The sequence below is a fragment of the Echinicola arenosa genome, assembly GCF_014841125.1.
Classification (GTDB): Bacteria; Bacteroidota; Bacteroidia; order Cytophagales; family Cyclobacteriaceae; genus Echinicola; species Echinicola arenosa.
In genome coordinates this window covers 403,701-634,386 of the sequence record NZ_JACYTQ010000001.1, presented here as the reverse complement: position 1 = coordinate 634,386, position 230,686 = coordinate 403,701, and the positions used below count along the sequence as shown (strand labels likewise).

Below are 230,686 nucleotides of genomic sequence, written 5' to 3'. Positions count from 1 at the left end.
GTCTGCTAAAATTCTTCCGCAGTGCTCACAAACTATGATTTTTTTCTTCTCACGAATATCGGCTTGTCTTTGCGGAGGGACGATATTAAAACATCCACCACAAGCACCTCTTTTTACTTCCACAACAGCCAAACCATTTTTGGCATTGTTTCTTATTTTTTTGTAAGACTTAAGAATACGCTCTTCGATTTTCTTAGTAGCTTTTTCCCTTTCAGTCTTCAGCTTATTTTCTTCAGCTTCACTTTCTGCTACAATAGTGTCAAGCTCATCTTTTTTAGTGTCAAGATCTTTCTTACGATCTTTCAAGGTCTCATCAAGTTCAGCAAGATCTTTTTTCTTGCCTTCAATTCGTACTTCGGCTTCACCAATTTTTTTTCTGGAAACTTGGATCTCCAAATCTTGCAATTCCAACTCTTTGGTAATGGCGTCATATTCACGGTTGTTTCTGACGTTCATTTGTTGGTCTTGGTATTTTTTGATCAGCTTCTCAGATTCCTTGATAGCTTCTTTGTGTTTCTTGATTTCGTCCTCAAGGGCCAAGATGTCATTGTTGAATTTCTCTAACCTCGTCTCGTAACCAGCTATCTCGTCTTCTAAGTCTTGAACTTCTTCAGGAAGGGCTCCTCTTATTTTAAAAATAGCGTCTAAACGGGAATCTATTTTTTGAAGATTATAGATGGCATCAAGTTTCTGTGCAACTGTACTTTCCATGTACTATATGTAAGTTATGGGATTCGTAATGACTTTTGTCAAATAGAGTGCAATATTACTAAAATTTTGTGACAATAACTCTAATAATAAATCTTTTGTATAAATTTCACTTTCGTAATGACCGATGTCGGATATAACTAATTGATTTTCAGAGTCAAAGAATTCATGGTATTTTATATCTGATGTGATGAATATATCCGCCTTAGCTCTTTTGGCTGCCCCAAGTAGGAATATACCTGCACCACCACAAACTGCCACTTTTTTTATTGGCTTATTTCTTAGTGAGGTGTGCTTGATTACCGAAAGGTTCATGGATTCTTTAAGATGGAGCAGAAAGGATTTTTCATCCATTTCCTCTGTAAGCTCACCTACCATACCTGAGCCCACTTCCTGGTTTTCGTTTTCAATGGGCTGTAGATAATAAGCCACTTCCTCATAAGGGTGGGTTTCTTTGAGTGCTTTTAAGATGTTGCCCTGTAAATAGGAGGGGAAGATTGCCTCTATTCTGTTTTCTTTAACTTTAGAAATAGTACCCTTTTCTCCAATAGTAGGATTTGATTGATTTGATGGGAGAAAGGATCCTATGCCTTCTACACTGAAGCTGCAATTGCTATATTCGCCAATGTCACCAGCTCCGGCATTGTAAAGTCCTTGAAGTACTTTGTCTGTTTCTTCTATTGGAATAAAAGTGGTTAGCTTGGTGAGCAAGCCTTTTTTGGGGGCTAGAATCTTTGTGTTAGTAAGTCCTATCTTGTCACAAATTCTTTTATTGACTCCTGTGTGGATGTTGTCCAGGTTGGTGTGAATGGCAAAGATGGCAATGTCATTTTTGATGGCTTTAATTACGGTTCTTTCTACATAGTTTTTTCCAGTAAGACTTTTGAGCCCTTTGAAGACAATAGGATGGTGCGCTACGATCATGTTGCAACCTAGATCGACCGCTTCCTGTACGACTTCTTCAGTTACATCCAATGTACACAAAATGCCTTTTACCTTATCATCAGGGTTTCCGGTGATCAGTTGTGCATTATCATAAGATTCTTGATAAGCGGGAGGGGCAATGCTTTCAAGGTAAGATACTACTTCTCTAATCAAATTAACCATATATTTGTATTTACCGTTTGATTCAAAAGTATAAAAAAATAAGGAATGCGGCCCTATCAGTTTTTTCTATATCCATTTTCAGTTTTATATGATGGCCTCACCAGCTTGAGGAACAGAATGTTTGATAGGGGAGTGAAAAAAAGCGTGGTTTTTGAAACACCTACAATTGTCGTGGGTAACCTTTCTATGGGTGGGACTGGGAAAACTCCCATGGTAGAATTTCTGATAGAAGCCTTCAAAGATAATTATGAGGTGGCTACTCTAAGTCGTGGCTATGGACGGAAAACCCAAGGGTATCTCCTTGCAAAGGCCAGTATAAAACCAGAGGAATTGGGCGATGAGCCTTTTCAGATATACGCTAAATATGGAAAAGAAATAACTGTAGCAGTCGGGGAACAAAGAATTTTGGCCATTCCTCAGATTATAGCTGATAGGCCAGCAACAGAATTGATTTTGTTGGATGATGCTTTTCAACATAGGTATGTTAAAGGTGATTTTAATCTGTTGTTGACTACTTTTCAGCGTCCATTTTTTACTGATCATGTGGTTCCGATGGGGACTTTGCGGGAAAGTCGCGAAGGAGCTCAAAGGGCTAACGCAGTTGTAGTCACAAAATGTCCGGATAATTTAAGTGAAGCGGTGAGAAAGCAATATGAAAAGGAAGCCCAGTTTTACACTAAGAAAAAATGTCCTGTTTTTTTTGCAGGCTTGGAATATGGGAAACCATATAATATTCAGTCGGGCAAAGTAGCTGGATTAGAACATGTGGTTCTTTTAAGTGGAATAGCAAATAGCAAACTGCTGATAGAGAAAGTGGAGAGCAAATACAACCTTTTAGAAACCCTAGAGTATAGTGATCATCATCATTATTCAGAGAAAGATGTTTTACATATTTTGGAGAGATTGAAGACACATAAAGATAAAACCCCAGTTTTACTTACGACTGAAAAAGATGCTGTAAAACTTAAAGCCGATAAATTTCTTAGATATTTGCAAGAAATTCCGATTTTTGCGTTACCTGTTCAGGTAAAAATGGAAGAGAAACAAAAGAATGCCCTATTGGAACTTACGTCAAAAGCCATCAGAAATAAAGGTTACCAAAGTGAAGTTTAAGCACCTATTTATTACAATTTTAGCACTACTGGCTTTTGGTCAAAAAACTTTTTCTCAAACTGAACCAAATAGAAATCCAGGACAGGGAGAAGGAGAGCAAACCAAAAGGGGCTTGATCGATGATTCTACCAAAATGGTGTATGGTCCAAAGACTTCTTTGTATTTCCTTCAAAAAAGCCTACGATACAATAAACCGGAAAAGACCCCGCTGGATACTGGACTTACTGATTTTCATAATTTTGAGCCTGTTTTCAAGAGTGGCAATAAATATCAGGATTTAGGGAATTTAGGCAGTGCTGCCAAGCCTGTTTATTATCAGCTTCCTGCTCAAATTGGAGCTACTTCAGGTTTTAATGTTTATGATTTGTACTATCATTCCCCAGATAGCTTGAGGTATTTTGACACCAAGTCACCCTACACCAAGTTGGAAGCTTTTTATGGCGGTGGTAACAGGAATATCCTTAATGTCGCTTTTGCTAGGAATATCAATCCTAGGTGGAATATAGGATTTAATTATAATACCATTAGGGCCAGAAAAACACTCAACCCTAATGCCAGGGATGATAATATGGTGGAACAAAATACATATTCCATCCATACAAATTATCGTTCTGAAAACGAAAAGTATTTCCTGTTGGCTAATTTTTCTAGAATGCATCATGCCGTCTTCGAGCAGGGAGGGATCATTCCATTAGAAGTGGATAGCACCTCTCTTCAATTTACTTACGAGGATGCCAAGGTGTGGCTGAGCAATAGCCGTGCAACGGATTTGAGGCAGGATTATCATTTGTATCATCAATATGAAATCTTAAAAGGTTGGCAGATATATCATGTTTTTGATAAAAAAAAGCAATCAGTTTCTTTTTGGTCTGATTTGACTACCAGCGATTCAGCTTTTTTTAATCAGTACAATAACAACAGGTTTATCAATCAAGATACCACCGCCAATTATCACCATTTTTCAGAAGTAAGGAACGAAGCTGGGTTTAAGGGGGATTTTGGGCCGGTTTATTATAATGCGTATGTGAAATTTAGGACAGGGCGAATGACCAGTCCCAATTTTGAGGCCGATAACCGTTTTAATGAGGTGTACGTCGGTGGGGCCTTAAGGGGGGAGATTAATGAGAATTGGTCTTTTGAGGCAGATGGGGAATATCTTGTTCCGAATGGTTATAGAATAAACGGATATTTTATTTCTCCATTTTTAGATTTGAGTTACACCAAAGCTTCGTACAAGCCTACTTTGATGCAAGAAATGTATCGAGGTAACCACTACCAATGGACCAATAATTTTTCGAACATTGGAGTGGATCAGATCAAGGGAGAAGTTAAGCTGGATTTTGCTAATATTTCAATCAGGCCTTCTTTGACATTGAACAGGGTGAATAATTATGTTTATTTTAACGAAAATCAGATAGCAGAGCAAGTCAACGGAGAAGCGTTTATGGTGACTCCAGGAGTGAGCGCAGATTTTACTTTTTGGAAAAAACTAAGGTGGCAGAGTGAAGTGATTCACACAACAATTACAGGTGATGCTGAAGACAAATTTAGAATTCCGGAATTGTATGTCAGAAGTAGGTTGTTTTTTGATGGACCTATGTTTGATGAACACCTGTTTATTCAGTTTGGCGTAGAAGGCAGGTATAAAAGCGATTATTATGCTGAAGCTTATATGCCGGCTACCCAGCAGTTTTATTTGCAGAACGACTTTAATGTTTATGCTTATCCTGTTTTGGATGCATTCATTAACTTAAGAATTAACAGGACAAGAGTTTTGTTCCGATATAATCATTTGAATAGTGGTTTTATGTCCGAGCCGGGGTATTATGTAACCCCAGAATACACAGGGTTGAAGGGGATGCTTGATTTAGGAATTAGTTGGTATTTCTTTGATTAGTGAAGGTATGAGTTGGGAAGAAAGTACAAAAAACAAGATGCTGAACTTACACTTGCCTACTGATCCTAGGTGGGTGGATATTGCTTCGATGAACTTGGAAGATATATTGGTAGATCATGCTTATTGTGAGCAAAAAGCGGCCTCCTCTTGTATTTCTTTGATTCTTAGATTTCCTGATTTGGATGAACTTGTAGATGTGCTTACACCTGTTGTGGCTGAGGAATGGGCTCATTTTGAGAGGGTAATGGAGCAAATTAGAAAGAGGGGCTACAATTTTGGGTTTCCTAGAAAGGATGTTTACGTGGTCAAGTTGTATGAATTTGTCCGTAAAGGAGGTTCCAGAATGGATCAGTTGACAGAACATTTGTTGATGAATGCTCTGATTGAGGCAAGAAGCTGTGAGCGGTTTAAATTGCTTTGGAAGAATATTCCTGATCAAGAGCTTCAACAGTTCTATTATGAACTGATGATTTCTGAGGCAGGGCATTACGTTAACTTTTTAGACTTAGCTCGAAAATATCAAGATCCAGAAAAGGTAAACAAAAGATGGCAAGAATGGTTGACTTTTGAAGGAGAAGTGCTAAAAGGGGTGGAAGTGCGCTCTGATAGAATGCACTAATATGTTTTTAAGTCTATGGGCGTGCAGTCTGATTTTTTTTTGATTAAATATTGGTTTTGTGTAGTTTTTATTAATAATATAAGGCTGATTTTTACCAAAAATAAAGGACTTTTGTTCTAAAGTGGACATGTTATGGAATTGCTCGAAAATATAAAGGAAGCCATTAGGTCTATTAAGTCCAACTGGCTTAGAACCATTTTGACAGGGCTGATTATAGCCATTGGTATTACCTCTTTGGTGGGTATGTTAACGGCTATTGATGGAATGAAGGCACAGATTGAAGAGAGCTTTTCTGGTTTTGGTGCAAATAATTTCGATGTTAGGTCAAAAAACCTTTCTGGTCAGAGTAGAACAATGGAAGGAGTTAGGGAAAAGCAATTCCCTCCTGTGAGTTTTCGCCAGGCCTCTGAATTCAAGGATAGTTATTCCGAAAGGGGGCTCTCTACAATTTATTGCTGGATTACTGGTGCTGCAGAAGTAAAAAGAGGTTCTGAAACTACCAATCCCAATACAAGAATTGTTGGGGTAGATGAAAACTATTTGTTGCTCAAAGGTTTGGATTTAGAGAGAGGTCGAAACTTCAGTAATGTTGAGATCAGGTATGGTAATAATGTATGTTTAATAGGCAGTGAGATTCTCACAACATTGTTTGAAAACCATGAGGATCCTTTGGGTGATTATGTGTCGTTTTTTGGCAATCGATATACCATTGTGGGTGTTTTAGAAGAACAAGGCGCTGTTGGTGGAGATTCTGGAGCGGATAGGAACATTTTTATACCCATTGAAAATGCATCAAGGCTAGATCAGACGGGTAACTTTAGGTATACCATTACCGCTTCAGCGTCAGATCCTACCAAGATGGATTATGAAATGGGACAAGCAACGGGTGTGATGAGGCAGGTGAGAGAGGACAGGATTGGAGAGGAAGACTCTTTTGAAGTGATAAAATCCAATAATGTAGGAGAAAGCTTGGAAGAAGTGGCTGGTTATTTGAGAATTGGAGGTTTTAGCATTGGGTTTATTACATTGCTTGGTGCTTCGGTGGGACTTATGAATATTATGTTGGTTTCCGTAACGGAGCGTACCCGAGAGATAGGCGTTAGAAAAGCTCTAGGAGCTACACCCAAAAAAATACGCCAACAGTTTTTGATTGAAGCGATAGTAATTTGTGTTATTGGTGGAGCTTTTGGTGTATTGCTTGGGATTGGAATAGGGAATATTGTTGCTAGTTTTGTAGGGCCTGGAGGCTTTTTAATTCCATGGATGTGGATGATATTGTCCTTTGTTGTATGTGTTATCGTGGGGCTGATCTCCGGTGTCATCCCTGCTATTAAGGCCAGTAAGCTCGATCCTATCGAAGCTTTGAGGTACGAATAAATTAGACAATGTCCGTTTTTCTTGGGTCGGGGCCATATTGGTTTTTTCCTTCTTCTCCTTTTTTGATCGCCAAATAGACGAAGCCAATTAAATTTACTGGTGGTGGAATAAGAAGATATAGAGCATACTTCCAGTCCAATCCTATATCATGAAGTCTTTTTATGGCCTGTACCAAAAGTAGAATGATGGTGGTAATTAATAGGATTCCAAAAATCACAAGAGTTAGCCAGTTTTGAACCTTGATAGACTCATACATGATCATCAAACAAAGCAAATTAATAAAATAAAATACGACAAACAGTGCAAGGTATTTTCTTCTGGTAATCCTTCCGGTAGGTTCAAGAACAGTCTTCATGATTTTTAGGGTTTATTTATATTATTTCAACAAGAAAGAGATGAAATTTGTTTGCTATGTAAATAAGCAAAAAACGCTCCATTTGGAGCGTTTTAAAATTCTAAACATGTTGTTCGTATATGATCTCTGGTTCTACTACATCTACAGTGCCTTTTTCGTTGATATCCCAAAGGGTTACCTTTTTGATCTCGTTTATGAGTAATGGATCATATTTGGCTGATACCCGGATATAATTTTCAGTGAAACCATGCATTAAACCATTTTCTACATCATCTTCAAATAAGACATCAAAGGTGCCTTTTAGATTTTCTTCATAGAATTTCCTTTTTTTCTTTTCTGATAATATCCTAAGCATTTTGGAGCGTTGGTGCCTTATTTTCATAGGGACAACCTCGTCCATATCAGATGCTCTGGTATTGGCTCTTTCAGAATAGGTAAATACATGAAGGTAAGAAACCGGAAGCTCGTTCAGAAAATTGTAGGTTTCTAGGAATAGCTCTTCGGTTTCTCCAGGAAAGCCAACAATCACATCCACGCCAATACAACAATGGGGCATCAATGTTTTTATTTTAGTTACCCTGTCTACATAGAGTTCACGTAAGTATCTTCTACCCATTTTTCTCAATATGGTATTACTACCAGATTGAAGAGGGATATGGAAATGAGGGACAAAACGTTTGGATTGTGAAGCAAATTCAATGATTTCATTGGTAAGCAAATTTGGCTCGATTGACGAAATCCTAAACCTTTCTATACCATTGATCTCGTCCAACGCTTTGACAAGGTCAGAAAACCTTTCTTTTCTCTTACCATCTTGAATACCAAAATCGCCTATATTGACTCCGGTTAAAACCACTTCCTTTACATCGGTCTGTGCAATTTCCTGAGCAGATTTTAGGATGTTTTCAATAGCGTCACTTCGGCTTTTCCCCCTTGCAAGGGGGATTGTGCAAAAAGCGCAACCATAATTGCAGCCATCCTGGACTTTGAGGAATGTCCTGGTGCGGTCATGCATGGAGTAGGCATTGTTGAAGGTAGTGGCTTCCTGAATTTCCGAAGCTAGTACTTTGGTTTCTTGTTCTTTGGCAAAGCCATCGAGAAGTTCGATCAAGCGAAATTTTTCGGCAGCTCCTAGGACAGCATCTACGCCTTTTATCTCAGAAATTTCTTTAGGCTTCAGTTGAGCATAGCAGCCGATTATGGTCACATAGGAGTTTGGGGAGATTTTTTTAGCCTCCTTTACAATCTTCTTACATTTTTTGTCGGCATTCTCGGTGACAGAACATGTATTGATAATGAAGATGTCTGGGCTGTCTTCAAAACCAACCTTTTTATAGCCCTTTTCTTCGAATTGACGACTTATAGTAGAAGTTTCGGAGTAGTTTAATTTACACCCCAATGTATAAAATGCTACCTTTTTCAAATCTTACCCCCTTGATTTTATATTAGAGTGCAAATTTAAGTATATTATTTTGGTTTTCAATTTTTGGTTCAGAATGAGGAATTTACCGTTATTTTAAGGGTTTCGTGATGAAATGAAGCTTATTTTATTGAAATAATGCGTTTTTTTTAAAGATTGGCTCAAAATAGTGCGATTTTTCTTTTTATTTCAGATTTTTGCTTATCTTCGCTACAGTTTTTAAACCACATTATTAAAACATGGCAACTTTACGACAAAAATCATTAATGATGGTGCAGTCAAGAGAAGATGTGTCTTTTGCAGCCCCGTCAACAAAAATCTCCGATTATTTTGGTTCTGAAGTTTTCGGTCTTTCTAAAATGAAAGAAGCTCTTGCTCCTTCAGTATATAAGAAGGTAAGTGAGGCGATCGAAAAAGGACAAAAAATTGATACTTCCAGTGCCGAAGAAGTAGCTACTGCAGCAAAAGCATGGGCGCTAGAAAAGGGTGTTACACACTATACCCACTGGTTTCAGCCATTAACCGGTTCTACAGCAGAAAAGCATGATACTTTCTTCGATGCACACGCAAGGATAGAAAGATTTAAAGGCTCAGCGCTTGTTCAGCAGGAGCCAGATGCTTCTTCTTTTCCTAATGGTGGTATAAGAACTACATTTGAAGCAAGGGGCTATACAGCTTGGGATCCAAGTTCTCCAATGTTTATTTTCGAGAACACCCTTTGTATTCCGACCATCTTCGTGTCGTACACAGGAGAGGCTTTGGATTATAAAACTCCATTATTGAAGTCAGTTGACGCAGTAAGTGCTGCAGCTGTGCCAATTTGTCAATTGTTTGACAGAAATGTAAAGAAAGTAAATCCTTCATTGGGTGTTGAGCAGGAGTACTTTGTGATCGACAAGGCACTTTATGCGGCAAGACCAGATTTGGTAATGGCTGGAAGAACTGTTTTTGGTCATAACCCAGCAAGGGGTCAGCAATTGGATGATCACTATTTTGGATCTATTCCAGGTAGAGTAAAGGCTTTCATGAAGCACTTCGAAATTGAGGCTTGGAAATTGGGTATTCCTGTTTCTACGCGTCACAATGAAGTGGCTCCAGGTCAGTTTGAAGTGGCTCCTGTATTCGAAGAGATCAACAAAGCTACCGACCATAACCAATTGTTGATGGACATGATGGATAAAGTGGCTGATCAACATGGTCTTAAAGTATTGTTCCATGAGAAGCCATTTGCTGGATTGAACGGAAGTGGTAAGCATAACAACTGGTCTTTGATCACAGATACTGGTGTTAACTTGTTCCAGCCAAGTAATTCTGCAAGAGAAAATCTTCAGTTCTTGACTTTCTTGGTGGCGACGATCAAAGCGGTTTATGATCATGCAGATATCTTAAGAGCAAGTATTGCTTCAGCTGCTAATGACTTTAGATTGGGTGCCAATGAGGCTCCTCCAGCGATCATCTCTGTTTTCTTAGGTTCCACCCTTACTAGTGTTTTGGATGAGCTTGAGAAAAATGGTAACATCAAGATCGAAAAAGGTGATAACATGTATATGAAGTTAGGAATCAACAAAATTCCTGAAATCATATTGGATAACACTGATAGAAACAGAACTTCTCCTTTTGCATTTACAGGTAACAAATTTGAGTTCAGGGCGGTAGGTTCTTCTGCCAACGTGGCTGGACCAATGACTGCATTGAACGTAATTGCTGCTGAAACCCTTCAAAACATGTATGCTGATATCAAGGCTGAAATGGAAGGAGGAAATGAGAAGAAAATTGCTATCGTTAATGTATTGAGAAAATACATCAAAGACAGTAAGAAAGTTAGATTTGAAGGAGATGGCTATTCTGAAGAGTGGGCTAATGAAGCTGAGAAAAGAGGTCTTTCTAACTTGAAGAGTACTCCATTTGCATTGGACATATTGGAAGCGAAATCTACTGCTTCTCTTTATGAAAAGCATAATGTTCTTAATGCCACTGAACTTCATGCAAGACATGAAATTCGTTTGGAAAATTACATCATGAAGGTTCAGATTGAATCTCGTGTGATGGGAGATCTTGCATTGAACCACATCATTCCAACAGCCATCCAATATCAAAACAAATTGATCGAAAATGCTAACGGATTGAAAGGTTTAGGTTTAGATGCTAAAGCTGCTATTGAAACTGTAAGCGAGATCAGTAAGCATATTGAATCATTGAAGGATAATGTTCTTGCGATGATCGATGCCAGAAGAAAGCTGAACAAAGAGGAAGATATCGTTAAGAGAGCTAAGGGTTATAGTACTGATGTAAAAGATGCATTCTTCGATAAAATCAGATATTCAGCTGATAAGCTAGAACTGTTCGTTGATGACGAATTCTGGCCATTAGTAAAATATAGAGAAATGTTGTTCTTGAGATAAGACTAACAAATAAATGTAGAAAGCCGGGAAATCCCGGCTTTTTTTATTCATAAGGATCGTATTGGTTCAATTCGGCAAGTTCAATAAACAATTTGGACACTTTTTTAGTGATATCCTTAAAGTACTTTTCTCCTTTTTCTTTAGAGGCTTTTTTAGGGTTGCCTATTCCAGTATCTCTGGTTACTCTTGACCATTTTCTTTCGGACCAAGCCCAGCCTTCCCTGATGCCTTCCACTAGTGATTTTCTTTCTTCTCCAAGTCCTGCTTCCTCTAATGGAAGAACCAAGTCTGGCTGAAGGTGTAGAATAAGGCTTGTTTCCATTTCATCAGCATGATCACCTTCATGCTCAAAGTATTGGGTTTTGTCCAAGGCCTTAAACCAGTTGCAGCTAGAGAAAAACATGTCGGGAAACTTTAGTCCCAATTCTCTTAATATTGTTTTAAAATCATTTCCTCCATGGCTATTGAGGATAAGAAGTTTTCTGACTTTCTGTCTGTGAAGCACTTCAGTAATATCATTTACAATGGCCAATTGGGTGCTAGGGTTAAGATTCATGTCCAAAAAAATGTCCGATTGTCCAGTATTAACCCCAAAAGGGACAGTTGGGAGAACCATGATGTGGGCTCCAGCTTCATAAGCCAATCTTCCCGCCTCTGCAGCAATGGATTCTGCTTCAAAATTATCAGTGCCATAAGGTAAGTGAAAGTTGTGGGCTTCTGTTGCCCCCCATGGTAAAATGGCCAAGTCAATATTTGTGTGTTTTAAGTCTTTCCAGTTAGATTCAGCAAGAATGTAAGGTCTCATGAGTGTTTTGTGAATTATAAGATGTTTGCCAATGGTTAATGAAGATCATGGTTTGATCCTGAATTTCTTTATGTCAATCTCTAAGTTTGGGGTACTAGCAAGCCTTTTGAAAAATACGCCGGTCTTTATTTTCTGATAAAAGCAGCGTGCTCTAATAATATAAGAAATTCCTTTCACTTCTTTAAATTGTTATAAAAACTTTAATTAACCATAGGCACTTTGGCAATTTGAGTATGATTAAATGTTTGGTTAATTCTAATATCTTTTTTAAAATTTTTAAAAATTAAATTAAAGTTGTAATTTTATTTCCTGTAATTAATGGTTTGAATCCTGTTGCTATTTAGTATGTTAAAAAAGAGCTGGCTTATATTGTTGTTAGGGATCATTTTTATTAGTTGGAATGCTTATGCCCAACATGATAACTTGCATCGTCGCTCTAGTGTTTATGAGGCACCAAAGGACCCTTTGGTAATTCAAAAACTTGATAAATGGCAGGATTTAAAATTTGGGATGATTATTCATTGGGGTGTTTATGCCGTCCCAGGGATGATTGAATCATGGGCTTTATGTTCTGAAGATTGGATCAACCGAGACAGTACAATTACTTATAATGACTTCAAAAAATGGTATTGGGGTTTAGCAGACGAGTTTAATCCGGTCAATTTTGATCCAGATCAGTGGGCTGATGCAGCAGATGCAGCAGGGATGAAATATTTAGTATTTACTACCAAACACCACGATGGGTTCAATATGTTCGATACCCAACAGACAGATTATAAAATTACAGCAGGCCCTTTTAAAAATCACCCTAAATCGAATGTGGCCAAGTATGTTTTTGAGGCCTTTAGAAAAAAGGACTTTATGATTGGGGCGTATTTCTCTAAACCTGACTGGCATTCTCAATATTATTGGTGGTCAAAGTATGCGACAGCTGACAGGAATAATAACTATGATATTCGCAAAAATCCTTGGAGATGGAATAAGTATAAAGAGTTTACTTATAGTCAAATAGGGGAGTTGATGCATGATTATGGTGATATTGATATTTTGTGGTTAGATGGTGGATGGGTTCGTCCATTGGAGACAGTAAATGAAGAGGTTCTTTCTTGGGGAGCTAGGATCCCTGAGTGGAGTCAGGATATTGATATGCCGAAGATTGCCAAGATGGCTAGAGAGGCACAGCCTGGTATTTTGATGGTGGATAGAACAGTGCATGGTCCATATGAGAATTATCAAACTCCAGAACAAAGTGTTCCTGCCGAGCAACTTGATGTGCCATGGGAATCATGTATGACTTTGGGACATTCATGGGGTTATCATCCAAGACAGAATTACAAGTCAGTGAATAAGGTAGTACACACTTTAGTTGAAGTGGTTGCCAAAGGAGGTAGCTTACTTTTAGGTGTGGGCCCAAAACCTGATGGAACCCTTCCTGATGAAGATGTGAAAAGATTGAAAGGTATTGGAGATTGGCTGGAGGTGAATGGAGAAGCTATCTACGATACTAGAACAGTCAATTACTACAAAGAAAATAACATTTATTTTACTCAGGACAAGAAAGGTAAGACTTTTGCCATTCTTTTGGTGGAAGAGAATATGGAAATTCCAAATACTGTTTCTTGGTCTACTCAACAGTCGGTAAAAGGGAAAAGCGTACGTCTACTGGATGGAAATAAGAAATTGGAAGTGAATAAAGGAGGGGGAGAAATAGTAGTGACAATACCAGAAAAAATAAGAAAAGAGATCAAGCAAAAAGAAGCAATTGTTTTTGCCTTTGAAAATGAATAAAAATATTTATTAGGGTCAAAGCCTGGGGGGAAGGATTCCCTTCGGGCTTTTTTTTGACTTCTTGGCTCATTTTTTGAACCTATATAGATGTTAGGGTTATTATTTATAAATTCTAATCTTATCTTCGTTAACCATAGAAAAACTTTTAATATGAAAGGGATTATTCTTGCCGGTGGATCCGGGACACGACTGTATCCATTAACTATTGCGGTCAGTAAACAACTTATGCCAGTTTATGATAAGCCAATGATTTACTATCCATTATCTGTTTTGATGATGGCTGGGATCAGGGAGATCTTGATTATTACTACTCCAGAAGACTCAGAAGCTTTTCAAAAGTTGTTGGGAGATGGCTCCCATTTGGGCTGTGAGTTTTCATTTGCAATTCAGCCTAAGCCAGAAGGTTTGGCGCAAGCTTTTGTAATCGGAGAGGAATTTATAGGTAAAGATAAAGTGGCATTGATATTAGGGGATAATATCTTTTATGGGTCAGGCTTACAAGAAACATTGATGAAACATACTGATCCAGAGGGAGGGGTTGTTTTTGCCTATCATGTTAATGACCCTCAACGTTATGGAGTGGTGGAGTTTAACAAAGACAAGAAAGCTATTAGCATCGAAGAAAAGCCAAAAGAACCAAAATCTAAATTTGCGGTTCCGGGACTCTATTTCTATGACAATCAAGTTGTGGAAATAGCCAAAGGTATAAAGCGTAGTGAAAGAGGGGAGCTTGAGATAACAGATGTAAATAATGCTTATTTAAAAGCAGGTAAACTAAGCGTGGGGATATTAAGTAGAGGGACAGCATGGTTAGATACAGGGACGCATCAGTCTCTCCTTCAAGCGGGTCAATTTGTGGAGGTGATTGAAGAGCGGCAAGGCTTAAAAATAGGATGTGTAGAAGAAATAGCTTATCGAAAAGGCTTTATTGATAAAGATCAACTCCTCAAGCTAGCTGATCAACTTGGGAAGAGCGGTTATGGGACTTATTTAAAAAGACTTTTATAAAGAGCAGAATTAATTCTGCTTTTTTATTTTGAAAACCATTTTTTCCAAAGTGGAAATGGAGAAAGGTACCTTTTGACAAAAAATTGTCCTTGCATCAACATGTCGTTGGTTTTGTTGCTGCCTGCATTGCCATCAAGTTCATCCGAGAGGGCAGTAAGCAGGCTTGCTTCAAAACCGATGTCCCAATTGTTTCCAAAAGCCATAGTACCCCCAATTCTAAGAGGGACATAAAGAGAGGTGGGAGTTGTTTTATTGATTACAACATTATTTTGGTTATTGGATGCAACAGCTTGTTCGCCAGGAACTGCCAAGAAGCCAAGCCCTACACCTGCATAGCCGTTAAATCTTGACCTCATGATATGGGTTTCAAAAGGGATAAAGTAAAACTCTGGCATTATATCCAGATAAAAGGCATTTCCTTGGAATGCATAGGCTTTGTTTTCTTCGCCCCATTCAAAAGCCCTATCCGAAAAGTGTTCGACATTACTGTTTACATGCTGGAATCCCATCGATGCTCTTAAGTTAATCCTATGGTTTAATTTCTTTGCTGCAGCGACTGTAACAGCTGCAGATATTGGGAATTCAAAATTTCTATAGGGACCTCCATTGTCAGCATAAATTGACCCTGGCCCTGCAGCAATGTGAAGAGAATAAACTCTTGGAATCCTTTCTCTATAAAAATTTTGGGCAGAGAGGCTGCCTGCGGTCAAGGTAGCCATCAAAAATAAAAGAAAAAAAATAGGTTTAGGAGACATATTTTTTTATTTGGGTTGGTTTACGTGTTTAAAACGTAAATAAATGTAAATTTATTTTTCAAAAGTTGCAATTTTTGTGCCAAAATACATTTATTTGATATTGAAATTATTTACTAATGAAGCTCACTGGAATACATCACATCGCAATTATTTGTTCAAATTACAAAGTGTCTAAAGAGTTTTACACTGATATTTTGGGTTTAAGTATCATTAGAGAAGTTTATCGGGAAGAGCGAGATTCCTATAAGCTTGATTTGGCTTTAAATGATCATTATGTTATTGAGTTGTTTTCTTTTCCATCACCGCCTTCTCGTACTAGTAGACCTGAAGCATGTGGATTGAGACACTTGGCATTTTCTGTTCAAGATATCAACAAGGCTTCAACATATTTGGTGGAGAAAGGCATAGTAGTTGAAAAAATAAGGGTTGATGAATTTACGGGTAAGAAGTTTACTTTTTTTGAGGATCCTGATGGGTTGCCTTTGGAGCTTTATGAAGTTTAAAACCACTTTTTTCTTTTGAAGTAGTAAATCATCAAAGCGGTCAGTATGATAAAGATCAGCCAGATGAGGGGATAGCCAAATGACCATTCTAACTCTGGCATTTCTTTAAAATTCATTCCATAAACACCTGCAATGAATGTGAGTGGAATAAAAATAGTAGCAATAACTGTGAGGGTCTTCATGACCTCATTTTGCTTGGTGCTCAGTTGTGTCATGTACATTTCGGCCAAAGTACCCATCGCTTCTCTTTGCAACTCCAAGTTCTCTAATATTTCAATGCTATTTTCATAGATGTCATTGATGTATGTTATGTTTTTTTTCTTGATTAGCGCATGATCTGATTTTTTCCATTGTGAAAAAATTTCTCTCATAGGCCATGAGTTTTTCCGTACCATGCTCAGTGTTTTTCTGTGGTGATAAATGTCAGATAGGTTAATGTTGTTTTTCTGACCAATGATTCGATCCTCCATTTTTTCAATGGCATCTGCGATGAGTTCTAATATGGTATAGTATTCATCGACAATTGAATCAATGAGCGTATAAGTAAAATAATCTGTTCCCAACCGTCTCATTTTGCCTTTTGGGTTTTCTAGTCTTGTTCTAATGGGGTCGAAAATATCTTGAGGGTTTTCCTGAAATGAAATGATAAAGTTGCTTCCAAAGAGAATACTCAAGTGCTCAACTTGAATTTCTTTTATACCGTTTTTGGAATACAGCATCTTGGTTACAATAAAAATGTAATCATCAAATTCTTCGATTTTAGGGCGTTGATCTGAGGAGATGATGGCTTCGATAACCAATGGATGTAAATTGAATAAGGAGCCTATTTGTGTGATCAGTTCCTTGTTGGAAATGGTGCTGATATTTAACCAAAATTTGCTGTCTTGTTGAAGAAGGAAAGGTTGGACTTGTTCAACATTCTTAATGAGGTGTTTTTCGAATTTGTTTTCACCAAAACTATAAAGTTCAAGGATGGGAGAAGTTATTTTGCCGATATCAATGTTTTTTGACATGGTCAGGCAATGTTTCTACTAGCTTTTGGCTCGTCAGTGGTTTTTCTATAAAGCCTTGGACAGAAAGGTATTCTTCTGATTTTTTTCTATCCTGAAAATCAATGGAACTGGAAAGCATTAAGATAACATCATCTCTTCCGGTACAATTTTGCTCATATTGATCCAGAAAGTCCCAGCCGTTCATGACAGGCATATTGATGTCCAATAAAATTAAAAGCTTTTTATTATGTCCTAAAGCGATGATTTGCTCTAATGCATTTTCTGCCTCTAAAAATTCTTCAACATTAGAACTTAGGTTCATTTTACTGATCAACCTCTTGTTAATGAGGTTGTTAATAGGGTCATCATCTATTAAAACAATTGAATCAAATGAAAACATCAATCGTACCTTAAAATTTCCAATCTTCTAATACCAATTCGCAGTAAGATACAATTATATTTTAAGGAAAAAAAAATATTTGATGGGCCAAAGCGTTATTTTTTTCTTAGGATATTGACAGAATAGGTAAGTTCATAAACAAAAAAAGAGGACATGTTATAGTCCTCTTTTTGTAGAGTGTATTTAAAGGTTGGACTTACATCATGCCGCCCATTCCGCCACCGCCCATTGGAGGTGTGGCAGCTCCTCCTTGTTCTTTAACATCAGCTACTACACATTCAGTAGTCAATAGTAGTGCAGCAATAGATGCAGCATTTTCTAGGGCGAGTCTTGTAACCTTAGTAGGGTCGATTACACCAGACTCGAACAAGTCTTCAAACTTATCAGTACGGGCATTGTACCCGAAGTTACCAGTACCTTCTTTGATTTTGTTGATTACAACTGAACCTTCAGCACCAGCATTGGCCACAATAGATCTCAATGGAGACTCAATAGCTTGCTTGATGATATTGATTCCAGTGTCTTGATCATCGTTTTCTCCTTTAAGGCCTTCAAGGGCAGAAGAAGCTCTGATCAGTGCAACACCACCACCTACAACAACACCTTCTTGAACGGCTGCTCTTGTTGCATGGAGTGCATCATCAACTCTGTCTTTTTTCTCTTTCATTTCCACTTCGGTAGCAGCTCCAATGTAAAGGATAGCTACACCGCCAGAAAGCTTGGCTAATCTTTCCTGAAGCTTCTCTCTGTCGTAATCAGAAGTGGTCTTTTCAATTTGAGATTTGATCTCAGCGATTCTGCCTTCGATTGCAGACTTTTCACCAGCACCGTTAACGATAGTAGTGTTGTCTTTATCGATGTTTACTTTTTCAGCTGTACCTAGGTACTCAACAGTAGCGTTTTCAAGTTTGTAACCTCTTTCTTCAGAGATAACAGTACCGCCAGTAAGGATAGCGATATCTTCCAACATGGCTTTTCTTCTGTCACCGAAACCAGGAGCTTTTACAGCTGCTACTTTCAGAGCACCTCTGATTTTGTTTACTACCAAAGTAGCTAGAGCTTCACCGTCAACATCTTCAGCAATAATCAAAAGTGGCTTGCCTGACTGAGCCACTGGCTCCAAAACAGGAAGCAATTCCTTCATTGAAGAGATCTTCTTGTCGTAGATCAGGATATACGGATTCTCCAATTCAGCTTCCATCTTTTCAGTGTTGGTAGTGAAATAAGGAGAAAGGTAACCTCTGTCAAACTGCATACCTTCTACAGTTCTTACTTCAGTTTCTGTGCCTTTAGCTTCTTCAACAGTGATAACCCCATCTTTCCCCACTTTGTCCATGGCATCAGCAATCATATTACCGATTTCCTCGTCATTGTTAGCAGAGATAGTACCTACTTGAGCGATTTCTTTGGAAGTAGAGATTTCTTTAGAAGTAGCTTTTAATTCAGCTACAACAGCTGCAACAGCTTTGTCAATTCCTCTTTTCAGATCCATTGGGTTAGCACCAGCTGCTACGTTTTTGATACCAACGTTGAAGATGGCTTGTGTCAAAACGGTAGCAGTGGTTGTACCGTCACCTGCATTATCAGCAGTTTTTGATGCTACTTCTTTTACTAGTTGAGCGCCCATGTTTTCGATTGGCTCTTCTAGTTCAATTTCTTTAGCTACAGAAACACCATCTTTAGTGATCGTTGGTGCACCGAATTTCTTGTCTATAATTACGTTTCGACCTTTTGGGCCCAATGTTACTTTTACTGCTTCTGCAAGAGCGTCAACACCTTTTTTCAGTTTGTCTCTCGCGTCTGTATCGAAAAATAATTCCTTTGCCATTTTTTTGTTACTTTTTAGTTTTTACTTAAAATAAACTACTGGAGTGATTGATTAAAGGATCGCGAAAATATCCGATTCTCTCATAATCAAATAATCAGCACCTTCTACTGAAAGTTCTGTACCGGCGTACTTGCCGTACAATACAGTGTCGCCTACTTGTACAGTAAGTGGTTCATCTTTTTTTCCATTGCCAACAGCTACAACAGTGCCTTTTTGTGGTTTTTCTTTGGCAGTGTCAGGAATGTAAAGTCCAGATGCTGTTTTCTCTTCAGCTGCAGCAGGTTCAACTAGAACTCTGTCTGCAAGAGGTTTGATGTTCACTTTTGACATAATAGTATTGATTTTTTTAGGTTAATTTCTATGATTCCTGATGCCTCTATTACATTTCTTGTGCCAAGTGTAAAATGATAATTATCCATGACAGAAAGTCGTGAAATGTATATTGATTCTGACATGTTATAAGTTGAGATGACTGTTTGCTCTGACAATTTTACTTTTAGAGTTTGGTAAGTTTGTCAGCTTTTTATTAAATTCTACTAAAATGGCAAATTATGAAAACATTGTCGGAAAACTGGATTTCAGAAGGTTGGGTTGATTTCGAGTATAAGAAATACTTGTTGATGGCTTATTTGAAAGAAGTGGATCAACATTTTGGAGATGTTAAGCTTTATCCGCCTTTGGCTGATTTGATTAAACATTACCATAAACTTCAGGATTTAGAAAAATCGAAAGGTTCTTTGCGAAACGCTTTTCCCAAAAGGGTTGTTGGGGTTGATTATAAAAGAATGAAGTTTAACCATGAACAATTGCATAAAGAAGGGGAGTTGATGAAAGAGCTGGACAATATCATTGCTTTTTCCATACCGAAAATCAGGTCTTATATTGATCAGGGGAAGGATATTTATGATTTTATAGAAGATAACTTGGTGGTTGAGCCTATTGGTTTGTCACCTATCTATCAGAAAGAGGGGTATGTTTTTATTTCATTTGATAAATCTTCCGATGTTCATATTTACAGCTATCAGATGAAGTTGTTTGAGAACAGTTTTGAAAAATTAAGAGGGATAGCTTTTGAGTTTATTTCCAAGTCTACCAAAAGCTTGGCGAATACTTATGAACAAATAAAACTTGACCTTGTGAAAAATCATCGGCATTTGCCTAATCCAGCCACGTGGCGAGTGCACAGTGCTAAGGTCGTGCCTTTGGAAGAGAGCCTGGTGCCAATAAGCAAGAGAATATTAATGAAAATGATTGCATAAAAAAAAAAGCCCGAAATTTCCGGGCTTGAATCGATTATTTTTTTTGAAGAAGAGAGGGTTCCTTTTCGTTTAAGGTTGGGCTTGGTTGTCTTTTTGATTGATTGATAATACTGTTTTCTTCCTCTTTTTCTTTTTGTCTTTTCAGCTCACGGTTTTTGATGACTTCATCTCCGGGCTTTCCAAATAGGATTTTAAAAGCCTCATTTCTGCTTTCTGCCTTTTTTAGGTCACTTACAATATCGTACCACTCGTGGAAAACTAATGTGACAGGGTTATAGGTATTCACTGGTTTTGTAATGCCATAATTTGGCCTTTCGGCTTCTGGCATAAAGGTTCCAAACATCCTGTCCCATATGATAAAGGTAGACCCATAGTTTTTATCAAGATAATGCTCATCACTGGCATGATGTACTCTATGATGCGATGGCGTTGTGAAGATGTATTCTATTGGTGCAGGAAGTTTGTTAATATATTCTGTATGAATCCAAAATTGATACAAGACGGCAATTTGGTGACAGATAAAGAAGACAAATGGGTCAAATCCAATCATCACCACAGGGATAAAGAAGATGAACTTAATATGTTGAGTCCAACTTAATCTGAATGATACCGAGAAATTGTATTTGTTGGAATTGTGATGGGTGACATGTGTGGCCCACCAAAACCGCTGTTCATGAGCAACCCTGTGAGCCCAGTATCTTGCAAAGTCAATGGCAATAAAGCAAAGGATAAAAGACCACCAGGAAGGTGCTATTTTCCAAGGAACAATATTCCAAAAGAAAAGAACTGCTGTAAATAGTGCTACCTTGATCACAGCACTTATTCCTACATTGATCAAGCCAATGGTGGAAGCGGCCAAAAAGTCTTTTCCGTCATAAGAATCTCTATTTTTATAAATACTTAAACCCCATTCAGCAAATACCAAAGCAAACATAACAGGGGCTGCCCAGAGGATGATATTGGGCCAATCATTGGCACCCAAATCCTCAAGACTTTTATAGTTTTCAAACATAAAATAACTTTTAGTGATTAAAATAAAGCTAAACTAAAAGGTAGTGCTAAAAAGCCACTCTACCAAGGGATAGGGCACAAATTAACATTTCTTTAGATTGATTAATTCTATGAAAATAAAAAAGCCCGATCAACGATCAGGCTTATAATTTGTTGTGATTCTTATTGCTTATTGTGCTGTGTCTGCTTCAGATTCTTCTTCTGCTGGAAGTATACTTTGGTCATCACCAAAAGTAGGAGTTATCATTTGCTCCTTGGCACTTTCAATGTTTGGAGAAGTAAATTCATCCGTGGTACCATTGTTGCTTTCCAAGAATGCAGAAGTTCCAAGGGAAAGAATCAATATGGCTATCGCAAGTACCCAAGTAGATTTTTCAAGAATATTACCGGTTTTGGTAACTCCCATGATTTGAGAAGCGCTTCCTCCAAATGCCGCGCCAACACCGCCTTTAGAGTTTTGACCCAAGATCACTAGAACCAATAACACGGCCAAAACGATGATGATGCTGATTAATAAAGTAAACATATTTATTGATTTTAATCTTTTAATTCTTTTATTAAGTCCGCAAAATAAGTCTTTTTCTTCGGAAACTTCAAACTTAATTTCCGATAAATTTCAACCGCTTTATCTTTTTTGCCCTGTTTAACCAGCAATTTGGCATAAGACTCAGATAAAAGGTTGTCATTCAGTTGGGTGCTTTGTACTGACAAGTCCTGAAGTTTAGCGATGTCTTCGTTTTCCTTGATAGTAGCCAACTTGATCTCCTTTTTACTGAAGGCTTTAATGATGTCAATCTGTTCTTTCTTTTTGGCATCCTTAATAACCTTTTTCTCTTTTTTCTTGATGGTCTCTATAAGGTCATCACCCATCTTTTTTCTCCTAGTTGAAAGCCTAGGGGGATTTTTTGTATTGGGATTTGCTTTTCCTTCCTCTGATGTGGGCTTGGTGGAAGCAGTTTTTTCTTCAGTTTTGGAAAGGGGCTTTTCCTCTTGCTTTCTTAGCTTGGTGAGATTTTCTTCCAGTCTTTTTAAAACCTCAGCCCTGCTTGTTATTTCTTCAGGTACTTCAGCTTGTTTTTCTGCTTGAGGTATGGCTTGACTTTCCTCTTTTTTAGGTTGTGTTTCGGATTTAAGATTTGCAGGGCTCTTTTCTAAAGTGATGTCTTTTAAGCTAACGAAAGAAATGTCTTCTTCAATTAAGGACTTTAGCCAAGATCTGTCTGGGCTTTGAACTGCAGCCCAATGAAGTAACTCTTTTGATTCTCCATTTGATATTTTTTGCTCATACTTTGCAGCCAGTACTTTGGGGACTAAAAAGTAAGGAAATGTTTCATGTAGCTTAATCAAGGCTCTGAAATCTTCCTTGGACAGGGAATTACTGTTTTTGATGAGGCTTAAAAGTTGAGCTGCGTTCACAAGTTTTTGGTTTTGATTCTGTTCCTAATTTAAAGAAATTTACCAATTAGCCACAGTAGAGGTGAAAATATCCTGAATGATGTTTTCAAAGATTACTTCGATCAAATCACTTTCTACCTCTAATGATGAAGTTGTCCTCGGGTCGTAGTCCTGATAGAAAGAAAATGTCTTTTTAGTATCCTCTTCTTCATTGGACAAGTTCATGTAATTGACTTCTACAGCGATCGTTAAACGCATCTGCCCAGCCCTGTCAGGGATATTTGGGTCTGTACTGGTAACGGTTGCCTGCGGAGTGACCGAGTATCTGGTAATGGCTCCCTCAAACTGAAGGTCACCACTTGATTGTACCAACTCTAGCTGGGTGTTTCTTTGGAAATAATCTTTTAATGATTCTGTGAAGTTTTGACCCATATTGGCAGGGCCTCCTCCTGAATCATTGAAGAAGTTAGCTACCGAAAATGTTTGAGTAACATTATAATCCAGAGTTGTTCCAGTAAAACTGTATTCCACCTTGCAAGCTGTGAGAAAAACTATTGGAAGGCAAATCAAAACGAGAAAGAACTTACTTTTACTCACTGATATCATACTGTTTGATTTTACGGTACAAGGTCCTTTCTGAAATTCCCAAATCCTGAGCGGCATACTTTCTCTTATTGTTATGTTTTCTAAGTGCCTTTACGATCAACTCTTTCTCTTTTTTCTCAATGGAAAGGGAGTTGTCATCTTCTTCATGAAGGATGTCTTCAATGCCTTCATCATCATAATTTTCCTGCTGAGAAGGGTTTGATGAGTTAGACTCCAATACAATAGGCATGGACGAGGATGGTTTGTTGGAAGGAGTGTCTTCAAACGAAACTGAATCATCCATGTCTTCGAAAAGTGAATGGTGCTTCTTAATGATGTTTTGATTCAGTCCACCGGACTGATAAGAATCCAGAACTAACTTCTTTAAGTCGGTCATGTCTTTCTTCATGTCAAACAACACCTTATATAGGATTTCCCTTTCTGAAAAATCACTAGAACCTTCTCCTGATTTGCCCATGTTCTGACCAAATGGGGCAGGTAAGTTTGATTCGTTAGAAGGCAAATACTTGGCCAATGTGATGGCATTCACCTCTCGATCCTCTTCCAATAACGAGATTTGCTCAGCTAAATTTTTTAATTGCCGGATATTTCCTTTAAAAGGAAATTTTAGCAGCAATTCCTTTGCTTCATGGTCAAGTGAGATGGGTTTTACCTTGTATTTTTCCGAAAAGTCTGTGGTGAATTTCCTGAAAAGCAAAATAATGTCATCTCCACGTTCACGAAGCGGCGGAACGTAGATAGGTACAGTATTAAGTCTATAATAAAGATCTTCTCTGAATTTTCCTTTTTCAACAGCTTTGATCAAGTTCACGTTGGTGGCAGCGATGACTCTGACATTGGTCTTTTGGACCTTTGAGGAGCCTACCTTGATAAACTCACCGTTTTCCAAAACCCTTAACAGCCTAGCTTGTGTTCCTAAAGGCATTTCACCTATTTCATCCAGAAATATGGAACCGCCGTCCGTCACTTCAAAGTAACCTTTTCTTGCCTCATGGGCACCAGTAAAAGATCCCTTTTCGTGACCAAAAAGCTCTGAGTCAATCGTGCCCTCGGGAATTGCGCCACAATTTATAGCGATGAATTTGCCGTGCTTTCTCGTGCTAATGGAATGGATAATTTTGGAAAAAGACTCTTTACCACTACCACTTTCACCGGTAATAAGTACGGTCATGTCAGTTGGTGCTGCTTGCATGGCCACTCTTATGGCATGGTTAAGCAAAGAACTGTTGCCAATTATTCCAAATCGTTGCTTTACAGATAGTACCTCAGTGTCGCTAATCATAGACTTTTTAGAGTTTGTTAAAATCAGGAAACCACTTCACCAAAGAGGGTGGCAGCTGTACAATCCGTGATTTTTACTTGGACATAATCTCCTTTTTGAACATTTCCTTTAGGAATAATTACCACCTTATTGGCAGAATTTCTTCCCTTGAGCTGATCTTCGGATCTTTTGCTGGTACCTTCCACAAGGATTTGCTGGATTTGCCCTATGTCCAATTGGTTTCTCTCCAAAGAGTGCTGTGACTGTTTGTTGATGATTTCTTGAAGTCTTCTTTTTTTGGTGTCCAAGGGAATGTCGTCCTCATATTTTTTTGCCGCAAGTGTACCAGGTCGTTCAGAATAATAGAACATATAAGAGAAGTCATACTTCACGATGTCCATTAAGCTCAATGTCTCTTGGTGTTCTTCTTCGGTTTCAGTACAGAAACCTGCGATCATATCGGAGGAAATGCCACATTCCTGTCCCAGTATTTCTCTGATTTTGGCCACCCTTTCCAAATACCATTCGCGGTCATAAGTTCTGTTCATCATATCCAAAACTCGGCTGTTCCCGCTTTGGACAGGTAAGTGGATGTATTTACAGATATTATCATACTTTTTCATGGTATAAAGTACTTCATCTGTTATGTCCTTAGGGTGAGAGGTGGAGAACCTCACTCTCAATAAAGGACTTACCTTGGCAACCATTTCCAATAGGTTTGCGAAGTTGATTACTTCGCTGACAGCCTCTTTTTGTTTGTTCAGTCTGGCTTTATTGTTTTCTTCAGGAGACCATTTATAGCTGTCTACATTCTGACCTAAAAGTGTGACCTCTCGGTATCCTTGGTCAAACAATGCCTGAGCCTCTCTTACTATAGAATGCGGATCACGGCTTCTTTCCCTGCCTCTGGTAAAAGGAACCACACAAAAGGAACACATATTATCACATCCGCGCATGATGGAAATAAATGCTGTCAACCCATTCGAGTTTAGCCTTACTGGTGATATATCCGCATAGGTTTCTTCTCTTGACAGGAAAGTATTGACGCCTTTGTCTCCTTCTTCGGCCACTTTAACCAAGTTGGGTAGGTCACGGTATGCATCAGGTCCAACGACTACATCAACCAACTTTTCTTCCTCAAGTAATTTATCTTTGAGCCTTTCTGCCATGCAGCCCAAAACACCTATGGTAAGTTCAGGCTTTTCTCTCTTAATCGTATTGAATTGGGATAATCTTTTTCTAACTGTCAGTTCGGCTTTTTCGCGAATAGAACAGGTGTTCAGGAAAATGACATCTGCCTGCTCAAAATTAGAAGTGGTGTCGAAACCATTCTCTTTCATGATGGAGGCGACAATTTCACTGTCAGAGAAATTCATTTGACAGCCATAACTTTCTATATATAGCTTTTTATGCTTTCCTGTATTCTCCTCTTCTGTGGTTTTGAAATCACATGCCTGCGCCTCTTCAGCAGGAATTATGTCAATATCCTTAATAATATTCTCCATAGCACTCTTTCAATCAATTTGAGATGCGAAATTAATAAAATACCGACAAAATGACAGACTTCTGTGGATTTATCTTTTCTGTTAATATTATTTTTTGGCCTGCTTTCTGTGGGATGATGGTCAGCAATAAGTAATAATGAATGTGAATTTGAGATGATTTCAGAAGTGGAATAGATATAGTTTTTTACTATGATTTTATAGAAATTATCAATTTTAACTATATGTTTTTAATAAGTATATTCATACCATAAAAAAGATCAAGAACCTAAAAACAAACATGATGTCAGAAGAAAGAAAACACAATAAACTTTCCACCGCATCCGGAAGGATTTACGTGGAAAATGATAATACGAAATCCGTAGGACCAAGAGGTCCAATCCTTTTGGAAGATTATATATTGCATGAGAAAATGGCCCATTTCAATAGGGAAAGAATTCCTGAACGGGTAGTTCACGCAAAAGGGTCAGGAGCTTTTGGAACCTTCACGGTGACCAATGATATCAGTAAATATACCAAAGCCAAATTGTTCAACAAGGTAGGTAAAAAGACAAAGGTTTTTGCAAGGTTTTCAACAGTAGGCGGAGAGAAAGGTTCTGCTGATACCGAAAGGGACCCTAGAGGGTTTGCAGTTAAATTTTATACCGAGGATGGTAACTGGGACTTGGTAGGAAACAATACGCCAATATTTTTTATCAAAGATCCTAAAAAGTTCAGCGATTTTATCCATACTCAAAAAAGAGATCCATATACTAATATGAAATCACCGACTATGATGTGGGATTTTTGGTCTTTGATGCCAGAATCTTTACATCAGGTGTTGATTTTGATGAGTGACAGGGGAACCCCAAAAGGATTTCGTCACATGAATGGCTATGGTTCACATACCTTTTCTTTAATTAATGATAAAAATGAGAAAGTATGGGTAAAGTTTCACTTCAAGACAGCCCAAGGTGTCCAAAACTTTACAGATGAGGAAGCTGCAGAAATGAAATCCAAGGACATGGACTTTTCCCAGAGAGATTTGTTGGAGGCTATTGAAAATGGAAATTTTCCAAAGTGGAATTTAAAAATTCAAGTAATGAGTTTGGAGGAAGCTAAGAAAGTGGACTTTAACCCTTTTGACTTGACAAAAGTGTGGCCTCATGCGGATTTTCCATTAATTGATGTAGGGGAAATGGAGCTAAATAAAAATCCAGATAATTACTTTCAAGATGTAGAACAGGCTGCTTTTGCTCCAGCGCACATTGTAGATGGAGTGAGTTACAGTCCCGATAAAATGCTTCAAGGAAGAATCTTATCTTACCCTGATGCACATAGGTACAGACTTGGTGCTAACTATGAACAAATTCCGGTTAATCGCTGCCCTTTTGCTGTAAACAATTATGAGCGAGATGGTTTTATGCGAGTTGATGGAAATCAGGGTTCGAAACCAAACTATTTTCCGAATAGTTTTGATGATATTGAAATAGATAATTCCTATAAAGAACCATCGGATGATTTAGGAGATCATATTGCAGATTGGTATGATCGAAATAGTAAAGTTGGAGGCAATGATCATTATTCCCAACCAAGGGCACTTTTCAGAGATGTGATGAGTAAGGAAGAACAGGACAATACCATTAAAAATACCATAGGTGCAATGAGTGGTATTTCTGGTCCAAAGAAAGATGAAATCATCAATAGGCAGCTTTGTCACTGGTTCAGAATGGATGAGGAATTTGGAGCTCGAGTAGCAGAAGGTTTAGGTGTGAATGTAAATGCTGTGATGGCTGCTATGAATGGAGCACACTAAAATTTTAGAAAATACAAAGTTGAATTGACTAAAAAAGAGAGCAAGTCCTGCTCTCTTTTTTAGTATGGATTAATATATCAGACAAAGAAAAGTGACTTGAAATTTTTTAGCACGAATATTGGGCTTTTAAAATCATAATAGTGAAGTCATAATGATGAATTCTTTCCAGAATCCTTTTACTTATTATCTTTGATATAGCAATTAATTTTAGCACTTGAATAATCTAAGAAAGATATTTTATAAAATTTTTAAGGTACTGGGGGTGATACTGCTGGTATTGATGGTTTTTATTATCGGAATTTTACTTTTTGTTCGGAGCCCATGGGGGCAGGATGTAATTGTTGGAAAAGCGGTGTCCTATGTAAAAGACAAAACCCAAACAGAAGTCTCCATTGACAAACTTTATGTAACCTTTTTCGGGAATTTATTTCTCCAAGGACTTTATGTAGAAGACCAACAAGGAGATACCTTGGTTTATTCTAATCGGTTAGAAACAGGAGTAGAAATTTTACCACTGATTAAAAATGGGAATATTCATTTGACCAAACTGAATTGGGATGGACTGAAAGCAAATGTGAAAAGGGATGAAAAAACAGAGACTTTCAACTTTGACTTTTTAATAGCCGCATTTATGTCCAGTGACTCGGCCTCAACCATTGAAGAAGACACTGTTCAGGCTCAGGGGGCTTATCCTGAGATCGAGCTAGGGCCGATTAAATTGACGGCTTTTGATCTTAGCTACACTGATGGCGTGATGGGGATTGATAGCCGCGTTGAGTTGGGCGAATTGTTCCTTAAAATGGAAGAATTTGATTTGAATGACATGGGGTTCTATATACGTGAATTTGAGTTTAGTAATTCATCAATTTTTTACAAGCAGGATAAACCGTTTCCTGCTACAGAGGAAGATTCAACCTCAAATACTCCTATGCCACTTATTATCATAGATGATTTCAAAATTGAAAATGTAGCAGCGGATTATGAATCAGTTCCTGATGAGATAAGTGCAAAGGTTGATTTAGGAAGTTTTATAGTTCAGCTCCCCGAGGCAGACTTGTCCTCACAGAAGATCAACTTGAAAAAAATGGAGTTGGTAGATTCGAAGATAGCAATTGTTCTCCCTAAGTCTACCTCAGCCCCATCCAATACAAAATTAGAAGAAAGTTCAGCTCCTTTTCAGTTGCCCAACTGGACAGTAGATGTTGAAACCATTTCAATGGAGAGGAACGATATTTCTTATTCTCTAGGTCAAGAAGAAGTCTCTCGTGGAGTGTTTAATGCTAATGCGATTTCTTTGAATGACCTTAATTTCAAGGTGTCGGGAATTTATCTTAATGAAAAAGCTGCAGGATTGTTCTTGGACAATCTGGCCTTTAGGGAAGGTAGCGGGCTTGACCTCCATAATTTTTCTTTTGACTTTGGTATGGATGATCAGCGATTGAGTTTGACAGATTTGGATTTGAAAGCAGCAAACAGTGCTGTTAGTGGAGATTTGAGTTTGACCTATAATTCAATTGATCAGTTGATCAATTCTCCCGATCAAGCAGGGTATTCATTGGATCTTTCTGTTATAAAAGTCAATGCTAATGATGCTTTACCATTTGCTCCTGACCTGAAGGATAATCCATACTTTGTCGCATTAGCCAAAAAGCAAGTTGATGGGGAGTTGGATTTAAATGGAAGCTTTTCCAATTTAAATTTGAAGAAGGCCAATATTTCATGGGGCAAAGAAACCGTCTTAAATGTAAAAGGAGTTCTTCAAAACATAATTGAGCCAGAGAAGTTGGTCTTTGATCTGGAAGACATGTTGTTTTTGACCACCAGGAACGATCTTAGTCAGTTTGTCAATGAGGCTGATTATGGAGTGAAATTTCCAGAGAAATTGGAATTGGAGGGGAACGCTAAAGGTGATCTAGAGGATTTGGTTGCAGAATTGGAGCTTAAAATGCCCGAGGGAAGTCTAGATTTGGCAGCTAAATTTATGGGCAAAGATCAGCTGATGTTTGACGCGCAGCTTCAAGGGGATCAATTGAAGTTAGAAGAATTGTTGCCGGGAATGGGCTTAGGAACCTTGACTTTTGAATTGCACTCTTCTGGCAATGGTAGTTCAATAGAAGATCTAAGTGCCCAATTGAGTTCAGATTTCAAGCAACTAGAATATAATAGTTATGACTTTTCAGGTTTGAAGCTTGAAGGGGAATTAAACCATGGTGTGGGAAATGTCAAATTGGCTTTTACTGATGAAAATCTGGATATGGATTTGGGCTTGGACCTTGAGTTGGATAGTATCAATTCCCATTATTCGGCTAATCTGGATTTGAGAGGAGCCAACCTAAGGGCTTTGGGCTTAACAGAAAAGGATATCAGGGCCAGGCTAAAACTGATAGCGGAATTTAAAGGAAATCCTGAGAGTTTTGATGCCACTACTAAGATAGATGAAGGGTTGGTGGTTTATGATGAGCGGTCATACCCGACTGGCCATTTTGATTTGAAAGCAAGTGTCAGACCTGATAGTACCAGTTTAGACATCAGTGGCCTGATGCTCAACGGTTATTTAAGATCCAATGCATCACCAGAGCAAATATCAGCTGGAGTTCAAAGACATTTACAGGGCTATTTAAGAGATTCTGTTCAGGTAGATTCATTGCAATCAGACTCAATTTTAACTAATCCTGTGAATTTGGATTTGGATTTAGCCTTTAAGAGAGCCCCTATTTTGGATCAGGTCTTTATTGAAGGTCTTGAAGAGATGGATTCTGTTCATGTCAGCGTGGACTTTAAAGAAAATGAAGCGCAGCTTAATGCTTCTGTGAACTTACCTTATGTTCAGTATAATGATATTATGTTGGATAGTCTTGTGATAGATGCAAAAGGTGATGGTCGAAAAATGAATTTTTTGTTAGGAATAGGTAGTTTGGATGCTTCTCCTTTGTCCATGGGGAGGACTGTTTTTGCAGCTAACTTTAATAATAAGTTGCTAGGAATGAAATTTAGGTCCTTTGATGTAGAAGAACAGCTTTATTCTTTGGATGCAGAGATGAAATATCATGGGGATACGGTAGACCTTCACGTTTTACCAGATAGTCTACTGCTCAATAGAAAAATATGGAAAGTGCCAGCTAGTAATCAGGTATTATATGCAAACAAGTTATTGCAGTTCTCTGATTTTTCTTTTTCACGAGAGGGTCAACAACTTACTTTTAGCAATGAGCTCAATTCCAATGTTGAAGATCAGTTAGGGGTAACCTTTAAGGATTTCCAATTGGCCACCATTATGACATTGTTCAACCCTGATGAATTGCTGCTTGGGGGAATATTAAACGGAGATTTTATAATTGAAAATCCATTTGGGGCAACGGGGATTGTGGCGGATATGAATATTTTGAACTTAAAAGCAATGGGAGCTGAACTTGGAAATTTGGCCCTAAAAGCGAAATCGAGCGATTCCAAGTCTTATGATTTTAACCTTGCCTTAAAGGACAAAGGAATTGATTTGGATTTAGTAGGGGATTATGTAGCCCATGAGAATGGAGCCAACTTGGATTTGAATCTTGACATCAATGAGTTTAAATTATTGGTACTGGAAGAACTTATGCCGGAGAATTTCAGCGAAGCTGCTGGTGCACTTAAAGGTAATTTTAAGGTAGCTGGTACCACGAGTGAGCCAAAGTATGAAGGGGAGTTTGCCTTCGAAAATGCAGCTATAAAAGTGAATACCTTAAATTCAAAATTCTCTTTGCCTACTGAACCTTTGCGGGTTGATAATCAGGGAGTATATTTTGATCAAGTTACCTTTAAGGATACAGAGGGGAATAATTTTTCTCTGGACGGAACTGTCAATACCGTTGATCCCACTAATTTGGCATTCGACCTTAAGTTGAATGCCCAAAAATTCCAGCTTTTAAATTCAACCAGAGAAGACAATGACCTGTTTTATGGAAAAGCTAATGTCAATGCAGATGTGACCATAAGTGGGGATATGAATCTTCCAAAGATCGATGCAAAACTAGGAGTAAATGAAGGGACGGACTTGACCTTTGTAATTCCAGAAACACAGCTGGATATTGTGGAGAGAGAAGGGATTGTGCTGATTGTTGACAGGGATGATCCTAATGATATCTTGACTAAGAGAAGCAGTGAGAGAACCGAGTCTGCCTTTACAGGTATGGAAGTTAAAGCGATTCTGGAAGTGGATCCGAAGGCAATTTTTAATGTCATAGTGGATGAGCGGTCGGGGGATAACTTGATGATTGCTGGTGATGCAGATCTTAACTTAGATATTTTGCCTAATGGACAAATGAACCTGTCCGGAATTTATGAACTGGACAAGGGACATTATGAAATGAGCCTTTACAATTTGGTCAGTAGGAAGTTTGAAATAGTCAAGGGAAGTACCATTTCTTGGAAAGGAGACCCAATGGATGCAGACTTGGATATTACTGCATCCTATGAAGTAAAGACATCTGCGCAGGATTTGATGGCAACGCAGATTTCGGGGGTAAACAATGATGTAGCTGAACAATACCAACAAAGACTTCCCTTCTTGGTCTATCTGAATGTAGAGGGAGAGTTGTTGAGGCCACAAATATTTTTTCAGCTGGATATGCCAGAGGATGAGCAGGGTGCGCTTGGAGGAAATGTTTATACCAGGGTTCAGCAGATAAATGAAGAGGAAGGAGAGCTCAACAGGCAGGTGTTTTCACTATTGGTTCTACAGAAATTTATGCCTTCAACAGGTAGCGATGGATCAGGAGGAGGAACAGCTGCTCTGGCAAGGTCAAGTGTGAGTCAGATGCTTTCCAGTCAATTAAATGCTTTGTCCAGCAATGTGCTTGGCGATTCGGGCTTTGAGTTGGATTTTGACCTGGATAGTTATTCAGGTTATCAGGGAGATAGAACACAGTTGAATGTGAACGCCAGCAAACGGCTTTTTGATGACCGATTGATTGTTCAAGTAGGGAGCCAAATGGATATCGAAGGTTCGAGTCAAGATACTCAAAATAATGGAGCGGTTTTTGGGAACGTGAACTTGGAATATTTACTAACAGAAAGTGGGCGCTACAGGATCAGAGGATTTAGGAGAAATCAATTTGAGAGTATTATTGATGGACAGCTTATAGTTACCGGTATTGCATTTATCTTGAATAGAGAGTTCAATGAATTTAGAAATTTTTGGAAAAGTGAAGAAAGAATAGAACGGGATAGGCAAAATCAAATCAAAGAGAACTCAGGTACTGAAGCTGAAAACGATGGGGAAAAGTAATATATGAGAGCGAAGATATTTTTGCAATTATTATTTATTGGATTATTAAGTTCGTGTGGGGTGACTAAATTCATTCCTGAAGATGAACGGTTATATACCGGAGCGGAGCTTGAGGTAAAGACCAATGATTCTGAGGGTGTAAACAATAAGGCTTTAAAAATTATCCATACGCGTTTAGAGGACGTTATTCAGCCAGATCCAAATGGTAAATTTTTGGGGATGAGAATTGGGTTATGGGCTTACTATAAAGGGAGTAAGGAAAAACCCGGCTTTATTAATAGATTCTTAAAGAAGAAAATTGGTCAAGAGCCGGTCTATTTCAGTCAAGTAAACCCTTCCAAAACGGAAGAATTGTTGCTGAATCGTCTGGAGAACAATGGTTTTTTCTATTCATTGTCCAGCTCTGAGTCTACGGGGAAAGGAAAATTTGCAGGAGTGGAATATATGGTGGAGGTAAGCCGTCCATATAGATTGGAAAAGTATCAATTGGAAGGAGATTCTCTGACCATCCAAAAAGAAATCGCTAAGATCATCGAAGAAACTGAGCTCAAACCCGGAGTAAGGTTTGAATTGGATGCCTTTAAATCCGAAAGGCTGAGGCTGAACGATGAATTGAAGAAAAGAGGATTCTATAATTTCAATGCTGATTATTTGATTTTTGAGGCCGATACCAATAATTATGATGAGCGAAAGTTTGATCTCTTTTTAAGACTAAAACAAGATGTTGCTGAAAAATCCATAGTCCCTTATGAGGTAAAAGACATCAGGGTGTATCCAAACTATTCCGTGGATGAAGAGAAGGGCAATCAGGATACCACTACTATCCAAGATATCGACTTTATTCAAGATGAATTGGCGTTCCGCCCGGAGTTGCTGGAGAAGTATATATTGATTAAAGAGGAGGAGGCGTATAGCTCAGAGTTGTCTAGGTTAACGACAAATCGATTGTCTTCGATTGGGAATTACAGGTATGTAAACTTACGTTATGTCGAAAAAGATTCGATAGGAACACAGGGACCATGGGGGCTGGATGCCAATATTTATTTGTCCCCATTGAAGAAAAGGTCTCTCAGAGCGGAGCTGCAAGGTTTGTCCAAGTCTAATAACTTTATTGGTCCTGCGGTTTTATTGACTTATCGAAACAGGAATATTTTTAAGGGCGGAGAAACTTTCAATATTTCAGCTCAGTTCGGCTATGAAACCCAGATAGCAGGAGGAGATAGGACAGGGCTAAGCACTTATGATATTGGTCTAAAGAGTGACTTGATTTTTCCTAGAGTAATCTTTCCGGTAAACATTGAAGAACGTTTTAGTTATTCTGTTCCAAAGACCAAAATCAGTTTGGGGGGAGAATCGCTCAATAGGATAGGTCTTTACCGCTCCAACTCGGCAACGATAAGCTATGGGTATTACTGGAATGCCAATAGATTTGTATATCATGAGATTAACCCTATCAGCCTGAGTGTGGTGAGCCTTTCTGATACATCACCTGAATTTGAGGAGATATTGGACGATAATCCATTTTTAAGGAGAAGTTTTGAGCAGCAGTTTATTGCGGGATTGAATTACACTTTTAATTATAATCAGCTAGGGGATCAGTTCCGAAAGCACAAGATATTTGCCGGAACTACTGTGGATGTGGCTGGGAACCTTCTGAATCTGATGGATAACACTTTCGGAAAAGGAGAGTCAGGAAAAGTGTTTGGGATGGAATATGCACAATATGCGCGTGGAGACTTGGATTTCCGGTATCATATCAAACTAGGAGAGGAGAATGTTTTGGCTACTCGTGTTTTTGGAGGGATAGGTATTCCTTTTGGAAACTCTGTGTCGTTACCTTATGTAAAACAGTATTCTGCAGGTGGCCCTAACAGTGTAAGGGCTTTTAGGATTCGATCCTTAGGACCGGGAACCTATCAACCTGATTCCATCAATAACCAATCTTATTTTGATCAAACGGGTGATATAAGAATTGAAGGTAATATAGAATATCGATTTCCAATAGTTTCGTATTTGAAGGGTGCGCTATTTATGGATGCAGGAAATGTTTGGTTAATGAATGATAATGAGGCATTGCCCGGTGGGAAGTTTACAAGCTCCTGGTTAAGGGAACTTGGAGTTGGAGCTGGGTTTGGCCTAAGAATAGATATAGAGTTTTTTGTAATCAGATTTGATTTTGCAGCCCCGATCAGAAAACCATTTTTACCAGAAGGAGAAAGGTGGCTGAAAGAGTTTAAAGTGTTTGACAGGGATTGGAGAAGGGAAAATTTGATTTTTAACTTTGCCATTGGATATCCATTCTAGAAAGTGAGATAAATGGTACTTTTTAAAAAAAATGGGAAGTTTAAACTTCCCGTTTTTTTTAAAATATTGAAATCAAGTAGATAGTATTTTGGCTACCCTGAAGTCTTCTTCATCGACTTCTTTATCATCTACAATGGCTCGTTTGATGGGCGTGTAAACAACTTTATTATTGATGACACCGGCCATGACATCATATTTGCCTTGCATAAGGCCTTCGACAGCCGCTACCCCCAACTTACTGGCCAGCACTCGGTCATAAGATGTTGGTGACCCGCCTCTTTGTAAATGCCCTAAGATTGTTACCTTAATATCATAAGTAGGGAGATGTTTGCTTACTTTTTTTGAGAGCTCCAAAGCACCGCCGCTTTTTCCTCCTTCGGCCACTATCACCACGTTCGCTTGTTTGTTTGCTTTGGCTCTTGTGTTCAGCTTGTCTATCAATGCCTCTACTGGCATTTTCTTTTCAGGGATCAATGTTGCTGCAGCAGCACTGCCTATACCTGCATTGATGGCAATAAAGCCAGAGTCACGTCCCATTACTTCCACAAAGAAAAGCCTGTCGTGCGAAGTGGCAGTGTCACGGATTTTATCTATTGCTTCAATGGCCGTGTTACAGGCTGTGTCAAATCCAATCGTATTGTCAGTTCCCGAGAGATCATTGTCAATGGTTCCGGGTAAGCCAATGGAAGGAATACCGAATTCTTTATAGAAAAGGTGCGCTCCCGTAAGGGATCCATCACCTCCGATTACTACCAAAGCATCGACGCCATGTTTTTGAAGGTTTTCATAAGCTTTTTTCCTTCCTTCAGGAGTTCGAAACTCGGCACTTCTGGCTGATTTCAGGAAGGTACCTCCTCTCTCTAATACATAAGCTATATCAGAACTCTCCATTTTTTTGATGTCATCCTGGATCATCCCCTCATATCCCCTGTAGATACCATATACCTCTAAGTTATAATAGAAGGCACAGCGAACCACAGCACGAATGGCAGCATTCATTCCAGGAGCATCTCCTCCTGATGTCAAAACACCAATTTTTGTAATTGATTTACTTTCCATTTTATTGAGCTGTAGTTAATTGTTTGAACATCAATTCCGCTGAAGCCAAATTGGTTGCCAAAGGAATATTATGTACATCACAAATCCTCATCAGCATCTGAACATCCGGCTCATGCGGATGTTTGTCCAATGGATCCCTAAAGAATACTACAATGTCAAGCTCTTTTTGAGCAGCCATAGCGGCAATCTGAGCATCTCCGCCATAAGGACCGGACATCAGTTTTTCTACATTGAAACCAGCCCTTTCAATATGGGAACCTGTAGTGCCAGTAGCAAAAAGTTGAATGTCTGAGCCTAGTAATCGGTCTTTGAAGCCGCTGAGAAAGTGAACCATGTCGGCTTTCTTTCCATCGTGGGCGATTAAGGCAATTCTCATCGTTTTTGGTTTAATAGGTTGAAGGCTTAAAGTTATAAAAAATTAAAGATTATGTTCAAGATTTAAGGTTTAAGATGATAAATATAGTTGATCCTTGAATAAGGGAATTATGGCCTTAATCTCATGTGTTTTTTCTTTAATAAGGGTCTACATCCACGGTAAATCTAACAGATTTAAAGTCTTTTTGACTTTTAAGTTCTTCCAGAACCATGGCTAATTCATGTTTGAAAAGGGCGGGGGCATTATTGGACTTATCCAACTTTATTAGGATGTCAAAAAGGTACTGGTTCTTTATTTTCCCTATCAAAGCTTTTTCAGGGCCAAGAATGATTTTCTTGACAGGGATATCCTTTAACAGGTTACTAAGGTGTTTCGATGCCCTTTCTGCTATTTTGATTTCCTTATGCTTGGTGGTGATTTTTAATGTTTTAACAAATGGTGGATAGAAGAACCTTTGCCGCTCACTCATTTCATTGATATAGAAATGCTCGTAGTTTCCTTGGATAATTTGGTGAAAAATATCGTTGTCTGGTTTTCTGGTTTGGATCACAACACTACCATGTCGATTTCTCCTTCCTGCCCGGCCTGCAACTTGTGTGATTTGTTGAAAAGCTCGCTCGCCAGCTCTAAAATCTGGAAAGTAGAGGATTCGATCTGCATCCACAATACCAACTACCGTGACCCTATCAAAGTCCAAGCCTTTCGTTATCATTTGAGTTCCTACCAAAATATCCAAGTTACCTGCGCCAAAATCTTCTAGAATTTTTTGATAAGCATATTTGCTTCTGGTGGTATCCAAGTCCATCCTGCCAATTCTTGCTTCAGGAAACAGCAAGGACAAGCTTTCGGCTATACGCTCGGTGCCCATACCAACAGTGGTCAGCTTATGGCTTCCACAGGCAGGACAAGCCCTAGGGACTTTTTCTTTAAATCCACAATAGTGACAGCGCATTTCCTCACTATATTGATGGTAAGTCAGGCTGACATCACAATGTTCACATTCAGGAATCCAGCCACACTCCTCACAGGACATGTAGGGAGCATAGCCTCTGCGGTTTTGGAATATCAGGGCTTGCTCTTGTTGATTGAGTGCTTCTTGAATTTTTTCCCGCATCAATCTGGTGAAATCAAGCTTTAAAAGGTTTTTCTTTTTGTCAACTAATATGTCCGACAGGTGATACTCCGGTAATTGTGCTTCGCCAAATCTTTTGTTCAAATGGACATAGCCATACTTTTTCATCCTAGCATTATAGAACGACTCAAATGAAGGGGTAGCACTTCCCAAAAGTGTTTTGGACTGGTGAAGCCAAGAAAGCATTATGGCTGCATCACGGGCCTGAAATCTAGGAGCTGGATCAAATTGTTTATAGGATGCTTCATGCTCCTCATCTACGATCACCATACCCAAACTATCAAAAGGAAGAAAGACAGAAGACCTGACACCGACCACAAAAGAAAACCGGCCACTCAAAACACCTTGCCAAACTTCTACTCGTTCATTATCGGAATATTTCGAGTGAAAGATTCCCATCTGACTTCCAAAAACTTTTTGGAGCCTACTGACGATCTGTGTGGTCAAGGCAATTTCGGGAAGTAGTAAAAGGACTTGGGAACCACTTTCCAATACTTCCTGAATTAGCTTAATGTATATTTCAGTCTTTCCACTTCCGGTAATCCCGTGTAGCAATACCGTTTGTTTCTGTTCAAATTCAGTTTTAATGTTTTGCAGCCCTTCTTCTTGAAAGTCTGCCAATTCAATGGGGTGGTCGTATCCTGCAAGCTCATCAAATCTACTGATGACTACCTTAAACTCCTCTAATACCTTGTTTTTGATCAATGTTTTAAGTGAGCTTAAAGATAAACCTGCATCAGTGATGGTTTTCTTGTCCAGTCCATTTTTATTCTTTTCGGGGAATTTATGAACGGGGACTTCCTGTAGATATTTAAGGAGGATTTCCTCTTGTTTGGGCTTTTTACTGATTTGTTCAAATAGCTTTTCCAATTCTTCTTTTGAAGAAGTGTAAGGCTCGGTTAGCTTAATCCTTGATTCGACTTTAGGACTATATTTTTCCTTGACCTGTTCGTAAACCAGTACCGCTTCTTTTAGTACTAGGCTTTTGATGATGGCATAAGAAGACTTGACCCCAAGCAGTTTGCCACAATCCTCATAGGAAAGTTCATCTTTGCTTTCAAGTGCATCCAAGATCACTTGCTCCCGGTCATCTATAGGGAATTCATTTGAAACAAAATCGAATTTAGGATTAAGTTGGATTTTACTTTCGCTACTAAGTTTTAAACCTGTAGGTAAAGCGGCATTCATAACCTCACCGATGTGGCAACAGTAATACTCAGCCATCCAAAACCAAAACTTGATCTGCAAGGGGTTGACTACTGGATAGTCATCCAATAGATCTAAAATTGGTTTGGCCTCATATTCTTTGGGAGGTTTTTTATGGACCTTTCCAATTATTCCTGTGAGTACTTTTTTCTTCCCAAACTGAACAATTACCCGGTACCCAATCCCTACGCTACTTTCCAAAGATCGTGGAATACGATAAGTGAACATTTTAGGAATGGGTACAGGAAGGATTACATCAGCAAAGCTAGGGGGCATCTTTGCGTCATCATAAACGGGATTGTCTCCAAATAGGCTTTCCAAAGAATCTTATGCTAGTTTTGGGAATTGTTTGATGGCTGCCTCTACAGTGTTTACTGGCTGTTGGCAGGCTTTGTTAAAGCAGACGTAAATTAAAGCATTTCCTTTGGGATCTGCCACCTTATGTTCTAAAAGAGGGAGGTCTGAATCCGTAGTTTTACTGACTGCCATAACTTTGTGTCCATGATAATTTTGCTGGAGTTTAAGGGCTAGCCCTTTTGCTCCTTTTCCTATAATGGCAATTTCAGGAGTAGGAACAAGCTTTGAAAGATACACACTTGCCCAGTTGGTTAAGAAACCTGGTTCCTTGATTAAAGTGGTTCGGATCAGGTCTAATAGTTGATCGGAAAGTTTACTGTATGGTTCATGATAGAAATATAAGCCCAGAAAATGAAGATTGCTGGCCATCATGGAATTGGATGAAGGAATTACATTGTCAAATATCTCCTTTTTATTCGCAATTAATTCTTCTGAATCTGGATTGTTGAAATAGAATAAACCCTCTTCTTGATCAAGAAAATGTTCAAGAGTAAAGTCAGTCAAATCTCTAGCCTTAAGGATCCATTTTTCATCAAAAGTTAACTGATATAAATGAATGAAACCTTGTATCACAGCAGCATAATCTTCAAGGAACGCTGGAGTGTAGGCAGTCCCGTTCTTGTATGAACGGTAAAGTTGATTTTTCCTAAGCATTTTGTCCAGAAGAAATTCTCCATTCTGGAGAGCCATGCTTTTTGCTTCCTCTGAGTTGATGGCCCAATAAGCTTGAACTAAACCCGAAATGACCAGACCATTCCATCCAGAAAGGATTTTGTCATCCAAACCTGGCCTGATCCTCATATTTCGGAGTGAAAGAAGTCTTTGTTTGGTAAAAGTGACTTTTTCTATGAGTTCTTCTGTTGTCAAACTGAATTTTGAGGCGATTTTTTCATAGGAAGAAGTTTGAAAGAGGATGTTTGCTCCATTTTCCCAATTGCCGTTTTTACTTATATTGTACAGCTCATAAAACCAGTCTTCCCCTTCCTCCAATAAAGCTTCCAATTCATCATAAGTCCAGGTGTAGAATTTCCCTTCCTCTCCTTCACTGTCCGCGTCCAACGCCGCAAAAAATCCCCCCTCTTTTTCGAGCATTTCAGATTTTAGCCAATGAATTGTTTCTCCTATCTTTTCCCTGAAAATAGGTTCCTTGCTGTTTTGATAAGCTTTTGAATAGAGACTCAGAAGTTGACCATTGTCATACAGCATTTTTTCGAAATGAGGAGCAAACCATTCGCCATCCACGGAATATCTTGAAAAACCTCCGGCCAGATGGTCATATATTCCTCCCATACCTATTTTTTTTAGCGTAAAGAATACTTTCTCTTTCAGTGGATGATTGGATTTTAGTTTTGCATAATCCAATAAGAAATTCCAGATAGATGGCATAGGAAACTTGGGTACTCTCTTCATACCTCCCCACTGTTCATCCATTTGACTTTCAATTTTATCAGAAATCAAGATCAACTCATTTGGGGATAATTCAGTATCACTAGAGGATAAATTATACTTGTCTTTTTCCTTCTGTTTTAGGCTATTACCAAAACCTTCAGCGCTTTTGGCAAGGTCATCAAAATGTCTATCATAGGCCTCAGCAATGTTTTGGAGCAAGCCTTTCCAGTTGGGGTTGGGGAAATAAGTGCCGCCATAAAATGGCTTTTGATTGGGCATAAGAAATACATTGAGTGGCCAGCCACCTTGAAGTCCCATAGCCTGTACCGCATCCATGTAGATGTTATCCAAATCTGGCCGCTCTTCTCTGTCAATTTTAATTGAAATAAAGTGCTCATTCATGATGGCAGCTGTTGCTTCATCCTCAAAACTTTCATGTTCCATGACATGGCACCAATGGCAAGCAGAGTAACCAATGGATACTAGAATAGGTTTGTTTTCTGCCTTGGCTTTTGCCAAAGCTTCAGGTCCCCAAGGGTACCAATTGACAGGATTGTACGCATGTTGCAATAAATAAGGACTTTGGCTTTTTATAAGTTGATTGGCCTGTTTGGTCATGGAGGAAATTTGGTTTATGAAAGAATTTGTGATTTTACGAAATTGACTTCACTAGTAAAATCAATCTTAGGTGTCATTTGTTCCATTTTTTGAAGCAGGTTTTTCAAAAAGGCTTGATGGCTTTCTCCAGATGGGTTAAAAGGCTTATGAGACAGTGATCTGATAATTTCTTCTATCCTTAGAACTGTTTTTTGGGTGTCATTAGTCAGAAAGCTTTTAGAAAACTTCTCCCAAATATATTGCTCAGCTTGGGAACTGGGATGGATCATGTCTTCCTTGTAAAAGCGATAATCCCTGAGTTCATCCAACATGATTTCATAGCTGGGGAAGTAGCTGACATTTTTAAAGAAAGTTTCAAGTTCATGACAGAAGACCCTTAACAGGGATTTGCTGTATTGGTTTTCAGGGATTCCATCCTTGATATGCCTCACTGGACTTACCGTTAAAATAATATTTAAATTAGGATTGATAGCAATCAAAGGGGTAGCCAATGCCTCAAAAGCTGACCTCATCTCCAGTATATCCAATGATCTCTTCTTGAATAGTTTAGCCGGTTGCTTATGGCAGTTAGCCACTGTTTGGTTAAACTGTAAGTGTTCATAGACATAGGTTGTGCCCATGGTGATGATTAAATGGGAAGCGTGGGAGAGTGCCAAAGCTGTCTTTTCGATGGCTTGTTGAATTTTATTCAACAAGCCAGTTTTAGATGAAGCTGAAATTTCAGAATGACAGCCATAATGCAAATACCTCCCCTGAAAACCAATCACCATTTCGTGAGGTAGATTTTGGCCTGCAATTGATTTTTGCAGTAGGGTAAATAAAGACAAAGGATTGAATATGGTACCGAAAGGATTATTCAATACTTCAAATTTTCTTTCCAAAAGTTTATTGCCTATGACAGTAGAAAAGCAAGAGCCAACCGTAACAATTGTCTTGTCATAATTAATTGGAGTGGGATAGGGAGGGATATCAAAATTCGTCTGTAATTGCATAAAGCTAAATTAATCAAATTGAAGCAATGATCAGCTTTATACGTCTTTGCGAGTTTTGATTTATTTAAATGTTAATAAAGTGCCTTGTTCGTTATTAATATGTGAAAGTTATTGAGGGTATGTTGAGGTTTTGGTTTGATTGGTTTATTTTTATTGACTTACAGACAGTTAGATGTTTTAATAACCATTCATGCTATGAAACCATTTACTTTAGAGAAAACAGTAGAAGCTACTGTAGAGAAACTACAAAAGTTAAAAATTGAAGACCAGTTAGTGTCAGAATTGGAGTGGTGTTTGGGAAGCTACCGTTTTGACAGTAATCCTGTTGGTTTGATTGAAAAGAGTTCTTTGGCCTTAGGAGCTTTGAAGGCTGAAAAAGAAAAAAACAGTAGAGCAGTTTCCAAGAAATTGTTGGAAGACTTGGAGAAGGTCGCTGTCGCGTGATTTTTTACTTTTTGTGCAAAAAAATAAGGCTATCCAATTAAAGGATAGCCTTACTATGCTTACTTGTAATATGCTGAGATTATTCAGCTACTACTACAAACTTAACTTCTGTTTTAACCTCTCTGTGAAGGTCAACTTCTGCTTGGTACTCACCTGCACCGGTTACTGGCGTGCTGATAGCGATTTTCTTTCTATCAACCTCAACACCTTTAGCTGCAAGAGCGTCAGAAATCTGAAGGGTAGTAACTTTACCGAAGATTTTACCTGAATCACCGATCTTAGCTTTGATCTCAAGGGTAAGTCCTTCAATTTTAGCTGCGATTTCTTCAGCTGCAGTTTTGATTTTCTCAGCTTTGTGAGCTGCTTGCTTAATATTTTCCTCAAGAATTCTCTTGTTGGAAGCTGTGGCCAATACAGCAAAACCCTGAGGGATAAGGTAATTTCTTCCGTATCCAGGTTTTACTGCAACTAAGTCGTTTTTATAGCCAAGTCCTTTTATGTCTGTTTTTAAGATAACGTCCATTGTAGTTGTCTAATTTAATATGTATTGAATAGAACAGGGCCGGATTATTTTAGTCCGTCAGTTACATAAGGTAACAAGGCCAAATGTCTTGCTTTTTTGATAGCGTTAGCCACTTTTCTCTGGTATTTCGCAGAGTTTCCTGTAAGTCTTCTTGGAAGGATTTTACCTTGCTCATTCACAAACTTCAATAAGAAGTTAGGATCTTTATAGTCGATGTACTTGATGCCTAATTTTCTAAATCGGCAGTACTTCTTCTTGTTCTGCTCTCTGTTGATTGGTTCGTTCTTAAGTGTCATTTTGCAGCCTCCTCTTTTACTTCAGATTTTTTGTTGAATTCTCCTTTTCTTCTTCTTTCTGCGTAAGCAATAGCGTGCTTATCAAGAACAGTAGTCAAGAAACGCATCACTTTCTCGTCTCTTCTCATTTCAAGCTCGAACTTCTTGATCAAAGTAGGCTCGCTCTTGAATTCTACCAGAACGTAAAAACCAGTGCTTTTCTTCTCGATTGGGTAAGCTAGCTTCTTAAGACCCCAGTTTTCAACATTTACAATGTCTGCTCCCTCTTCTTTTAACAAGTTTACAAACTTGTCTACGGTATCCTTCATCTGAACATCAGACAAAACGGGAGTTAAAATGAATACCGTTTCATAATTTTTCTGGAACATTTGATAATTGTTTAGCTATAATTATTTAAACAGACCGCAAAATTAAGGGTTTATTTTAATTAATCAAAAAAGGCTGTTCTTTTTTAAAGGCAAGTAGTCAGGATAGTAAGGGTTTATGGATAAACCTAAATGCCAAAAGTAAAACACCCATGGATAAAGGTATCCACAGGTGTTTAATTGAATCCAATATGTCAAACTCAAAAGTCAGTTATTTTATTTCAAATGTTTTATTGCCTATGTTAAATCCTTCAGAATAGATTTTTACCTCATATACACCTTCAGGGTATTCTGTTTCTTTTTGATATAAATAGATTAAACGCTTTTTGGTGTTGTCAAAGAGAATATCCTGCTTGGCGGTATAAAACTCTTCTCTTCCATCAATGGAAAAGGTTCCAGACCCTTTTGCGATGTCAAAGATGACTTGATTGTTGGGAGCAACTACCTGAACATAAATATCCTTGGTGCCTGGCTCAGCTACCTTGTTTTCAGATATGTCAAATGAAATCTTAAGCTTTTCCAATTGTCTGTTTCTGAAGGAACCTTCCCTTTCACGTCCTTTATTGTTAACCGCAGCTACTACAATATTTTCTGCATGAAGCTTCTGGGCAATGTTTACCTTTTCCTCCAATTCTTCTTGCTTCAAGTTAAGCTGCACAATAGAATCTTCAATTTCGGCTTTCGATGTTTTTAGGTCTTGGTTTTCAGTAAATAGCTGTTCATTGACTTGTTTAAGCCTGGTAATTTCCTGGTCTTTTTCTGTCAATACACCAGAAAAGCTATCTATTTTTTTGTTTAGAGCGGAAATCTCCGCCGCACTGCGGTTCCTTTCCGTGTTTCTTTCCTGGAGTAGCTGTTCCTTAAGGACTACAAGGGAATCCACGTTTCCACCTAACTTTTTGATTTCATTGATCCTTAGGTCTAGTTGATAAGCCATTGAATCAATTCTCAAATTAAGGTTGTTATTCTCTTCTGAAAGAATGAGGATTTCTTCTGTTTTTTGGGTTTTGTCGACACTGTCAAGATACAGTTTGACACCACTGAAGATGACAAGCAAAATCAGTACAATGATCAAAATGTTTTTCCCTTTTTCGTTTCGGGAAGATTTCTCTTCAGGTATATTAGTACTCATAGTGATCGAATATTAGAACAAATTTCAAATAATAATTTTAATGTATGTCTCAAGCATTAGATGAAAACTATTGGACTTCCAGGTATCTCGACCAAAATACAGGTTGGGATGTAGGAGAGGCAACTGTTCCCTTAAAGCAATATTTAGACCAAATTGTAAACCATGGATTGGAGATACTCGTTCCAGGTGCAGGAAATGCCCATGAAGCTGTGTATGCGCATAAAAAAGGGTTTAAGAATGTTCATATTTTAGATTTTGCAGAACCTCCTTTAAGGCAGTTTAAGGAACGCTTTCCTGAGTTTCCCAAAGGGCATATTCACCATGAAAATTTCTTTGATCATCAAGGTCAATATGATCTTATATTGGAACAAACTTTCTTTTGTGCCTTGAAACCTAATTTACGAAATGATTACATCAAAAAAATGGCTGAACTGCTTAAACCTAGTGGGAGACTGGTGGGTGTACTGTTTGATGTTGATTTTGAAAAGGATGGCCCACCGTTTGGAGGAGCTAAACAAGACTACTTAGAAGTGTTTAGCCAAGAGTTGGAAATTGTGACAATGGAACGGTGCTATAATTCTATCCCACCTAGAGCGGGGAATGAATTGTTTTTCAAAGCAAAAAGGAAAAGTGAAGTTTAATAGTGGAGTATATAATGTTTTTTGTTTAGGCCTTTTTTGAAAAATAGGATGCCACATTCATAAAAGTCCATGCTCATAGTGACTGAAGGGGAGTCTTTGATGGTGTGCCAAGCTTGTTCCATTTCCTTGGAACGATGAATGTCACCAATAGCGACAATACTATCTTCATTTAAGAAGGGTGTTATGTGCTCCCAAAATGTCAAGGTAGGCTGGTAAGCATGATGGGCATCAATCAACACAAAGTCTAATTTGTTTGGCCGCTTCAGAAATTCTGGCAAAGTAATTTCGATTTGGCCAATTAGCAAAGAGACTTTGGAGAAGTTAGAAAAAGTGTTTCGGGCAACCTTTGCCAATTCTTCTGCTCCTTCAAAAGTATAGAGCTTTCCTTTTGTTGCCCTTGCCAAATAGCAGGTGTTAATTCCTACACAGGTGCCTAACTCAATTACTGTTTGTGCTGGCGTTAAGGAGCAAAAGTATTGATAGAGTTTTGAGAATTTGGATGAACTGGTGCTGTGTCGGGTTATATCGGAAATTCTTCTGATGGGCTCTTTTAAATGTATTGAACCAGCCCCGAAATCCTGAATGGTTATTTTTTTGTGGTTTTGAAGTAGTTGTTTTCTTAGGGCTTTTAATTCCGTATCATCATTTGTTTTAAGATTTTTTTTTAATCCTTCATATACCTTGAAGGAGAACGGTGATTGCAACGAATGCCTATCCTCCTGCCTGAGAAAGTACTTCAGGTATGCCAATAGTGGGTAAATCTTTTCTAACAAAATGTTAATTATGGAAGATGTCTGAAATGAGTTGGAATTCCGGTATTTGTACTTCAATGATGGTTCCGTCTTGGATGCGCTCCATAAAGTACTGCCCATTCATTTTTCCTAGGCCAGAGCTAAGGTTACAGCCTGAAACATATTGATGGGACTTTCCAGGTTCGAGTATGGGCTGTTGCCCCACGACTCCATCTCCTTCGACAAGCTTGATGCTTTGTCCAGCATCATATACTTCCCATTTTCTTTTTAGAAGTTGGACCGTGTGGGAGCTATTGTTTTCGATGGTGACTTTGTAGGTGAATACATAGTGGTGCTGGTGCGGACTACTGTATTCCGCCTGATATGTAGCCTCTACGCTTACCTTTATTCCTTGGGTGATTGCAGTAACCATTAAAAACTTTGTCTAACAGGATTTTTGTTCGAAATTAAGGGTTTATTATGAATTCTCAAGAGAAATAAATTAAATGAACGTTAAAATAAATGGAGGCTGGAAGGAAAAACTAGCTGATGAGTTTGATAAGCCCTATTTTGAATCACTGGTGAATTTTGTAAAAAGTGAATATCAAAACAAGCATATTTATCCTAAAGGGAGCGATATTTTCAATGCTTTTGACCAATGTCCATTTGATCAGGTAAAAGTGGTGATTTTGGGACAAGATCCTTATCATGGGCCAGGCCAAGCTCACGGCCTGTCCTTTTCGGTGCAGGAAAGTGTTCCGTTTCCTCCTTCGCTGATGAACATCTTTAAGGAGCTTAAAAGTGATTTAAATGTTCCAGTGCCTGCCCATGGTAATTTGGAGCGCTGGGCAAAGCAAGGTGTGTTGCTTTTGAATGCCACATTGACGGTGGAAGCCCACAAAGCAGGTTCTCACCAAAAGAGAGGATGGGAAGAATTTACAGATGCGGTGATCCGAAAATTAGCAGAAGAAAAGGAAGGCTTGGTATTTATGCTTTGGGGAGCTTATGCCAAGAAAAAGGCCGCATTTATATCTGATGCGAAACATTTAAAGCTATATGCGCCTCACCCAAGTCCCCTTTCAGCTCACAGGGGTTTTTTGGGCTGTGGACACTTCAGTAAAACCAATACTTATTTGAGGGAAAAAGGATTGCCGGAAATTGAATGGTAACTAAAAAGGGACTCAAAACTTTGAGTCCCTTTTTAGTATGTGTTTCCTGATTAATGAATTCCTTTAAAGAACCTATTCCAGCGGATACTACTGAACATGCTTTTATGCTTGTCCAGAGAAAGCCATAAGAACCATGCTTTTCCGACAATATGGTCTTCAGGTACAAACCCCCAAAAGCGGGAATCCAAGGAGTCGTGTCTATTGTCTCCCATCATGAAATAATAATTTTGCTTGAAGGTATAAGTATCCTGTTTTTCATCATTGATGAAAATTTCATTTCCTTCAATACGAAGATCATCAATCCCTTCATAATGTTTGATTGTAAAAGCATACCTTCTTACATTATCCTCAGTGAGGTCAATGGTCCAGCCTTCTGCAGGCACGGTCAACGGTCCAAAATTATCCCTGTTCCAGCCATAAAAGGCACCATCAGGATGAATATCCGGGTCTCCATTGCCTTTTTCATAAGTCCTTATTTTTACCTCTTTGATCACAGGAGATTTTGCTAAGCGCTCGGCCGATTGAGGAGTAGTGAACACCACATACATGCCATTGTAGGGGTGAAATGAATCTTGGTTGATGTCATACTCGGCAAAGAAGTCTGCGTTGAGCATTCTATTTGGGATGACATCATAAGAAAACTGCATTTCTTCAGGGTTCTCTGCCGTTTCCCCATTGACAATTAACTGAGTGTCTACTATTTCGATTACATCACCAGGTATACCTACCGCTCTTTTAATGTAATTGGTCTTTAGGTCAACGGGATGCTCAAATTCATCTGGGTAATTGAAGACTACCACGTCATTTCTTTTTACTGAAGTGAAGCCAGGAAGCCTGTAATAAGGGAGTTGGATAGCATCCGAATAGGATGGGATCTCTGTTCCCCAGATTTTTTGATGTGTAAGTGGGACCTGAAGAAGCGTTTGTGGCGTCCTGGTACCGTAATGCATTTTGCTTACAAATAAGAAATCTCCAACCAGAAGAGAGCGTTCCATTGAGGCCGTCGGAATGGTGAATGGTTCTAAAAATAACCAACGGATTAAGCTGGCGGCTATAACCGCGAAAACCAAGGCATCCATCCATTCTCTAACGGGGCCTTTTTTCTTTTTTTCTGAACTCATGTTTTTGACAATGATTAATTAAAAGCTTAGGAAGTCATCCATCGACAAGACCCCTTTCTTATCCTTGATCCATTCGGCTACTAAAACTGCGCCAAGTGCAAACCCCTTCCTGCTATGGGCAGTATGTTTGATCTCAATATCATCGATTTCTGAATGATACGTGACAATATGAGTGCCGGGAGCCGGATCAATTCTTTTTGCTGTAATGGGTAAAGAGTGTTCATTTCCGTCCGTATCTGTGTCCAGATCCCAACGTTTTACTCGGTTTACCCGATCAATAATATCTTCTGCTAAGGTGATGGCTGTACCGCTGGGAGCATCTTTTTTTTCTGTATGATGAATCTCTTCCATTTTCACGGCATAGTCAGGCTGGTCGTTCATCATCTTGGCCAGGAATCGGCTTACCTTGAAAAACATATTTACCCCAATACTGTAATTGGAAGCATAGAAAAAAGCGCTGCCATTGGATAAGGTCAAGCGTTCGATTTCAGGTTTTTTGCCCAACCATCCAGTGGTACCACAGACAACGGGTATTTGGTTTTTAATAGCCCAGCTAAGGTTTTTTACAGCAGCGTCTGGTTGACTGAACTCAATGGCCACGTCGATTTTGTTTGTGTCCAGTTCATCTAAAAGGTTGATGTTGGATTCGTCAATTTTCCCAACAATGGTATGGCCTCTTTCTTGAGCAATTTCAGAAATGATCTTGCCCATTTTTCCATACCCTAAAATCAATATATTCATTTTTGGTAATTAAAATTTTAATTTCAATGATAGTCCTATGGAGTTGCCACTGGCATAAAGAGATTCCACGGACGGTTCAAGTTTTAAAGTCAGGTCATCAGAGACATCAAAACCAGACAGATGGGCATCTACCAATGCATCAACGATGTTCAAGGCATAGATTGCTCCAAAAATCAAATAACAGGCATCCCTATTCCGCCTCCAATAGTCCACGTTTCTGATCAGACCATCTTCATTTAGGTTAGGGAAGATATTGTCCGTAGATTCATCATCATCCCGATAGATTTCCAATGCCTCTTTAAACAATTGATACCTTCTGTTATTAAACTCCACAAAGTAAAGATTAGTAATGATACCACCATAAATAAGTGGTACTTTCCATGCCTTTTCGTTATAAACCTGACCTGCTCCAGGAAGAATGGCTGAAAGAAGTGTTGCTTTTTTAGGGTCTTTGGCTTCTTTTTTCAGGACGATTTCTTTTTGGGCAGTAGTATCCGTTTCCAAGGGAATCAGGTCTTGGCCAAAACTAAAACTCGGGAGCAAAGGTAATAAAACAAAAACAGCAATAGTTTTTGCATGGCTAACTATTGCTTTTTTTAGTTCATTTATCAGATGCCTAAAGTAAACGCTCACTTTAAATGATTTCTAGAATTTCAAGAATCCTATTCAAGTCATCTGCTGACCCAAAAGGTATTTTTATCTCTCCTTTGTCTCTGTGATCCATTTTTAAGCTTACTCTTGAGCCTAAATGAGAAGCCAATTTTTGTTGGAGCTTACCCAATTCATATTTTTTCACAGGATCAAGTTCTGGCTTGCTGGCTTCCACTTTTTCTTCTTCGGGGTCATTGTGAAGGGCTTTTACCAAGGCCTCTACTTTTCGGACACTTAACTCCTCCTCAATGGTCTTTCTATAGATAGCCAACTGCTTGTCTACCTCTTCTACATTAATCAAAGCTCTAGCATGTCCCATGGAGATTTTTTTGTCCCTGATCCCTGCTTGGATATCTGGTGGAAGTTTTAGGAGACGCAAGTAGTTGTTGACAGTGGTTCTGTTTTTGCCTACTCGGTCACCAAGCTGCTCTTGCTTTAGGTCGCATTCCGCCAACAACCGCTGGTAGGAATGGGCTATTTCCAGAGCATTAAGGTTTTCACGCTGAATGTTTTCAATCAACGCCATTTCCAGCATTTGCTGGTCATTGGCTGTCCTTACATAAGCAGGGACGCTTTCAAGCCCAGCAATTTTGGATGCTTGGAACCTTCTTTCTCCAGAAATCAACTGGTACTCGCCTTCAGCCAATTTCCTGACCGTGATAGGCTGAATGATTCCTTGAACAGTGATGGAATCTGCTAGCTCCTGAAGCGCCTCTATATCAAAGTGGGTTCTTGGCTGATAAGGGTTAACCTGTATTTCACTCAAGGGTATCTCATGAATTCCTGCGGCAGGCACAGTTGTTTCCTGTGACTCCTTTTTTGAATTCTGATTAGAAGAATCCTCTAATAATGCACCCAAGCCTCTTCCCAGTGCCTTTTTCCTATTGATGGGTTTTTGATTACCAGCCATATTTTATTGTATGTTAATTCATTTTAACCAAACCGTTTCGTTCAGCAATTTCATTGGCAAGGTTTAGGTAAGCCAAAGCGCCTTTACCTTCAGCATCAAATGCAATTACAGGAAGTCCAAAGCTTGGAGATTCACCTAACTTAACGTTTCTTGGTATGATTGTATTGAAGACCATATCCTTAAAATGCATTTTTACCTCTTCCACTACTTGGTTTGATAGCCTCAAACGCACATCATACATGGTTAATAAGATGCCCTCTATTTCTAGGTCTGTGTTTAATCTTGTTTGAATGATCTTAATGGTGTTCAGTAGTTTTCCCAGACCTTCCAATGCAAAGTACTCGCACTGTACGGGAATGATAACGGAATCAGCCGCCGTTAAGGCATTGATGGTGATCAGACCTAATGAAGGAGAGCAATCAACGATGATGAAGTCATATCGGCCTTGAACTTTCCCGATGACTTCTCGCATTTTTTCTTCGCGATTTTCCAAGTTGATCATTTCTACTTCAGCTCCCACCAGGTCGATATGAGACGGAACCAAGTCAAGGTTTTCAATGTCAGTCTTCATGATGATGGTTTCGATGTCGATGCCATCAACCATACATTCATAAATACTGGTTTCGATTTCTTTAGGGTCTTGCCCAAGCCCTGATGTGGTGTTGGCTTGAGGGTCAGCGTCAATTACCAGCGTCTTGAATTCCAAGACAGCCAAACTGGCCGCAAGGTTCATCGCTGTGGTGGTTTTACCCACGCCTCCTTTTTGGTTGGCAATAGCTACTATTTTTCCCATTACATTGGTGTCAAATCGTGGTTTTCATTTCAAAATTACGCATATAACATGACTAAACAGTACAATTGGAGTCTTTAAAGTAACAAAGCCGGAGGGAATTACCGGTCATTATTTCCAAATATTCATTGTAACCATCAGGTTTTTAATGAAAAAGACTCAAATCAATTCATTTCTGCCAAACTGTTAATTTCACGCTACACAAAGATATAAGTTTAATCTTTACATGAAACAGTTTGTTATCCACACCTTGGTGTGGATACTTAATAACTGATTGATTATTAATTTTCTGCACTGTTTTTAACGAAGTGAAATAAGTGGAAAATAATATTTTTATCACAAAAAAAGAGGTGACTGGTAATTGTCACCTCTTTACGATTTGATCACTCGAAATTCTTATTTTTTCTTCTTATTGCTTTCCGCTGCTTTCATGGCTTCTTCCAATCGAGACTGGAATTTAGATTTCTTTTTATTGGCGTTTTTCTTCTTATTTGCTTCAACTTTCTCACGAATCTTATCGTCATCCACAAATTGCTTGATAAGCGCTTGCTGACCGAAAGTAACCATGTTGGATACGAAGTAATAGAAACTCAGGGCAGCTGGATAAGAGTTCAATACAAACATAAAGGTAACAGGCATGATGTAACCTAAATTCTTCATAGGTCCTTGGGCTGCAGTCAGCTGATTATTGAAACGTGTATACACGATTTGGGATACAGTCATCAACAAAGTAAAAAGACTGACATGGTTACCGTAGAAAGGAATGGTGAAAGGCAGATTGATGATCGAATCATAAGTGGATAGATCACTTGCCCAAAGGAAACTTTCTTGCCTTAACTCAATGGAGTTAGGAAAGAAGAAGAACATGGCAAATAGGAAAGGCATTTGAAGCACCATTGGTAGACAGCCACTGATAGGGCTTACTCCCAGTTGGCCGAAAAGCTTCATTTGCTCTTGCTGCATCTTAGTAGGGTCATCTCCATATTTTTCTTTCAATTGATCGATTTCAGGCTTGATGACCCTCATTTTGGCCATTCCTATGTAAGACTTATATGTCAATGGGAAAAGGAATAGCTTAATGATCAACACGATCAAAACGATGATGATGCCGTAATTGGAGAAGAACTTCTCTAAAACATGGAATAGGTTTACAATGATGTATTTGTTTACCCAACTTACAAAGAAGTAACCCATGTCGACATTTTTCTCAAAGTCAGCAGTCACCTTTTTTAGGATCTTGTAATTGTTTGGTCCAAAGTAATAACTGTTATTGGCTTGTCCATTATTTAAGTCCAAAGCTAAAGTAGCAGACATGTCTTTGATTGACATTGTATCGGTAGGGACAACCTGTTCAAGGCTGGTGCTTGAGAACTGGTTCTCTGCAATTAGACCTGAAGTGAAAAAACGTTGCTTAAATGCTACCCATTTTACTGGGTTTGCCACTTGCTCTTGGTCCGTATCGGAAGATGCGCTTAGGTAATCATAATCACCTTCGGAGGTGTAGAAGTTAACATAAGTCTTTCTTCTTGACTCCTTGATATCCGCTTCTTGTCTTTTAAGCTTGTCTTGCCAGTTGATCGTAATAGATTGATCGGTAAGGCTGTTCAGTCCTGATGTAGCAATGTTTTGAGAAAGAATATATTTACCGTCAGCTAAAGTATAAGTTCTCTTGATACTTCCTGAGGTAGTTTTTGCTGTAAAGGTCAATTGTTGAGCAGCAGCTTCATCTACAGTTGTAGTGGATTTGCTAGGGGTAAAGTAGAACTGGTTAAGGCTTAACGGCCCCTTGCTGGTTTGGATCTGATAGTCAATGCTGGCACTTTGCTCGTCTAAAAGAATTAGTGGCTCTTTGGACCATGTTTTGAATTCCTTTAACTCAACATTTTTGATCTCACCACCTTTTGTAGAGAAAGTGATTTTTACCAAATCATTTTCAAGACTGATCATCTCTTCATTGCCACTTGCTGCGGTTGAGAATTCACCGAATTGCTGCTGGTTTTGAAGTGCTTGAATGCTATCAGGAAGAGAAAGGGTCTCTTGAGGTTTGGCTTGAGATTCAGGTGTTGATTGAACCTCTGTAGTAGTGGTGTTCTGCTCATCTGTTACTGGCTCTGGACTACTGAAGAAAAAAGAGTAGATCAGGAGCACAGCTGCGAAAAGGATTAGACCTGTCGCTTGATTTCTATCCATAATTTTAGAATTCTAAAATCTGCTTAGCGGTGATTGTGCCGCTAAGCAGAAACTGATTTAATTGTTGTTCTTTTTATTGTCCAATGTAGCTTGTATAAACCTTACGAATAAAGGGTGTGGTGCCAGCACCGTACTCTTGTATTCTGGGTGGAACTGAGTTCCTACAAACCATGGATGGTCTTTTAGTTCTACGATTTCTACCAAGCCACTCTCAGGGTTGATTCCTGTGGCAATCATTCCATTGTCCTGATATTGCTTTAGGTAGTCATTGTTAAATTCGTAACGATGCCTGTGTCTTTCCTGGATTTTAGCTTTGCCATAAGCAGTGCTAGCTTTTGAGCCTTTGGCCAAATCACATGGGTAAGACCCCAAACGCATGGTGCCGCCCATTTGTTCGATATTCTTTTGTTCTTCCATTAGTGAAATGACCGGATTGTTCGTGGTCGGGTTCATTTCGATGGAATTGGCATCTGCTAAACCAAGGGTATTTCTGGCAAATTCAATTACCGCTACCTGCATGCCCAAGCAAATACCGAAGAATGGTATTTTATTGGTTCGGGCAAATTTAACAGTTTCAAGCTTACCTTCAAGCCCTCTTTCTCCAAATCCTGGTGCAACCAAGATTCCATCCAGTTCAGCGAGCTTTTTGGAGACATTGTCTTTGTTGATTTCTTCAGAAGAGATCAAACTTAGATTTACTTTGGTCTCACATGCAGCTCCTCCGTGAGTAAAGGCTTCAATGATTGACTTGTAGGCATCAGGCAAAGAAACATATTTGCCTACCAGTCCGATATTGACTTCTTGGGTAGGATTTTTCAATCTTCCAAGGAATTCTTTCCAATGCTCCAGCTTGGTGTCTGATTTGGAAGGAAGTTTCAATTTGGTCATTACTCGCTCATCTAGCTTTTCCTTTTTCATATGCAAAGGAACGTCATAGATAGTTTCTGCATCCATGGCTTCTATGACACAGTTTAACTGGACGTTGCAGAATAATGCTAGTTTTTTCTTGACATCTTGTGGGAGGTGATGCTCTGATCTACAAACCAATATGTCAGGTTGGATACCTGCTTCCAACAACTGTTTTACAGAATGTTGGGTAGGCTTTGTTTTTAATTCTTTGGCGGCAGAAAGGTAAGGGATCAGGGTTAGGTGTACCACCAGGAAGTTGTTGGGCCCCAAGTCCCATCTGGCCTGCCTCACTGCTTCAATGAAAGGAAGGGATTCGATATCACCCACGCAACCACCAATTTCAGTGATTACCACATCATAGTTTCCTTCCTCACCTAGCTTATAGAAACTGTTTTTGATTTCATCTGTAATATGAGGGATGACCTGAACGGTTTTTCCTAAAAACTCCCCTTTACGTTCTTTGGTAATGACATTGTTGTATATCCTACCAGTGGTTACGTTGTTGCTTTGAGAAGTGTTGGTGTTGAGAAATCTTTCGTAATGCCCTAAGTCAAGATCAGTTTCTGCTCCGTCTTCCGTTACGTAACATTCACCATGTTCGTAAGGATTAAGCGTGCCCGGATCGATGTTTAGATAAGGGTCAAATTTTTGAATGGTTACTTTAAAGCCTCTGGACTGAAGTAGCTTGGCCAGAGATGCTGCAATGATGCCTTTGCCTAATGAAGAAGTTACTCCCCCTGTAATAAAGATATATTTGGTGGGTGACGCCATAAGAATAATATAAATGTTTTGTTTGAATTCCTATGGGGCTCAAAATTAAGTAAAATAATTGACTTGAAGGAGAGGGATTGCATTAAAATTTTGCTTTCCTATTCCAAGTGCCCATAGGAAGACTTTTGGGCCTGATTGATTTCAGGCTCTCTGTTTAACTCCTGATAATAAGGTTTTTAGTGATGGAAAATCAAAAGAGGCCATCCGCCTTGACGGATGGCCTCTTTTGATTTGCGCTTGTGGCAAATATTATTTAGAGAATTCTTTTTTAAGTTCCTCTACGTCCACATTCTTGATTACAGGCTTAGCGTTCAATTGCTTGATTTTGATAACGCGTGTAACTTGTCTTTGTCTGTTTCTTCTAGCTTTTCTCTTTAGTGTAGTAACTGCCATATCTATTCGAGTTTTGTTCTATTCCAAATGAAGGGCAAAGGTAGGGAAAATATTTGTATATTCATTATGATGTTTTTGAAATTTGAATAAAAGGTCAAGATAGGGCTTATAAAGAGTGAGTATTTATCGAAAAAATAAGGTCTTCATCATAAAGTGTTTTAATTTTGGCTTTTAAATAAAAATAAAGGGATGGAAGTAAAGACCATTGTAGAAGAATTAAGGGAAAAGGGGCGAGTATGTGTGGAAGAGGGGAGCGGGAAAGTCATTGAATTGATTGATCCCAATCATTATGAAAGTGGGAAAGACAGTGATGAGGCTGTGTTTCTTTTAGTTGATATTTTTCAAATAAGAGGTATTGCTGGGCAGTTTTCTGAAATAGCCTTGGATATTGTGGAGTTTGCCACAAAACCTACGGTTTATACTACTCTGGCAAGTAAGCTACTGGAGAACGGGCCAGTAAAGGATGGTCGAGTAAAGTTCAGTGTTTTCAGAAATGATATATGGAATAAGATTGTTTTTAGTTTTAGCAGGCCTTTGATTTATCAGGAAAAAGATGGAGCAGATGATGTGATTAAGCTGAAAGAGAAATTTCCATTGTATAAGCCGGATGTGAAGCGGCTGTTTTTGAGCCCTGATGGAGATGTTAAAATAGGTGGTGAATGAATTTAACCAAAGAAATAGATCAGATTGAAGTAATCAGAAGGGTAGGGAAATGTGCGGATGAACTTGGCTTGGAGGCTTATGTGGTCGGAGGCTTTGTGAGGGATTTGTTGCTTAAAAGACCTAGTAAGGATCTTGATTTTGTTTGTGTGGGGAGCGGAATTAGCCTTGCCCAAAGAGTCGCTGATTCATTTGATCATCATGTGCCATTGTCGGTATTTAAAAACTTTGGGACGGCAATGATCAAGCTGGAGGATTGGGAGCTTGAGTTTGTTGGAGCTAGAAAAGAATCCTATCGACATGATTCCAGAAAACCTATTGTCGAAGATGGGACGCTCCAAGAGGATCAAGACAGAAGGGATTTTACAATCAATGCCATGGCCATTTCTATTAATTCTGCCAGTTATGGTGATTTGGTAGATCCTTTTGATGGGGTGAAAGATCTGAAAAGAAAGATTATCAAAACACCTTTGGATCCAGATACTACCTTTTCAGATGACCCTTTAAGGATGTTGCGGGCTGTTCGTTTTGCTACTCAGCTTGGGTTCGATATAGAGCCAGGCACCTTTGATGGACTGATCAGAAATTCGGAAAGACTTCAGATTATTTCAGGAGAACGGATTATCGATGAGCTGAATAAGATTATTTTAGCGGAAAGGCCTAGTTATGGTTTTAAGCTATTGTTTGTCAGTAAGCTTTTGCATCAGTTCTTTCCGGAAATGGTGGAACTTCAAGGGGTGGATTCCGTGGGGGATAAATCTCACAAAGATAATTTTTACCATACCTTGCAGGTTTTGGACAACATATGTGAAAGTACAGATGATTTATGGTTAAGGTGGGCAGCAATTATGCATGATATTGCCAAGCCAGCTACCAAGCGTTTTAACGCCAAAGTAGGTTGGACTTTTCATGGCCATGAGGATAAGGGGGCGAGGATGACCCCTAAAATTTTCCGTAAGTTGAAATTACCTATGGATGAGCGCATGAAATATGTTCAGAAATTAGTAAGATTGCATTTACGGCCAATCGCATTGGTGAACGATAAGGTAACAGACTCTGCGGTAAGAAGGCTGGTATATGAGGCCGGGGATGATGTGGATGATTTGATGAAGCTCTGCAGAGCAGATGTGACATCGAAAAACTCCAATAAAGTAAAACGCTTTTTGGCCAATTTTGATAAAGTGGAGCAAAAGATTCAGGAAGTGGAGGAAAAGGACCATGTTAGGAACTTTCAGCCACCTGTTTCTGGAGAGGAAATTATGGAAATCTTTGGACTTTCTCCATCAAAAGTTGTGGGAGATTTAAAAGAAGAAATAAAAGAAGCTATATTGGAAGGCCAAATTGGAAACAATAAAGAACAAGCGATCGAGTTAATGTATGAGTTGGCTAAGGCCAAAGGAATTTCAAAAAAAGAAAATTAGTATTTATAGTATGAATAAGTTTAAAATTGCAGCGCTTGCGTTGTTCTTGATGAGTTGGGGTGTAATGGCCCAAGAAACTACTAGTACTACTACACCACAGAAGGATAGTAGTAAAGTTGCAAAGGATCAGGCAGCTTTAAGAGTCTATCAAATGGCCTTGAGGTATAACGATCCTTCTGTTGCAAAGAGTAAATTGTATGAGCTGATTGAGAAAAACCCAGAGAATCCGCGTTATGCTGAATTGCTGGCTTCTTTGTATTATGAGTTGGAGCAGTTCAGCTCTGCCGCTTTGGTGGCATTGGATATCCTTAAAGTGGATGATAGAAATATCCCTGCGTTAGAAGTTGCCGCTTATTCGTTGGAGCAGTTAGGGGCTTTGGATAGGGCTTTGCCACATTTTGAATCACTTCATTTATTGTCAGGAGATCTGTTTAGTCTTTATAAGACCTCTTACTTACAGTATTCTTTGAAGAAATATGACGAGGCATTGAATTCAGTGAATATGCTGATCAAAAACAATAAATCAGAAGAGCAGAAATTAACTTTTCCTAAGAAAGACAATACCACTCAAGATGTAAGTATGAAGGCTGCTGCATTGAACTTGAAAGGGTTGATCTACAAAGAGCAAGGAAGTACTTCTGAAGCTAAAGCTGCCTTCGAATCAGCGTTAGCCAATGCGCCTGAATTTGAAATTGTACAGGAAAACCTTAAAGAGTTGAATTAAATGTCAATTCAAATTGAATGATTATATTGGGATAGTCTCTGCTAAGTTGCGGAGGCTATTTTTTTGGTCTTATTTTGATGGGGATAACCAGTTTTAGTCCTGACCATATTGCGTCCACAGCGCATACTTTTACATCCACCAAGCCGATTTTTAATGCGTAATCCCGAATGATGTTTTCAGTCATGTCAGTTGGGATCTTGGAAGCTTTTTTTGGCCAGCTTACCCAGATCATTCCATTGGGCTTGATCAAGGATCTTAGGGATTCAATTTTTCTTTCATATTCTGCTGCACTTTTAGTAAAAAAATGGATGAAATCAAGGTCTTCGCGGTCAGACTCTGAAAAAATCAAGTCTTGGGGCAATGTCTCAAGCAGATCAAAATAATTTTCAGGAGAGTTGATGAGGAGGATGTTGAATCCATCTTTAATGCCCAGCTTTTTTATCAACGGTGTTTGTGAATATCCTGCTGTGGTCATTTTTTTGATTAAAGAAGTATTGGTTGCAAATCAAAATGTTAGCCCTCCTAGTCAAAATATAGTTCTGTATTGCCTGTCAGCATAAGTGCAGATACTGACAGGCAATACAGGAAAATTTTATTTTATAATTTTAAGAGGCTTTTGGCCGATCATTATCCCAAACCTTTCTGTATTTCTGACACTATTTTCCAATTCTATTCTATCAATACGATTCTTTTTAATTGTTCTTGAACCTGCAGCCTCACCGGTGATTTGACTGATAGCCGCACTCAACATGGTTTCATTTATATCGCCAAGGGGAAGAAGTCTGCCATCGTCAAACTCATTGGACTCTACATCTGGATCGAAGCCGTTTGAATATTCAGATTGGTCAAGACTATTGAAGCTTTGGGAAATTATTGGCAGTAACCCATAATGGTTGTCTTCATTTTCGTCATCTTCAAAAACGGCAGATCCTACATTTTTACCGTAGGTAGTTTCTCCAATTAACTTGACAGTCATATATGGGCTCAACCCATTGATGATCAATTCACTTGCAGAAGCTGTCCCGCCCGTAGCAATAATGTGTACCGTTCCACTGCTAAGTTGACCGCCGATATTGGCAGCTTTGTCAAGGAACTTGTTATTTAAATAATCGGCTCCATAAGTCTGGGTAAAATAAGCTTGAAGCCCCGAATTGTATTTGGTCTTATAAAAAACATCTCCAGCAGAAATTCCTGAGCCAATTAAGCTGGCAAGGTTGACTGCGCTGGTGACATAGCCTCCTCCATTGTATCTCAAGTCTAAGATAAGCTCGTTGACTCCTTTTGACTTAAAGTCTGCAAAAATTTCATCGAGCTCTTGGTCATACACACCATAAGTAACGTTGTCATTGGGATTGACTTCAACGCCCGGGGAGAAGAAATTATAAACCAAGTAACCTATTTTGTTGGACCCAATGGTGTAAACAGAGTCCATAAAAACCGGGTTTTCAGAAAATACCACCGTACTCATGGATAGAGGATCGTTTAGGAATGCATAGCTCCCTTCGCCATTGTTTAAACTTTGATCAAATCGGGCTACAGTAAGTGTGTGGTCTTCATCAATTCCAGAGAGTACACTTTGATAATTACTCAAAGTCATGGTTGTACCATTAATTTCTGTAACTATATCATCACGCATCAAACCGGCAGCTTCGGCAGGACTTCCCTTTTTGACATAAAGAATTATGGCGATAACATTCTGGTTGGTTTGACTAGCCCTAAAAAGAATATATTCATAACCAGCTTCTTTGCTGACACCCTCAAGGGAATTAATTAAGTCTAGATAATTGGGGTAGATTATTGAAAAATGATCTTGGTCCACCAGTAAGTTTTCAAAATAATCTTCAGGATCAGCATCAGTAGCCAATGGGGTATTCATGGTGCTGTTCCAGTAATAGTAATCATCCATTATTTCTTGAATCCAATTATTGATAGCAATATTTGGACTTGTGTTGTCTTCTATATCTGGGTCAGTATCAGGATCTGGGGTTGGGCTTGGGTCACTCATTTCACTATTTCCGCAAGAAGAAAGTGAGAAACAGAGTAAGAATACTGATCCTAATAGCCAGCTGTTAAGTTTAAGTATTTTCATAGGTGTAAGAATTGAGTCGAAATTTTAAGGAGGTTTGTTAAAACCACATTAATAATTAATATAACGCTATTAGCTAAATAAATGTCAAGAATAGCTTAAAAATTCTTTTTGAGACCGAAATGTTAGGTGAAATTGGGCTTGGATTTTGAGGTAAGTAGAATGATTAACGTGCTTGTTTAAGCATTTTTGAAGGGCCAGATAATAAATACCCTTTTTGGGGTATTGCGATATGTATTCGTAAGACTTATGTTTGTAAACGAAATAAATTTATTTGTGTGTGAATTTTAAATAGTTTTTTTATGTGGAAACTCTACTATTTGTGTAAATTCGTGATACTACTCCACAGTTGTAAAGGCTTATTTTGTTTTTTAAATTATGAAAGGTGTCATCCTTAAGGATATTTTTTTGATGGCACAAAAGTTGAAACCAAGTTATTGACTAAACGAAAATTAATTGTTGTAACCTTTTTATTTTTATTATGCTTCAAATTATACCCGCATTAATCGCTTTTTTTACTGGCCTACTTGCTATCCCAGTTGTTATTAAAATTATTAAAAAGACCAATCTCCTAGATGAACCAGGGGGGAGGAAAATTCATAAAGAAGCTGTTCCTTCGATGGGAGGTATAGGTATTGTCTGTGCCATACTTGGAGGGTTGATGGTGGCTTTTTCTTACCAACAATGGCTTGAAGTCAGGTTTCTGATGATGGGATTGGGGGTTATGTTCCTATTGGGATTGCGAGATGATATGGTTGAGTTGAGCGCACTTCAGAAGTTGTTCGGACAGCTTTTGGCAATAGCTTTTGTGGTTGTTTTGGGAGACATACGGATAAGCAGTTTTTATGGATTCTTAGGAGTTGAAGAGTTGCCGATTTGGATGAGTTATGGTTTGACTGTATTCACTATAATAGGTCTCACCAATGCTTTTAACCTTGTAGATGGATTGGACGGCTTGGCAGGAACATTGAGTTTGATATCATTTTTGTTTTTGGGAGGTTGGTTTTTAAGTACAGGCTTTGTTGAATTTGGGGTCATGTCCTTGGTGACTGCTGGAGGGATTTTATCTTTTATGGTTTACAATTGGCATCCTGCCAAAATTTTTATGGGGGACACAGGGTCATTGACTCTAGGGTTTATGTTGTCAGTATTCAGTGTCTTTTTTGTGAATGCTAATGGGACTTTGCTTGCAGATGGACATCCTCTGAAATTTCATGCCCCAATTACTGCAGGTTTGGCTTTAGTCCTTATTTCATGCTTCGATACACTTCGTGTGATGGTAAAAAGGATGAAGAGAGGAAAGTCGCCAATGGCTGCCGATAAATCCCATGTGCATCATTTTTTGATGAGAATGGGGTTAAGACATGATCAGGTTACTTGTTTGCTGGGGGGGGTAAAATTGAGCTTTTTAGGTTTGGTGGTGGCTACTTCAGGGTTTTCAGATAGCGTTTTGCTGCCTTTTGTATTAGGGACAGTTGTTGTTTTGTGTTTGACCTTAGATGCTGTTACGCTACGAAAAGTTAGAAAAATTGCAAAAAACTCACCAAGGATATTGACCTTGGATTCTCCAAATAGCTTTAAAGACCGACAAGTAGAGAATAGCAAAAAAGTATTGGAGAGAGAAATCATGCAATAGTTACTTCCCCTTTCTAGGAGTTGTTTTCAGGAAGTAAAATTATCCTTCATTAATTTCTTAGATCAAGGTTGTGTTTGAGGTTCATCCTTAAAATACTGGTTTGCTTGTAGGTGTTTTCTATTGGAGTAGAAGAATATTGGTATTGGTAAATAATGGAGGCTTTAAAACTTTTGTTGAGCTGAATGGCAGGACCAAGAATAACCCTATTTTGATCAAATGTGCTTGCAGCAATGTCGTTATTGGCATTTAGAAATAGCTCATTGCCAAAGTTAAGAGAGATTTTTTTTGTGCTTGAACCAGAATTGAAAGAAGTAAGAGGGATATTGAACATCAATCTATACCTTAAGCGCAAAGTGATGTCCGTACTTAGGGGCGTGTCGCTGTTGATATTTTTAAAGCTGCGTTCTTCCATTGAAAGCCTTTGGGCCAAATTGAATAGTCCTTGGTGGTGTTTCATGCTTAGGCTTTGAAAGGGTCTTGTCTCAATGACTTTGACTTCTTGACCTTGATAATAAGATCCCAGTCGGGCAAAACCAGCAGCTATTTGAAGCTTGTCACTTAAATAGTAGATTAATCCAGTCCTTGCTATATAACGTGTCTTTTTGTCAAACCCATTTTTAAATCTTAAGCCTAGGTCTGTGGCTAAGCTCCATTTTTCAGCAAAATGGAGCTTGTTGTAATATTGCAGCCATTGCTGGTTTTCGTGAATGGTTTCTTTTTGTTGGGAAAAACCACTTGAAATAAAAGTGAATAGCAAGCAGGAAAATAACAAGGCACGGCGGAGGGATATTGAGCGTAAAGGGAGCACGGGTTTATTGCATTTGTCTTTTAGGCGGATTTAAGGAAGGGAAGGTTGTTTGGCTGCGATCTTTTGGGTGATTTGATCCCATAACTTAACCCTGTGGAGCAAGGCTTGTTTGGCTACATGAAGTGACTCTTCCCACTTTTGTTGATTGTCGCCACATAGTTCAGCGATCATTTGCATGGACAGAGGACCATGCTCATCACCGTCCAATTCGATATGGCGTTGTAAGTAATAGCTGAGTTTGCTATAAGACTGGTTTTTTTCGGCTTCTGCTTTTTTGATAATTTCAATAAACATGTCTGGGATAAGGTCTTCCCTTCCAAAAGTAAATGCAGATGCGATTAAATGGGGTTTGCCAGTTTTGACAACTTCAAAAGTGAATTGGACAAATTCCTGTACGACAGGGTCAGCATTGACCATTTTTAATGCCTCTGAAATAGCATGTCCTTTGGATATCAAGTCGATAAAAGAGTTGATTTCTTCGGTGTTGGCCCCTGTTTGTTTCATGGCATCCAGATACATTTCATAATGGCTTTTAGGTTCTCCAAGCTCATTGATATCGCTTTCTTCACCATGGACGATTTCATTGATAAAACGTGCCAAACTAGGGCTGGTGGCTGGAATCCAAGGCAAGGAAATACAGGTAAGGTCTTTTTGCAAAGCTTTTAACAAAGACATGAAATCCCAGACGGCATAGACATGGTGCTCCATGAATGTTTTAATGTCCTCAATGGAGGATAGTTGCGCATATAATGGGTGGTTGGATAGCTTTTCTTTTAGCGGTTTTATCTGTGCTTCTATATGCTGGATTTCTTGCATGGAAATATATCTTTTCTTTAGGTAATGATGGAGAGGTTAAGTGGGCAGTGATCAGATTGGGCGTAAAATTAATCAAAAAGAATTCAGTATGACAATCTTGTGCAAGGTTCTGTCAAATGGCTATCCCATTAAAGGGGTTGAAGTTACGATGTCCGACTTTCATTCCTATAGCTCTACACACTGTTTTTTCACCATATTTTACGTTGATTTTGTCCAATGCCTGATAGAGCCTGATACTTTCTTGGGTATCTTCAAAAAGGTTGATTTGATAATGGCCATGAACCAAGGCGCTAAACCTGACTCCGATGAGCCTAATGAGCAAACGTCGATTGTAGAGCTTTCTAAAAAGCTCTTTAACAATGGGGATGAGGGTGTGGTCAGCAGCGGTGTAAGGGATGCGTTGCTGCATGGTGTGCGTGTCGAAGTCAGAATAGCGGATTTTGACATTTACACAGCAGGTTAGCTGTTTGTTTTTTCGGAGCTTGGTGGCAAGCTGTTCTGTCATGGCTATGAGTGTGGCTTCCAGCATTCTCACATCTATGGTGTCCTGGCTGAAAGTGTTTTCAGTGGAGATCGATTTGGCTTCGGAGTAGGGGACTACAGGGTTTCGGTCTACTCCATTGGCCTTGTCCCAAAGTGCCAATCCGTTTTTGCCAAATGCACTTTCCAATAATTCTGCAGGCATGGCCTGTAAGGTATGGATTTTTTTTACGCCCATTCCATAGAGGCTATGGGCCGTCTTTTCACCGATCATTGGGATTTTTCGTACGGATAAAGGAGCCAAAAAAGGCTTTTCTGTTCCTCTGGGAATTTCTTTTTCATTATCAGGTTTGGCCTCTCCTGTGGCTACCTTGGAGACGGTTTTATTCTCGGAAAGTCCTAAGGAAATAGGGAGCCCGGTTTCTTTTATGATTTTTTGCCTAAGCTCTTGTGCCATTTTGAAGCAACCGAAAAATTTATCCATGCCGGAGTAATCAATATAGAATTCGTCAATAGACGATTTTTCGAAAAGCGGAACATCTTCTCTAATGATTTCAGTGATCTCATGGGATTTTTGACTATAGCGTTCTGTATCGCCCCGGATGATTAGGGCTTCGGGACATAATTGACGGGCTGTTCGCATAGGCATGGCTGAGTGGATACCAAACTTGCGGGCTTCATAGCTGCAAGAAGCGACCACACCACGATCTCCTGTTCCTCCAATGAGGATAGGCTTCCCATTTAGTCTACTGTCAAACAAACGTTCGACAGAAACAAAGAATGAGTCGAGGTCCATATGTACGATGCTTCGCTGGCTGTCTGTAATCATTTTGTAAATTTAATAAACTTTTTTGTGTTTGTTTTATAAACTAATCCTGTTTTATGCTTGCATGGGTAGCCATAAAGAGACAATTTACGTCTCACTGTGCTGGACTTGTAGCAGGAAGATTAATAGGGGTGCATGACATGGGGTTTTTAATATCTCAAATAATGTGCAACCCATGCTGAGATTTGGGCGTTTCAAAAATGTAATTCTCTTAAATTATTTTTAGCTTCGATAATATATGGAAAAAGTAAAAGTCATTCCTTACCAACCAGCTTTACAGCCTTATTTTGAATCTATAAACAAAGCCTGGATCAAAGAGCATTTTACATTGGAGCCAGTGGATATTGAAGTGTTAGAAGACCCTCAGCTTCATATTATAGATCAAGGAGGTGCCATTCTATTTGCCGAACTGGAAGGTCAAATATTAGGGACAGTTGCACTCAAGTATCAAGAAGATGGGATTTATGAAATGACAAAAATGGGAGTTGTGCCAGAGGCTCAAGGAAAGAAGGTAGGGTGGAAATTGGCCAGTGCTATTTTGGAGCAGGCAAAAGATTTAGGCGCTCAAAAAGTTGTTTTGTATAGTAATCGAAAATTGTCTCCAGCGATTAGCATGTATCAAAAATTGGGGTTTAAGGAAGCTGAACCTGAAATAGGAAAGTATTCCCGGTGTGATATAAAAATGGAAATCGTATTTTAAATGGATGAAAAGGAGAAGTCTGAGATCATTATCCGGGGAGGAACAATTGCAGAGGTGCTTTCAATTAGTCTAGCTGTCCCTGAATTTGAGCGACCATACGGGGGCGATGTATATGCTGAGCGACTTCAAGGAAAAGCCAACCTTATCTTAGTGGCAGAGTATGTCGGCAAGTTGGTAGGTTTTAAGGTAGGTTATGCGATTGATGAAGATACTTTTTATTCTTGGATGGGAGGAGTGTTGCCTGCGTTTAGAAGAAATGGAGTGGCTGGTGTTTTGGCCGATGTACAAGCGGATTGGGCAAAAAAATCTGGATATAAAAAGTTGTTTTTCAAGACTAGGAATAGGCATAAAGAGATGATCAGGTTTGGACTTAAGAGAGGCTTCATGATTACGGACTTGGTCAAGAAATACCCGAAAGAGGAATTTAGAATTATCATGGAGAAAGATTTATAGCGAATAAATTGGCTTGATAATCAGTTAGGGACAAAATGCGCTGTGGTTTTTGGATATAAATGTTTAATGATCGTTTGGAGCAAAAGGTATATCTTTCTACTTTTGCAAACCAATCACGCGCACGTGGTGAAATTGGTAGACACGCCATCTTGAGGGGGTGGTGCTCTATGGGCGTGGAGGTTCGAATCCTCTCGTGCGCACAAAAAGGCCTTTCGGAATTTCCGAAAGGCCTTTTTGTGTTTTTTACCTAAAGGGTAGTTGGTAGCAAGTATTGAGTATCAAGTAGCAAAGGGGAGAAAAGGGACAAAGAGCAAAGGCGGTCATCGTGAGACCGGCCTAAAGAGGGCGTGGCGATCCCCTAATAGGGTGTAGATCGCTTCGCTAGTTAGCGATGACGGATTAGTCATGGGCTAAATTGGAAGGAAAGGGTGGGTTGGGGTTAGGAAAGTTGGTTTTTGGGGAGGGGAAAGGATTGAGTCGGAGACTCAGGGTTAGGGCGTTCCGCGGCACAACGGGGGAGAAGTTGAAGATTAAGAATGATCTGGAGTAATTTCTGTATATTATATTTATAAAGGAGTTGCTGAAAATTAAATTGTGAAAGTAAATGACCCTCGACCAATTTTATCAATTAATAGAAAATTCAACCAGTATTTTTGATTCTGGCATTGGGTTAATCATTATGATATTTACTGGAATTCAGACCATTCTTATTGTTTATGCCTTTATAGAAGGTAAGAAGTATTTGAAAAAATATGCTGATCAAGTTAAACTTGAGGAAAAGATAAGCACCATTACAGAGACTTATCGAGCTCTTTTTGAATTTCTATCGGTCACTGATGATGTTTTGACTCTAGGGTCATTTGAGGAATATGAAAAATTGAAAGTACCCACTCAAACCAATGACCAGTTAAAGCCTCAGTTGGATCTTTTCTTACAGAGATATGAGGTTAATTCCAATACCCATAAATCTGAATCCAGAAGATTGCAAGGGCTAATTGATGCAAATCTCGTGGTGATAGACAATATGGAATTTCATAGGCTATGGAACGATGTTTTGGAGAAATTCAAAGATATTTTATCACCGCTTAATGATTATAGAACTCATGTGAGGTATGGTGGGTTTACGTTGATTGATTTACATGAAATAGCGAGAGATATTCCTAATGGGGCTTTCTCGACAAGTCATAGTCAGGCACAAAAGTTCAGAGGTAGCATTAGTGTTTTGAAGTCTGCATTGTCTGAATATAGAAAGAACATACATGTGGTCGGTTAAGGGAAATAATGCGATACTTTATTTTTACTTGTAGAAAGAATTCTGTTTGATATTTTTCTGCCAAATCCGATGGATTTTTTTTCAAGAAAGTGCCATGTTAAAATTGCTAATATAAGGCTTACTAAAAATTTCAAAATAAAGCTTACAGCAGGGATAAAAGGAGAATACCATTTAAAAAGTTTAAATATGGGAACATGCCATAGATATAGTGAATATGATATTTTACCAGTATAAATAAGTGTTGGGTTAGCAAATAATTTAAAAAATGGTGATTTTTTATTGCCAGTAATAGAAATAATAAAAATAGTAGTTAGTAATCCAATCAACCAGCTTCCTCCATTCAAAACAAATAGATGAAATTCGGAATTAGGAAATATTCCAAAAAATATCAATAGCAGCATGGGGATTAACGCCAAAATTGGGGAGGAATACAACCTAGGATAATTGCACCTATATAATCCACCCAAACATCCAATTATTAAGGATTCGTGTAATAACGAATCAGCCAAGGGAGGGTTATTGTAAACTTGCTTTAGTATAAGTGATAGTAGAGTTATCAATACTAATAAATTAGACAGGAGTTTAGTCTTATTTAACCGGATAAAAATTATCAAAATGATTGGCCATATTAGATAAAATTGTTCTTCAACTCCCAATGTCCACATATGTCCTAGTATAAGTCCTTCACCTATGCCCCAAACCCAAGCCACATTGTAAAAATAAAATAGAGCTGCCAATATCTCTTCATTTACACCGTCTCTCACTTGATAATTGAATACAGTATTGTTTAATATTGCAATAAAACATAGTAATAATAGCAATGGAGGGATCAATCGAAAAAATCTTCTCACATAAAATGCCTTTAGAGACACGTTTCTATGTTTATGATATTCTTCAAGAAGTAATGTAGTAATTAGAAAACCAGAAAGAGAAAAGAACATTTGAACTCCAATTATCCCACTTTTCCCAAGTTGAAAATTTGCATGTGTTAGCATAACTAAAATTACTGCCACAGCCCGAAGACCATCTAAATGAGGGATATATCCCAAACTTCTTTTGTCAAAAGTTGAATTTGTTTCCATAAAAAAAGAATAGCAATCAAAAATATGAGGTATTATTCTTTTTCCAAAAATGATTTGTAAAAGGTGACATTTCTTAATATTGCTATTTTTTCTGTCTACCCAATTCTTGAAGCACCTGGCCAATAAAAAACACAGTAAATCCTTTTGACTTCTTGATGGTGGATTCGAAGAGTTCTAGGTCTGAAGTGTCCAGTTCCAAGGTGCCTTCTGCTGTCAGTTTTTGGCACCATTCCCAAACGTTAAGAGGGTGTGGATTGTCTACTTGCATGGCCAGTCCATTGGCCAATTCTACATTTATAATGCCTACTTGTTGACCTTGAAGGTCTGAGAGTTCTTTTTTAAAGTTATACTTTATGGTTCGTCAAATCTATTATTGTTGTTAAGTATAGTTGCTGCTTGGTTGATTACTTGGAGCAAGTTCATACCCCTATTGGTATTATGACTGACAATATTAGATGCCAACAATTTCTAGGGTATTGTTCATTCAATTAAATGATGAATTATGATTCTACAAATAATGCAGCTTTAAAAATTGTACTTTAAACGAAAATAATTGACCATAGGGTCTACTTTACCCCAGCTTTACCCCAGCTTTACCCCAGCTTTGCCCTAGCTTTGATGTAGCTTTGCCCCAGCTCTGGTATGAGGTTACTACATACCATTGAATATTTCTTGAGCCTCATTTAATCTGTCCACGAAGCCCACACTCGATGAACGGGGGCGGGGATTTATACGAAGTATGATCATTTAAAAGTATTCTAAAAAGGCGCTTGAAAGTGTCTTTTTACTATATTTTGAGAAAGCAATTAAAGTCAAAAGATCCGCTAAAGTTGATGCAGTTCGTGGATCAAAGCATTGTTTTTTCCAGCTTTTCTGCGTGGTACATTTATAATACCGATAGATAAATGCTGTTGAGAAGTACATAATCGTTTTAGCTTTACTTGTTTAGGTTGTTAAGACTTGTGAAAAGTTATTTTTTGTAGTTTTATGTCTTTCGTTTCACTATTCTTTTTTTAATAGTGTCAATTGAACAAATATTTTTAATATTATAGTTTTACTTAAGTAAAAAAATAACTAAATAGAGCCTCTGTTAATGCTGTCTCTGGCAAAGAATTACCCTATAACTAATATATCATTATGTTTAATCAAACCATTAGACTTCTGGGCCCTCAATTATTGTTGGCTGGTGTACTGATCATATTTGTTCCCAACTTGTTAAATGGACAGACAAAAGAATCAAGGCCGATTTATAAGCAAGCAAATCAGTCAGTTCAAGATCGGGTGATAGATCTAATGGGCAGGATGACTTTAGAGGAAAAAGTAGGTCAATTATCTACGCTTTTGGGCTGGGAAATGTATGAGAAAACAGCTGATGGGGTGGAGGCTAGTGAGGCTTTCAAGAAAGCGGTGCAGGAAAGGAATATCGGTATGCTTTGGGCTACCCTAAGGGCTGACCCTTGGACCCAAAAAACTTTGGAAACCGGTTTGCAGCCAGACTTGGCAGCAGAAGCTACGAATGCCATGCAGCGATATGTGATGGAAAATACCCGATTGGGAATTCCTATGCTTTTGGCTGAGGAATGTCCGCATGGGCATATGGCCATTGGTACAACTGTTTTTCCTACCTCCATTGGGCAGGCAAGTACTTGGAATCCTGAGTTGATCGAAGAAATGGCTTCTGTGATTGCGCTGGAGACAAGGTTACAAGGTGGGCATATTGGTTATGGTCCAGTGCTGGATTTGGCAAGGGAGCCAAGATGGTCAAGGGTGGAAGAGACCTATGGTGAAGATCCATATTTGAATGGACAAATGGGGATTGCGATGGTCAAGGGATTTCAGGGAGAGTCGATTGCCTCAGGTGAAAATGTGATCTCTACCTTAAAGCACTTTACCGCTTATGGTGTTCCTGAAGGTGGACATAATGGAACCAGTGTGAGCGTGGGAGACCGTGAGCTTCACCAGAGCTATTTGCCTCCATTTAAAGATGCTGTACAAGCAGGTGCTTTATCCGTAATGACAGCCTATAATTCCATCGATGGAATTCCGTGTACTTCAAATGGATATTTGCTCAATGATGTTTTAAGAGATGATTGGGGATTTAATGGCTTTGTGGTTTCTGACCTAGGAAGTATCAGTGGGCTCAAGGGAAGTCACCATGTGGCAGCCACTTTGGAAGATGCAGCACAACTGGCTATAGATGCTGGTGTGGATTCGGATTTGGGCGGATATGGATTTGATAAAAACCTTTATGCAGCTATTCAAAGTGGAAAGGTGAAAATGGATGTTTTGGATCAGGCAGTAGCCAAGGTTTTAAGATTGAAATTTGAAATGGGACTGTTTGAGAATCCATATGTAAACCCTGAATTAGCCGCTCAAAAAGTGAGGTCAGCTGCGCATATTGACTTGGCAAGAAGGGTGGCCAAGGAATCGGTGGTCTTGCTTAAAAACGAGAACGCCACTTTGCCTTTGAACAAGAAGTTAAACAAAATAGCCGTAATCGGTCCTAATGCAGATAATATTTATAATCAATTAGGAGATTATACGGCGCCTCAAGCCAATAGTAATATTGTAACCGTTTTGGAGGGTATCCAGGCTAAGGTAGGTAAGGATGTTCAGGTGGATTATATCAAGGGTTGTGCGATTAGGGATACCACGCAAAGTCAAATTGAGGAAGCCGCTGCTTTAGCAGCTCAGGCTGATGTAGCTGTTGTAGTATTGGGAGGTAGCAGTGCAAGGGATTTTGATACTGAATATGAAGAGACAGCAGCGGCCAAGGTAAGCGGAGCAAAAGAAGGAGAAATCATCAGTGACATGGAAAGTGGAGAAGGCTTTGACCGGATGACTTTAGAGTTGCTAGGTGATCAAATGAAGCTTTTGAAGGCTATTGAAAAGACTGGTACTCCTGTAGTATTGGTGATGATAAAAGGTCGTCCACTTAATTTGAACTGGGCTGATGAGCATATCCCTGCCATTGTGGATGCCTGGTACCCAGGTCAAGAAGGCGGTAATGCCATAGCCGATGTATTGTTCGGAGATTATAACCCTGCAGGCAGACTGTCTATTTCCGTTCCTCGTTCTGTTGGACAATTGCCAGTTTATTATAATTATAAAAATCCAAAAAGACATGATTATGTAGAGGGGAGTGCTGAACCTTTGTATGCTTTCGGGCATGGGTTGAGTTATTCAGAATTTGAATATACTGACCTTAATGTAGAATCAGAGGGAAGTGCTCAAGATGCCAAAGTAAAGGTAAGCTTCAGGGTGTCCAATACCAGTGAAGTAGATGGGGAGGAAGTAGTGCAGCTATATGTAAAGGACTTGGTCAGCAGCACGGTAAGGCCATTGATGGAGTTGAAGCGCTTTGATAAGGTCAATGTCCCAGCAGGTAAGCAGGAAACCATCCAATTTGAGTTGACTTCAGATGATTTACAGGTTTTAAATGCCAACATGAATAGGCTAGTAGAACCAGGAACTTTTAAAATCTTGGTGGGAAGATCTTCCAGGGATATCCGTTTAGAAGGAAGTTTTGAAATTGACTGATTCGTTGTTCAATCAATTGAAGGAAGGTAATATGGATTTTGGTCGGCTCTCAGATCGTCAGCTTTGGAAAGAAATAACTGAAGGAAACCAGCATGCGTTTTCCTATCTGTATGAGACAACTTCTGACTCTCTGTTCAGTTATGGCTACAAGTTCTCAGGGGAAAAGACATTGATAGAAGATGTAATCCAGGATGTGTTTATTGTGATTTGGGAAAAGAGAGATCGGTTGACTATCAGTCATTCAATTAAGTTTTACCTTTTCACTACATTTAGAAGGGAAATCATGAACAGGCTCCAAGGGGATAGGGGGCAGCGGCAAGGACTCGAAAAATTTCATGAGGAATCATATTGGGAGGCGTCTATCCAAGAGGTTTTGGTTCAGAGACAGGTAACCATAGACTCAGGCAAGCATGTAAGGGAAGCCATGAAAATTCTCACCAATAGGCAGCGGGAGGTCATTTATCTCAAATATTTAGAAGGGCTGAGTTATGAGGAGATTTCAGAAATGATGGATGTTAAGGTGCCCTACCTTTATAACCTCGTTCTAAAAGGGCTCAAGTCTCTTAAATCACATTTTGTTTCCAATGGTATTATTAATACTCTTCGCTCTATTTTTATTGTAATATCATTAAAATGGTTTTGTTAATTATGTATATCCGCAATTTTACCAGTAAAGATTAAAAGCGAGTAGAAACTGTCCATTTGATTAAAGTATCAACTGCTTCGGTCTTCAGACTTCAGGTCTACCTGGCCGTTAGACAGGCTTCCGACCACTTTAGCAAAGGATGTATGGTTACTGGCATCATAGCCGGTAATCACATTCTTAATTTATTGATTTTCATTTTTTTGACATCTTAAGTGTTTTAGAGGTTAAATAAATATTAATTTTTTTTCTCCAAAATGGTGAGATGATGTTTTTTCTTCCCTCTTTATAAATAAAGTAAATGTATATCCGCAATTGCACCAGTAAAGGTTAAAAGCGAGTCGAAATATTCGTTTTGATTAAAATATCAACTGCTTCGGTCTTCAGGCTTCAAACTTCTGACCACTTTAAGCAAAGGATTTAAGGTTACTGGCATCATTGCGGATAATCAGAATAAAGTATTAAGAGTTTTGGGAAGAAATTATCATAACATTGAAGATTTTTTAGAGGATAAGACCTTTTGCGATTGGGTGTTGAATCATCTAAGTACTCATCGATTGACTTGGGAATTGTTTGAAAGTGAACACCCGGAGTTGGAATTGGAGATAAAAGCCGCTAAGGAAATTCTACTAGAACTATACAAAGAGAAAAGACCTTGGGAGAGAGTAGGGAAAGATCGAGTCGGAAATGAGATCAAGGAAAGACTCGGGTTCAATAAAGTGGAGACCAGAGATTTTGGAAAAAAGGTTTATCAACCTCAGTCTGTCAGTAGCAACCTGTCTTGGGGGATAGCGGCTGTAATAGCATTGGTTTTGACTTGTGCAGGTATTGTTGGGTGGTATGGATTAGATCAAAATGAAGCCATTACCGCTCCTTCCGTTGCCATGGTGGTGAAGTCCAATCAAAAAGGACAAAAGTCAATTGTTCACTTACCGGATGGCAGCCAGGTAACCCTCAATTCTTCTAGTGAGATTAGTTATTTATCTAATTTTGGAAAAGACCACAGAAACCTAACCCTTAAAGGGGAAGCATTTTTTCAGGTGACAAGGGATACAAGTATGGCGTTTACAGTCACGAGTGGAGAGATCACCACTACTGCATTAGGGACATCTTTTAATATCAATGCTTATGAAAAGGACCGTCCCTCGGTCAAATTGGCGACGGGAGTAGTAGAGGTAACGAAGGCGAGAGATAAGTCAGACTTGATGCTTCTGGCCCCTGGAGAGGAGGCTTTCCTAGGCGCAGATCTAAAAGTCAAAAAGAGAAAATTCGATTTAGAAAGTGCGTTTCTCTGGAAGGAAGGGGTACTTTTTTTTGATGAGAGCCCTTTTTTGGAAGTGGTCTTGACTCTTGAGCGTTGGTATGGAGTGGAAATTACCCTGAAAGAATTACCAAAAGGAAAGCTGCCATTGGTTTCAGGAAGGTTTGAAAATGATCATTTGGATAATGTGCTGGAAAGCATAGGATATAGCTTAAGGTTCTCTCATGAGATAACACAAAAGAATGTTACTATCAGTTTTAACAAACCTAAAAAATAATCTATGATAAAACCTTTTTGTTAAGTAAAAAGCCAATGAAGTGGTGCTTCATTGGCTTAAAAGGGAAAGATAGTGTTTTGGCCGACAACTATCCTTCCTGAACGTTTTAAGCAAACTATTCTCGAACCTAAAACAATTCAATTTATGAAAAATATATTACATGGTCTTATTATGATCGGAAAATACTATTTGTACGGATTTGCCCTGCAGCTGCTGTTTTTAAACTTGCTGCATGCCATGCCTACAAAAGCCCAAGGGTCTTTGGATATGCAAAAGGTTTATGTAAACCTTGATCTGTCTGAAGGCGATTTATCTGACGTTTTGCACGAGATCGAGCGTCAATCTGATTTTATTTTTGTGTTTGATGACCAGACGGAAAAGGAGACGGGCAAGGTTTCATTGTCTGTGAAAAACCAAACATTGGAGTCTGCATTATATCAACTTGCGGCCCAAAATGGCCTTTCATTCAAGCAGGTCAACAATAGAATCAGTGTTAAGAAGTCTATTCCAAACCAACCCAAGCTAGTAGAGGTAGTTCGAGAAGAGAAAGTAAAAGGAACTGTGCTGGATGATATTGGATATCCACTACCTGGAGCTACTGTTTTGGTGAAAGGAACCACCAGTGGTACAGTAACCAACTTGGAGGGTGAGTATGAAATTGAAGTGAATCAAGGTGATGTCCTAGTTTTTTCATTTGTTGGTTTTTCTAGCCAAGAAGTGACTTATACTGGTCAAAGCAGTATTGATGTTACCATGTCAGCTGATGAAACTGCGTTGGATGAGGTAGTCGTAGTGGGGTATGGTACCCAGAAAAAAATCAACCTTACGGGAGCGGTATCTGCAGTGGGAAGCGAAGAGGTTTCCAGAAAGCCCGTTGGTCAGGTGTCCTCAGCTTTACAAGGAGTAGCCCCTGGTCTTACCGTAACCCAAAGAAGTGGACAACCTGGAGCTGATCAAGGCACTTTAAGAATTAGAGGTATAGGTACCTTGAACAGCAATGATCCACTTGTTTTGGTAGATGGGGTTCAGTATGATATCAATGACATTGATGCCAATGATATTGAATCCATTTCAGTGTTGAAAGATGCAGCAGCAGCTTCCATTTATGGGGTAAGGGCTGCCAATGGTGTTGTATTGATTACCACCAAAAGAGGTAAGGACGGAAAGCCAAGAATAAGTTATAACAATTATTTTGGTGTACAGGAACCAACCAGAATGACAGAGTTTGTAGGGGCTAAGGACTTTATGAAGTTGGTCAACACTATGTATGCCAATTCTGGCGCGGGGGCAATATATTCCGATAATCAAATTGCCGCATATGATGACCCTAACCGTGATCCGGTTGCTTATCCAGATAATTATTGGCTGGATAAAGTGTTAACGGGTTCTGGTTTTCAACAAAGTCATAGTCTTGCGATTTCTGGCGGTCAAGAAAACGTGACTTATCGGGTGTCGACCAATTATTTTGATCAAAAAGGTTTGATTGAAAATATGGATTTTGATCGTTTTACACTTCGTGTAAATACCGATATCAAGGCTTCTGAAAAGGTTAATTTTAGTGCAGACATTTCTGCCAATATTTCCAACCGCGAAGAACCTCAAGGTGTTTCTGGCTCAGCATGGTATCAGTTTGGTCAGGCTGCTATTATAAATCCTTTGACTCCTGCCTATTATTCAAACGGAGAATATGCAGTGGTAAGAGGGGGGCAAAACCCATTGAGATTACAAGATGAAGGAGGTATTTACAGTTATAAGCAAAACTTGTTCACGGGTAATTTCCAAGCAGATTATGAAGTGATGGAAGGTTTGAAGCTAACCGGTAAGGCATCCATCAATTATCAGTCTGACTATACCAGTCTTCATGAAAAACAGTTGATTTATAATGTGCCAGAATCATCTTCAGTGGTGTTGGGAAGAAATGAAGTGACCAAGCAGTCTTTGGACTATTGGTTCAAAAACTTCCAAGGTTTAGCCAATTATTCAAAGAATTTTGGAGAGAATCATAACCTACATGTTTTGGCCGGTATTTCCAGTTTGCTGCAGACCAATGAGTCTCTAACAGGGTATAGGACAAATATTCCGAATGGTAATCTTTCAGAGATTGATGCAGGTGCTTCAGACGGGCAAGAAGCCAATGGTACTGCCAATGAATATGCCTTGTTGTCTTTCTTTGGTCGTGTAAACTATGCTTTCAAGGACAAATATTTGGTTGAGGCCAATATCCGTAGAGATGGTTCAAGTAGGTTTGCAGATGGTCAGAAGTGGGGTGTTTTTCCTTCATTCTCATTAGGATGGAGAATTTCAGATGAATCCTTTATGGAAGGATTAGGCTTTGTGGATGATTTGAAATTAAGAGGCTCTTGGGGTGTGTTGGGAAATGATGCTATCGGCAATTATCCCTACCAGACCAGCTACAGCTTTAATGACTATCCATTTGGAGGAACGCTTAATCAAGCAGCTGGCCTAAGTGCCTATCCTAACAACCAACTAAGTTGGGAAACTACAAAAATGACTGATGTTGGTTTTGACTTAGTCATCCTTCAAGGAAAGATGGATTTTACTTTTGACTACTATGTGAAGAACACGGATGATATTTTATTACAGCTTCCGATCCCTTCTACTGTAGGCCTTTCTGCACCTTACCAAAATGTAGGGAGTGTAGAAAATAAAGGATGGGAATTTTCAGCAAATTATCATGGTAGAGCGGGAAGTGATTTTACCTATGATATTGGAGCCAACTTCTCTGATGTGAAAAACCAAATTACTGATTTTGGTGATGCGGATTATCTTACTACTGATAACAACGATATTACCACTGCCTATCAGGTAGGGTACCCGATTGGGGCTTTCTTTGGCTATATCTCTGATGGAATCTTCCAGTCGGCTGATGAAGTGGCTCAGCATGCTACCCAACCTGGCTCTCCTTCTGCTGGTGACTTGATCTACCGCGATGTGAACGGCGATGGAGAGGTGAATACAGAAGATAGGGTTTATTTGGGAAGCAATATTCCTCGCTATACTTACGGTTTGAACCTTAATGCGGCCTACAAAGGCTTCAGTATTGCTGCTTTCTTCCAAGGAGTTGCCAAGGCAGATATCAATACTTTGGTGTTAAAGAGAGCACCTACTAGCACTGATGGTAATTTTAGGGATTTACATTTGGATAGCTGGACGCCTGAAAATACGGACGCTTCTTTCCCTCGATTAACAACAGCGGAGAGAAACTATCAGTCCTCAAGCTATTGGGTGGAAAGTGGGGCATATGTAAGGTTGAAAACATTGCAATTGAACTATAATCTTCCAAAGAGCCTTTTGGAACCTGCCAAAATTACAAGAGCCAGGGTATTTGTGACAGGACAAAACCTGTTTACATTGTCTGGTCTGGAAAACGATATCGATCCAGAAGCGCCTAATGATAATAGATATTATCCTCAGGTGAAGACATATACAGTAGGGTTAAGTGTTGAATTTTAAGCAGAAAAAAGATGAAAATAAATATTTTAACAATACTCACAGCTTTGCTATTGACCTTTTCATGTAGTGAAGACTTCTTGGATAGACAACCTTTGGATGAGGTCTCCAGTGGGAATTATTGGGCGACTTCTTCTGATGCAGTCAATGCAGTCAATAACTGCTACAGGTATTTAGGGGATAGTTGGTACAGGATTTTCCTTTCTGCAGCTACAGATGACAGCTACTCTTGGAGTAACTGGCCAGCAGATGTTCAGTTTGCAGGAAATGGAAGCGCGACTAGTAGCTTGGGCTATTTCAGCCATTTTTGGTCACAGCATTATAACACCATTGCTGCGGCCAATAATGTATTGGACAATATCGACCAGGTTCCTTCCATGGATGAGGGATTGAGAAATAGGCTGAAGGCAGAAGCTCGGGTAATCAGGGCATACGCGTATCAACAATTGATCGGTATGTATGGAGATGTACCATTGATCACTTCTATTCAAACTACAGATGAATTCAATGTTTCCAGAACTCTCAAAGCGGAAGTAGTTGATTTTATTGTGCAAGATTTGGAAGAAGCTGCTGATATTTTGCCAGATAGCTATGGTTCCTCAGATCAGGGAAGAGTTACAAAAGGTGCTGCTTTAGCTTTAGAGGCAAGGGTGCTTTTGTATGATGAAAGGTGGTCTGAAGCAATTGATGCGGCCAGCGAAGTAATGGAGCTAAATTACAGCATTGATGGTGATTATTTAAGTCTCTTTGATGGCACCAATAAAAATAGCCCTGAGATCATCTTGGCGGCCCAGTATATCAAAAACACTTATCCAACCGCAAGCGCTACATGGTTGGGAGCTCCGTCACTAGGTGGCTGGGGACAGGTAATTCCTTTAAAAAGCTTGGTGGATACTTACGAATGCAGTGATGGTTTGACCATCGAAGAGTCACCTATGTATGATTCTGAAAATCCATTTGAAAACAGAGATCCTAGGTTGGAGTTAACTGTAATAGTACCTGGGACTGAAGTGAATGGAATTACCATTGATATCACTAATCCCAATTCAATTGACCGCTTGGGGCAAAATAATGCTTCATATTCAGGGTATTACTATAAAAAAGGTGTGCCAGCAGATATTGAAGGAAGCTGGGACAGTAACTCCTATAATGATGAAGTGTTGATTCGATATGCGGAAATCTTATTGATCTATGCTGAAGCTAAAGTACAAGCGGGGGAAATTGACCAGTCAGTTTATGATGCGATCAATGAAGTTCGCGGACGAGCTGGTGTGGAAATGCCAGCCATTACATCTGCAGATGCAGGATCTCAGGAAGCTTTAATGGAGGTGATTAGAAGAGAAAGAAGAGTAGAGTTTGCTTTGGAAGAGCATCGCTTTTTTGATATTAGAAGGTGGGAGATCGCAGAGGATGTGATGCCAGGAACTGCATGGGGAATCTATAATAACTTTGATGAAAGTAGAGGCGATTTTGGTGAATTTGTAAGAGTAGAAGAACGACAGTTCAATCCAGACAGGGATTATTTATGGGCCATTCCGGTTAATGAGCTTTCGATAAATCCAAATTTGGAACAAAATCCTAATTGGTAATTAGTTCGAAAGGGTTTGAGGCTGTAACTTGCCCTCAAACCCTTTTTATTTAGTATTTAATAAATCATGATTAAAAAAATCACCCTTAGCTTAAGTATGGTGCTGCTATTTGCGGCGGCAATGGCTCAGAATGTTGAGCGTCTTTCCAAAAGATACCCCCTTATCCCTTATCCTGCTGAGTTGACAGCTAAAGATGGATCTTTTAAGCTATCTGGAGCAACAGTGATTGAGCTGGAAAGTGGAGAATTGGACTTGAATAATGAAGTTTTGTTCTTACAAGAGATGCTGGCTACTTATGATTTGGATCAAGCGGGACCTTCCAATGGGGAAATATTATTGTCATTTTCAAATGAGGTAAGTGCCGAAGAAGGATATGTTCTTGCTATTTCAAATGAGCAAGTGGTGATCAAGGCCAGTACCCAAACTGGTTTTTTTAGAGGTATTCAAGCCTTTGGGCAATTATTGCCGGTGAACCTTTCAGGTGAGAAACTAGCTGAGATTGAAGTGCCAGCTGTAGAAATAAGTGATGCGCCCAAGTATGATTGGAGAGGGATGCATATTGATGTGTCAAGACACTTTTTTACCAAAGCATACATTAAGAAGTTTATTGATAGACTGGCAAGATACCAGTTCAACAAACTTCATATGCACTTGACGGATGATCAAGGTTGGAGAATCGAAATCAAACAATTTCCTAAACTGACGGAAGTAGGAGCCTGGAGAACATATAATAAGCACGATACCATATGTATGGAGCGGGCTGAAACCAATCCAGATTATATTATTGACCCTTGGAATATTAAAGAAGTTGACGGCAAGGAAGTTTATGGCGGTTTTTACACGCAAGAGGATATAAAAGAGATTATCGCCTATGCGGCCAAACACCATATAGAGGTGATTCCAGAAATAGATATGCCGGGACATATGAGTGCAGCGGTAAGGGCTTATCCTTATTTGACAGGTGATCAGAAGACTGAGTGGGGAGAGTTGTTCTCAAGTCCTTTGAACCCTTGTCAGGAAAGCACCTATGAGTTTGCAGAAAAGGTTTTGGATGAGATCATGGCCTTGTTCCCGAGCAAGTATGTGCATATTGGTGCCGATGAAGTGGACAGGGAGTTTTGGGAAACTTCGATGTGCGAGGAATGGATGAAAGAAAATGGAATCGAAGATGTGGATAAGCTACAAAGCTTCTTTGTGAACCATATGGAAGCTTATGTGAAATCAAAAGGGAAGCAACTGATTGTTTGGGATGATGCTTTGGCTGGGGGAATCAGCCCTACAGCCCATGTGATGTATTGGAGGAGCTGGGTGAAAAATGCCCCTTTCAAAGCAGTTGAAAATGGCAATGAGATCATTATGTCTCCAGTGGGTGGAGGGCTTTACTTTGATTATGTGCCAGATAAGAGCTCTTTGAGAAAAGTATATACCGTGAGTATTGTGCCAGCAGGTTTTACTGCTGAGCAAGCCAGTAAAGTAATTGGTGGCCAAGCCAATATCTGGACCGAGTACATCCCTTCAGAGGCAAGAGCAGATTATATGTATATGCCGAGGATGACGGCTTTGGCGGAAAGGCTTTGGTCTGATCCTAAGGATTTTGACGGATACCAAGAAAGGTTGAACAATCATTTTGCATGGATGCAGAAAGAGAATATCAACTATCGCCTTCCGGATTTAAATGGCATAGCCGATATGAATATGTTTGTGGGAAAAGGGAAGTTGGATGTAAGCACTCCTGTAGACTTCTTGACCATTATGTACACAACAGACGGCACTGATCCAGAAATGGATGATAAAGCTTTGATAAAACCTATAAAGGTGAAGTCGGATACAGATTTTAAAGTGGCCGCTTTTGGGCCTTCAGGAAATCGGGGAGATGTATATGAGGTGCCTTACAGGAAAACGACTTACCTGAAAGCCATAAACGAGAGTGAGGTTGGAGGTAGCAAAGGGCTTATCATGCATTTCCATAAGGGAACATTCAAGCAAACCGCACTAATGGATGACCATCAAGCAGACGAAGTAAGGGAAATGGAGGATTTAAGCATACCTGCAGACTTGGCCAAGGGTGCTTTCGGCGCTGAATTCATTGGTTATATCAATGTTCCTGAAAAGCGAATCTATGACTTTATACTGACCAGTGATGATGGTAGTAAACTCTATATTGGAGGTCGTGAAATTATTGATAATGATGGATTTCACCCCGCTAAAGAAGTAAGCGGTCAGGTTGCTTTGAATGCTGGACTTCATCCGATTGAGTTGGACTTTATTGAAGGTGGAGGGGGGCACACCCTTATCTTGGAATACATCGATGAGAAAGGTGAGAGAAAGACTGTTCCAGCCGATTGGTACATTTCCAAGTAATCCTTAAAAATAGAAAAGGAAAAGATATGAATTTTAAACAAGTTGCAATTCTGTTACTATCTGGAGTGGTAGGTTTTTCATGTAGCCAAAGGGTTCAACATGAAGAAGCCATTGGAGATCATGAGCTTGAGTTGACACAATATGTCAATCAATACATCGGTTCTGGAGGGCATGGCCATGTGTTTGTGGGAGCCAATGTGCCTTTTGGAGGCGTGCAGTTGGGGCCAGTTAACTTGACCGAAGGTTGGGACTGGTGCTCAGGTTACCATATTACAGATTCAACCCTTATAGGGTTTGCCCATACACATTTGAGTGGTACTGGAATCGGTGATCTAGGCGATGTATTGGTCATGCCGATAGTAGGAAATACCAAGGTGTATAAAGGTGATCCAGAGCAGCCAGAGACAGGATATTTTTCTTATTTCTCGCATGATAATGAGGAAGTGAAACCAGGGTATTATTCGGTAAAGGTTGATAGATATGATGTCTTTGCAGAAATGACCGCTACTGAAAGGGTTGGGTTTCATCGTTATACTTTTCCGGCAAGTAAGGAATCTAAAATCCTCATCAACTTAAAGCAGGGGATTGGTTGGGACAGTCCAACAGATACCCATATTCGAATGGTGAATGATACCATTATTTCAGGATATCGCCATTCAAAGGGCTGGGCAGTTGATCAAAAATTGTTTTTTACTGCAGTTCTGTCCAAGCCTATTCAATCCATTGAGCTGTTTGATATGAATGAGCCTGTTGCTGGCAATGAATATACCGCTAAGGCTGTAAAGGCCTTGTTGGCATTTGAGACGGAGCAGGATGAAGTGGTGGAAATGAAAGTAGCTATCTCTCCGGTAAGTGAAGAGAATGCCCTTTTGAACCTTCAGGAGGAACTGCCTCACTGGGATTTTGATAAGGTGGTAGCTGACGCGAATAAGGCTTGGAATCATGAGCTGAATAAGCTTCAAGTGGAAATGAAGGAAAAGGATGAATTGGTGAAGTTTTATACAGCCTTGTACCATACTATGATTGCTCCATCAGTATTTAATGATGTAAATGGAGACTATAGAGGTGCGGATGGTGAAGTGAGGAATGATCAAACATTTACCAATTTGACGACCTTCTCTTTATGGGATATTTACAGAGGGTGTAGCCCACTTTATACCATTACCCAACAGGATAGAATGGTGGATATGGTGGCGTCCATGTTGAAGATTTATGAGCAACAAGGAAAACTACCAGTGTGGCACCTGATGGGCAATGAGACCAATACCATGCCCGGCTATAGCGCTGTTCCCATCATCGTTGATGCTTATTTGAAAGGGATCCCAATGGATGCTGAACTGGCATTTGAAGCGGTGAAAAACACGGCGATGGGGGATGAGTTTGGGCTGGACAAGGTAAAAGAGTTAGGATATATACCTGCAGATGATGAAGTGGAGAATGTTTCCAAGGGTTTGGAATATGCGCTTTCTGACTGGAGTATTGCCCAAATGGCCAAGGCCATGGGCAAGGAAGAGGATTATGAATATTTCTCCAAAAGGGGACAGTACTACAAAAATTACTTCGATCCAGAGGTAGGCTTTATGAGGGGGAAAGTTTCCGAAACAGAATGGAGAGAGCCATTCAGTCCGTTTACTTCGATACATATGAAGGGGGATTTTACTGAAGGTAATTCCTGGCAATATACTTTCTTGGTGCCTCAGGATGTAGAAGGCTTGATTGAGTTAGTGGGGGGCAAAGAAGCTTTTGTTTCCAAGTTGGATTCCTTATTCATTGTAGAAGGAGATATGGGAGAGGAAGCTTCCAACGATATCACAGGTTTGATTGGTCAATATGCCCAGGGAAATGAACCAAGCCACCATGTTACTTATATGTATGGCTACGTAGACCAGCAATTCAAGACAGCAGAAAAAGTAAGGTATATTTTAGAGGAGCTGTATGCTAATGATCCTGATGGATTAAGTGGAAATGAAGATGTAGGACAGATGTCTGCTTGGTTAGTACTTTCTTCTCTTGGCTTTTATCCGGTTAATCCAGCTGGAGGGACTTATGTATGGGGAAGCCCAACAGTGGATAAGGCTGTGATTCATATGGATAATGGAAATACCCTAGAGTTGAAAATAAAAAATAACTCTCCTGAAAATATTTATATCCAAAACATCACTTTTGATGGTGAGCCATATAGCTCCCAATTCCTGATGCATGAGGATTTGGTGAGAGGAGGTGAAATCATCGTTGAGATGGGGAATTTGCCGAAAAAATGACTTTCTCTATATTGGATAATTGGGTTTATAATAAATTATAACTAAGACCGAGGTTGATTTTTGCCCTCGGTTTTTTTATATGCTGCTTTAAAGTCTATTTCTGCTATCGATTGCTCAAAGTGGATATCTATTTGTTTGGGCTTTAAAGGTTAGACTTGTTATGATGTATTTGATGGGTAAATAATTTAGGAACTATGTATTTATAAATAAGTTATAAATGTTTTTCAATAATAATTTTTATGAAATTCGATGAAGAATTATTAAAATATTGGGATTAAATAATTGAATCAGATAAGTAGACTATTTTATAGAACTGATAATGCCTTTTGGTTTGAAATTATTTGAATAATTATGACTTATTTTAAAAAACAGATAAAATTCACTGGTTTTTAGGTAAAAATTCATGGATTATTTTGGAACATAGTATTCTAGTTTTTATAATGCAAACGATTGCATGCGCAATCGATTGCATTATAACCAATTTTTAAACAATAAACCTCTAGAATTATGGCACCAAAAGTACCAAGATGGCCACTTCCCAAGTGGCTGGTAAAACTAACCGTTTGTTCCACAAGGTGGGGGCTACTATTTCTGTTAGGAATAGGTCTTTCCATATCAAGTTTTGCACAAGAAGTCATCACTGGAACTGTGATTTCATCCGATGAAGGAGAACCTATTCCTGGAGCTTCTGTCCTTTTAAAAGGAACCACTACTGGAACCACCACAGATTTTGATGGAAATTATAGTATTTCCGTTCCTGATAATGAGGCTGTTTTAGTCTTTTCATTCATCGGGTATGAAAAGCAAGAAATAACGGTAGGAAATCGATCTACAATTGACATTGAGTTGGTGTCAAGTTTGACAGAGTTAGAATCAGTGGTAGTGGTCGGCTATGGAACCATGAAGAAATCTGATGTTACAGGAGCCATTGCAGGAGTGGACAGTGACCTTATTACTGAGCGAGGAACCACTAGTCCGGTTCAGTCATTACAAGGAAGTGTGGCTGGAGTACAGGTAAGCAACAGCACAGGTAGATTGGGAGATGGTTTCAATATGACTATCCGAGGAAACAATTCTTTAGCTGGTTCTGACCCGCTTTATGTAGTTGATGGCGTTATTACCAACAACATCGACTTTTTGAACCCTAATGACATTGCTAAGATAGAAGTGTTAAAGGATGCTTCTTCAGCTGCTATTTATGGGTCTCGTGCAGCGGGAGGTGTGGTAATTGTAGAGACCCGAGGTGGTACAGGCATCCCAGAAGCAACTACCTTTTCATTTGATACTTTTTATGGTGTGAAAACTCCTGCCAGACTGCCGGAAATGATGAGTTTGGAGCAATGGAGAGATTATCACATGTCGGCTTACTTAGGTACTACGAATAATGGGCAAGGAATGACACCTCAAGAATATGAGGACGTGGTATTGGGCCCAAATAATCCGGTGCTAGCAGAGCGATTCAATAATTTGGATGGTTTTGATTGGTATGATGCGGTACTCAGAAATGGGATGCAAACCAATAATCACTTGACCATTTCGCATAGAAGTGGAGCTTCAACTTATAACATTGGTGTAGGTTATCAGAAAGAAACAGGAACATTGGAGCAGGAAAGCCTGGACAAGTATACATTCAACATGAATATCAACCAGCATATAAATGATAAATTTATGGCTGGCGCCAATATGGCCCTATCACATGGGAACAACCAAAGAGGAAGTGGCAGCGCCATGCAGGAAGCTTTTCGATTGAACCCTTTTTTGAGTCCTTACGCCATAGATGAAAATGGTGATGAGATTGTAGGTGAGCTTTTCCCCCAGCCCGGTAAACTGACTTATCCAAATGGTGACTGGGCTGCTAACAAAACCAGTACATATAACCCCCTTTTGGAAATAGCCAATTCCAGTGATGAGACAAGAAGTTTTAGAGGGGTAGGAAATGCCTATTTGCAATATGACCCTTTGGATTGGTTAAGTCTGAAGTCGACCTTCTCTGTAGGGTTCAATAACAATCGAAGAGGTCGTTTCTGGGGAGCGCAGACCAATACAGGAATCAATAATGGTAATTTGCCTTCTTCAGAAGTAAGTTATTACAACAATATGAATACAACTTGGGATAACCAGTTGAACATTAACAAGGCCATCAATGCTCATTCATTCAATTTCTTGGCTTTACAAAGTATTTTTGTTGACAGGACGGAGACCGCTAATATGTCTTCCACACAGCAGCCTTTTGAGACAGAGTTCTATAATGTAGGTTCTGGCTTGCAGGAAACCTATAATTTAGGGAATGGTTTCAGTAAAAGTCAGTTGGCCTCCTTTGCCCTGAGACTGAATTATTCCTATGCAGATAAATATTTGGTAACGGTTTCAAATAGATGGGATGGTTCTTCTCTACTTTCTGAAGGAAATAAATGGCAGGCCTTCCCATCTGTGGCATTGGGTTGGAGACTGAACAAAGAAGACTTTTTAATTAACTCAACCACCCTTTCCAACTTGAAATTAAGGCTGGGTTATGGTACGGTTGGTAACAACAATGTATCTCCTTACAGAACTGTTAATGCTTTGACCAATCAGACCTACTATGATTTTAATGGAACAGCGGCCAATGGATGGACGCAAAATTCCATTGCCAATAAAGCCTTGACATGGGAAAAGACCAAAGAAATAAATATGGGTTTGGATTTTGGCTTCCTAATGAACCGCATAACAGGTAGTGTGGATTATTACAACCGGCTATCTGACAATCTATTAGTGACCCAAAAACTTCCTTTGGAGATTGGTTTTAGTGACATTGCTTCAAATGCAGCATCTGTTAGAAACAAAGGGGTGGAAATTATGTTGAACACCATTAATGTGGAAAATAGTATGGTGAATTGGTCTACAACATTTACTTTCACCAAAAACACCAACTCCATTGAATCTCTTTATGGACAGTCAGAAGTAGATGATGTTGGAAATGGCTGGTTTATCGGAGAGTCAATCGACGCCCATTACAATTTTATTTATGATGGTGTTTGGCAAGCGGGAGAAGATGCAGCAGCATTTAACCAAACTGAGGGACAGGCTAAAGCCAGAGATGTAAATAATGATGGTGCGATCAATCCCAATGACGATCGGGTGATCCTGGGGTCTTCCAATCCTTCCTGGACAGGGGGTATTATTTCCAATTTGCAAGTAGGAAATTTTGACATGAACTTTTCATTGGCTACTCAGCAGGGGGTACTGGCTTACAGTGATTTTCATACCAATTTTACTGATGTTAGAGACAGAGGGCGTCAAAAACTGGCTATACCCAGTTGGTATGTGCCTGAAAACTCCGTGGGCGTACCATCACAGGTGTCCAATGAGTACCCTCAACCGAGAAATGAAGGGCAATACTGGGGAACCGGAATGGCGTATTATCGAGATGCATCTTTTGTGAAGATCAACAATATCGGTTTGGGATATAGTCTGCCAGAAACTTTGATAAGCAGGGCAAACCTTCAAAAAGTAAGAATATATGTCAATGTACTTAATCCATTCACATTTACGGAGTATGATGGATGGGATCCTGAGTGGGCAGAGGCTAGTTTGGGTATAGGTCGTGTGAGTACAATTACCACTCAGTTTGGATTAAGTGTTAAGTTTTAATCAGAAGATTTGAAGAACTATGAAGAAGATAAATTCAATTTTAGCAATAATCTTTCTGTTTGCAGCTACAGGCTGTGCAGAGTTTCTGGAGGAAGAAAACAAGTCCAATGTAACGGCAGAGGAATTTTATGAAACAGCGGAAGGGTATGAGGCATTGATCAATGCCAATTATTCTGCTCTTAGAGATATTTATGGGGATGATCCATGGATGTTTGTATGTGGAACTGACCTGTATCAAGAAGGAAGAGACCTCCCTCCCCAAGGGTTAAGTAAGTATTTTGAACTGAATAGTTCTTCCTCTGGAGTGGATTTTCTATATGTAAATTGTTATAAGGCCATTCAGTTGGCCAACACAGCCATTCACTATGCGGATATTACCGGGCAGACGGGTGTCACTACCCAATATCTCGGTGAGGCCAGGTTTTTAAGGGCCAATGCTTATTTTCTGTTGGTACAATCTTATGGAGGAGTGGGAATGATTACAGAATACGTAGAAGAGCCAATTCTAGCTTTTGACCGCTCCAGTGCTGAAGAGGTCTATACCTTCATCATTGCAGAGCTTGAAGGAGCTATGGGCCAAGTATCATCTGGTGCATTTGATGGACATGTTAATCAAAGAGCGGTTGAAAACTTATTGGCTAAAGTCCACTTGACCAGAGGTTATGAAGCATTTGCTGCGGCTGATGATTTCTCAAAGGCAGCTACCTATGCAGATAATGTGATCAATGGACAGGGGTTGAACCTAACTTCAGAGGAGCTTTGGGATCCAAGCAATGAAATGAATGAGGAAATAATCTTGTCGGTGCAATGGAGTGCGGGATCTATTAGTGCTGACCCAACGGGAATAGGTAATGAACAACAAAGCTATTTTGGCCCCTACATGGGAGGTTCTGAGGTGGCTGGTGATGCTCCTTACAAGACTTACACAACCTTGCCTACCCGTTTTGCGCTTGACCTTTTTGAAGAAGGGGATGAGCGATGGTATTCTACCTTTATGACAGAAGTATTTGCGCGATACTATGATTATTATGATGTGGATGATCATAGTTCTTTGATGGTAGAGGATTTTTATGAGCCTCAATGGTTTACGGCACAGGATAGCATCGACTATGTCAATGCGCACCCAGGTGTAGAGTATCATTCATACGGAACTACGGATCCAAACGGAGGGGTTGTTTCTTTGGACAGGGCCACCATGATTGTTAAGAAATTTGATGATCCTACCTCCTTGTTCGGTGGAGCCACCAGTACAAGGGATTTTGTAGTAGCCAGGTTGGCTGAAACATATTTGGTAGCTGCAGAAGCTTATTTCCAATCAGGAGATGCCTCTACAGGACTTGATAGGTTGAATGTGGTCAGGGAAAGGGCAGGTGTGGCCGATGCTACTCTTGGAGAGCTTGATATTGACTATATTTTGGATGAAAGAGGACGAGAACTTTTGGGAGAGTACCACCGATGGTTTGACCTGAAGAGGACCGGTAAATTGGTGGAAAGGGCTTCTGCTCACAACAGTTGGATTACGCCTTCTAATTTTGAAGGGGCAAATGGTAATCTTAAAATTCTTAGGCCAATTCCACAAAATGCCATAGACCTTAACCAAAATAAAGATTTTCCTCAAAATCCTGCGTATGAATAAAATCGGAAGGTTGATTATTTAAATAAACAAAAAGCTCCAGACTTTCAATGTCTGGAGCTTTTTGTTTAAAACTTGATCTCCAATTGATCTGGAAGTAATTTAAATGATTTTCGATGGATTGGAGTTGAGCCCAATTCCAAAATGCCTTGCCGGTGTTGCTTGGTGGGATATCCAACATTTTTCTCCCAGCCATAGCCAGGGTATTCCAGGGCGTATTCAGCCATTAAGTTATCCCTATGGACTTTTGCTAAAATGGATGCAGCTGCTATACTGGCGAATTTACCGTCTCCTTTAATAATGCAATCGAAGGGTATAGTCAATTCGCTTTTAAACCGATTACCGTCTATCAGTAAATGTTCTGGTACAACTTCCAGCATTTCAATTGACCTGCTCATGGCCAAAAAGGATGCGTTTAATATGTTGATTTGATCAATTTCTTCCACAGAAGACTCTGCCACCGCCCAAGCAATGGAGTTGTCTTTGATTTCCTGAACTAAACCTTCTCGATTTCCTTTGCTCAGCTTCTTGGAGTCGTTGATCAGTTCATTGGCAAAGTCATTGGGGAGAATTACTGCTGCGGCCACCACTGGGCCACACAGACAGCCTCTACCCACTTCATCACATCCGGCTTCTAATCTATTAGCTTCTAAATAGGGTAATAGCTTCATCATGGATTTTTTCTTCTCTTGGGAAATATTTATGGATCATTTCTGCTACCAGTCCTGTCCAGCCTGTTTGGTGTGATGCGCCAAGTCCTTTGCCATTGTCCCCATGGAAATATTCATAAAACAAGATGTAATCTCGGAAATGTGGGTCATGTTGCATTTTTGCATTGTCCCCAAATACCGGTCTTATTCCATCTTCATTTCTCTTAAATATCTCAATATTACGCATGGACAATTCCTTTGCGATGATATCAAGGGTGACAAATTTACCTGAACCTGTTGGATATTCTATAGGAAAATCGCCACCATAGTAGTAGTTGAATTTTTTTAATGATTCCATGATCAGCCAATTGATCGGGAACCAAATGGGGCCTCTCCAGTTAGAGTTTCCTCCAAACATTCTAGTGTCGGATTCACCAGGTGTGTATTGTACAGTATGTTCGACACCGTTTAACTTCATGGAATAGGGGTGATCCTTATGGTATTTGGATACCGACCTGACACCATAATCTGAAAGGAATTCATTTGGGTCAAGTACTTTGTTAAGCAGGCTTTTCATCCTGTGTCCCCTTAGCAAGGAGAAAAGGTGCCTTTTATCTTTGCCCGGCTCAATCCAGTTCGAAACCAAAGAGGCCAATTTAGGCTTTTCCTTAAGGAAAAAGTCAAGCCGTTTTTTGAACTCTGTGAGGTTTTCATACATTTCTTCTTTGATGGGTTCTACTGCAAACAAAGGGATAATTCCCACAATGGATTTTACCCTCATTCTCTTTGGGCTCTTGTCATCAATATGCAAGACATCATAGAAGAAATTGTCCTTGTCATCCCAAAGGCTGATGTTGTCACCAGAGATATTGTTCATGGCTCCAGCGATATACAGAAAGTGCTCGAGGAACTTTGTAGCCGTATATTGATAGACTTGATTTTGCTCACAAAGGTCCAGTGATATTCTCAGCAGGTTAAGACTGAACATGGCCATCCATGAGGTGGCATCAGCTTGTTCGAGCCTGGCACCAAATTGATCCACATGGCTTCGGTCAAAAAGGCTTACATTATCCAAGCCTAAGAAACCTCCTTCAAAGATATTTTGCCCATCACTATCCTTTTGGTTTACCCACCAGGTAAAGTTGAGCATCAGTTTATGTAAGGCTTTCTCTAAAAACTCATAATCCCCTTTGCCGCCATTCATCTTCTTGTCTATCTGGTAGACGCGGTTGATGGCGTAGGCATGAATGGGAGGGTTTACATCGTTGAAATTCCATTCGTAAGCAGGGATCTGGCCATTTGGATGCATGTACCATTCGGTCAAAAGCAATAGTAGCTGTTCCTTGGCAAAGACAGGGTCCATTCTGGCTATTGGAACGCAATGAAAGGCAAGGTCCCAAGCGGCATACCATGGATATTCCCATTTGTCAGGCATGGAAATGATGTCATAATTTTGCAGGTGCTTCCAGTTATGGTTCCGTCCTTTTTTTCTTTCAATGGGAGGAACGTATCTCCCAGGGTCACCTTCTAGCCATCTTTCCACATTATAGTAGTAGAACTGTTTGCCCCACATCATTCCAGCATAGGCTTGCCTTTGGATGCTTCTCAATTCCTCATCGATAACATGCCCTTGAAGATCTAGGTAAAATTCGTCCGCATCATGGATTCTTTTTTGTAGAATTTCATCACATTCTTCAAGGCTAATATCACCTCCTTTATGTCTCATTCTGAAAACCACTTCTTGGGAATCACCAGCCGGGATGGTGTATTTATAAAGTGCGGCAGCCTTAGTTCCAAAATGGGAAGGGTTTAGGTGGTCTGTGCTGCCTTCCACGACATAATCATTAATAGCATCTTTTAGATACTTTTTTTGATTACCGATTTTATAAAGTTTCTCCCTATTGGTTTCATTGTCGCAAAAAAGCAATTCAGGTTCTCCTCCAAAATGGAAATGATAATTTCCTGATTTTGGTGAAAAAGCCAATATTTGGTTTTCGGATTTTTTGGAGAGCTTTGGAAGAAAAGGTTCATCCCCCGTAAACCAAGTTTTTCTGAACCATATGGTAGGCATTACCCAGATGTCAGCAGCTTCTTTTCCCCTGTTATGAATGGTAGCTTTGGCTACAATGTCCTCATGATCTTCTTTGGCATACTCGATGAAAATGTCAAAATAAGCGTCATCATCAAAAATACCAGTGTCAATAATTTCATATTCAGGTTCCAGTTTGCCCCTTTTTGCATTTTCTTCTAGTAGTTCCTTATAGGGGAAAGTGCTCTGAGGATATTTATAGAGCATTTTCATATAAGAATGTGTGGGAGTGGAATCCAGGTAATAATAAAGTTCCTTTACGTCTTCCCCATGGTTTCCTTGATTGCCTGTCAAGCCAAAAAGACGTTCTTTGATCATGCTATCTTTGCCATTCCAAAAGCCCCAAGCCATGCAAAGTTTTTGCTTGTAATCGCTGAATCCACCGATGCCTTCTTCTCCCCAGCGGTAGGCTTTGCTCTTGGCATCATCATGGGTTACGTTTTCCCAAGCAGCCCCATCAATACTATAGTCTTCCCTTACGGTCCCCCATTGTCTTTCCGTAAGATAGGGACCCCATTTCTTCCAGTGCTTGATCCTGTCGCTATCTTCCTTAAGTCTTAGTCTCTCTATATTCATGGAATTATCATCATACCTAAACTCGAATTTACGAGTTTTTATAAAAACAAAATTCCCGAACCAAGTGAGCTTTTGAATTTTATGACCTATTTATAATCGGAAATCGATTGCACTGGGTACAAACTTATCTTTTAAGTGTAAAATATTTTTTCACTTATTTAATAAAAAGGTTCAGGAGTCGGCATATTTTGGGGTGATTGGGCTTCTTGAGTAGGAAGAAGTTTCCTCCAGTTCCAAGATTTCCAAAAGCTTTGCTCTTAGGAGCTTTTCCCAATTTACAAAAATGTGATGAGGTTCTTGCTGTAAGTTTAGAAAATTGTCGAATTTTTCAAAGTCAAATTCATGGTGTTGGATCCCTGCTTGAGATATGCTAGCGTCCAATGCATTACATGCCTGTTCGTACTGTCCCTTGACAGGGATCATCATAACTTTTTTACCAAAGTACATGGCTTCGCATATGGACTCAAAACCTGCAGTGGAAATAAGCCCTTTACAGCTGGCCATCTTTTCCAAGAACAAAACATCGTTGATTTGATGGAAGGTGAGATTGGGCGATGGCATATAGGGGTTAGGCATGTCTTTTTTGTCCCAAAAAGCTTCGATTTTGATGTGAGGATTTTTCTTCGCGAAAGCAATGGCCTCTTCTGCATACCCTGGATTGACCATGTATGTCAAGATAAATTCTCCTTTTTGTGCATCCAATACTTTTACCTGAGGCCTTAATAAGGGAGGAAGAACAGATAACTTCTTTGAGTGTCCGTTGTCCAGGTTCCTGAAAGAAAGAGCGAGAAACTTGTCTGCATTAAGTGCTGTGACCCAGGTGTTGAACTTAAACAACGCTTTTTGAATTGGTGAGCCAGAGGCAAAGGGGAATTCATGATGGTAAATCAAGTATTGATGTCCAATGGCCCAGAAAGATGATTTAGGTCTAAAAATGGAATTATAGATGCCTGCAAGAAGGTCATAGAAATTAATAATTACATCTGGTTGACTTTGCTGTACAGTTTGATCAATCAATTTCAGGCTATGGTAGAATCTCCCCGTTTTAAAAAAATTATACCTAAGGGTTTTTGAAATGTTAATGGACTTTTCATTCTGGTCTGTAATAAAATTAGGACTATCGAATTGGATGATGTTGGTCTTAATGTTTTCTTTTACAAACTGAGGCAGTGTCCTTCTGTTGCTTTTTCCAATGAGCACATCTGAAACCTCGTGCCCCAACTTTGTCAACAGATCAAACAATGAAATGGCTTGGGTCATATGCCCACGCCCTTCTCCTTGAACGATAAAAATAAACTTCATGGGTTAAAACCTAAAAGGTGGCAATTCTAAGTCGTCGTTCGGTTTGGTGAATGAAACGGCAGAATAGGATTCATCAGATTGCGGCATAGGAATGATTTTGTCATCGGTTGTAACCTTACCAAAGTCGATTTCATTATAATAAATGAGTTGCCAGTTTCCTTCATAGTCCTCGGCCAAAGCACTCATGGTTTCTACCCAATCACCAGAATTATAATATTCAATGCCATCTATGATTCTAGCTTCTGCTTTATGAATATGCCCGCAGATGATTCCGTCGCAGCCTTTTGCTTTGGCCATCATCGCTAGCTCTTGCTCATATTTGTCTATATAAGACACAGCTGATTTTACCTTGCCCTTTACATATTGTGAAAGTGAAAAATAAGAAAGGCCTCTTTTACGTCTGTGGTAATTTACCAAACGGTTTAACCACAACAAAAAAGTGTACCCAATATCTCCCATGTAGGCAATCCAGCGGAGATTGGTAGTGATGCTATCAAACACATCACCATGAAGTACCATGTATTTCTTTCCATTGGAATGATAGATCAGGTCTTTTTGAATAGAAAGGTTGCCTATTTGTAGAGGAAGGATTTGGTCCAAAAAGTCATCATGGTTGCCTCTTAGATAATAGACTTTTGTGTGGTCATTGTCTATCATTTTAAGAATCCTATTAAAAAAACGGGTATGCTTTCTTTTCCAGGATCCAGATTTTTTCAATTGCCAACCGTCTATAATATCTCCATTCAGGATAAGGTTTTCACAACGGTATTTTTTGAGGAATCGAACCACTTCTTTGGCTTTGGATCCTTTTGTTCCCAAATGAATATCTGAAACGACGATTGTTTTGAATTGTGTTTTCAAGGTATTACCTGTTTTGCAAGCAAGATAGGTTTGGGGAATTAATTGATGATGAATGGGTTATTATTAAAATAAGATGTTTTTAAGAGAAATTGGATTTTATTGTGAATTCAATGTTATGGAAATATGAAAAATCATTAACTAGCTGGTATACTGAGGGGTTGGTTACAGTTTTTATTCCAGTGATCTTGCAATTGACATTGATCTTTTGATAATATTCAAAGAGTACCTATTCTGGGGGTATTGGTCATTAATGGGTAAATTTTTGATTAAGCTTTCTATGCATTGAAAATCAATTTGAATGTGGTGCCTTTTCCAATGTTCGACTGTACTTGAATGTTTCCTTTGTGTCTACGCATAATTTGTTTTGAAAGGCTTAGCCCAATTCCTGACCCTTTCTTTTTAGTGGTGAAAAATGGGATGAAAATTTTGTTTAAAGCTTCCTCTTCGATGCCTTTGCCAGTATCTGATATTTCAATGATGATTTTTCCTGCCTCATCGATAAAAGCTCTTAGGCTGATTTTTTTGACCTCAGCTTCCTCTACTGCATGAATGGCGTTTTGGATAATGTTGATCAGTACTTGCTCGATCAAAGAGCTGTCGGCAAATAACAAAAGGTCTTGAGGTTCAATTTTTTTTTCACAGGAAATACTCAATAGATCAATTTGATTATGAAATAGAATGCTCAATTGTTCGAAGAGTTCTTTAATTCGGATGGCAGAGAATTTAGGTACAGGGATATGTGCAAGACTCCTAAAGTCACTGACAAAATCTATCAAGCCTTCACTTCTTTTTTCAATAGTGGAAATTCCCATCAGGTAGTCTTCTACATCTCCAATAGGAACATCTTCATTTTTGTCCATTTGATTTTGGATATCTCCTTTTATGGTAGATGCCAAAGAAGAAATAGGGGCAATGCTGTTCATGATTTCGTGTGTCAGGACACGAACCAGATTTTGCCAAGCTTCCATTTCTTTTTCCTCCAGCTCACTTTGGATATTCTGTAAGGAAACCAATTTGAATTTCACGCCTCTAAGGACCAGTTCTATCACATAGACAGACAACTGCATGATACCGTCTGGATGGGCTATTTTGATCAATTCGCTTCCTCCGGTTCGTAAGGTTTGGATGGCATTGTGGAGTTCTTTATTGACTTGTTCTATTTCCTGAATATAGATTAGTTGATCGATATTCAGCATTCGTTTGGCAGCAGTGTTCAGGATTTGAATGCGGCCATCCTCCTCAAAAGTAATCAGCCCAATACTCAGGTGTTGGAATACTGAGCGGAAGTATTGGTAATTGGCCTCTTTTTCCGCTTGATCTTCCTTAAGCTTGGCCAGTATGGCATTGAACTCAATATGCAAGTCATCGGTTTCAGTTCCGTCAAATTTGACGGGATAAACTGTGGCATAATTGTTTTGTTTGATATTGTCCAAAAACTGCCTTACCTTCTTAAAGCTGCTCTCTGCATAGTTGATAAGGAAGATAAGTTGGGCAATGACCAAAATGATGAAAAGGGAGGTGAGAAACACTCCCGATTCATTTAATATTGCATAAGAAAGGACAAAGAGAGTCAGGGTAAGTAAAACGACTCTCCCTAATAATCCGACTTTATAATCCATATTTTTCCAATCTTCTATAGAGAGAAGCCCTGGTTAAGCCCAGCTCTTTTGCTGCTTTAGAAATATTGCCTCCGTTTTTGTCGATGGCTTTTTGAATTACATTTTTTTCCACTTCATCTAGATTAAGAGTAGCATTGTGGTTGACTTTTTCTGTGGCTGGCTTTGAAGAAAGGAAGAAGAAATCCCTGCTATCCAGTTCATCGCCTTCGGCCATGATGATGGCACGTTCTATCGCATGCTGCAATTCTCTTATATTTCCTGGCCAACTATAGTGTTGCAAAAGCTGTAACGCAGTAGGTTTAAAACCTTCAAAGTTTTTTCTGTATTTTTTTGCATATACCTTAAGAAAGTGGTTTGCAAGAAGGGGGATGTCATCTTGTCGTTCCCTTAAAGGGGGCAAGAAGATTTCGACTGTGTTGATTCGGTAGAGTAAATCCTGTCTGAAGGTGTTGTCCATAACCATCTCATGAACTTTCATGTTGGTAGCACAGATTAGTCGAATATCCACAGGGATGGATTTGTTGGTGCCAATTCTGGTGACTTCTCTCTTTTGAAGGACCGTCAGTAGCTTGGACTGCAAAGGCATGCTCAAATTGCCGATTTCGTCCAAGAACAATGTTCCTTTATCTGCTACTTCAAATCTTCCGGCCCTATCTTCTTTGGCATCGGTAAAGGCACCTCTTTTGTGACCAAAAAGCTCACTTTCAAATAATGTTTCAGTAATAGCGCCCATATCAACTCCCACAAATATCTCATCCATTCTTAAGGACCTGTCATGAATGGCCCTGGCGATAAGCTCTTTTCCGGTTCCATTCTCTCCCAAAATCAGTATATTGGCATCAGTCTGGGCTACCTTGTCTATAATTGAAAATATATTTTTCATGGTAGCACTCTGCCCAATAATTTCCGAGAAGGGTTTCTTCATGTCTGCCTGAAGCTGTTTTGACTTTTTGGAAATGGTATCTACTTGGTCATAGCTTTCCTTAAGGCGGCTAGCGGCTGATAGGGTAGCCAGAAGTTTTTCATTTTGCCAAGGCTTTAATATAAAGTCCGTAGCTCCTTCTTTGAGCGCCTGAACAGCCATTTCTACATCACCAAATGCGGTGATCAATATGACAACCGCTTTGGGGTCTATTTCTTTGATCTGTTTTAGCCAATGGAAGCCTTCTTTGCCTGAGGTGGTGTCTTCGGTGAAGTTCATATCAAGTAATATGACATCATAATTATTGTTGTTTACCAGAAATGGAATTCTTCGGGGGTCTTTTTCAATAGTTACTTCCTTTGCATATTTTTTTAAAAGCATTTTTGCTGCAAACAGTAAGTCCTCGTTATCATCGACGATTAAGATTTTTCCAAGGCTAGTTTCTTCCATTTTGTAATATTTTAGATTGTTTAGCAAAAGAGAGTTGCTGAAATGATGCCACTTTTCATTTGTTACAATATAGTAAAAAGGGAAGGTTTTTACTGTACAGAATGTTCAAAATCGTACAAAAAAAGATCGAAATCGTACGCTTTTTAAATCAGGTTAGGGAATCTTTTTTATCCCTTTTAAAAAGTATTACCTTTATCATTATTCACGAAAATAAATAATTAAATGTCTGTAGCAACTAAAGGAAGTACGGTAAAAGTACACTACACAGGTAAGTTAAAAGACGGAACAGTATTCGATTCTTCTGAAAACAGAGAACCACTTCAGTTTACAGTGGGCGATGGAAATATGATCAAAGGTTTTGATGCTGCTGTTAATGGAATGGAAGTAGGTCAAGACAAGAGCGTTACTATTCCTTCTGATGAAGCTTATGGAGCAAAGAGGGATGATATGATGATTGATGTGCCAGTAGAGCAAGTACCTGCGGACATTAAGCCAGAAGTGGGAATGGATCTATCTATTCAAAACCAGCAGGGTCAACCAGTTCCTGTTAAGGTAGTTCATGTAGATCAAGAAAAAATCACTTTGGATGCTAACCATCCATTGGCTGGTGAAGATTTGATTTTCGATATCCAACTGGTAGAAATTAACTAATTTCCATCAGTATCTAGAATAAAAAAAAACCGGTTGAAAACCGGTTTTTTTTATTTGTTATTGGAAACGTTTTTATTTTCCATTTTTTCCATTGAAGTAGAATCAATCTTTTTGATGCCTTGTGGGTTGGCATAAACACTTTTTGTTTTATTGTATTTTGAGTTTCCTACTTCCACAACAAATAGCTGGCTTTTTATATGGGAAAAATCATAAGACTTTTGCTTTCCATCTTCTGGTATAATGGCATCCTCCAAAATCAGGTTACCAATGATGTCAAATATCTTAACAGTGGTTTTCGTTTTAATATTTTCGTCAAGGATAATTTTGAACTTCTTTTGTCCTGTTGATTTCAAGTCAAAATCAATGTCAGGTGTATTCAGGTTGGTCGGAAAAGTAATATTGTTTTCTGGTTTTTTCAGGAAATTTTGGGCATAGAATCCTGTTGCCATTCCAGAAGTGTAAAATAGAATGGCCGAAAGAAAAACAGTATGGTAAATTCTCCTTAGTAAATGTTTTTTCATCGGGTCGCAAAATTGCAAAAATCAAACCAGATTTCGAATCAATTTCCTGTTTTTATTAGAAATATTCTAAAAAATCTATTTTTTCTGATGAAGATTGTTAAAAATGTGAAAATTGATAAAGAGAAAAATGAGGATAGTGATGTGAATATTGTTATTTATTTCAATGAAAATACTTGTGTTAGGTTTTACGGCCTAATTTAATTACTACAGGTTTTTAGATGTGCCAAATTTATTATTGTCTGAAGAAGAGCGAGCTAGGTGTTTTGTATCCATGGATATTATCACCGTCATAAAAGACTATAATTTTGTTTCCGGTGCTTACAATGGATGCATTACAGGGAGACTTGTACCTTGTAGGTGTGGCTGAAATTAGATGAATGAGGATAAGTTCCCCTTTTTGGGTAGTTAGGAGATAGGAGCCTTTGAAGCTTAGTTTTTTTGAGGTTTTAAAGGGTAAATTGCCTAAATAGTTGCCTTGGTTGTCAAGTAGGAATATGCCATTAGCGTGGGTGTTGATGAATAGCGTATTTTTATACTCAGTGATTTCAGTAATGTTCAAATGTTCTTCATTAAGAATCAAATTTAAGGTCTGCTTTTGTAAAACCGTATTTCTTTGGTAATCATATTGAAGTAGGGAAAAGTCGGTTTCATCGTAAAGCCAGACTTTAAGATTGTTTCCAAGAGAGGCAGCCTTGATGTTACCAAATTCAGGAGAGTTAAGTCTTCCGCTGAATCTTGGGGCAAGGAACCTGTCCAGGATTTCTATTCTTTGAAGGTCTTTGGAGAATGTGAAAATATTTACCGTTCTAGATACTTCAAACTGGCTAAGTGATCCTTGAAAGGTAGGGGAGTAGGAGTTGATTGAATCTCCCAAATGGTTATAAACAGTTATGTTTCCCTTACTATCAGTGAGGTAGATTTTATCTGTGTTGTCGATGTCCAGTTGTTGTACATCTGATGTATTAATTTCAAAAACCTTCTCCCATTGTATTTCCTGAGCTAAAGAAAATTGGTTCAAAAAGCTTGCAAATACAAGGATGATAAAAGTTCTGGCAATCATTTTTCGAATGTTCTCAATGAAAACTTCTCACCATTAAATTCACCATAAGTAAACTGACTTATCCATTCACCTAGGTTGTAGTACATAGAGTTTTCTCCTACTTTGAGCTGTAAAGGGAGATGCCTGTGACCAAAAATATAATAATCAAAATGCATCTTTTCTTCCACTTCCTTACAGTACTGCCAAAGCCATTCATCGTCGCCTTTGAAAGTATCTTCATTCTTCGCTTGGTTGCTAATCCTACTACTCCCAGACCACTTTTGTGCGATAGCAATACCAATGTCTGGATGCAGCCACTTAAATAGTTTTTGACAGAACTTATTGGTGAATAATTTTTTGAGGAATTTATAACTTGTGTCACCAGGTCCTAATCCATCACCGTGCCCGATTAACATTTTCTTGTGGTTGATTTCCAAATTGATGGGATTGTGATAAACAGGAATACCGAGCTCTTTTGTAAAGTACTCTCTCATCCACAGGTCATGATTTCCAGTAAAGAAAATAATAGGAATTCCTTTATCCCGTAATTGGGCAATTTTCCCAATAAACCGAATAAAACCTTTGGGAATTACCTTGTCATACTCAAACCAAAAGTCAAAAAGGTCACCAACCAAAAATATGGCAGCGGCTTCATCTTCAATGTTATTGAGCCATCGGATGATTTTGTCTTCTCTCTTTCTGCTGGATTGTTGGTCAGGTGCTCCAAGGTGGAAGTCCGAAGCAAAAAAAACTTTTTGGTTTTCCTTTAATTTTAAATTCATGTAATTAGATCAGGATCTGGTCTCTAAAAGGCAAATTAATGGTGCTTTGTGTTTTCTACAATAGTAAGCCTTTATTGAAATATATATGCTCCAAGGTTGATGCATCAAAAATAATAATCTTTTGATGTTATAGAAATGGAAGTTTTGAAAAGCTATAAATAAGTAGGGCTTCCTGAAACCAAGAAGCCCTACTTATTTGCAGTTTATAGCGAGTTCTACTCTTTTTTCTCACTCAAACTTTCTTCCACATCTGTGGAGTTGTCCTTTTCTGAAACAGCCTCATCACTATCGTCTTCTTTTTTCTTTTCTTTTCTTGTAAAAGCTTCATAAGTAGTTTCCTTATCAAAAGGACGCTTTCCGATCAGCTTTTCAAGGTCAGACTGGAAGATGATTTCCTTTTCAAGTAATTCTTGAGCAAGAGTCTCCAATTCTGGCTTTCTTTTGCTTAAAAGCTCTTTGGTTCTCTCGTATGCAAAGCTGATCAGCTTTCTTACCTCTTCATCAATCGTCTCTGCTGTAGATTCAGAATAAGGCTTGCTAAATTTATAATCATTTCCTTTGCTGTCATAGAAGGATACATTTCCGATTTTATCGTTCATTCCATAAATAGAAACGATCGAATAGGCCATCTTTGTAACCCTTTCCAGATCGGATAGCGCACCAGTAGAAATTTTCCCGAAGGTTAATTCCTCAGCCGCACGGCCTCCCAAAGTCATACACATTTCATCAATCAGCTGCTCCGTCTGGTAAAGGAATTGTTCCTTGGGCAGATATTGCGCATAACCCAAAGCGGCAATTCCTCTTGGAACAATACTTACTTTGACCAATGGGTCAGCGTGCTCCAAGAACCAACCTGCTACGGCATGGCCGGCTTCGTGATAAGCAACAATCTTTTTCTCTTCTGGAGAGATGATTTTATTTTTCTTCTCGAGACCACCAATGACACGGTCTACTGCATCTTGGAAGTCTTGCATATCAACAGCTGCCTTGTTCCTTCTGGCAGCAATCAAGGCCGCTTCATTACAGACATTGGCTATTTCTGCTCCAGCAAAACCTGGAGTCTGGGCTGCCAGTTTTTTGGGGTCAATGTCAGAACTGGTTTTGATAGGAGCCAAGTGAACTTTGAATATTGCTTCACGGCCCACAATGTCAGGTTTGTCAATACTGATTTGGCGATCAAAACGGCCTGGTCTAAGCAAAGCACTATCCAATACATCTGGTCGGTTGGTGGCCGCCAAAACGATTACACCAGTATCCGTTCCAAAACCATCCATCTCCACCAACAGGGAGTTCAAAGTGTTTTCACGTTCATCATTGGAACCTGGCATCTGACCTTTCCCTCTTGATCTACCGATTGCGTCAATCTCATCTATAAAGATGATACATGGCGCTTTCTCTTTGGCCTGTTTGAACAAGTCACGAACCCTTGCAGCACCAACACCCACAAACATTTCCACAAAATCTGAACCGGAAAGGGTAAAGAAAGGTACTCCTGCTTCTCCTGCCACAGCTTTGGCAAGAAGTGTCTTACCAGTACCTGGAGGGCCTACTAGCAAGGCACCTTTAGGGATTTTACCACCTAGCTTGGTGAATTTTCCGGGGTTTTTTAGAAATTCAACGATTTCTTGAACCTCTTCTTTAGCTTCATCAAGTCCAGCCACATTGTCAAAAGTAATCTTTACTTTGTTTTCGGCATCAAATAGCTGGGCTTTGGATTTACCAACATTGAAGATTTGTCCCCCTGGGCCACTAGGTCCAGCCATTCTTCTCATCATGATCCAGAATAGGAAGAATACCAAGATCAAGAAACCAAAGCTGCCAAACCAGTTGCCCCAGCTCTCTTCTTGCCTGGCTTTATAGCCAATTCTTTCGTTTTCAGGAAGCTTTTCTTCTAACTTATCGAAGTCTTCAATAAACTTATCTACTGAAGCAACAGTGATTTTGTAGTGTGGTCCAGCTGGATTGAAGAATGGGTTTTGTGATTCTAGCTCATCCTTATATCGTTGGTTCTCGAGGGCGGATTCCCTCAGCGTGACTTCAACATAGTTTTGGTTGTATATTACCTCTACCTTTTCTACATCATTACTCAACACCATGTCCTCAAACCGCTTCATGGTGATATCGATCACCGCACTTCTTTGGTTGAACCAAGTAATGCCAATCAGTACAATTACAGCCGTGACAATAAGCCAAAGCTGGAAATTGGGCTTTTGAGGCGGTTTAGGGATGAATTTTTTATTTTTGTTTTTTTCACTCATCGTTTAGTAATTAATTCTATAAACTTTAGGTAAAACGGATTAAAAAAATGAAAGTTTAAATGACTTAGACAATTTCGGTGATTTTTGCATCTCCCCACAGTTCTTCAAGTCCATAAAACTCTCTTTTATCTTTAAGGAAAATGTGGGCAACTACATTCACGTAATCCACCAGAATCCATTGACGGTTGTTTTTTCCCTCACATCTCCAAGGTCTTTCTTTGTTTGATTTGAATACTTCTTCTTCTATAGCGTCTGAAATGGCCTCGATCTGGGTGTCAGATGATCCGGAACAAATCACAAAAAAATCAGAAACAGAATTATTTATATCTCTCAAATCCATCACCACAATGTCGGAAGCTTTTCGTTCCTCCATTCCTTTCACAATTATTTTACTCAGCTCTTCTGCTGTCATACTTTTTGTTTGTAATTTTACTCGTTCTAATACGCACTACAATAAAAGGATAAATATCTTTATTGTGCGACAAAATAACTAATTAATTGATGCATAAAATCCTTGCCAATACTGTTTTTCTTGGAAAAGATATCGTTTACATGACAGAGTGTCACTCCACGAATGACATAGCAGCGGAAAAGCTTAGGAACGGTTCTGCCAAAGAAGGTAGCATAATCATCACAGACAAGCAAACCAATGGTAGGGGGCAAAGGGGGAATAAATGGTACAGTGAGCCTGAAAAGAACCTGACTTTTTCTCTTGTCCTGACCCCTAATTTCCTTAAGGCAATGGAGCAGTTTGAGCTAAATAAAGTGGTCTCTTTAGCGGTTAGAGATGCCTTATCGGTCTATACAGAAGGGGTTTGTGTGAAGTGGCCCAATGATATAGTTCATCAAAGTAGAGGGAAAATTGGAGGCATTTTGATAGAAAATACGATTTCAAAAGAGAAGTTGGAATCAAGCATTATTGGGATAGGGCTTAATATTAATCAAACCGAATTTCCTTTTCCTGGTCCAGTTTCCATGGCCAATCTGGCAGGAGGTGTGCTGAACAAATGTCAAGTACTTGAAAGTATTTTGATTCATTTGGAAAAAAGATACCTTCAATTAAAGAAAAAAAACTTTGCAGCCATTCATATGGATTATTGGCAACATTTATATCAAAAAGAACAATGGTGCCATTATGAAGATATAGCTGGAGAATTCAGTGGGAGAATAAGGGCTGTAAATCAACAGGGGATGCTTGAAATTGAAAAAACAGATGAGTCTATAAACCTTTATGCACACAAAGAAGTTAGATTCCTCTAAGGTGGTATTTCATAAAGTCTCTTAGATTGAGTAAATTTGTGATCCGAAAATTAATATCTAAAGATAAATTCATGTCAGAAATTAAATCAAAATACGTCAAGTATAAAGTAAAGGATATTTCTTTGGCTGATTGGGGCCGTAAGGAAATTAGATTGGCAGAAGCCGAAATGCCTGGTTTGATGGCATTGAGAGCCGAATATGGAGAGTCAAAGCCGCTTCAAGGAGCCAGAATTGCAGGATGTCTTCACATGACCATCCAGACCGCTGTTTTGATCGAAACGTTGGTGGAATTGGGTGCCGAGGTGACTTGGTCTTCTTGTAATATCTTTTCTACCCAAGACCATGCTGCTGCTGCCATTGCTGCTGCCGGTATTTCAGTTTATGCTTGGAAAGGACTTTCTGAGGAAGATTTTGATTGGTGTATTGAGCAAACTTTATTCTTTGGAGAAGAGCGACAGCCTCTTAACATGATTCTTGATGATGGAGGAGATTTGACCAATATGGTTTTTGATAAATATCCTGAGTTGGTTGCTGGTATCAAGGGTCTTTCTGAAGAAACTACTACTGGTGTACACAGGCTTTATGATAGGATGAAAAATGGAACACTCCTTATTCCAGCAATCAATGTAAACGACTCTGTAACCAAATCTAAATTTGACAACAAATATGGTTGTAAGGAATCATTGGTAGATGCTATCAGAAGAGCTACCGATGTGATGCTTGCTGGTAAAGTAGCTGTTGTGGCGGGATATGGTGATGTAGGAAAAGGTTCAGCAGCTTCTCTTAGAGGTGCCGGTGCCCGTGTAATTGTAACCGAAATTGATCCAATTTGTGCACTTCAGGCTTCTATGGATGGTTTTGAGGTGAAGAAAATGATAGATGCTGCAGCTGAGGCTGATATTGTAGTGACCGCAACAGGTAACAAAGACATCATTACAGGCGAGCATTTCAAAGTGATGAAGGATAAAGCTATCGTATGTAACATTGGACACTTTGACAATGAAATAGATGTAGCTTGGTTGAATACCAATTATGGTCACACTAAAGATGAAATCAAGCCACAAGTGGACCTTTATAATGTAGAAGGTAATGACATTATTTTGCTTGCAGAGGGCAGGTTGGTGAACTTGGGTTGTGCCACTGGTCACCCTTCATTTGTGATGTCGAACTCCTTTACTAACCAAACTTTGGCGCAGTTGGAGTTGTGGAACAATACTGACCAGTATGAAAATAAAGTATATGTATTGCCTAAGCATTTGGATGAGAAGGTAGCAGCTTTGCATTTAGGTAAATTAGGTGTAGAGTTGGATGAGCTCTCGGAAGATCAAGCCAAATATATTGGTGTTGAAGTAACAGGACCTTTCAAACCAGATTATTACAGGTACTAATCATTGATTTTATAAAAATTAAAGCCGCTGAGAAGCGGCTTTTTTCATTTTTGGGTATATTGATTTATGATCAATCAACCATAAACCCTTACACATGAACTATACGGAAGGAATGCTGAAAGTAGGAGCCTTAAAAGGAAAGACAATACTCATCACAGGTGGAGGTACTGGCCTCGGAAGATCTATGGGTAAATATTTTTTAGAGTTGGGAGCGAACCTGATTATAACTAGTAGGAAAATTGAAGTATTAGAAAAAACTGCTTTGGATCTGGAGCAGGAGGCAGGAGGACAGGTTTTTCCAATTGCCTGTGATGTGAGAGAGATTGACCAAGTGGAAAAGATGTTTGCAGCATCAATTGAGCAGTTTGGGAAAATAGATGCGGTGGTGAACAATGCTGCGGGTAACTTTATAAGCCCCACAGAGCGACTTTCTGCAAATGCCTTCCATACCGTTTTGGATATTGTTTTGAAAGGAAGTGTCAATATGACCATGACAGCAGGAAAACATTGGATAAAATCCCAAGAGCCAGGGACATTTCTGAATGTGGTGACCACTTATGCTTGGACAGGTTCAGGCTATGTAGTTCCCAGTGCAGCTGCCAAAGCAGGTGTTTTGGCGATGACCAGGTCACTGGCTGTGGAATGGGCAAAGTATAAAATCCGCTCCAATGCGATTGCTCCGGGACCATTTCCAACTGAAGGAGCATGGAGTAGGTTATTGCCTCCTGATCTGGTCAAAGAATTTGATCCAGTGAAAAAAATACCTCTAAAACGTGTGGGAGAGCATCAAGAGCTGGCCAATTTGGCAGCTTACTTAGTTTCTGATTTTTCAGCTTACATTAATGGAGAAGTCATCACCATAGATGGGGGAGAATGGCTTCAAGGTGCCGGAGAGTTCAATCATTTGGAGAAAATGCCACAAGAGTTTTGGGACAATCTCCAAAAAATGAGAAAGTGATTGGTCAGATCAATTTGTCTTGTTTGAAATAAACTGCTTTGAGCTTTCAAAATTCAACCCTAAGGTGTAATCCCAGGTTGGGAGGTAATTGTGGATGAGCTTAGGGTCTAAGTTGGATGCTTCTATAAAGTACCATTGGTCGCTAGACTCTTTGGAGACAGCGATTAAAGTTATATGAGTGATCAATTCACCTCCAGGAACTTTCATTTTGGAAGTGACAGGAATAATGGCATGTACTTCACCTGATGCATGTGTAAGTTTTAAGGGAGCCCCCATTTCAAAGCTTTCCATTTTCATGCCTCTTATTTTCTGAAGGTCATACATGTCCGAAAGAGCTTTTCTTAGCCCTTCCTTTCCTCCTGATTTTTTCAATACAAAGGGGTAGGTATATTTGATCAGTGTTTCATAATCCTCGGTTAGGTTGGCGTTAGCGTACTCCTGAGAAGCGTTTTCAATACCTATAATAGATTGGGCTTTTGAAACAGCTGCTAAGATAAAGATAAGAGTGAGTGTCGATAACGTTCTGATCATTAGAAAGATAGCTTAGGTAGAGGCAAAAGTAAAAGCTAAAATGATTAAATGCAAGTTTAGTAAAAATAAATAGTTTTTAGTTTATTATTGTCACTGATCGATGGGTATTGTTGTGATATTCGTAATTTCCCCTTCTCTTACTTCAAAATCAAGCTCTATTGGTTGGCAGCACACTTCACAGTCTTCAATGTACTTTTGGGGACTGACACTCAAGTCCAATATCATGGAAATGGGAGAAAAGCAATAGGGACAAGTAAAATGATATTCTTGTGTAAGCATCGGAAGTGCGTTTGTTTAAAAATTACAAAAATTATATAACTTATACTCACATAGCTTTTTTATCTTTGTTTTTAAATAATAAAATGCGCAAGCTTATCCAAATATCGCTCCTGATAATTTACCTGTGTTTTAATGCAGGTTTGAGTTATTCCATGCACTACTGTGGAGATACGCTGGAGCGCATAAACTTATTTGCAGAAGAGAAGACCTGCTGTGGGAATGAAGAGGAGATGCCTGGTTGTTGCGATGATGTTCCCAAAACAGATTTGCAAAATACCGATCAAAGTAATGCCAAACCTTTAGGGTTTGACTTTTTCAACATAACAGCTCTTCCTGTCCCGCACCTTCTTTCGGAAATATTGGTATGTATTTCTCAACAGGGCTATCAACTGCCAACTACTTACGTACCTGACAAGGTACTGAGTAGTACTATTCCCATCCATATTCAATTCCAAAGATTTTTGATTTAGCATTTTTTTTTTTTTTTTCTGCTCTTGATCTTAGAGCACAGGACTTCTATGTCCATTCCTTAAGTTATTTCTTTTTATCACTTACTCAGCATTCAATAAAGCTATGCTTAATGCGATTATCAAATTCTTTCTGGAGAATAAGTTGGTGACGGTATTGTTACTCTCTGTTCTGGTGGTTTGGGGACTTATAGTGGTGCCGTTTCAATGGAAGGTTGGATTTCTGCCAAAAGATCCAGTGCCTGTTGATGCTATTCCTGATATTGGTGAAAACCAACAGATTGTTTTTACAGAGTGGATGGGGCAATCTCCCCAGGATGTGGAAGATCAAGTGACCTATCCGCTTACGACTTCACTTTTGGGCCTGCCAGGAGTAAAGTCCATCCGTTCAACATCCATGTTTGGGATTTCCAGTATCTATATCATTTTCAAGGATGATGTAGATTATTACTGGAGCAGATCAAGAATCTTAGAAAAACTCAACTCATTACCTGCAAACTTACTTCCTTCAAATGTACAGCCTAAACTAGGGCCTGATGCGACTGCTTTGGGACAGGTTTATTGGTATACCCTTGAAGGAAGGGATGAAAACGGAAAGCCTATTGGAGGCTGGGACCTACATGAACTAAGAACGGTGCAAGATTATTATGTTCGATATAGTTTGGCTGGAGTAGAAGGAGTAGCGGAGGTTGCCTCAGTGGGCGGTATGGAAAAGGAATATCAAGTTGATCTGGATCCCAATGCAATGAAAGCCAATAAGGTTTCGATGATGCAAGTAAGAGAAGCCTTAAAATCAACCAATCAGGAAATTGGAGCCAATACCTTAGAGATTAACCAAGTGGAATATTATGTGCGCGGCCTGGGGTATGTGGAGGATGTGGATGATATTGCTGAAACGGTGGTTCGTGTAACCGATAACGTGCCTTTACGAATAAGGGATATTGCCAAAGTAAGTATTGGCCCTGCGGATCGATCCATGAAAGGTTTGTTGGACAAAGGCGGAGCAGAGGCTGTTGGGGGAGTTGTGGTGGCCCGATATGGAGACAATCCGATGGCTGTGATTCAAAACGTAAAGGAAAAAATCAAAGAGATCAGTGCAGGTTTACCGGAAAAGCAATTAGAGGATGGAAGGATTTCCAAAGTAACCATTGTTCCTTTTTATGACCGCTCTAATTTGATTTTGGAAACCTTGGGTACTTTGAACGATGCCATTGTCTTACAGATTTTGATGACCATTGTCGTTATTATGGTAATGGTGTACAACCTTAGGGCTTCACTTTTGATTTCAGCACTATTGCCTTTGGCTGTATTGACCTGTTTTATTTTTATGAAATATCTGGGAGTAGATGCCAATATTGTAGCCTTGTCCGGTATTGCCATTGCTATTGGGACAATGGTAGATTTGGGAATTATTCTCAATGAAAATATATTGAAGCACCTTCAGGAAGCTCCTAAGGGAGAGAAACTGATACATACTGTTTATCAGGCCACTTCAGAAGTTGCTTCCGCTATTTTGACAGCCGTGGCCACGACTATTGTGAGCTTTCTACCTGTATTTATTTTGCAGGCTGCTGAAGGAAAGTTGTTTGGTCCATTGGCATATACCAAAACCTTTGCTTTGGTTTCTGCCCTGCTGTTTACTTTACTGATCATGCCGGCATTTTCGCATTGGGTATTTGGTATGAGGGAAAAGGGAGGCTTTTGGAAAAAATGGGGCAATATTATTTTGGTTGTAATAGGTGCTGTCAGCCTGTTTTGGTTGCCTTTGGCAGGTTTGGTTTTTTTGGCTGTTGGCAGTAATAATCTTTTACTTTATTACTATCCAAAGAAATACCAAAATTATCATACACCTACTTTGGTGATCATTGCTGTAATAGCTGTTTCATGGTTGCTAGCTACTACTTGGCATCCATTGGGAGCGGCAGTTAGTGCCCTTACCAACTTCTTATTTGTTGCTATGGTAATAGGCTTGGTTTTAGGGGTTTTTAGTCTTTTTATTAGGTATTATGAATTCCTTTTGGGTTGGTGTTTGGCAAATAAGGGGAAGTTTTTGGTCTTGCCTATTGTATTGATTGCATTTGGTTTAAATGTATGGGTTGGATTTGGGAATTTGTTTGGTTGGTTAGCAGATGGTTTGGATCATGTTGGGTGGAATATCCGCAAGACAGAAGTGTACAGTCAATTGGTTCATACATTTCCAGGAATGGAGAAGGAGTTTATGCCGGCCTTGGATGAAGGATCATTTTTGTTGATGCCTACCTCAATGCCACATGCCGGTGTGGAGGCAAACCATAAAACGTTACAACAATTGGATTTGCTGGTGGCCTCTATCCCAGAGGTTTCCTCTGTTGTGGGTAAAGCAGGCAGGGCTGAAACAGCTCTGGATCCTGCTCCGATGTCCATGTTTGAAAATGTGATCATCTATAAGCCAGAATTTAAAACTGATGAAAATGGAAGGAAGTTGAGATTCCAAGTGAATTCAGAAGGAGAGTTTGTGCGTGATGAACTTGGGGATTTGATATTGGATGAAAATGGAGAATATTTCAGGCAATGGAGGGATCATATCCAAAGTCCTGATGATATATGGACAGAAATAACCAAAGTGGCCAACCTGCCTGGGGTGACTTCTGCACCCAAATTACAACCTATTGAAACCAGACTTTTGATGTTACAGACAGGAATGAGAGCGCCAATAGGCATTAAAGTCTTTGGCCCTGATTTGAAAACTATCGAGAGTTTTAGCTTTAAACTGGAAGAGCACTTAAAAGAGGTGCCAGGGGTAAAACCGTCCTCTGTATTTGCAGACCGGTCTCTGGGAAAGCCTTACTTGGAGCTTGATTTGGACAGAAATGCAATTGCACGCTATGGGATGAACGTCGGGGATGTTCAGGAAACCATTGAGGCTGCTCTCGGAGGGGTAAGGCTTACCACTACGGTAGAGGGAAGGGAACGATATGGCATTCGGGCAAGGTATGCTCGGGACTTCAGGAATGACCCTGAAGCAATTAGGCAATTGTTAATAAGTACTTCTTCTGGTAGTCAAATTCCAATTAGTGAAGTGGCGGAGATTACTTATCGGCCTGGGCCAATGATGATTCGAAGTGAGGACTCTTTTTTGGTGGGGTATGTTCTTTTGGATAAGCAGGAAGGAATTTCTGAAGTGACGGTTGTAGAAAATGCTATTAATTATCTCAATGGAAAAATTGAAAAAGGAGAGCTGAAAGTGCCCTCAGGTGTCAGCTATAAGTTTTCTGGTTCCTATGAGAATCAGATCAGGGCAGAAAAGCGACTTTCCATTGTCATCCCCTTGTGTTTGATGGTCATTTTCCTCATCCTATACTTTCAGTTTAGGTCTATTTCTACTACGCTATTCATCTTTTCGGCCATTTCACTGGCTTTTTCAGGAGGTTTTATCATGCTCTGGCTCTATGGACAAAGTTGGTTCTTTGATTTTAGCCTCTTCGGAACTCCTATGAGAGCTTTGTTTCAGATGGAACAGTATAATTTGAGCGTGGCAGTGTGGGTTGGCTTTATTGCCTTGTTTGGCATTGCTACAGATGACGGTGTGGTAATGGCCACTTATCTTAAACAGAGTTTTAACCAAAACAAAACCACGTCCATTACGCAAGTAAGAGAGGCGGTTAAGGAAGCAGGGTTAAGGAGGATCAGGCCGTGTTTGATGACTTCTGCCACTACCTTATTGGCTTTATTGCCTGTGCTGACCTCATCAGGGAGGGGAGCTGATATCATGATTCCGATGGCCATTCCTTCATTTGGTGGAATGGTGGTTGCCTTGATTTCCCTATTTATTGTGCCAGTGCTGTATTGTTGGTGGGAGGAGAGAAAGGTGGCGAAAGAAATTGCTATTAAAACAACCCTTAAAACCAAATAGATATGATTGGGTTTAGAAAAAATATTTTAGGTAAGACTACCTGTTTCTTAAGAGTGCAGCTGGGCTTGGTACTGATTTTACTGTTAAGCAGCTTACCATTACTAGGGCAAAGCCTTGATGATTATTTGCAAATAGCGGCAGAGAATAATCCAGCGCTAATGGCCAGCTATGCTACATATGAGGCCAGCTTGGAAAGAATCTCACAAGAAGGGGCTTTGCCCAATCCAGAGTTAAGTTTTGGGTTTTACCTTAAGGACATGGCAACACTGATGGGAGATCAAAAAATGAATGCTTCCATCATGCAGCGTTTTCCTTGGTTTGGTTCATTACAAGCGAGTAAGGATCAGGCCAGTTTGATGGCTCAAGCCAAGTTTCAAGAATTTGAAATGACCAAGTATGCATTGTTTTTTGACGTTAAGAGATCCTATTATAAAGTGTTCATGCTGCATCATCATCAAATGATTGCAAAAAAAAATGTACAGCTGCTCAACACTTTGGAGCGTCTGGCATTGAATAAATTCAAAGTAGGAGAGCCAGGCAAAGGAAGGATGGCTGATGTTCTTCGCGTTCAGAGTAGTGTAAAGGAAATAGAAGCTTTGATTATACAATTAGAGGATGATATCAAGCTTGAAAAAGTTAGGTTCAATTCCATTCTCAATTGCGCGGAAGAAACTCCTGTGCATCTTGATTCGACTTTTTTGGAGAATGAATTGCTGCTTAATAAGGAGTTGGTTTTGGACAGTATTTTACATGCAAGTCCTCAAATGAAAAAACTTGAAGTAGAGGGCCTTGCTTATCAAAAGCAGGGTGAGGTGGCTCAAAAAGCTGGCATGCCAAGCTTTGGTTTAGGACTTAGCTATATGGTCAATAGTCCAAGGTTACCGAGTGGCGATATTTCCAGTACAATGGGCTATAGACCAGGTGGCATGGGACACAATATGGTCATGCCAATGGTTTCTGTTTCTCTTCCCATTTACAGAAAACAATATGCTGCTGCTAAAAGAGAATCAGAAAAGTACAGAGAAGTAACTGCCTATGAGAAGGAAGATCTCTACAATTCATTGAAATTGAAATCAGATGAGTTATTTAACGAAATCCATAAGGCAGAGAGAAATAAGAAGCTTTATCACGATCAGGTCAATTTGCTTGAAAGAAGCTTGGAATTGCTCCTTACAGAATACAGTAGTTCGGAAGGGAGTTTTGAGGATATTATCACCGTTCAGAGACAACTATTAGAGTTTGAGATGAAAGTGGCAGAGGAGTCGGTGAGAAAGTTGACAGCTATTGCTGAGTTGGAAATGTTAATGTCTAGAAGGCTTTAAGAAGAATGTCATGAATAATAGAAAACAAATCATTATAGCGATTTCCGGAGCCTTTTTAATGGGGGCAATTATTGGCTGGGCAATCACAGAAAAAAAGAGTGACCCAAGAGAAGAATTGGAACATGAGCATGTTGCTGAGTCATCCGTATTTACATGTTCGATGCACCCTCAGATAAGACAGGATGAGCCTGGTAAATGCCCTATTTGTGGAATGGATTTGGTTCCTGTTTCGAGTGCGAATAAAAACGCTGATCTGGACAGTCCTTATTTGCTGCAAATGAGCTCGGAAGCAGTGGCTTTAGCAAATATATCGACAACCACTGTAAGTGAAGGGGAGGGTGGTTTTTCTACTGACCTCAATGGCAAGGTGGAAGCAGATGAAAGAAGGATATCTTCTGTTTCGGCAAACTTCTCCGGCAGAGTGGATGAGTTGTTTGTGGCTTTTACGGGTCAAGAAGTGAAAAAGGGAGAGCGGTTGGCCCGGATTTATTCCCCTGCATTAATTACTGCTAATCAGGAATTGATAGAAGCAAAAAAATCGAAGGATATCAGTCCCAAACTTTATGAAGCGGCGAAACAAAAACTCAGGCATTGGCAACTAACAGATAGCCAAATTGAGCAAATGGAAATGCAAGGGGATTATCGGACTCATTTTGATATTTTTGCAAGTTCTTCTGGAGTGGTAAGCAACAGGAATATCGCTGTTGGAGATTATGTGGAAAAAGGGCAAGTGCTTTTTGAAATCATAGATTTGAGCAAGGTTTGGATCATGTTGGATGCCTATGAAAACAATATAGGAAGCATAGAAAAAGGAGACTTGATCGATTTTAAGGTAAATGCACTTCCCAACCAAGATTTTAAGGCTAAAGTGAGTTTTATTGACCCAGTTCTTGGTGCTGATAGCAGGAGTGTCAAAGTGAGGGCTGAGGTGAATAATTCAGATGGTCTTTTGAAGCCAGAAATGCTGGTTACGGCGACAGTTTCTTCTTCGAATAGCGAAAATGGCTCTCAACCTGAAGTTATGATTCCATCCTCAGCTATATTATGGACAGGAGAGCGATCTGTAGTTTACAGGCAAGTTGGGAGCAGTGAGAAGCCAGCTTTTGAGATGGTGGTAGTGACCTTAGGACCTGCTTCAGGAAATATGCAGTCGATTAAAAGTGGTTTGGAAATTGGAGATAAAATCGTGACCAATGGTGTTTTTGCAGTAGATGGCGCGGCACAATTAAGTGGTAAGTACAGTATGATGTCTCATCCAGAAAGTCAACCCTTTAAAGTGGATGATCGCTTTTTGGTCAAACTGGATGGGGCTTTGGATGCTTACTTGGCTTTGAAAAACCAATTGGTATCAGATCAGTCGGCACAGCAGCAGGCTAAAGTTTTGGTGGAAGAAATTAAAGAAATTGAGGGCAAAGAGCTCAGTCAAGAAGCCACTGTGAAATGGAAAGGTTTGAAAAATGCTATTGTCCAGTCTGCCTTGAAGATTAGCTCAGGTTTGGATATTGAAGAGGAAAGGAATCAATTTGTGATACTTTCCAATAAGTTTATTGAGCTGGTAGAAGCTTTTGGTACTCATAAAGAAGTGGTTTATAAGAGCCACTGTCCTATGGCCAAGAACGATCAAGGTGCCTTTTGGCTCAGTGAATTTGCGGAAATTAAAAACCCTTACTTTGGCTCATCCATGTTGGGCTGTGGAGAGGTAAAGAAAGCCTATAGAAAAAACCAAGAATAGAATAATAATTAAAAACAGTAATCATTTCATCAAATACATTAATTCAAATAACATGAAAAAACTAAGTTTATTAGGAATAGCGCTGGCAGTTTCAATGCTGCTTTTAGCAGGATGTGGAGAGAAAAAACATGAAGGAAATCACGGGCATGAACATAAGATGGAGGAAAAAGCAACTGAAGAGGTTGTTGCTAACAATGTCAGTTTTAAAGAAGAAAAAGCTGGAGAAATTTTCCAACACTACATTCATGTAAAAACAGCATTAGTCAACAGTGATGCGGATGAGGCAGCCAATGGAGCAAAAATGATTGTTGCTAGCATAGGAGAAGCAGATGGATCAGCAGAGATTTCTGCAGCCGCTAAAAGCATTTCCGAAACCTCAGATATCAAAGAGCAAAGGGTAGCTTTTGCAGACCTTAGTGCGGCAGTTGAAGAAGCCCTTGAGGGACAATTGGCCTCTGGAGCGGTATACAAGCAATATTGCCCAATGGCATTTAATAACAAAGGAGGGTATTGGCTTTCAGATCAGGAAGGTATTAGAAATCCCTATTTTGGAGACAAAATGCTAAAATGTGGAAGGGTAGAGAAGGTAATGGGTGAGCTTTAAGCTCACCTTTTTTATTGAAATTATTTTATAATCTATAAACTCAACTTTTATGGAACATCAACAGCATGATCATCACCATCACGAAGGAAATAATCATGATCACCAGAAGAAAAATGGGGGACACTCAGGGCATGAAGATCATCACGGACACATGCTAGCAGATTTCAAGAAGAGGTTTTGGGTATCGATGGTATTAACTATTCCTATTCTTTTGCTTTCCAAGATGATTCAGGAATGGTTGGGGTTTGAGATTTCCTTTGCAGGAGATCGGTATGTTCTTTTTGCATTGGCCAGTGGTATTTATTTCTATGGAGGTTGGCCATTCTTAAAGGGACTGGTTGAGGAAATCAAAAAGGGAAACCCGGCCATGATGACCTTAATTGCCTTGGCGATTACTGTGGCTTATGGGTATAGTTCAGCGATAGTTTTTGGGTTAGAAGGAAAAGGTTTTTTTTGGGAATTGGCGACTCTGATTGACCTAATGCTCTTGGGGCATTGGATAGAAATGAAGTCTGTAATGGGAGCCTCAGGTGCATTGGATGAGTTGGCTAAATTAATGCCTTCTACAGCACATCTGGTTACCAATGGTGAAGATACTGAGGAGGTAAAGGTTGCTGATTTGCAGGCCGAAGATATACTGCTTATCAAACCTGGAGAAAAAATCCCTGCAGATGGTAAGGTGATGGAGGGTGAAAGTTATGTCAATGAGTCCATGTTGACAGGAGAATCCAAGCCCGTCAAAAAATCAAAGGGAGATGAGGTAGTTGGTGGGGCCATAAATGAAAGAGGTTCTCTTAAGGTCGAAGTAAAACATATCGGTGAGGAGGCTTATTTATCCAAGGTGATCCACATGGTAAAGGGTGCTCAGGAGACCAAATCAAAGACACAGAATTTAGCAGATAAGGCTGCAGGTTGGCTTTTTTATATTTCTCTGGCAGCAGGTATTATTACTTTGGTCGTGTGGTTGGTGATGGGAAAAACATTTGATTTTGCATTGGAGAGGATGGTTACAGTGATGATTATTGCCTGCCCCCATGCCTTAGGTCTTGCTATTCCATTAGTGACGGCTATTTCGACATCTGCTTCCGCTAGAAAAGGATTGCTGATCCGGAATAGGACTGCTTTTGAAAAAACAAGGAAGTTGAGCATGATCATTTTTGATAAGACAGGAACCCTGACGGAAGGAGACTTTGGAGTTCAGAAAATTAAGAGCCTATCAGACCAATATGATGAGGTGGAGCTTTTGAAAATAGCAGGTGCTATAGAAAGCAAATCTGAACATCCCATTGCTAATGGGATCATGAAAAAGGTCCAGGAAGAGGGCTTGGAACTTGATTCGGTAGAAGATTATGAAAATATTACTGGAGAAGGGGTAAAGGCAAATATTGGAGGGAAAAAAGTGAGTATTGTCAGCCCAGGGTATTTAAAGAAAAATGACTTTGAACTCCCAGAGAATTTGGAAGAAAGTGGACAGGAAACAGTTGTTTTTGTAATTGTTGATCAAGTAGTGGTCGGCTATTTGGCTTTAGCTGATCGAGTAAGGTCTTCGTCCCAAAAAGCTATTGAAACCTTGAAAAAGGAACATATAAAAGTAGTCATGGCGACGGGAGATAATGAAAAGGCAGCCAAAGCGGTCAGTGATGAATTGAGTTTGGATGAATACTATGCAGAGGTCATGCCAGAAGATAAGCAGGAAATTATCAAAAGGGCCCAAAGTAATGGTGAAGTTGTAGCTATGACAGGGGACGGGGTCAATGATGCGCCAGCACTAGCCCAGGCAGATATAGGTATAGCGGTGGGCTCAGGAACAGATGTGGCAGCAGAAACAGCCGATATTGTATTGGTAAACAGTGAACCTACGGATATTTCAGCCTTGATCGTTTTTGGAAAGGCCACTTACAAGAAGATGGTTCAAAACCTTTTTTGGGCAACAGCTTACAATGCCATTGCCCTTCCCCTTGCCACAGGGTTTATTCCTAATCTAGTCATCAGTCCTGCCTTGGGGGCGGTGCTAATGAGTCTCAGTACAATCATAGTGGCGATCAATGCACAACTGTTGAAAAAACAGCTGAAAGAGAGCTAAAACAAAAACATCAAGAAACAGGGTGGATGTCTGAACCAAACCTTTCAATGATGGCTTTTTCCAATTCTTCCCGGTGTTCTGGAGCGGAGATTTTCATTAAAGCAATGGCCCGTTGACGAAGGTTTTTACCATACAGATAGGCAACACCAAACTCCGTGACCACATAGTGCATGTGTGCCCGAGTGGTCACAACTCCCGCACCCTGCTTTAAAAATGGTACGATTTTAGGCAGTCCTTTTTTAGTGGTTGCGCTGAGAGCCATTATAGGCTTTCCACCTTCTGATAAGGCTGCTCCGCGCATAAAGTCCATTTGGCCACCTACACCAGAATAGTGGTAGCTCCCAATGGAATCGGCACAGACTTGCCCGGTTAAGTCCATTTCCAAGCAGGAATTGATGGAGATTACCTTCGGGTTTCTTCTGATTACGGCTGTATCATTCACATAGGCGGCCTCATGGAATGAAATGATAGGATTGTCATTGATGCGGTCATAAAGTTTTCTGTTGCCCACAGCGAAGGAAGTGACGATCTTTCCAGGGTGCTTGGCTTTGAATTTATTGGTAAGCGCTCCGCTGTCCATAAGTCCCATCACACCATTAGAAAACATTTCGGTATGAATGCCCAAGTCCTTATGGTGGTGCAAAGCATTCAATACTGCATCTGGGATGGCCCCAATTCCCATTTGTAAAGTTGAGCCATCTTCTATTAGCTCAGAGATATGCTGTCCTATTTGAAGTTCATTGCTACCAATTTTTTCACTATAATCTACTTCTGGCAAGGGGTCATTGGATTCGATGACGTATTTGAATTGACTGATATGCACCATCCCATCTCCATGTGATCTGGGCATATTGGCATTGACCTGAGCGATTAGCAATTTGGCAGTTTCTATAGCGGGCTTAGCTACATCAACGGATACGCCCAAGGAGCAATAACCATGCGTGTCTGGAGGAGAAACATGGACTATGGCCACATCCAAGGGTAATATGTTTCTTCTAAAGAGAATTCCTATCTCGCTTAAGAATATGGGAACATACCCTCCATTACTTGAATTTACGGCACTTCGCACATTGGCTGAAACAAAAAGAGAGTTGATGAAAAAGCTGTCATTATAAGGCGCTTCTGTGAGGGGCATTGGTCCAAGCGTGGTGATTGAAACAATCTCGACATTGCACAGTTCCTCGTGCCTTTGGGCTAGGGCACGAAGTAAAGTGGCCGGAGTGGCTGCACTTCCATGTACAAACACCCTGTCATTACTTTTGATTTCTTTAACGGCTTCCTCAGGAGTGCAAAAATTAACGTTGGTGTTCATGATTGGATTAGTTTTTAAGTGGTTTGATTCCAGAGTTTTATCAAGATAGATTGTTATCTTTTCTTTCCCCAAAAAAAGAAAGACTTTGACTTAAAAAGTTTGATAAATGTCATTTTAATAGATGATGTTTTTCACGGAATATTTAAAGTAAACCAAATTATGTTTCGATTAAGTGTAAATAGCTACAAGAGTATAGTGATTTAATTTTGCTATATTCGCAGTTGAAAAAAAGTATTGATTCCACCTAAAGGTGTGAATAAGGAAAAGTTTTAGGTAGGGCTTTTCCGAAAAGTAAAACCAATCCATTTATGATTGCTGAAGTAAAAAAATATAAACCCAAAAATCACGTCCGAATTGTTACTGCAGCCTCCTTATTTGATGGGCATGATGCTGCGATTAATATTATGAGAAGAATCATCCAATCCATCGGTTGTGAGGTGATTCATTTGGGGCATAACAGGTCTGTCCAAGAAATTGTCGATTGTGCTATTCAAGAGGATGTCCAGGCTATAGCCATAACATCCTACCAAGGAGGGCATATAGAGTTTTTTAAATACATGTATGACCTTTTGAAAGAAAAAGGTGCAAGTCACATTAAAATTTTTGGTGGTGGAGGCGGCACTATTTTGCCAGAGGAAATTTCAGAACTCCATGAATATGGGATTAGCAGAATTTACTCGCCAGATGACGGTAGGGCGATGGGCTTGCAAGGAATGATCAATAATTTGGTCGAAAAGGCAGATTTTCCATTGGGTGAGGAACTCGGTGGGTATGTTAATCCCGATAAAGATTGCCCTCAAGGTTTGGCAAGATTGATTTCTGCTGCTGAAAATTTTCCGTCTGAAAATGAAAAATATTTAGAGCAAATTAGGAACCGAGCCTCAAAAATAAAGGTGCCAGTTTTAGGGATTACAGGAACTGGCGGAGCAGGCAAATCATCTTTGGTTGATGAATTGGCCAGAAGATTTTTGAGGGATTTTGAGGGGAAACACTTGGCTATTATTTCTGTAGACCCTTCAAAAAGGAAGACAGGAGGAGCTCTTTTGGGAGACAGAATCAGGATGAATGCGATCAATGATTCCAGGGTCTATATGCGTTCACTAGCTACACGTCAAGCCAATTTAGCCTTGTCAAAACATGTGAAGGATGCAGTGGACATAGCAAAAGTGGCCGGGTTTGATTTGGTGATTTTAGAAACGTCGGGCATTGGACAATCTGATACGGAAATTACGGAACATGCTGATCTCTCGCTTTACGTAATGACCCCAGAATATGGAGCTGCTACACAGCTTGAGAAGATAGATATGCTCGACTTTGCAGATGTGATTGCGCTAAATAAGTTTGATAAACGAGGCGCATTGGATGCGCTAAGGGATGTCAAAAAACAGTATGTCAGAAATAATGGATTGTGGGATGCCAAAGAAGATGAACTTCCTGTTTTTGGAACCATTGCTTCCCAGTTCAATGATCCTGGAATGAATCAGCTGTATGCTAAAATCATGGGAGCACTGACCGCTAAGACTTCAGGTGATTTTACTTTATCGGAAAATAAAGAGAACAGAGTATCAGAAAAAGTATTCATCATTCCTCCAGGTAGAACCCGATATTTATCTGAAATCGTTGAAAATAACAGGAATTACGACCAATGGGTCGTTTCACAGAGTGAAATAGCCCAGCAAGTTTATAGTATCAAAAAGTCTATAGCAGCTTTAGAAAGCTGTGAAGTGGTGGATAAAGAAGCTGTTGTAAAAGGTCTGGAAAAGGCCTTTGATGAAATCAGCCTTGGCTTGGATCCGAAAAATAAAAAGTGGCTGGAAATTTGGCCAGAAAAGGTGAAGCAATACCAACAAGATTTTTTCACTTTTAAGGTTCGCGACAAAGAACTAAAGATAAAAACATTTTCGGAGTCGCTGTCAGGAAGCCGTGTGCCCAAAGTGGCCCTTCCAAAGTACGAGGGGTGGGGAGATCTTTTGAAATGGGGACTTACTGAAAATGTACCGGGAGAATTTCCTTATACTGCTGGTGTGTTTCCTTTTAAAAGGGAGGGAGAAGACCCAACCAGAATGTTTGCAGGTGAAGGGGGACCGGAACGAACAAACAAGCGCTTTCATTACGTTTCCAAAGAGATGCCAGCCAAGCGGCTATCAACTGCTTTTGATTCAGTTACTTTATATGGTGAAGACCCTGGCTATCGGCCAGATATTTATGGTAAGATTGGTAATTCAGGGGTAAATATCTGCTGCCTGGATGATATGAAAAAGCTTTACTCAGGCTTTAACTTGGCAGATCCAATGACTTCCGTTTCGATGACCATTAATGGTCCTGCGGCTACGATGACTGCATTTTTTATGAATGCAGCCATAGACCAGCAGTGTGAACTTTATATTTCTGATAATGGGTTGGAAGAAGAGGTACATCAAAAAATAGAAGAGATTTATAGTGAAAAGGGTGTTGAGAGACCTGTCTATAATGCCAAGGTTCCAGAAGGACATAATGGTTTGGGTTTGATGCTTTTGGGGGTTACGGGAGATCAGGTGCTGCCTAAAGAGGTTTATGAAAAGATAAAGTTTGAAACCTTGACCAAAGTTAGAGGAACGGTTCAGGCAGATATTTTGAAAGAAGATCAAGCGCAAAATACCTGTATTTTCTCCACAGAATTTTCTCTCAGGCTGATGGGAGATGTACAACAGTATTTTATTGAAAATGGAATTAGGAATTTCTATTCCGTATCTATTTCCGGTTACCATATTGCTGAAGCAGGCGCTAACCCTATTACCCAGTTGGCTTTGACACTTTCCAATGGATTTACCTATGTGGAATATTATGTTTCCAGAGGGATGGATATCAATAAGTTTGCACCGAACTTATCCTTCTTTTTCTCTAATGGGATTGATCCGGAATATGCCGTTATTGGAAGAGTGGCCAGGAGAGTTTGGGCAAAAGCAATGAAGTTGAAATATGGAGCCAATGAACGTTCACAAATGTTGAAATACCATATTCAGACATCTGGAAGGTCTCTGCACTCTCAAGAGATTGACTTCAATGATATACGAACTACTCTTCAGGCACTTTATGCCATTTATGATAATTGTAACTCTTTGCATACTAATGCGTATGACGAGGCGATCACCACGCCAACAGAGTCTTCTGTAAGAAGGGCGATGGCCATTCAGTTGATCATTAATAAGGAGCTAGGTCTAGCCAAAAATGAAAACCCAACCCAAGGAGCTTTTATCATTGAAGAGCTGACTGATTTGGTAGAAGAAGCTGTATATGCAGAATTTGAGCGGATCACAGAACGTGGAGGTGTTTTAGGCGCAATGGAAACCATGTACCAAAGAGGAAAGATTCAAGAAGAGAGTCTACATTACGAAATGCTTAAACATACTGGGGAGTATCCGATTATTGGAGTGAATACATTCCTGTCTTCCGAGGGATCACCGACGGTAATTCCTGGGGAAGTAATCAGAGCCACTCAAGAAGAAAAAGAAGTCCAAATCAAGGAATTAGAAAACTTACATACAAAGTACAAGTCCTTATCTGAAGGTTTATTGAATGATTTGAAGGATGCAGCTGTTAAAAATAGCAACATGTTCAACCAGTTGATGGAAGCTTCTAAACATTGCTCTTTAGGGCAGGTTACTAAGGCACTTTATGAAGTGGGAGGGCAGTATAGAAGAAACATGTAAAGTAAATAAATGTGTTTTATTTACCTGTATTTGGTGTAAATGGAATTTACTTGATAAAATATATTATATTGTTTTAAAATATAGCGAAATGGCAAAGAGAAATGTGACTGTGAAAATGAAGGCTGATTATGAATACGAGGCCGTAAATCCACAAGGTAATAAGGTACAGATTGATATGTATGATCCAGAAAAAAAACAGCATCAATCACCAATGGATCTTGTTTTGTCGGCTGTAGCAAGCTGTGCTTCTGTGGACGCAGTATTAATGATGAAAAAGAAGAGAAGAACTGTAGAGGATTTTATTGTAGAGGCAGAAGGAGATAGGAATGATGGGGTTCCAGCCTTTTACAAATCAATTCACATGAAGTTCATCTTGGTGTCTCCGGATGCTACTGAAGAAGAGTTTGCCAAAGTGGTTAAATTATCCGTGGATAAGTATTGCTCTGTGTCTGCTTCTTTAAGTTCAGAAATCACTTTCAGTTCTGAAGTTAGAAGCGTATGAGGATTATCAAAGAATTTACCAAAAAAGACATTCGAATATCTATCTTCTCTTGGAACAACAAGTATTTATTGAAATATGAGCAAGGAATGATCGAGCAGACTTTTAAAGTCAACGAAATGGATATTTTAGAGGAGAGTGATTTGGATGTCTTTTTTTCTGATATTTTTTTGGAGGAGATTAATAAAAGATTTGATGAGATGCACCAATCGCTTAGAAATCAAGTTGAAAATATTTAAATTTACTTATAATTTAAATATTCATGGATGAAATATAGTTTTTTCATAGTTATTTGTGTTTTGTTGGCTTTTTCTTTCTCTTGTGAAGAGGAGCCGATGAGGATTAACCAAAGTGAATTTATAGAGCTCGATTCCATCGTTTCGGTTATGGAATCAGATTTAGCTCCTTTGGAGGATGAGATCGCAACATTAGCGTCTTACACTGAGAGTTTGTTTGATCATAAGGCCGAATTAGCTGAGAAGGCAAATAAGGACCTGTATAAGGTTTCTAAGGATGGGGTGATTTTCAGGGAAATGCCCCAGGAAGGGGAAAGCAGTGTTTTTGTATCTACCACCACACCTAACAGAGATGGTGTTTATCATCAAGTCTATTACACTGAAGCATTGGACTCCGCGTTTTCAAAAATTCAATCCGTTTCACCATTTGTTTCTCAAGTGTATCTTAATACCAGATTACAAATGTGTAGGATTTATCCAGCACTAGATGTCTTGAATGTGTTTGATTCTGATTTGGACCTTACTTCGTTCAACTTTTATTATATGGCTGACGAAGTGAGAAATCCAGAAAAAAAGAGTAGGTGGGTAGAAGATATTTATGTAGACCCAGCTGGAAGAGGGTGGATTCTTTCATTAATTCATCCCATTTATCATAATGAGGAATTAGAAGGTGTTATTGGTTTGGATATAACGGTTAACGATATCATTAATAGGTTTTTAAGCTATAAAGACAGGAAGTTTTTGCTGATTGATGGTTCGGGAAATATTGTAGCAGGTACATCTGCAGCTATAGAAGTATTGAACTTACCGCCCTTGAAAAACCATACCTATGTGCAAACCATTAACGCTGACAATTTTAGAAAAGAGGATTATAACCTGTTTAAATCCAAAAGCAAAGAGGTAAGGAAAATGGTAGCTAAATTCCTATTGGAAAAAGATAATAACTACATTATGAATGATAATTATTCTTCCAAACAGTACCAAGTTTTGTGTAGGCAGATGAATCTTCTAAATTGGTATGTTTTAGAAATTAAAGATTGAGAATAAAAGACATTTTATGAACAATACGGACAAATCACAGCGATTTCTTGTACTAGTTTGGATGTCCATAGCGTCTATTGTTCTTATTTTGTTTTTGGCTTATTTTTTCTACAATACACTTTCAAATAACTTGTTGGGCAACAGTAAACAGTTTTTAAACAAACAAGTTGAAATAGCGTCAAATGAAGTACAGAGGAGATTCAATTCTCTCCATGAAGACCTGACTTATTATACACAAAGTCTGGAAAGTTTTTCCAGTTTTGATACCGAGGAGAAGATTCAATTACATGAAGCTCGCACGAGAAGACTGCTGAATTCCTATAGAACTTTGGTGGACACCTTGTTTTTGGATGTGGCAAATATGAGACTGGCCTATTTGATCAGGGATAATAATTACTTCGAAAAAATTGAAATTCCAGCAAATCGGACTTTTAATGATCCAGGAAAATATGTCAAAGTAAGTTCTCATAAGGAACCCATCACTCTGATTGCTTCTGTTAATATAGAACAATTTCTTTCTGATTATGCCTCTAACCATTATCTGGGAGAAAGTGGATTTAAATTTTATTTTGTAAATGGAGAACCCCATTTCATCAAGGAGGGCGGTTCCTCAAAAGAGGCTGGCTTTTCAGATAAAACGCTAAAGGAAATCAATAATGAGATTTCTGGGGGATTACGTGGTATTTACATGGGGGGGGTAAAAGGCTCGGGAGAACATGAGTTCGAAACTGGTGCGATTATCGCCCAATATCCTTTTGATTTGTATCCATTGAATAGTGAGTTTGCTTTTGTATTTGCACAAGATAGAAGCGTAATTATCTCCAGACTTTATGGGACTTATCTCTATATCGTGGTGGGTTTGTTTTTACTTTTGATTTTAATTCTCTTTTTAATGATACGGCACTTTAGAAGTATCAATGAAAAGAATTATGAGCTGGAGAAAAAATCCGATGAGATCAACCTCTTATTCGATCAGCAAACCATGTTGCTTCAGGAAATCAATGGATATGTTTTCTATCATGACAAAAAAGGAAAAATATACAATGTAAGTGATAATTTAATCGAGGTATTAGGGTATTCAAAAGAAGAGTTTATTGAGAATAATAAGTCCTATGTTGTCCAAGAAGATTTGGAAACTTTGAGAAAGGAGGCTATCAAAGCCATACAGGAAAAACAAGATTACCTGACCTATGAGTTGAGCATTGTCAAGAAGGATGGGACCATAATTCGGACGAAAAGCTTCGAGAAAATGTTTTATGATGATGAGGGGAATTTCATGAGTAGTGTTGGGATTTGTACTGATATCAATGAAAAGTACTTGGCAGAACAAGAGCTTATAAAGAGCGAAAATCGGCTTAGAGCAGTTCTAAACAGCCTCCCTGATATTATTTTTATTTATAATAATGAAGGTATTTTTCTTGATTTCTATGTACAGAATAGGGATTTGTTAATAGAACCTCCTGAAGACTCTATTGGTAGGCATATTGTGGAAGTGGTTCCTGAATCCAAAAAGGAAATACTAAATGGAGCCTTTAATAGAGCACTTAAAACTGGTAAAACCCAAAAAGTGGAAGTGGTTCTTAATACAGGAAATGGAAAAAGGTTTCTCCAGGTGAGGTTCTTTAAGTTGGACGAAGAACGAATGATTTCCGTAGGAAGGGATGTGACTGAGCAAAGACTGTGGGAAAAAGGTTTGCAGGAAGCAAAAGAAGTAGCTGAAGTGGCCAATAAGGCTAAGTCAGAATTTTTGGCTAGTATGAGTCATGAAATCAGAACCCCAATGAACGGGCTCCTAGGAATGATTGGTTTATTGGAGAATACTTCGCTTGATGAAGATCAGGAGAGTTTTGTAAAGGTGATCAGAGATTCAGGTGAGTCACTATTGTCCATTATTAAAGATATTCTAGACTATTCTAAAATCGAAGAAGGAAAATTAGAACTAAATGTAAGCAGTTTCCAATTTAGAGAGGAGCTCAAAAGAGTGATCAGTATTTTTTCGGGTATGGTCACCGAAAAGAAAATTTCTTTAAATGTCAGCATATCTGATGAAATCCCAGTATGGATGGTATTGGATAAGGAAAAGTTGAGCCAAATTCTCTTTAACATAATTGGTAATGCCATTAAATTTACTCCAAAAGGAGGTACTGTTGATCTAAAGGTAACAGGAGAACCGATTTTGGATAAGAATTTTATGATATACTTTTTGGTAAAAGACACAGGGGTTGGGATTCCAAAGTCCAAAATCCCCCAATTGATCAATCCTTTCACCCAAGCAGATAGAGGTATTTTGGAAGAGAGAAGTGGGACTGGATTGGGCCTGGCTATTGCCAATAAGTTAATTGAATTAATGGGTGGGAGCTTACAGATTGAGAGTGAACTTGATGAGGGCTCTGAGTTTTCATTTACAATTTTTTCCAGAGTATCTGAAAGTGCAGAGCAAGACAATAGGGACTTTGAAAGGTATTCAAAAGGAGATTATGCACTTTCCCATATTTCAGATAAGTATCCACTCGAAATCTTGCTCGTAGAAGACAATGATATCAACCTAAAATTTATGAAGTTACTCATGAAACAATTAGGGTATGAGGTGGATACAGCGCATAACGGGATAGAAGCGGTAAAAGCAGTAAGGGCTAAAAAGTATGATATGATCTTTATGGATTATCAAATGCCTCTTATGAATGGCCTGGAAGCTTCTCAAAGTATTAGAACCATCAAGAATGGTGCTGATGTAAGGATCGTAGGGCTTTCTGCCAATGTGTTTAAGGAGGATATCGAAAAAGCTTTTCGTGCTGGTATGGATGATTACCTGACGAAACCAATTAAAATCAGGGATATAGTCAAGAAAATTAAAGAAAGCTTTGAGCTAAATATCTAAAAGGAAAGCCTGATGAATTTTCATCAGGCTTTCCTTTTTTTACAGTTTGGTATTGATATCAAATGCTTCCAAATATTCAGCAACTCTCTTGACAAACATTCCGCCAAGTGAACCATCCACTACCCTATGGTCATAACTGTGAGAAAGGAACATTTTATGCCTGATAGCAATTACATCTCCAGTTGGTGTCTCCACTACAGCCGGTTTTTTAGTGATGGCTCCTACAGCTAAAATGGCGACTTGAGGCTGCATGATAATAGGCGTTCCCATCACATTACCAAATGACCCAACATTAGAAATGGTATAAGTGCCACCTGATAGTTCGTCAGGAGATAATTTATTAGCCCTGGCTCTAGCGGCTAGGTCATTGACTTTTTTGGAGAGCCCAACAAGGTTCAGTTCATTGGCTTTTCTGATTACAGGTACAATTAGGTTTCCGCTTGGAAGCGCTACTGCCACCCCAATATTGATGTCCTTCTTCTTAATAATCTTATCTCCATCGACAGAGATATTGATCATCGGGAAATCCTGGATAGCTTTAGCCACTGCTTCAATGAAGAACGGAGTAAAGGTAATCGGCTCTCCTTCCTTTTGTTTATAGGCATCTTTGACTTTATTTCTCCATAACACAATATTGGTCACATCCGCTTCAACGAAAGAAGTTACGTGTGGAGAAATCCTCTTAGACTCTACCATACGTTCAGAAATCATTTTTCTCATTCGATCCATTTCGATGATTTCATCTCCAGCGCTAATGCTAGGGGAAGCTTTAGGGGAAGCTATGGTTGAAGCTGAAATAGGATTGGATCCTCTGGTTTTGAGGTAGCTTAGCATGTCGTTTTTGGTGACACGACCGTCTTTACCTGTTCCCGGTATGGTAGCTAATTCAGCTTTATTAATTTCTTCTTCTTTAGCTATACTAAGCACCAGGGGAGAATAAAACCTATCATCCGAAACTTTGGATGCTGACGTTTCTGCTACAAGTGCAGCTGTTTGTGCAGGGGCTGCAGCTATCAATTCTTCTTTTTGTATGTCTTTATCATTGTTTGAAACAGGGCTCTCTGACTTTTCTTCAGTTTCTCCTTCTATTTCAATTATTGCAATTGGGGCACCTACAGCGATTACATCACCTTCTTTTGCCAATATTTTCTTCAGCACACCCGCATGAGAAGAAGGAACCTCTGTATCCACTTTATCAGTTGCTACCTCAAGTACAGATTCATCTTGTTCAATGGCCTCTCCTTCACTTTTTAACCAGGTCAGGATAGTGCCTTCTATAATACTTTCACCCATTTTGGGCATTACCATTTCTACAGTTGCCATATAATATTTACTTAATTGGGTTTATCTCCTGCTTTTAAAATTATATTTTAATTTTATGCTTTCAAAATGCTATTAACGGAATTTGTTAAAAGTTTTCATTTGTTAGCTGTTTTCGTAATAAGCTGAGAACGGCTATAGCTGAATACTGGATGTTTAAAGTCCTGTCATGAGCCAATTGCAGTTTTTTGGTTTTTACTCCTTTTTCAGATGCGCAGGCAATCCATACTGTTCCTATCGGTTTTTCTGGGGAGCCACCTCCCGGCCCTGCAATTCCACTGCTTGCCAAGCCAAAATCTGATTTGAACTTTTTCCTAACCATTTGAGCCATCTCTATCACCGTCTCTTCGCTTACGGCTCCATGGTCTTTTAAGGTAAGAGTATTGACACCAAGCAGGTTTGATTTGAACTGGTTGTGATAGGGGATTATCGCGCCATTGAAATAATTGCTGCTGCCAGGAACACTGGTGATAAGATGGGAAATATAACCACCAGTACAGCTTTCTGCAAATGACACGGTTTTGTTCTGATGTATCAATATTTTTCCCACAGCTTCTTCCAGTGTCTCTTGATCAAAACCGTAAATATAGGTTTTGATCAAAGGAGTAACTTTTTCAATTTCTACTAAGACATCCCTTTCTAGTTGATCATAGTCATCCCCAAAAGCAGTCAGCCTAAGCTTCACTTGACCCAATGATGGTAAATAAGCCAATTTGATATGACTAGGAAGAGCATCTTCCCAATCGATAATCATATCTGCTAGCCAGCTTTCGCCTATCCCTACTGTTTTGATCACTTTATGATAGATCACTGGAAGTGGAAATATTTCTTTTATTTTGGGCAAAACAAACACCTCCATTAAGTGTTTCATTTCGTGAGGAACTCCAGGCATAGACATCCATACCGCACCATTTTCTTCAAACCACATTCCCGGGGCTGTACCCATGGCGTTTTTAACGTAAGTACACTTTGTAGGAAGGTGGCCTTGGAGCTTATTGAGGGGAGTCAGTTCACGGCCTCTTTTTTCAAAGAAGAGTTTAACGTCATCTATGGCTTCTTGAACTGGTTCAATGCTACAGTTGAAATACTTTGCCATAAGTGGCTTGGTGAGGTCATCTTTGGTTGGACCTAATCCACCAGTGATAAGAATGATGTTTGCACGCTTTTCAGCACTTGAAAAGGCATGTAAGATGTCCTTTTCGTTATCTCCGACGGTTGTTTTTCTCACCACTCTGACACCTATTTGATCAAGCTGTTGGCTAATCCAATGGCTGTTTGTGTCTTGAATTTGGCCATAAAGCAATTCATCCCCAATGGCTATAATTTCAGCTGTTACTTCTTGCATAGAGTTCTTGAATTATTGGATTCTGCGATAAACAGTAAAAGTGAAATCAAATTCGTTTTTCTCATCCTTGATATGTGGTTCTTCGGAAGTTTTTTTCCAGTTTTCTGGCTTTATTTCAGGAAAGTAGGCATCTCCATCCGGTTCACAGTCTACTTCCGTGATCAATAGTTCGTCTACATAGGGTAGTGCTAGCTTATAGATTTCTGCTCCTCCGATTACATATGCCTTTTCTTGATTATGGCTTTTAGTGAGTTTCAAAGCCTCTTCTATATTGTGAACCACATAATGTCCCTCAGGGATTTTATAATCTTTGTTTCTGGTTATCACCACCGAGGTTCGGTTGGGAAGTGGTTTCCCCATGGATTCATAGGTTTTCCTACCCATGATGATATAATGGCCACTGGTCTTTTTTTTGAAATATTGGAGGTCGGCTGAAAGGCGCCAAATCAATTGATTATCCTTTCCAATGATGTTGTTTTTAGCTTTAGCTACAATGATAGAAACTGTCAAAACCTAGGATTTTTTGAATTGCACAAGATACCAAGGTTTTTCCATCCTTTAAAAAATGGTTGTTAAAAAGTTTGGGCAAATATGGATTCAAAAAGAAGAGGCTAGTTTTGCCCCTCCATGGCATTTGTATAATCTGACATATTGAAATCAAAATTTTCAGTGGTATTGATTTCCAAAATCTTCATCCTTGAAATTCCATCATCTTCTTTTGAGCGATAAGTCATTTCCAATACGTTACCATCTGGAAGCTTGCTGTAATAAGCTTGGTACTTGGTTTGCATTTTCTTGGAAAACATAAAATTGTTTTTGGACCAATAAGATGCATATCCTTGGATAGGTTCCTTGCTCACCCAAAACGATGAAGTAAATTCTTCGTTTTCGGCATGGTACTCCTCACATTCATAGCCAAGAATCGTTTTGGTGTTGCCTGTCTTTTCAAAAGTCAGCTTGGTTTCTTCTACCTCCTCTATCTTTTCATCTGCAGCAGTTCCCATCATATTTGACCAATCCATACCATAGGCTATTCTGGATTTTTCACCTTTTTTACTTTCCATCAATAAGATGGTAGCACTGTTTTTATTGTCAAAAATCATAATGGTGCTTTCCACATCTTTTTCTTCTGGGTCCATCTGCATGGCCCAAACTTCGTTTTCATTGCCCAAAAAAGACTTGAAGGAGACTGGATCCATTTCTTTGCCTTTTTCATCAGTGCCGGAAATTTCCATTTCTGTAAATCCAGTAAAATGATAGCTGTCTTCAGTATCTACGTTCATGTTGATACTGCCCATCATCTTGCCGTAATCATAATTTCCTCCCTCGTAGTCAGTGGGAGGCCCGAAAATTTGTTCTAAATATTTGTCCGTTTGTTTTTGAGCAGCATTCTCTACTTCTTTGCTTACTCTTCTGTCCACAGCGTTACCTACTCCTTCTTGGGCGGCTTTTTTTAGCTTTTTGATAAATTGGGCTTCGGCAAGTGCTGGAAAAAGAAAAACTGCCAGTAAAATCGATAAAAATGATTTGTGAAATTTCATGGTTAAGATGCATTTATGTTAATATAAATATAATAATTTTACAGGTAAAAGGCTAGCGTCGAGAGGGAATAGGCAGTGTTTGAAATATTACATGATACTTGGGAATGAGTATCTGGTAGGGGATCAAAAAAGTCCGGCTACTATAAGCAACCGGACAGGAGAGGTTTTGCAGTTAACTGGGCTTAAAGCTTGTTGCCTCTTAGGAACTCATCAATATTCATTCTCTTTTTACCTTGCAGTTGGAGTTCCTTTATAGAAAGTGCTCCTTTGCCAGTTTGAATATGTAGATAAGTTTTATTATCAGTTTCAAACTCACCTGGGACTTTGTCAGGCAGGGATTCTATAAGTGAGCTTTCATAGATTTTACAAATTTTTTCATTCAATGTAGTCCATGCTGCAGGATACGGAGAAAGACCTCTGACCAAGTTATGGACATCTATAGCACTCTTCTCCCAATTGATTTCGCAGGTTTCCTTGAAGATTTTTGGAGCATGATGGTGAGCTAAGCTTTCATCTTGGATAGCCGTAGTGACTTTACCCTTTGCTACTTCTTCAATGGTCTTGAGTACCAATTTTGAGCCTCTTTTCATGAGTTTTTCATAAAGGCTACCAATATTGTCCTCCGAGAGAATGGGTTCTTTTTCTTGGAAAATAATGCTTCCAGTGTCAATTTCATGCTTCAAGAAAAACGTCGTAACACCGGTTTCTTTTTCACCATTGATAATGGCCCAATTGATGGGAGCAGCTCCTCGGTAATTGGGTAGTAAGGAAGCATGAAGGTTAAAAGTGCCTTTTGGAGGCATGTTCCAAACAACCTCAGGAAGCATTCGGAAAGCGACCACCACTTGAATATCTGCTTGGTAGCTCTTCAACTCTTCAATAAAATCCGGAGCCTTAAGGTTGGTAGGCTGTAGAACAGGAATATCGTGTTTTTCTGCTGCTACTTTCACTGCAGAAGGAATCAGCTTTTGACCTCTGCCCTTAGGCTTATCAGGAGCAGTAATGACGGCGACTACATTCCAGCCATTTTCTACTAGTATTTCTAAAGAAGGTACCGCGAATTCCGGGGTGCCCATGTAAATGATACGAAGATCCTTATTCATCTTATAATTCTTGGTTACTTTATCGATAAAGCAGGTATTTTTCTCTTTTGCTTTTATAGGCATCAAGTCCTGCTTGCCATCCGGCCTTTATTTCTGCTTCGGTTTTATCTGCCAGAATATCTTTCTTTAATTGATCCGAACCTGCGAGTTTATTGAAGAAGCTGTTGAAAAATTTCTCTTTAAGTCCTGATTTTTGGTACATCTCCAATAGATATTTTAGGGTAAATTGATGGTCCAGCTCGCTTTCTCTAAGATCGGTTCCAAAACATAATTTCCCTTCATGTGGAGGGTGTTTACTCATGCCTTGAATACTTTCAGGAGTAAAGGTAAATTTGCCAAACTTAGGGTCTGGTGCTCCGAATACCTGAAAAGGGTAATATGTGCCTCGACCAACACTGATATCGGTACCTTCAAAAAAACACAAGGAAGGGTAGAGCCTAATGGAAACATCATTGGGTAAGTTAGGAGAAGGTTTTATAGGAAGGGAATAGTGCATACTATGGTCCCAATTGGCTACTGGGATGACAGTAATGTCTGCTTTTATACCATTTTTTAACCATCCCTCTCCGTTGATCATCTGGGCAAGCTCACCCATGGTAAGCCCGTGGACTACAGGAATGGGGTGCATGCCCACAAAGCTTTTATAGGCCTTATCCAAGATAGGGCCATCAATATAATCGCCATTAGGGTTGGGACGATCCATGATGATCATGGGCTTATTCTGTTCTGCACATGCCTCCATGACATAATGCATGGTGCTGATATAGGTGTAAAACCGAACTCCCACATCCTGGAAGTCAAATACAACTACATCAATATCCATCAAGGCTTCTTCAGACGGTTTTTTGTTGGCACCATACAATGAGACCAAGGGAATTCCAGTGTCCTTGTCTGTGTCATTTGCGATCACCTCCCCAGCATCAGCGTCTCCTCTAAAACCATGTTCTGGAACAAATATTTTTTGTACAGTAATGCCTTCAGAAAGTAGAAAATCAACTAAATGCTGATTGTTGCTTTGGGTAAGGATACTGGTTTGATTGGCGACTAATCCCACCTTTTTGCCTTTGAGCAAAGGAAGGTATTTTTCAGGCTGGTCTGCAGCAGGTAAAATAGGGTCTTCAGCGCTTTTGTTTATTCTATTGTTATTTTCCTTATCTCCTTTAGAGGAGTTTTTACAATAAGCCAATGTACTTAGTGAAAATGTAAATAGAAGTATTAATTTTAACAGCTTCATATTAATTTGCATTTGAATCTTAACAAAATAAAACACTTCATTGAACCTTTCCTACTTCATTGCTAAAAGAATTAGTTTTAAAAGAACAGGTGGATTTACAGGAACCATACATCGCATTGCAGTAGCGAGTATTGCTATTGGCCTTTCCATACTCATACTCTCGTTTTTGATATTGGGAGGTTTCCAAGAAGTTGTTTCCAGCAAGGTGTTTTCCTTTACAGGTCACTATCAGGTTCATAAGTTTACCTCCAGCAATGCTTACGAAGACCTTCCTTCTAGCAAAAACAGTAACTTTTATAAAAAATATCATGAATACGGCTTTATTGGTCATGTACAGGAATATGCCTATAAGCCGGGGTTGCTCAAGGGAGATGAAGAGGTCCAAGGTGTGTTATTAAAAGGGATTGGTAAGGATTTTGATCAAGAAGTTTTTTCACAATCATTGAAATCAGGAAGGTTTATTCAGTTTGCTGAAGATGGAAGTGCGTCCAATGAGATATTACTAAGTAGCAAAATAGCCGATAAGCTAAGGTTAAAGGTCGGAGAAAAGATCATCATGTATTTCGTTCAGGACCCGCCCCGTTATCGCCGCTTTGATATTGTAGGGATTTATGAGACCTATCTAGAGGATTTTGATGATAAAGTCATTCTTGGAGATATTCAGACCATTAGAAACCTCAATGGGTGGGAAAATGATATGGTAGGTGGATTTGAGGTTTTTCTAAAGAATCCAAATCAGATTGATGAGATGGAAGATGAACTTTATGGCAGGATAGATTACGACCTCAAAATAGATAAAGTAACCGATAAATACATTCAGATTTTTGACTGGCTTAAATTGCTCAATAATAATGTGTATGTGTTTTTGGGATTGATCCTTTTCGTTGCCGCTTTTAATATGGTGGCGATTTTATTTATTCTGATTATGGAACGGACGCAAATGATTGGGATGCTCAAGGCTATGGGGAGTACTAATCGACAGATCAGAAGAATCTTCGTTTGGAATGGTATTCGGATTATTGGAAGGGGTTTGTTGATAGGAAATCTAATTGGCTTGGGTATTTGCGCACTTCAGGATTGGACAAAAGTCATAGGTTTGGACCCGACTAACTATTACATGAGTTATGTTCCGATCCAATGGAACTGGCCCATCATTATTTCTCTTAATGTTTTGGTTCTACTGGTAACTACTTTGGTACTTTTTATACCTGCCATGGTTATCAGTAATGTTCAGCCCATTAAGGCTATTCGGTTTGATTAGTGGCTTTTTTATATGGCTTAAATAAGCTCTTTAGTTTCATATAAATGACACCCATTACAGCTTCTCGGAAAATATGAGTAGACATTTTTGAAGTACCTTTCGTCCTGTCAGTAAAAATTATAGGAATTTCTACGATTTTATATCCTAGCTTCCAGGTAGTGAACTTCATTTCGATCTGAAAGGCATAGCCGACAAATTTGATTTTGTTGAGCTTGATACCTTCCAAAACACTTCTGTGATAACATTTGAAACCGGCTGTGGAGTCCTTGATGGGTAAGCCAGTGATGAACTGCACATAAACACTGGCAAAGTAGGACATCAATACCCTGCCCATGGGCCAGTTGACCACATTCACCCCTTTGATATAGCGTGAGCCAATGGCCATTTGGTAGCCATCTATGGCGCAGGCTTCATAAAGTCTGATCAGGTCTTTGGGGTTGTGGGAAAAGTCAGCATCCATCTCAAAGATATAGTCGTAGCCATTTTTTAAGGCGAATTTAAAGCCTTCAATATAAGCCGTTCCCAAGCCTAATTTTCCTTTTCTTTCCAATAGGTGTACCCTTTGAGGATAAGAACCCTGGGCGCTTTTGACCAACTTGGCAGTCCCATCTGGAGAATTGTCATCAATGATCAAAACTTCGAAAAGACCTGATAACTGCATGACAGCCTGGATGATATCCTGGATGTTCTCCTTTTCGTTGTAGGTCGGGATGATAACTAATTTCTTGTGGCTCATAATTTAAGTCCCAAAAATAGGACTTAAAGCGGTTTATTATAAAGTTAATGTGAAAAAATGTATTTAGGTTGACCAAAATACAAAAGTGAAATTGCTCAATAATTACACTTTGTTTTAAGTATAAGTAAGAGGTTAATGTCTTTAGAATTTAGACTCACATGCACTTGTCAAGGTTTTCTTTGGCGAATTCACTCCCGTGCTTTGCGGCCAATCTCAGGTCTCGGCAGGATTGACTGGGATTGGTGTCCATTAGACAGATAGCTCTTCGGGCAAGTGCATTATAATGATTGGGTTGGCTTTTTAATACCCTGTCAAAGTCCTCTGTCGCCCAATCTACCATCCCCATCCGCATATAGGCCAGCCCTCTATTGTAATAGGCCGTCAAATTGTCCCCAGAGTACATGATATACATATTAAATTGTGAGGCAGCCGTCCAGGCATCGCCAAGGTGGGCTTGAACTATTCCTCTATAAAAATAAATGGAGGCATTTTTTGGGTCGAGTTTTTTTGCCTCATAAAGGAAGTCTTCGGCTGATTTGAAATTCTCGTTTTTGATCATTGATCGGCCAAGCATAATCAATAGCTCTACATTTTTTGGGTCTTCTTTTGCAGCTAACAAGAAGTGCTTCTCTGCCTGCTGATATTCTTCTAATTCCCAATAAACTTTTCCCATTCCTGCCAAAGCCTGAGGGTCATTTGGAGCTAATTGCGTGATTCGTTTATAATCTGTCAGTGCCTCATTATACTTTTCCATGGCTTCATAGCTCATGGCTCTAAGTTGAAGGGCTTCCAGGTTTGACATTTTCATAAATAATACCCAGTTCAACTCAGAAATGGCATCCCCAAATTGTTGGTTCTTAAAATACTGGTTGGCTTTATCGAAACTTCCGCCACAGGAAGAAAAAAGCACAATGATCGCGATGGCAAATAACTGTTTCATATAAAAGTGTTTAGTTATAAAACTAATTAAATAGTTTTTAAAAATCAATGCTTTGATCAAATTATTGGATGTGCCTATTGTTTTTTTTTAAGGCAGGTAATCCAATAGATAGGTCAGGATCGTATGTTTTTGAAACAGACTTTAAACGAAAAGAACCATGATCAAGAAAATTATAATAGGAGTGGCATCGATAGTACTACTACTGGTAGCTACACTGGCGATTCATATTTATATGGTTACCAGTGAACGTCCTCAAGGTCCCAACTGGGCAATGAGTCAAATAGATTTTAATGAAGACATCGACTCCCTAAAATCTGAAAATATCAAGATTGATCTTTTAAAAAAAGAAGGTATGAGAGATGCGAGGATCAATCTAAGCGCTGATTATATGATTGTTTTATACGATAGGGTGAAGCACAATCCCCATGATTTGGTGAAAATGGTGAATAATGAATATGCGCTTCAATCTTCTCTTTTTCAGCCAAGCGAGGAGCAATTGGCTGCCAGTTGCCCTGCAATTAATAAAAGCTCTCTTACATACAAACTGGGGAGTTATTTCGAGAAAATATTTACTAACTGATAATTTTTACATAAACCTTAGAAATGATGAGAAAACTAAATCAATTGATGGCTTACCTGCTGCTTGGATCAGTGATGGTCTTCAGTTCTTGTGGAGATGACTATGAAGATTATGAGCCACCTGTAATGGACGACTCCTTTTATGCCACAAAGTTAGGAGGAGAAACAATGGTAGCTGACCCAAACAATCAGGGCCAAATGATCGAGCAAGGATATTTAAACCTTAGAACTGTGGTGGAAGGAACGGTATTGACCATCGCATCTGATGACAAATATGCCGAATTAAGACCTTATTTCAATGTATTGCTCGCCGAAGTTGGAGCAAATGACTTGTCTGGTTTTACAGCATTGGTTAAAGATTTTACAGAGTTATTGGCTCAGTCTACCGGAGCACAGAATTTCACCTATTCGGGCATGAGCATGGCAGATGCACACGACCCAACTAAAAATGATCGCATGAATGGGATGATCGATAATGACGATTTTGACCTATTCGTACAAGCGGTAGTACAATCTGCAACAGAAGCGGGATTTGGTAGTAATGATATTTTGGGGCCAGTAGGAGAATTGTTAGAAGGCACCAGAGATGCTATTGTTCAGCGAGAAGATGGTACCATGATAGACCTTTATACCCGATTGGGAGGGACAGTGATGGTGGATGATGGCAATGGCAATATGGTGGAAGCTGGCTATTTACCTTTACAAGCTGTAGTAACTGAAACAGTTCTTTTGGTAGCCAGTGATCCTGAATTTGCTGATCTTAAACCTTATTTCCCAGTGCTTTTGGCAGAAGTAGGAGCGAATGATTTATCTGGATTTAACACCTTAGTAGGAAACTTTAGTGATTTACTTGCTCAGTCAATTGGTTCCACGAACATTACTTACAGCGGAATGAATATGGCTGATGCCCATAATCCAGATGTAAATTCCAGAATGACCGGAAAAGTCACTTCGGAAGACTATGACTTGTTTATCCAAGCAGTAGTAAAAGCTGCTACCAACAAAGGAGTCCCTGAATCAATTATTGGAGAATTCGGAGCACTCTTGACGAGTGAAGGACTCAAAGGAGCAATTGTTCAAGGGTAATTGTTGTTAAACCAGATTATAAAACAGAAAGGCTTTCCAAATAGGAAAGCCTTTCTGTTTTATAATAAGGATGTTTTTATAAGACTCCTTTGGTACTTGGTAGTTGATTGAGTGCCGCAATATCCCTCTTTACAGCCATCTTGATTGCCCTTGCCAAGCCTTTGAAAATAGCTTCTATTTTATGGTGTTCATTGTTGCCTTCTGCCTTAATATTCAAGTTGCACTTGGAAGTGTCGCTAAAAGATTTGAAGAAATGATAGAACATTTCTGTAGGCATGTCACCGATTTTTTCACGGTTAAATTCAGCTTCCCACATCATCCATGGCCTACCTCCAAAATCAATGGCCACTTGCGCCAATACATCGTCCATCGGTAAAAGGAAGCCATATCGGTAGATGCCTTTTTTGTCCCCTAATGCCTTAAGGTAGGCTTCTCCAAGGGCCAAAGCAGTATCCTCAATAGTGTGGTGCTCATCAATATGCAAGTCACCTTTCACCTTAATGGTTAAGTCTGTTCCACCATGTTTGCCCAACTGCTCCAGCATATGGTCAAAGAATGGCAAGCCCGTGTCAATGTCACATTTACCGGAACCATCTAAATTCACCTCGATGCTGATTTGGGTTTCAGAAGTGCTGCGTTCTACTGATGCTTTACGTGCTGGAAGCCTTAAGAATTCATAAATTTCATCCCAAGAAGTAGTTGAAAGAGCCGCTCCTTCTGCGACTTCTTCTCCGATGAAGATAGCTTTGGAACCTAGGTTTTTGGCCAATTGTATATCCGTTTTTCTATCACCGATTACAAAGGAATTGGCCAAGTCATAAGCCCCTTCCATGTAGGTTGTTAGTAGCCCGGTCCTTGGCTTTCTTGTTGGGGCATTTTCATGCTCAAAAGTTTTATCAATATGGATGGCAGAAAAGATTACGCCTTCCTGCTCCAGTGTTTTGAGCATTTTAAACTGTGCAGGCCAGAAGGTATCTTCAGGAAAAGAGTCAGTGCCTAGCCCATCTTGGTTGGTGACCATGACCAGCTCATAATCTGTTTCTTCTGCAATTTTTCTCAGGTTTGAGATAGCTTTTGGGTAGAATTCCAGTTTTTCCAGGCTGTCTACTTGAAAATCAACTGGTGGCTCTTTGATGATGGTGCCATCTCTATCTATAAAGAGTACTTTTTTCATTGTTTTTATGGTTGTAATGACCTTTGGCCAATGGAATATTTGTGTTTAAGCAATGGTGAGATCAACAGGGCAATGTACAAGCGCTTGAATCAATCGGTCATTTTCTTCTCTTGTACCGACAGATATTCTCAAACATTCTTCACACAGTGTCACTTTGGACCTGTCCCTCACAATGATTTGGTTTTCGATCAGGTAGTCATAAGTTCTTTTGGCCGCTGGAACTTCTACTAGTAAGAAGTTAGCATGAGTTGGGTGGATTTTCTTGATCAGATCCATCTTTTCAAACGCTTCCTGCAAGTAGACTCTTTCAGCCATGATTTCATCTACCATTTTGGTCATTCTGCTGGTATCGCTTATGGCTGCCAAAACAGTTTCTTGGGTAAGACCGCTGATATTGTAAGGTGGTTTGATCTTATTGAGAATCTTGATAATCTCAATCGAAGCAAATGCCATCCCAAGCCTTAAGGAAGCCAGTCCCCATGCTTTGGAGAAAGTTTGCATGACCAAAAGATTAGAATAATTGGACAGTTCGGTTGTGAAACTTGGCTCATCACTGAAGTCAATGTACGCCTCATCCACGACGATCAGTCCATCGAAACCTTCTATTACCTTTATAATATCCTGCCTATTGACTTTATTTCCACTTGGATTATTTGGAGAGCAGATGAAAATGATTTTGGTATTTTCATCAACTTCATCAAGAATAGCATCAGGCTTAAGTTGAAAATCTGAAGTCAAATTGACTCGCTTAGTAGCGATATCATTTACATCCGCACTGACTTCATACATGCCGTAGGTCGGAGGCAAAATGATAATGTTGTCTTTGCCCGGTCTACAAAATGCCCTCATCAATAAATCTATGGCTTCATCGCTGCCATTTCCCAAGAAAATCTGATCAGATGAAACGCCTTTGATTTCACTGATTTTACTTTTTAATGCCTGCTGATAAGGGTCTGGATACCTGTTATGGTCATCCTTGGTAATTGACCCAAATGGGTTTTCATTGGCATCTAGGAATACGCCTTCTTTTCCAGAATATTCATCCCTGGCAGAAGAATAAGGCTTCAGTTGCAAAATGTGAGGCCTCAAAAGTTTATTTAAATCAAAAGCCATTTTATTGATTGTCTTCTAGGTATTTTAAGCGAATAGAAACTGCGTTTTTATGCGCATCTAGCATTTCATTTCCTGCCAGCACTTCTATAGTGGGACCCAGGTTTTGGATGCCGGTTTTGGTGATTTTTTGATAGGTTATTTTCTTCACAAAGCTATCCAAAGATACGCCACTGTAGTTTTTGGCGAAACCATAAGTAGGTAAAGTATGGTTGGTTCCCGAAGCATAATCACCTGCTGATTCAGGGGTAAAGTTTCCGATAAACACTGACCCGGCATTGATGATTTGAGCCACCACCTCTTCATCATTTTCCACATTGATGATCAAGTGCTCAGGAGCATATTCGTTGATTAGAGAAATGGCTTTGTCCTGATTGCCCATAACCACAGCAATGCTATTTTCCAAAGCTTTTTTGGCTATGGCCTTTCTGGGAAGCTTTTCAAGTTGATTTTCTACTTCTTTCAATGTCTTTTCAGCAACCTTGCTAGAACTTGCCACAAGAATCACTTGACTGTCAATGCCATGCTCAGCTTGGGATAATAGATCCGACGCAACGAAAGCAGGAATAGCCGTTTCATCTGCATAAACCAATACTTCTGATGGGCCTGCAGGCATGTCTATGGCGATACCTTTTTTAGTGGCCAATTGTTTGGCAGCAGTAACATATTGGTTACCTGGCCCGAAAATTTTGGCCACTTGTGGAACGCTTTCTGTGCCATACGTCATGGCAGCAATAGCTTGTGCACCACCAACTTTGACTATCTTATCAATACCAATTAAGTCAGCTGTGTAAAGTATGGCTGGATGGATTTTACCTTCTTTGTTAGGAGGTGTGCAAAGTACAATTTCTTCACAGCCAGCTAAATTGGCAGGTACACCAAGCATAAGGACGGTCGAAAATAGGGGGGCTGTTCCTCCAGGGATATATAACCCGACTTTTTGGATGGGCACACTTCTTCGCATGCAAGTAACTCCTTCCATGACTTCCATGGTTAGGTCAGGTGTGGCTTGGGCCTTATGGAATTTCTCGATATTATCTTTGGCCAATAAGATTGCATCCTTAAGTTTTTGATCTACTTGTTCGTATGACTCATTGACTTCTTCTCGGCTAACAAGAAGTTCTTTTATTTCTACATGATCATATTCCAATGCGAATTTTTTCAAAGCTTTGTCTCCTTGACGATTAACTTTACGCATAATCGGCTTGACAATCTTTTGAATTTCCTTCATTTTCTGAACCGGTCTGGCCAGTTCTTTTTTCCATTCGCTTTTGCTTGGGTTAGTTATGACTCTCATCAGTGTTTGTTTTGAGAATGATTCAAATTAAAGCACCATCTTTTCGATAGGAACGACCAATATACCTTCTGCACCCGCAGACCTTAGTTCTTCAATGTTCTCCCAAAAAAGATCCTCGCTTAAGACTGAATGAACAGAAGACCAGCCTTCTTCAGCTAATGGCAGTATAGTGGGGCTTCTCATGCCGGGAATGAGGGAAATGATTTTATCCAAGGATTCATTCGGGGCATTAAGCAAAACATATTTGTTGCTTTTCCCTGTTTGTACGGCATTGATGCGGAAAAGAAGCTTTTCCACGATGGCCATCTTTTCATCATTTAACCCCTTGTGGCTGATCAAGACGGCCTCAGATTTGAAAATTTCTTCTACTTCTTTTAACCCATTCATCATTAGGGTAGAGCCTGAGCTGACAATATCGCAAATGCCTTCCGCGAGTCCAATGCTTGGAGCTATTTCCACTGACCCACTGATTTCGTGGATTTCAGCGTTGACTTTGTTCTTTTTTAAGTAGTCACCTAGGATTTTTGTATAGGAAGTCGCAATGTTTTTACCTTCAAAATAAGAAAGTCCTGGGTAATCCTGGCTTTTGGGAATGGCCAATGATAAGCGGCATTTCGAAAAACCAAGCTTTTTTAGAACATCAACACTTTTGTCCTTCTCTACCAGTTCATTTTCACCAACAATACCTAGGTCTGCCACTCCATCCGCTACATAGCCTGGGATATCATCGTCTCTGAGGTACAAAAATTCAATGGGGAAATTGGTGGAGGTGGATTTTAACTTTCCAGTACCATTATAGAATTTAATGCCACATTCTTTGATGAGGCGCAATGAGTCTTCACTTAATCGGCCGCTTTTCTGGACGGCTATACGAATAATGTTTTCCATGAAATAAAGATACAAATATGAACAGTTCTTTTAGAAATTCTTTGAATCAATCGGGCTGTACAAATAATTATCGCGCAGCCTCTGGGGCGATATGTAAATAGTATTCCTCCTTAAGAGGAATGATGGAAATGATGAACAGTCACAGTATGTTTTACTGCAAAAAGTAAATGGGAAAGGATATATTTTTGATTGCTGCTCATGATATGGTCACAAAATTAAGCAGCTATCGTTATTATCCAAAAAATCGAAATGATTTTTGATTAAAATTAATAATTCCTTAAAGAAATGTTTGTGTAATCATGGAATTGTAAAGTTGGCGTTCTTCTTCATTTTGAAGGGACTTTATATTGACTACAGCTTTTTTGATGATTTTCTGAATCATGGCATCCATGATCTTATCATAATCAACGTCAACGTTGGGCTGTCCTTGTTTCTGAAACCTGTCGATTTCTTCCATTTTAATAGAATGGAGAGCTGTTTTCATGGACCTGATGACCTCAAGGTTTTTGTTGTCCTGTTTCCAATGAAAGAATTCATCCATATGTTGAAGCAAGATACTTTCAACATCTGAAATACAGGCCAACTTTTGTTCAATGGTTTGCTGGGTTACCTGACCAATGTCGTCCATGTCAAACAGGGTTATGCCTGGTAAATCAGTAACTATAGGACTAATGCTTCTAGGCATGGATATATCTACCAAAACTTTAAAAGTGTGGATTGGAGAGGAGAAGTGACCAGCTGAAATCAAAGGATTTTGAACACTTGGCGTTGAAATAATGATGTCATAGCTTTCTATTAAGCTATCCAACTGCTCAAGTGATCGATAAGTTATTTGGGTTTTGTTCTTTCTGTTGAAAAGGGAAATTTTGTTTTCTGTTCTGTTGAAAACAGTGAGTTGTTGATTGCCTCTGGAAAGTAAGTGCCTGGTGACATTTTGTCCCATATCTCCAAAACCTATAATAGCAATTTTTGGGTCCTTAAGCATTTTTTGGTATTCAGAGATCATATCAACAGCCGCATAAGGTGCAGAACTGATTCCTGATCTAAAGCCTGTTTGGGAAGCTATTTTTTTATTGGCACTAAAAACCACATGCATCAACCTATGGATATAAGTTCCGGCTGTTTTCTGTTTTTGTGCAAACTGATAGGCCGTTTTGATTTGTGAAATGATCTGTGCATCTCCCAAAATTTGCGATTCTAACCCTGAAGAAACCCTGAAAAAGTAATTTAGAACCTCCTGTTCATCTGTAAGGTGTCTGAAGGAATTTATTGCCAATTCCAATTCTTGGTGCTTGATTTTACAGATCAATTCTAAGATTTGTTGTTTCTGGTCATTTTCTGCTACATAAAGTATCTCTGTTCGATTACAAGTTGAGAGAACGAGCGATTCCTCTGTGGGGGAGAGGGATTTTATTAAATGGAGCACTTCTAATACTTCTTCAGTATTAAGCGCAAAATGCTCTCTTTTACCAATTTCAGTGGTTTTATGGGTTAAGCTTAAAAGTCTGAATTGAATCATAATGCCTCTTTCATTGAATACGCTGATAATATAGCTTAAGTCAATTTTTTTGGTTGTTTGATATTATTTACGGAGGCGTCAGAAGCTTTGGATTATCTGAAAATTTATTAGGCCTTATTTAAAATCATTACAAATAAAAAACATAGGAATAAAGAAAAAAATCTAAAAGCCTAAATCCAGATTGAGTTTTTACTTCGTAAATATTTCTGAATGTGAGATAGTTTGAGTGGCTCAAAAGTTAATGCAATCCATGGATTGTAGTGAAATTAGTTTGTGGTTCAATTTTTTAATTTAAAAAGGAGCGGTTTTTTAAACCACTCCTTTTTCATTTCAACCTCCTGATTTCTTGGCTTTATAATTTTGTTGTTGTAAGATTTCCAGAACTTTGTCCCGATGGTCGCCTTGGATTAGGATTTCCCCGTCTTTGGCACTTCCACCTACACCACATTTACTTTTAAGAAGTTTCCCTAGGTTCTTTAGGTCTTCTTCTGAACCGATAAATCCCGCAATGAGCGTAACTTGTTTTCCCCCACGGGCCTTTTTATCCAGCATTACTTTTAGGCTTTGCTGCTGAGGAGGAAGTGTTTCCAGGTCTTCCCCTCCAAATTCATCGTAGTCAAAATTGTCGTTGGTGGAGTAAACCACTCCATCTCTTTTTTTCCAGTCGTTGTTTTTCTTTTTGCTCATGCTTTATTTTATTTTCATCGTCCATACCGGTCTTTTGGAATGGTTGACCACATCTTCTGCAATGCTTCCGCTCAACAGGTGCATAAAGCCCGTCCTGCCATGGGTGGCCATGGCGATCATGTCAATATTGTTATCTTCGGCATATTGGATGATACCATCTTCCTCCGAGTCACAATTATAGATTTCAAATGTAACATGGTCAAGCTGGTGCTCTGCAATAAATCCTTTGATTTTAGCCTTGCTATCTCTTGAGTTTTCAAAGGAGTTGGGTGTATTTACCTTGATCAAATGTAATTCGGCACCTAAGGATTCCTGTAGGGTTTTCAGAGGTTTAATGATTTCTCCATTATCTTCGGTAAAGTCGCTGGCCAAGATTATTGACTTGATATCGGAAGGAAGTACACGTCCTTTGATAGTAATGACAGGACATTTGGCATGTCGCACTACTTTTTCAGTATTGGAACCAATTAGTAATTCTTCCAAGCCACTGGATCCTTTGGATCCCATGATAATAATATCTGCTTTGATTTCAGAGACTTCATTGCTGATTCCCGCATAGGGATTGCCGAAAACCATTTTTGTACTGAATTTGTAGGGTAGGTTTTGGTGTTTTTCTTTTATTTCAGCAATCTGTTTTTTCCTCTTTTCTACTAATTCTACAATGAAGATGTTGTTGATTTCTTCGCCGCCCAGTCCCACTTCACCAGTGGTATTGAAATTTTGGGCAGTGGGAATTTCAATCACATGAAGCAGTTTTAAGTTTCCATGCACAATGGTTGCCAACCCTTTGGCAAATTCAAGAGCATTCTCTGCTTCTTCAGAAAAATCGAATGGAACTAAGATGGTTTTCATAGTTGCTTTAATTATGGTTTAGTGTTGAATACACATAAAATACGAAAAACAAGGAGTTTAAACTAAAATCATTACCCCTTATTTGTTCACATAACCTAACTAGCAAGAATTAGTCTAAAAAGAGAATTTCTAGGAAAAAATCACCACGCCCAAGCCAAAAGCCAATACCCAGAATAGGGTGGATATGGCCATTTTTTTTAAATATGGATCCAGTTCCCTTGAGCTTGTTTTTTTACCCAGTTGAACGGCGATATTGAACATTAAAGGAGAAATGAGCAAAGCCAACAAGCCTCCAGGGGCATTCTCAATCCATGCAAACAAAGCCACTGAAATGTTCCCTAAAATCACCAATACCCAGTTATAACCCACGGCAGCTTTTCTTCCAATCCTTACAGGAATTGATTTTTTACCAGCTTTTTTATCGGACTCAATGTCTCTGATATTGTTGATATTCAATACCGATGCACTGAAAAATCCCAATGAGACGGCAGGGAGTAAAAGGCTTGTAGAAAAACTGAGTGTATGTAGGAAGTAGGTTCCCAATACACCAACTAACCCAAAAAACATAAAAACTGAAATGTCCCCGAAACCCATATAACCATATGGGTTGGAACCTGAGGTATAATTGACAGCCGCAAAAATGGATAATAAGCCAATACCAATAAATGTGAAAAAAACGATCCAGCTGTCCAGTGAAACATATAGCAGCCCTATTCCACTGATGAAAGAAAGCACACCAAAAAGAATCATGGCGTTTTTCATTTCATGCGGTTGAATGATGCCTGATTGAACAGCTCTGATTGGACCTTCCCGATCATCACTGTCAGCCCCATGCACGCTATCTCCATAATCATTGGCGAGATTAGAAAGGATTTGTAAAAGGGTGGTGGTAAGTGCAGCTAAAGTAAACACTTCCCATTTGAATAAGCCATGTGACCAAGCAATAAAGCTGGCCATAAGGATGCTGGCAAGTGCCAAAGGAAGCGTTCTTAATCTGATGGCATGTAGCCATGCTTGTTTTTTATTGGAAAGCGTGATGTCCACTACTGAAATTGGGTATGTAAAACAGCAGTCTTCAATATAAAAAAACTGCTGTTATGGTTTTTTAATTAAGCTTCGATCAATTTGATGATTTCGTCATCCATTGGGTTGACAGATGATTGGAAGAAATGCTTCAGCTCGCCATTTTCATCAATGAAATATTTACAGAAATTCCAAGTAGGTTCTTGGTCATTCCAACCATTAAGGGATTTGTCAGACAGCCATCGGTAAAGAGGGTGCTTGTCCACTCCTTTTACAGAGATTTTTTCAAACATCGGGAAGGTCACACCGTAATTACTGGTACAAAACTTTTTGATGTCATCATTGGTGCCAGGTTCTTGTTCGCCGAAGTTATTGGCAGGAAACCCCAAAATGGTGACTTTATCTCCATATTCTTCATTCAGCTTTTGAAGGTCTTCATACTGTGGCGTGTACCCACACTTGGATGCGACATTCACCACAAGGAGTTTTTTGCCTTTGAATTTACTAAAATCGACCTCATTTCCATCAATGTCTGTCATGGTGAAATCATAAAAAGATTTTTCCATCTCGCTGCTTTCTTGATTGATATTATTAGTTGCTACCATTGCACTTTCTTCAGAAGAAGTCTTGCTGGCACTTTCACAAGCAACAACTGCTAAGGCAGCAAGGATTATCATGATTTTTTTCATAAGTCTATAATTTGGTCGTAGTGTTTAAACGAGACAAAGTTTTTTTACATTCTTTCAGGTACTTTTATACCTAATAACTTCATTCCAGACTTTAAAGTTTTTGCAACTTGCGCACTAAGTGCTACACGGAAGCTTCGAACCTTCTCATTCTCTTCACTAAAGATAGGAAGTTCTGCATAAAAGCGGTTATACTCTTTGGCCAAATCGAACATGTATTGTGCTATGACAGAAGGGGATAGTTCTTCGCCAGCTTGGGCAATCTTCTTTTCAAAATTGTTCAAGAGGATAATCAGTTCTTTTTCTCCTTCTTCAATATGGGACAGCCCATCAAAACCTTCTGCTGTATAATTTACGCCAATCTGGTCTGCTTTTCTTAAAATAGAAGCAATTCTGGCATGTGAGTATTGAATGAAAGGTCCTGTGTTACCTTGGAATTCTATGGACTCTTGAGGGTTGAAAAGCATTCTCTTTTTAGGATCAACCTTGAGCAGGAAATATTTAAGGGCTCCTAACCCAAGCATTTCATAGAGTTCTTTGGCTTGTTCTTCAGAAAAACCATCAATCTTACCCAACTCCTTGGTGTGACTTGCAGCAGTATCAATCATTTCCTGCATCAGGTCATCCGCATCCACCACTGTTCCTTCACGGGATTTCATTTTTCCGGTAGGTAAGTCCACCATTCCATAGCTTAGGTGGAAAAGTCCTTGGCCGTATGGTCTGCCCAGCTTTCTCATGATTTTGAACAATACATCAAAGTGATAATCCTGCTCATTTCCCACTACATAGACTGATTGGTTGATTTTGAAATCTTCATATTTCAGGTCAGCCGTTCCCATGTCTTGGGTGATGTAAACAGAAGTGCCATCACCGCGCAATACCAGTTTTTCGTCTAATCCTTCTGCTGTAAGGTCTGCCCAAACAGAACCATTGTCTTTTTTGAAGAACACTCCTTTTTCGAGTCCTTCTTCTACAATGTTTTTACCCAATAGGTAAGTGTCTGACTCATAATAATATTTGTCAAAACTCACTCCCATTTTAGTATAGGTAGCATCGAAGCCTTCATATACCCAGCTGTTCATGGTTTTCCATAAAGTCACCGTTTCCTCATCACCAGCTTCCCACTTTCTGAGCATTTCTTGGGCTTCCAGCATAAGAGGGGCTTGCTTTTTAGCATCTTCTTCTGATAGGCCTTTTTCTACAAGTTCATTGATTTCTTTCTTAAAGGCCTTGTCGAATAGCACATAGTATTTACCTGCCAAATGATCGCCTTTAAGTCCTCCAGATTCTGGAGTTTCTCCTTCTCCGAAGTGCTGATAGGCTACCATGGATTTACAGATATGGATTCCCCTGTCATTGACCAAGTTGGCTTTGATGACTTCATAGCCATTTGCAGACAGGATTTCTGATACAGCAAACCCAAGGAAGTTATTTCTCAAGTGCCCCAAGTGAAGCGGCTTGTTGGTATTGGGAGAGCTAAACTCTACCATTACTTTTTGGTCTTTGGGAGGTAGTTGGCCAAGGTTTTCCTTTTGAAATAAATTTTGGAAAACGGATAACCATGATTCTTCATTGACCGAAATGTTCAAGAAGCCTTTTACCACATTGAAGCCACTCACCACAGCACAGTGATCGACCAAGTATTGGCCGATTTTCTCTCCGCTATCCTCTGGCTTCATCCTGGTTACCTTAAGGAATGGAAATAGTACAAAAGTATAGTTGCCTTCAAATTCCTTGCGAGTGGGTTGTAATGTAAGGCTGTCAGCAGCTACTTGGTGATTAAAAGTTTTATCAAATGCCTCGCTGATGGCATTGAGTATTTGTTCTTGAATGGTCATTCTATTTGTTTTTTAAAAGTTGCTTACCAGTGATTCCGTAGTGGTTTCGAGAATTTCAAAGGCGTTTTTGGCCATAATGTTTTCATTGTCCAAAGTCGGATTGACTTCCACGATTTCCCAGCAGCAAACTCTCTTATCTTTTATAAGTTCTTTGTTCAAATTGATAGCTTCCTCAACGGTCAGACCATCAGGAACAGGTGTGCCTGTCCCCATGGAAATGGCGCTGTCCATGCTGTCGACATCAAAAGAGATGTAAATTTGATCACAATTTCTCAAGATGTCCAATGCCTCATGAGAAATTTTTTCAATCCCTTTCTCCCTTACTTCGCTAGTCTTGAAGTTTTTGATTCCATGTTTCTCGATCAATAAATCTTCAGGTTCTTCAGTATCTCGTACTGCTATATAGACAATGTCTTCAGCTTTGATTTTAGGGAAGTCACCACCAATCTTTTTTATTTTTTCCCAGTATTCAAATTCCTCATCAGACAAATCATGCTGCTTACAAGAGAGATTATCTTCCTGTAGACACATGCCTAATGGCATTCCGTGCATATTTCCGGAGGGACTGGTATAAGGACTATGTACATCTGCATGCGCATCAATCCAAATCACTCCAAGGCGTTTTTCAGGAGCAGCAGCCTTGATGCCCATAATACTTCCTGCAGCAGTGGAATGGTCTCCAGCTAAAATAATTGGGAACTTCTTTTCCAACCGTAGCGCCTTTACGGTATCATGGACATTATTGATTACCTCAAATACTCCATCAATGTATTTGGCATGAGGGAAATTATTGTTTTTCCATAAATAATTATTGGCATCTTGGACATTGATAGGTTCAAACCGGGTAAAGAAGTCTGATTTTTTTCCTAGGCTGGCTATTTTAAGAGCGTCTACTCCTAAACTAGCTCCTCTAGTTCCTGCAGCCAGCTCTGACCTTACTTCAACAAGCTTGATGTTTCTCATAGTCGATTAAATAATCTCTAGTTTATTTGGGTGTTTGATTCTATCCTTAGGTGAAAATTGATGTGACAAAAGTAGTTAAAAATGTGCAAATATGGGAGTCTGCTTTGAGATGGTAAAAATAGGTTTTCTTTAATAAGTTTTAATAGCTTGACGTTGACGTTTAAATAGATATATCAACTATGAAATCAAGAAGGTGATCTAATTAGGAAGAGTTTTTTGTTTATGTATATCCGCAATTTTACCAGTAAGGATTAAAATCGAGTAGAAGCTACCCTTTTGATTAAAGTATTGACCGCTTCGGTCTTCAGACTTCAGTTCTACCTGGCAGTTAGACAGGCTTCCGACCACTTGAGCAAAGGAGGTATGGTAACAGGCATCATAGGGGATAATCAGATTTTTGTTTATCAATCATAATTAGTAATAAGTGAAAAAAGTGCCTTTTGGGATAGTATAGGAGTTTTTTTAAAAGGGAAGAAAATATTTTGAAAATAATTCCCTACAAAATCTATAGGGATATTAGTTTTTATAATAAAATGTATTACCTTTGAAAAAGTTATTAGTGAAAAGCCAAGTCGGTAAGTAGCTAATTTATAAAGAATAGGGGAGAGAACAGGCTCATAGAACCTATAGCAACCTATCCCTCGTGAAGAGAAAAGGTGCTAAATCCTGCCTAAATCAATTAAAGGACCTATAAATTATGAAAACCATGGGAACACAGCGAATGCAGGACTTACTGGGCAAAACTTCATCAAACTGTTGCTGATTATCAGGCACAGTAATTCAAAAAACTAATAACTTCAAAAAATAAGAAATCATGACAGCAACAGCTTCAAATTATAATACTTCAAGTCTAAACGGTAACACTTTCACTTTTCAATCTGTTATTCGAAATTTAAATCAGGATAATGGGGCAATAAGTGCCTTCGAATGGTTAAATGAACATGAATCTGTTCAGGTAGAAGGTTCGGCAGATTTTAACTTTGGGAACTTTCCTGGTTCCAACAAAAGCTTTCAGGCCATCTATTTTAGTTTAAAAGGTGACTTGGTCGATCATTATGCATTCTTTAGAGGCATTGTTTTGGCTGGTCAACCTAAAGAAGTTTTCTTGGAAAATATTCATGATAAAAGAAGTTTTACCTTGAAGTTCTATAAAAGGAATGAAGAGGTAGCTAAGGAATACTTAGAGAAAATCTTTAAAATCGTAAACCAAGAAATCAGGTTTAAGCAAGTTTTAAGAAAAGTGCTGATTAATGAAAAGAAGCACCGATTAGAAGAAAAGTTGCTCTTCAATGAGTTAAGTTATTGAATACAACAATAAACCATACTAATGACCATAAAAATGCCCCGTAATAATTTACGGGGCATTATTTTTTTCGTTGAAATGTCTTTATTATTTCCATCCACCACCGAGACTCCTGTACAGTTCAATGTTGGCTATGGCCAGTTGCATTTTTAGTCTTACCAGCTCCATTTGGTTTTCTAAAGCATCTTCTTGGGCATTGATGATTTCAAGATAGTTGGCAAATCCGCTTTGAAACAGTAGGAAGGCATCTTTTACTCCTTTGTTGGTAACTTTGAGTCTTTCAGCGGAAATATCATGCGCTTCCTGAAGCTTTTCTATAGTTACCAAGGCATTGGAAACTTCCCCAACGGCACCGATAATTTTATCTTTGAAATCCAATTGAGCTATTTCCCTTTCATTGATAGCGATCAGGTGGTTGGTTTTTAACTTTCTGTTTTGAAAGATAGGCTGGAAAAGGGCACCGTTCACGATAGCAAAACCTGCTCCAAGTGGGTCAAGGAAATGTTGGATTTGGTAAGAATTCAATCCGATTCCACCGCTAATGGTCAAGGAAGGGTATTTCATGGCTTCTGTGATTCCAACCCTTGCATTGCTGATGATCAGGTTATACTCAGATGCTGCAATATCCGGTCGGTTTTGGATTAGTTCCACAGGAACACCAGTTTGATAGGCGCTGTCAAATGTTACGTCTTCCAAGTGGTGGGTGAGCTTTACCTCTTGAGGTGATCTTCCCAAAAGCTGATTTAGCTTGGTTTCTTGAATGGCATAAGCTTTTTCCAGATCAGGGATCAGTGCTTTTGAACGAAGCATCTGGGATTTGGTCTGTTGGACCGCTAGAGAAGTAGTTTCTCCAGCATCATATTGCAGGTTGACGATTCTAAGGGTATTTTTGCTTAGCTCATAATTTCTTTTGGAAACTGTAAGTTGAGATTTGAGCATCAGCATATTCAAATAAGTAGAAGCAATTTCAGAGACCAAAGCAGTTTGGACTGCTTTTTTAAATTCCTGTGTTTTCATGAATTCTGCCTGTGCCGCTTCTTTTTGCCACCTAAACTTCCCCCATATATCAATCTCCCAACTTGCCTGAAGGGAAGAAACATATTCAAGTCTCTCCGTATACAGGGTCGTGGGAGGATTGTCTCCATGATTTCTTCTGGACCGGTTGGAGCCATAGTTATTATAATACTCTGAATAATATTCCCTGTTGTATTTAAAAGGAGATGCGCCTAAAGTAGGGAAGAAGTTGGCTTTGGATTGCTTAAGGTTTTGGTAACCAATCTCAATTTCCTTGGCCACTTTTTGCATGTCAAGATTATTGGACAAAGCTGTATCGATCAAACTCACCAATGTGGAGTCTTTGAAATAACTTTTCCAGTCTAGCGTGGCAATGTTTTTCTCTCCGGTCAAGACACTATCTCTGAGACTGTCTGCTCCATAGTATTCCTCCGGAAAATTCACCTCTGGTCTTTTATATGATTGTCCAACCTTGCAGCTTGCTACTGTAAGTAAAACCAAGCCAAGGGGAATTAATTTTCTAAAAACTTTCATAGTTCTTCTTGTTCAATGGTTTCAATACTGTACTTGTCCTGGATTCTTTGGAAGATATAGGCCAATACAGGGATAAAAATGACACCTAAAGATATTCCGAAAATCATACCGCCAGCAGTACCGATACTCACCGATTTGGTACCTTGGGCGGATGAACCCACAGAAAACATCAATGGAACCAAACCTGCTGTGAAAGCAAATGAAGTCATCAAGATGGGGCGAATTCTTAAGGCACATGCTTCAACAACAGCATCCTCCAGTTCGAGGCCTTCTCGTCTTTTTTGCGCAACAAACTCAACAATCAATATGGCGTTTTTGGCAAGTAAGCCTATCAGCATCACCAGTCCTACCTGAACATAAATGTTGTTGTCTATGCCGGCTAGGTTGATGAAAACAAAGACTCCTAAAATACCTGCCGGTAGGGAAAGGATTACTGCCATTGGTAACCAGAAGCTTTCGTATTGGGCTGCCAAGATGAAGTATATCAGGATGATACTGATGATAAATACCAATGTGGTGTTGGAACCTGACTTTTTCTCTTCCAAGCTCATACCTGTCCACTCAAAGCCTAAGTTTGCAGGAAGTTTGCTTTTCGTCAATTCCTCAATGACATCCATGACATCTCCAGTACTGTATCCTTTGGCAGGGGTAATATTAATTCTGGCTGCACTGTATAGGTTGTATCTAAAGACCGTTTCAGGTCCATAGGTTTCCTCTAGTTTCACAAATGTGTTGATGGGAACCATTTCTCCTTGGTCATTTTTTACCATGATGGAGTTGATCGCTTCTGGTGTTTCCCTATACTGGATGTCGGATTGCATATAAACCATATATTGACGGGTGAAACGGTTGAAATCTCCCACACGGGTTCTGCCAAAGTTGGACTGGATCGTGAACATCATGTCTTTCACGCTCACTCCCATAGCTTTGGCCTTCTCATAATCAATGTTGATTTTATATTGAGGGAAGTTAGGGTTATAGGAGGTAAAAGCTTTTTCAATCTGCTTTTGCTTGGTTAGCTCAGCGATAAATTCATTGATCAACAATCCAAATTCTCCATAATCACCGTCAGAGTAGTCTTGAAGGACAATTTGTACCCCATCAAAGTTACCAAAGCCCTGTACGGTTGGTCTGGGGTAAATATTGACCCGAGCTTCACTGAGAACGCTTAGTTTTTCTGATAGGCGTTTCACTACTTCATTTATTTCCTTATACTCGCCCCTTTCTCCGATCTCATGAAGTTTGATATAGCCTAAGCCTGTTGAAGAACTCTCTGAGTCATCGACAATATTATATCCAGAAACGGTGTTCACGCTGGCCACTGAAGTTTCCTGCTGCAGTAGCGAATCCGCTTGTTTCAATACTTGGTTGGTTCGGTGAAGTGATGAACCTTCAGGCATGGTCAAGGAGAAAATAAGGAAATTATCATCTTCTGTAGGGATAAAGCCTTTTGGAGTGACTGTAGCCAAAAAGAAGGTAAGTGCCGAAACCACCACTAATGCTCCAGTAGTCCACCATTTGTGGAGAATAACCCATTTGACTACTTGAAGGTATTTTTCGGTAAATTTATCAAAAGCACTGTCGAACTTACGGAGGCCCTTATCCCTAATATCAATTGCTTTTGAAGCAGCCCTAGAGTTGCGAATCCTCTCAATTAGCGGTATTCTTTTTTTCCTTTTTTCAGGATCCTTTTCTTTTAGAATTAGTGCACTCAGTACAGGTACCAGTGTTAAGGCATTTACAGCAGAAATCAAAACAGCGAAGATGATGGTGTAAGCAAATTCCTGATAAAAGACACCTACTGGGCCATCTAAGAATCCTACGGGTAAGAATACCGCAGCGATCACAATGGTGATTGAGATAATGGCACTGGTGATTTCAGACATGGCTGATACTACAGCTTGCTTAACCTTCATGCCTTCATCTTCCATTTTTTCATAAATGGCCTCAATGACCACAATGGCATCATCGACCACAATACCAATGGCAAGCACAATGGAGAACATACTCAGTACGTTCATCGTAGCTCCAATCATGTTGAGAAAGAAGAATGTACCGATAAGGGATACGGGAATGGAAATGGCTGTAATAATTGTGGCCCTAAAATTTTGCAGGAATATAAATACTACCAAAAATACCAATATAAATGCCTCTATTAGCGTTTTCTTGACATGGTGCATCGATTCGTCAATCTGGTCCCGCACACTGTAAGAAATTCTATAATTCATTCCTTCTGGAAAAGCTTTAGCCTGATCATCCAGTACCTTTCTTACTGCTTTGTCAATTTCTACCGCATTGGCACCCTGCTGCTGGACAATATCAATGGTTACGGCAGACATACCATCCAGTTTATTGTCGCTGGCATAATTGGAAGCACCGAACTCCAGCCTAGCCACGTCTTTTAAGCGGAGTTGTGTGCCATCATCTTCTGTTTTGATAACCAAGTTCTCATACTCATCGGGCTCACTGAACCTTCCACTGTGCTTCATCACGATTTCGAAAACCTCATCGGAGTTTTCCCCAAATTTCCCAGGAGCGGCCTCAAAACTTTGATCCCTTACTTGGTTATAAACTTCCCTCGGTGTAAGTCCATAAAGTGCCAGCTTTTCAGGGTTAAGCCAGATCCTCATGGCGTAATCCCTGGACCTAAGAATGGAGGCCTCCGCGATACCGCCAACTCTTTTTAGTTCACGCCTGATATTCATCCGGGTGTAGGCGTTGAGGAAGGTTTCATCATAAACACCATCGCTGTAAATCTGGATGGTCATTAGTGAGCCTTTAAGTCGCTTTAAAACCACAATCCCGGCTTCTCTGACTTCAGCAGGGATGGATTCCATTACCATGGAAATTCTATTTTGGATCTCGACAGCAGCGACATTGGGGTCAGTTCCGGGTTCAAAATAAACGGTGGAACGCCCTCGTCCAGAGTTGGTCGCGGTTGAGTTGATGTAGTTCATGTTCTCAGCCCCGTTGATGGCTTCCTCAAGGGGAAGAAGGACCGATTTGGCGACTGTTTCGGCATTGGCACCGGGATAGTACACCTGAACGCTGACACTTGGAGGAGCAATTTCAGGAAATCGCTCCACTGGAAGTAAAGAGATACTTCCTGCTCCAGCCAATATCAGTAGAATCGAAATTACCAAAGCCAATACAGGCCTGTTAATTATTTTCTTGATCATAGGTTAATGACTTTGTCCAATAAAAGAGTTAAAGACAGTAATTAGGGCTTGATATGGATATAGCTCATCCAAGACCAAATTGCAAAAGAAGGAAAATCCCCTCCATGTCTTTGGTGAAAGCTTAAGTTCAAGATATTAGTTATGGTTTAGTCTTCAGAAGAGAGTAATTGGCCCTGCTCCAGAGGTTTGACTTTTATGCCATTGGTTAATTTATCCAAGCCTGACGTAACGATACGGTCTTTAGGAGACAAACTTCCATCGCTGACTATATATTGTTTGCCAGACCTGCCTTCAATTTTGATTTCTTTACGGTCCACGGTATTGTCCTCATTGAGTGTATAGACAAACTTCTTGTCGTGAATAGAGGTAGTAGCGCCCTGTGGGATCAAGATGGCATTGGGGTAAATTTGTTCCATCATAATTTTACCTGTGTTTCCAGACCTTAAAAGGGTATCAGGATTGGAGAATTTCGCTCTCAAAGCAATGGACCCGGTAGAACGGTTGATTTGCCCAGAGTTAGCATCAATAGTCCCTACCTTATCATAAATACTTCCATCGGCCAATATCAACTTAACGTGTGGATTAAGTTTTTTTGAGTTGGAATCTCTTTTCATCCTTTCGTAGTAAAGGTAGTCGGACTCACTCATGGAAAAATAAACATAAACATCATGAACATTGGAGAGGGTAGTCAGTGGTTCGGAGTCTGTCTTTTTAACCACGTTGCCAATGGAGCGAGGAATCCTTCCCATAAAACCATTAACAGGGGCTTTGATGGTAGTGAACTCCAAGTTGATCCGCATATTGGCAGCTACAGCCTGTGCTTGGTCCAAGGCTGATTGGGCCACTTCATAATCTGCAATGGTAGTTTGCATTCTTACATCGGAAATAACCTCATTGTCAATAAGAGGCTGAAGTCTTTCGATTTCGGTTTTGGCTTTCCGCAATTTGGCCTTTTCCAATTCAACTGTTGCTTGTGCATTTTTAAGATCCTCCATGTAGGGCTGGCTGTTGATTTTGAATAATGGCTGGCCTTTTTTGACAAAATCTCCTTCATCCACATAAATTTTTTCCAAAATTCCATCTACCTGAGGTCTGATTTCAACGTTTTCGACACCTTCAATAGAGCCTAGATATTGATAGGATCTGGCAGCTGCTTCTTCTTTTAGTGTCATGACCGGAAGGGGTAAACCTTCATCAACTTGTTCTTCTTCTTTACATCCAAAAAATGACATTCCTGCAAGGAAAATCAGGAGCAAAGGGAATTGCCTGTAGTTAGTTTCTTTAAATATCATTTTTATGAGTTTTTTAATACCAGGGTTTTATGTTTGATTCTACCTAAATTGGGTAGTTGTAATAATCGTACCACTAATTTTTAGCTCCTGAATCTTATTTAAATAACTGATTATTAGGGTTTTTTGTTTTTTTTAAGTCTTTTGAAGCTGTGGAACTTTTGTTAGTGTTTTGGGGAAGTTTTCCACAATTTTAGTCCAAGAGAATCCAATACCAAGGATTCTTAAGATATGTTAAAAAGGTGTTTGGGTTTTTTAATATTACAGCAAATTTGCAGCCAAATGACAATTGATTGTTGAAAAGTGAATAAAATTTTCTGAATATCCGCCATGACGCCAGTAACCATAAATTCTTTGCTTAAGTGGTCGGAAGCCTGTCTAACTGCTAGGTAGAACTGAAGCAGAGGGTACCTAAATCAAACAAAACGATCGTTTCCATTCGCTTTTAATCTTTTCTGGTACAGTTGCGGATATAGCTATTATTAAAAATGTTTCCTTACACGTAAATCACTCGTTTAACCTATTAAATGGATCAACTCAAGCATTTACAATGTAGCTGTTCGCCCTGTGCTACAATTTGACCAAAGTAGGATAGCAACCTTTGAGTTCACCGAAATATGTTGCAAGAAAATCTTATCTGAGCTATCTGATCCCCCAACAATTCGAAAAATCAAATCATCCATTCAGCTCCTTAATAGTTGGAAAAATATTGGCTTATCGCGATGAGGGACAGAAGGATTCCCAAGGTTCTTATAACCAAAACATTGAAAGGGATGTACCCAAGTTTTCCCAGGACTTAAGGTGTAGACAAGCCTGAATCACTGATAAGAGAAACACGGGATAAACACGGGATAAACACGGCTTAACTAGGGGTTAAATACGAGTTAAAGTGGCAATGTTAAAAATGTTACATTCATTAATATGGACCATTTTGACACCAGTAACCTGACTCCCACTGCCTGTCCGTACCGCAACGGAGATTCCACGGACTTAGCAGGGGCAGTAGAAAGGTTTAGACAATCATTTCTGTGAGATCTGAGCTGTTTTCGAGAGAATGTTTTGAAGGGTTAAATGTAATGGTGAGATAGCGGATATACAGATAAAATTTAAACGTAAAATGAAGGTGGTATGATTTAATTTTGATTTGTATAATTATTAATGCAATTTTCAAGCATCAAAATCCACAACCTTAAAGGTACCTAATGAACAAATACATTGATTTAATTCAGCAAACTTTTGACTTCCCTACCAAAGAATTTAAAGTGGAGGACAACCAGCTGTTTTTTAATGGGGTAGATCTTATGGAAATCATTGAGACCTACGGTACTCCCTTAAAGCTCACTTACTTACCCAAAATCAGTGAGAGTATTCAGAACGCAAAGACTTACTTTGCAAATGCGATGGAAACGCATGATTATCACGGTAAGTACACTTACTGTTATTGCACGAAGTCTTCTCATTTTAGCTTTGTTTTGGATGAGGCTTTGAAGAATGATATTCATATTGAAACCTCCTCGACCTTTGACATTCCTTTGGTAAGAAGCCTTTATGAAAAGGGTAAAATCACCAAGGATACTTACATCGTCTGCAATGGCTTTAAAAGAGAGTTATATAAGGAGTACATAGCAGGACTATTGAATGATGGTTTTAAAAACTGTATCCCAGTATTGGATAACCTGACCGAGATAGATTATTACCTAGAGCATGTAAAAGTGCCTTTTCAGGTGGGAATTAGGATTGCAGCAGATGAAGAACCAAAGTTTGGCTTTTATACTTCTAGACTCGGTGTAAGGTACAAGGATATTATTGAGTTGTATGAGACCAAAATCAAGGACAACCCGAACGTGAGTCTTAAAATGCTGCATTTCTTTATCAATTCTGGAATAAGAGATACGGCATATTATTGGTCTGAATTGACCAGATTTATCCAAAAGTATGTGGACCTGAAAGCCATATGTCCAGAGTTGGACACCATGGATATAGGTGGGGGATGGCCCATCAAGACCAACGTATTTTTTGATTATGACTATCAGTATATGGCTGAGCAGATTATCAAAAACATCAAGTGGATGTGTGCCAAGAACAATACGGTGGAACCTAACATCATGACGGAATTTGGCAGTTATACCGTGGGAGAAAGTGGAGCCGTTCTTTATTCTATTTTGGAAGAAAAACTCCAAAATGACAAAGAATTATGGTATATGATTGACGGGTCTTTTATCACTCAATTACCGGATAGCTGGGGACTCAACCAAAAATACATCATGTTGGCCGTCAACAATTGGAAAGAGGAGTATCATAATATTAACCTAGGAGGGCTGACTTGTGACAGCATGGATTATTATAATTCAGAAGCGAACCAATACAATATATATCTTCCCAAAAAGTCGGATGATAAGCCTCAGTATATTGGGTTTTTCCATACAGGAGCATATCAAGAATCTTTGGGAGGTTATGGAGGAATTCAGCATTGTCTGATTCCTGCTCCCAAACATGTGCTTATTGATCGGGACACTGATGGGACTATCAAGCACCGCCTCTTTGCAGACGAACAAAAAAGTGAGAGTATGCTAAAAACACTTGGTTACTAGAACCAAAAGTCCTGCGCTTTAGCGCAGGACTTTTTCATTTGTAGCTATGATTAGGATTGCCTTTCAGATGATCTACTAATTCTCCCGATAAGGTCATATAGCTTCCCATGCAGTCAGCGGTCATGCAACTATGGATCGGTAAAACTCCTAAAACATCCCCTATTTTGACATTGTTGATCAATGTCGCATCCGCTTGAACGATACCATGTTCTTGAGAAATACTTTTTAGATAAGATGTTTTACTGGGTATGGACCAGCCACTTTTGGTCAATAGAACAACTTCACCAAAATTCTTTTTTCCATTGGCTTGAGTCAAAACATCTTTGGACAGGTGTACACCTCCAGCATGAAGGAGGATTTCTCCTTTGCTCTTTTTGATATCCACGATGGGGGCTGCTAACGCTACCGCAATGTCTTCCTTTTCACAACTTCCTATACTGGCCTGAGTCAGGTCATAAAATACAAAGTTGCCTGGACCAATTTGGTCTATTCCTTCAAAGTCATCCATCAAAGAACAGCTTGGGGTGTCACCTGATCTCGTAACCAAACCGGGGAATTCTGTGAAGTATTTGTCCTTTAGCATATGTAGGGCGGCTTTGGTTTGCTGATGGATTTCTTCAATTTCATTAAGGGTGGCATGGTAAGTATGCCCTGCATGAATATAAAAGCCTTTGAACTGGAGGTTGGGGTTGGTTTTAGCCATCCTCATGATTTTTTCTATCAGTCCGAAATCACTCACTTCCACTCCTGTTCGACCATAGCCTGCATCAATTTCAATAAAAAAGCCCACTTTGTATTTTAGCTTTTCGGCAAGCAAAGCGGTCACTTCCTCATTTACCAACTGAACCGAAAGGCTGTGTTTTTCTGATAGCTCATTCAGGCGTTGGACTTCACGCGGGTTAAAGGGAAAGGCAATATGAATATTTTGCCAGTTTTGCGGGGCAAAATAGCTGGCCATATCAATAGATGAGACCGTAATTTCTTGGATATTATAAGAACGGCACCATTCACCGACTTTCAACGATTGATGGGTTTTGAAATGTGGGATAAGCTCCAAGCCATGCTTCTTAGCCTTTTCGGACATCTTCCTCAAATTTTGTCGACAAATGTCTTCATTAATTAAAAGGGTAGGGGAGGTGACGGAAAAACTATACATTTTTCATAGGCTTTAAAGTGCTTGTTCTACTTTTTCTGCGGCGGGAATTTTGACCTTGTTTTCCAGAAAGTCTATACTGGCTTCCAACACTTCTTGCCATTGACCAGAAGTAATGCTGGATCCAATGACGTGATCATTGGCCTCTGGAAAGGCGACTTTTTCCTTGAGATTTTCTGGTGTGCTGACCTTTTCGAACATATCAAGCATAGCAGGAACAGAGACTACATTGTCCTGATGTTGTTCATCTTTGTAGTAATAACCGAGAAATAGTGGCTGTTTGATTTTTTTGAAGGTTTCCTCATTCATTTTGCTATAAACCAATTTGGCCAAGCTGATGTAAGAATTAATATGATATTCTTCTGACCAATACTTCGCTTTATCTCCTTCTCTTGGGTTCAAAACAACTTGGTCTTCATTGGTGCCAAATTTTTCAAAGAGCCATCCTTGCCAAGGACTAAAAAAAGCTTCCAATTGGTTGCCGTAATCCCGGATACAGGGAGAGTATAATAAAATCGATTTGATGTCCTCCCTTTCGGATGCCAATAGCACTGTTAGAGCCCCACCCATAGATGTACCTACCACGATGACTTCATCCCCAAGGCTTTTTCCAATCATCAAGGCTTCTCTAGCCCCGTCAGCAAGTTTTTCTGCAGTAAGGTATTCAAAGGTGTTGTCTCTTTTGATGCCATGCTCAGGAAGCCTGGCCAGATAAAGGTTGGCTCCGAAATGTTCTGCAAGTTTCTGATGGACAGGACTGCCTTCCATTTGACTGGCACCGAAGCCATGAATATACACAACGGAATAGGGAGTTTTGGTCTTGTTTAGGCTGTCAGCCCACACGATGCGGGCTTCATTGTTGGGTTTCAGCCCTTTTACTGTATCTTCTTTTTGGAAAACATAGCTTTCCAACTGTTCAAGGTTTGTTGGGACTTGAGGGTAAGTGCCTTCAAGGGTGCTGTAAGATTCTTTTGGTCCGAGCATGTAAACAATAACCAAGATGATGGCGATGGATAATAAAAAAGGGAGTAGTTTTTTGAACATTGTCGTTTGTAGATCTTGAATTTCAATAATAAAGCTAAAGTGTTTTTCAAGATTATCCTATAAAAAATGAAGCAAGCTGATTTTTAAACCGCCAAGCCATTATTTCGGAAGGATTTGTTATTTTGTACCAATTGACCAAACCGCTAATCCATTTGATATGATGAAGAATATAAAGATGATTTCCGTGCTTTTTGCTGCTAACTTGCTGTTCTCGTGCAATGAAAAAAGTGACTATGACTCTGCATCACGCATTACTGCTGAATCTTTACAAAAGCATATCCAAGAATTGTCTTCTGATGCGTATTTGGGTAGAATGCCTTTTACAAAAGGAGAGGAGAAAACCCTTGCATATTTAAAGGCCCAATTTGAGGAAATGGGGTTGGCATCGGGCAATGGAGAAAGTTATTTTCAAGATGTTCCTTTAGTGGAAATTACTACTGAAGCAGATACAGTAATGAGGATCGAAGGCAATGGTGAAAGAATGGACCTATTAGGATTAAAGGACTATGTCATTTACACAGAAAGACAAGATCCAAAGATCAAAGTGGAGGATGCAGAGTTGGTTTTTGCAGGTTTTGGCATTGTAGCACCTGAGTATGACTGGAACGATTATGAAGGTTTGGATGTGGAGGGGAAGATTGTGGTTGTTTTGGTGAATGATCCCGGATTTGGTACAGAAGGAGATTTTTTCAAAGGTAATACCATGACCTATTATGGCCGATGGACTTATAAGTTTGAAGAAGCCACTAGGCAGGGTGCCCTTGGCTGTTTGGTAGTACACAATACTATTCCCGCTGGCTATGGCTTTAATGTAGTGCAAAACGGCTGGAACACCCCAAAACTTTACTTGAACCCCAAGGATAAATCTGCCCATCAGCTCGCTTTTGATGGTTGGCTTAGCCTACCTGCGGCCACAAAGATATTTCAAATGGCAGGGTATAATGACCGTGAACTATTGGCCAAGGCTAGAAAGCCAGGTTTCGAGGCGATTCCCTTGGGTTTAAAAGCAAGCACAAGCTTGAAGGTCAGCACAAGGTTCAATACTTCCAAAAATGTAATAGCCAAAAGAGATGGAAGCAAGCATCCTGATGAATACCTTATTTATACGGCCCATTGGGATCATATTGGTGTAGGGAAGCCTGATGCAGATGGTGATAGTATTTACAATGGTGCATTGGATAATGCAAGCGGAACGGCGGCTTTACTGGAAATTGCCGAAGCATTTGCTTTCGGACAAGAGCCCGAGAGAACAGTGGTATTTTTGGCCGTAACAGCAGAGGAGCAAGGGCTTTTAGGGGCGGCTTATTATACAGAGCATCCTGTTTACCCCATTTTACAAACCATTGCCAATATCAATATGGATGGAATCAATCCATATGGAAAGATGAAAGATATTGTCGTGGTAGGAAAAGGGCAATCTGATTTGGAGGATGTTTTGGCAAGGGAGGCTGAAAAACAGGGGAGATATACATCTGAAGAGCCGACACCTTCAGCAGGCTACTATTTTAGGTCTGACCATTTTAACTTCGCTAAAAAAGGTATTCCTGCGCTCTACACAGGTACTGGGATAGACCATGTAGAAAAAGGTAAGGAGTTTGGCAAATCCCTTCAGGATGAATACAGGGCCAAATATTATCATAAGCCTTCTGATGAATTTGATACCACAAGATGGAACTTGGATGGTGCGGTCGAGGATGTGGAGTTACTGTATCGAGTTGGAAGGGCTGTAGTAGCGGAGGAATCTTGGCCGGCATGGAAAGAAGGCTCAGAGTTTAAAGTGCTTAGGGAGAGTAAGTAATGGTGGGTTTAAATGTTTGGAGATGATTTGGGTCTAATTGGGTACGCAGAGAACCAGATCTCAGATTATATATTAGGTTTAATGATTTGACGTGCACTAAAAGTGGAATAGTAGATGCGGTGTTTTTTTGATGTTCAAAAAGTGTTTTTATACAGTTATAAAAGTATTATGAATTGATTTTACTATTTTAATGAGTTTGTTTTAAATAAGCAATTGTTAAAATAATTAAGGTAAAATGAAATTAAGAACGCTTTCTATCATCGCGGGAATTAGCTATTGGGTTATTTTCTTTGCGGCAATATTTGCTAATTTTTTTGTGTTGGAATCTATTATGGAGTCTCCCTTGGAAATGATTGAGCATAATCGCTTTATGGTGGGCTTAGGGGTGATGGCCTTTATGATTACAGTTCTTTTTGATGTAGTAGTAGCGTGGGCGCTTTATGAAATGTACAGGGAACATCATTTGTCTCGCTTAAGTACCTATTTTAGAATTGTGCATGCGATAATAATGGGTGTGGCCCTTGCCGCACTTCCACTAACATTTTCGGTTAGTAGTGATGGAGAGGTACTCAGACTGGTAGATATTTTTAATACTGTGTGGTTGATAGGCCTTTTCTTTTTTGGTTTTCATTTGATCTTGCTTGGAAAAATAGCAGAGGCACCCAAAATAATTGCCATTTTCCTCGTTATTGCTGGGGTGATGTATATGGCAGATACTACAGCACATTTCTTGATGCCCAATTATGATGTTTACGGTTCCTTGTTCTTGGCTTTTGTTGCGATACCTAGCATCCTTGGAGAAATGTCTTTTGCTGTATGGTTGCTTGTGAAAGGTGGCAAAAGATCTCCTAAAAATCTCGGAGCGATGATTCGATAAATTTTTAGGAAAGTCAGATGTAAACCATGCTTGGACAAAGGTTTGGAAGGTAGGTGATTTAATTTTCCAGAACAGTCTTTTTGAGTTGAAGTGTGTAGTTATTGGGTTGGTTTTTAGTAAATTATACCAGTAAACCCAAAACCTTCAACTTATGGACAGAAGAAAATTCATCCGCTCTTCGGGCTTTTCTATGGGAATGGCCTTGACCCTACCTGCTACATTATCTTCCTGTAATAAAGCTGACTCTACAACAGCCAATACCACTCCAATTTTCACTGATATCAGCACTTGGGAAGGGGTAAGGGCCCTTTTCCCTTTGGACAATAGCCATGTTCAAATGGCCCAAATGCTTTTAGCTTCCCATCCAGCCCCGGTTGCAGAAGCCATCGAAAAGCACCGAAAGGCATTTGATAACAATCCAGCAATGTATTGGGAGGAAAATTTTATGACGGCTGAATTGAAAGTTTGCGATGCAGCTGCCAAATATATGGGGGTAACTGCAGCTGAAATAGCCTTGACAGACAGTACCACCATGGGAACTTCTTTGTTGTTTAATGGCATGAAGCTTCGACCTGGGGATGAGATTTTAGCCACTACGCATGATCATTATGTTACGGACAAATCCATTGAATATACTTGTAAGAAAAAAGGTGCTTCTTATCGTCGGGTTGAAGAATATCAAGATCCCCGAACGGTTACGGTCGATGAGGTAGTTGGAAACATTAAAAAGGCTATTTCGGATAAGACAAGAGTGGTAATGGTCACTTGGGTGCATTCGAGTACAGGAGTAAAATTGCCGATCGCTGAAATAGCTGAGGCTATCAAGGAGGTGAATAAGGGGCGGATTGAAGATAATCATATTTACTTTGCAGTAGATGGCGTGCATGGCTTTGGAAATCAGGATAAGGATATTGCTGAGCTTGGCTGCGACTTTTTTTCTGCGGGGACCCATAAATGGATTTTTGGGCCAAGAGGTACGGGAATACTCTATGCAAAAAGAGAAGCTTGGAATTTTATAGAACCAACGATTCCAGCGTTTTCTGAATATCCTTTTCTTGAATACTTGGGCAATCCTCCTGAAAGGGAACCGACTTTTCATGAACTAATGACTCCCGGAGGCTTTCATTCTTTTGATTTTCGTTGGGCACTTCATACTGCCTTTGAACTTCAGATGGAAATGAAAAGGGATAGGGTGCATCAAAGGACTACTGAGTTGAGTACTCATGTGAAGGAAGGGATAAGAAATATTCCCGGTGTAGATTTGATTACGCCTTTGGATCCCAATATGTCTGCCGGAATCAACTGTTTTATGGTCAATAGCTTGGAAGCAGATGAAACTGTCAGGCGTTTTCATGATATGGGTGTAATAGCGAGCAGTTCTCCTTATCGCCAGTCTTTTGCTAGGCTTACGCCATTTGTGGGTAATACCATGGATGAGGTAGATAGGAGCTTGGAAGTGTTGGCGAAGATAGCCAAGGTGTGAGGGATAACCTTGTTGTCAAGGGATTGGATATGAATTTGTTAGAAACTTAATAAATTAAGTGTGAATAAGTTTTATCACTTATTTTTAACAATGTCTGGTTTTCTTTTTTGGTACTTGATGTATTTTTACATTTTTAATTTTTTCATATACAAAGTGCTGTGATAAAGTTGTTTATATGGTGTGATTTTATTTTATTAACTCAAAATATTAAACACTGTTAACATGAAAAAAATACTTTTAGCTTCAGTTATTTTCATCTTGTCTTATGAGACTGGTATAGCAGAAAGAGAATCTTTTGCAGCGGTTGATGATTATTGTTATAATTACTATCCGGGTTGTACAGCAATTGTAATAAAATGTCGCCCAAATTATTTGTTAAACAATTGTCAAGTAGAAGATCAAGTTTCATGTGAAGAGGGATGCATGGACCCTTGGTGAAATATTTGGGTCACTTTTTAGCTTATTTTTTATTTGAACTAGGTCAAATTGATTTATGAAATTGTTTTCTATTAAAATATTTACAATATCTATCACTTTACTTTCAATAGTTTCATGCAATGAAGGAAATAATAAAAATATTAATCAAATAATATCGGTAAAACTGGAGCAAACTCCCTTATTGTCTTCATTTGTTGACAGGGTTGAATATATCAAGCTTCCAAATGAAATTCGATACGGTTTTATAGATAGGGTTTTGGTGACGAAGGATTATTTTATACTTGCGGATTATGAAATAGCAATGAAAGTCTACGTTTTAAACAAGGACTTTGAAATGGTATCAATTATTGATAGATATGGAGAAGGTCCTGGTGAATATTTGTGGTTAGAAGGAGTTAATTATAATGAGCAGCGGGAAACAATCGAAGTATTGACCAATAAGGATTTGATACGGTACTCCACTGATGGTGAATTTGTCGCCTCGATAAGATTACCGTTAATATTTGGGAATTTAGTTTCCATTTCCGAAAATGAATACTTGGTTTATTCTCGAGATGTTCGAAAAGGAATGGTTAATAGTGATTTTTCAAATTCAGTTTTTATACTTAAATGGAACTCAGAGAATGGACAAATAAAACCTGTTATTAGTGACCATAAGAAGAATGTAATTGGGTCTACTAAAGATAGACATAACATGTTTAGGTACAAAACAGATGTCTATGCTACTCATGTTTATATGGATACTGTTTTTAAGATTGATGAGCATGAAGGTATCCACAAAATATATGTTGATTTGGAAGGACAAAATCTTCCAATGGAACTCATATATGGGGTACAGCCCTCATCAGTTTTAAATAGGGAAGAAATCCAAGAAAAATATGCGGTGCACTACCCCGGTTTAATGGTCAATGATAATTTTTTTATAGACATGTTTGCCAAATACAACAGGATCAACTTCTTTATTCAGGATAAAAGAACCTCAAATATTATTTCGGGTAGAAAAATCCTGAATGATTTGGATAATGGTCTCAATTATCTTAATCCCTGGTTTTTGGATCAAGAAGATAATTTATATACCATCCATCAGTACGAACATTTAAAGGAGTTTGTCGAAGATAGAATGGAAAGCGAGACGGAGCTATCTAATTTTGTCAAAAAACTTGACCCTCAAACTGGATTTGTTGTTGGAAAGTACCACCTGAAGCAGTTTTAATATTAGAAAGCACTGTCAATTTGAAACTGTTAAGCTCCCCATAAATAGTTGGTAAAAAGGGGCGATTATTTTTCAATTTTCTCATAACTGGCCAAAACACCCTTCACCATGGCTGCACTGAAGCCGTGATGCTCCATCTCATTCAGACCAACAATGGTACAGCCTTTAGGTGTCGTGACCTTATCTATGGCAGCTTCTGGGTGGATACCTTTTTTGATGATTAATTCTGCAGCGCCTTTTACCGTTTGGTTTACAATGGTGTTGGCGGTATGGGCATCAAAGCCAATTTGAATCCCTCCTTGAGTCATCGCCCTCATAAATCGCAAGACATAAGCAATGCCACATGCACCCAAGACCGTGGCCGCTTCCATCAAATGCTCTTCAATAACAATTGAGATGCCGATACTATTAAACAATTCCTTGATACTTGCTTCTACGCTGGCATCTCCATTTTTTCCACAGATACAGGTAATGGATTCCTGAATATCGGCAGCGATATTGGGCATGGCTCTAAAAACTGCCATCTCAGCAGGAAGATGTTTGTACATGTCTTCCAAAGTTACTCCTGTAGCCAAGGAAATAATGGTTTGCTTATCAGGAGAGAGTACCGGCGAAATTTCTTTCAAAATGTGGGGGACGTTGTAGGGTTTTACGCCTAAAACTATCAAGTCAGCATCTTTGGAAGCGGAAATATTGTCCGAGGTGACTGTGACCCCCAAGGGTTCTAGGTGAAAAAGGCTTTCAGGGTGACGTTTGGTTACACTTAGGCTTTGGGCCTTGAAGCCCGTTGTGTCCAATAAGCCATTGACAATGGACAAGCCTAAATTGCCACATCCAATGATCGCTATTTTTAAGTCTTTCATTTCTTGTAATTGGTTCTTTGGTGAAAAGCTTCAATTGTGAATGATGCTGTTGCGCAGGTAAAAATAAACCAATCCTTTGAATGTTAATCTTTGATTAAGAAAAAAAATGTTTGTAGTAAGGAGTCTTGAGTAGGGAGTCTTGAGGAAATAGGAGGATATAAGAGACTAAATATTCAAGACTCATTATTCTCTACTCTACTAACTATAAAAAAAGAGCCACCCAAAAACTGAATGACTCTCATGATATAAGTTACTTTTAAGGTTTAAACCAATTTGGCTAAGCTTTCTTCCAGTGCTTTTATTTTTGCTTCTGCATCAGCTTGTTTTTGCTTTTCATTTTCAACTACCTGAGCAGGGGCACCACTGACAAAGCGTTCATTACTGAGTTTCTTCATTACTGTGTTTAGGAAACCTTTTGTGTATTCCAGTTCTTTCCGGATATTTTCTTTTTCTGCTTCCACGTCAATTTTTTCATTAAGTGGAATAAAGAACTCGTCGGATTTTACCACAAAACTCAAAGCCCCCTCTACCTTGTCGGCATAAGCTACTTGGCTAAGGTTGGCCAGCTTTTTCATGATCGCCTCAAAAGACACATACAAAGCTTGGTTTTGCGTATTGATGGTCAGTTCAAAAGCTTCTTTAGGTGAAATACCTTTGGAGGCCCTGATATTTCTCACTTGAGAAACCACTTCAAAAACCTGTGCTGCTTCACCAATCAACTTTTCATCATAACTCGCAACACTTGGCCATGAGGAAACAATTAAGGCGTCTTTTACATCTCTACCTTTTACCTGGTGCCAAAGCTCTTCCGTAATAAATGGCATAAACGGATGCAGCACTTTCATGATCGATTCAAAGAAACCTAAAGTCTTTTCATAAGTTTCCAGATCAATTGGCTTTTGGTATTCTGGCTTGACCATTTCAAGGTACCAAGAACAGAAATCATCCCATACCAATTTATATGTACTCATTAAGGCATCTGAAATCCTGAATTTGCTGAAGTGGTCTTCTATTTCCTCTAATGCCTGATTAAAGCGGTTTTCAAACCATTTGATAGCGGTATGGTTATGGTGCTCCAAAATGTTGGAATCCACTTCCCACCCTTGGATCAATCGGAAAGCATTCCAGATTTTATTGGAGAAGTTACGGCCTTGCTCTACCAATTTTTCATCAAAAGGAAGGTCATTGCCAGCAGGAGAGCTGAATAGCATACCTGTTCTCACTCCATCTGCGCCATAACTTTTGATCAACTCCAATGGATCAGGAGAGTTACCTAGGGATTTGGACATTTTACGGCCCAATTTGTCCCTTACAATTCCCGTCAGGTAAACGTTTCTAAATGGCTTCTCGCCCATATATTCATATCCGGCGATGATCATCCTTGCTACCCAGAAGAATAGAATCTCCGGAGCGGTTACCAAGTCATTGGTAGGGTAATAGTATTTTAAGTCTTCGTTTTTCTCACCAGTAGTGAAGATATCGGTGTCAAAAACAGAGATTGGCCACAACCAAGAAGAGAACCAAGTGTCCAATACATCCTCGTCTTGCTTGAGGTCTTCAAGGGAATAGTTTTCCTGATATTGCTCGTTGGCAAGTTTTAAAGCCTCTTCAGCTGTTTTGGCTACTACATATTCACCGTTTGGAAGGTAATAAGCAGGGATTTGATGCCCCCACCACAATTGACGGGAAATACACCAGTCCCGCACATTGTCCATCCAACTGCGGTACATGTTTTTGAATTTTGGAGGATACAATTGGATGATATCATCCATCACCGCCTTAAGTGCAGGCTTGGTGATTTCTTCCATTTTCATAAACCACTGTAAAGAAAGTTTTGGTTCGATGACGGCATCAGTCCTTTCGGAATGGCCTACATTGGAAGTGTAATCCTCTTCTTTTGCCAGTTGGTTGGCTTCTTTAAGTAATTTGGCAATTTTTTTTCTGGCGATGAACCTGTCCTCACCAACCAAAATTTGCGCCTTTTCATTAAGGGTTCCATCATCGGCGATGATATCGATCACCTCTAATTTATGTCTCAGCCCAATTTCGTAATCATTGACATCGTGAGCTGGTGTAACTTTCAAACAGCCCGTTCCAAACTCCATGTCCACATATTCATCTTCAACAATAGGGATGGCCCTGTTGATCAAAGGAATCAAGGCCTTTTTGCCTTTTAGGTGCTCAAACCTAGTGTCATTCGGATTGATACAAATCGCTGAGTCTGCCATGATGGTTTCAGGACGGGTCGTGGCGATGGTCAAGAATTCCTCTTCACTTCCTTCAATTTTATAGTTGATATAGTAGAGTTTAGAGTTGATTTCTTTGAAAACAACTTCGTCATCAGAAAGAGCTGTTTTTCCCTGTGGATCCCAGTTGACCATTCTGATGCCTCTATAGATTTTTCCTTTTTTGTGAAGATCCACAAAAACACTGATCACTGCATCACTCAAGTCAGCATCCATGGTGAACTTGGTTCTGTCCCAATCACAAGAAGCACCTAGTTTTTTAAGTTGGTCCAGAATAATGCCACCGTACTTTTCTTTCCATTCCCAAGCGTATTTCAAAAACTCATCTCTGCTGATTGATTTTTTATCGATGCCCCTTTCCTTCAACATGGCCACCACCTTGGCTTCAGTAGCAATAGAGGCATGGTCAGTACCAGGAACCCAGCAGGCATTTTTGCCTTCCATTCTGGCTTTTCTCACCAAGACATCCTGAAGCGTATTGTTCAGCATGTGCCCCATGTGCAATACACCAGTTACGTTTGGTGGTGGGATCACGATGGAATAAGGCTCTTTATTGTAATCTACTGTTGAACTAAACAATTTATTTTCCATCCAGAAATTGTACCATTTAGATTCAGCTTCTGTTGGATTATATTTTGTGGATAGCGACATAATTGAATTTGTATTGTAGAAACGGAATTATTTCTTAGAGCGCAAAAATAATATAAATATCTTTGAAGCCACTACGATTCCTCTAATTAAGCTACTGCCAAAACTGTACTTTGGGTTTTTTAATCTTCTAATAATTTTAAATTTGTATCTAACCTAATTTTGTCCACATGAAAGAACAGCCACTAGCCGCATTGAAAAGTTGGGTTCAAATATCCAAAAACGCTGATTTTACCATTTATAATCTTCCTTTTGGGGTATTCAAAAACAAAAGGCTTTCGCCAAGGATTGGTATAGCAATTGGAGACAAGATAGTGGATTTGTCTGTTTTGCATGAACATGGATTTCTTTCTGAAATCAACTTGCCTGAAAACATCTTTTTAAGGGATAACCTTAATGACTTTATCGCATTGGGAAAGCCTATTACTAAGAAGGTAAGGGACACTGTTCAGAAATTATTGTTGGATGAGAACCCAGACTTGAAGGACCATCAAGCAAGAGGAAAGGTGATGGTCAACAGAAAGGAGGCCACCATGTTAATGCCTGTAAAAATCGGAGATTACACGGATTTTTATAGCAGTAAGGAGCACGCAACAAATGTAGGTGCAATGTTCAGGGATCCAGAAAATGCCCTCTTACCCAATTGGAAGCATTTGCCCGTAGGCTATCATGGTCGTACTTCTTCCATAGTCATTTCCGGTACAGAAATTTACAGGCCAAAAGGGCAGTTTAAAGACCCTGATATGGAAAAGCCATCTTTTGGGCCGAGCAGAAGATTGGACTTTGAATTGGAGATGGCGTTTATCGTGGGGAAGCCCACCAAAATGGGAGAGAGCGTAAATATCGATGCTGCCGAGCAATATATTTTCGGAATGGTCTTGTTCAATGATTGGTCAGCAAGGGATATCCAAGCTTGGGAATATGTTCCGCTGGGGCCTTTTTTGGGAAAAAGCTTTGCCTCCAGTATTTCTCCTTGGGTGGTGACCATGGACGCTTTGGAGCCTTTTAGAACTGCTTCACCTGAGCCTGAAGAAGAACTGCTTCCTTATCTACAATGTAAAAAGGATTTTGGATATGACATTAACTTAGAGGTTTATATCCAACCTGAAAAAGGTAAAGATAACTTGGTTTGTCGGTCCAACTTTAAATACATGTATTGGAATATTGCCCAGCAATTGGCACATCAAACAGTTAATGGGTGTAATATTCAAATTGGGGACCTGTATGCTTCTGGGACCATTTCTGGCCCAGCAGAGGATAGTTATGGCTCAATGTTGGAGTTGGCATGGAAAGGTACCAAACCTCTGAGGTTGGATGATGGGAGTGAGCGGAAGTTTATTGAAGATGGGGATACTGTAAGCATAAAAGGCCACGCTGAAAAGAATGGTGTCAGGGTAGGGTTTGGAGAGGTGACAGGAAAGATTTTGCCTGCAAAATAACAGTGTAAATGATACAAAGGAAAAATAGAAAGGGCCTCAAATCTTAAATTTGAGGCCCTTTTGCAATAATTCATTAGGTTGGATTTTTTATTTTTTAATGAGATACTTTTTTCTCAAAGCTTTTTTCTCCTTTTTACCAATGCCCAATTCTTTCTCCAGCATTACATCTACACTTCCGTACTTTGACTCGACAGCATCCCATGCTGCTTGAAGGTATTCAGGCTTTACGCCCATTAAATAATCTGCTCTCTCTTTTGGAATACCATACATTTCCAATTTGCTTTTATCTGTTTTTCCCACAGCCTCATTGGATCGTAAATAATCTGCCATGATTGTTTCCCAGTCTGCGCCAAGGCTGTACAGAATCAAAGAAGAAGCAAATCCTGTCCTATCTTTTCCAGCACTACAATGGAATAATACTGCTTGATTAGTATTGAGAAGGTTGTCAAACAAAGGCTTGAAATCCTGGATGCTTTCTACAAAACCTTTGTTGGCATCAATCATCAATGCATCTACCATTTCATTGCTAAAGTCTTCCGAAGTCATGACCTTCATAAACTTGTTCATTGCTTTAGGATCAAGGCTTCCGATCGGGGTATGGATCCAAGAAGCATTCAAGGAAGCTGGAATGTCATCTGGCTCATTTTCTATTTCAAAATCTGATCTGAAGTCAATGATAGTTTGGATCTTTGTTTCTTCTAATTTGGCTTTGTCTTCCTCTGGAAGGTGGGCAAAACTTCCTGATCGATAGATCAAGTGATCTTTTACAATTTCTCCATCTTGGACTTCTATTCCTCCTAATTCCCGGAAATTAGGGCTGCTTTTTAAGCCAAGGTTTTGTTGTGCAAATACAGTGAAACTGCTAATAAGGAATGCTGGAAGTACTATATATTTTTTGAAATTCATGATGTTGTTTTTTTAGAAAATGATAAATCTGATACCTGCCTGTCCATTGATTGAATACCATTCACTGGAAGTAATTCGATCTTTGTTGTCTCCAAGGTATTGTACAAAAGGCTCATTGGTGAGATTTCTTACCTCTGCAAATGCCTTGATCTTATCGGTGATGGAATAGGCACCTGAGAAGTCAATAGTGAAATTTTTGTCTACTGTGATGTAAAAGTCAGGACCAAGGTTTTGGTTGATGGTCTCAATGGAAGAGCCTCTGTAGTTTCCTGCCAGACGAAGCATTAGGCCATTTTTTTCATAGAATAGTGCTGTGTTGAAAAGATCACCGGATTGATTAGGAAGGCTAGTGATGTCTGTAGCCAATACGGTTCCGTTTTCATCCAAGTGTGGCACTTCTAGTTCAGAGTGGATTTTGGTATAGTTGACATTCACACCAAAGCCACTCCAGAAGCCTGGCAAGGTGGAGAATCTTTTGGTGATTCCCATTTCAAAACCTATTAAATAAGCATTTTCCAAGTTTCTAGGTTGGGTAACCAAATAATTGGTGCCATCAATGGTTTCCTGAGATAAGTCAGTGAAAATAAAGTTTTGGATGTCTTTATAGAATGCGCCTGCTGTAACCATTCCGATGTCTTCCAAGAACCACTCACCCATCAAGTCATAGTTATTGGAGAAGGTAGGCTGAAGAGCCGTATTTCCTCTAGTGATTCTTGGAATACCCGTGGTGATATCAATATTCTCAGAAGGGCTAAGGCTACCAAAGTTAGGCCTACTGAAAGTTTTGGTATAAGCAGCTCTTAAGTTAACCTTTTCTTTTGGGCTATACTTCAAGTGAAGCATAGGCAGGAAGGCATTGTAGTCATTGTCACGAGTAATCGGAGTCACCTCCCGTGTGGCAGCATCATAGGCAAAACTGTTCATGGTCAGCTTGGTGTATTCATTCCTAACTCCACCAATCAACTGAAGCTTGTCTGTCAAGTGGTAAGTTCCCATAAGGTACCCTGCATAAACATCCTCAGTTCCATCGTATTTGGTTGTGGCATTTGAACCCGGAGAGTAGTTGTTGATGTCATTGGCTGCCATGAATTCAGGAGTGAAAATTTCAAAAGTCTGACTTTGAGGCATCGGCTGAATGGCTAGTTCATCAAACTGTCCATTAAGTTCACTGAAGAAAGTACCTGGAGCTGGGAAATCCATACGCTGGAATTCACTTAATGTACGAAGGGGAGCCGAATTAGGAATTCCTAGCAGCGCATTTGGTAAAAACACCATTGGTGTCATCATGGCTTCGTTTTTCTTAAAGCGGAATTTGCCTCCAGCTTTAAGGCTGAATACTGGGTTGACATCCCAAGTGAAGTTAAGTTGTCCCACATTGTCTCTGTCCCTTTGATCAATCTGGTAAATGATCATTTGCTGAAGCGTTAACCTTTCTGGATCCAAGTAATCGTTTTCATTGGTAAGCTGTGGATCGAAATTAAGCGGGGTAATTCCCTTACCATCTGGCGCATCAAAGGAGTTGTAGATCAGTCCATCAGAAGAACGTCCACCGAAATCCCCCTCTAGGTTTTGGAAAAACTGGGCAATTGGTAATCCTCTTTGATCTTCAGGCATGCCAGGAGGGGTGTCCAGTTTGTAGAACATGTTATAGGAAGAAACTTTCCAATCCATTTTAAAGTTGGTGGCCAAATGATGCATCCCACCGAACTCAAAGCCTTTTAAGTGCGTGCGGTATTCTGACTCACGGTTGCTGTATCGGTAACGGTTGTTGTCAAACTCATAATATGCCTCATAAACCGGACGAATATCATCAAATTGATCTCTTACAAATCTGGCAAAAAGCTTTTGGTTATCGTTAAATTCATACTCCAAAGCAGCATTTAAAGCTGTGGTGCGACGGGTCCCAAAGTACCTTTTAGCGTTCATGGTGTTGATGCTATACCTTTCTGAAGGAATGGCTTTACTGAGGTTATAGTCCAATACAATTTCATCAGAAGCAAAATTTCTGTTCCAAATTGATCCTGCGACCACAACACCAAACTTATCATTGAAAAAACGTTCACCATAGACAAGGGAAGCATTATAACTTCCATTTTGAGATTTTTGGTTGTATCCTCCTGCAGCACTTACATTGAGCATGCGCTCTTGGGGAGCGGACCTGGTGACGAAATTGATTGAACCACCAATAGCATCGCCTTCCATGTCTGGGGTGATGGCTTTGCTGAGCTGCACATATTGGATCATTTCAGTGGGAATGGCATCCAATAAGGCATTTCTATTTCCTGCAAAATTTGAGCTTGGTAGCCTTGTTCCATTGTAAAGGGTAGAGGACCAAGCATAAGGAGTACCTCTCACACTTACTTGGTTGGCCTCTCCATGATAGCGGTTTACACTGGCAGCAGGGAGTCTTTGCACGGCTTCTGCAGCATTTCTATCTGGCAATTTACCAATTGCATCCGCAGCGATCACATCCATGATCGCCAAGGAGTTTTTCTTGATGGAAATGGCCTTCAGCTGGGAAGGAACCATGGTGCCTTGGATAACATATTCTTCCAAGTCTCCAGAGGCTTCCTGCATCTGAACTGTACCTAGGGAGTTGGTACCAGCAGCCAATACCACTTCTTTAGTGATGGTTTCAAATCCAAGGTAACTTATTCGGACAGTCGCATTGCCCGTAGGAAGGTTGGAGATTTCAAATTTACCACTGAGGTCTGTAGGAGCTCCTTGACTGGATTCAAGTACAAGTACATTGACACCGGGCAAGTATCCAGCGCCATCAGAAATTCTTCCTGTTAGGGAAGCATGGTTTTGAGCCATTGAGAGGTTCAAAGCCAGAAGAAACATTAATAATGGTAATAGTTTTTTCATGGGTGTGAATAATTTTTTCACAAACCTATTGGGAATCCTCCTTGCAGTCGTCCGTGTAAATTTTTACGTACCGTGGAATGATTTTTTGGAATATAAATAGCTTGTTTTCAGTTGTTTATGTATTGTTAATTAATAGTTATCAAAAAATGAATGTGCCTTAATGCTGGAGTTGAATGGACTTTTTGTAGTCACTTGGACTGCATCCGGTAGCTTCTTTAAAGTATTTATAAAAGGTGGATTTGGACTTGAATCCACTTTCATAACCTATGACAGTTAGGTTATCTTCATGTGGCTGCTGGAGTAATGCTTTGGATTCTTCTATTCTTGCGGTATTTACAAATTGATAAAAATTTTTACCTAGATGAATGTTCAAAGCTTGGGTGATTTTTAGTTTGGAAGTTTCGATCTCATTAGCAAGTTGATCAAGGTTGAAATCAGGGTCCAAGAATGGTTTTTTTTCTTTGAACAACTGATTGATCGAGTCAATTACCTGTTCCAATTCATTTTTCTGAATTTTAGAGTTGCGGTACTTGGGTTGTGGACTGATATCGATTTTAAGAGAATTGTTATCGGATGTCTTTTGAACAAATAGCATTCTCATTCTAATATGGATAACACTGAAAAATAAAAGCAACATTAGGAAGTAGTAGACATAGCGCGAAGAAATAGGGAATTGAATATCCCATATTAGCATGAGCCACCCAAAGATAATCAAGCCTGATAGTAAAAGATTGGAAGAAGCGATGATTTTGGAGATAAGGGATTTTTGTTGAAATATCGGATCGTTGTTTTTTTGACGCAGTTGATAAAAAGTTGAAATGCTATAGGCGCTAAATGAAATTAAAACAGCAATGATGATAGATAGATCGTAAATGTTAATGATGAGTTGAGGCGTTTTTTGAATCAATACGAGCATAATCATCATGATATTCAATCCAAACCCCACAAAGAATGGCGAGGAATGCAGAATGATCTGAGAAGTTGATAAGGTTTTATTTTGAATTGATTTTACATAGAAAAACAAAAGTGGACCGTAGAGCAGGGAAAAACAACCATGAAGTTTGTCAAATAATTCTTTGTCATCAAAAGCCCAATAAAGAACCCCCTTATAGAATAAATGACAAAAAATGACGCCAAATAAAAGACTTAAATACAGGTCTTCTCCCTTGTAACGCTTATTGAGGTAAATCAATAAGCCGCTTGTCAGTGCTTGTAACATAACTACAGCGATCATAATGCCCATAATACTAGTGTTCTTTAGGTGAAAATGGTCGATTCAAATTAAGGTAAAATAGTGGTTCTAACTGTTGGTAAAACAGTCTAAATTCCTTGCTTGCTAACCCTCAAAAGTACCTTTTTAAGGTTAATTGGATGTTAATGGTATATTATGTTTGATGGTGATGAAATATAGGCCTAATGAAACTAAGCGCGGAGAGAATCTAACTTTAAAAAGTTCAGGAATCTATTACGGTTAGAAATTCGTTTCAAGCGAGGTTTTTTTGGGTGATTGAGTTAATTATTTGATTATCAGTTGATCATTGTGTTTTTTTTGTGGGGACATTAAGAAAATCAATGGATTATTGTGCAATTCTTCAGGTGGAAAACGTATTTTTAAAGAAGGATTTTACTTTAAAGTAAGTGGTGATTTGTGAATTTGTTTTTTGATCATACATGAGCGGAAATCATTTTTTCCATAACCAAAGTATAGTCGAAATGTAGCATTGCTTTTGGAATTTTATCTAAGTAGGTTGTTATGATGTTGATCAGTATATTCGATTTAACCTTGCCCCTGACCAATCCGGTTTTAAAGTTTCTTTTAATTCTGGTCATTATATTATTTGCTCCCCTTATCCTGAACAAATTTAAAATCCCTCATTTATTGGGTTTGATCATTGCTGGTGCTGTGATCGGTCCCTATGGGTTTTTACTTATGGAGAGGGATAGCAGCATCATTCTTTCTGGTACAGCCGGTTTGCTATATATTATGTTTCTGGCAGGTTTGGAGATAAATATAGACGACTTTAAAAAGAACAGCCAAAAAAGTTTGGTATTTGGCCTTTATACTTTTTTGATTCCCATGGTATTGGGTATTGTTTCTGGAATATTTGTGTTAGGGTTTTCAATACCTACATCTATTTTGCTTGCCAGTATGTTTGCTTCTCACACTTTGATTGCCTATCCGCTGATCAGCAATATGGGCGTGTCCAAAAATACGGCTGTTAATATCACAGTAGGTGGGACCTTGATTACCGATACGCTGGCATTATTGGTTTTGGCCATTGTGGTAGGAACGGTTTCTGGGGAAGTTAACCTTTCATTTTGGATCAGATTATTAGTTTCATTAATTGCTTTTGGTTTGGTTGTATTGTTTGTTTTTCCCATCATCAGCAGGTGGTTTTTCAAACGATATAACGATAATGTATCGCAATATATATTCGTGCTCATAATGGTTTTTTTAGGAGCGGTATTGGCAGAAACAGCGGGTGTGGAGCCGATTATTGGTGCTTTTTTAGCTGGTTTGGCATTGAACAGATTGATTCCGCATACCTCACCTTTGATGAATAGGATTGAATTTGTGGGAAATGCCATATTTATACCTTTTTTCCTGATTGGAGTGGGCATGCTGATTGACTATCGGGCATTTATCGAGGATTGGTATACCCTAAAGGTCGCCGCGATAATGACTATTGTGGCCACCACTGCGAAGTTTGTTGCAGCTTGGCTCACACAAAAGACCTATAATTTTTCAATTGATGAAAGGCGGTTGATCTTTGGCTTGAGCAATGCACAAGCTGCAGCTACTTTGGCGGCAGTTTTAGTTGGATACAACATCATTTTAGGTGAAACCGATGCTGGTGAGCCTATTCGGTTGCTGAATGAGAATGTGCTGAATGGTACAATTCTTATGATTCTTATCACTTGCACTATTGCTTCATTTGTCGCCCAAAAAGGTGCTAGAAATATTGCCTTTCTAGATGCAGCGGAAATACCACATGATGAATCAGAATTGCCTGAGCGAATATTGATTTCTATTAATAATCCGGATTCTACAGATGAACTGGTCAACTTGGGTATTACCATAAAATCAAAGAAAGCTACTGGGGATATTTATGCGTTGAGTGTTATTAACAATGACTCTACTGACCAAAGTGCGGATAAAAAAGCAAAAAAAATCCTAACAAAAGCAGCAATTACTGCCGCTTCAACGGATCATTTTTTACATGAATTACTCCGCTATGATCTTAATATTGGAAATGGAATTACCAGTGTAGTGAAAGAACATAAAATCAGCGATTTGATCTTAGGCTTGCACATGAATAGGGGGATCAGTGATTCTTTTTTGGGAAATCTCACCGAAGGTATTTTGTCAAAATGTAATGTTACTACACTTATTTATAAACCGGTCCAACCATTTACTACGATCAAGAGGCATTTTGTTATTGTTCCAAAAGGCGCGGAACAGGAAATAGGCTTTGCTTTTTGGTTGATCAAGGTCTGGAACATTGCGCGGAATACAGGGATAAAACTAGTATTCTATGCCACCAAAGAGACCCTTTCCTTGATTGAAGAAATTCAGGAAGAACATCCAGTTGCCTGTGAATTTGTTCTCTTTGAGGAATGGGGCGAATTCCTGATTTTGGCTAGAGATCTCAAAAGAGATGATAACCTGATCATTGTGTTGAGTAGAAAAGATAAATCTTCTTATAACGAAGAAATGGAAAGCATTCCTTCTTATCTCAACAAATATTTCAAAGAGCATAGTTTTATACTTGTTTATCCCATGCAAACTGGCGTTACAGACAATTCTGTAATTAATTTCAAGGATCCCACTATTCCTGAGACGATTGAAAAACTTGACGAAATGCGAAAGACCATTGGCAAAATTTTCAAAAGGAAATAATTTGGGTTTTAGGAAAATGGCTGCTTTTTGTCTTAAGATTGTTTGAATTAAATACGGCTAAAAGATATATTTCACTTTTCATTTAAACTAAGAGCGCAAATAAATCATGCATTTGAAAGCAATTACTGTTATGGTGACATAGACCATAGCCCAAAACACCAATGAATTTAGGGTGTATTATGGGGTGTCAGATGCAAAGTTATTAAGGTCACCACAAGATGGTGGAGGAAGTTATGATAATTCCAGTTTCAAAGAATTTGGTATAAAGTATTTAAAAGAGCTTTTCGATGGCTTTTTAATAGAGACTGGAGTCAATTATTCCTAAATGATGTTATGATTACACCAGCGTTCAGTGGCGAACCAACAGAACCTTATTACAAGGAAATGAGTGTTGTTTCTGTGGCCTTTAATGCCCATTATGTGTTTTGGAAATATCTATTCGTCAATGGTGGACCCATATTGGACTTTGAAACTAGTGACAATGACAATTGGATAGATTCCCAATCCGGAGTTGGTTATAGCTTAGGGCTTGGTGGAAAATACGATTTCGATAAGTTTTTGATTTTTATCAATCCAAATTTTAAACGCCACGCTGTCATTCCATTCAAAAAAGACACTAATCATCAAAAATTAACGGAGTTTGGAGTGCAATTTGGATTGGGGTACCGATTTTAAACGTTAAGTGGCTTTTGATTGTACTTGTATTTTGCGATCACTCCATAAGCCTTTGAAATTAGGAGCAAGTGGCAATTTATTGAAGTTGGGAGATTCATGTTGGATTTGGAGAGTTGATCATTCTGATGAATTCTGCAAAATTCTTCAGCATATTGAAGGTAAGGCTTCCTTATTTGTACTTTGCTGAAAAAAGCAGGGGTAATTTTATGAAATTGGTGATTTTGAAAAATGAAAGGATTTTTGTTGAATTGTTAGAGAAACAAGCAGGAACTATTTGTTACAAATAGTTCCTGCTTGTAGAAAGAATCGACAGATTTTATAATTAATAATCAGGAGTTCACAATGCGCATTCAATCAGGTTTATGATTCCAGCAATTAATTTAAAGGTCACTTTTGATAATGCCGCGATCTTTATATTTCTGTATAAAGTGCTGATCTAGTTCTTCGGAGTCTTTATATTTTAAGCGAAGCTTCTTGAGCTTTTCTTTAAGCTCCTTAACCACTTTTTCATAAGCAGGATCATCGTAAACATTGTTCATTTCCATGGGGTCTTTTTTGCGGTCATATAGTTCCCACTCATCGATATCATAGTAAAAATGTGCCAACTTATAATCTTCCGTTACAATGCCATAATGGCGTTTGACCATGTGGAAACCTGGATATTCATAATAATGATAATAAACACCCTCTCGGGTCCATTTTTCCGGCTGTCCTTCTAATAGCGGCATCAGGCTTTCTCCTTGCATATCGGCTGGTGCTTTCACATCTGCTGCTTCAAGAAATGTTTGCGCAAAGTCAAGGTTTTGTACCATAACATTATTTTTACTCCCTGCCTCAATTTTTTCTGGCCACTTTATCAATAGGGGTGTTTTGAAGGATTCATCATAAATAAAACGCTTATCAAACCAGCCATGCTCACCCAAATAAAAACCCTGGTCTGAAGTATACACCACAATGGTGTTTTCGCTTAACCCGTTTTCATCGAGGTAATCCATAAGGCGGCCTACATTTTCATCTACTGCGGCTATCGTGCCCAGATAATCCTGCATGTACCTTTGGTATTTCCATCTCATGAAATCTTCTTCACTCATGGAAGGGTATTGCTTTTTAAACTCCTCGTTGATTGGTCCATATATGGCATCCCATTCGGCTTTTTGTGCTTCGGTAAATCTACCATATTTGCTTTTGAAGACATTATACCCCCATTCGGATGGCTCTTCAATACCTAGCTCCTTGGCAATTTCGGGGTAGATCTTATTGTCAGCAGAAACGGTCATATGTTCTCTGATATTCATTTCTGCTTCCTTAGCTGCAGTGCCCCGACCTTTGTAATCATCAAATAGGGTGGCAGGTTCAGGGAAAGTCTTTTTAGTAAATTCCTTATAATGCCGAGGGGCAGGCAACCATTCCCGGTGAGGTGCCTTATGGAGATAAAACAACATAAAAGGCTTGTCTTCATCCCTTCTGTTATCAAACCAATCAAGGGTCAAGTCGGTAATGATATCCGTTACATAGCCCATAATGGTAGTATCCCCCTTATTGGTGATAAATTCTGGATTATAATAATCCCCTTGGTCAGGAAGGATTTTGAACTCATCAAATCCTTTGGGATTATTCCCAAAATGGAGTTTCCCAAACATGGCAGTTTGGTAGCCAGCATCATGGAGAAGCTGTGGGAAGGTCACATTGGTCGTGTCAAACGGAAAAACGTTGTCGACTTTTCCATGCATATGCGTGTGTTTTCCCGTCAATATCGTTGCGCGGGAGGGAGCACAAATGGAGTTGGTTACCGAAGCATTTGTGAATAGCATACCTTCTTTGGCAATTCGGTCAATATTAGGCGTATTGATCAATGTGTTATCATACGCACTGATCGCTTGATAGGCATGATCATCACTCATGATAAAGACAATATTCGGTCTTTTCTCTTGCTTTGAATTGTCCTTACAGGAGAGCATCACGCTTGAACTAGCAAGCATGATTGTCAATATTGCTGTATTTATATTTTTTATTGGCCACATAACGGTCTGATTTTTTAATTTGTACTGATTTCTTTTCCGTGGCGTTTGAACCCTAATCGATTAAGTCCATTGAGGATATCCTCATTTTTCATAAAGTTTTCCCAAAGCAGACCCGAACGGTAATTCTCTATCATAATGATGATGGGGCCTTGGTCGATACCGATATAGGTTTTCCGAACTTGTTCCTCGGGAACATCCGATACACTTAGGTTGATACCATCATAAAAGCCATAAGGTCCCCATAGCTCTTTTCCGTAATTTCGGTACAAGTTTTTCAATACTTTCATCGATTCATCTGGGGTATAGGGCATGGATGAAAGGGCTGCTGTAGGCGTGATCGTCCCTTGATCGCGGATATAGCCAGGTGCATGGGCTGAATATCCTTCCGGTACGCGATCGCCTGCGGTAAGTCCCCAAAAGTCCTCGCCATAGCCAGGATAGCCATAAGGATTATCGATGCAATAGGCCCGGTTGATGAGGGTATGTCTTCTGTTTTGCACCCAATAGTTGGCGTATTTGTCAGATAGACCGCGAGGATCAAGTCCCAAATAAGAGTAATGGGCAAAAAACAAGGGGCCACCGTACCATCGTTTGTTGCCCAGAGGAAGCACCATGCCAAAGTATTCAGTATAGTTAGCAAAGTTGGGGTTGTCCCAGCCAGCCCAGCTTTCATGATAGGCTTCTACAGGAATGGGGTTTGTAGGGGAACAAACGCCCAAAATATAGGCTATCAGGCATTCATTATATCCCCGTATACCATGGTTTTTTTCAAATCCGTAATCGGGAGACCAATGCCAGATCAAATGGTTGCCGCCGTTGGTATACCATTTCCAATCCATCTCGTGCCAAAGATGGGTGATGCGATCACGCAATTGGGCTTCTTTATTGTTGTCCTCATTGAAATATTGTTTCGCCGTAAGCAGCCCCTGCATCATAAAGGCACTTTCTATGATATCGCCTCCATTGTCCATTTTTCCAAACTCACGGACAGTGCCGGTTTCAGCATTGTACCAATGGGCCCACATGCCATGAAATCGGTCTGTGTTTTGTAAAAAGTCTGTGGCATGTAATAATTTGTCAACAGCCTGTTCTCGACTTATCCAACCTCTTTCGGCGCCTACAATAATGGCCATTACACCAAATCCACTTCCGCCAATAGTAACAATATTTCCTTGTTTGCTGTGTGTACGTTCATGAGATAGGCCTGTATTGGGTTCTCCAAAATCCCAAAAGTAGCGGAAGGTATATTGCTGTACCATATCCAGCAACTCTTCATCGGTAAAATCACGAACAGAGACAGTTTTTGACTCCAAGGCCTTCTTTTCCTCATTATTTACAACTGGGATTAATTTATAGGTAAGTGTAATATTCCTTCCTAAATCAGTTACAAAGTCGAGGTAATGGTCTTCATTTGTTTCACCGCGCAATAGGAAGTCTTCGCCTGATCCTGTGGAGGCATAAATTCGGTAAATGTCTACACTGTTATCATGATCCCAGGTCAGTTCCACATGACTGTCATAGCCTTTTACTTGGAAGTTATTACTGGCATGGGCTTGTGAAAAAATTAGCACTACTAAAAGTGATAATATAATATTCAATCTTCTCATTTTTTTCTCGATTCTTTATACAGCTTCTCTTATTTACTTCACTTCAAGAACCTCTGTTTTTTCGGATATTCCGTTTTCATTGAAGGATTCAATCGAGAAATAATATTGGGTGTCCCGGTCAAGGCATCGCATGAAGTGTTCGGTTGTGTCATACACCAACCAGGATTGGTAAAGTTTATCAGGTGCAATTCCCCATTTAATATTATAACCTTGGGCACCTTTAACTGGTCTCCATGACAAAGAAACATCCCTGCGATCTTCTTCCCTGTCCACCATAAAGCCCTTTACTGAGCTTGGCTTTTTTCCAAAACCTAAGCCAAATACCCTTATTTCAGACAAGGCAAAGTTGTTTCCTGGTACTTCGATATTATTATAGCGTACATATTTACCTTCCACAGCTTGGCTGAGCACTATATAGGCATTGGGCGTGTCTTGGTAACTTTTGCTTCTATCCACCACGGTTTTCCAATTTTGACCATCTGCTGAAACTTCTATGGTGAAGCGGTGTCTCAACCCTTCGGTACGCGTATAGATCCCCGATTCATGGTCATGAAAGTTCAGCTGAAAAGCATATATTTTTCCTGGGTTTAACATTTCAATTTCCACCCATTGTTGGTCATCATTGGCTTCAGCGACCCAGAATGATTTCGGACTTTCATCGGTCAGTACTTTTGATAAAATTTCCCCGTCATCACTTTTTTCCAAAGGCATTTCAGTTATTTCAACTTCATCATCTGTTGAGGTGCTTTTTTTTATTTGCTGTTTTGAGGAGGAGACGGTAGTTTTCCCTTTGTAGGAAAGTAACATCCACCCACAGTGTTCACCGGCTTTTGTGGGGTGGTTGGGAGCATAGCGGGGATAATCACCATAATGGGTGTTGGAATGCATCAGGCCCTCATCATCAAAGTATGTGGGAAACATACAAAGACGTCGTTCCCAGTGGGAATTTGAAGCTAAAGCCATGGTGCCAAAATGCCAGTATTGGCCATTGGTTTGTTTCACGGTAATACCATGTCCTGCTCCATTGGTGAAGCCCCCTGGTTTAAAGCTCATGGGATTGTTTTTCATATAGGTGAAAGGGCCAAGTGGGGAATCGCTGATATAAACCCCGTCACCATAAACATTGAACTGTGTTCCTGGGGCGGCATACTGCAAATAGTACTTACCATTGTGCTTGGTCATGGAGGCGCCTTCCATATAGCCTTCTTTTAGGGTAGGGTGAAAGTTGTTTTCTCCAAACCGTTCCCAGCCGTGCTCTTCCTCAACAAGGTTGATCAATTCTTTTCTCACGCCAGTTTCAAGAAATCGGTCATCTTTATCCAGCATCTTCACCCGGATAGGATGGACATTGGATGAGCCCCAGTACAGGTAGGATTTTCCATCGTCATCAATAAATAATTCTGAATCTTGGATATTATTGGAAATCGAAGCTGTTGGCGTCCATTTACCGCTTTTGGGATCATCTGTATAAAGAATACTGCCATAGCCCGCAGGATCCCCGGCAAAGTATACCAAAGAATCTTTATAATTAAAGGCGGTAGGGGCATTGCTCCCTTCAAAAAACCACTGCTGGGGTTTAATGAAATCCCAGGTGACCAGGTTGGTGGAATGCCAATAGCCAAAGGAACGGGTGACAAACATATAATACTCACCTCGGAATTCAACTACAGCTGGATCTGCACCGGAACGGTAAGAGATGTTTCTAGCTGAATTGTAGACCATATAGGTATAATCGATATCCAACGGGTTACAATAAGTTTGTGGTACTATTTCCTGTGCTCTTATAGTAGAACTGATAACTAATAGTGTAGAAGCAATTATAAAGCTTAACTTATTCATGTCAATTGTTTTTGCCTTTCAGATAAATCAGGTATGACTCTTTAGCCCAATAGTATTTTTTAGTTTTAAAGAGAATTATTTTCCTTTTGCAAAATGGGCGGATTAATAATGAGGTCATGTAAACATGAGCTTAAGGATTGCTTTCAAAACCCAGTTTCTTCAACCCTTCCTGGATTTCAGGAGCCCCCATAAATAGCTTCCACCCCAAACCGGATCGGTAATTTTCGATCATGGCCACAATAGGGCCTTGGTCTATGGCTAGGTACCTTTTGGGATAATAATCATTTTCTGGACTCAAGGCGTCATAGAAACCATAGCGACCAAATACCTTTTCTCCATAGTTGTAATAAAGGTTTTTGATCACATTTAGAGATTCCTCTGGAGTGTATGGAATAGACGAAAGTGCGGCAGTTGGTGAAATTACCCCAAGGTCACCTCCTGGTCTGTGGGCAGCATAACCTGTTGTGGTATAGCTCGCTGTCAATCCCCACAGATCTTTTCCATAGCCTTTGTAGTCATTGGGGTTTTCCACACACCAAGCCCTGTTGATTAAGGTATGGTTTTTATTTTCTTCCCAATAGTTGGCATACTGATCGGTTAATCCTTTTGGATTAAGGCCTAAGTAGGAGTAATGGGCCCAGAACAATGGCCCTCCCATCGCTTCGGATCCATTGTGCTTGAGGTGAAGAGGATATCCATATGCCTCTACATCGGTATTGATGCCACCACTTCTTGCCCAACCCTTATGATAGGCGGAAGCGGGAATGCTGTGTGTAGGAGAGGAGGCAGCAAGAATGTAAGTAATCAGGCATTCGTTATATCCTTCCAGTGGGAAATCCATTTCCCATTCATGCGTAGGTGACCAATGCCAATAAAGGACATCATGACCTCCTTGGGTATACCAATCCCACTCCATGGTTTTCCATAAATGATCTATTCGGTTGGCCAGGTTTTTTTCATTTTCATTGCCGTTTTTGAAATATTCACGAACGGCCAGAAGACCTTGCATTAGGAAGGCTGATTCGACCAAGTCTCCACCATTGTCCTTGTCACTAAAGGATCTGGCTTTGCCAGTTTCTCCATAGATCCAATGAGGCCATACCCCATGAAAACGATCTGCATTTTCAAGAAAGCTTACCATCTTGTCAAACCGGGCAACGCCTTGCTCTTTTGTGATCCAGCCTCGGTCCATGGCCGCTATAATTCCGAAAATACCAAAGCCTGTTCCTCCGGTGGTTACGACAGATTGATCATTTTGTGGATAGTCACCATCGATATGGATTCGTTCAGGCCCCATTCCCGAAGTAGGTTCAGCACCTTGCCAGAAATAACGGAAAGTATAATATTCTACCATATTGATCAGTTCTTCATCTGAGAAATCCATGGTATTAGCCTGGGTAGTACCAATTTCCAGATTTTCTCCCTGTTCGTTTAGACCAACAATCTTATATTTTAGTGTAAGGTTATTGCCAAGATCATTAACAAAATCCATGTACATAGTGTCTTGAACTGTAGTTCTTTTACTGAAGCTATTGTTTTCTGTGCTTACCCAAACTTCGTAATCATTGATTCCATCGGTTTTGGGCCAATGAAGCTCTACATGGCGGTCATATCCTTTTGCAAGGATAGGGCTCTCTGATGCACTATCTTCTTCAGCACATCCCCACAAGATGATGCTCAAAAAGAAGGTCAGATAAAACGGTAACTGCTTCTTATTCATGATTCATTTGGTTATTTGTGTTTAGAAAAGAGCCAAGGCAGCAATTCAGTTTCCTCAAATGTGGAATCCCATGAATTATGGTTGGCTTCTGGATAAAGGGTGTATTTTACATCAGCACCTTCAGCTTTTAGTACACCGTAAACTCTTTTAGATAATATAGGAGGGACAATGTCATCCTTTGCTCCATGGGCAATCCAAATGGCCGTATGAGGTGCGTATTTTTTAGCAAGTGACAGGTTGCCGCCACCACATATGACTACCGCTGCGGCATATTTTTTTGGCCAGCGCCCCAAAGTCTCAAAGGTTCCCATACCTCCCATGGAAAGTCCCATTACATATAGGCGTTTTTTGTCAACTTTCTCATTTTTGATTAGCATTTTGCTGAGGTCATTGACCAATTCCAACTGTTTGGAAGGGCGTTCAATGGACTGGCTAAAGTCAGGGTCTCCTTTGCCAAACAGTTCCTGCCTCACACTGATGTCAATCCAATATTTATCTTGAGGGCATTGGGGAAAAACCACGATAGCCGGATAGTTTTTTCTGTTGTCAGGGCCTAGAAAGAGACTGGCACCATGTGAAAGTTGTTTTTCATTATCACTTCCCCGTTCTCCCGCTCCATGAAGAAACAAAACCATGGGAAACTCTTTGCCACTTTCATAATTTTCTGGATAAAGGATCCGGTAAAGAAGTGTATCGCCTTTTTGATTTATGAAGACTCGCTTTTCAAAGAGAGACTTGTCTTGGCCCATCAGCTCCTTAGTGTTAAACACGACCAGTAGGAGTACAACCAGCAAGAGATAGGTTTTATTTTTGTTCATGACTAATTTTAATTTTCAATCTTCCTAATATGCAGGATACAGAAAGAAAGTTGGATGTTTATTCTTTCCAATTAATTTTTGATTTACTAAGTTCTTGAGAATTAGTGCCTATCAAGATTTCAAATTCTCCAGGTTCAAAGACAAAGTCAAGGTTGTGGTTATAGAATTTGAGGTCCTCTTTTGTCAGCTCAAAAGTAACTTCTGTAGTTTCTCCAGCTTTTAAATTTACTTTTTGAAATCCTTTCAATTCCTTTACAGGACGGGTGATACTTCCAACCATATCTCTGACATATAGCTGTACCACTTCTGCTCCTTCATATTGTCCACTATTGGTCAAAGCAATGCTGGCCGTTAGGGTTTGGTTTCCCGAGAGTTCATTTCGGTTCAAGGTGATATCCCCATATTCAAAAGAGGTATAGCTCAAACCATAACCAAATGGGTACAAGGGTTCATTGGATACATCGAGGTAATTAGAACGGAATTTTTGGAACCATTGCCCTTCGGGTAAAGGACGTCCTGTATTTTTATGATTATAATAAATGGGGATTTGCCCTGTGTTTTGAGGGAAAGTAGCGGTCAATTTTCCTGAAGGGTTCACTTTTCCGAAAAGAACATCAGCAATGGCATCTCCAGCCTCACTTCCTCCGAACCAAACATTCAGAATAGCTGGAATATGCCCATTTTCCCATTGGATGGCCAAAGGTCTACCTGTAAACAGTACCATCACTACCGGTTTACCTGTTTTTACTAATTCTTTTAAAAACCTCCTTTGGTTGGCTGGAAGTTCTATGGTACTTCTGCTGGAAGATTCACCACTCATTTCGGCAGATTCACCCATGGCAGCTACAATTACATCAGCATTTTTTGAGGCTGCTAAAGCTTCTTGAATCAATTCCTCTTCAGATCGTGAATCACGATAAGTAGGCTTTCCAAATACGCTTACCCTGGATTCCAAAAGTGAATCTGCTACGATGTTAGCGCCACGGGCATGTACAATGTTGACATTATTGCCCACCGCATTTTTAATTCCTTGCATCAAAGAAATGGACTCTTTGAACCTACCGGCTACACTCCAAGTTCCGGTCATGTTTTCAGCATTATCCGCCATGGGGCCTACCAGGGCAATGGTTCCTTCTTTTTTCAAAGGCAGGATATTACCTTCGTTTTTTAATAGGACGAAGGATTGGGCTGCTATATTTCTCGCAATAGCTCTGTTCTCAGAAGTGAATATTTCGTTTTCAGCACGATCCAGGTCGCAGTATTTGTAAGGATCATCAAACAAACCCAGTTTGAATTTGGCGATTAAGACCAATCGACAGGCATTGTCAATTTGCTTCTCTGAAATAGTGCCTTCTTCCAATGAGGTTTTTAGAGTGGTCAAGAATCCCTCTCCAACCATGTCCATTTCTACTCCAGCTTTTAGGGCCAATGCAGATACTGTTTTTAAGTCTCCAATTCCGTGGGCGATCATTTCATTGATCGCTGTGTAATCGGTTACCACAAACCCATCAAATCCCCATTGCTCACGAAGCACATCCGTCATCAGCCATTTATTGGCACTGGCAGGAATACCTTCGACCTCATTGAAAGATGTCATCACAGTTCCCACTCCAGCTTCTACAGCGGCTTTGTAAGGCAGGAAGTATTCATTGTACATGCGCTGACGACTCATGTCTACCGTATTATAGTCTCTGCCTGCCTCAGGAGCTCCATAAAGTGCAAAGTGCTTTACGCAAGCCATGATGGTGTTATTATGACTAAGGTCATTACCTTGGTAGCCATGAACCATGGCTTTGGTAATTTGAGCTCCCAAATAGGGGTCTTCTCCGCTGCCTTCAGATACCCTACCCCAACGAGGGTCTCTTGCGATATCGGTCATAGGAGAGAAAGTCCAATTTATGCCATCTGCACTGGCTTCTTTTGCAGCTATTTGGGCAGATTGCTTGACCAAACTCATGTCCCAACTGCATGACAATCCCAAAGGAATAGGGAAAATAGTCTCATATCCATGGATGACATCCATCCCAAATAATAGTGGTATGCCCAATCTACTTTCTTCTACAGCCACTCTTTGGACGTCTTTGATTTTGGCTGCGGTTTTAATGTTGAAAAGTCCACCCACTTTTCCTGCCTTGATCTTTTCAGCTATGTTGGAACTGGAAGCTTGTCCAGTTGTAAAGTCACCTGCTGCAGGAAGATTAAGTTGACCGATTTTTTCCTCTAGTGTCATCAGTGCTAACACGGAGTCAGCTTTATGAATATATTGTTCTTCAGGTGAGACACTTTCCTTCGATGACTTGAAGGCCATCAAAGCACCGCCAATAAGGAAAAGAAAGAGAATGAGTTTTTTCATAATGATATGTTTTAGCTTCTCTTAGATTTAAGAAGAAATAAGTTTGAGTCTTTATTTAAATTAGGTTCTCCTAATAGGAGAACTCCAACTTGTTTAATCCTGATTGAACGTCTTTGTCACTCATAAACAAGTCCCATAGCAATGCAGATCTGTAATTTTCGATCATGATGATGACTGGTCCTTGATCAATAGCTAAATAAGAATCTGCGTACCAGCTTTCTGTAATATTATAGGCATCATAGAAACCATAATCACCCCAGATTTTGTCCCCCAGCTTATAATAGAAATAGTGAAGGGCCTTCATGGATTCTTCAGGTGCATAAGGAAATGAAGAAAGCGCAGCGGTAGGAGTAATGACACCTTTATCATTGGTGGGTGAATGGGCACTGTATCCCTCATGATTGTCACTGGCAGTCAAGCCCCAACTGGTTTCGGAATAGCCGATAAAACCTTGTGGATTTTGAACACAATGGGCTTGATTGATCAAAGTGTGCTGCACATTTTGGGTCCAATAATTAGCATATTGATCTGAAAGATTCCTTGGATCCAGTCCTAAAAAGGAATAATGAGCAAAGAATAAAGGCCCTCCAAAGTTATTGCCTAAGGGCAGCTGCAACCCGTAATAGCTGGAGCCGTTTTGGATATCTCCGTTTTTGGCCCAACCATTTTCATATATGCTTTTATCAATGGGGTGTGTGGGAGAAGAGGCTGCGAGTACATAGACTATCAATGCTTCATTATAACCTCTAATAGGTAAATTCATTTCCCAGTTGTAATTTGGTGACCAATGCCAATACAAAACACCACTGTTTTCTTTGGTGTACCAGTCCCACTCCACAGTTTCCCATAACTGCGTGATTTTATCTATGATGATTTTTTCGTCTAAGATGTTTGGGTTCAAATAGGCCTTTACAGTGAGCAAGCCTTGGATCATAAAAGCCGTTTCCACCAGGTCGCCCCCATTGTCCTTGTTACTGAAAGGGATGGTTTTTCCAGTTTCCCCGTTCATCCAGTGTGGCCATACTCCATGAAACCTGTCTGCATCAATCAAGAAGTCAACTATTTTTGACCATCTGTCAACTGCTTGATCCCTGGATATAAAACCTCTTTTTACACCAACAATCAACGACATTACGCCAAATCCAGAACCCCCTATGGTTACTGTATTTCCAGAAGTGTTTCTTTCTCTTGCCAATCCACTGGTTTCATGAGCAAAATCCCAAAAATAGCGGAAGGTTTGGGCTTGTACTTTGGTGAGTAGTTCTTGGTCTGAGATGATAGGTAATTTGGGTGTTTCATCTACTTCAGTATAAAAATCTTTAGCAAATGCTGTAAAGTTTTCTCCTTGGATTCCTTTTAGTTTGTTACTTACTGAGAGGGTGTATTTGGAGATAAATTCCAGTGGAGAATTGGAGGTAATGGTGATTTTTTGACCGTTTTCGGCATATGAAAACTGTAAAGAAGGAATGGTAGGGCCACTTAGGCTAATAGCTTCCTGAACTGTGTTTTGGTCCACAGGTTTGTTGAAGGTGAGCTCTGCCATGAAATTGACCGGGGCATTTTCTGTCCGGTCTGTGTTGGTGTAGTTGCTTTCAGGAATGGAAAAGGAGTTCATTTCAAGCGCACCTAAAATGGTCTTAAAACTGAAATCCTTTCCGGAGAACTGAGCTCCACTAGCTGCTTTTAATTCGTTGGATATATTTAATTGATAAGTAGAGCCAGTTTCTAATACACCGACAGGACTGATGACAATAGTTTGGTTATTGGCTATTAGGTTGGTAGTGAAGTTTACGGGGTTAGTTTCTTTTGATAGATTGATGGATGTTGAAACAGATTCAGGATTTAAACTCTGAGAAAACCTGATACTAATGGACCTGTCGATAGGGATGTTTTCAGTAGGGGTGTTATCATCGCTTAGTGAAATGTCGCCTACATTAACCTCCAATAAGTTCAAATCAGGCAAGACCTCCTTTTTGTCTTTACAAGAGGAAAAAAGGAAAAAAATCACAAAACAAGGTAACAAGTTTTTCATTTTGGGCATAAGGAAATAATCGGGTTCCATAATTATGGAACCCGAATAGGTTTAATAGGTACTTATGTTATGGTAATTCGTTGTCAAGAATGGCTTGAACTTCCTGTTGGGTTAGGGCCTTATCAAAGATGTGCAGTTCATCCAAAAAGCTATTGTCCGAAAGGTGTCCCCATTCTACGAAACGTGGAGCTCCCGAGCCAATCGATAAGATGTCGCAACCTTCCCATGAGATACCAGAATATGTGCCTTGACTGACCACATTACCATTGATATAAACGGCACATTCTGTACTTGAAATGGTAAAAGCAATATGGACCCAATCAGCACTACTAGGGTTGATATCAGCTGCAGCACCTCCGTCAAACCAGTTCTCTCCGCCACCGTTACCTACATTTAGCTTAATCCTTTGGTTGGAGCCTGCAGCTTCTCTGAACAACCTAAAACCAGCGGTTCTATTGTTAGGATTGTCAGGGTTGGCCGCGTCAGGCGGTCCCATGACCAGGATGCCAGCCCTGTTTGGGGCTGCGTTGACTTTATACCAAAAGGAAGCACTAAACTCACTATTGGTCAGGCCAGCTGAAGGAAAGGTCAAGTAAGAATCTGTGGCGCCTTTATAGGCGTTAGAGCCGGAAGCTGCTTGTCCAGCAAAACCGGGCTGCCCTACAACAGTAGCATCAGAAACGCTTACCAATTCTAGGTATTCATCATTGAAAGGCATGTAGAAAATTTCTCCGTCGTATTGCGGAACATAGTTTTCTGGCTTTTCAAAATTGACGGTGCTCGTAGTTGATTTTCCAGAAAGGTCATTGGCAGTAATGGTCAGGGTATGGGCTCCATTAGTGACATTGTCATAAGGAAGTTTCATGGCCGTTCTTCTGTAATCTTTGAAGTCAGAAAAACTACCAATGTTGGTTCCGTCCATTGAAACTACTATATCTTGAATTTCAATATCATCGGTTACTTCAAAATCAATATTGATGGACATGACCTCATTGGGCACCCAAGTTAAAGGTCCCTCTTCTGGGAAGATGATGTTCACCACGGGCGCGGTTTCGTCAGGCCCTGGTGAAACTGTTTCAATATCGTCGATGTATCCGTCCTTGCAGGCCAAGCTGGTTAACATTAGCCCTGCTATGAATATTTTAGCTGTTAATTTCATGTTTTTTGGGTTTGTGTGCTACCTTATTTATTAATTGGCTGCTTCTTTAAGCTGGGGAAGAATGTCTTGCTGGTCCAATGGATAAGGTAAATACCTGTCTCCTTCTTGGTAAGTCCTGCCGCCATAATTGAGTTCGCTTGTACGGCCGTGTCTTACTAAGTCAAAGAATCGGACACCCCATTCCATGCTGAATTCAGCAAATTTTTCATCCAGCACATTATCCAAGGTCACACCACTAAGCATTCCAAGGTTGGCCCTTGACCTCACTGTATTGACCGCTTCATCTGCTGACATGACACTACTTGTAGCTCCACTGACCAAAGCCTCTGCATGTACCAATAAAATTTCAGCATAACGGATGGCAATCATGTTTTTGTTTTCGCCATAGTTAAATCTTCCAGGGGTCAATTGAGTGGTAGGCAAATAATGTTTCCCGCTTAGAAACCTATACCTAGGTGCATTCCCAAAGGTGTCTCCATCAGGAGTAGTGTTGGTTACCCAGTTGGGCAGGTTAGCATAATTTGGATCTGATTCAATATCACTTATGCCATCAGGTGTAAACAACACGGTAGTTGTTAGGCGTTTACGGTCGTTTCTGTCAAGCATGAATTTGACATACTTTTCAGTTGGCTCCCAAAAGCCCCAACCGCCGCTAGAACCTGGTACAGCTGGTTGCCAACCTACTGCCTGTGGGCCGTAAACTTGCCAAGGGAAGCGATCTGATGTGCCGCTTTCTGCCCCGTAATCAGAATACTGGAATTCCAAGATGTTTTCGTTGTTGAGTTTTCCTGGGATTTTAAACAATTGATAATAATCCGTTTCCAGCATAAACTCTCCACTGCTGATAATCTCACCAGTTGCATCTGCAGCTCCCTGATAGTTTTCCATTTCTAGGTTAGCCAAGGCTTTTACAGCTAATGCTGTATAGCGAGTGATCCCTCCGCGAATATCAGAGCGTTGATTAGGATGTACGTTGGGAAGGTTGGGCATGGCTTGATCCATCTGGTCGGAAATGTATTGCATGACCTCATTAAATGGAGTAAGTTCTGCTTCGTAAAGTGCATTAGGATCAGACCCTTCAGGAATCAGGATATTATTCCATAGCCTGGCCAACTGAAGTAGGTTGTAGCCTTTCATTACATTGATTTCCGCAATGTACTGACTGGCGTTAGCAGCACTGGCACCGGCTTCCTGGTATTTTTGAATTTCTTCAATGGCACCATTCCAATAGATAATGTCTGAATACATGTTTAACCAAGTGGAATTATATATCCAGAAACTCCTGTCATAATCATAAGTGTCAGTTTTGAACAGGGGCTCCTGGTCTCCGGCAGGGTTGGCATCATCTCCCCTGACAGAAATTAGCGGAAAGGTTTCCCATTGGAATCCATATAGCTCTGCATAAGCGCCATTGAGTAATAAGACCATGTTTTGGGATTGGGAATAATCCGTTTCCTGAGCTAGGATTTGGTCTTCCAGTGGAGCATCCAAGTACTCACTGCAGGATATAGTGGTCATTAAGGATAAGACCATGACCAATTTGATTGATTTATATTGAAATATTTTCATGACTGTTCTTGGGTTATTGATATTAGAACTTGACATTTAATCCTACGGTATACACTGCAGGGACTGGGTAGGTCTGCCGGTCAATGCCATTGTCCACTTCTGGGTTGAAACCATTATAATTGAAAATGGTCAATGGACGTTCTGCTGTCAGGGTAATCCGTGTTTCAGGCATGATTGCACCCATTATTTCTTTATTTATCAAGGAATAGGACATACGCACATTTTGGACCCTGAAGAAAGAACCGTCTTCCACAAAATAATTACTGAAATTTTGGTTCCATCCTTTGCGCAGTCCTGCAGCCGAAGGATACTTATTTGAAGTGCCTTCTCCTCTCCATAGGTTGGTGGCCAAATCAGCATCGATATTGGTGTCATTGGTGAAGATCATTTCACCTCTTTTTCTATTCAGGATACTATGCCCTGACTGTCCTTGGATAAGGACCGAAAAGTCAAGATTCTTATACCTGAAACCTAGGTTACCCCCATAAGTAAGATCGGGTAAATAAGAACCCAAAACCACTCTGTCTAGGTCATCGATGACACCATCGCCATTTTGATCTTTAAACATCAAATCTCCAGGGACTAGATCATTATCAGTCAAGAACTGCTCTGAATAGCCACTATTAGTGATGTCAGCTTCGTTTTGAAAAACACCTGCTACTTCATAGCCATAAAATGCTTGATAAGGTTGACCTACAATGGATCGTTGACGGAATTCTGCCTGACCTGCATTGAGGTATTCAGGGCCTCCAAGTCCTCGGACTGTATTTTTTAGGGTGGCAAAGTTACCGCCGATATAGTAGGAGAAATCTTCAGAAACTTGATTTTCCCAATTAAGGGACAGCTCTAGACCTTGGTTTCTAATTTCGCCAACACTTCTTCTTACTGAACCTCTAAACAAAGGCTGCAAAACCGTAACAGCTAGGCTTTGTGTGTTTCTGATATAATAGTCAGCTTCTAAAGACAACCTGTTTTGAAAGAACCTAGCTGTCAATCCGAAGTTAGTTTCTTCTGTAGTCTCTATCTTATCGATGAGATCGTAAGTTGGGTCTAGTCTAAATCCGGGTACACGCACGTCGTCGAAAGCGTTATTGGTTCCTTGTAAGGTTGGTTGACCTACGGAGGGACTAATGCCGTCGTTTCCTAACTGTCCCCAAGAGGCTCTTAGCTTAAGGAAATCGATGCCTTTCACATTGAAAAATTCCTCCTCAGTGGCTACCCAGCCAGCACCAAGCGTAAAAAAGTCTTCACTATCAACCTGGAATTTGTTGTAGTTGTCTTGACGATATGTAGCATAAAGCAGGTATTTTTCTTTGTAGTTATAAGCTAACCTACCAAAGAAGGAAAGGTAAAATATTCGGCTCCCACCATCTGATACGGTGTTGATGTCATTGGCCTGCCCATTGTTTAAGTACCATAGTTCTTCGTTTCCAAATGTAGGGTTTGGATCCAAATCATTTCGGTCTCCACTAAGTACTTCGTAGGTTTCACTCCTGAAAGATTGTCCCAAAGTAGCCGTGATTCCATGGTCACCAAAATAGTCTTTGTAGGTAAGGTAATTATCTAATATTTGGTCAAAATAAGTACGGTTTTCCCTGGAAAGACTGGACAATGGGTTAAGGACTCCATCGTTATAGGTGAAGTTTACATTCCTAGCATTGATCATGTCCAACTTATAGTTGTAAGCAGTCCTGAAAGTCAATTTTTCAGGAATGAAAGTTAGCTCCGCATGTAAGTTCCCATTAATCTTATTTATCTTGTTTCTGCTGTCGTTGTAAATTAGTGGATAGAACGGGTTTTGTCTTCCCCTGTACCCAAGTCGTTGTGCATTGGATAGTGGAACTGGTGATGTCCCAAAATCTTCATCGTATTTAGGTAAAATAGGCACAGCAAAATATGCATTAAACCAAGCAGCGTCTGAACCTACATATTGTTTGGCAGTACTGAAAGTGAAGTTACCGCCCACAGTGATCCATTCTTTGACTTTTGAGTCGATATTGGCGCGGATGTTTACTCTTTCATATTCATTTCTAGTTTCATTGAGTAGTCCATCTTGGCTAAAATAGCTACCACCAATAGAGTAGCGTGTTTTGGCACTACCACCAGAGAAAGTCAAGGTATGGTTTTGAATTGGAGCAGGGCTCATAATCTCATTATACCAGTCTGTATTTACAGCCGGAATGTTAGGGTCTATCCGGCTCCTTCCATAGGCTTGCATGGCATTGTCTACAAACTCCATATCAGGGGCAGATCCAGTTTCGTTCACGTACTGAACAAATTGCTGGCTATTGGCCATTTTTAGTACATTCTGTGGGTTTTGAATTCCATAATATCCGTCATAGACAATCTCCGCTTCTTGTTCGTATTCACCTGATTTGGTCTCGATGAGTACGACACCATTGGATGCCCGAGCACCATAAATGGCCGAGGCTGAGGCATCTTTTAGTACTGAGAGGGTTTTGATGTCATTGGAGTTTAGGAAATCAATGTTGTCAAAGAACATTCCATCCACCACGTATAATGGAGCTCCTCCGCCTTCGAATGAACCAATACCTCTTACCCTTACTGTTGGCGAAGCTCCCGGTGCACCTTTACTGACAATCTGAACACCAGCCACTTTTCCTTGAAGGGACTGCATGGCATTGGAACTGGGGGTTTTGACCAAGTCTTCTGTTTTCAAGGTGGTAATAGCAGAAGTCATTTCCTTCTCTTTCTGCGCACCATAACCGATGACTACTACTTCATCCAGTCCGGTAAGTTCCTCTTGTAATGTGATGTCAAGACGGGATCTTCCATTGAGTTCGACTGATTGAGACTCAAAGCCGATAAAGGAAAAATTCAGCACGGCATTGGAGGAGCTTACTGATATCTCAAAGTTACCATCGAGGTCAGTTACGGTTCCATTATTGGTGCCTTGCTCCAAAATGTTCACTCCGGGGATGGGTTCCCCTTGCCGGTCAAGTACCTGTCCTGTGACGTTGGTTTGTTGGGCTGTCGTTGTACTGACTATGGCCATTAATGCCACTAGCAATACCATGGATAATTTTCCTAAATAAGGGATTTTGGGTTTCCATGACTCCTTACTTATGCGTAAAGACCTGATCATAAGTGTTTGGTTTTGGGTTTTAATTATTCGTTTTTCAAACGTTTGCAATTTTGCGCGTTTGATGTTGAAAAGGTAGGGTAAAGAAAAAAATGAAGTGTAAAAAAAATGAAAATCATGCCCATTTATGGACAATTTAGAGTGTCAAAACACTATGGGAATTCCCATAAGAGTATCAATAAAAAATACGTTTATAAGCAATTATGGCCGATTTTTAAGGTGAGTATCACACAAAAATACTGGTAGTAAGTGAATAGGTGTGTTTTTAAGTTTGGAACATTTTTTTAGAGGATTACTTTGCTTTATCCTTTTCGTCCTCCATCATCAAAATGTCATGCCAATGGGGATTTTGCACGTCACTGGCTTCAATATGGAGTTTAGTTTTCTTTCTAAAATTCCAAACAGTATTTTTCCTAAGATCTAAAAGTTCCGAAAGTTGGTCTAAGGTTTGTTTTTCGGTATTTGCAATTAGATCATATGCGATATAAAACGCTTTTTCCAAAGGGAATTTCACACCATGGAATATAGTTCCTGCAGTAACAGAATCGATGTGGCCGCACTTAGTACACCTCCTTGTAAAAAGTTTGGGACCTTTAGAGCTTTTAGTGTTGTTGCAATGCCTGCATGAGAAACCTTTGCCCCATTTGTATTCTTCTAAATAGCGATAGCATGCCGATTGGTCGGGAAAGATTTTTTTGAACTCATCATATGAAAGCAATTTGTTGTTTAGTCTAGCCTGAAAAGAAGCCTTGATACTGCTTTTTAATTTCCAATTGTCCTTGTCAAGAAGTGAATTGATCCTTTTGATTTCTTCATCTTTTTCCATCAGCTGATGATTATAATCTTCTAAAAGCTTATTCTTTCGGGCCAGCTCCTGGGTTCTTTCTTGGACTTTAATCTCAAGTTCTCGGTTGACCTTTTCTTTCAGGGCATAGTTGATTTCGATCTGCTTAATCGATCTTTTTAGTGCTCGATCCCTATTGTTTTTAAGGATACGGATTCTGTCCCCCAATGCAAATGTCAACAGAAGCATTTCCAATAGGAAAGCCAGGTGCAAGCTGTAATAAATTAGGGTAGCGTGAGGGATAATGGCTGCATTGACCAATACTTTTACTACCACACCAACAAAAAGTACTCCATAGGCAATTACAAAGAAACGAGCCACTTTATAACCTCTTGACCAAATGTAGATACTAGCAAAAAAGATAAAGAAGAACGGAATGATGTCATAATACTTGATCTCAAACAGCTTGTGGTCCCAAAAGAGAGCAACCAGAAACAGTATGGATTTAGCAATCAGAATAGCATGAAGGGCCAAATGGATTTTAGGGGATCGGTATTTTGTATTGAGGAATTTGATAGAAAACAAAATGGCCCATAGCACAATTGAATAACTAAATACTCCATTGGCTATTTGGTTCCATTTGGGGAAATTGGCCCACAGGTATTGGAAGGCAATTCCATCCACACACATGGCATATATTCCCACACTGACCAAATAAAAAGTATAATATAGGTATTTGGTTTCCCTAACAGCTGTATAAACCAATAAATTGTAAAGGCCGATGATGGCAATCATTCCATAGAAGATACCATATACGAAATACTCATTCAGGGCATAGTATATGAATCGGTTGACAGAGCGGATGGCAATCCGAATATCCGCTTTTTGACTTGATCTGATCTTCACATAGTAATTCGATATTCCGGAATTGTTATTGTCCAATATCAGCTCAAAATTCTTGTGTCTGAAGTTTCTGGTTTGAAAGGGAAGAGCATCTCCCATTAAGATATTCTGGTAAGAGCCATTTTTACTGGGTGCAAAGACTTCCACAAAATCCATGGTTTGATCATAGAATTCCATCAGCCATTTTTTTTCGCTTTCTGGAGTTTTATCAATGGAGAGCTTAACCCAATAAGTGTGTTCAATATCAAAATCGTTTTTTGAAAAGTCTGGTCTGATCTTAAAATTCCCCTGAAATCTTGGTCGGATAATGTCTTCAAAACCAAGGTTGTTGGTGGTGTCCTCGAAAAATTCCAATTGTGAAATAGAGAAGATTCTTTCATCCAAATTGTCATCTATCTTAAGTGTAGAGCTTCCCGATATCCGCTGAGCAAGGGAAGTGGAGAGTATTCCAAACAAGAATAAAATCGAAATGGAAAAAATCAGCTTCTTTGTCATTATTTTGGGAGAATAGGGTTGTTGAAAGATTCCAGCATAAGTAAAATAATTACTATTTGTTGGAAAAAGACGGTCAAAGTTAAATATTTATGCAACGCTTTGTTTTTTTAATACGCTCTTTTTGAGAAGTGAGTTAAATGTAAACGCCTTAGTATATGAAAACAGTTGAACCCGGTGAAGTTTCAGTAGGAGATTTTCATGCTTTTATGCTGGGGGCCATTGTGCCTCGTCCAATAGCCTTTGTAAGTACAGTCGATTTGGAAGGGAATGTCAACTTGAGTCCATTTAGTTTTTTTAATGCCTTTGGTTCGAACCCTCCGCTTGTAGTGTTTTCTCCATCGAGAAGGGTGAGGGACAATACCATCAAACATAGTTTAGAGAATGTGTTAGAAGTACCAGAGGTAGTCATCAATATTGTGAATTATGCCATGGTTGAACAGATGTCTCTGGCTAGTACGGAATATGAAAAGGGGGTCAATGAATTTCAAAAGGCTGGGTTTACAGAGGTAACATCCCAGTTGGTAGCTCCTCCAAGGGTAAAGGAAGCGCCAGTGGCGTTTGAATGCAAGGTAAAGGAAGTGATTTCCATGGGAGAGGAAGGCGGGGCAGCCAATTTGGTGGTTTGCGAAATTGTTTTGGCACATTTCGATGAACTGATTTTGGATGAGAAAGGAAAGATAGACCCTTTTAAGCTAGATGCGGTGGCAAGAATGGGTGGGAATTGGTATTGCAGAGCAAATGGTGCTTCGCTTTTTGAAATAGAAAAACCTGTCAAAAACAGGGGGATAGGCGTTGATCAGATACCTGATAAGATCAGGTACAGTGTAGTGCTGACAGGTAATGATTTGGGTAAATTGGGAAATGTAGAAGTGCTGCCTTCTGAAGAAGAAGTCAATTTATATGGGGAATTGAGTGAAATGGAGGAGATACGTATCCGTTTTCAAAATGATGAGGAAAGCCTAATTTTCCACTTACACGAATACGCCCGAGAGCTACTCCAAGAAGGTAAGACTGAGGAGGCGTGGAAAGTATTGCTCCAACATTATTGAGTATTGATTAAAGTCTGCTTATTCTAAAACGTCAGAAGTCTTGGAATCCAAAAGTCTTCCTTTTTCACATTTTAGAATCCTATAAGGGTATTTTTTTAGGAGTTCATGGTTATGAGTGGCCATTAATACTGCCGTGCCTTGTTTATTGATTTCCTGAAAAAGCTTGAAAATACCATCTGCTACCTCCGGATCAAGATTTCCTGTTGGCTCATCAGCCAATAAAATGGAAGGCTCATTCAAAAGGGCCCTGGCAATGACCACCCGCTGCTGTTCTCCTCCTGACAACTGATGTGGCATTTTAGTGGCAGAACCTCCAAGTCCCACTCTCATCAGGACTTCAACCATTCTGGTTTTCATTTTGGATCGGTCTTTCCATCCAGTAGCCTTCATGACAAAGTAAAGGTTTTCTGCTACAGTACGGTCGGTAAAAAGCTGAAAGTCTTGAAAAACAATACCAAGTTTTCTTCTTAGGTAAGGGATTTCTTTGGTTTTAACATCAGTCAGGTTGTATCCTACGATGTTGCCTTGGCCCATTTTTAAAGGCAAGTCAGCATAAAGCGTTTTTAGCAGGGAGCTTTTTCCGCTTCCAGTTCTTCCGATCAAAAATACAAATTCATCTTTCTCAATTTGAAAAGTAACATCTTGCAATATGGCTGTAATTCCTTGGAAGATGCAGGCTTTATGTAAACGGACCACCGGGTCATTGGAGAATACCATATATTTTATAATTCTAGCTTTTGTAATTTACCAAAAGGAAGTTCTTTGATCAAAGTTTCCATTTCATCTTTCTTGCCTTCCAAACCAAACTTTTCAAGGTTTTTAAGGGGACGATCAGCCCTAAAATAGGCGACCAGAACAAAGTTTTCGTCTCTAATCTGAATATAATCAGGGATTTTAGCCTTGCCTTTGACCTTAATGATATACATACATGAATTTTAAGATGAATAAAAGAAAGCGAAATTTAAATTATAACGTATTCAGAAAAAAATATTCTATTAAGAAAAGCGTAAAATCCTAATTTGTGAAATTGCAAACAACAGGCCATAAAAAAACCACCAACCTTAAACACCTCCAAAGAGGAAACAGGTTGGTGGAAAAATATAATATTTGATTGGTTTATTTACCAGCGGCTTTTGCATGGTCAGCCAAGAATTTAGCCAAACCAGCATCAGTCAAAGGGTGGTTCAATAAGCCTGTGATTACATTCAATGGGCAAGTTACCACATCAGCGCCAATTTCTGCACATTTGATTAAGTGCATGGTGTGTCTTACTGAAGCGGCTAACACTTGGGTGTCATAGCCATAATTTTGGTAGATATGAACGATTTGTTCGATCAAATCCAAGCCATCAAAAGCGATATCATCCAATCTTCCGATGAAAGGAGAAAGATAAGTAGCCCCGGCTTTAGCAGCCAAGATGGCTTGACCTGGAGAGAATACCAAGGTACAGTTGGTTCTGATACCTTCATTGCTGAAATATTTAATGGCCTTTACACCATCTTTGATCATAGGAACTTTCACTACGATCTTATCGTCAATTTTTGCAAGCTCTTTACCTTCTTTGATCATTCCTTCAAAGTCAGTAGAAATTACCTCTGCGCTTACCTTGTCGTCCACAATGTCACAGATAGCCTTGTAGTGAGCTTTAACATTTTCATCACCGGTGATGCCTTCTTTGGCCATCAGTGACGGATTGGTGGTTACACCGTCCAATACCCCTAAATCATATGCTTCTTTGATTTCATCAAGGTTGGCTGTGTCAATAAAGAATTTCATTTTTAAAACGGTTTTTTGGTTTCGAATGAATATGGATTGTAAAGTTAGGCGATTATTTTGAAACTTGATCAAAAATAATAAATGTAATCATGACATTTATTAAAGAAGGTAAAAAAGAAGCGGCATCGCACCGCTACAACCGTCTACCCTTGCTTCCTTCCGGACCTGGGGGATTTGACAGGAGCTGGTCGTGCCGCTTGAGTACAAAGGTACTTCAAAAACTTACCTTTGCAAAGCCAGCACCAAAAATATCTTTGGATTTTGGGTAATAGCTTAGGAATCAAAAAGAAATAATTGGCAATATTCTTGATTTACTTATCATGTACTAGAAAATGAAATTATGAAGAGATTACTTATGATAATCGGTTTTGGACTAATACTCGGTGGATGTGCCAGTTTCCAAAAATCTACTCAATATGAAATAGGAATGGAAGAAAGCGATTTCCTAAAAAGGCACAATGATGCAGTTATCAGTAAGTTGGAGGATGGACAGAAAACTTACCGAGTAGTTAGGGATGACCGTTTTTATATTTTGGTGACTTTTGAGAATAGCCGATTGGTGAAGTTGGAGGAAAAAGAGTTGCCAACTTACTGGCACCAGAAAAAGGAGCCTGATGAAAGTGAAATGCAATAGATTACATTGTGGTTAACCGAGGCCTTTAAGATAAAGATTAAACTCCAATGGGCTGCAAGGCTCAAATTCATCAACTTCAAGATCATCATAGATTTCTTCATCGAATTCCATGGTGGTCTTTTCTATTTTTCCGGAAGGATGAATGATTAATTCTATGCCCGTAAAGTCTTCTGGGTTTACCTGAACAAGGACTTTATAATCATCGAAAGTCCTCTTAAAGTATTTTGCTACTGCAGTCATAGGGATGAGGTGTGTTTTACTACAAAGATAATTGTTTTTTTATCTACAAGATCAAAATTGTACTTAGCGAAAATATTCCGAAATAAGCCCAGTCATGATGTTTAATTTATACTTACAGCTTCTGGAATAGGTTTTGTTTGGACTTGCCTGAAATTTTTATCATAAATATTTTTTGTAAATAAAATGCCTTTATATATTTGCCTAACGTGAAAAACATGAAACAAAATCATACTCAATATTGGTGGTGGCATACAGGACTTCTTGATCGGGAAGAACAGCTTGCTATTGCCTAAAACTGAGTACGAAAACATACATAATGAGGCTTGCTGGATTTCCCCGGTAAGCCTTTTTTATTTTATTTCAATATTAACCATGGACACAAAACAAAATTTTAAAATCAAAACCAGGTACAAAAAACTACTTGCAGATACGATTACGCCTGTGAGTATTTACCTTCAGGTAAGGGATAAGTTCAAGAATCCTATCTTGTTGGAAAGTTCTGATTACCATGGCCATGAGAACAGTTATTCTTATATCTGTTTTAATCCTTTGGCTACTTTTTCATTTAACGGTAATGAAGTCAAGGAGACTTTTCCAGAAGGATCCAAAGAAGCATATCAGCTTGAAGCAGGTGAAAAGTTGGTGGACAGATTGAGGGCTTTTTCAAGTAGATTTGATGAAGAAAAGACCAATTTTAAATTTATCTCCAATGGACTTTTTGGTTATATGCAATATGATACTGTGGGAAGTTTTGAAGATATCAAGTTGCAGAATACCAAGGAGTCAGGTGTACCTCAGGCTTTCTACGCGGTATATAAGAATGTGATCGTGGTGGACCATTTCAAAAATGAGTTACATATTTTTGATCATCATATCAACGGTGAAGGAGATGGGAGCATCAAACAAATTGAAACCCTACTTAACAACAAAAATATACCTACTTATTCTTTTAAATTGGACGGAGAGGAAACTTCAAATTATACAGATAATGAGTTTTTGGATATCCTTCGCCAAGGAAGGGAGCATTGCTTCAAAGGGGATGTGTTTCAAATTGTCCTATCAAGATCATTTACCACTGGGTTTAAAGGAGATGAATTCAACGTTTATAGAGCTTTGAGGTCTGTCAACCCTTCGCCTTACTTGTTCTACTTTGATTACGGATCTTACAAAGTTTTCGGTAGCTCTCCAGAAGCCCAGATAGTGGTAAAAGGAAGAAAGGCAACGATTTATCCTATTGCAGGGACATTTAAAAGAACGGGGAATGATCAAGCTGATGCAGAGTTAGCGACCAAGCTTTATGATGACCCTAAGGAAAACTCAGAACATGTGATGTTGGTGGATTTGGCCAGAAATGACCTGAGTCGCTCTTCTGAGAAAGTAGAAGTAGAGGTGTTCAAAGAAATACAATATTATTCTCATGTGATCCACTTGGTTTCTAAAGTGACTGGTGTTCTGCCTGCGTCTGCCAATCCACTTCAACTGGTAGCTGATACTTTTCCAGCGGGGACACTTTCTGGAGCGCCAAAGTACAGAGCTATGGAATTGATCGATGAACTGGAAAGTACCAGTAGGACATTTTACGGGGGAGCTATTGGCTTTTTGGGTTTTAATGGTGATTTCAATCATGCCATTTTGATTCGATCATTTGTCTCTCAGAATAACAAGTTAAGGTTCCAAGCCGGAGCAGGTGTGGTTGCTAAGTCATCCATAGAAAGTGAACTACAGGAAGTGGCCAATAAGTTGGAAGCACTCAGAGTAGCGCTTAAGGCTGCTGAAGAAGTATAAATAGATATATCTCTTGACAAATGAGAAATAAATAGTGTAGAAAAAGTGAAATAATTTTGAAGGAATCCGTTGGGACACTCGTTTTGATGGATACCTTCAAACTTTCAGATACAAAATATGAAAATACTAGTACTAGATAATTATGATTCTTTTACCTATAACTTGGTGTATATCATCAGGGAATTAGGTTATGGGGGCCAGATGGACATTTTTAGAAATGATAAAATCAAAGTGGAGGATGTGGCTGCCTATGATAAAATTCTACTTTCCCCAGGTCCTGGGGTACCAGCAGACGCAGGTATTATGCCTGAGCTACTTAAGCGTTATGCCAGCAAAAAGGATATTCTGGGAGTGTGTTTAGGGCATCAGGCCATAGGTGAAGCCTTTGGGAGTGGTTTGAATAACTTGACAGAGGTAGTGCATGGTGTTGCTTCTGAAGTAAAGGTTCAGCCAGACCTTCTTTTTGAAGGGATTCCCAATTCCTTCAAAATAGGAAGGTACCATAGTTGGGTGATAGATGAAGGAACGCTTCCGGAAGAACTTGAAGTTACTGCCAAAACCCCGGATGGCCAGATCATGGCAGTAAGGCACAAAGCGTTTAAAGTAAGAGGTGTGCAGTTTCATCCCGAAAGTGTTTTGACAGAGCATGGAAAGCAGATTGTTTTGAATTGGATTAAAGGATGATCTTTTCTCTGTTAATCATTAACTTACCTTATTAAACGGCAACAACCATAGTAAATATATAGAAGTATGATGCTTCTAAGTAAATGAATAGATTATGAAAGAAATCTTAAATCACCTTATAGAGCACCAAACGCTCAATAAGTCTGAGGCCAAGGAAATCTTAAAAAAGATCACTTCTGGCCAATACAATCAGAGCCAAATGGCTGCTTTCATGACGGTGTACATGATGAGAAGCATAACGGTGGAAGAGCTTGAAGGATTTAGGGAAGCCATGCTGGAATTATGTATTCCTGTTGAGATAGCTGAGTATGATGCGATGGATTTATGTGGAACTGGCGGTGATGGCAAGGATACTTTTAATATTTCGACTTTGTCTTCTTTTGTAGTAGCAGGTGCAGGGCAGAATGTGGCAAAACATGGAAATAACGGTGTTTCATCAGTATGTGGTTCGTCCAATTTGTTAGCACAATTTGGTTATAGTTTTACTAATGACTTGGATGTGATCAGAAAAAACTTGGATGAAGCTGGGATTTGTTTTTTACATGCTCCGCTTTTTCACCCTGCCATGAAAAATGTAGGGCCTATTCGTAAGGAGTTGGGTGTGAAGACATTTTTCAATATGCTGGGGCCAATGGTGAATCCTAGTTTTCCCAAAAAACAACTGGTGGGCGTGTTTAGCTTAGAGTTGGCGAGACTCTATGGCTATCTGTATCAAAATAATAATGTCAACTTTAGTATTCTTCATGCGTTGGATGGGTATGACGAGATTTCATTGACTGGAGATTTTAAAATGATTTCCAATCAAGGAGAGCGATTGATTTCTCCTGAATCTATCGGTTTGCCCAAAATCTCAGCAAAGTCAATCGAGGGAGGAAAAACCATCGAAGACTCTGCTAAGATTTTCCAGAATATCCTGACCGGAAAGGGATCCAAAGAACAGAATGCAGTAGTCATTGCCAATTCTTCGGCCGCATTATGTACAGCAGACCAAAACCTCAGTTTTGAAGAAGCTATTGCCGAGGCAGAAGAGTCACTGAAAAGTGGCAAGGCATTGGAGAAGTTTAAAGCCTTGGTGAGTCCTAAAAAATCTATTTCATTAGCCTAATTTCTAATCATGAATATTTTAGATAAAATAATTGCCCATAAAAGGGAAGAGGTAGCTGAGCGAAAAAGTTTGGTCCCGGTAAAGTTGTTAGAAAGAAGTATTTTCTTTGAAAGCAAAGGGGTGTCCATGAAGAAGTATGTGACACGCCCTGATAAAACGGGCATCATAGCTGAGTTTAAAAGAAAGTCTCCTTCAAAAGGAATGATCAACAGTTCTGCCTCTGTGGAAAAGACCAGTATTGGTTATATGCAGGCTGGAGCCTCAGCCTTATCCGTTTTAACCGATAAGGAGTTTTTTGGTGGCTCAAATGAAGACTTGACCACAGCAAGAAAGTTTAATTTTTGTCCTATTCTAAGGAAGGACTTTGTGGTGGATGAGTACCAGATCGTTGAAGCAAAATCTATAGGCGCAGATTGTATCCTCTTGATTGCGGCAGCATTAACGCCAAGCAGATTGTCTGAATTGGCTTCCTTTGCCCATTCACTTGGGTTGGAAGTATTGATGGAAGTGCATGATGAGGAGGAGCTTGACCGCTCTATCAATGAACATTTGGATTTGATAGGAGTGAACAATAGAAGTTTGAAGACCTTTGACGTTTCATTAGACACTTCTTTTAGCCTGGTAAGTAAAATCCCTTCTGATTTTGTGAAGATCTCAGAGAGTGGTATTTCAGATCCTAAAACCTTGGTAGAGTTAAAAGAGGCAGGATTTGATGGTTTTCTCATTGGTGAGAATTTTATGAAATCCATTAGGCCTCACCAAGCCGCCTACAATTTTATGAGCAAGTTCAAGGACCTAAGTCCAGATTTCAATACGCAAGTAGTATAAAGATGTTGATCAAAGTTTGTGGGATGCGGGATCCGGAAAATGTGAAGGAATTGGTGGAGGAGGTGGTTCCGGACTTGATGGGGATGATTTTCTACCCAAAATCTTCTAGGTATGTTAAAGAAGAAAACCAGATGATTAGCCAGTCAAAGGTTAAAAAGGTGGGAGTCTTTGTCAACACTAATATAGAGACGATTTTGGAGATGGAGGCAACCTATGGTTTATCCTATATTCAGCTACATGGCGATGAAGAGTTTGGTTTTGTAAAGACTTTGTCAGAAAGGTCCCAAGCAGGTATCATCAAAGTTTTTAGGGTGGAAGCTGGTATTGAATGGGAAGCTCTTCAGCCCTATCAACCTTATGTGAAATACTTTTTGTTTGATACCCAAACAAAAAAATTTGGTGGCTCAGGTAAGAAGTTTGACTGGTCAGTTTTGGAAGAATATCCTTTGGAAAAGCCGTTTTTGCTTAGTGGGGGGATCGATGACAAGAGTGCCTTATCGCTATTGGAGCTGCAAAAGAAAGTACCAAAAATGGCAGGGGTTGATATCAATTCAAAGTTTGAAATTGAACCGGCCTTAAAGGACATTATAAAAATTAAAACATTTGTGACCGAACTCCGAAGCGGTCACTAGAAAAAATATTTGCCTGAGGGCATAATCGCAAATATTATGATAAAAGTCGATGAAAAAGGGTTCTATGGTAAGTTTGGAGGAGCTTATATCCCCGAGATGCTTTACCCCAATGTAGAAGAACTCAAAAATAATTATGAGCAGATTACTCAATCTGATGAATTCAAAAAGGAGTTTCATCACCTATTGAGGGATTATGTAGGGCGGCCAACGCCTTTGTATTTTGCGGAAAGGCTCTCTGAAAAATATGGTGCTAAGATTTACCTGAAAAGGGAGGACTTATGTCATACAGGAGCCCATAAAGTCAACAATACTATTGGTCAAATAATTTTGGCCAAGAAGCTAGGGAAGAAGCGAATCATAGCTGAGACTGGCGCTGGTCAGCATGGAGTGGCCACCGCTACGGTTTGTGCCCTTATGGGAATGGATTGCACGGTTTACATGGGTGAGATAGACATGGAGCGTCAAAAGCCCAATGTAGAAAGAATGAGAATCCTTGGCGCAAAAGTAGTTCCGGCGACTTCTGGTAGCAAGACGCTCAAAGATGCAACCAATGAGGCCTTGCGGCAGTGGATCAATAACCCTGTGGATACCCACTATATCATTGGCTCAGTAGTTGGTCCACACCCTTACCCAGAAATGGTGGCCAGGTTTCAATCTGTCATCAGTGAGGAAATCAAATACCAATTAAAGGAGAAGGAAGATCGGGAAAATCCTGATTTGGTGATTGCCTGTGTGGGTGGTGGAAGCAATGCTGCTGGAGCCTTTTATCACTATTACAATACTCCAGAAGTAAGATTGGTGGCTGTAGAAGCTGCTGGCCTGGGCGTTTCTTCGGGTAAATCTGCAGCAACAACAGCTTTGGGTACTTCAGGGGTTTTACATGGCAGTAAAACCTTGTTGATGCAAACGGAAGATGGTCAGGTAATAGAACCTCATTCTATTTCTGCTGGCTTGGATTATCCAGGTATTGGGCCAGTACATGCTCATTTATTTGATTCAGGTAGGGGAGAGTTTTATGCGGTAGAAGACGAAGACGCAATGAAAGCTGGGGTTGAGTTGAGCCGACTGGAAGGGATCATTCCGGCCATTGAATCTGCTCATGCCTTGTCCGCTTTGAAGCAGGTAAGGTTTAATTCCTCAGATATAATTGTTGTGAATCTATCAGGAAGGGGAGATAAAGACTTGGATACCTATATTAAGTGGGGAGGTTATTAGTATGACCGTGAAAATACTGGGCAATCAGTAAAGGCCGCAGTTGGCTTAATTACTAATCACCTTTAACCAAACAGAGATCATGAATCGAATAGATAATTTATTTCAAACGAAAAAAGAAAATATACTCTCCATCTATTTTACAGCAGGTTTTCCAAAACTGGAAGATACCATCATGGTAATGGAGGGAATTGAAGAAGCCGGTGCGGATATTATAGAAATTGGCATGCCATACTCCGATCCTGTTGCCGATGGACCAACCATACAGGAAAGCAATAAAGTGGCGTTGGAAAATGGAATGAGCATGAAAAAAATGTTTAGCCAGCTTGAAAGCATGCGCGATAAAATTTCTATTCCTGTGGTATTGATGGGCTATTTGAATCCCATTATGCAATATGGAGTGGAGGCTTTTTGCCAAAAATGCAAGGAAGTGGGAGTAGATGGACTGATAGTCCCTGACCTACCAATTCAACAGTATCAGGAAGATTATAAGGAATTGTTTGATCAATATGACTTGAGAAATACTTTTCTGATTTCACCTCAGACCAGTGAGACTCGAATCAGGGAAATTGACAAGCAGTCGGATGGGTTCATTTATATGGTTTCTTCCCATAGCATTACTGGCGCCAAGTCAGGTATCAGTGAGGAACAAATCGCCTATTTCGAAGGAGTGAAAGCTATGGAATTGGCAAACCCTAGATTGATAGGTTTCGGTATTTCAGACCATGCTACCTTTATGACAGCATCTTCTTATAGTAATGGGGCGATCATTGGAAGTGCTTTTATAAAAGTGCTTAGAGATGCCAAGAACCTCAAACAAGATATAAAAACTTTTATTCAGGGAGTAAAACAAGCTTAAGCCATGATTATACAAGTAAAACGGGATATTTCTGAAAATCAAAAAGAAAGTTTGATCAATGAAATCAATCAAATAGGTTACAAAATCACAGAGGTGAATACCCAAGAAGGAACTTACCTCGTGGGAATTGGTAGTTCTGAATTTGACATTAGGAAATTTGGTCACCATGAAGGAATCCAAGATATCCATATTGTTTCTGATGCCTACAAATTGGTTTCAAAAAAGTGGAAAGTAAAACCAACTTCCATTGATCTTGGTGATGGGGTGTTTATCAAAGAAGGAGATATGGCTGTAATGGCTGGGCCTTGCTCGATAGAGAGTGAGGAGCAGATTGTTAAGGTTATTGACCACTTGAAAGAAAATAATATCAAAATAATGCGAGGCGGGGTTTATAAGCCAAGAAGTAGCCCTTATGCCTTTCGAGGATTGGGAATTGATGGCTTAAAGTTATGGCATAAATTGGCCAGTGAAGCAGGGATCAAAATCATTACTGAAGTAATGCAGGTTTCCCAAATTGAAGAAATGCTGGATTATGTGGATGTTTTTCAGGTAGGTGCCCGGAATACCCAAAACTTTAATCTACTAGATGAATTGGGTAAGGTAGATAAACCAGTAATGATCAAAAGAGGGATTTCAGGAACTATTGAGGAGTTACTTCAGTCAGCAGAATATGTGTTTTCTGGTGGGAATGAGAAATTGATTTTGTGTGAAAGGGGAATTAGAACTTATGAAAAAGCCAGTAGGAATACCCTTGACCTCAATGCTGTTCCCATCTTGAAGGATAAGTCTCATTTGCCAGTGGTAGTAGATCCTTCTCATGGAATAGGCATCAGGAAATTTGTGCATCAAATGGCTTTGGCTGGCGTGATGGCAGGGGCTGATGGTATTATTTACGAAGCGCATGAAATTCCAGAAAAAGCCTACTCTGATGGTCAACAAACCTTGAATTTCGCACAAAGTGCCCAATTGACAAGTCAAATTCGACAAACATTTGCGATGAGAAAAACCTTTGATTTATTGTAAATTATTGGTTTTAAAAAGGGAATACTTATATTTGTCACTCATAATGAAGCAATCAACAGTAAAATATCATAGCTACTATTACCATTTCCTTCCCTTCAAGGATTAGGTGTAACGCTGTGTGCATTACAATAAGGAATATTTAAGGCCTAATCCAATTTTGGATTAGGCCTTTTTGCTTTCATAACCAGACAAAATATTTAACGTAAATTTAGTAAGAACAAACCCAGATATAAGATGACAGGAAAATCAGCAAATTGGGTGTTTCAGGACCCCCGGTTACAGGAAATGCATCAAGATTATGATGCCTACACTTCAGAGGACTTTAAAGTTTGGAAAATCCTTTACGAAAGACAGATTGTCAATCTTCCCAAAGCAGCTTCTCAAGCGTATTTGGATGGAATAGAAGCCGTTAACTTTGGGTCGGGCAGGATTGCCAATTTTGCAGAAGTAAATGAAAAGCTTAGAGGAACGACCGGTTGGAGTGTGCAGGTGGTACCTGGGCTAATCGATGATGACCTATTCTTTGGCCTATTGAGAAATAGGCGTTTTCCATCTTCCACTTGGCTGAGAAAGATGGAACAGTTGGACTATCTGGAAGAACCAGACATGTTTCATGATGCTTTTGCTCATATGCCTTTGCTCACCAACCAGCCTTATGTTGATTTTTTGGAAGATTTGAGTGGAATTGCCTTGAAGTATATTGATAATAAATGGGCCATCCATTTACTGTCAAGAATTTATTGGTTTACCATTGAATTTGGTCTGATCCGGGAAAATGGGATGTTGAAAATTTATGGTGCCGGAATACTTAGTTCTGCTGGGGAAACCAAGTTTAGCCTTTCTGATGAGCCTGCCCATATTGAGTATGATGTCAGAAAAATCATGCAGACAGCTTACTGGAAAGATAAATTCCAGGATAAATATTTTGTGATTGAAAGTTATGAGCAATTGTACCAGTCGATTCCTGAAATCGAGAAGGTTTTGGAAGAGGAATTGGCCAATTCCTCAGTGGCTTAGGGAGGTCTTGGTAAGGAGATCAATTTTGAAATGGTTTCATTGAAATTTTGAAAAATTTCTCCTTTGCCAAATAGCCTCAAGAATACCTTCATAAATAGGGAATAATGTTTAATTTTGGTATTCTGAAAATGGGAGATAGAAAAGCTTTCAAAGAGCAGATCAAAAAATTACAAACCAAAGCAATAGACCTCGAAGTATCCTTTGGGACTTTGAGGTCTATTTAGCTTTTTAGCTTATAGAAATTAAATGGATGTAGCCATTATAAAATATAATTCCGGAAACGTGCAGTCGGTGTTATATGCGATGGAACGTTTGGGGGTCAACGCAAAATTGACCGATGATGTGGAAGAAATCAAAAAGGCGGATAAAGTGATTTTTCCCGGACAGGGAGAGGCCAGTTCTGCCATGAAATACCTTAGGGAAAGAAAATTAGATCAATTGATCAAAGAACTTAAGCAACCCTTTTTCGGGATCTGCTTGGGGCAGCAGCTGCTCTGTGAGTATTCAGAAGAAAATGACACTACCTGTTTGGGGGTTTTTCCCATCAAAGTAAAGAAATTTCCACCCTTGGACAAGGTGCCCCATGTGGGGTGGAACAATCTCCAAGAACTAAAAAGTCCTCTGCTAAATGGATTAGATGAAACTGACTATGTGTATTATGTCCATAGTTACTTTGCTGAAATCCATCCTGAATATACCATAGCCAGCACCCATTATTTGGAGGACTTTAGTGCCTTGTTGCATAAGGATAATTATTATGCAATGCAGGCCCATCCGGAGAAGAGCAGCCTTTCCGGTCAAAAAATATTAACCAACTTCTTGAATTTATAATCATGGAAATTATTCCAGCTATTGATATTATTGGGGGTAAATGTGTCCGTTTGACCCAAGGTGATTATGGACAGAAAAAAGAATATGCTGACAACCCTTTAGAAATTGCCAAAAAGTTTGAGGGCGCGGGCATTAGGAGATTACACTTGGTAGACTTGGATGGAGCAAAAGCCAAGACTATTGTCAATAGATCTGTATTGGAAAAAATTACTACTAACACATCCTTGAAAGTGGATTTTGGTGGAGGCGTTCAATCTGACGAAACAATCAAAATGGCTTTTGATGCAGGTGCTTCACAAGTAACAGGGGGAAGCATAGCTATTAAGAATTCAGCTTTATTTGAGAGTTGGCTAAAAAGCTTTGGCTCAGAGAGAATAATCTTAGGCGCTGATGCAAAAGACCGTAAAGTAGCCATTAGTGGTTGGGAGGAAACTACTGAGGCAGATGTGATAGAGTTTATCAAGAACTATCATGCCAAAGGTGTTAAATATGTGATTTGTACGGACGTGGCCAAAGACGGATTACTTCAAGGTCCCTCGGTGGATTTATACAAAGAGATCCTTCAAGAAATTCCAGAAATTCAACTGATAGCCAGTGGAGGGGTTTCCGAGGTGAAAGATTTGGAGGAGTTGCAGAAAATAGGAGTGTACGGTACCATAGTAGGCAAGGCGTACTATGAAGGAAGAATTACATTGGAACAACTTGCTGAATTTGTGAATTAAGTGCTTATGTTGACAAAGAGAATTATACCGTGTCTGGATATCAAGGAGGGCAGAACTGTCAAAGGGGTTAACTTTGTGGATTTGAGAGATGCAGGAGATCCGGTGAAGTTGGCCAAGATTTACTCAGATGAAGGAGCGGATGAATTAGTGTTTTTGGATATTACCGCGACGGTAGATAAACGAAAAACTTTGGCCGAGCTTGTTGCCAGGGTGGCCAAGGCGATCAATATTCCTTTTACCGTTGGAGGAGGGATTTCTACAGTGGAAGATGTAAAGGTGCTTTTAAACGCTGGAGCTGATAAAATCAGTATCAATTCCGCTGCTGTTAAAAGGCCTGAAGTGATCAATGAGATGGCTGCTGAGTTTGGGAGTCAATGTATAGTCGTAGCGATCGACACCAGAAGTATTGATGGAATTGACTTTGTACATACGCATGGGGGAAGAAAGCCGACTCTATTAAAAACGCAGGAATGGGCCAAGGAAGTGGCGGAAAGAGGAGCTGGCGAAATCCTGCTGACCAGCATGGATCATGATGGGACCAAGGCAGGTTTTGCCAATGATCTTACCAGTGAAATATCGTCATCTTTGAGCATTCCGGTGATTGCCTCAGGTGGAGCAGGAAACATGCAGCATTTTAAAGATGTGTTTACTGCTGGAAAGGCAGAAGCGGCACTTGCCGCCAGTATTTTTCACTTTAAAGAAATAGGCATACCTGATTTGAAAAAGTATTTGGCCAAAGAGGGAGTTAGTACAAGAATATAGTTTTGAACCGTAAAAAAAGATCTGTGCACGTTAGGACAGGTAATGAATAATGGAAGAGTTAAAGATAGATTTTGAAAAGGTAAATGGTTTGGTTCCGGCCATCATCCAGGACGCCAACACCAATAAAGTGCTGATGCTCGGGTATATGAATGAAGAGGCATTGAAGCAAACTCAAAATACGGGAAAGGTGACTTTTTTTAGCCGTACTAAACAAAGGTTGTGGACCAAAGGGGAAACTTCAGGTAATTTTTTGATTGTAATAGATATTTTATTGGATTGCGATCAGGACACTTTATTGATCAAGGTGGAACCTGTTGGTCCTGTGTGTCATACTGGAGCTGATACTTGCTTTAAAGAAGATAATAAATCAAAAACGGCCTTTATTGATCATCTAAGAAGTATTATCAAAGACCGTAAAAACAATCCATCAGACCAATCCTATACTGCTTCTTTGTTTGCTAAAGGGATCAACAAAGTAGCCCAAAAAGTAGGAGAAGAAGCGGTGGAAATTGTCATTGAAGCCAAAGATGACAATAAGGAATTATTTATGGGGGAAGCAGCTGACTTATTGTTCCACTATTTGGTGCTTTTAGAAGCGAAAAGTTACGAATTGGATGAAGTAATGGAGGTGCTTATCGAAAGACATAAAGAATAAACAGAAGACATTTACAGGTAATAGTAGAAGAATGCCTCGTGGTTTTGTTGGTGACTTTACACGAGGCATGCTCTTTAATACACAGGAAACTCTTTTTGCAAGCCCTCAAAGTCATCGATCATATTCCATGAGGGCTCATTGACTATTGTTCGTTCTCCTACAGGGAAGCTTCCGGTGGAAATATAGTTCAATGCTGCTTTTAATCTTGGTTCTTCTACGTCTCCCCAGTTTTTTGAAATCCCATCTGATGCCTGATAATTCACTGGGAACCCATTATAGTAATCTGCAGTTCCATTGGCATTGGCAGTGGAAAAAGTAATAGGAACTAATTCTATATTGTTTTCTTTGAGTACTTTATTGTAAGAGGAAAGCGGAAATGCCCCTACTGGTTTTCCATAGGTATTTGAACCTACTAAAATAACTTCCATGTAGGGGGTTAGGCAGTTGATGGTCAGTTCACTAGCTGATGCGGAACCTCCTGCTGTAATAAAGAAAATTCTGTCCAATTGGATATTACCACTTTTAGTGAAATTGGTGGCTTCATCAAACTCTGTTTTATTGGAATTGTGCTTGTTGGTATACATGATTTTACCATTGCCAGCTGCAGGTACTAGTCTGTTCATAATTTGTTCTGCCACAGCCACAGATCCGCCACCATTGTATCGAAGGTCGATAATCAATTCGTCGATATTTTCATTCTCAAAGTAATTAAGTGTTTCATCCACCTCTACGCTTTTGGTTGGGCTGATACCTGCGGTAGCTTTGAAACTATTGTACACCCAATAGCCTACATTTTTACTATCAATGTCAAAAACATTTTTGTACAAAACCGAATTGGATTGATATTCATCTTTTGTGTTTGTCCGAGTTGTGGTGCTTCCATCAGGTAGTTCAAATTTAAAAGTGTTGCTGATTCCCGTTTCTGAAGGGCCTAAGGAAATGCTGTATCCACTTGTTGTTTTATAGTCGGAAACTGGTTTGCCATTAATCTCCAAAACTTTCCAGCCTCTTTGCCATCCGTCTTTTCCAGCTGGAGAATCATCATACACAAAAGCAAGGTACAAGTTATCATTCGCATCAATTGCCCATCCAAAACCATGACCGCTATTTTGCCCTGTAAAAGCTTTATCAAAATCCTCTCGGGTGGTTATATATGACCACCTGTCCAAAGGTTGGTACTTTAAAGCTTCCAATAGGTCCTCGTAAGAGCTGTATGAATTAAAATCAATTCCTTCAGGTAGTTCGTCGTTCCAAAAATACCATTCGTGCATACTGGCAAAAATTCCAGTCTTGACCTGATAGGCTATCTCAGATGGGGTGTCTGGATCATCCTGACAGGAAAAAGTGACCATGCCGAAGACGGCCACTAAAAGAAGAAATGGTTTTAAGTTGAAGACTGTGTTTTTCATATTGTCGAATCAAGTTCTTTTATAAACGTAAATCTACCATTAGTTAGTTTGATTTTATGGAAATAGCGAAAAATTGATGAATTTTTAGAATAAACAAGGAAAGGTAAAACCTACTTTGGCTTTTGCTTGTTAATAAAGGAGTTAACCAAATATGACCATGGAAAAAACAGCAGCAAAGAGAACTACCAAAGTTGATAAACGAGCCAAAATCATTGAGAGCTACAAAACTTACCTTCTGGAACATGGCAAAGAGCCAGTTTCTGTTTTTAAGTTCACACAAAGTATCAAGCTGAAAGAGGTTGATTTTTATGCCTTTTTTTCCAGTTTCGTTGGGGTGAAAAGAGCCATTTGGCAATCTGTTTTTGAAGATACAGTTACCATTTTAAACGGGCAGGATGTCTATCAAGACTATAGTGCCAGGGAAAAGCTTTTGGCTTTCTTCTACACTTGGATTGAAGAATTGAAAAAAAATAGGAGTTACTTTTTGGCTCTTTATGGGGCAGTTAAATTACCAAAGGGCTCTCTCCCAAGAGAATTGGGAGGTTTTAGACAGGACTTTAAGGAGTTTGCTAAAACAATAATACAACAAGGTGAGGAGCAGGAAGAGATTGCTTCAAGACCCTATATCAGCGAGAAATATGATGAGGCAATATGGTTGCAAGTGCTGTTTGTTTTTCGGTTTTGGGTAAATGACCATTCTGAAGGTTTTGAAAAAACAGATGCGGCTATAGAGAAGTCAGTCAACCTTGCCTTCGACCTTATGGGGAAAAGTGCATTGGACACTTTTGTCGATTTTGCGAAATTTTTGTATCAGTCCAAATAAGAGGAGATGACCGTGGAAAGAAAAGAACAAGGGCAAATTCCCGTTGGAAAAGTACAAAGAGCGGCAAAGTTCATTAAGACCGGAGCTAAGGTTGGAGGGAATTATGTGAAGCATTATGCAAAGAGAATCGCTGATCCTAAAATATCTAGGGAAGAATTGGATAATAACAATGCTACGGACATTTATACTTCATTGAGCGAGCTCAAAGGAAGTGCATTGAAAGTGGCTCAGATGATGTCAATGGACAAAAATTTGCTGCCTAGAGCCTACCAAGAAAAATTTTCAATGGCTCAATATAGTGCGCCGCCATTGTCCTACCCCTTGGTGGTGAAGACATTTCAAAAGTATTTTGGAAAATCTCCTGAATCTATTTTTGACCAATTTACCAGATCGGCAGTTAATGCAGCATCCATTGGACAAGTACATCAAGCAAAACTTGATGGAAAGAAATTGGCCGTAAAAATCCAATATCCAGGGGTGGCAGACAGTATCAGTTCTGATTTGAAACTGGTAAGGCCTTTTGCTTTGAGACTGTTAAATATCAGTGACAAAGAGTTGAGTCATTACCTTGCTGAAGTGGAAGAACGTTTAGTGGAGGAGACGGATTATGAGTTGGAAGTAAAAAGGTCCAAGGAAATTTCTGCTGAATGCTCACATATCCCTCATTTAGCTTTCCCTAAGTATTATGAGGATTTGAGTAGTGAGAGAGTCATTACTATGGATTGGCTATCAGGTAATCACATCAAAGAGTGGTTGTTGCTTAATCCATCACAAAAAGAAAGGAATAAAATAGGCCAGGCTTTATGGGATTTTTATCATCATCAAGTCCATGAATTAAAGCAGGTACATGCTGATCCCCACCCTGGGAATTTTATTATACTGGACAGTGGTGATTTAGGAATTATTGATTTTGGTTGTGTTAAGGTGATTCCAGAGGGTTTTTATCAGGGCTATTTTAGCTTGATCAAAAGGGACCTGGTAGCGAATAAAGAAGAGTTGGATAAGATTTTTTATGATTTGGAGTTTATTTCTGATAAAGACAGTCAAGAAGAAAAACAGTTCTTTAAAGCTATTTTTAAGGAAATGATTTCCTTAATCGGAAGACCATTTCATCAAGACAGTTTTGATTTTGCTGATGACAGTTACTTTGATCAGATTTTTGAGCTGAGTGACCGGGTGTCCAATGATAAAATGTTTAAAAAATCCAGACAGGCCAGAGGGTCTAGGCATGGACTTTATGTCAATAGGACCTATTTTGGTTTGTACAGCCTGCTAAATCAGCTTCAAGCTAAAGTAAATACAACTAAGCCCAAGTGGTTGGTATGAAAAATGGCCAGTCCTACACTTGGTCTGGCCATTTTTGAAATAAAGGCTTTTAGTTTTATTCAGAGTAACTTATTCTATAAATACATCCTGCCATATCATCTGATACCAATAGGCTGCCATCAGGTAATTCTTGGACGTCAACTGGTCTTCCCCACACTTCCTGACTAGCATCATCCAACCAGCCCGATGCAAATACCGTTTCCTCCGTCACTTCACTACCATTGAGGCTGACATTACTGACCACATAGCCGCTTTTCTTGCTGCGGTTCCAAGAACCATGTTTTGCTACAAAGATGGATTTGTTATATTCGTCGGGGAACATCTCGCCTGCATAAAAGCGCATTCCCAATGGTGCCACGTGGGGTCCCATTTTTGATTTGGGCATTTCATAAGCAGATTGATCTTCTCCATTGTCTCCAAATTCGGGATCTTTGACAGTCCCTTCATGCCAATAAGGGTAACCAAAATGCTGACCAACCTCAGTGATTTCATTCAGCTCACATTCAGGAACATCATCACCCATTTGGTCACGACCATTATCCGTAAACCAGAGGTTTTTGGTGTCAGGGTGCCAGTCAAACCCTACAGAATTTCTAACACCATGTGCTACAATTTCCGGTTCAATGTTTTCCGCATTCACATCTATTCGTGTAATGGAGGCAAAGATTTCTTCTTCAGGTTCACAGATGTTACATGGAGCCCCTACAGGAACATAAAGCATCCCGTCAGGACCAAAATCTATAAATTTCCAACCATGGTGACCTTCTGTAGGGTAACCATCATATACAACTTCAAAAGTAGGGTCAGCCAAGTGATTTTTGATGTCTGGGAATTTTAAGATTCTACTGATTTCAGCTACATAGAGGTCGCCATCTTTATAAGCAACACCATTTGGAGACCTCAGGTCTGCGGCTAAGGTGTAGCGGAAATTGGCCTTGCCATCTCCGTCTGAGTCAATCAGGGCATATACATTTTTTTCGTCCCGATTTCCAACGAAAACAATTCCTTCCTCAGTTGCTGCCATGGATCGAGCATTAGGGACATTGGCGGCCCATACATCAATGGAGAAATTGGCCGGTAACTGTATGGTCTCCAGTTTAACCTCTGCAGAGTCTGAAGTGATATCAACCCGGTTTTCTCCTTCAATGGCATCTATAGGTTGAAGTTTTTTTTCTTCATCATGAGCGCATGAAACAAGCATGAGACTTAACATTGCTGCGCCAAATAAGGTTTTGGTATAGTTCATAGAATAGGGTTATGTTTGTTCAACAATTCTTCAATTTAACAATTTGGCGAATTTTTTCATTAGAATGATTTATAAACGGGAGAATCCTTATTTTTGCAGCATGTTATCCATCAATAATTTATCATACTATATCGGCGGAAGGGCATTATATGAGAATGCATCGCTACACATCAAACCTAAGGATAAGATGGGCCTGGTGGGCCTTAACGGTACAGGTAAGTCTACACTGTTGAAGATTATCAATGGTGACTATCAGCCGAGCAAAGGGGAAATTCAAAAAGCAAAAGATTGTACAATCGGTTTTTTGAATCAGGATTTGCTTTCTTATCAATCTGAAGACAGTATACTAGAAGTTGCTTTGGAAGCATTCAAGGACACCTTGAAGCTCCAAGATGAGATAGATGCTGTTTTGAAGCAGATGGAGACCGATTACTCAGAGGAGATTATCAATAAATTGGCCCATCTTCAAGAGCGCTTTGAAGCTAATGAAGGCTATACGATCAAGGCCAAGGCGGAAGAAGTCTTGGAGGGAATTGGGTTTTCCACATCAGATTTAAAACGACCACTAAAAACATTTTCAGGAGGATGGAGAATGCGTGTGATGTTGGCAAAGCTGCTATTGGAAAAGCCTTCTTTATTGATGCTTGATGAGCCTACTAACCACTTGGATTTACCATCCATTCAGTGGGTGGAGAATTACTTGAAAACCTATGAAGGGGCAGTAATTGTGGTTTCCCATGATCAGACTTTTTTGGACAACTGCATCGAAACCACCGTGGAGGTTTCCCGTCAATCATTGACCATCTATGCAGGCAATTACTCTTTCTATAAAGAAGAGAAGGTAGAGCGTGAAGAGATTCAGCAAAATGCCTATGAGAATCAACAAAAGATGATCAAAGACACGGAAAGATTTATTGAGCGATTCCGCGCCAAAGCCTCCAAGTCCAATCAAGTTCAGTCACGTGTCAAGGCGCTTGAGAGACTGGAGAAGGTGAATGAAGTAGTTAGTGATAATATCTCGGTCAACTTTAAGTTTAAATTTTCCAAACAATCAGGAAGGGATGTGGTGACTTTGGATCATGTTTCCAAGGCTTATGGGGATATTCAGATCCTAAAAAACAGTACCGCGAGGATTGAGCGAGGTGATAAAATAGCCTTGATTGGTGCCAATGGAAAGGGTAAATCGACCCTGTTAAGGATAATTGATGGAACAGAGCCAATCAAAGGAGAAAGAAGCGAAGGGTATAATGTCGTCAAGTCCTTTTTTGCGCAGCACCAATTAGAAGCCTTGAATGTCAATAATGAGATCATTCAGGAAATGGTTCAGGCTGGAAGCGACAAGACAGAGACAGAGCTCAGGAATGTTCTTGGCTGTTTTTTGTTTACCAATGACGATGTGTTCAAAAAGATCAAAGTACTTTCCGGTGGTGAAAAGTCAAGGGTAGCATTGGCCAAGACCTTGATTTCAGAAGCCAATTTCCTATTATTGGACGAACCGACCAACCACTTGGATATGCAATCGGTAAATATTCTGATTCAAGCCTTACAGCAATATGAGGGTACTTTTATCACTGTTTCTCACGACAGACATTTCATCAAGGGAGTAGCCAATAAGATTTGGTACATAGAGGATCATGAGATCAAGGAGTACTTGGGGAGTTATGATGAATACAATTATTGGCGTTCACAACAAGTAGAGGTAGATGCTGCACCAGTAGCTAAAAAGGAGAAGGTGCAGAAGCCAAAAGAGGTCAGGAATGACAGTGAGATCAGCCAAGCCAAGAAAGACTTGAAAAAAAAAGAGAGAGAGCTTGAAGAGGTGGAGTCAAAGATAATGGCCTTAGAAGAGAGAAAAGAATCACTTGAACAGCAATTAGCTGATCCCGCCATTTTTCAAAATGAAAGTGAAGCAGCCAAGGTAAATCAAGCATATGAAAAGCTTAAACAGGAAGAAGCCCAATTGAATAATATTTGGGAGAGGATAGCTGAAGAGATAGAAAGTTTACAGGAGGTTGTTTCTTAATCGTCATTGTTTTTCCTATAATTTGGTTAAAATTTATATCATGCCAACCTAGCTTTGAAGAAGTGAAGGTTGGCATTATTTTTTATATTGAGAGCTTGTTTGATAGAGAAATGTTATGGAGAATTTGAAAATTACTTTCATTTTATTTTTAATCTTTCCCAAGATGCTATTTTCCCAATCCGTATTGGTAGACAAAGTGTTTGAGGAAAATATCCAAACGGTACAGCTTTACCGAAATGGGTTGGGGTTAGGTGCTCAAATGAATGCTCCTGTAATTCCCTTGGGTTCATCGGGTTTGGTTTTGGAGTTTGATGATTTGGCTTTCGAGCCAGACAGATATTCTGCCTCTTTGGTACATTGTAATGCTGATTGGACTCCTTCAGGTTTAAAGCCGGCTGATTACCTCAGTCAGTTTAATGAGTTCAATGTGAATACCTACGATTACTCCATCAATACAAGAGTGCCCTATATCCATTATACATTTGAGATTCCCTCTGTAAGTAAGTCTGGTAATTACCTGTTAAAGGTCTATAGAGGGAGGGATGAAGAAGCACTGATTCTTACCAAGCGTTTTATGGTGTATGATGGCCAATTGAAAGTTGGGGCTTCCTTGATTCCTCCTACACAGACTTCTGAAAGAATGACTGGGCAGCAAATTGATATACAGGTAAATTATGCAAATAGAGAGATCAGGGATCCAGGTAAAAATGTTAAGGTGATTGTGAGGCAAAACCAACGGTGGGACAATGCAAGAATAGGTCAGCAACCCACTTTTATTAGAGAAGAAAGAAGCCTTTTGGAATACCGTTTTTTCAATAGTGAAAATATTTTCGATGCGGGCAATGAATTTCGTTTTATTGACTTGCGGTATGTCAGGACCACTGGAAGAAATATCACAACAATGAAATTGGAGTCTGATGTAGCTTATGCAGAGACCACTGTTAGTCAACCCCGCGCTGATTTGAGCTATATAGAATATTTGGACTTAAATGGACAATATATTATTGAGAACCTAGAGCGTGGAAATGCCAAATTGGAAAGTGAATATGTGTTGGTCACCTTTAAGGTGGACATGAAAGAAATAGAGGGAAAACCTTATATTTTTGGCTCGCTTAGTAATTGGGGAGAGTCAGCTGCTGCTAAAATGGACCAAGTTGGGATTTCTAATCAATACCAGACATCTATTTTATTAAAGCAAGGATGGTATGATTTTCAGGTAGCTGTGAAAGAGGGGTTGGATTGGGACACACTTTCAATGGAGGGGAGTCATTTTCAGACAGAAAATGAATATGATATTTTGGTTTACTACAGGGATTTTGGAAGCCGCTATGATGAGCTATTGGGTTACATCACTATTAATGCCAATAACAAGCGGTTTTGATTAAAGGCAGGCAATCAGTAGAGAAAAACCCTGAGAAATCATCCTCAGGGTTCTAATTTTTTAATCTTCGCTTTCCTCTTCTTTAGAAGCTTGGTCTTGTCTGGATTTGTAAGGAACAAAACCTTCTCTTTTGAATTTATAAGGTTCAGTGCGTTGGCTAGGAGAGTTATTGGCAAGATCTAACATGCCAAAACCTTTGTGTGTAAAGGCTCCCAATCCACACTTGAAAACGAAGTCCTGTACTTCAGGAGCTGCATACAAAGTAAACGGAAGGGTGTATCCCCTTACTTCGTATTTTACATCCATGTCGTACACGGAATAAATTCTAGCAAATTTCTTTTGCTGTTCTTTCAGCTTATTTACATAGTTCATGTCCGGCACTACCTGGAACTTATAGAAAGATTCCATTTGCTCTTGGTTGTACCATCCAGAACGCTCCATCCTAGTTAAGGTAGACTCGTATAGAAGGTCAGAGAACTCATCCGTATCCGGATTGATAAATCTCTTTCCAGAGTCGTCGTTAAACGTAGGGGTTAACAGTACCAATGGGGAAATACAAACAAATTTGTTTGATGGTTCCAATTCTGGTTCCGATTCCTTTTCAGTGTACTCAGGTGAAATGATGAGATTTCCCAACTCAATTTTGGGCGTTTTAAACACTTGCTCTAGCAAATAGTCAAGGAAGTCTTCATTGGGTGATGAAAGCACTAGGGTAACTAAGCTTGAGTAATAATGTAAGCCGCTTCTACTTACTTTGGTCTGTCCTTTAAGACCAGAGAAGTTGAAGTAATTGTAGTTGAAAAACTCTTCACGGCCACCTTTTACAATTAGACCTTTAAGGAATTGGGCCAAAATGTACTGATGGTGAAAGGGTAAATAAGCGCCTTTGTTTTTTAACGAAAATATTAATCTTATTCTCACGGCATTAAAAATGAAAAGTTAAACAATGATTATTTTAATCTTTACTACTGTCAACGCTGTAGTATTCAATTTGTTCGCAAAACTACGATAAAATTCTGAATTATGTTAAACATTAAACCTAAAATGCATAATGTCACCATCTTGAACAATATACTCCTTGCCTTCAATGGCGATTTTTCCATTTTCACGACAAGCTGCTTCAGATTTATATTTCTCGTAGTCAGCCAATTTGATTACTTCAGATTTGATAAATCCTCTTTCAAAGTCAGTATGGATAACTCCTGCAGCAGCTGGAGCTTTCCATCCTTTTTGAATGGTCCAGGCACGCACTTCTTGTACCCCTGCAGTAAAGTAAGTGATAAGATTAAGCAAAGAGTATGCCGCTCTGATCAACCTGTTCAAACCACTTTCTTCAAGTCCATATTCCCCTAGGAACATTTCCTTTTCTTCAGGGTCGTCAAATTCTGCAATTTGTGATTCGATCGCTGCGCAAAGCATGATGACTTCCGCATTTTCATCTTTGACATTTTCCTTGAGCTTATTTACATGCTCATTGCCAGTAAGGATACTCGATTCATCTACGTTGGCTACATAAAGCACTGGCTTGATGGTGAGAAGGTGAATGTCTCGAATTGCTTCTAAATCTTCTTTTTCTACATCTATGGCTCTGGCGTTTTTACCCGCCTCTAAACCGCTTTTAAACAATTTAAGAATTTCTAAGTCTTTTTTTGCTTTTGCGTCGCCTGATTTTGCGATTTTTTCGATTCTGGCAATCTTTTTTTCCACTGACTCCAGGTCTTTAAGTTGAAGTTCTGTGTCAATTACCTCTTTGTCGAAGATGGGATCTACATTTCCTGCTACGTGAACTACATTGTCATCATTAAAGCATCGTATGACGTGAACGATAGCGTCAACTTCACGGATATTTGCTAGAAACTTGTTGCCAAGTCCTTCACCTTTACTGGCTCCTTTGACCAGCCCTGCAATGTCCACGAATTCTATCACAGTAGGCATTACCCTTTGTGGATTGACCAATTTTTCTAGAATCTGAAGTCTGCTGTCTGGGACTGTCACCACTCCTACATTGGGTTCAATGGTACAGAAAGGGAAGTTTGCCGCTTCTGCTTTTGCGCTTGAAAGCGCATTAAATAAGGTTGATTTTCCAACGTTGGGAAGCCCAACGATGCCACACTGTAAAGCCATTTATCTTTTACTATTTGATTCTAAATATGCGGTATTCTTTATACCCTTTGTAAAACTCTTGTACTGAGACTCTTATTATGGTATAAACAGGGATGGCAAATATCATCCCAAGTACTCCGCCGACTTTTGCCGCTGCAAAGATAATAACAAATATTTCAAGTGGATGTGCTTTTACCGATTTAGAGAAAATTAGTGGCTGAAGAAAAAGGTTGTCTGTAAGCTGAACAATGGAAAAAACAGATAAAATTTTCACAATTAATAAGGTCATCTCTTGGGTACCTAGGAAGTCTCCGGTGGATAACCCTACCAAAACGCCAAAAGTAGCCCCTAAAATAGGCCCTGCATATGGGATGAGGTTGGCTACAGCAGCAAATATTCCTATGGTAAGTGCATATTCTACTCCTACTATGGAAAGACCAAATGAAGCTATGGTGAAAATAGCACTCATCTGAATAAGTAGTCCCAATAGATAGTTGGAGAGTAGCCTTTCTACTTTATGAAAAGTGGCGACAGAAAGTTCAAAATACTGATTGGGTACCAAATTGATAAAATTTCTCCTGAGAAGCCCGTTTTCCAAAAGCAGGAAGAATGAGATAAATACAATTGCTAAGACAGTAATCAGTACAGAGCTAGTTGCATTAATCAATCCATTGAGAAAGCCTTGGATGTTGATTTCACTTAGGCTGGATAGCATGGTGTTTTTGACTTGCTCAAAAAGATTACCGGGATGGTCGCTCAGTAAATTCAAATTGATCAAAACAGCTTCTATCCGGTTGACAGGTCTTTGGATCTGTTCGTAGAGAAATTCAACATCCAGATTTTGGATGATTTCAACTTGGGCAATAATCAGGGGTATGAAGAGTAGAATGATGGAGAAAATGATCAATCCAATTGTGGCAAAAGAGAATAAGATTGCTAACCAACGTGGAATGTGTTGCCCAAATACATGGATGCTGTTAATTCTGTTGGTCATGGGCCGCAAGGCAGCAGCTATGACCAAGGAAATGATAAAATAGAAAGCAATGTTGGAAAAATACCAGCCTAATAAGAGCACAGCTAGCAGAAACGCCAGCACCGAAAGTATAAATTTCTGCATATTATAAAAATAGCAAAGAGACTGTACCATTTCCACATTGAGTAAAAAGAATTTTTAACTCACGGACTTTAACCTCTGCAGATCGGGCTAAATTTAATGATGCAGTCTCTTTTGTTTTCAGATGGGAATTAATCCCACTTCAGATCTTCTCCGAAATTATCTTCGGAACTGGTTTCAGCTTCAGCCTCGTATTGAGAGAAGTCAAAATCAGCCATTAATTCATTTTTGACGTGATCTACAGTGTCTTGTAATGCATCAACGAACTTGGCAAAGTCTTCTTTATAAAGAAAGATTTTGTGCTTTTCATAAACGAAATTGTCATCTCTAACTTTTCGTTTGCTTTCAGTGATGGTAAGGTAATAATCGTTTGATCTCGTAGACTTTACATCAAAAAAGTAAGTTCTTTTTCCTGCTTTTACTTTTCTTGAGAAAATCTCCTCTCTGTCGTTTCCTTTATGCTCTTCCACTTTCCAAAATTTTTAATTACTTATATCAA

At 39.5% G+C, this 230,686-nt stretch carries 184 protein-coding genes, 1 tRNA gene, 1 other RNA gene and 1 riboswitch (1 of these 187 running past the window's edge); of the genes, 79 read left to right on the top strand and 107 right to left on the bottom strand.

From position 1 onward, the window contains the following. Nucleotides 1-711: the 5' portion of a zinc ribbon domain-containing protein gene (locus IFO69_RS02415; protein WP_192007698.1), read on the bottom strand. Its footprint begins 72 nt before the window's first position; the window shows 711 of its 783 coding nt (coding positions 1-711); its start codon is at nt 709-711; the stop codon falls past the left edge of the window. A gap of 3 nt (nt 712-714) precedes the next feature. Continuing rightward, the gene (locus tag IFO69_RS02410; RefSeq protein ID WP_192007695.1) at nt 715-1,815 is read right to left on the bottom strand and encodes a Nif3-like dinuclear metal center hexameric protein; all 1,101 of its coding nucleotides are present in this window, start codon (nt 1,813-1,815) and stop codon (nt 715-717) included. 45 nt (nt 1,816-1,860) lie between these two features. Here IFO69_RS02410 and lpxK point away from each other — a divergent pair, with 45 nt between their 5' ends. The 4 genes from lpxK (at nt 1,861) to IFO69_RS02390 (ending at nt 6,821) form a co-directional block, all read left to right on the top strand. Further along, complete coding sequence (gene lpxK / locus IFO69_RS02405; RefSeq protein ID WP_192007690.1) at nt 1,861-2,928, top strand: tetraacyldisaccharide 4'-kinase; 1,068 nt, start codon at nt 1,861-1,863, stop codon at nt 2,926-2,928. Next, the gene (locus tag IFO69_RS02400) at nt 2,918-4,825 is read left to right on the top strand and encodes a putative porin (protein ID WP_317173409.1); all 1,908 of its coding nucleotides are present in this window, start codon (nt 2,918-2,920) and stop codon (nt 4,823-4,825) included. Before lpxK ends, IFO69_RS02400 begins: the two co-directional genes overlap by 11 nt. Before the next feature lie 7 nt (nt 4,826-4,832). Further along, nucleotides 4,833-5,444 (top strand): tRNA-(ms[2]io[6]A)-hydroxylase, encoded by a 612-nt coding sequence (gene miaE, locus IFO69_RS02395; protein ID WP_192007685.1) that lies wholly within the window; start codon nt 4,833-4,835, stop codon nt 5,442-5,444. A gap of 132 nt (nt 5,445-5,576) precedes the next feature. Further along, nucleotides 5,577-6,821, top strand: a complete 1,245-nt coding sequence (locus IFO69_RS02390) for an ABC transporter permease (RefSeq protein WP_192007678.1) — start codon at nt 5,577-5,579, stop codon at nt 6,819-6,821. Between the two features lies 1 nt (nt 6,822). Here IFO69_RS02390 and IFO69_RS02385 read toward each other — a convergent pair whose 3' ends face one another. Both IFO69_RS02385 and mtaB read right to left on the bottom strand, forming a co-directional pair. Then, nucleotides 6,823-7,176: a DUF805 domain-containing protein gene (locus IFO69_RS02385; protein WP_192007671.1), complete on the bottom strand. Its 354-nt coding sequence runs from the start codon at nt 7,174-7,176 to the stop codon at nt 6,823-6,825. 100 nt (nt 7,177-7,276) lie between these two features. Then, the gene (mtaB, locus tag IFO69_RS02380) at nt 7,277-8,599 is read right to left on the bottom strand and encodes a tRNA (N(6)-L-threonylcarbamoyladenosine(37)-C(2))-methylthiotransferase MtaB (RefSeq protein WP_192007666.1); all 1,323 of its coding nucleotides are present in this window, start codon (nt 8,597-8,599) and stop codon (nt 7,277-7,279) included. 236 nt (nt 8,600-8,835) lie between these two features. Here mtaB and IFO69_RS02375 point away from each other — a divergent pair, with 236 nt between their 5' ends. Continuing rightward, nucleotides 8,836-10,998, top strand: a complete 2,163-nt coding sequence (locus tag IFO69_RS02375; RefSeq protein ID WP_192007661.1) for a glutamine synthetase III family protein — start codon at nt 8,836-8,838, stop codon at nt 10,996-10,998. Nucleotides 10,999-11,041: 43 nt separating this feature from the next. Here the strand turns inward: IFO69_RS02375 and IFO69_RS02370 are convergent, their stop codons facing one another. After that, complete coding sequence (locus tag IFO69_RS02370; RefSeq protein ID WP_192007656.1) at nt 11,042-11,803, bottom strand: creatininase family protein; 762 nt, start codon at nt 11,801-11,803, stop codon at nt 11,042-11,044. A gap of 345 nt (nt 11,804-12,148) precedes the next feature. Between IFO69_RS02370 and IFO69_RS02365 the strand changes: the two genes are divergently transcribed. Next, nucleotides 12,149-13,591 (top strand): alpha-L-fucosidase, encoded by a 1,443-nt coding sequence (locus tag IFO69_RS02365; protein WP_192007653.1) that lies wholly within the window; start codon nt 12,149-12,151, stop codon nt 13,589-13,591. Between the two features lie 150 nt (nt 13,592-13,741). Then, entirely contained in the window at nt 13,742-14,599 is an 858-nt protein-coding gene (gene rfbA, locus IFO69_RS02360; RefSeq protein ID WP_192007651.1) for a glucose-1-phosphate thymidylyltransferase RfbA, read from the top strand. Nucleotides 14,600-14,622: 23 nt separating this feature from the next. Here rfbA and IFO69_RS02355 read toward each other — a convergent pair whose 3' ends face one another. Beyond that, nucleotides 14,623-15,354, bottom strand: coding sequence for a DUF6089 family protein (locus IFO69_RS02355; RefSeq protein ID WP_192007649.1), 732 nt, complete (start codon nt 15,352-15,354; stop codon nt 14,623-14,625). Nucleotides 15,355-15,470: 116 nt separating this feature from the next. Between IFO69_RS02355 and gloA2 the strand changes: the two genes are divergently transcribed. Further along, complete coding sequence (gene gloA2 / locus IFO69_RS02350; protein WP_192007647.1) at nt 15,471-15,857, top strand: SMU1112c/YaeR family gloxylase I-like metalloprotein; 387 nt, start codon at nt 15,471-15,473, stop codon at nt 15,855-15,857. Here the strand turns inward: gloA2 and corA are convergent. From corA to IFO69_RS02330, 4 genes are all read right to left on the bottom strand, one after another. Beyond that, the gene (gene corA, locus IFO69_RS02345) at nt 15,854-16,870 is read right to left on the bottom strand and encodes a magnesium/cobalt transporter CorA (protein ID WP_192007645.1); all 1,017 of its coding nucleotides are present in this window, start codon (nt 16,868-16,870) and stop codon (nt 15,854-15,856) included. The two genes, gloA2 and corA, sit on opposite strands and share 4 nt — an antisense overlap. Next, entirely contained in the window at nt 16,854-17,249 is a 396-nt protein-coding gene (locus tag IFO69_RS02340; protein WP_192007643.1) for a response regulator, read from the bottom strand. Before IFO69_RS02340 ends, corA begins: the two co-directional genes overlap by 17 nt. A 196-nt stretch (nt 17,250-17,445) precedes the next feature. Then, complete coding sequence (groL, locus tag IFO69_RS02335; protein WP_192007637.1) at nt 17,446-19,077, bottom strand: chaperonin GroEL; 1,632 nt, start codon at nt 19,075-19,077, stop codon at nt 17,446-17,448. Between the two features lie 51 nt (nt 19,078-19,128). Next, nucleotides 19,129-19,407 (bottom strand): co-chaperone GroES, encoded by a 279-nt coding sequence (locus tag IFO69_RS02330; protein WP_026235705.1) that lies wholly within the window; start codon nt 19,405-19,407, stop codon nt 19,129-19,131. A gap of 221 nt (nt 19,408-19,628) precedes the next feature. On the opposite strand from IFO69_RS02330, the gene IFO69_RS02325 reads away from it, so the two are divergent. Continuing rightward, nucleotides 19,629-20,336, top strand: a complete 708-nt coding sequence (locus IFO69_RS02325; RefSeq protein ID WP_192007634.1) for a hypothetical protein — start codon at nt 19,629-19,631, stop codon at nt 20,334-20,336. A gap of 34 nt (nt 20,337-20,370) precedes the next feature. Here IFO69_RS02325 and IFO69_RS02320 read toward each other — a convergent pair whose 3' ends face one another. The 6 genes from IFO69_RS02320 to miaB all read right to left on the bottom strand — a co-directional run bounded on the left by IFO69_RS02320 (nt 20,371) and on the right by miaB (nt 26,114). Beyond that, complete coding sequence (locus IFO69_RS02320; protein WP_192007632.1) at nt 20,371-21,348, bottom strand: sterol desaturase family protein; 978 nt, start codon at nt 21,346-21,348, stop codon at nt 20,371-20,373. Nucleotides 21,349-21,516: 168 nt separating this feature from the next. Next, on the bottom strand, nt 21,517-21,873 hold the full coding sequence (secG, locus tag IFO69_RS02315) for a preprotein translocase subunit SecG (RefSeq protein ID WP_192007630.1): 357 nt from the start codon (nt 21,871-21,873) through the stop codon (nt 21,517-21,519). A gap of 11 nt (nt 21,874-21,884) precedes the next feature. Then, nucleotides 21,885-22,763: a hypothetical protein gene (locus tag IFO69_RS02310; protein WP_192007626.1), complete on the bottom strand. Its 879-nt coding sequence runs from the start codon at nt 22,761-22,763 to the stop codon at nt 21,885-21,887. A 39-nt stretch (nt 22,764-22,802) separates the two neighbouring features. After that, on the bottom strand, nt 22,803-23,348 hold the full coding sequence (locus IFO69_RS02305) for an LptE family protein (RefSeq protein ID WP_192007624.1): 546 nt from the start codon (nt 23,346-23,348) through the stop codon (nt 22,803-22,805). Next, nucleotides 23,332-24,630 (bottom strand): sigma-54 interaction domain-containing protein, encoded by a 1,299-nt coding sequence (locus tag IFO69_RS02300; RefSeq protein ID WP_192007622.1) that lies wholly within the window; start codon nt 24,628-24,630, stop codon nt 23,332-23,334. The genes IFO69_RS02305 and IFO69_RS02300 overlap by 17 nt, the downstream gene beginning before the upstream one ends. Nucleotides 24,631-24,653: 23 nt before the next feature. Then, nucleotides 24,654-26,114 carry a tRNA (N6-isopentenyl adenosine(37)-C2)-methylthiotransferase MiaB gene (gene miaB / locus IFO69_RS02295; RefSeq protein ID WP_192007620.1) on the bottom strand — a complete coding sequence of 487 codons (1,461 nt, stop codon included), beginning with the start codon at nt 26,112-26,114 and terminating at the stop codon, nt 24,654-24,656. A 277-nt stretch (nt 26,115-26,391) separates the two neighbouring features. On the opposite strand from miaB, the gene IFO69_RS02290 reads away from it, so the two are divergent. The 3 genes from IFO69_RS02290 to tamL all read left to right on the top strand — a co-directional run bounded on the left by IFO69_RS02290 (nt 26,392) and on the right by tamL (nt 35,473). Then, nucleotides 26,392-27,906: a catalase gene (locus tag IFO69_RS02290; protein ID WP_317173407.1), complete on the top strand. Its 1,515-nt coding sequence runs from the start codon at nt 26,392-26,394 to the stop codon at nt 27,904-27,906. Between the two features lie 214 nt (nt 27,907-28,120). Further along, complete coding sequence (locus IFO69_RS02285; RefSeq protein ID WP_192007618.1) at nt 28,121-33,169, top strand: translocation/assembly module TamB domain-containing protein; 5,049 nt, start codon at nt 28,121-28,123, stop codon at nt 33,167-33,169. Nucleotides 33,170-33,172: 3 nt separating this feature from the next. Further along, nucleotides 33,173-35,473: a translocation and assembly module lipoprotein TamL gene (gene tamL, locus IFO69_RS02280; RefSeq protein WP_192007614.1), complete on the top strand. Its 2,301-nt coding sequence runs from the start codon at nt 33,173-33,175 to the stop codon at nt 35,471-35,473. 72 nt (nt 35,474-35,545) lie between these two features. Here tamL and pfkA read toward each other — a convergent pair whose 3' ends face one another. From pfkA to IFO69_RS02255, 5 genes are all read right to left on the bottom strand, one after another. After that, nucleotides 35,546-36,532, bottom strand: coding sequence for a 6-phosphofructokinase (pfkA, locus tag IFO69_RS02275; RefSeq protein WP_192007611.1), 987 nt, complete (start codon nt 36,530-36,532; stop codon nt 35,546-35,548). A 1-nt stretch (nt 36,533) separates the two neighbouring features. Next, nucleotides 36,534-36,908, bottom strand: a complete 375-nt coding sequence (locus tag IFO69_RS02270; RefSeq protein WP_192007609.1) for a methylglyoxal synthase — start codon at nt 36,906-36,908, stop codon at nt 36,534-36,536. A 136-nt stretch (nt 36,909-37,044) separates the two neighbouring features. After that, the gene (gene priA, locus IFO69_RS02265) at nt 37,045-39,567 is read right to left on the bottom strand and encodes a replication restart helicase PriA (protein WP_394354453.1); all 2,523 of its coding nucleotides are present in this window, start codon (nt 39,565-39,567) and stop codon (nt 37,045-37,047) included. Between the two features lie 6 nt (nt 39,568-39,573). After that, entirely contained in the window at nt 39,574-41,610 is a 2,037-nt protein-coding gene (locus IFO69_RS02260) for a thioredoxin domain-containing protein (protein ID WP_192007607.1), read from the bottom strand. Nucleotides 41,611-41,624: 14 nt separating this feature from the next. Further along, on the bottom strand, nt 41,625-42,602 hold the full coding sequence (locus IFO69_RS02255; RefSeq protein ID WP_192007604.1) for a GSCFA domain-containing protein: 978 nt from the start codon (nt 42,600-42,602) through the stop codon (nt 41,625-41,627). A 195-nt stretch (nt 42,603-42,797) separates the two neighbouring features. Here IFO69_RS02255 and IFO69_RS02250 point away from each other — a divergent pair, with 195 nt between their 5' ends. Beyond that, the gene (locus tag IFO69_RS02250; protein ID WP_192007602.1) at nt 42,798-43,046 is read left to right on the top strand and encodes a hypothetical protein; all 249 of its coding nucleotides are present in this window, start codon (nt 42,798-42,800) and stop codon (nt 43,044-43,046) included. A gap of 79 nt (nt 43,047-43,125) precedes the next feature. On the opposite strand, the gene rplI is transcribed toward IFO69_RS02250, so the two are convergent. From rplI to IFO69_RS02230, 4 genes are all read right to left on the bottom strand, one after another. Continuing rightward, the gene (rplI, locus tag IFO69_RS02245; RefSeq protein ID WP_192007600.1) at nt 43,126-43,569 is read right to left on the bottom strand and encodes a 50S ribosomal protein L9; all 444 of its coding nucleotides are present in this window, start codon (nt 43,567-43,569) and stop codon (nt 43,126-43,128) included. A 44-nt stretch (nt 43,570-43,613) separates the two neighbouring features. Further along, nucleotides 43,614-43,865: a 30S ribosomal protein S18 gene (rpsR, locus tag IFO69_RS02240; RefSeq protein WP_186756360.1), complete on the bottom strand. Its 252-nt coding sequence runs from the start codon at nt 43,863-43,865 to the stop codon at nt 43,614-43,616. Next, nucleotides 43,862-44,233 carry a 30S ribosomal protein S6 gene (rpsF, locus tag IFO69_RS02235; protein WP_192007598.1) on the bottom strand — a complete coding sequence of 124 codons (372 nt, stop codon included), beginning with the start codon at nt 44,231-44,233 and terminating at the stop codon, nt 43,862-43,864. The genes rpsR and rpsF overlap by 4 nt, the downstream gene beginning before the upstream one ends. Nucleotides 44,234-44,441: 208 nt before the next feature. Next, the gene (locus IFO69_RS02230; protein WP_192007595.1) at nt 44,442-45,362 is read right to left on the bottom strand and encodes a coiled-coil domain-containing protein; all 921 of its coding nucleotides are present in this window, start codon (nt 45,360-45,362) and stop codon (nt 44,442-44,444) included. A 44-nt stretch (nt 45,363-45,406) separates the two neighbouring features. Here IFO69_RS02230 and IFO69_RS02225 point away from each other — a divergent pair, with 44 nt between their 5' ends. Continuing rightward, nucleotides 45,407-46,003 (top strand): methyltransferase domain-containing protein, encoded by a 597-nt coding sequence (locus IFO69_RS02225; RefSeq protein ID WP_192007591.1) that lies wholly within the window; start codon nt 45,407-45,409, stop codon nt 46,001-46,003. Here IFO69_RS02225 and IFO69_RS02220 read toward each other — a convergent pair. Together IFO69_RS02220 and apaG are read right to left on the bottom strand one after the other, a co-directional pair. Next, nucleotides 46,000-46,776, bottom strand: a complete 777-nt coding sequence (locus tag IFO69_RS02220; protein WP_192007589.1) for an O-methyltransferase — start codon at nt 46,774-46,776, stop codon at nt 46,000-46,002. The two genes, IFO69_RS02225 and IFO69_RS02220, sit on opposite strands and share 4 nt — an antisense overlap. Nucleotides 46,777-46,780: 4 nt before the next feature. Further along, entirely contained in the window at nt 46,781-47,167 is a 387-nt protein-coding gene (gene apaG / locus IFO69_RS02215) for a Co2+/Mg2+ efflux protein ApaG (RefSeq protein WP_192007587.1), read from the bottom strand. Nucleotides 47,168-47,240: 73 nt separating this feature from the next. On the opposite strand from apaG, the gene ung reads away from it, so the two are divergent. Next, nucleotides 47,241-47,903 carry a uracil-DNA glycosylase gene (gene ung, locus IFO69_RS02210; RefSeq protein WP_192007585.1) on the top strand — a complete coding sequence of 221 codons (663 nt, stop codon included), beginning with the start codon at nt 47,241-47,243 and terminating at the stop codon, nt 47,901-47,903. 50 nt (nt 47,904-47,953) lie between these two features. Here ung and lepB read toward each other — a convergent pair whose 3' ends face one another. From lepB to IFO69_RS02170, 8 genes are all read right to left on the bottom strand, one after another. Further along, nucleotides 47,954-49,024, bottom strand: coding sequence for a signal peptidase I (gene lepB / locus IFO69_RS02205; protein WP_192007583.1), 1,071 nt, complete (start codon nt 49,022-49,024; stop codon nt 47,954-47,956). Between the two features lie 18 nt (nt 49,025-49,042). Next, nucleotides 49,043-49,765 carry a 4-hydroxy-tetrahydrodipicolinate reductase gene (gene dapB / locus IFO69_RS02200; RefSeq protein WP_192007581.1) on the bottom strand — a complete coding sequence of 241 codons (723 nt, stop codon included), beginning with the start codon at nt 49,763-49,765 and terminating at the stop codon, nt 49,043-49,045. A gap of 9 nt (nt 49,766-49,774) precedes the next feature. Further along, the gene (locus tag IFO69_RS02195) at nt 49,775-50,269 is read right to left on the bottom strand and encodes a DUF5683 domain-containing protein (protein ID WP_225443957.1); all 495 of its coding nucleotides are present in this window, start codon (nt 50,267-50,269) and stop codon (nt 49,775-49,777) included. 130 nt (nt 50,270-50,399) lie between these two features. Next, nucleotides 50,400-51,326 (bottom strand): ParB/RepB/Spo0J family partition protein, encoded by a 927-nt coding sequence (locus tag IFO69_RS02190; RefSeq protein WP_192007578.1) that lies wholly within the window; start codon nt 51,324-51,326, stop codon nt 50,400-50,402. A gap of 13 nt (nt 51,327-51,339) precedes the next feature. Next, complete coding sequence (locus tag IFO69_RS02185; RefSeq protein WP_192007576.1) at nt 51,340-52,119, bottom strand: ParA family protein; 780 nt, start codon at nt 52,117-52,119, stop codon at nt 51,340-51,342. A 393-nt stretch (nt 52,120-52,512) separates the two neighbouring features. Further along, nucleotides 52,513-54,306 carry a membrane protein insertase YidC gene (gene yidC / locus IFO69_RS02180; protein ID WP_192007572.1) on the bottom strand — a complete coding sequence of 598 codons (1,794 nt, stop codon included), beginning with the start codon at nt 54,304-54,306 and terminating at the stop codon, nt 52,513-52,515. A gap of 57 nt (nt 54,307-54,363) precedes the next feature. Continuing rightward, complete coding sequence (locus IFO69_RS02175; protein WP_192007566.1) at nt 54,364-55,986, bottom strand: CTP synthase; 1,623 nt, start codon at nt 55,984-55,986, stop codon at nt 54,364-54,366. Nucleotides 55,987-56,235: 249 nt separating this feature from the next. After that, entirely contained in the window at nt 56,236-56,379 is a 144-nt protein-coding gene (locus IFO69_RS02170) for a hypothetical protein (protein ID WP_168196248.1), read from the bottom strand. 189 nt (nt 56,380-56,568) lie between these two features. Here IFO69_RS02170 and IFO69_RS02165 point away from each other — a divergent pair, with 189 nt between their 5' ends. From IFO69_RS02165 to IFO69_RS02155, 3 genes are read left to right on the top strand one after another with little or no spacing between them, the layout of a single operon-like run. After that, nucleotides 56,569-57,042 carry a hypothetical protein gene (locus tag IFO69_RS02165; protein ID WP_192007564.1) on the top strand — a complete coding sequence of 158 codons (474 nt, stop codon included), beginning with the start codon at nt 56,569-56,571 and terminating at the stop codon, nt 57,040-57,042. Beyond that, on the top strand, nt 57,039-58,460 hold the full coding sequence (locus IFO69_RS02160; RefSeq protein ID WP_192007562.1) for a CCA tRNA nucleotidyltransferase: 1,422 nt from the start codon (nt 57,039-57,041) through the stop codon (nt 58,458-58,460). The genes IFO69_RS02165 and IFO69_RS02160 overlap by 4 nt, the downstream gene beginning before the upstream one ends. Nucleotides 58,461-58,470: 10 nt before the next feature. Then, a complete protein-coding gene (locus IFO69_RS02155; protein WP_192007560.1) occupies nt 58,471-59,184 on the top strand; it encodes a tetratricopeptide repeat protein in 714 nt (237 codons plus the stop codon). A gap of 55 nt (nt 59,185-59,239) precedes the next feature. Here the strand turns inward: IFO69_RS02155 and IFO69_RS02150 are convergent, their stop codons facing one another. Then, entirely contained in the window at nt 59,240-59,659 is a 420-nt protein-coding gene (locus tag IFO69_RS02150) for a DUF3052 domain-containing protein (protein ID WP_192007558.1), read from the bottom strand. A 117-nt stretch (nt 59,660-59,776) separates the two neighbouring features. Then, on the bottom strand, nt 59,777-61,273 hold the full coding sequence (locus IFO69_RS02145) for a S41 family peptidase (RefSeq protein WP_192007552.1): 1,497 nt from the start codon (nt 61,271-61,273) through the stop codon (nt 59,777-59,779). A gap of 478 nt (nt 61,274-61,751) precedes the next feature. Here IFO69_RS02145 and IFO69_RS02140 point away from each other — a divergent pair, with 478 nt between their 5' ends. Then, nucleotides 61,752-62,906, top strand: coding sequence for a glycosyltransferase family 4 protein (locus tag IFO69_RS02140; RefSeq protein WP_192007550.1), 1,155 nt, complete (start codon nt 61,752-61,754; stop codon nt 62,904-62,906). A 49-nt stretch (nt 62,907-62,955) separates the two neighbouring features. Here IFO69_RS02140 and IFO69_RS02135 read toward each other — a convergent pair whose 3' ends face one another. The 3 genes from IFO69_RS02135 to dinB all read right to left on the bottom strand — a co-directional run bounded on the left by IFO69_RS02135 (nt 62,956) and on the right by dinB (nt 65,839). Beyond that, nucleotides 62,956-63,663, bottom strand: a complete 708-nt coding sequence (locus tag IFO69_RS02135) for a DUF2490 domain-containing protein (RefSeq protein ID WP_192007547.1) — start codon at nt 63,661-63,663, stop codon at nt 62,956-62,958. A gap of 81 nt (nt 63,664-63,744) precedes the next feature. Further along, nucleotides 63,745-64,530, bottom strand: coding sequence for a DUF3050 domain-containing protein (locus tag IFO69_RS02130; protein ID WP_192007545.1), 786 nt, complete (start codon nt 64,528-64,530; stop codon nt 63,745-63,747). Between the two features lie 112 nt (nt 64,531-64,642). Further along, complete coding sequence (dinB, locus tag IFO69_RS02125) at nt 64,643-65,839, bottom strand: DNA polymerase IV (protein WP_192007543.1); 1,197 nt, start codon at nt 65,837-65,839, stop codon at nt 64,643-64,645. 235 nt (nt 65,840-66,074) lie between these two features. Here dinB and IFO69_RS02120 point away from each other — a divergent pair, with 235 nt between their 5' ends. The 4 genes from IFO69_RS02120 (at nt 66,075) to IFO69_RS02105 (ending at nt 68,262) form a co-directional block, all read left to right on the top strand. After that, entirely contained in the window at nt 66,075-66,536 is a 462-nt protein-coding gene (locus IFO69_RS02120) for a GNAT family N-acetyltransferase (protein ID WP_192007538.1), read from the top strand. After that, nucleotides 66,537-66,989, top strand: a complete 453-nt coding sequence (locus tag IFO69_RS02115) for a GNAT family N-acetyltransferase (protein WP_192007536.1) — start codon at nt 66,537-66,539, stop codon at nt 66,987-66,989. Between the two features lie 117 nt (nt 66,990-67,106). Next, nucleotides 67,107-67,189: transfer RNA gene (locus IFO69_RS02110), tRNA-Leu, on the top strand. Between the two features lie 404 nt (nt 67,190-67,593). Beyond that, nucleotides 67,594-68,262, top strand: coding sequence for a hypothetical protein (locus IFO69_RS02105; protein WP_192007533.1), 669 nt, complete (start codon nt 67,594-67,596; stop codon nt 68,260-68,262). Here IFO69_RS02105 and IFO69_RS02100 read toward each other — a convergent pair. Then, nucleotides 68,259-69,344 carry an acyltransferase family protein gene (locus IFO69_RS02100; RefSeq protein WP_192007530.1) on the bottom strand — a complete coding sequence of 362 codons (1,086 nt, stop codon included), beginning with the start codon at nt 69,342-69,344 and terminating at the stop codon, nt 68,259-68,261. The genes IFO69_RS02105 and IFO69_RS02100 overlap by 4 nt on opposite strands. 82 nt (nt 69,345-69,426) lie before the next feature. Then, nucleotides 69,427-69,630 (bottom strand): hypothetical protein, encoded by a 204-nt coding sequence (locus IFO69_RS02095; protein WP_192007527.1) that lies wholly within the window; start codon nt 69,628-69,630, stop codon nt 69,427-69,429. A gap of 851 nt (nt 69,631-70,481) precedes the next feature. On the opposite strand from IFO69_RS02095, the gene IFO69_RS02090 reads away from it, so the two are divergent. The 9 genes from IFO69_RS02090 (at nt 70,482) to IFO69_RS02050 (ending at nt 90,013) form a co-directional block, all read left to right on the top strand. Then, a complete protein-coding gene (locus tag IFO69_RS02090; protein ID WP_192007522.1) occupies nt 70,482-72,884 on the top strand; it encodes a glycoside hydrolase family 3 N-terminal domain-containing protein in 2,403 nt (800 codons plus the stop codon). After that, nucleotides 72,877-73,530 carry an RNA polymerase sigma factor gene (locus tag IFO69_RS02085; protein WP_192007520.1) on the top strand — a complete coding sequence of 218 codons (654 nt, stop codon included), beginning with the start codon at nt 72,877-72,879 and terminating at the stop codon, nt 73,528-73,530. The genes IFO69_RS02090 and IFO69_RS02085 overlap by 8 nt, the downstream gene beginning before the upstream one ends. Before the next feature lie 467 nt (nt 73,531-73,997). Further along, nucleotides 73,998-75,065 (top strand): FecR family protein, encoded by a 1,068-nt coding sequence (locus IFO69_RS02080; protein WP_192007518.1) that lies wholly within the window; start codon nt 73,998-74,000, stop codon nt 75,063-75,065. Between the two features lie 144 nt (nt 75,066-75,209). Then, nucleotides 75,210-78,539, top strand: a complete 3,330-nt coding sequence (locus IFO69_RS02075) for a TonB-dependent receptor (protein WP_192007516.1) — start codon at nt 75,210-75,212, stop codon at nt 78,537-78,539. Nucleotides 78,540-78,550: 11 nt separating this feature from the next. Then, nucleotides 78,551-80,125: a RagB/SusD family nutrient uptake outer membrane protein gene (locus IFO69_RS02070; protein ID WP_192007514.1), complete on the top strand. Its 1,575-nt coding sequence runs from the start codon at nt 78,551-78,553 to the stop codon at nt 80,123-80,125. A gap of 66 nt (nt 80,126-80,191) precedes the next feature. After that, the gene (locus IFO69_RS02065) at nt 80,192-82,486 is read left to right on the top strand and encodes a family 20 glycosylhydrolase (protein WP_192007513.1); all 2,295 of its coding nucleotides are present in this window, start codon (nt 80,192-80,194) and stop codon (nt 82,484-82,486) included. A gap of 26 nt (nt 82,487-82,512) precedes the next feature. Continuing rightward, on the top strand, nt 82,513-84,747 hold the full coding sequence (locus tag IFO69_RS02060; RefSeq protein ID WP_192007511.1) for a GH92 family glycosyl hydrolase: 2,235 nt from the start codon (nt 82,513-82,515) through the stop codon (nt 84,745-84,747). A gap of 507 nt (nt 84,748-85,254) precedes the next feature. Beyond that, nucleotides 85,255-88,377, top strand: a complete 3,123-nt coding sequence (locus IFO69_RS02055; RefSeq protein ID WP_192007509.1) for a SusC/RagA family TonB-linked outer membrane protein — start codon at nt 85,255-85,257, stop codon at nt 88,375-88,377. A 19-nt stretch (nt 88,378-88,396) separates the two neighbouring features. After that, complete coding sequence (locus IFO69_RS02050; protein WP_192007507.1) at nt 88,397-90,013, top strand: RagB/SusD family nutrient uptake outer membrane protein; 1,617 nt, start codon at nt 88,397-88,399, stop codon at nt 90,011-90,013. Nucleotides 90,014-90,078: 65 nt separating this feature from the next. On the opposite strand, the gene IFO69_RS02045 is transcribed toward IFO69_RS02050, so the two are convergent. From IFO69_RS02045 to IFO69_RS02020, 6 genes are all read right to left on the bottom strand, one after another. Continuing rightward, complete coding sequence (locus IFO69_RS02045; protein ID WP_192008950.1) at nt 90,079-90,681, bottom strand: ribonuclease HII; 603 nt, start codon at nt 90,679-90,681, stop codon at nt 90,079-90,081. Then, nucleotides 90,653-93,325 carry an MGH1-like glycoside hydrolase domain-containing protein gene (locus tag IFO69_RS02040; RefSeq protein WP_192007505.1) on the bottom strand — a complete coding sequence of 891 codons (2,673 nt, stop codon included), beginning with the start codon at nt 93,323-93,325 and terminating at the stop codon, nt 90,653-90,655. Before IFO69_RS02040 ends, IFO69_RS02045 begins: the two co-directional genes overlap by 29 nt. A 171-nt stretch (nt 93,326-93,496) precedes the next feature. After that, nucleotides 93,497-94,627: a glycosyltransferase family protein gene (locus tag IFO69_RS02035; protein ID WP_192007503.1), complete on the bottom strand. Its 1,131-nt coding sequence runs from the start codon at nt 94,625-94,627 to the stop codon at nt 93,497-93,499. A gap of 3 nt (nt 94,628-94,630) precedes the next feature. Continuing rightward, complete coding sequence (locus IFO69_RS02030; RefSeq protein WP_192007501.1) at nt 94,631-95,488, bottom strand: UDP-2,3-diacylglucosamine diphosphatase; 858 nt, start codon at nt 95,486-95,488, stop codon at nt 94,631-94,633. A gap of 275 nt (nt 95,489-95,763) precedes the next feature. Next, nucleotides 95,764-97,107, bottom strand: a complete 1,344-nt coding sequence (locus IFO69_RS02025; protein ID WP_192007499.1) for a sensor histidine kinase — start codon at nt 97,105-97,107, stop codon at nt 95,764-95,766. Next, nucleotides 97,097-98,479 (bottom strand): sigma-54-dependent transcriptional regulator, encoded by a 1,383-nt coding sequence (locus IFO69_RS02020; RefSeq protein ID WP_192007497.1) that lies wholly within the window; start codon nt 98,477-98,479, stop codon nt 97,097-97,099. Before IFO69_RS02020 ends, IFO69_RS02025 begins: the two co-directional genes overlap by 11 nt. A 222-nt stretch (nt 98,480-98,701) precedes the next feature. Here IFO69_RS02020 and IFO69_RS02015 point away from each other — a divergent pair, with 222 nt between their 5' ends. Further along, complete coding sequence (locus IFO69_RS02015; RefSeq protein ID WP_192007495.1) at nt 98,702-99,130, top strand: FKBP-type peptidyl-prolyl cis-trans isomerase; 429 nt, start codon at nt 98,702-98,704, stop codon at nt 99,128-99,130. A 50-nt stretch (nt 99,131-99,180) separates the two neighbouring features. Here IFO69_RS02015 and IFO69_RS02010 read toward each other — a convergent pair whose 3' ends face one another. The 5 genes from IFO69_RS02010 to rsfS all read right to left on the bottom strand — a co-directional run bounded on the left by IFO69_RS02010 (nt 99,181) and on the right by rsfS (nt 104,142). Further along, on the bottom strand, nt 99,181-99,651 hold the full coding sequence (locus IFO69_RS02010; protein WP_192007493.1) for a hypothetical protein: 471 nt from the start codon (nt 99,649-99,651) through the stop codon (nt 99,181-99,183). A gap of 232 nt (nt 99,652-99,883) precedes the next feature. After that, nucleotides 99,884-100,711, bottom strand: a complete 828-nt coding sequence (locus IFO69_RS02005; protein ID WP_192007491.1) for a hypothetical protein — start codon at nt 100,709-100,711, stop codon at nt 99,884-99,886. Next, on the bottom strand, nt 100,708-101,472 hold the full coding sequence (locus IFO69_RS02000) for a UDP-2,3-diacylglucosamine diphosphatase (RefSeq protein ID WP_192007489.1): 765 nt from the start codon (nt 101,470-101,472) through the stop codon (nt 100,708-100,710). Before IFO69_RS02000 ends, IFO69_RS02005 begins: the two co-directional genes overlap by 4 nt. Nucleotides 101,473-101,687: 215 nt before the next feature. Then, nucleotides 101,688-103,730 (bottom strand): ATP-dependent zinc metalloprotease FtsH, encoded by a 2,043-nt coding sequence (gene ftsH / locus IFO69_RS01995; protein ID WP_192007487.1) that lies wholly within the window; start codon nt 103,728-103,730, stop codon nt 101,688-101,690. 64 nt (nt 103,731-103,794) lie between these two features. Continuing rightward, nucleotides 103,795-104,142, bottom strand: a complete 348-nt coding sequence (rsfS, locus tag IFO69_RS01990; protein ID WP_192007485.1) for a ribosome silencing factor — start codon at nt 104,140-104,142, stop codon at nt 103,795-103,797. 89 nt (nt 104,143-104,231) lie between these two features. Between rsfS and IFO69_RS01985 the strand changes: the two genes are divergently transcribed. The 3 genes from IFO69_RS01985 (at nt 104,232) to IFO69_RS01975 (ending at nt 107,336) form a co-directional block, all read left to right on the top strand. After that, on the top strand, nt 104,232-104,990 hold the full coding sequence (locus IFO69_RS01985; protein WP_192007481.1) for a biotin--[acetyl-CoA-carboxylase] ligase: 759 nt from the start codon (nt 104,232-104,234) through the stop codon (nt 104,988-104,990). Nucleotides 104,991-105,061: 71 nt separating this feature from the next. Continuing rightward, nucleotides 105,062-106,378: an adenosylhomocysteinase gene (gene ahcY / locus IFO69_RS01980; RefSeq protein WP_192007479.1), complete on the top strand. Its 1,317-nt coding sequence runs from the start codon at nt 105,062-105,064 to the stop codon at nt 106,376-106,378. A 94-nt stretch (nt 106,379-106,472) separates the two neighbouring features. Further along, on the top strand, nt 106,473-107,336 hold the full coding sequence (locus IFO69_RS01975) for an SDR family oxidoreductase (protein ID WP_192007477.1): 864 nt from the start codon (nt 106,473-106,475) through the stop codon (nt 107,334-107,336). Between the two features lie 9 nt (nt 107,337-107,345). Here IFO69_RS01975 and IFO69_RS01970 read toward each other — a convergent pair whose 3' ends face one another. Together IFO69_RS01970 and IFO69_RS01965 are read right to left on the bottom strand one after the other, a co-directional pair. Beyond that, on the bottom strand, nt 107,346-107,867 hold the full coding sequence (locus IFO69_RS01970; protein ID WP_192007475.1) for a hypothetical protein: 522 nt from the start codon (nt 107,865-107,867) through the stop codon (nt 107,346-107,348). Between the two features lie 90 nt (nt 107,868-107,957). Then, on the bottom strand, nt 107,958-108,146 hold the full coding sequence (locus IFO69_RS01965; protein WP_192007473.1) for a CPXCG motif-containing cysteine-rich protein: 189 nt from the start codon (nt 108,144-108,146) through the stop codon (nt 107,958-107,960). Between the two features lie 83 nt (nt 108,147-108,229). Between IFO69_RS01965 and IFO69_RS01960 the strand changes: the two genes are divergently transcribed. The 6 genes from IFO69_RS01960 to IFO69_RS01935 all read left to right on the top strand — a co-directional run bounded on the left by IFO69_RS01960 (nt 108,230) and on the right by IFO69_RS01935 (nt 118,246). Then, nucleotides 108,230-108,616, top strand: a complete 387-nt coding sequence (locus IFO69_RS01960; RefSeq protein WP_192007471.1) for an HYC_CC_PP family protein — start codon at nt 108,230-108,232, stop codon at nt 108,614-108,616. A gap of 103 nt (nt 108,617-108,719) precedes the next feature. Continuing rightward, the gene (locus tag IFO69_RS01955; RefSeq protein ID WP_192007469.1) at nt 108,720-112,505 is read left to right on the top strand and encodes an efflux RND transporter permease subunit; all 3,786 of its coding nucleotides are present in this window, start codon (nt 108,720-108,722) and stop codon (nt 112,503-112,505) included. A 2-nt stretch (nt 112,506-112,507) separates the two neighbouring features. Next, nucleotides 112,508-113,827, top strand: coding sequence for a TolC family protein (locus tag IFO69_RS01950; protein ID WP_192007467.1), 1,320 nt, complete (start codon nt 112,508-112,510; stop codon nt 113,825-113,827). A 10-nt stretch (nt 113,828-113,837) separates the two neighbouring features. Further along, nucleotides 113,838-115,559: an efflux RND transporter periplasmic adaptor subunit gene (locus tag IFO69_RS01945; RefSeq protein WP_192007465.1), complete on the top strand. Its 1,722-nt coding sequence runs from the start codon at nt 113,838-113,840 to the stop codon at nt 115,557-115,559. A gap of 52 nt (nt 115,560-115,611) precedes the next feature. Then, nucleotides 115,612-116,163: a DUF3347 domain-containing protein gene (locus IFO69_RS01940; protein WP_192007463.1), complete on the top strand. Its 552-nt coding sequence runs from the start codon at nt 115,612-115,614 to the stop codon at nt 116,161-116,163. A 49-nt stretch (nt 116,164-116,212) separates the two neighbouring features. Continuing rightward, nucleotides 116,213-118,246: a heavy metal translocating P-type ATPase gene (locus IFO69_RS01935; RefSeq protein ID WP_192007461.1), complete on the top strand. Its 2,034-nt coding sequence runs from the start codon at nt 116,213-116,215 to the stop codon at nt 118,244-118,246. 10 nt (nt 118,247-118,256) lie between these two features. Here IFO69_RS01935 and IFO69_RS01930 read toward each other — a convergent pair whose 3' ends face one another. Beyond that, complete coding sequence (locus tag IFO69_RS01930; protein WP_192007458.1) at nt 118,257-119,558, bottom strand: acetyl-CoA hydrolase/transferase family protein; 1,302 nt, start codon at nt 119,556-119,558, stop codon at nt 118,257-118,259. A gap of 308 nt (nt 119,559-119,866) precedes the next feature. On the opposite strand from IFO69_RS01930, the gene IFO69_RS01925 reads away from it, so the two are divergent. The 5 genes from IFO69_RS01925 to IFO69_RS01905 all read left to right on the top strand — a co-directional run bounded on the left by IFO69_RS01925 (nt 119,867) and on the right by IFO69_RS01905 (nt 127,901). Then, entirely contained in the window at nt 119,867-123,247 is a 3,381-nt protein-coding gene (locus IFO69_RS01925; RefSeq protein ID WP_192007456.1) for a methylmalonyl-CoA mutase family protein, read from the top strand. Between the two features lie 88 nt (nt 123,248-123,335). Continuing rightward, complete coding sequence (locus IFO69_RS01920) at nt 123,336-123,749, top strand: OsmC family protein (protein ID WP_192007454.1); 414 nt, start codon at nt 123,336-123,338, stop codon at nt 123,747-123,749. Continuing rightward, nucleotides 123,746-123,985, top strand: a complete 240-nt coding sequence (locus IFO69_RS01915; RefSeq protein WP_192007451.1) for a hypothetical protein — start codon at nt 123,746-123,748, stop codon at nt 123,983-123,985. The genes IFO69_RS01920 and IFO69_RS01915 overlap by 4 nt, the downstream gene beginning before the upstream one ends. A 27-nt stretch (nt 123,986-124,012) precedes the next feature. Further along, a complete protein-coding gene (locus tag IFO69_RS01910) occupies nt 124,013-125,023 on the top strand; it encodes a cache domain-containing protein (RefSeq protein WP_192007449.1) in 1,011 nt (336 codons plus the stop codon). A gap of 16 nt (nt 125,024-125,039) precedes the next feature. Beyond that, on the top strand, nt 125,040-127,901 hold the full coding sequence (locus tag IFO69_RS01905) for a PAS domain-containing hybrid sensor histidine kinase/response regulator (protein ID WP_192007447.1): 2,862 nt from the start codon (nt 125,040-125,042) through the stop codon (nt 127,899-127,901). 39 nt (nt 127,902-127,940) lie between these two features. Here the strand turns inward: IFO69_RS01905 and IFO69_RS01900 are convergent, their stop codons facing one another. The 6 genes from IFO69_RS01900 to IFO69_RS01875 all read right to left on the bottom strand — a co-directional run bounded on the left by IFO69_RS01900 (nt 127,941) and on the right by IFO69_RS01875 (nt 134,444). Beyond that, complete coding sequence (locus IFO69_RS01900; protein WP_192007445.1) at nt 127,941-129,224, bottom strand: dihydrolipoamide acetyltransferase family protein; 1,284 nt, start codon at nt 129,222-129,224, stop codon at nt 127,941-127,943. Nucleotides 129,225-129,309: 85 nt separating this feature from the next. Beyond that, entirely contained in the window at nt 129,310-130,566 is a 1,257-nt protein-coding gene (locus tag IFO69_RS01895; protein WP_192007443.1) for a competence/damage-inducible protein A, read from the bottom strand. A 12-nt stretch (nt 130,567-130,578) separates the two neighbouring features. Next, nucleotides 130,579-131,076, bottom strand: coding sequence for a dihydrofolate reductase (locus tag IFO69_RS01890; RefSeq protein ID WP_192007440.1), 498 nt, complete (start codon nt 131,074-131,076; stop codon nt 130,579-130,581). A 101-nt stretch (nt 131,077-131,177) separates the two neighbouring features. Then, nucleotides 131,178-132,107: a DUF4412 domain-containing protein gene (locus IFO69_RS01885; protein ID WP_192007438.1), complete on the bottom strand. Its 930-nt coding sequence runs from the start codon at nt 132,105-132,107 to the stop codon at nt 131,178-131,180. Nucleotides 132,108-132,289: 182 nt separating this feature from the next. Then, a complete protein-coding gene (gene fmt, locus IFO69_RS01880; RefSeq protein ID WP_192008949.1) occupies nt 132,290-133,210 on the bottom strand; it encodes a methionyl-tRNA formyltransferase in 921 nt (306 codons plus the stop codon). Nucleotides 133,211-133,229: 19 nt separating this feature from the next. Beyond that, nucleotides 133,230-134,444 carry an exo-beta-N-acetylmuramidase NamZ family protein gene (locus tag IFO69_RS01875; RefSeq protein ID WP_192007436.1) on the bottom strand — a complete coding sequence of 405 codons (1,215 nt, stop codon included), beginning with the start codon at nt 134,442-134,444 and terminating at the stop codon, nt 133,230-133,232. 40 nt (nt 134,445-134,484) lie between these two features. Here IFO69_RS01875 and IFO69_RS01870 point away from each other — a divergent pair, with 40 nt between their 5' ends. After that, entirely contained in the window at nt 134,485-135,705 is a 1,221-nt protein-coding gene (locus tag IFO69_RS01870; protein WP_192007434.1) for an ABC transporter permease, read from the top strand. On the opposite strand, the gene IFO69_RS01865 is transcribed toward IFO69_RS01870, so the two are convergent. Both IFO69_RS01865 and IFO69_RS01860 read right to left on the bottom strand, forming a co-directional pair. Beyond that, nucleotides 135,689-136,441, bottom strand: coding sequence for a polyprenol monophosphomannose synthase (locus IFO69_RS01865; RefSeq protein ID WP_192007432.1), 753 nt, complete (start codon nt 136,439-136,441; stop codon nt 135,689-135,691). The two genes, IFO69_RS01870 and IFO69_RS01865, sit on opposite strands and share 17 nt — an antisense overlap. 154 nt (nt 136,442-136,595) lie before the next feature. After that, nucleotides 136,596-137,381, bottom strand: a complete 786-nt coding sequence (locus IFO69_RS01860; RefSeq protein WP_192007430.1) for a tetratricopeptide repeat protein — start codon at nt 137,379-137,381, stop codon at nt 136,596-136,598. A 157-nt stretch (nt 137,382-137,538) separates the two neighbouring features. Between IFO69_RS01860 and IFO69_RS01855 the strand changes: the two genes are divergently transcribed. Both IFO69_RS01855 and IFO69_RS01850 read left to right on the top strand, forming a co-directional pair. After that, complete coding sequence (locus IFO69_RS01855; protein ID WP_192007428.1) at nt 137,539-137,961, top strand: heavy-metal-associated domain-containing protein; 423 nt, start codon at nt 137,539-137,541, stop codon at nt 137,959-137,961. A 23-nt stretch (nt 137,962-137,984) separates the two neighbouring features. Then, nucleotides 137,985-139,046 carry a globin family protein gene (locus IFO69_RS01850; RefSeq protein ID WP_317173405.1) on the top strand — a complete coding sequence of 354 codons (1,062 nt, stop codon included), beginning with the start codon at nt 137,985-137,987 and terminating at the stop codon, nt 139,044-139,046. Between the two features lie 76 nt (nt 139,047-139,122). On the opposite strand, the gene hisB is transcribed toward IFO69_RS01850, so the two are convergent. The 11 genes from hisB to IFO69_RS01795 form a co-directional block, all read right to left on the bottom strand. Next, nucleotides 139,123-140,220: a bifunctional histidinol-phosphatase/imidazoleglycerol-phosphate dehydratase HisB gene (gene hisB, locus IFO69_RS01845; RefSeq protein WP_192007426.1), complete on the bottom strand. Its 1,098-nt coding sequence runs from the start codon at nt 140,218-140,220 to the stop codon at nt 139,123-139,125. Between the two features lie 45 nt (nt 140,221-140,265). Continuing rightward, nucleotides 140,266-141,333: a histidinol-phosphate transaminase gene (gene hisC / locus IFO69_RS01840; RefSeq protein WP_192007424.1), complete on the bottom strand. Its 1,068-nt coding sequence runs from the start codon at nt 141,331-141,333 to the stop codon at nt 140,266-140,268. 1 nt (nt 141,334) lies between these two features. After that, entirely contained in the window at nt 141,335-142,627 is a 1,293-nt protein-coding gene (gene hisD, locus IFO69_RS01835) for a histidinol dehydrogenase (protein WP_192007422.1), read from the bottom strand. Nucleotides 142,628-142,654: 27 nt separating this feature from the next. Next, nucleotides 142,655-143,515, bottom strand: coding sequence for an ATP phosphoribosyltransferase (gene hisG, locus IFO69_RS01830; RefSeq protein ID WP_192007420.1), 861 nt, complete (start codon nt 143,513-143,515; stop codon nt 142,655-142,657). Nucleotides 143,516-143,792: 277 nt separating this feature from the next. Further along, nucleotides 143,793-145,034 (bottom strand): glutamyl-tRNA reductase, encoded by a 1,242-nt coding sequence (gene hemA / locus IFO69_RS01825; RefSeq protein ID WP_192007418.1) that lies wholly within the window; start codon nt 145,032-145,034, stop codon nt 143,793-143,795. Between the two features lie 330 nt (nt 145,035-145,364). Next, nucleotides 145,365-145,721: a translation initiation factor gene (locus IFO69_RS01820; RefSeq protein ID WP_192007416.1), complete on the bottom strand. Its 357-nt coding sequence runs from the start codon at nt 145,719-145,721 to the stop codon at nt 145,365-145,367. Nucleotides 145,722-145,724: 3 nt separating this feature from the next. Then, nucleotides 145,725-146,573, bottom strand: a complete 849-nt coding sequence (locus IFO69_RS01815; protein ID WP_192007414.1) for a universal stress protein — start codon at nt 146,571-146,573, stop codon at nt 145,725-145,727. A gap of 129 nt (nt 146,574-146,702) precedes the next feature. Next, a complete protein-coding gene (locus IFO69_RS01810) occupies nt 146,703-147,617 on the bottom strand; it encodes a 1,4-dihydroxy-2-naphthoate polyprenyltransferase (RefSeq protein WP_192007412.1) in 915 nt (304 codons plus the stop codon). Nucleotides 147,618-147,682: 65 nt separating this feature from the next. Beyond that, nucleotides 147,683-148,285: a glutathione peroxidase gene (locus IFO69_RS01805; RefSeq protein ID WP_192007410.1), complete on the bottom strand. Its 603-nt coding sequence runs from the start codon at nt 148,283-148,285 to the stop codon at nt 147,683-147,685. Nucleotides 148,286-148,329: 44 nt separating this feature from the next. Further along, entirely contained in the window at nt 148,330-150,120 is a 1,791-nt protein-coding gene (argS, locus tag IFO69_RS01800) for an arginine--tRNA ligase (protein ID WP_192007408.1), read from the bottom strand. Nucleotides 150,121-150,132: 12 nt separating this feature from the next. After that, the gene (locus IFO69_RS01795) at nt 150,133-151,083 is read right to left on the bottom strand and encodes an arginase (RefSeq protein ID WP_192007406.1); all 951 of its coding nucleotides are present in this window, start codon (nt 151,081-151,083) and stop codon (nt 150,133-150,135) included. 585 nt (nt 151,084-151,668) lie between these two features. Further along, nucleotides 151,669-151,780, top strand: a riboswitch (SAM riboswitch). Nucleotides 151,781-151,897: 117 nt separating this feature from the next. Here IFO69_RS01795 and IFO69_RS01790 point away from each other — a divergent pair. After that, a complete protein-coding gene (locus IFO69_RS01790) occupies nt 151,898-152,389 on the top strand; it encodes a hypothetical protein (RefSeq protein ID WP_192007404.1) in 492 nt (163 codons plus the stop codon). Nucleotides 152,390-152,473: 84 nt separating this feature from the next. On the opposite strand, the gene IFO69_RS01785 is transcribed toward IFO69_RS01790, so the two are convergent. The 3 genes from IFO69_RS01785 to IFO69_RS01775 all read right to left on the bottom strand — a co-directional run bounded on the left by IFO69_RS01785 (nt 152,474) and on the right by IFO69_RS01775 (nt 158,405). After that, nucleotides 152,474-153,934 (bottom strand): TolC family protein, encoded by a 1,461-nt coding sequence (locus IFO69_RS01785; RefSeq protein ID WP_192007401.1) that lies wholly within the window; start codon nt 153,932-153,934, stop codon nt 152,474-152,476. Continuing rightward, a complete protein-coding gene (locus IFO69_RS01780; RefSeq protein WP_192007399.1) occupies nt 153,931-157,113 on the bottom strand; it encodes an efflux RND transporter permease subunit in 3,183 nt (1,060 codons plus the stop codon). The genes IFO69_RS01785 and IFO69_RS01780 overlap by 4 nt, the downstream gene beginning before the upstream one ends. A gap of 146 nt (nt 157,114-157,259) precedes the next feature. Continuing rightward, nucleotides 157,260-158,405 carry an efflux RND transporter periplasmic adaptor subunit gene (locus tag IFO69_RS01775; protein WP_192007397.1) on the bottom strand — a complete coding sequence of 382 codons (1,146 nt, stop codon included), beginning with the start codon at nt 158,403-158,405 and terminating at the stop codon, nt 157,260-157,262. Between the two features lie 1,199 nt (nt 158,406-159,604). Here IFO69_RS01775 and IFO69_RS01770 point away from each other — a divergent pair. After that, on the top strand, nt 159,605-160,993 hold the full coding sequence (locus tag IFO69_RS01770; RefSeq protein ID WP_192007395.1) for an arginine decarboxylase: 1,389 nt from the start codon (nt 159,605-159,607) through the stop codon (nt 160,991-160,993). A gap of 34 nt (nt 160,994-161,027) precedes the next feature. Here IFO69_RS01770 and IFO69_RS01765 read toward each other — a convergent pair whose 3' ends face one another. Then, nucleotides 161,028-162,149, bottom strand: a complete 1,122-nt coding sequence (locus IFO69_RS01765) for an alanine racemase (protein WP_192007393.1) — start codon at nt 162,147-162,149, stop codon at nt 161,028-161,030. A gap of 12 nt (nt 162,150-162,161) precedes the next feature. Further along, nucleotides 162,162-163,190: an alpha/beta hydrolase gene (locus IFO69_RS01760; RefSeq protein ID WP_192007391.1), complete on the bottom strand. Its 1,029-nt coding sequence runs from the start codon at nt 163,188-163,190 to the stop codon at nt 162,162-162,164. Nucleotides 163,191-163,347: 157 nt separating this feature from the next. Between IFO69_RS01760 and IFO69_RS01755 the strand changes: the two genes are divergently transcribed. The 5 genes from IFO69_RS01755 (at nt 163,348) to IFO69_RS01735 (ending at nt 168,999) form a co-directional block, all read left to right on the top strand. Beyond that, the gene (locus IFO69_RS01755) at nt 163,348-164,988 is read left to right on the top strand and encodes a M28 family metallopeptidase (RefSeq protein WP_317173404.1); all 1,641 of its coding nucleotides are present in this window, start codon (nt 163,348-163,350) and stop codon (nt 164,986-164,988) included. Nucleotides 164,989-165,223: 235 nt separating this feature from the next. Then, nucleotides 165,224-165,865, top strand: coding sequence for a DUF4386 domain-containing protein (locus IFO69_RS01750; protein WP_192007389.1), 642 nt, complete (start codon nt 165,224-165,226; stop codon nt 165,863-165,865). 151 nt (nt 165,866-166,016) lie between these two features. After that, entirely contained in the window at nt 166,017-167,348 is a 1,332-nt protein-coding gene (locus IFO69_RS01745) for an aminotransferase class V-fold PLP-dependent enzyme (RefSeq protein WP_192007387.1), read from the top strand. 222 nt (nt 167,349-167,570) lie between these two features. After that, complete coding sequence (locus IFO69_RS01740) at nt 167,571-167,786, top strand: P-loop NTPase family protein (RefSeq protein WP_192007385.1); 216 nt, start codon at nt 167,571-167,573, stop codon at nt 167,784-167,786. Nucleotides 167,787-167,841: 55 nt separating this feature from the next. Further along, on the top strand, nt 167,842-168,999 hold the full coding sequence (locus IFO69_RS01735; RefSeq protein ID WP_192007383.1) for a 6-bladed beta-propeller: 1,158 nt from the start codon (nt 167,842-167,844) through the stop codon (nt 168,997-168,999). A 65-nt stretch (nt 169,000-169,064) separates the two neighbouring features. On the opposite strand, the gene proC is transcribed toward IFO69_RS01735, so the two are convergent. Both proC and IFO69_RS01725 read right to left on the bottom strand, forming a co-directional pair. Then, nucleotides 169,065-169,862, bottom strand: a complete 798-nt coding sequence (proC, locus tag IFO69_RS01730; RefSeq protein WP_192007381.1) for a pyrroline-5-carboxylate reductase — start codon at nt 169,860-169,862, stop codon at nt 169,065-169,067. Between the two features lie 263 nt (nt 169,863-170,125). Then, entirely contained in the window at nt 170,126-172,759 is a 2,634-nt protein-coding gene (locus IFO69_RS01725; RefSeq protein ID WP_192007379.1) for a valine--tRNA ligase, read from the bottom strand. A 167-nt stretch (nt 172,760-172,926) separates the two neighbouring features. On the opposite strand from IFO69_RS01725, the gene fahA reads away from it, so the two are divergent. Continuing rightward, the gene (gene fahA / locus IFO69_RS01720; protein WP_192007370.1) at nt 172,927-174,195 is read left to right on the top strand and encodes a fumarylacetoacetase; all 1,269 of its coding nucleotides are present in this window, start codon (nt 172,927-172,929) and stop codon (nt 174,193-174,195) included. An 87-nt stretch (nt 174,196-174,282) separates the two neighbouring features. Here the strand turns inward: fahA and IFO69_RS01715 are convergent, their stop codons facing one another. The 3 genes from IFO69_RS01715 to IFO69_RS01705 all read right to left on the bottom strand — a co-directional run bounded on the left by IFO69_RS01715 (nt 174,283) and on the right by IFO69_RS01705 (nt 179,212). After that, nucleotides 174,283-175,101, bottom strand: coding sequence for a tyrosine-protein phosphatase (locus IFO69_RS01715; RefSeq protein WP_192007368.1), 819 nt, complete (start codon nt 175,099-175,101; stop codon nt 174,283-174,285). Nucleotides 175,102-175,113: 12 nt separating this feature from the next. Continuing rightward, nucleotides 175,114-177,969 carry a TonB-dependent receptor gene (locus IFO69_RS01710; protein WP_192007366.1) on the bottom strand — a complete coding sequence of 952 codons (2,856 nt, stop codon included), beginning with the start codon at nt 177,967-177,969 and terminating at the stop codon, nt 175,114-175,116. A gap of 157 nt (nt 177,970-178,126) precedes the next feature. Beyond that, nucleotides 178,127-179,212: a helix-turn-helix domain-containing protein gene (locus IFO69_RS01705; RefSeq protein WP_192007363.1), complete on the bottom strand. Its 1,086-nt coding sequence runs from the start codon at nt 179,210-179,212 to the stop codon at nt 178,127-178,129. A 510-nt stretch (nt 179,213-179,722) separates the two neighbouring features. Between IFO69_RS01705 and IFO69_RS01700 the strand changes: the two genes are divergently transcribed. Then, nucleotides 179,723-181,870, top strand: coding sequence for a cation:proton antiporter (locus tag IFO69_RS01700; protein WP_192007362.1), 2,148 nt, complete (start codon nt 179,723-179,725; stop codon nt 181,868-181,870). A 333-nt stretch (nt 181,871-182,203) separates the two neighbouring features. Then, on the top strand, nt 182,204-182,545 hold the full coding sequence (locus IFO69_RS01695; protein WP_192007360.1) for a hypothetical protein: 342 nt from the start codon (nt 182,204-182,206) through the stop codon (nt 182,543-182,545). Nucleotides 182,546-182,925: 380 nt separating this feature from the next. Here IFO69_RS01695 and IFO69_RS01690 read toward each other — a convergent pair whose 3' ends face one another. The 11 genes from IFO69_RS01690 to IFO69_RS01640 all read right to left on the bottom strand — a co-directional run bounded on the left by IFO69_RS01690 (nt 182,926) and on the right by IFO69_RS01640 (nt 202,948). Then, complete coding sequence (locus IFO69_RS01690) at nt 182,926-184,524, bottom strand: sulfatase family protein (RefSeq protein ID WP_225443956.1); 1,599 nt, start codon at nt 184,522-184,524, stop codon at nt 182,926-182,928. A gap of 56 nt (nt 184,525-184,580) precedes the next feature. Next, on the bottom strand, nt 184,581-186,173 hold the full coding sequence (locus tag IFO69_RS01685) for a glucoamylase family protein (RefSeq protein WP_192007356.1): 1,593 nt from the start codon (nt 186,171-186,173) through the stop codon (nt 184,581-184,583). Nucleotides 186,174-186,206: 33 nt separating this feature from the next. Next, complete coding sequence (locus tag IFO69_RS01680; RefSeq protein WP_192007354.1) at nt 186,207-188,012, bottom strand: family 43 glycosylhydrolase; 1,806 nt, start codon at nt 188,010-188,012, stop codon at nt 186,207-186,209. Between the two features lie 130 nt (nt 188,013-188,142). Then, nucleotides 188,143-189,732: a glucoamylase family protein gene (locus tag IFO69_RS01675; protein ID WP_192007352.1), complete on the bottom strand. Its 1,590-nt coding sequence runs from the start codon at nt 189,730-189,732 to the stop codon at nt 188,143-188,145. Nucleotides 189,733-189,743: 11 nt separating this feature from the next. Beyond that, nucleotides 189,744-190,550: a carboxylesterase family protein gene (locus IFO69_RS01670; RefSeq protein ID WP_225443955.1), complete on the bottom strand. Its 807-nt coding sequence runs from the start codon at nt 190,548-190,550 to the stop codon at nt 189,744-189,746. Nucleotides 190,551-190,608: 58 nt separating this feature from the next. Further along, entirely contained in the window at nt 190,609-192,903 is a 2,295-nt protein-coding gene (gene bglX, locus IFO69_RS01665) for a beta-glucosidase BglX (RefSeq protein WP_192007350.1), read from the bottom strand. A gap of 70 nt (nt 192,904-192,973) precedes the next feature. Next, nucleotides 192,974-194,935: a glucoamylase family protein gene (locus IFO69_RS01660; RefSeq protein ID WP_192007348.1), complete on the bottom strand. Its 1,962-nt coding sequence runs from the start codon at nt 194,933-194,935 to the stop codon at nt 192,974-192,976. 67 nt (nt 194,936-195,002) lie between these two features. Continuing rightward, complete coding sequence (locus IFO69_RS01655) at nt 195,003-196,094, bottom strand: LamG domain-containing protein (RefSeq protein ID WP_192007346.1); 1,092 nt, start codon at nt 196,092-196,094, stop codon at nt 195,003-195,005. Nucleotides 196,095-196,124: 30 nt separating this feature from the next. Then, entirely contained in the window at nt 196,125-197,663 is a 1,539-nt protein-coding gene (locus IFO69_RS01650) for a RagB/SusD family nutrient uptake outer membrane protein (protein WP_192007344.1), read from the bottom strand. Nucleotides 197,664-197,685: 22 nt separating this feature from the next. Further along, the gene (locus tag IFO69_RS01645; RefSeq protein ID WP_192007339.1) at nt 197,686-200,769 is read right to left on the bottom strand and encodes a SusC/RagA family TonB-linked outer membrane protein; all 3,084 of its coding nucleotides are present in this window, start codon (nt 200,767-200,769) and stop codon (nt 197,686-197,688) included. Nucleotides 200,770-201,058: 289 nt separating this feature from the next. Further along, on the bottom strand, nt 201,059-202,948 hold the full coding sequence (locus IFO69_RS01640) for a 7TM diverse intracellular signaling domain-containing protein (protein WP_192007337.1): 1,890 nt from the start codon (nt 202,946-202,948) through the stop codon (nt 201,059-201,061). 155 nt (nt 202,949-203,103) lie between these two features. Here IFO69_RS01640 and IFO69_RS01635 point away from each other — a divergent pair, with 155 nt between their 5' ends. After that, entirely contained in the window at nt 203,104-203,997 is an 894-nt protein-coding gene (locus IFO69_RS01635) for a flavin reductase family protein (protein ID WP_192007335.1), read from the top strand. Between the two features lie 18 nt (nt 203,998-204,015). On the opposite strand, the gene IFO69_RS01630 is transcribed toward IFO69_RS01635, so the two are convergent. From IFO69_RS01630 to ffs, 4 genes are all read right to left on the bottom strand, one after another. After that, on the bottom strand, nt 204,016-204,714 hold the full coding sequence (locus tag IFO69_RS01630; RefSeq protein WP_192007333.1) for a cell division ATP-binding protein FtsE: 699 nt from the start codon (nt 204,712-204,714) through the stop codon (nt 204,016-204,018). Nucleotides 204,715-204,719: 5 nt separating this feature from the next. Then, nucleotides 204,720-204,923, bottom strand: coding sequence for a fructose-6-phosphate aldolase (locus IFO69_RS01625; RefSeq protein ID WP_192007328.1), 204 nt, complete (start codon nt 204,921-204,923; stop codon nt 204,720-204,722). A 190-nt stretch (nt 204,924-205,113) separates the two neighbouring features. Next, on the bottom strand, nt 205,114-205,773 hold the full coding sequence (gene fsa / locus IFO69_RS01620) for a fructose-6-phosphate aldolase (RefSeq protein WP_192007326.1): 660 nt from the start codon (nt 205,771-205,773) through the stop codon (nt 205,114-205,116). Between the two features lie 111 nt (nt 205,774-205,884). Continuing rightward, nucleotides 205,885-205,975: signal recognition particle sRNA small type (ffs, locus tag IFO69_RS01615), an RNA gene on the bottom strand. 138 nt (nt 205,976-206,113) lie between these two features. Here ffs and IFO69_RS01610 point away from each other — a divergent pair. Beyond that, complete coding sequence (locus tag IFO69_RS01610; RefSeq protein ID WP_192007324.1) at nt 206,114-206,407, top strand: hypothetical protein; 294 nt, start codon at nt 206,114-206,116, stop codon at nt 206,405-206,407. 12 nt (nt 206,408-206,419) lie between these two features. On the opposite strand, the gene IFO69_RS01605 is transcribed toward IFO69_RS01610, so the two are convergent. After that, nucleotides 206,420-206,647: a hypothetical protein gene (locus tag IFO69_RS01605; RefSeq protein ID WP_192007322.1), complete on the bottom strand. Its 228-nt coding sequence runs from the start codon at nt 206,645-206,647 to the stop codon at nt 206,420-206,422. Nucleotides 206,648-207,019: 372 nt separating this feature from the next. Here IFO69_RS01605 and IFO69_RS01600 point away from each other — a divergent pair, with 372 nt between their 5' ends. The 13 genes from IFO69_RS01600 to hisIE all read left to right on the top strand — a co-directional run bounded on the left by IFO69_RS01600 (nt 207,020) and on the right by hisIE (nt 218,762). Then, a complete protein-coding gene (locus IFO69_RS01600) occupies nt 207,020-208,432 on the top strand; it encodes an anthranilate synthase component I family protein (protein ID WP_192007320.1) in 1,413 nt (470 codons plus the stop codon). Nucleotides 208,433-208,549: 117 nt separating this feature from the next. Beyond that, nucleotides 208,550-209,116, top strand: coding sequence for an anthranilate synthase component II (locus IFO69_RS01595; RefSeq protein WP_192007318.1), 567 nt, complete (start codon nt 208,550-208,552; stop codon nt 209,114-209,116). A gap of 94 nt (nt 209,117-209,210) precedes the next feature. Next, nucleotides 209,211-210,221 carry an anthranilate phosphoribosyltransferase gene (gene trpD, locus IFO69_RS01590; protein WP_192007315.1) on the top strand — a complete coding sequence of 337 codons (1,011 nt, stop codon included), beginning with the start codon at nt 209,211-209,213 and terminating at the stop codon, nt 210,219-210,221. A 9-nt stretch (nt 210,222-210,230) separates the two neighbouring features. Then, nucleotides 210,231-211,049, top strand: a complete 819-nt coding sequence (gene trpC / locus IFO69_RS01585; RefSeq protein WP_192007313.1) for an indole-3-glycerol phosphate synthase TrpC — start codon at nt 210,231-210,233, stop codon at nt 211,047-211,049. Between the two features lie 2 nt (nt 211,050-211,051). After that, on the top strand, nt 211,052-211,681 hold the full coding sequence (locus IFO69_RS01580) for a phosphoribosylanthranilate isomerase (protein ID WP_192007311.1): 630 nt from the start codon (nt 211,052-211,054) through the stop codon (nt 211,679-211,681). Nucleotides 211,682-211,717: 36 nt separating this feature from the next. Then, the gene (gene trpB / locus IFO69_RS01575; RefSeq protein WP_192007309.1) at nt 211,718-212,896 is read left to right on the top strand and encodes a tryptophan synthase subunit beta; all 1,179 of its coding nucleotides are present in this window, start codon (nt 211,718-211,720) and stop codon (nt 212,894-212,896) included. Between the two features lie 79 nt (nt 212,897-212,975). Then, a complete protein-coding gene (gene trpA / locus IFO69_RS01570) occupies nt 212,976-213,752 on the top strand; it encodes a tryptophan synthase subunit alpha (protein ID WP_192007307.1) in 777 nt (258 codons plus the stop codon). A 3-nt stretch (nt 213,753-213,755) separates the two neighbouring features. Continuing rightward, entirely contained in the window at nt 213,756-214,775 is a 1,020-nt protein-coding gene (locus IFO69_RS01565) for a bifunctional 3-deoxy-7-phosphoheptulonate synthase/chorismate mutase (RefSeq protein ID WP_192007305.1), read from the top strand. A 234-nt stretch (nt 214,776-215,009) separates the two neighbouring features. Beyond that, a complete protein-coding gene (locus tag IFO69_RS01560; RefSeq protein ID WP_192007298.1) occupies nt 215,010-215,792 on the top strand; it encodes a phenylalanine 4-monooxygenase in 783 nt (260 codons plus the stop codon). A gap of 246 nt (nt 215,793-216,038) precedes the next feature. Then, entirely contained in the window at nt 216,039-216,623 is a 585-nt protein-coding gene (gene hisH / locus IFO69_RS01555; protein WP_192007295.1) for an imidazole glycerol phosphate synthase subunit HisH, read from the top strand. A 2-nt stretch (nt 216,624-216,625) separates the two neighbouring features. Then, nucleotides 216,626-217,345 carry a 1-(5-phosphoribosyl)-5-[(5-phosphoribosylamino)methylideneamino]imidazole-4-carboxamide isomerase gene (hisA, locus tag IFO69_RS01550; protein ID WP_192007293.1) on the top strand — a complete coding sequence of 240 codons (720 nt, stop codon included), beginning with the start codon at nt 216,626-216,628 and terminating at the stop codon, nt 217,343-217,345. Between the two features lie 6 nt (nt 217,346-217,351). Continuing rightward, nucleotides 217,352-218,107 (top strand): imidazole glycerol phosphate synthase subunit HisF, encoded by a 756-nt coding sequence (gene hisF / locus IFO69_RS01545; protein ID WP_192007291.1) that lies wholly within the window; start codon nt 217,352-217,354, stop codon nt 218,105-218,107. A 49-nt stretch (nt 218,108-218,156) separates the two neighbouring features. Next, nucleotides 218,157-218,762 (top strand): bifunctional phosphoribosyl-AMP cyclohydrolase/phosphoribosyl-ATP diphosphatase HisIE, encoded by a 606-nt coding sequence (hisIE, locus tag IFO69_RS01540; protein ID WP_192007289.1) that lies wholly within the window; start codon nt 218,157-218,159, stop codon nt 218,760-218,762. Between the two features lie 74 nt (nt 218,763-218,836). Here the strand turns inward: hisIE and IFO69_RS01535 are convergent, their stop codons facing one another. Continuing rightward, complete coding sequence (locus IFO69_RS01535) at nt 218,837-220,171, bottom strand: S41 family peptidase (protein WP_192007285.1); 1,335 nt, start codon at nt 220,169-220,171, stop codon at nt 218,837-218,839. Nucleotides 220,172-220,328: 157 nt separating this feature from the next. On the opposite strand from IFO69_RS01535, the gene IFO69_RS01530 reads away from it, so the two are divergent. Both IFO69_RS01530 and IFO69_RS01525 read left to right on the top strand, forming a co-directional pair. Next, the gene (locus IFO69_RS01530; protein ID WP_192007282.1) at nt 220,329-220,994 is read left to right on the top strand and encodes a TetR/AcrR family transcriptional regulator; all 666 of its coding nucleotides are present in this window, start codon (nt 220,329-220,331) and stop codon (nt 220,992-220,994) included. Nucleotides 220,995-221,000: 6 nt separating this feature from the next. After that, nucleotides 221,001-222,320, top strand: coding sequence for an ABC1 kinase family protein (locus IFO69_RS01525; RefSeq protein ID WP_192007280.1), 1,320 nt, complete (start codon nt 221,001-221,003; stop codon nt 222,318-222,320). Between the two features lie 55 nt (nt 222,321-222,375). On the opposite strand, the gene IFO69_RS01520 is transcribed toward IFO69_RS01525, so the two are convergent. After that, the gene (locus tag IFO69_RS01520) at nt 222,376-223,566 is read right to left on the bottom strand and encodes a PQQ-dependent sugar dehydrogenase (RefSeq protein ID WP_192007277.1); all 1,191 of its coding nucleotides are present in this window, start codon (nt 223,564-223,566) and stop codon (nt 222,376-222,378) included. Between the two features lie 100 nt (nt 223,567-223,666). Between IFO69_RS01520 and abc-f the strand changes: the two genes are divergently transcribed. Both abc-f and IFO69_RS01510 read left to right on the top strand, forming a co-directional pair. Further along, on the top strand, nt 223,667-225,589 hold the full coding sequence (gene abc-f / locus IFO69_RS01515) for a ribosomal protection-like ABC-F family protein (RefSeq protein ID WP_192007275.1): 1,923 nt from the start codon (nt 223,667-223,669) through the stop codon (nt 225,587-225,589). 163 nt (nt 225,590-225,752) lie between these two features. Continuing rightward, nucleotides 225,753-226,970, top strand: a complete 1,218-nt coding sequence (locus tag IFO69_RS01510) for a type IX secretion system plug protein (RefSeq protein ID WP_225443954.1) — start codon at nt 225,753-225,755, stop codon at nt 226,968-226,970. A gap of 60 nt (nt 226,971-227,030) precedes the next feature. Here IFO69_RS01510 and cas6 read toward each other — a convergent pair whose 3' ends face one another. From cas6 to IFO69_RS01490, 4 genes are all read right to left on the bottom strand, one after another. Beyond that, nucleotides 227,031-227,891: a CRISPR-associated endoribonuclease Cas6 gene (gene cas6, locus IFO69_RS01505; protein ID WP_192007271.1), complete on the bottom strand. Its 861-nt coding sequence runs from the start codon at nt 227,889-227,891 to the stop codon at nt 227,031-227,033. Nucleotides 227,892-227,996: 105 nt separating this feature from the next. Beyond that, nucleotides 227,997-229,094 (bottom strand): redox-regulated ATPase YchF, encoded by a 1,098-nt coding sequence (gene ychF, locus IFO69_RS01500; RefSeq protein WP_192007268.1) that lies wholly within the window; start codon nt 229,092-229,094, stop codon nt 227,997-227,999. A gap of 10 nt (nt 229,095-229,104) precedes the next feature. Beyond that, nucleotides 229,105-230,190 carry an AI-2E family transporter gene (locus IFO69_RS01495; RefSeq protein ID WP_192007265.1) on the bottom strand — a complete coding sequence of 362 codons (1,086 nt, stop codon included), beginning with the start codon at nt 230,188-230,190 and terminating at the stop codon, nt 229,105-229,107. Nucleotides 230,191-230,318: 128 nt separating this feature from the next. Continuing rightward, entirely contained in the window at nt 230,319-230,657 is a 339-nt protein-coding gene (locus IFO69_RS01490) for a DUF3276 family protein (protein WP_192007263.1), read from the bottom strand. Between the last annotated feature and the right edge of the window lie 29 nt (nt 230,658-230,686).

What these genes read in the sequence shown, in the direction of transcription:
- IFO69_RS02410 (WP_192007695.1), bottom strand. Translation starts at nt 1,815, where the DNA reads ATGGTTAATTTGATTAGAGAAGTAGTATCTTACCTTGAAAGCATTGCC.
- lpxK (WP_192007690.1), top strand. Translation starts at nt 1,861, where the DNA reads ATGCGGCCCTATCAGTTTTTTCTATATCCATTTTCAGTTTTATATGAT.
- miaE (WP_192007685.1), top strand. Translation starts at nt 4,833, where the DNA reads ATGAGTTGGGAAGAAAGTACAAAAAACAAGATGCTGAACTTACACTTG.
- IFO69_RS02390 (WP_192007678.1), top strand. Translation starts at nt 5,577, where the DNA reads ATGGAATTGCTCGAAAATATAAAGGAAGCCATTAGGTCTATTAAGTCC.
- IFO69_RS02385 (WP_192007671.1), bottom strand. Translation starts at nt 7,176, where the DNA reads ATGAAGACTGTTCTTGAACCTACCGGAAGGATTACCAGAAGAAAATAC.
- IFO69_RS02375 (WP_192007661.1), top strand. Translation starts at nt 8,836, where the DNA reads ATGGCAACTTTACGACAAAAATCATTAATGATGGTGCAGTCAAGAGAA.
- IFO69_RS02370 (WP_192007656.1), bottom strand. Translation starts at nt 11,803, where the DNA reads ATGAGACCTTACATTCTTGCTGAATCTAACTGGAAAGACTTAAAACAC.
- IFO69_RS02365 (WP_192007653.1), top strand. Translation starts at nt 12,149, where the DNA reads ATGTTAAAAAAGAGCTGGCTTATATTGTTGTTAGGGATCATTTTTATT.
- rfbA (WP_192007651.1), top strand. Translation starts at nt 13,742, where the DNA reads ATGAAAGGGATTATTCTTGCCGGTGGATCCGGGACACGACTGTATCCA.
- IFO69_RS02355 (WP_192007649.1), bottom strand. Translation starts at nt 15,354, where the DNA reads ATGTCTCCTAAACCTATTTTTTTTCTTTTATTTTTGATGGCTACCTTG.
- gloA2 (WP_192007647.1), top strand. Translation starts at nt 15,471, where the DNA reads ATGAAGCTCACTGGAATACATCACATCGCAATTATTTGTTCAAATTAC.
- corA (WP_192007645.1), bottom strand. Translation starts at nt 16,870, where the DNA reads ATGTCAAAAAACATTGATATCGGCAAAATAACTTCTCCCATCCTTGAA.
- IFO69_RS02340 (WP_192007643.1), bottom strand. Translation starts at nt 17,249, where the DNA reads ATGTTTTCATTTGATTCAATTGTTTTAATAGATGATGACCCTATTAAC.
- groL (WP_192007637.1), bottom strand. Translation starts at nt 19,077, where the DNA reads ATGGCAAAGGAATTATTTTTCGATACAGACGCGAGAGACAAACTGAAA.
- IFO69_RS02330 (WP_026235705.1), bottom strand. Translation starts at nt 19,407, where the DNA reads ATGTCAAAAGTGAACATCAAACCTCTTGCAGACAGAGTTCTAGTTGAA.
- IFO69_RS02325 (WP_192007634.1), top strand. Translation starts at nt 19,629, where the DNA reads ATGAAAACATTGTCGGAAAACTGGATTTCAGAAGGTTGGGTTGATTTC.
- IFO69_RS02320 (WP_192007632.1), bottom strand. Translation starts at nt 21,348, where the DNA reads ATGTTTGAAAACTATAAAAGTCTTGAGGATTTGGGTGCCAATGATTGG.
- secG (WP_192007630.1), bottom strand. Translation starts at nt 21,873, where the DNA reads ATGTTTACTTTATTAATCAGCATCATCATCGTTTTGGCCGTGTTATTG.
- IFO69_RS02305 (WP_192007624.1), bottom strand. Translation starts at nt 23,348, where the DNA reads ATGATATCAGTGAGTAAAAGTAAGTTCTTTCTCGTTTTGATTTGCCTT.
- IFO69_RS02300 (WP_192007622.1), bottom strand. Translation starts at nt 24,630, where the DNA reads ATGATTAGCGACACTGAGGTACTATCTGTAAAGCAACGATTTGGAATA.
- miaB (WP_192007620.1), bottom strand. Translation starts at nt 26,114, where the DNA reads ATGGAGAATATTATTAAGGATATTGACATAATTCCTGCTGAAGAGGCG.
- IFO69_RS02290 (WP_317173407.1), top strand. Translation starts at nt 26,392, where the DNA reads ATGATGTCAGAAGAAAGAAAACACAATAAACTTTCCACCGCATCCGGA.
- tamL (WP_192007614.1), top strand. Translation starts at nt 33,173, where the DNA reads ATGAGAGCGAAGATATTTTTGCAATTATTATTTATTGGATTATTAAGT.
- pfkA (WP_192007611.1), bottom strand. Translation starts at nt 36,532, where the DNA reads ATGGAAAGTAAATCAATTACAAAAATTGGTGTTTTGACATCAGGAGGA.
- IFO69_RS02270 (WP_192007609.1), bottom strand. Translation starts at nt 36,908, where the DNA reads ATGAGAATTGCCTTAATCGCCCACGATGGAAAGAAAGCCGACATGGTT.
- IFO69_RS02260 (WP_192007607.1), bottom strand. Translation starts at nt 41,610, where the DNA reads ATGACCAAACAGGCCAATCAACTTATAAAAAGCCAAAGTCCTTATTTA.
- IFO69_RS02255 (WP_192007604.1), bottom strand. Translation starts at nt 42,602, where the DNA reads ATGCAATTACAGACGAATTTTGATATCCCTCCCTATCCCACTCCAATT.
- IFO69_RS02250 (WP_192007602.1), top strand. Translation starts at nt 42,798, where the DNA reads ATGAAACCATTTACTTTAGAGAAAACAGTAGAAGCTACTGTAGAGAAA.
- rplI (WP_192007600.1), bottom strand. Translation starts at nt 43,569, where the DNA reads ATGGACGTTATCTTAAAAACAGACATAAAAGGACTTGGCTATAAAAAC.
- rpsR (WP_186756360.1), bottom strand. Translation starts at nt 43,865, where the DNA reads ATGACACTTAAGAACGAACCAATCAACAGAGAGCAGAACAAGAAGAAG.
- rpsF (WP_192007598.1), bottom strand. Translation starts at nt 44,233, where the DNA reads ATGTTCCAGAAAAATTATGAAACGGTATTCATTTTAACTCCCGTTTTG.
- IFO69_RS02230 (WP_192007595.1), bottom strand. Translation starts at nt 45,362, where the DNA reads ATGAGTACTAATATACCTGAAGAGAAATCTTCCCGAAACGAAAAAGGG.
- IFO69_RS02225 (WP_192007591.1), top strand. Translation starts at nt 45,407, where the DNA reads ATGTCTCAAGCATTAGATGAAAACTATTGGACTTCCAGGTATCTCGAC.
- apaG (WP_192007587.1), bottom strand. Translation starts at nt 47,167, where the DNA reads ATGGTTACTGCAATCACCCAAGGAATAAAGGTAAGCGTAGAGGCTACA.
- ung (WP_192007585.1), top strand. Translation starts at nt 47,241, where the DNA reads ATGAACGTTAAAATAAATGGAGGCTGGAAGGAAAAACTAGCTGATGAG.
- lepB (WP_192007583.1), bottom strand. Translation starts at nt 49,024, where the DNA reads ATGAGTTCAGAAAAAAAGAAAAAAGGCCCCGTTAGAGAATGGATGGAT.
- dapB (WP_192007581.1), bottom strand. Translation starts at nt 49,765, where the DNA reads ATGAATATATTGATTTTAGGGTATGGAAAAATGGGCAAGATCATTTCT.
- IFO69_RS02190 (WP_192007578.1), bottom strand. Translation starts at nt 51,326, where the DNA reads ATGGCTGGTAATCAAAAACCCATCAATAGGAAAAAGGCACTGGGAAGA.
- IFO69_RS02185 (WP_192007576.1), bottom strand. Translation starts at nt 52,119, where the DNA reads ATGGGAAAAATAGTAGCTATTGCCAACCAAAAAGGAGGCGTGGGTAAA.
- yidC (WP_192007572.1), bottom strand. Translation starts at nt 54,306, where the DNA reads ATGGATAGAAATCAAGCGACAGGTCTAATCCTTTTCGCAGCTGTGCTC.
- IFO69_RS02175 (WP_192007566.1), bottom strand. Translation starts at nt 55,986, where the DNA reads ATGGCGTCACCCACCAAATATATCTTTATTACAGGGGGAGTAACTTCT.
- IFO69_RS02170 (WP_168196248.1), bottom strand. Translation starts at nt 56,379, where the DNA reads ATGGCAGTTACTACACTAAAGAGAAAAGCTAGAAGAAACAGACAAAGA.
- IFO69_RS02165 (WP_192007564.1), top strand. Translation starts at nt 56,569, where the DNA reads ATGGAAGTAAAGACCATTGTAGAAGAATTAAGGGAAAAGGGGCGAGTA.
- IFO69_RS02160 (WP_192007562.1), top strand. Translation starts at nt 57,039, where the DNA reads ATGAATTTAACCAAAGAAATAGATCAGATTGAAGTAATCAGAAGGGTA.
- IFO69_RS02155 (WP_192007560.1), top strand. Translation starts at nt 58,471, where the DNA reads ATGAATAAGTTTAAAATTGCAGCGCTTGCGTTGTTCTTGATGAGTTGG.
- IFO69_RS02150 (WP_192007558.1), bottom strand. Translation starts at nt 59,659, where the DNA reads ATGACCACAGCAGGATATTCACAAACACCGTTGATAAAAAAGCTGGGC.
- IFO69_RS02145 (WP_192007552.1), bottom strand. Translation starts at nt 61,273, where the DNA reads ATGAAAATACTTAAACTTAACAGCTGGCTATTAGGATCAGTATTCTTA.
- IFO69_RS02140 (WP_192007550.1), top strand. Translation starts at nt 61,752, where the DNA reads ATGCTTCAAATTATACCCGCATTAATCGCTTTTTTTACTGGCCTACTT.
- IFO69_RS02130 (WP_192007545.1), bottom strand. Translation starts at nt 64,530, where the DNA reads ATGCAAGAAATCCAGCATATAGAAGCACAGATAAAACCGCTAAAAGAA.
- dinB (WP_192007543.1), bottom strand. Translation starts at nt 65,839, where the DNA reads ATGATTACAGACAGCCAGCGAAGCATCGTACATATGGACCTCGACTCA.
- IFO69_RS02120 (WP_192007538.1), top strand. Translation starts at nt 66,075, where the DNA reads ATGGAAAAAGTAAAAGTCATTCCTTACCAACCAGCTTTACAGCCTTAT.
- IFO69_RS02115 (WP_192007536.1), top strand. Translation starts at nt 66,537, where the DNA reads ATGGATGAAAAGGAGAAGTCTGAGATCATTATCCGGGGAGGAACAATT.
- IFO69_RS02105 (WP_192007533.1), top strand. Translation starts at nt 67,594, where the DNA reads ATGACCCTCGACCAATTTTATCAATTAATAGAAAATTCAACCAGTATT.
- IFO69_RS02100 (WP_192007530.1), bottom strand. Translation starts at nt 69,344, where the DNA reads ATGGAAACAAATTCAACTTTTGACAAAAGAAGTTTGGGATATATCCCT.
- IFO69_RS02090 (WP_192007522.1), top strand. Translation starts at nt 70,482, where the DNA reads ATGTTTAATCAAACCATTAGACTTCTGGGCCCTCAATTATTGTTGGCT.
- IFO69_RS02075 (WP_192007516.1), top strand. Translation starts at nt 75,210, where the DNA reads ATGAAAAATATATTACATGGTCTTATTATGATCGGAAAATACTATTTG.
- IFO69_RS02070 (WP_192007514.1), top strand. Translation starts at nt 78,551, where the DNA reads ATGAAAATAAATATTTTAACAATACTCACAGCTTTGCTATTGACCTTT.
- IFO69_RS02065 (WP_192007513.1), top strand. Translation starts at nt 80,192, where the DNA reads ATGATTAAAAAAATCACCCTTAGCTTAAGTATGGTGCTGCTATTTGCG.
- IFO69_RS02060 (WP_192007511.1), top strand. Translation starts at nt 82,513, where the DNA reads ATGAATTTTAAACAAGTTGCAATTCTGTTACTATCTGGAGTGGTAGGT.
- IFO69_RS02055 (WP_192007509.1), top strand. Translation starts at nt 85,255, where the DNA reads ATGGCACCAAAAGTACCAAGATGGCCACTTCCCAAGTGGCTGGTAAAA.
- IFO69_RS02050 (WP_192007507.1), top strand. Translation starts at nt 88,397, where the DNA reads ATGAAGAAGATAAATTCAATTTTAGCAATAATCTTTCTGTTTGCAGCT.
- IFO69_RS02045 (WP_192008950.1), bottom strand. Translation starts at nt 90,681, where the DNA reads ATGAAGCTATTACCCTATTTAGAAGCTAATAGATTAGAAGCCGGATGT.
- IFO69_RS02040 (WP_192007505.1), bottom strand. Translation starts at nt 93,325, where the DNA reads ATGAATATAGAGAGACTAAGACTTAAGGAAGATAGCGACAGGATCAAG.
- IFO69_RS02035 (WP_192007503.1), bottom strand. Translation starts at nt 94,627, where the DNA reads ATGAAGTTTATTTTTATCGTTCAAGGAGAAGGGCGTGGGCATATGACC.
- IFO69_RS02025 (WP_192007499.1), bottom strand. Translation starts at nt 97,107, where the DNA reads ATGGATTATAAAGTCGGATTATTAGGGAGAGTCGTTTTACTTACCCTG.
- IFO69_RS02020 (WP_192007497.1), bottom strand. Translation starts at nt 98,479, where the DNA reads ATGGAAGAAACTAGCCTTGGAAAAATCTTAATCGTCGATGATAACGAG.
- IFO69_RS02015 (WP_192007495.1), top strand. Translation starts at nt 98,702, where the DNA reads ATGTCTGTAGCAACTAAAGGAAGTACGGTAAAAGTACACTACACAGGT.
- IFO69_RS02010 (WP_192007493.1), bottom strand. Translation starts at nt 99,651, where the DNA reads ATGAAAAAACATTTACTAAGGAGAATTTACCATACTGTTTTTCTTTCG.
- IFO69_RS02005 (WP_192007491.1), bottom strand. Translation starts at nt 100,711, where the DNA reads ATGATTGCCAGAACTTTTATCATCCTTGTATTTGCAAGCTTTTTGAAC.
- IFO69_RS02000 (WP_192007489.1), bottom strand. Translation starts at nt 101,472, where the DNA reads ATGAATTTAAAATTAAAGGAAAACCAAAAAGTTTTTTTTGCTTCGGAC.
- ftsH (WP_192007487.1), bottom strand. Translation starts at nt 103,730, where the DNA reads ATGAGTGAAAAAAACAAAAATAAAAAATTCATCCCTAAACCGCCTCAA.
- rsfS (WP_192007485.1), bottom strand. Translation starts at nt 104,142, where the DNA reads ATGACAGCAGAAGAGCTGAGTAAAATAATTGTGAAAGGAATGGAGGAA.
- IFO69_RS01985 (WP_192007481.1), top strand. Translation starts at nt 104,232, where the DNA reads ATGCATAAAATCCTTGCCAATACTGTTTTTCTTGGAAAAGATATCGTT.
- ahcY (WP_192007479.1), top strand. Translation starts at nt 105,062, where the DNA reads ATGTCAGAAATTAAATCAAAATACGTCAAGTATAAAGTAAAGGATATT.
- IFO69_RS01975 (WP_192007477.1), top strand. Translation starts at nt 106,473, where the DNA reads ATGAACTATACGGAAGGAATGCTGAAAGTAGGAGCCTTAAAAGGAAAG.
- IFO69_RS01970 (WP_192007475.1), bottom strand. Translation starts at nt 107,867, where the DNA reads ATGATCAGAACGTTATCGACACTCACTCTTATCTTTATCTTAGCAGCT.
- IFO69_RS01965 (WP_192007473.1), bottom strand. Translation starts at nt 108,146, where the DNA reads ATGCTTACACAAGAATATCATTTTACTTGTCCCTATTGCTTTTCTCCC.
- IFO69_RS01960 (WP_192007471.1), top strand. Translation starts at nt 108,230, where the DNA reads ATGCGCAAGCTTATCCAAATATCGCTCCTGATAATTTACCTGTGTTTT.
- IFO69_RS01955 (WP_192007469.1), top strand. Translation starts at nt 108,720, where the DNA reads ATGCTTAATGCGATTATCAAATTCTTTCTGGAGAATAAGTTGGTGACG.
- IFO69_RS01950 (WP_192007467.1), top strand. Translation starts at nt 112,508, where the DNA reads ATGATTGGGTTTAGAAAAAATATTTTAGGTAAGACTACCTGTTTCTTA.
- IFO69_RS01945 (WP_192007465.1), top strand. Translation starts at nt 113,838, where the DNA reads ATGAATAATAGAAAACAAATCATTATAGCGATTTCCGGAGCCTTTTTA.
- IFO69_RS01940 (WP_192007463.1), top strand. Translation starts at nt 115,612, where the DNA reads ATGAAAAAACTAAGTTTATTAGGAATAGCGCTGGCAGTTTCAATGCTG.
- IFO69_RS01935 (WP_192007461.1), top strand. Translation starts at nt 116,213, where the DNA reads ATGGAACATCAACAGCATGATCATCACCATCACGAAGGAAATAATCAT.
- IFO69_RS01930 (WP_192007458.1), bottom strand. Translation starts at nt 119,558, where the DNA reads ATGAACACCAACGTTAATTTTTGCACTCCTGAGGAAGCCGTTAAAGAA.
- IFO69_RS01925 (WP_192007456.1), top strand. Translation starts at nt 119,867, where the DNA reads ATGATTGCTGAAGTAAAAAAATATAAACCCAAAAATCACGTCCGAATT.
- IFO69_RS01920 (WP_192007454.1), top strand. Translation starts at nt 123,336, where the DNA reads ATGGCAAAGAGAAATGTGACTGTGAAAATGAAGGCTGATTATGAATAC.
- IFO69_RS01915 (WP_192007451.1), top strand. Translation starts at nt 123,746, where the DNA reads ATGAGGATTATCAAAGAATTTACCAAAAAAGACATTCGAATATCTATC.
- IFO69_RS01910 (WP_192007449.1), top strand. Translation starts at nt 124,013, where the DNA reads ATGAAATATAGTTTTTTCATAGTTATTTGTGTTTTGTTGGCTTTTTCT.
- IFO69_RS01905 (WP_192007447.1), top strand. Translation starts at nt 125,040, where the DNA reads ATGAACAATACGGACAAATCACAGCGATTTCTTGTACTAGTTTGGATG.
- IFO69_RS01900 (WP_192007445.1), bottom strand. Translation starts at nt 129,224, where the DNA reads ATGGCAACTGTAGAAATGGTAATGCCCAAAATGGGTGAAAGTATTATA.
- IFO69_RS01895 (WP_192007443.1), bottom strand. Translation starts at nt 130,566, where the DNA reads ATGCAAGAAGTAACAGCTGAAATTATAGCCATTGGGGATGAATTGCTT.
- IFO69_RS01885 (WP_192007438.1), bottom strand. Translation starts at nt 132,107, where the DNA reads ATGAAATTTCACAAATCATTTTTATCGATTTTACTGGCAGTTTTTCTT.
- fmt (WP_192008949.1), bottom strand. Translation starts at nt 133,210, where the DNA reads ATGAATAAGGATCTTCGTATCATTTACATGGGCACCCCGGAATTCGCG.
- IFO69_RS01875 (WP_192007436.1), bottom strand. Translation starts at nt 134,444, where the DNA reads ATGAAGCTGTTAAAATTAATACTTCTATTTACATTTTCACTAAGTACA.
- IFO69_RS01865 (WP_192007432.1), bottom strand. Translation starts at nt 136,441, where the DNA reads ATGAGCCACAAGAAATTAGTTATCATCCCGACCTACAACGAAAAGGAG.
- IFO69_RS01860 (WP_192007430.1), bottom strand. Translation starts at nt 137,381, where the DNA reads ATGAAACAGTTATTTGCCATCGCGATCATTGTGCTTTTTTCTTCCTGT.
- IFO69_RS01855 (WP_192007428.1), top strand. Translation starts at nt 137,539, where the DNA reads ATGATCAAGAAAATTATAATAGGAGTGGCATCGATAGTACTACTACTG.
- IFO69_RS01850 (WP_317173405.1), top strand. Translation starts at nt 137,985, where the DNA reads ATGATGAGAAAACTAAATCAATTGATGGCTTACCTGCTGCTTGGATCA.
- hisB (WP_192007426.1), bottom strand. Translation starts at nt 140,220, where the DNA reads ATGAAAAAAGTACTCTTTATAGATAGAGATGGCACCATCATCAAAGAG.
- hisC (WP_192007424.1), bottom strand. Translation starts at nt 141,333, where the DNA reads ATGGCTTTTGATTTAAATAAACTTTTGAGGCCTCACATTTTGCAACTG.
- hisD (WP_192007422.1), bottom strand. Translation starts at nt 142,627, where the DNA reads ATGAGAGTCATAACTAACCCAAGCAAAAGCGAATGGAAAAAAGAACTG.
- hisG (WP_192007420.1), bottom strand. Translation starts at nt 143,515, where the DNA reads ATGGAAAACATTATTCGTATAGCCGTCCAGAAAAGCGGCCGATTAAGT.
- hemA (WP_192007418.1), bottom strand. Translation starts at nt 145,034, where the DNA reads ATGATTCAATTCAGACTTTTAAGCTTAACCCATAAAACCACTGAAATT.
- IFO69_RS01820 (WP_192007416.1), bottom strand. Translation starts at nt 145,721, where the DNA reads ATGAGCAAAAAGAAAAACAACGACTGGAAAAAAAGAGATGGAGTGGTT.
- IFO69_RS01815 (WP_192007414.1), bottom strand. Translation starts at nt 146,573, where the DNA reads ATGAAAACCATCTTAGTTCCATTCGATTTTTCTGAAGAAGCAGAGAAT.
- IFO69_RS01805 (WP_192007410.1), bottom strand. Translation starts at nt 148,285, where the DNA reads ATGAAAAAAATCATGATAATCCTTGCTGCCTTAGCAGTTGTTGCTTGT.
- argS (WP_192007408.1), bottom strand. Translation starts at nt 150,120, where the DNA reads ATGACCATTCAAGAACAAATACTCAATGCCATCAGCGAGGCATTTGAT.
- IFO69_RS01795 (WP_192007406.1), bottom strand. Translation starts at nt 151,083, where the DNA reads ATGAGAAACATCAAGCTTGTTGAAGTAAGGTCAGAGCTGGCTGCAGGA.
- IFO69_RS01790 (WP_192007404.1), top strand. Translation starts at nt 151,898, where the DNA reads ATGACAGCAACAGCTTCAAATTATAATACTTCAAGTCTAAACGGTAAC.
- IFO69_RS01785 (WP_192007401.1), bottom strand. Translation starts at nt 153,934, where the DNA reads ATGAAAGTTTTTAGAAAATTAATTCCCCTTGGCTTGGTTTTACTTACA.
- IFO69_RS01780 (WP_192007399.1), bottom strand. Translation starts at nt 157,113, where the DNA reads ATGATCAAGAAAATAATTAACAGGCCTGTATTGGCTTTGGTAATTTCG.
- IFO69_RS01775 (WP_192007397.1), bottom strand. Translation starts at nt 158,405, where the DNA reads ATGATATTTAAAGAAACTAACTACAGGCAATTCCCTTTGCTCCTGATT.
- IFO69_RS01770 (WP_192007395.1), top strand. Translation starts at nt 159,605, where the DNA reads ATGAACAAATACATTGATTTAATTCAGCAAACTTTTGACTTCCCTACC.
- IFO69_RS01765 (WP_192007393.1), bottom strand. Translation starts at nt 162,149, where the DNA reads ATGTATAGTTTTTCCGTCACCTCCCCTACCCTTTTAATTAATGAAGAC.
- IFO69_RS01760 (WP_192007391.1), bottom strand. Translation starts at nt 163,190, where the DNA reads ATGTTCAAAAAACTACTCCCTTTTTTATTATCCATCGCCATCATCTTG.
- IFO69_RS01755 (WP_317173404.1), top strand. Translation starts at nt 163,348, where the DNA reads ATGATGAAGAATATAAAGATGATTTCCGTGCTTTTTGCTGCTAACTTG.
- IFO69_RS01750 (WP_192007389.1), top strand. Translation starts at nt 165,224, where the DNA reads ATGAAATTAAGAACGCTTTCTATCATCGCGGGAATTAGCTATTGGGTT.
- IFO69_RS01745 (WP_192007387.1), top strand. Translation starts at nt 166,017, where the DNA reads ATGGACAGAAGAAAATTCATCCGCTCTTCGGGCTTTTCTATGGGAATG.
- IFO69_RS01740 (WP_192007385.1), top strand. Translation starts at nt 167,571, where the DNA reads ATGAAAAAAATACTTTTAGCTTCAGTTATTTTCATCTTGTCTTATGAG.
- IFO69_RS01735 (WP_192007383.1), top strand. Translation starts at nt 167,842, where the DNA reads ATGAAATTGTTTTCTATTAAAATATTTACAATATCTATCACTTTACTT.
- proC (WP_192007381.1), bottom strand. Translation starts at nt 169,862, where the DNA reads ATGAAAGACTTAAAAATAGCGATCATTGGATGTGGCAATTTAGGCTTG.
- IFO69_RS01725 (WP_192007379.1), bottom strand. Translation starts at nt 172,759, where the DNA reads ATGTCGCTATCCACAAAATATAATCCAACAGAAGCTGAATCTAAATGG.
- fahA (WP_192007370.1), top strand. Translation starts at nt 172,927, where the DNA reads ATGAAAGAACAGCCACTAGCCGCATTGAAAAGTTGGGTTCAAATATCC.
- IFO69_RS01715 (WP_192007368.1), bottom strand. Translation starts at nt 175,101, where the DNA reads ATGAATTTCAAAAAATATATAGTACTTCCAGCATTCCTTATTAGCAGT.
- IFO69_RS01710 (WP_192007366.1), bottom strand. Translation starts at nt 177,969, where the DNA reads ATGAAAAAACTATTACCATTATTAATGTTTCTTCTGGCTTTGAACCTC.
- IFO69_RS01705 (WP_192007363.1), bottom strand. Translation starts at nt 179,212, where the DNA reads ATGGGCATTATGATCGCTGTAGTTATGTTACAAGCACTGACAAGCGGC.
- IFO69_RS01700 (WP_192007362.1), top strand. Translation starts at nt 179,723, where the DNA reads ATGATGTTGATCAGTATATTCGATTTAACCTTGCCCCTGACCAATCCG.
- IFO69_RS01695 (WP_192007360.1), top strand. Translation starts at nt 182,204, where the DNA reads ATGATTACACCAGCGTTCAGTGGCGAACCAACAGAACCTTATTACAAG.
- IFO69_RS01690 (WP_225443956.1), bottom strand. Translation starts at nt 184,524, where the DNA reads ATGCTTGCTAGTTCAAGCGTGATGCTCTCCTGTAAGGACAATTCAAAG.
- IFO69_RS01685 (WP_192007356.1), bottom strand. Translation starts at nt 186,173, where the DNA reads ATGAGAAGATTGAATATTATATTATCACTTTTAGTAGTGCTAATTTTT.
- IFO69_RS01680 (WP_192007354.1), bottom strand. Translation starts at nt 188,012, where the DNA reads ATGAATAAGTTAAGCTTTATAATTGCTTCTACACTATTAGTTATCAGT.
- IFO69_RS01675 (WP_192007352.1), bottom strand. Translation starts at nt 189,732, where the DNA reads ATGAATAAGAAGCAGTTACCGTTTTATCTGACCTTCTTTTTGAGCATC.
- IFO69_RS01670 (WP_225443955.1), bottom strand. Translation starts at nt 190,550, where the DNA reads ATGAACAAAAATAAAACCTATCTCTTGCTGGTTGTACTCCTACTGGTC.
- bglX (WP_192007350.1), bottom strand. Translation starts at nt 192,903, where the DNA reads ATGAAAAAACTCATTCTCTTTCTTTTCCTTATTGGCGGTGCTTTGATG.
- IFO69_RS01660 (WP_192007348.1), bottom strand. Translation starts at nt 194,935, where the DNA reads ATGAAAAACTTGTTACCTTGTTTTGTGATTTTTTTCCTTTTTTCCTCT.
- IFO69_RS01655 (WP_192007346.1), bottom strand. Translation starts at nt 196,094, where the DNA reads ATGAAATTAACAGCTAAAATATTCATAGCAGGGCTAATGTTAACCAGC.
- IFO69_RS01650 (WP_192007344.1), bottom strand. Translation starts at nt 197,663, where the DNA reads ATGAAAATATTTCAATATAAATCAATCAAATTGGTCATGGTCTTATCC.
- IFO69_RS01645 (WP_192007339.1), bottom strand. Translation starts at nt 200,769, where the DNA reads ATGATCAGGTCTTTACGCATAAGTAAGGAGTCATGGAAACCCAAAATC.
- IFO69_RS01640 (WP_192007337.1), bottom strand. Translation starts at nt 202,948, where the DNA reads ATGACAAAGAAGCTGATTTTTTCCATTTCGATTTTATTCTTGTTTGGA.
- IFO69_RS01635 (WP_192007335.1), top strand. Translation starts at nt 203,104, where the DNA reads ATGAAAACAGTTGAACCCGGTGAAGTTTCAGTAGGAGATTTTCATGCT.
- IFO69_RS01630 (WP_192007333.1), bottom strand. Translation starts at nt 204,714, where the DNA reads ATGGTATTCTCCAATGACCCGGTGGTCCGTTTACATAAAGCCTGCATC.
- IFO69_RS01625 (WP_192007328.1), bottom strand. Translation starts at nt 204,923, where the DNA reads ATGTATATCATTAAGGTCAAAGGCAAGGCTAAAATCCCTGATTATATT.
- fsa (WP_192007326.1), bottom strand. Translation starts at nt 205,773, where the DNA reads ATGAAATTCTTTATTGACACAGCCAACCTTGATGAAATCAAAGAAGCA.
- IFO69_RS01610 (WP_192007324.1), top strand. Translation starts at nt 206,114, where the DNA reads ATGAAGAGATTACTTATGATAATCGGTTTTGGACTAATACTCGGTGGA.
- IFO69_RS01605 (WP_192007322.1), bottom strand. Translation starts at nt 206,647, where the DNA reads ATGACTGCAGTAGCAAAATACTTTAAGAGGACTTTCGATGATTATAAA.
- IFO69_RS01600 (WP_192007320.1), top strand. Translation starts at nt 207,020, where the DNA reads ATGGACACAAAACAAAATTTTAAAATCAAAACCAGGTACAAAAAACTA.
- IFO69_RS01595 (WP_192007318.1), top strand. Translation starts at nt 208,550, where the DNA reads ATGAAAATACTAGTACTAGATAATTATGATTCTTTTACCTATAACTTG.
- trpD (WP_192007315.1), top strand. Translation starts at nt 209,211, where the DNA reads ATGAAAGAAATCTTAAATCACCTTATAGAGCACCAAACGCTCAATAAG.
- trpC (WP_192007313.1), top strand. Translation starts at nt 210,231, where the DNA reads ATGAATATTTTAGATAAAATAATTGCCCATAAAAGGGAAGAGGTAGCT.
- IFO69_RS01580 (WP_192007311.1), top strand. Translation starts at nt 211,052, where the DNA reads ATGTTGATCAAAGTTTGTGGGATGCGGGATCCGGAAAATGTGAAGGAA.
- trpB (WP_192007309.1), top strand. Translation starts at nt 211,718, where the DNA reads ATGATAAAAGTCGATGAAAAAGGGTTCTATGGTAAGTTTGGAGGAGCT.
- trpA (WP_192007307.1), top strand. Translation starts at nt 212,976, where the DNA reads ATGAATCGAATAGATAATTTATTTCAAACGAAAAAAGAAAATATACTC.
- IFO69_RS01565 (WP_192007305.1), top strand. Translation starts at nt 213,756, where the DNA reads ATGATTATACAAGTAAAACGGGATATTTCTGAAAATCAAAAAGAAAGT.
- IFO69_RS01560 (WP_192007298.1), top strand. Translation starts at nt 215,010, where the DNA reads ATGACAGGAAAATCAGCAAATTGGGTGTTTCAGGACCCCCGGTTACAG.
- hisH (WP_192007295.1), top strand. Translation starts at nt 216,039, where the DNA reads ATGGATGTAGCCATTATAAAATATAATTCCGGAAACGTGCAGTCGGTG.
- hisA (WP_192007293.1), top strand. Translation starts at nt 216,626, where the DNA reads ATGGAAATTATTCCAGCTATTGATATTATTGGGGGTAAATGTGTCCGT.
- hisF (WP_192007291.1), top strand. Translation starts at nt 217,352, where the DNA reads ATGTTGACAAAGAGAATTATACCGTGTCTGGATATCAAGGAGGGCAGA.
- hisIE (WP_192007289.1), top strand. Translation starts at nt 218,157, where the DNA reads ATGGAAGAGTTAAAGATAGATTTTGAAAAGGTAAATGGTTTGGTTCCG.
- IFO69_RS01535 (WP_192007285.1), bottom strand. Translation starts at nt 220,171, where the DNA reads ATGAAAAACACAGTCTTCAACTTAAAACCATTTCTTCTTTTAGTGGCC.
- IFO69_RS01530 (WP_192007282.1), top strand. Translation starts at nt 220,329, where the DNA reads ATGGAAAAAACAGCAGCAAAGAGAACTACCAAAGTTGATAAACGAGCC.
- IFO69_RS01525 (WP_192007280.1), top strand. Translation starts at nt 221,001, where the DNA reads ATGACCGTGGAAAGAAAAGAACAAGGGCAAATTCCCGTTGGAAAAGTA.
- IFO69_RS01520 (WP_192007277.1), bottom strand. Translation starts at nt 223,566, where the DNA reads ATGAACTATACCAAAACCTTATTTGGCGCAGCAATGTTAAGTCTCATG.
- abc-f (WP_192007275.1), top strand. Translation starts at nt 223,667, where the DNA reads ATGTTATCCATCAATAATTTATCATACTATATCGGCGGAAGGGCATTA.
- IFO69_RS01510 (WP_225443954.1), top strand. Translation starts at nt 225,753, where the DNA reads ATGCTATTTTCCCAATCCGTATTGGTAGACAAAGTGTTTGAGGAAAAT.
- ychF (WP_192007268.1), bottom strand. Translation starts at nt 229,094, where the DNA reads ATGGCTTTACAGTGTGGCATCGTTGGGCTTCCCAACGTTGGAAAATCA.
- IFO69_RS01495 (WP_192007265.1), bottom strand. Translation starts at nt 230,190, where the DNA reads ATGCAGAAATTTATACTTTCGGTGCTGGCGTTTCTGCTAGCTGTGCTC.